Genomic DNA, 224,574 nt, shown 5'->3' on the forward strand with positions numbered 1-224,574 from the left:
TGTGGCTTCCACAGGGATCCCACAGTTTTCAGATGCTGTGATATCCCTGAGGCTCCCACAGGGATCCCACAGTTTTCAGATGCTGTGATATCCCTGAGGCTCCCACAGGGATCCCACAGTTTTCAGATGCTGTGATATCCCTGTGGGAGCGGGTTTACCCGCGAAGGGGTCGGTACAGCAGAAATATTTCTAACAGATGCCCCGCTGTCTTTCAGTCAGCGGGGCATTTTTCATGGATCAGAAGCGGAACCGGCTGATCATCTGCTGCAACTGTCCACCCAGCCGCGCCAGCTCCACGCTCGAGGCCGAGGTCTGCTGGCTGGCTTCTGCCGTCTGTTCAGAAATATCCCGCACCGTCACCACGCTGCGGCTGATCTCTTCGGCCACCGCGCTCTGCTGCTCCGAGGCCGCGGCAATCTGCTGGTTCATCAGCTGGATGCCCGACACCCGCTGGGTAATCCCTTCCAGCGCCGCGCCCGCTTCCCGCACCAGCGCCACGCTGCTCTCGGTGAGGATCTGGCTCTGGTCCATCAGCTCGCTCACCGAGCGGGTGCCTTGCTCCAGGCTGCCGATCGCCGATTCGATTTCCAGGGTCGAGGCCTGGGTACGTTGCGCCAGGCTGCGCACTTCATCGGCGACCACGGCAAAGCCACGGCCTGCTTCCCCGGCCCGGGCCGCCTCGATGGCGGCGTTGAGTGCCAGCAGGTTGGTCTGCTCGGCCACCGCCTTGATCACGTCCATCACCTTGCCGATGCGCTGGCTTTCGCTGCGCAGGGCGCTCATGGCTTCGCCAGTGGCCTCCACCTGGCTGGCCAGGCGGCCGATCTGCGCCACGGCGCGGTTGACCACGTCGTCGCCCTCGCGGGCTTCCTCGTCGGTGGCGCTGGCGGCCTCGGAGGCCTCGCCAGCGTTGCGCGCCACTTCGTGCACGGTGGCGGCCATTTCCTGCATGGCGGTGGCGACCTGGTCGGTTTCCACCTTCTGGTTGTTGGCCCCGGCGCTGGTCTGCTCGGTGATCGCCGACAGCTCCTCGGTGGCGCTGGCGATCTGCGAAATGCCGTCGCGCACCTGGGCGATCAGCTCGCGCAGGTTGCGGGTCATGCCTTGCAGGGCATGCTGCAACTGGCCGACTTCGTCGCGGCGACGGCTGGCCGGTTGCTTGCCGAGGTCACCGGCGGCCACCTGTTCCATGGCCTTGAGCACCTGGCGCAGCGGCTGGCTGATCTGGCGGGCGATCAGGGCGGCGGCCAGGGCGCCGATCAGCAGGGCGAGCAGGGTGGTGATGATCTGCAGGGTCTTGGCGAACGCGCTGTCGCTGACCACGGCGGCAGCCTGGGTATCGAGCAGCTTGCCGATCAGGGTGTTGAGCGTTTCCACGTCATTGCCCATGGCGGTGCGGTACGCCACCAGCTTGCTCACCTCGCCGCGGAAGGCTTCCACGGCCGCGGCATAGGTGCGCACCTGCTGCTGCAACTGGGTGAACTCATCGGCGAAGTTGCCGTTGAACCGGGCCACCAGGCCCGGCAGCTCGTTCACCGTGGTGGCGATCTGCGTGTTCATCAGCTTTTCGGTGTCGGCGTTGGTGTTCCCGGTGTAGCCGCGCACGTGGTAGCGCAGCAGGATCAGGTTTTCGCGGATCTGGTTGATCGCCTCGATGCGCACGAAGCGCTGCTCGGCGTCCGGCAGGGCGCGTACCTGCTTGCGGATCTGCTCGATGCTGGCGAAAGAGCTGGTCGCGAGCGCGCCCATTTCTTTCTGCGCGGCGCGCATCTTCTGATAGGACTGGAAGCTCAGCGCCTGGTTGTCGGCGTAGGCCTGCAAGGTCTGGTCGGCTTGGCCGAGGACAGCCTTGCTGTCGGGCTGCAGCAGCGTCTCGTGGAGTTTGCCCAAAGGCGCCTTGAACGCGTCCATGGCCGCCTGTAGCGCCTTGCCTTCAGTCTCGTCGCCGTTGGCCATGGCGTGGCGCAGGCGCGCCACGCGCAAATCGCCGAGGGCGTCGTTGAGGCCGGACACATCGCTGACCACTTCGCTGCGGCGCACCAGGCTGCCCAGCCCGTTCCAGCCGATCAGCGACTGGATCAGGGTCAGGCACAGCACCAGGCCGAAACCGAGGAAGAGTTTATGGGCGATCTTCAGATCGCCGAACCAGGTAAACATTACTGCCGAGCTCCTTTTCTTATGCGTTGGAGGAGACCTGAGGTCTGTTCCTTCTGTCAGATATAGTCATCTATATGAATTATCGGCATCTGTAACAAAATCTGAACCGGCAATGCCATGAAATTAATGTCACTGTGCCATCTTCTTGTAGGGCGCTTCTTGGATTGGCGTGCCGGGCTTGCCTGTTGCAGGTAATTCCGTGCAGATTTGTGGCTTTGCACCACTTGCGTACCTCCAATAAAAAAGCCTCAGGACCAAGGACGATGAGTCACCCCTCGCAATTCACCTTGCTCGGCAAGCGGCGCTTCCTGCCGTTTTTCGTCACCCAGCTGCTGGGTGCCTTCAACGACAACCTGTTCAAGCAGTCGCTGATCCTGGCGATCCTGTTCAAGCTCAGCCTGGGCGACGGCGACCGCTCGATCTGGGTCAACCTCTGCGCGCTGCTGTTCATCCTGCCGTTCTTCCTGTTCTCGGCTCTGGGTGGGCAGTTCGGCGAGAAGTTCGCCAAGGACGCGCTGATCCGTGCGATCAAGCTGGCCGAAATCCTCATCATGGCGGTCGGCGCCCTGGGCTTCGTCAGCAACCACCTGGCGCTGATGCTGGTGGCGCTGTTCGGCATGGGTACCCACTCGGCGCTGTTCGGCCCGGTGAAGTACTCGATCCTGCCCCAGGCCCTGCGCGAAGAAGAGCTGGTGGGCGGTAACGGCCTGGTGGAAATGGGTACCTTCCTCGCCATCCTGGTCGGCACCATCGGTGCCGGGGTGATGATGGCCAACGACAACTATGCCACGGTGGTGGCCGGCGGCGTGGTCGGCACCGCAGTGCTGGGCTACCTGGCCAGCCGCTGGATCCCCCGTGCGGCGGCGGCCTCGCCGCAGATGGCGCTGGACTGGAACATCTTCAAGCAGTCGTGGGTGATCCTGCGCATGGGCCTGGGGCAGACCCCGGCGGTGTCGCGCTCGATCGTCGGCAACTCGTGGTTCTGGTTCGTCGGCGCGATCTACCTGACCCAGATCCCGACCTATGCCAAAGAGTGGCTGCATGGCGACGAGACGGTGGTGACCCTGGTGCTGACCCTGTTCTCGGTGGGCATCGCCCTCGGTTCGCTGCTGTGCGAACGCCTCAGCGGGCGCAAGGTGGAGATCGGCCTGGTGCCGTTCGGCTCGTTCGGCCTGACCCTGTTCGGCCTGCTCTGGTGGTGGCACTCCGGCGATGTGCCGAAGGCGGCCATGCCTTACGACTGGCTGGCGTTGCTGGGCCTGCACCAGGCCTGGTGGATCCTGTTGTCGATCGTCGGCCTCGGCGTGTTCGGCGGTTTCTACATCGTGCCGCTGTATGCGCTGATCCAGGCGCGTACCGCCGAGGACCAGCGGGCCCGGGTGATCGCCGCCAACAACATCCTCAATGCGCTGTTCATGGTGGTTTCGGCGATCGTCACCATCGTCCTGCTGAGCGTGGCCAAGCTCAGCATTCCACAGCTGTTCCTGGTGGTGTCGCTGCTGAACGTGCTGGTCAATGCCTACATCTTCAGGATCGTGCCCGAGTTCACCATGCGCTTCCTGATCTGGCTGCTGAGCCACTCGATGTACCGGGTGGAGCACCGTGACCTTGAGCGCATCCCCGATGAAGGCGCGGCGCTGCTGGTGTGCAACCATGTGTCGTTCGTCGACGCGCTGCTGCTGGGCGGGGCGATCCGTCGGCCGATCCGCTTCGTCATGTACTACAAGATCTACAACCTGCCGGTACTCAACTTCGTGTTCCGCACCGCCGGGGCCATTCCGATTGCCGGGCGCAGCGAAGACCCGGCGACCTACGAGCGGGCCTTCGCGCGGATTGCCGAATACCTGGGCGACGGTGAGCTGGTGTGCATCTTCCCGGAAGGCAAGCTGACCGGCGATGGCGAGATCGATGTGTTCAAGGGTGGTGTCAACCGCATCCTGGAAGAAACCCCGGTGCCGGTGATCCCGCTGGCATTGCAGGGGCTGTGGGGCAGCTTCTTCAGCCGTGACCCGGCCAAGGGCTTGTTCAGGCGCTTGTGGTCACGGGTGACCATCGTCGCCGGTGCCGCGATCCCGGTGGATGCGGCGCAGCCCGATGCGTTGCGCGAGCAGGTCAGCCGCCTGCGCGGCGACCTGCGATAGGGCAGGGGTTCAGCTGGCGCTGACTTTCAGGCCGATTAGGCCGGTGATGATCAGTGCCACGCTGGCCAGCCTGACCAGGGCCATGGACTCGCCGAACAGGATGATCCCGGCGATCACCGTGCCGACCGCGCCGACACCGGTCCAGATGGCGTAGGCGGTGCCCAGTGGCAGTTCCTTCATGGCCAGGCCCAGCAGGCCCAGGCTGATGGCCATGGCGGCGACGGTGAGTACGGTGGGCAGGGGTTTGCTGAAGCCGTCGGTGTATTTAAGGCCGACCGCCCAGCCGACCTCGAACAGGCCGGCGAAGAACAGGATGATCCAGGACATGAAGCGTCTCCATCGTTGCAAATGATGGGGCCGTCCCCGGGATGGTCACGCGGTGCGTCGTGAGGTCGTCCTCACCGTGCCCGTCATGGTGCACACCTGCTGGCTACAGGGCAAGCCTGTACCGGCCTCTTCGCGGGTAAACCCGCTCCCACAGGATCACCACAGGCCCGAAGGCGGTGCGGTCCTTGTGGGAGCGGGTTTACCCGCGAAGAGGCCGGCACAGACACCATCAATGTCTGACGGTTTCGACCTCTTCAGCCTCACCCGCAGGCGCTTCCATCCGCCGGAACCAGGTCGACAGCAGCGCCCCGGAGATGTTGTGCCAGACGCTGAACAACGCACTGGGCACCGCCGCCAGCGGCGAGAAATGCGCCGCCGCCAGTGCCGCCCCCAACCCCGAGTTCTGCATCCCCACTTCCAGCGCCAGCGACTTGCGCTGGGCCAGCGGCAGTTTGCAGAGGCGGCCTGTCATGTAGCCCAGCAGGTAGCCGAAGCTGTTGTGCAGCACCACCACCGCCATGATCAGCAGCCCGGATTCGGCGATCTTCGCCTGGCTGGCCGCCACCACCGCGCAGACGATCATCACGATGCTCACCACCGACACCAGCGGCAGCACCTGCACCGCCATCTGCACCCGCGCGCCAAGAAGACGCTGAGCCAGCACGCCGAGCACGATCGGCAGCATCACCAGCTGCAGGATCGACCAGAACATGTCCATGAAAGACACCGGCAGCCAGGCCGAGGCGAGGAACCAGATCAGCGCCGGGGTCAGCAGCGGGGCGAGCAGGGTGGTGACCGCGGCGATCGCCACGGCCAGTGCCAGGTCGCCCTTGGACAGCCAGACCATCACGTTCGACGCCGTGCCGCTCGGGCAGCAGCCGACCAGGATCACGCCCACGGCGATTTCCGCTGGCAGGTGGAACAGCTGGCACAACAGCCAGGCCATCCCCGGCATGATCACGAAGTGCGCCACCACGCCCAGGGCCACGCGCCAGGGCTGGCGGGCGAGGGCGGCGAAGTCGTCGAGCTTGAGGGTCAGGCCCATGCCGAACATCACCAGGCCCAGCAGCGGCACGATGGCCACCTTGAGGGCGATGAACCACTGCGGTTGCAGGAAGGCCAGCACGGCGAACACCAGCACCCAGAGGGCGAAGGTGTTGCCGACGAAGCGGCTGAGGGCGGCGAGGGCGCGCATGGGGCAATTCCTTTTTCTATCTTATAGCTATGTGAATTTCGAGGGCCCTTTCGCGGGTAAACCCGCTCCCACAGGAATCTCCACAGGCTCGAAAATTGTGGTGACCCCTGTGGGAGCGGGTTTATCGAGGCGTCGAACCGCCGCGAAGAGGCCGGCCCTGGCCACGCAAGCATTTCAGGCCAGCACCGGCATTTCAAACCGAATCAGACCCCTTGCGGAATCTCCTCGCCACCCAGCGCTTCGAACAGCACCGGCAGGAATTCGGCAAAGGTCATCATCATCAGCTGGAAGCTGGCATCGAACTGTTGCGCGGCTTCATCGCCACCGTCCTGTTCGGCCTGCTCCTGCAGCAGTTCCTCGAACTTCAGGCGCTTGATCACCATCTTGTCGTCGAGCACGAACGACAGCTTGTCCTGCCAGGCCAGGGCCAACTGGGTGACCACCTTGCCGGTGCTCAGGTGCAGCTGGATCTCCTCGCCAGTGAGGTCCTGGCGCTTGCAGCGCACGATGCCGCCGTCTTCGGCGGTGTCACGCAGTTCGCATTCGTCCAGTACATAGAAACCTTCGGCGGCCTGTTGCGACTTGACCCAGTCGGTCATGGTCGCGGTCGGGGCGATCTTCACGGTGGCCGGGCGCACCGGCAGCGAGCCCATCACTTCGCGCAGGGTCGACAGCAGGTCTTCGGCACGCTTGGCGCTGGCCGAGTTGACCAGGATCATGCCCAGGCGCGGGGCGATGGCGGCGAAGATCATCGAGCGGCGGATGAACGCACGCGGCAGGAAGGCCTGGATGATCTCGTCCTTGATCTGGTCGCGCTCTTTCTTGTAGACCTTGCGCATCTGCTCGGTCTCGATCTCTTCGACCTTCTCCTTCACCGCATCGTTGACCACGCTGCTGGGCAGGATGCGTTCTTCCTTGCGTGCGGCAATCAGCAGGAACTCGCCGCTGACGTGCACCAGGGGAGCGTCTTCGCCTTTGCCGAACGGCGCGACGAAACCGTAGGTGGTCAGCTCCTGGCTGGCGCAGGGACGGGCCGGCTTGCTGGCCAGGGCGGCTTCCAGCGTTTCAGCCTCGAACGGTACTTCCTGGGTCAGGCGGTAGGACAGCAGGTTCTTGAACCACATGAGGGGGTATCTCTCCTTAATGCATAAGGCGGGCATTATTCTCCGAGCGGTGCCCTGAGGCCAACCCTGTCATAGGGCCAGCAGCCCCGATAGCGGGAAAGAAACCACTGGCTGCGCTAGGTCTTTGAAAGGCATGAAGTTTTTTTTGAAGAAAATCAAAAAAGTGCTTGCCAGGGTAGCGGCCCCTCCGTAGAATGCGCGCCACACCGAGACGAAGGGTGATTAGCTCAGCCGGGAGAGCATCTGCCTTACAAGCAGAGGGTCGGCGGTTCGATCCCGTCATCACCCACCACTCGATGTATAGCGCAGCGGTAGTTCAGTCGGTTAGAATACCGGCCTGTCACGCCGGGGGTCGCGGGTTCGAGTCCCGTCCGCTGCGCCATATTCCACTTCCAGGGCCCATTGAACACCCGGAAGTAACAAAAAAAGCGACCTTAGGGTCGCTTTTTTTGTGCCTGTCGTTCGGCGGCGCATCGCGAGCAAGGTCATGAAAAAAGATGCAAAAAGGGCTTGCCAAGCTATTGGCTGCTCCGTAGAATGCGCGCCTCACCGAGACGAATGGGTGATTAGCTCAGCCGGGAGAGCATCTGCCTTACAAGCAGAGGGTCGGCGGTTCGATCCCGTCATCACCCACCACTCGTTTCGATGAATCGCGCAGCGGTAGTTCAGTCGGTTAGAATACCGGCCTGTCACGCCGGGGGTCGCGGGTTCGAGTCCCGTCCGCTGCGCCATATTCCGCTTCCAGGGCCCACTGAACACCCGGAAGCCACAAAGAAAGCGACCCTAGGGTCGCTTTTTTTGTTTCTGGGCCTTACTGACGGCGCTCTTCTTCGCGCAAGGTCAGCACCTCGACCCCGTCCTCTGTCACCGCCACCGTGTGTTCCCACTGTGCCGACAGGCTGTGGTCGCGGGTAATCACCGTCCAGCCATCTTTCAGCGTGCGCGTGCCGCGCCCACCCTGGTTGAGCATCGGCTCGATGGTGAACACCATACCCGGCTTGAGCTTCAGCCCCATGCCGGGCATGCCGAAGTGCAGCACCTCGGGGCCTTCATGCATCTGCTGGCCGATGCCGTGCCCGCAGTATTCGCGCACCACGCTGTAACCGGCGGCTTCGGCATGGGCCTGGATGGCGTGGCCGATGTCGCCCAGTGTCGCCCCTGGGCGAACCTTGTCGATGCCTTTCCACATTGCCGCGTAGGTGGTCTCGACCAGGCGCCGGGCCTCGTCGTCGATCGCCCCGACGCTGTACATCTTCGACGAATCGGCGATGTAGCCGCCTTGCTCCAGGGTGATGTCGACGTTGATGATCGAGCCTTCCTTGAGCACTTCGTCGGCCTTCGGCATGCCATGGCACACCACGTGGTCCACCGAGGTGTTCAGCGCGTAGGGGAAACCGTACTGGCCCTTGCTTGCCGGGCGGGCCTTGAGGGTTTCTACGATGAAGGCCTCGGCGCGGTCGTTGATCTGCAGGGTGGTGACGCCGGGGCGGATGAAGCGGTCGAGGTCGGCGAACACCTGGGCCAGCAGTTGGCCGGCGCGGCGCATCAGGGCGAGTTGGGCGGGGGTCTTGAGGATCACCTGGGACATGGGGGGAGGGCAGTTGCTCGTGCTGGAATTTGCCCCAGCATAGCGCCATGGGCCTGCAGGCTGCCACCGCGTGGTGCGCGGCCTGTGCCGGCCTCTTCGCGGGTAAACCCGCTCCCACAGGTCCTGCGCAGCCCTCGAACCCGAGGAGATCCCTGTGGGAGCGGGTTTACCCGCGAAAGGGCCGGCACAGCTGGCCCATTAATTGCTGACTGGACGCTATCCAGGGCTCTCAACGTCGACAGCCCTCACCAGACCCACGACAAAGGCGCCGTGTTGCCCCGCTTGCTCCCCAGCAAGCCGAGGCAGCCGGCGCCTTTCTGCATTCCTGAACAGGGGAGAGCGCCCATGACCACCCGCGAAGTCCGCAGCGTCTGCCCCTATTGCGGCGTCGGTTGCGGCATCGTCATGCGCATCGACGGCGGCCAGGTCGCCAGGATCAGCGGCGACAAGCAGCACCCGAGCAATTACGGCCGCCTCTGTACCAAAGGCCTCACCGCCCACGTACCGCTGACCGCCGCCGGGCGCATGGAGGACGCCTACGTGCGCCAGCAGCGTAGCCAGGAACCGGTGCGCAGCCGCCTCGACCAGGCCATCGCCGAGGCCGCCGGGCGCCTGCGCGGCATCATCGACCAGCATGGCCCGGATGCCGTGGCGCTGTACGTGTCCGGGCAGATGTCGCTGGAGGCCCAGTACCTGGCCAACAAGCTGGCCAAGGGGTTTATCCGCACCCGCCATATCGAGTCCAACTCGCGCCTGTGCATGGCCAGCGCCGGCAGCGGCTACAAGCTCTCGCTCGGCGCCGATGGCCCGCCTGGCAGCTATCAGGACTTCGAGCACGCCGACGTGTTCCTGGTGATCGGCGCGAACATGGCCGACTGTCACCCGATCCTGTTCCTGCGCCTGCTCGACCGGGTCAAGGCCGGCGCCAAGCTGATCGTCGTCGACCCTCGGCGCACGGCCACCGCCGACAAGGCCGACCTGTTTCTGCAGGTACGCCCGGGCAGCGACATGGCCCTGCTCAATGGCCTGCTACACCTGTTGCATCACAATGGCCACACCAACCCCGGCTTCATCGCCCGCTACACCGAAGGCTGGGATGAACTGCCCGCCTTCCTCGACGACTACACCCCCGAGCGCGTCGCCGCCATCACCGGGCTGAGCGAAGCCGACATCCGCCAGGCCGCCGAATGGATCGGCACGGCCGGCGAGTGGATGAGCTGCTGGACCATGGGCCTTAACCAGAGCGTCCACGGCACCTGGCACAGCAACGCCCTGTGCAACCTGCACCTGGCCACCGGGGCGATCTGCCGCCCGGGCAGCGGGCCGTTCTCGCTCACCGGCCAGCCCAATGCCATGGGCGGGCGCGAGATGGGCTACATGGGCCCCGGCCTGCCAGGCCAACGCTCGGCACTGGTCGCGGCGGACCGGACCTTCGTCGAGGGCCAGTGGGGGCTGGCCCCCGGCAGCCTGCGCGCGGAGGGCGGCGAGGGCACCGTCGCACTGTTCGAGCAGATGAAGGCCGGCGCGGTAAAAGCCTGTTGGATCATCTGCAGCAACCCGGTGGCCAGCGTCGCCAACCGCCAGCAGGTGATCGACGGCCTGCGCCAGGCCGAGCTGGTGATCACCCAGGACGCCTTCCTCGACACCGAGACCAACCGCTACGCCGATATCCTCCTGCCCGCCGCGCTGTGGGCCGAGGGCGAGGGCGTGATGATCAACAGCGAGCGCAACCTGACGCTGATGCCGCGCGCTGTCGAGGCCCCCGGGCAGAGCCTGCCCGATTGGCAATTGATCGCCCGCATCGCCTGCGCCATGGGCTACGCCGAGGCCTTCGACTACCCCGACGCCGAAGCGGTGTACGACGAGATCCGCCGCTTCTGGAACCCGGCTACGGGCTATGACCTGCGCGGCATCGGCTACCCCGAACTGCGCGACAGCCCGCACCAGTGGCCCTGCGCGCCAGGCCGGGGAGACGACCGCAGCCCGTTGCGCTACCGCAACGACGGTGCGAGCCAGCAGCTGCTGCGCGATGCCGAGGGCAAGCTGCCCGAACTGGCCTTCCCCACTGCCAGTGGCAAGGCGCGCTTTTTTGCCCGGCCCTGGCTGCCGGCCGCCGAACTGCCCGACGCCGACTACCCGCTGGTGCTCAACACCGGTCGCGTGCAGCACCAGTGGCATACCCTGACCAAGACCGGCAAGGTGCCGGCGCTGAACAAGCTGGAGCCAGGCCCCTTCGTCGAAATCCACCCCGAGGATGCCGCGCGCCTGGGCATCGCCGACAAGGACCAGGTGGCCATCCGCTCGCGCCGTGGCCAGGCCGTGCTGCCGGCCCGCGTCAGCGATCGGGTGATGCCTGGCAATTGCTTCGCCCCGTTCCACTGGAACGATCTGATCGGCGAGCAGCTGGCGATCAATGCCGTGACCTGCGACGCGGTCGACCCGCTGTCGCTGCAGCCGGCGTTCAAGCACTGCGCCGTGGCCCTGGAGCGGGTCGCCGGCGAACGCATCGATGCCCTTGAGCTGAACGCCGCCACTGCGGAGCCTGCGCGTATGCCGAGCGCGACCCTGTCCCAGCTGCTGGGCCTGGACAGCTTGCCAGCTCCGGCGCAGGTCGCCGGACAACCGCGGCATCAGGTGCTGTGGGCCTCGCAGACCGGCAACGGCGAAGCGCTGGCCGAACGCTGCGTGGAGCGCTTGCGCGGCGCCGGGCTGCAGGTGCAGCTCGACTGCATGGAGGCGCTGACCCCGCGCCAGTTGCAAGGTGCCGCCAGCGTGCTGCTGATCGCCAGCACCTTCGGCGACGGCGATGCACCGGACAGCGCCACGGCATTCTGGCAGGCGCTGCAGGGCGAGGAGGGTGCGCCGTGTGCCGGGCTGCCCTATGCCGTGCTGGCCCTGGGCGACTCCAGCTACGACCAGTTCTGCGGCTTCGGTCGCAAGCTCGACCAGCGCCTGGCGGAACTCGGGGGGCGTCGCCTGCTGCCACGGGTTGATTGCGAGCCAGACTTCGACGACGCATTCGCTGGCTGGCTGGAAGCATTGCTGGCCGAACTGGGCGGCGCGGCGGCACCGCAGCCAGTCAGCGAGCCTGCACCGGCAAGCGGCTTCAGCAAGCAGCAACCCTGGTCCGCCGCCTTGCTGGAAAACCGCGTGCTGAACGGCCCTGGCGCAAGCAAGGAAACCCGCCAGCTGGTGTTCGACCTGACCGGCAGTGGCTTTACCTACGCCGCTGGCGATGCCCTTGGCGTGTGGCCGCGCAACTGCCCGGCGCTGGTCGAGGAACTGCTGGGGTTGATGCAGCTCGATGGCCAGGCATTGGTCGAACTGAAGGGGCAACCCGCGATGACCCTGGCAACGGCGCTTGAGGAACACCTGGAAATCGCCAAGGTCACCCCGCAGCAGCTGCAAGCCCTCAGCGCTCAGGCGCCGGGCCTGCAGCGTCTTCTGCAAGCCGAGTGCAAGGCCGAGCTGCAGGGCTGGTTATGGGGGCGTCAGCTGGCCGATGTGCTGCGCGCCTTCCCCCAGCAGTTGTCACTGGCCGCCTGGCTGGACCTGCTCAAGCCCTTGCAGCCGCGCTTGTATTCGATCAGCTCCAGCCCGCTGGCCCATCCGGACCAGGTGCACCTGACGATGTCCACCGTGCGCTATGGCCAGCGCAAAGGCGTGTGCTCCAGCTTTCTCGCCGACCGGGCGCAGGCGTTGAAGGTGGCGATCTACCCGCAGGTGTCGAAGCACTTCCGCTTGCCCGAGGACGACGACCTGCCGGTCATCATGGTCGGCCCCGGCACCGGCATCGCGCCGTTCCGCGCCTTCCTCGAAGAGCGCGCGGCGCGCGGGGCCAAGGGCGGCAACTGGCTGTTCTTCGGCGAGCAGTACGCGGCGACCGACTTCTACTACCAGGCGCAATTGCAGGCCTGGCAGCACGCGGGGCACCTGCGCCTGGACACGGCGTTCTCGCGGGACCAGGCCGAGAAGGTGTATGTGCAGCAGCGCATGCTGGAGCAGGGCGCGCAGCTGTGGCAGTGGCTGGAGGCAGGGGCGTACTTCTATGTGTGTGGCGACGGGCAGCGCATGGCCAAGGATGTGGATGCGGCGTTGCGTGAGGTGGTTGCCGTGCATGGGCAGGTGGATGCGGATGCCTATGTCGAAGCGTTGAGCAAGGCCAAGCGCTATCGGCGCGATGTGTATTGATGTGCGCCAGGATGGGGAGCCTTGCACCTGGAATGTGCACTGGCAGGGCCGGCCTCTTCGCGGGTGAACCCGCTCCCACAGGCAGGGTACAAGGTTCGAAAGCAGTGCAGCCCTTTGTGGGAGCGGGTTCACCCGCGAAGAGGCCGGCACAGGTAATCACATTGGCACAGTCCCTGCTTTACCCCTGCTACAACAAAGCCCCCTGGTCAACGGCGATCAACCCGGGCCCCCCACCGTGATGAATACAGGCAAAGGCGCCTGGAGCTTCGGCTCCAGGCGCCTTTTTTTTGATCGAGGATCGGCTTATGAAGGCAACAGCGAGCGGGCAACGAGAGCGACTGGTGATCGTCGGCAACGGCATGGTCGGCCACCACTGCGTCGAGCAACTGGTCGGGCGCGGTGCCCTTGAGCGCTTCGAGCTGCACGTGTTCGGCGAAGAGCGCCAACGCGCCTACGACCGCGTGCACCTGTCCGAATACTTCGCCGGCAGCTGCGCCGAAACCCTGGCCTTGTGCGAGCAGGGCTTCTATGGCGACAACGGCGTGCACCTGCACCTGGGCGAAGCCGTGCTGCAGATCGACCGCGAGCGCTGCGAAGTCGTGACTGGCGAAGGCCGCTACGGCTATGACCAGCTGATCCTGGCCACCGGTTCCTACCCCTTCGTGCCTGCCATCGAAGGCTCGAGCGGCAATGCCCGGCTGGTCTACCGCACCCTCGATGACCTCGATGCGATCCGCGCCGCCGCCACCGACGCCCGCCGTGGCGTGGTGGTCGGCGGTGGCCTGCTTGGCCTGGAAGCGGCCAATGCACTCAAGTCCCTGGGCCTGGAAGCGCACGTGGTCGAATTCGCCCCGCGGCTGATGCCGGTGCAGCTGGACGGCGAGGGTGGCGCCGCGCTCAGGGCGCAGATCGAAGCCCTCGGCGTAGGCGTGCACCTGTCGCGCGCCACCCAGTCGATCAGCACTGGCGAAGCCTACCGCTACCGCATGAACTTCGACGGTGGCGAGCACCTGGAAACCGACCTGATCGTGTTCTCCGCCGGCATCCGCCCACAGGATGCCCTGGGCCGGGCCAGCGGCCTGGAGATCGCCGCCCGCGGCGGCGTGGTGATCGACAACCATTGCCGCAGCAGCGACCCGCGCATCTTCGCCGTCGGTGAGTGCGCTTCGTGGAACGGCAGTGTGTTCGGCTTGGTCGCCCCGGGCTACGGCATGGCGCGCAACCTCGCAGCGTTGCTGATGGGCGAGGCGGCTGGCGAGTTCAGCGGCGCCGACATGTCGACCAAGCTCAAGCTGCTGGGCGTGGACGTCGGCTCCATCGGCGACGCCCATGGCGCGACCCCCGGCTCGCGCAGCTACCGTTTCATCGACGAGGCCAACAGCGCCTACCGCCGGCTGGTGGTGGATGCCAGCGGCAAGCATGTGCTCGGCGCGGTGCTGGTGGGTGACAACAGCTACTACGACACCCTGTTGCAATACGCCCAGAACCGCATCGCCCTGCCGGCCGACCCGGCCGCGCTGATCCTGCCCCAGGGCGGCGGTGCACCGGCCCTGGGGGGCGACGCCCTGCCCGACAGCGCGACCATCTGCTCGTGCCACAACGTCAGCAAGGGCGCAGTCTGTTCGGCCATCGACAGCGGCTGCGGCGACCTGGCTGCGGTGAAAAGCTGCACCAAGGCCGCCACCGGCTGTGGCGGCTGCGCGGCGTTGCTCAAGCAGGTGTTCGAGCACGAACTGAGCGCCCGCGGCGTGGCCGTCGACAAGAGCCTGTGCGAGCACTTCGCCTACACCCGCCAGGAGCTCTACGGCCTGGTTCGCGTCGAAGGCATCCGCACCTTCCACGACCTGCTCGCCCGCCATGGCAAGGGCCAGGTCGGCTGCGACATCTGCAAGCCGGCGGTGGGCAACATCCTCGCCTCGTGCTGGAACCAGCCGATCATGGACCCGGCGCTGGTGCCGCTGCAGGACACCAACGACACCTTCATGGCCAACATGCAGAAGAACGGCACCTACTCGGTGGTACCGCGCATTCCCGGCGGCGAGATCACCCCCGACAAGCTGATCGTGATCGGCCAGGTGGCGAAAAAGTACGACCTCTACACCAAGATCACCGGCGGCCAGCGCATCGACCTGTTCGGCGCCCAACTGCACGAGCTGCCGCTGATCTGGGGCGAGCTGATCGAGGCGGGCTTCGAGACCGGCCATGCCTACGGCAAGTCGACGCGCACGGTGAAGTCCTGTGTCGGCAGCACCTGGTGCCGCTACGGCGTGCAGGACAGCGTCGCCATGGCCTTGCGCCTGGAAGACCGCTACAAGGGCCTGCGCAGCCCGCACAAGCTCAAGTTCGCGGTGTCCGGCTGCACCCGCGAATGCGCCGAGGCGCAGAGCAAGGACATTGGCGTGATCGCCACCGACAAGGGCTGGAACCTGTACGTCTGCGGCAACGGCGGCATGCGTCCACGGCACGCCGAGCTGTTCGCCACCGACCTGGACGATGAGACCTTGGTGCGCTTGATCGACCGCGTGCTGATGTTCTACATCCGCACCGCCGACAAGCTGCAGCGCACCTCGGTGTGGCGCGAAGGCCTCGATGGCGGCCTGGATTACCTCAAGCAGGTTGTCCTCGACGACAGCCTGGGCCTGGCGGCGGAGCTGGAAGCGCAGATGCAGCATGTGGTCGAGCAGTACCAATGCGAGTGGGCCAATGCCCTCAACGACCCGGAAAAGCTCAAGCGCTTCCGTACCTTCGTCAACGACCGACGCGCCGACCCGGACGTGCACTTCGTGCGTGAACGCGAACAGCGCCGGCCTGCGGCGCCCCTGCATCTGATACCCACCATCGAGGAGGTTGTGTGATGAACCTGTCCAATGCTGCCAACTGGCAAGCGGTGTGCCGCGCCGACGACCTGGTGGCCGATTCCGGCGTCGTGGTCTGGCTCGACGGGGCCCAGGTGGCGCTGTTCTACCTGCCGGGGCAGGGGGTATACGCGCTGGACAATCGCGACCCGCGGTCGGGGGCCAACATCATTGGCCGTGGGCTGGTGGGCAGCCTGCAAGGGGAACTGGTGGTGGCGGCGCCGTTGTACAAGCAGCATTTCAGCCTGCAGAGCGGCGAGTGCCTGGAAGATGCCGGGCAGCGCTTGCGGGTGTGGCCGGTGCGAGTGAATGGCGAGGCGGTGGAGCTGGCGGTGGCCTGACAGGCTTGTGTTAGTCTCTTCGCGGGTAAACCCGCTCCCACAGGTACCGCGCAGGCCTCAGGCATTGTGCGCTTCCTGTGGGAGCGGGTTCACCCGCGAAGAGGCCAGTACAGGTTACCTAGATCACCAACCCCTGTGGTGCACGCCCGGCAAACACGTCCACCAGGCTAGCCACCACCTTCTCCCCCATGCGCGTGCGGGTCTGCACCGTGGCGCTGGCCCGGTGCGGCTGCAGCACCACGTCCTCACGCCCGAACAACGCCTCCGGCGCCCGCGGCTCATCGGCAAACACATCCAGCGCCGCCCCGGCGATTTCGCCAGCTTCCAGCGCCGCGACCAACGCCGGCTCATCCACCAGCTTGCCGCGGGCGATGTTGATCAGGTAGCCCTCGTTCCCCAGCGCCCGCAGCACTTCACGGTTGACCAGTGCCTCGCCCTTGTCGGCAGCCGCCGCCAGGATCAGCGCATCACTGTCCCTGGCCAGTTGCACCAGGTCAGCCTCGAACCCATAAGGCACATCCAGCGCCTGCAAGTCGGTGTAGCGGATCGGGCAACCGAATGCTGCCGCCCGCTGCGCCACCGCCTGGCCGACCCGGCCCATGCCGACGATGCCCACGCGCATGCCCGATACCTGGCGGGCCAACGGCAACGGGGCCAATGGCGTGGCACTGGTGGCCCAACGCCCGGCGCGGACGAAGCGGTCACCGGTGCAGATGCCCCGGCACAAGCCGATCAGCAGGCCGATGGCCAGGTCGGCGACATCCTCGGTCAGGGCGCCGATGGTAGCGGTCACCTGGATGCCGCGATCACGGGCGTAGGCCAGGTCCACCGCATCGGTGCCCACGCCATTGACCGCCACCACTTCGAGCTGGGGCAGGCGCGCCATCAGCGCCTGGCTGATGCCGGTGTGGCCACCGGTGATCACGCCGCGGATGTTGCCGCCATGCTGGCGGACACAGGCCTCCTTGTCGGCCTGCTCGTAGTAGCGGTGCACGGTGAACAGCGCTTCGAGGCGCTCGCGGATCTGCGGGATCAGGATCGGGCTCAGTTGCAGGATTTCAGGTTTCATCGGTCACTCCTTGAAAGCGGGTTCAGCCACGGCCGACAAAGGGCATGTTGCTGGCCATCACGGTCATGTTCAGCACGTTGGCACTCAGCGGCAGCGCGGCGATGTAGCGCACTGCGTCGGCCACGTGGCGCACGTCGAGCATCGGTTCGGCGGCGATCTCGCCATTGGCCTGGCGCACGCCGCGGGTCATACGTTCGGACAGCTCGGTGAGGGCGTTGCCGATGTCCACCTGGCTGCAGACGATGTCGTACGGGCGGCCGTCCAGCGCCAGCGCCTTGGTCAGGCCCAGCACTGCGTGCTTGCTGGCGGTGTAGGGCGCGGTGAATGGGCGCGGGGTGTGCGCCGAGATCGAGCCGTTGTTGATGATCCGCCCGCCTTGCGGCTGCTGGCGGCGCATCAGGCCGAACGCGGCGCGGGCGCAGAGGAAGACGCCGTCGACATTGGTGGCGATGACGTTGCGCCAGTTCTCCAGCGGCAGCTCGTCGATCGGCACGGCGGGGGCATTGATGCCGGCGTTGTTGAAGATCACGTCGAGGCGCCCGTGGACTTCCTCGATGGTGGCGAACAGCTGCGCCACGCTTTGTTCGTCACGCACGTCGGTGGGCACGGCGAGGGCTTCGCCGCCTGCGGCGCGGGCCTGCTCGACCAGCGCTTGCAGCGGCTCGGCGCGGCGCCCGGCGAGCACCAGGCTGAAGCCGTCTTCGAGCAGGGCGAGGGCGACGGCGCGGCCGATGCCGCTGCCGGCGCCGGTGACCAGGGCGATTTTCTTGTGCTGGGTCATCTCGTTTTACTCCTGTGGTTTCAGGCCGCGTTGGCGGCTTGCCCGGCAGGGCGGGCGCCGACGCGCAGTTGCAGTTCGCCGATGCCGTCGATGCCGGCGTGGATCACATCGCCCGGGTTCAGCGGCGCCACGCCGGGCGGGCTGCCGGTCATGATCAGGTCGCCGGGGCGCAGCGGCAGTTGCCGGGACAGCCGGCTGATCACCTCGGCCAGCGCCCAGGTCTGCTGGCCCAGGTGGGCGCGCTGGCGCTCCTGGCCATTGACCTGCAGCCACAGGGCCGCATCCAGTGGCCAGGGCAGTTGCGCGGCCGGGACGATGGCGGTCATCGGCGCCGAGGCCTCGAACACCTTCGCGGCTTCCCATGGCAAACCTTCTGCCTTGGCCTTGCGCTGGTGGTCGCGGCGGGTCAGGTCGAGGCCGGCGGCGAAGCCGAACACATGGTCCAGGGCCTGCTCCGGGGCGATGTCGGCGCCGCCGATGGCGATGGCCGCGACCAGCTCGATCTCATGGCAGAACTCGTCGGTCTGCGGCGGGAAGGGCAGCTCGCCCTGGGCCTCGACCACGTTGCTCGCCGGCTTCATGAAGAACACCGGCTCCTGTGGCGCCGGGCCGTAGGACTCGGGCCATGGGTAGTTGCGGCCCAGGCAGAACACCCGGCCGACCGGGAAGCGTGCGGTGCTGCCACGGATTGGCAGGCTGACGATGGCCGGCGGGTTGAACAGGTAGGTCATGGGGGGATCCTCGGTACTGGAGTGGCCAGCGTATGTCAGGGGCTGGCCGGCAAAGTTGGACGAATGCGGGGTTGTTTTGGACTATCCAGGTAACCTGTGCCGGCCCTTTCGCGGCTAAAGCCGCTCCCACAGGTACAGCGCTGCCTCCAGGCTTTGGGCAATCCCTGTGGGAGCGGCTTTAGCCGCGAAGAGGCCAGTACAGTCGACACATCCCGTGGATCAGGCCGCCGTCTTCAATTCAATGCGATACAGCTTTCCAAGCAGCAGCGAGTAGGACAGGGTCCCCATCAACGCCACCGCGCCAATGAACCAGAACGCCATGGCGAACGACCCGCTGGCATGCACGATCGCGCCAATCACGATCGGCGTGACGATGCCGCCGATATTCGCCGCCAGGCTGGTGATCCCGCCGGTCAGGCCGATCAGTTCCTTGGGCGCCACCTCCGACACCGCCGCCCACGACGCCGAGGCGATGCCCTGGGCGAAGAACGCCAGGGTGAGGATGGCGATGCACAGCACGTTGGAGTCGGTGAAGTTCACCAGCACGATCGACATGCCCAGCATCGAACCCACCACCAGCGGCAGCTTGCGGGCGAAGGACAGCGAGTAGCCCTTGCGGATCAGCAGGTCGGAGACGATCCCGGCCAGGAGAATGCCCACCGTGGCGCCAATGAACGGCATCACCGCGAAGATGCCGACCTTGATCAGGGTCAGCTGGCGCTCCTCGATCAGGTAGGTGGGGAACCAGGTGAGGAAGAAGTACAGCGCCGAGGTGCTGGCGAACTTGCCCAGGCAGATCGCCCAGACCTGGCGGTAGCGAAACAGCTCGGCGACCTGGCGCCAGTCGAAGCGGGTGCGCTGCTGGCTGCTTTTCACCAGGCCGCCGCCGTCTTCGATGTAGGCCAGTTCTGCCTGGCTGACCTTCTTGCAGTTCAGCGGGTCGCGGTACAGCCACAGCCACACCACGCCGAACAGGATGCCGACCAGGCCGGTGCTGTAGAACACGTGGCGCCAGTCGTAGGTGGTCGCCAGCCACAGCAGCGCGCCGGTGAACAGCGCGGTACCCAGGTACTGGCCGCAGACGTAGATGCTGCTGGCCATGCCGCGCTCACGGGCCGGGAACCACACCGTGACCGCGCGGCTGTTGGCCGGAAACGCCGGGGCCTCCATGGCGCCGACTGCCAGGCGCAGGCCGAACAGCGAGGCAAAGCCGCTGGCCAGGCCCTGGGCGACGGTGACCGCCGACCAGCTGATCAGCGATACGCCGTAGGTCAAACGCGAGCCGAAGCGGTCGGCGATGAAGCCGGCGGGCACCAGCGCCAGGGCGTAGGTCCAGGCGAAGGCGGAGAAGATCAGGCCCATCTCGACCTTGTCCAGCCCCAGGTCCTTGGCCATGAACGGTGCGGCGATGGAGATGTTGACCCGGTCGACGTAGTTGATGATGGTCGCCACCAGCAGCAGCGACAGCATGAACCAGCGGCGGCGGGTGGGCAGGCGCTGGGCAGGAGCCGCGTCCAGCGCGTACGACGACGCGGCGCGGGCGTTGGGGGTGCTCGACATGAGTCGACCTCGTTTGTTGTTGTTGGTAGAGGTTGGGCTGCAGTCCCTTTTCTAAGGTGGTCGTACAACGCTGTGAATGCAACGGTGGATTTAGACCGTTTTTTTCACTGGAGGAGGGGGAGGGCTGTACTGTCCAAGAAAACCAGGAGGTGGGGTTTTAGCGGTTTTTTTTGCTGGATGTCGCGTTTTTAGCGGGCTGTGAAGATTTGCGGTTGCGCAGGTTTTTGCAGACGGGTTTAAATTGGTTGGTGAGTGACATCGTACAACTAGTATTGCCTGCGCTGGCCTCTTCGCGGGTAAACCCGCTCCCACAGGTATTCCACCTGGCTTGAAGGCTGCGCTGTAACTGTGGGAGCGGGTTTACCCGCGGAAGGGCCGGGGCAGGCGTCGCCATGCCTACAGACTGGAGCAAGCCCATGCCCCCCAAGCGCGAGGTCCCGACCTACGTCATGCAGCAGCGCAGCGAGCTGATGGATTTCTACATCCGCGACCAGCGCGGCCGCCCGGCCGAGACCGCACCCCATCGCCACGAGTACTTCCAGATCCAGGTCAACCTCGGCGGCGACACGGTGCAGCACATCGGCAACGTCGAGCGACCGTTCCGGCGCAACACCCTGGCGTTCATCCTGCCGCACCGGGTGCATGTGATCCCGCATCCCGCCGACAGCGATTTCGTGGTGATCAACTTCTCCCAGACCTTTCTCTTGCCGCACCTGGCCTGCGACCCGATGGACCTCGAGGAAGTGTCGATCCTGCAGGCGCCGGAGCTGTCGCCGTTCCGTTTCCAGGAACACCTGGACTTCTGCCTCGACGAAGCCGATTTCGCCGAGGTCCGCCAGCTGCTCGAGCGCATGCGCACGCTCGACGGCAACCGCCGCTTCGGCAGCCGTGAAATGCTCAAGGGCCTGCTGTTGCAGCTGATCGGCCAGGTCTGCGGGCTGTACGCCGAACCCTTGCGCGAACTGGCCGAGAACAACGCCGCCCAGCTCAGCCGCCGCGCTGCGCTGAACCGCATGAGCGAATACCTGCGCCGGCACATCGACGACCCCGACCTCAACCTGCACAAGGTCGCCGCCGCCACCTACCTGTCGCCGACCTACCTGACCCACTGGCTGCGCAAGGAAATCGGCAAGACCTTCAGCGAGCTGGTGCTGGAGCGGCGCATGCACGCCGCACGCAACTACCTGCTCAACGGCAGCCGCCCGGTGGGCGAGGTGGCGCGGCTCTGCGGTTTTGCCGATGAGGCCTACTTTTCCAGGCGCTTCCGGCAGATCCACGGCCTGCCGCCGGGGCAGTTCCGCCGCCAGCAGCGCGACCCGGATACGCCGCAGGTGGCGATGCGGTAAGCTTGCCGGCATGAATCTCGACACCCGCATCAAGTACCGCCACCTGCTGTGCTTCCTGGAGATTGCCCGGCAGGGCAGCCTGGCCAGGGCCGCCGACAGCCTGGCGATCAGCCAGCCGGCGATCTCCAAGACCCTCAAGGAACTCGAGGACCTGCTCGAGGCCCGCCTGTTCGAACGCAGCCGTCAGGGTGTCGAGCTGACGCCGGCCGGCACCCGTTTCATGCGCTACGCCGGGCCCAGCGTGCAGGCCCTGCGCGATGGCGTGAGCAGCCTGCGCGGCGAGGCGCGGGCGCCGTCGCAGGTGCGCATCGGCGTGCTGTCGACGGTCGAGGGGCTGCTGATGCCCGAGGTGCTGTGCCGCCTGCATCAGCGCCATGAGGCCTTGGTGATCAGCGTGGTGACCGGGGTCAGTGCGCAACTGCTCGGCCAGTTGCACCTGGGCGAGCTGGAGCTGGTGGTCGGGCGCATGACCGACAGCCCGCAGATCCAGGGGTTGTCGTTCGAGCACCTGTACAGCGAGTCGATGGCCCTGGTGGTGCGGCCTGGGCACCCGCTGCTGGCGCACGCACCGGTGGATCGGCAGCGGGTCGGGCACTACCCGCTGGTGCTGCCGCCGCCGGGCACCACCATCCGCCAGCATGCCGACAGCCTGTTCGTGCAGTGCGGCATTCAGATGCCGACGCAGCGCCTGGAGACCCTGTCACTGGCGCTGAGCCGGCGTTACCTGCTGGGCAGCGACGCGTTGTGGGTGGCACCGCGTGACGCGGTGCTGCTGGACTTGCGCCGGGGCGAACTGGCCGAGCTGGACCTGGGCGTGCAGGAGCCAGGCGGGTCGGTGGGGATTTGCCGCAATGCCGCCTTGCCTTTGAGTCTGCCGGGGCAGTGGGTGGGCGAGGTGTTGCGTGAGGTGGCGGGGGAGTACCGGGAGGGGCGGTATCCTTGAGGCTTTGTCGCGGCTGGCACCTGTAAGCCCTGACCCTTTTTCAGCTCATCCTCCTTTCATCTCTTCTCAGAACCCCCAGAAATAAAAAGCCACAAAACCCAGGCAAACCCGGCACCCAGGGTCAATACTGGCCAGTGGCTGTAAACCTTGCATGAAGAAGCGTTTACCCACTGAACTTCCTACGTAAAAGCCGCTCCTATGCCGGTAGCCATTGGTTATGGCCGCCTGCTAAGCTCGCGGCTTTACCCTGATTGCCCTCATGGCGCATGAACAAGGAAATAGCATGAAACAGCATCGTCTGGCGGCTGCGGTTGCCCTGGTAGGCCTGGTACTGGCTGGCTGTGATCAACAAGCCAGCAGCCCCGAGCTGAAGACTCCGGCACAGAAAGCCTCCTACGGTATCGGCCTGAACATGGGCAAGAGCCTGGCTCAGGAAGGCATGGAAGACCTTGATTCGAAAGCGGTCGCCCTCGGCATCGAAGACGCCGTCGGCAAGAAGGAGCAACGCATCAAGGACGACGAGCTGGTAGAGGCCTTCACCGCGCTGCAGAAGCGCGCCGAAGAGCGCCTGACCAAGGCCAGCGCCGAAGCCGCCACGGCTGGCAAGAAATTCCTCGAAGAGAACGCCAAGAAGCCTGGCGTGGTCACCACCGCCTCGGGCCTGCAGTACGAAGTGGTCAAGAAGGCCGATGGCCCGCAGCCCAAGCCGACCGACGTGGTCACCGTCCACTACGAAGGCAAGCTGATCGATGGCAAGGTGTTCGACAGCTCGGTAGAGCGCGGCAGCCCGATCGACCTGCCGGTCAGCGGCGTGATCCCGGGTTGGGTCGAAGGCCTGCAGCTGATGCATGTCGGCGAGAAGTACAAGCTGTTCATCCCGGCTGAACTGGCCTACGGCGCGCAGAGCCCGAGCCCGCTGATCCCGGCGAACTCGGTCCTGGTGTTCGACCTGGAACTGATCGCCATCAAGGACCCGGCCCAGCTGCAGGGCGGTGAGGCTCCTGAAGCCGATGCCCCTGCCGAGGCCCCGGCCGAAGCGCCTGCCAAGTAATCGCGGCAGCTGCACCGACAACGCCCCGTCTTGACGGGGCGTTGTCGTTTGTGAAGGATCCTTCACCGAACCTCGGGTTGCAGAGGCTGTCCCAGCAAGGGCAGTGTGAGGACACTGGACGCTTCTGACGCAAATCGTTTGCGCAACTGAAACGACTGTGTAAAAAACGCCCGATCTGACCGGGGCCCTTGCCGACCGGGCGCCTGCCGTCAGAAACTTTGCCCTGTTCACAAGGTTATCCACAATAAATGTGGATAACCCGACCCTGCTGGAGGCTCCATGAGCGCACCCTGGAATTTTGCCCGCTTCCTGCCCCTGGCCGAGCGCCTGCTCAGCCGTGGTCGGTTGCCGGCCCTGTTGTTCGCCGTGGCCCGCAAGGGCCCGCGCATCGGTCAGTTGCGTGAGGACGTCAAGTTGTTGCAGTTGCTGTGCCTGGCCTGGTGGCGCGGCGAATACCGAGCCATCAGCCCCAAGGCGCTGGTGACCATCGTCGCGGGCCTGTTGTATTTCGTCAGCCCGCTCGACGCCATCCCCGACTGGATCGTCGGTGTCGGTTTTCTCGATGACATCGCCGTGCTTGGCTGGGTGCTGAAAACCGTGGCCGATGAGCTGGCGCGTTTCAAGGCCTGGCGCGACAGCCAGGCGCCTGAACGCCTGCGCGTGGTCGAGCGCCTGCCCGATACCCCCGAAGCCCTGCGCCTGGAGCGCGATGTGCACTGAATTCGAAGCAGCTCCCACAGACCCTCGCGGTTGGTAATATAATTGGCATAAGCGTTATGCCTACGGATTACATGCCGTAATCCTACGTAAGGGGGTTGTATGGGTATTCAGGTCATCAGCCGGGACGGTCAGCCCGAGTACGCCGTTGTGCCCTGGGAGCAGTACCAGGCGTTGCTCAAGGCCGCCGGGCAGGCACCTGCCGAAGCGGTTGCTGCAACGGAAGAATCGAGCGCAGCGGCGGTGAGCCTGCCCGCGTTCAAGGAAGTGGCACAGATTCGCCAGGCCAAAGGTATCGCGCCGGAGCAATTGGCGCGCAATGTCGGGGTCAGCCCGGCGTACCTGGCCATGATCGAATCGGGCGAACGCCAGCCGGATGCGGCGATCCGCCGAGCCCTGGCCTGGCACCTGGGGGTGGCCGGCTGGAGCGAGCCGTCATGAGCCAGGTCAGGATCAGCCGACAGCATTGGCAAAACCTGCTGGACGAGCTTGACCTGGCCCGCCGACAACGCCACCTGCTCACCTACCGTGCGCTGATCGAGCGCCTGCAACTGCCCAGCCCGGCCATGCAGACGCTGACCGCCGCGCTGGAGTACCTGGCGGTGCTCGATGCCCGTGCCGAGCAGCCGCTGCGCAGCTCGCTGGTGATCAGCCAGGGGGCCAGCCGCCTGCCGCGTACCGGCTTTTTCGAATGCGTGGAGCGTCTGGGGCGCTTTGCCGGGCCGGTCGATGGCATGGAAGCGGCCTCGTGGCATGCTTCCGAGGTGGTCAGGGTGTTCGAGTACAGCTATCCCGAGCATGCCTGAGCAGTTGGTATTGCCTGTACCGGCCTCTTCGCGGGTGAACCCGCTCCCACAGGTACACCACAGTATTCAAGGACAGTGATTACCCTGTGGGAGCGGGTTCACCCGCGAAGAGGCCAGCACAGGCAACGCATTCCTGTAAACCAGACCACACGGTCTGCCATCGACGCCGAGCACTTCCAATGAATCAAGGTGCTCATGGCGGCCAAACAATTCCATGATTTGCCCCAGCGAGGCATTCAACCCCACCGTGGGTTGCCCGCCCGACGCCACCGGCATCACCTGCGCCAGCACCGGCTGGCCGTCCCGCAGCCCCAGCTCCTGCGGCCGACCCAGCAAGTAGCCCTGCACCAGGTCCACGCCCATCTCGGTCAGCACCGCCAGCTCCTCCGCCAGCTCGATGCCCTCGGCAATCACCTGGGCCTTCGACGCCCTGGCAATCTGCAGGATCGAGCCGACGAACTCGCGCTTGAGCGGGTCGCAGTGGATGCCATCGATGAAATGCCGGTCGATCTTCACGTATTCCGGGCGCAGTTCCGACCACAGGCGCAGGCTCGAATAGCCCGCGCCCAGGTCGTCCAGGGCGATGGAAAAGCCCATGTCGCGATAATGGTGCAGGGCATTGGACAGTAGCTGGAAATCGTCGGTGGGGGTCTGTTCGGTCAGCTCGATCACCACCCGGCCGGGTTCCAGGCCGACCTGCTCGAGCAGCTTGAGGGTGCGCCCGGACGGGTAGTGTGGCTCCAGCAACGATTCCGGCGAGATGTTCAGAAACAGCTTGCCGTCCAGCTGCTGCTCGCTGAAGCGCCGGCACGCGCTTTCGCGGCAGGCGGCCTCCAGTTCGGTCAGGCGGCCAGCCTGGCGGGCAATGGCGAACAGGTTCAACGGCGAATGCAGCGGGCTGTTGGACGGGCCGCGGGTCAGCGCTTCATGGCCATGAATGCGTCGTTCGCTGAGCTGGATGATCGGCTGGAACAGGCTGTGAATGCTGCGTTGAGCCAATATGGCACCCAAGGCAGTGAGCTGTTCGGCAACGGTCATGACGGGATCCTGAAAATGAAAGGGCCGGGCATTCACATGCCCGGCCCTTCTATTTCACGACAGCACGATGACTGTTTGATGACGGATCACATTAATCTGCCATCATCGGTCGAATCATTTCTTGGCCACCGTGCTGCTTTCCCGGAGGTAGTCGATCAGGATGCGACCGGTCTCGGCCAGGTAGGCGTCGTCTTCCGGCTTGGTCTTGTCGTCCTCGTCCGGCAGGGCGTCCTCGTCGACTTTCTTCAACTCCTTGAGCGGTTCCTCGCCCTTGGCCTTGCGCCGGATGTTTTCCATGGCCAGTTGCTTGGCTTCGACATCGTCGTGGCGGGCACGGCGCTCCTGCTCGTTGAGGCTGACGGTCTTCTCGTCCATCAGTTTCTGGGTCAGGGCCAGGCGGTCGCGGATGTAGGTGAACTCGGCATCCTTGGCGCTGCGCGCGTCATGCTTGGCCTTGAGGTCGGTGAGGAACGGCTTGAACGGGTCGGCCGCCGGCTTGACCACCGGGCGGATGGTGTCCCATGGCATGGCCTCGGGCAGGGCGCTCTCGCCGATTTCCTTGGTGTCGATGATCGACGGGTAGTCGATGTCCGGCAGCACGCCCTGGTGCTGGGTGCTCTGCCCGGAAACCCGGTAGAACTTGGCCAGGGTCAGCTTCAGCTCGCCGTGGTTGAGCGGCTGGATGGTCTGCACGGTGCCTTTGCCGAAGGTCTGGCCACCAATGATCAGCGCGCGGTGGTAGTCCTGCATGGCACCGGCGAAGATCTCCGAGGCGGAGGCCGACAAGCGGTTGACCAGCAGCGCCATCGGGCCTTTGTAGAAGGCACCGGGGTTTTCGTCTTCGAGCACGTCGACGCGCCCGTCGCTGTTGCGTACCAGCACGGTCGGGCCTTTCTCGATGAACAGGCTGGTCAGCTCGGTGGCCTCCTGCAAGGAACCGCCGCCGTTGTTGCGCAGGTCGATGACCACGCCGTCGACCTTTTCCTTCTGCAGTTCGGTGAGCAGTTTCTTCACGTCGCGCGTGGTGCTCTTGTAGTCCGGGTCACCGGCGCGGTAGGCCTTGAAGTCCAGGTAGAAGGCCGGGATCTCGATGACGCCGAGCTTGTAGTCACGCCCGTCCTGCTTGAGGTTGAGGATCGACTTCTTGGCCGCCTGCTCCTCGAGTTTCACCGCCTCGCGGGTGATCGAGACGATCTTGGTGGTCTGGTCGCTCGGCGCGTTGCTCGCCGGGATGATCTCCAGGCGCACCACCGAGCCTTTCGGGCCGCGGATCAGCTTGACCACTTCGTCCAGGCGCCAGCCGACCACGTCGACCATTTCCTTGTTGCCCTGGGCGACGCCGATGATCTTGTCGGCGGTGGCCACCTGCTTGGTCTTGGCCGCAGGGCCCGCCGGCACCAGGCGCACGATCTTGACCTGGTCGTTGTCGCTCTGCAGCACCGCACCGATGCCTTCGAGCGACAGGCTCATGTTGATGTCGAAGTTTTCCGCGCTGTCCGGCGACAGGTAGTTGGTGTGCGGGTCGTAGGACTGGGCGAAGGTGTTGATGTAGGCCTGGAAGATGTCCTCGGCACGGGTCTGGTCCAGGCGCGCCAGCTGGTTCTTGTAGCGCTTGGTCAGGGTTTCCTGGATCTGCTTGGGCTCCTTGCCGGCGATCTTCTGGCGCAGCACTTCGTCCATGACGCGTTTGCGCCACAGGTCGTCGAGTTCGGCCTGGTCCTTCATCCACGGCGCATCCTTGCGGTCGATCAGCAAGGTCTGGTGGGTGGTGAAGTCCATCTTGTCGACACCCTTGGCCAGCTCGGCCAGGGCGAAGTCCAGGCGCTGCTTGACCCGGTCGAGGTAGCGCTTGTAGATGGTGAAGCCAGGGTCGAGGTTGCCGCTCTTGAGGAAGTCGTCGAACTGCGTCTTCCACTTGTCGAATTCGGCGATGTCGGCAGCGGTGAAGTAGCTGCGCGCCGGGTCCAGCAGCTTGATGTAGCTGTCGTAGATGATCACCGAGCGCTTGTCGTCGAGCGGCGGCTTGCTGTAGTGGTGGCGCTTGAGCAGTTCCACCACGTTGAGGCTGGCGACGATCTCGTCGCGGTCAGGCTGCAGGCTGTCCCACTTGTTGGCGGCCGCCGCATTGCCGCCGAGCGCAAGGCTGCCCAGGCCAACCATAAGGGCAAGGGCGGTGCTGGGGAGGAAATGCTTCATGCTGATTCGACGTGGAGGCAATTGATCACGCATAGTAGGCCGTCTTTTCCGTTCGCCGGTTCCACAGGAGCCGGACAAATACTGCAAAAAGCCTGGGGAGCGGGCTCTCCAGGCTCAGTCATGTGATTCAACTATGGAGGCACTGTGAAGGCATTGCAAGGCGTTGACGGACATGTGGCCTGGGTCGAGGCTGAACGCCCGGCCTGTGACGCGGGCCAAGTGCGCATCAGGGTGGCTGCCGCGGGGTTGAACCGCGCCGATCTGTTGCAAATGAATGGGTTGTATCCACCACCGCCTGGCGCCAGCCCGTACATGGGCCTGGAGTGCGCCGGGGTGGTCGAGGAAGTCGGTGCCGGTGCCGACTGGCGCGTCGGTGACCGCGTGTGCGCGTTGCTGGCCAGCGGCGCCATGGCCGAGGAAGTGGTGGTCGACGCCCGCCATGTACTGCCGGTGCCCGAGGGCCTGAGCCTGCACGAGGCGGCGGCGCTGCCCGAGGTGTATGCCACGGCCTGGTTGAACATCTTCCAGCTCGGTGCGGTGAAGGCCGGCGAGAAGGTGCTGGTGCATGCGGGGGCCAGTGGCGTGGGCTCGGCGGCGATCCAGCTGTGCAAGGCATTCGGCAACCCGGTGTGGGTCAGTGTCGGCTCCCAGGACCGTTTGGACTACTGCGAGGCGCTGGGCGCCGCGGGTGGTGTGGTGCGCAACGAGAACCTCGAGGCGCTGGAAGGCTTCGGGCCGTTCGACGTGATTCTCGACCCGGTCGGTGCCAGCTACGGCCAACTCAACCTGAAGCTGCTGGCACGTGACGGTCGCTGGGTGATCATCGGCCTGATGGGTGGGCGCACGTTCGAACTGGACCTGGCCCAGGTGCTGGGCAAGCGCCTGGAGATCACCGGCTCGACCTTGCGCAACCGTGACGATGGCTTCAAGGCCGAGTTGCTGCGCGAATTGCAGCAGCAGGTGTGGCCACTGTTCGGCGAAGGGCGGCTGTCGCCGCAGCTGGTCGATACCTACCCGGTGGAGTTTGCCCAGGCGGCGTATGCCGAGCTTGCGAGCAACCAGGTTTCCGGCAAGCTGGTGATGGTCATCGACCCTAGCCTGGCGTAAGCAGGCCGGGCCTCTTCGCGGGTGAACCCGCTCCCACAGGGATTGCACAGTATTCGAACCCGTGTGGGAGCGGGTTTACCCGCGAAGAGGCCGGTACAGCCCATGCAAATCTTAGCGCCAGCTCAATACCGGCCAGCCATTGGTCTGGGCATGCTCTCGCAGCACCGCATCCGGGTTCACTGCATACGGATGATCCACCTTCAGCAACAACGGCAGATCGTTGCGTGAATCGGAATAGAAACTCGCCCCCTCCAGGTTCTCCTGCTCCTGGTCCAGCCACTCCAGCAAGCGGGTGATCTTGCCTTCGCGGTAGGTCAGCACCCCATGGGTCTTGCCGGTGTACACCCCGTTCACCGCCTCCAGCTCGATCGCCAGGTACTCGTCCACCCCCAGTCGCGCGGCAATCGGGCCTACCAGGTGGGTACCCGAAGCGGAAATGATCAGCACGCGATCACCGCGCTGGCGATGTTCGGCAATGCAGCGGCAGGCGTCGCCGTAGATGATCGGCTCGATCACATCCTCCACCCACGGCTCGACCAGGTGCTCGACCTCTTCCAGGGTGCGCCCGGCGATCGGCTCCAGGCTGAAGGCCATGTACTCCTCCATGCGCAGGTGGCCCTTGCCGTAGGCCTCCATCAGTTCATGGTCGCGGCGCAGGAAGTCCTTGCCGTCGACCCAGCCCAGCCGGGCCATCTGCTCGCTCCACAACGACGCGCAGTCGCCATGGATCAGGGTTTCGTCCAGATCGAAAATTGCCAGTGCCATCGTATGAATGCTCCTTAGGCCACTTCTCGCAGTGCCGTGGGGTCGATCGACAAGGATACCCGTTGGCCGTCGCCGTGCAGGTCTTGCGGCGAGCGGTTGAGCACGTCGACCACCAGCTCCACCTCGCGCACCCGCACCCGGTAGCGGATCACGTTGCCGAGCAGGCTGTGGCTGCGCACTTCGGCATCCCGTTCACCGTCAAGGCCCAGGGTGATCGACTCCGGGCGGATCGCCAGGCGGCCGGCCACCGGGCGTTGCAGCAGGCGGCTGGCGGCGTCGGCGTCGAGCAGGTTGTAGTTGCCGATGAAGCCGGCGGCGAACAGGTCCACGGGCGCGGTGTAGAGGGTTTCGGCATCGCCGCTCTGGACGATGCGCCCCTGGTTCATCAGGAAGATGCGGTCCGACATCGTCAGCGCCTCTTCCTGGTCGTGGGTGACGAAGATGGTGGTCAGCCCCAGCTCGCGCTGGATCGCGCGGATCTGCTCGCGCAGGTGCTTGCGGATGCGTGCGTCCAGCGCCGACAGCGGCTCGTCGAGCAGCAGCAGGCGCGGGCGGGTCACCAGCGAGCGGGCCAGGGCCACGCGCTGGCACTGGCCGCCGGACAGCTGGTGCGGGTAGCGCCCGGCGAAACTGCCCAGTTCCACCAGCTCCAGCGCCTCGCGCACGCGCACCAGGCTCTCGTCGGCCTTGACCTTCTGCATGCGCAGGCCAAAGGCGACGTTCTGCTCCACGGTCATGTTGGGGAACAAGGCATAGCTCTGGAACACCATGCCGATGCCGCGCTTCTGCGGGCTGAGCGGCACGATGTCGTGGCCGTCGAGGAGGATCTTGCCGCCGTCCACCGGGGTCAGCCCGGCGATGCAGCGCAGCAGGGTGGACTTGCCGCAGCCGGAGGGGCCGAGCAGGGTGACGAACTCGCCGCGTTCGATGTGGCAGTCGATGTTCTCGAACACCGGGCTGCCGGCGTAGCTTTTCTGCAGGTTCTGTACGCTGACGAAGCTCATGTCAGGGTTTGTCCTTGTTCAGGCGGTTGGCGACCCAGGTCAGCACCAGCACGAAGGCGAAGTAGGAAATCACCAGCGCGCTGTTGAAGTGGCCGCTGCTGTTGCGCATGTTGTTCAGGTACACCTGCAGGGTCTCGTAGCGGGTGCCGACCAGCAGGTTGGCGAACACGAACTCGCCGAACAGGAACGAGAACGACAGCAGCAGCGCCACCATCAGGCCCTTGCGCAGGTTGGGCAGCACCACCAGCAGGGCAGCCTGCCAGGTGCTGGCGCCGAGCAGCTGGGCGGCGTCCATCAGGTCGCGCAGGTTGATCGCCTGCAGGTTGTTGGTGATCGCCCGGTACATGAAGGGCAGGGCGATGGTGAAGTAGCAGCCGATCAGGATCCACGGCGTGCCGACCATGGCCATCGGGCCGCTGCCATAGAGTTGCAGCAGGCCCACCGACGACACCACCGGCGGCACCGCGAACGGCAGCAGGATGAGGATGTTCATCAGCGCGTCGAGCCTGGGGAAGTGGTAGTGCACCACGAACAGCAGCGGCAGGATCAGCACCACCGACAGCAGCAGCGCGCCCACGCACACCAGCAGCGACTGGCCGAAGGCGGCCAGGAAACGCGGCTCGCTCCACAGGGCGATGTACCACTTGAAGGTCAGGCCGCTGGGCAGCAGGCTGGCCGACCAGCTGGTGGCCAGCGAGTAGAGCAGGGTGCCGGCCAGTGGCAGCAGCAGGATCAGGAACAGCAGGTACACCATCAGCCGATGGTAGAGCCCGCCATTGGATTTTTCAGCGCGCATGGTAGCTCCTCTTGAGCAGCCACTGATGGACCACCGTGACCAGTGTCATCAGGCCCACCAGCACCATCGCCAAGGCGCTGGCCAGGTTCGGGTCGAGGCTGATGTCACCGGCCACCAGGCCGGCGATGCGGATCGGCAGCACGTTGAAGTTGCCGGTGGTCAGGGCATAGACAGTGGCGTAGGCGCCAAGCGCATTGGCCAGCAGGATGACGAAGGTGCCGAGCAGCGCCGGGGTCAGCACCGGCAGGCCGATGTGCCGCCAGAACTGCCAGTGGCTGGCGCCGAGCAACGCCGCCGACTCGCGCCAGTCGTCGCGCAGGGCGTCGAAGGCCGGGTAGAGCAGCAGCACGCCGAGGGGGATCTGGAAGTAGGTGTACACCAGGATCAGGCCGCTCTTGGAATAGATGCTGAAGTCTTCGAGCAGGCCGATCTCTTTCAGCAGCAGGGTCAGCGCGCCATTGAAGCCGAGCAGGATGATGAAGGCGAAGGCCAGCGGCACCCCGGCAAAGTTGCTGGTCATGTTGGCGAAGGCGCTGACGAAGTCGCGCAGCTTCGAGTCCACCTGGCGCAGCGAGTAGGCGCCGAGGGTGGCGATGACGATGCCGAACAGGCTCGACCAGAAACTGATCTCCAGGCTGCGTTGCAGCGCCTGCAGGTAGAACTTCGAGGCGAACACCTTGCTGAAGTTGTCCACGCCCCAGCCGGCTTCCGATTGCAGGCTGTTGATCGCCACCCAGGCCAGCGGGGCGATCTGGAAGATCACGAAGAACACGGCGAACGGCAGCAGGCAGAGCAGGGCCAGGTAGCGGCCGCGAGGGCGCGCGCTCACTTCAGCAGCTCCCGGCAGACGGTCTTGTCGTGGGCCGCGCCGAGCAGCTCGCAGATGGTCCCGCACAGCTCGGTCTGCAGCGGTTTGGCTGCGGGGTCGAGGCTGAAGGCGTCGCCGAACACGAACAGCGGCACTTCGCGTTCTTCGGCCAGCAGGCCGTTGTGCGAGCGGTCGTTGTTCATGCCGTGGTCGGCAGTGACCAGCACCTGGTAGCCCTCTTCGAGCCAGTGCGGCAGGTAGTCGGCGAGCAGGATGTCGACGCTGCGCGCGGCGTTGCGGTACTGGCTGCTGTCCAGGCCGTGGCGGTGGCCGACGTCGTCGATGCTCATCGGGTGCACCAGCAAAAAGTTCGGCGCATGGCGGCGGCGCAGGTACTCGCCGTCGGCCAGCAGGTGCGAGTCGGGGTAGCGGTCGTCCCAGTAGAACAGGCCATGCTGGATCGGCAGCTTGGGCGCATGGGTGTGGCGGTCGCGCTGGGGGTCGAAGGGCGAGCGGTTGTACAGCTCGCTCATCCAGTGATAGGCCGCCGCCGCCGTGCCCAGGTTGGCCTCGCGGGCGTAGTGGAACACGCTGCGCTGGTTGGACAGGCGGTTGACGTTGTTGTGCACGATGCCGCTGTCGATCGGCGGCACGCCGGTGAGGATGCATTCGTACAGCGGCCGCGACAGCGACGGTAGTTCGCACTCCACGCGGTACAGCGCGGCGCGGTCGGCTTCGACGTAGGCGTGCAGGTGGCCCATGGCGTGGTGGGCGACCTGGTAGTTGAGGCCGTCGAGCAGTACCAGGATGACGTTGTGTTGCATGGTGGCTCCAGTCTTGAACCGCGTTGGCTTCTTCGCGGTAAACCCGCTCCCACACGGGCAGCGTGCGCCATACCTGTGGGAGCGGGTTCACCCGCGAAAGGGCCGGATCAGGCACTACAAAAGCTAGCCCCTTACTCCATCTCGATGATCACCTGCTCCTGCCACTTCTGCGGCAGGGCCTTGGAGGTGGCTTCCCAGGCCGCGGCATCCTTGATCGGCTGGGCGGCCTTGTACTGCTCGTTGGGCAGCAGCTTGGCCTGCACGTCCGCCGGCAGCTTCAGGTGCTCGGCACGGATCGGCCGCGCATGCCCTTTGGCCAGGTTGACCTGCCCGGCGTCGCTGAAGATGTACTCACGCGCGAGCTTGGCGGCATTGGGGTGCTTGGCGTACTTGTTGATCACCGTGGTATAGCCGGAAATCACCGAGCCGTCCGACGGGATCAGCACCTCGAAGCGCTTGGGGTCGATCTGCTCGCGGTAGCTCAGGCCATTGAAGTCCCAGACCACGCCGACTTCCACCTCGCCCTTCTCCAGGGTCTGGATGGTCGGGTTGGCCAGCGACAGGCGCTTCTGCTGGGCCAGCTTGGTGAACAGTTGCAGCCCTGGTTCGATGTTGCTTTCGCTGCCCTGGTAGGCGATGGCCGCGGCCAGCACGCCGTTGGCGGCCTGGGCGGCGGTGCCGACGTCACCGATGGCGACCTTGTACTTGCCTTTTTCCAGGTCATGCCAGGTCTTCGGGCGTTCGCCTTCCTTGACCAGGTCCTTGTTGATGATGAAGGCGATGGTGCCGGTATAGGCCAGCGCCCAGTGGCCGTCCTGGTCCTTGGCCCACTCGGGCACCTGGTCCCAGGTGCTCGGCTTGTACGGCTGGGTCACGCCCTTGCTGGCGGCGATCGGGCCGAACGCGGCACCCACGTCGCCGATGTCGGCGCTGGCGTTGTCCTTCTCCGCTTCGAACTTGGCGATTTCCTGGGCCGAGCTCATGTCGGTGTCGCTGTGCTTGAGGCCATACTTGCTGGCCAGGTCGTCCCAGGTGCCTTTCCAGTTGGCCCAGGCATCGGGCATGCCGACGCTGTTGATGGCGCCTTCCTTGCGGGCGGCGTCTTCCAGGGCCTTGAGGTCAGGGCCGGCGGCCATGGTCGAGGTGCACAGGGTAATGGCCGAGCCGAGCAGTGACGCCATGAACAACTTTTTCATTCGAAGCTCCTTGAATGGGTGCCTTCAGCGATCGTTGTTATAGGGTGAAACGGGTGTCTGGTGACCGTTGGTCTAGGTCAGCAAAGCTTGAGCCAAGGTAGCCCGCCCGCGTGACAGTTTGATGTAGGGCAAGGCCGCCAGAGGTCCTGAAACTACAGCGTAGACCACGTAGCCGGCCCGGCTTTGCTGGGTTGGCGCGTTTCTGGCAACAGCAGCTCCAGGCCTTTGTCACAGGATGTTCATCAGCTCTGCCTAGGCTGCACTATTCTCCACAGGCCCCTTTCTGGGGCTGGACTAGTCCAGATAGGTAACCTTTCGATGCAGTCGACGCCTCCGCGTGCGGTAACAGCCATCTGCCATGCCTTGCAGGAGCAGATCGAGCACGGCCTGTTGCTGCCGGGCGGCAAGTTGCCGGCTGAACGCAAGCTCAGCGAGGTGTTCGCTACCACGCGCATCACCCTGCGCGAGGCCCTGGTGCAGCTGGAGGCCCAGGGGCTGATCTACCGCGAGGAACGACGCGGCTGGTTCGTCGCGCCCGAGCGGTTGACCTATGACCTGATCGAGCGCAGCCACTTCCACGCCATGGTGCGGGACCAGGGGCGGGCTGCCACCACCGAGTTGCTGTCGGCACGCCTGCAGGCAGCGCCCGCGGCGATCTGTGCGCGTTTGCAGCTGCCGGCGCTGTCCCGCGTGGTGCGGATCTGTCGGTTGCGGCGGATCGATGGGCGGGCGGTGCTGTATGCCGAGCATTACCTGAATCCGAAGTACTTCCCCGAGATCCTCGAGCAGGACCTGGCGCAGTCGCTGACCGAGATCTATGGGCGGGTGTACGGGATCGCCTATGGGCAGGTGTGCTTCGAGATATTGCCGACGGCGTTGCCGGTGGAGGCGGCGGCGGCGCTGAAGGTGTCGGTGGGCAGCCCGGGGTTGCATATCACCCGGGTCAACAGCGACCAGCATGGGCACTTGATCGACTGTGACCTGGAGTATTGGCGGCACGATGCCATTCGTATTCGTGCCCAGGCTGGTTGAGGCGTTGGCTTCTTCGCGGGCAAGCCCGCTCCCACAGGTACTGCGCTGGCCCCAGGCCTGTGAATTCCCTGTGGGAGCGGGTTTACCGGGGCGCCGAACCGCCGCGAAGAGGCCCTAACTGGAGGAACCGGACTCTGCCATCTGGCCACCCCCGGCGGTGACCACCTGCACCGACAACCGCGGCGTCGCCAGGTCCAGCCCGGCCTCGTCGAGCTGGCGCTTCAACGCCAGGTTGAACGCCCGCGACACTTCCCACTGCTTGATCGGCGCCGTCTTGAAGCGTGCCCGCAGGATCGCCGACCCCGACTCGAAACTTTCCACCCCCTGCAGCTCCAGCGGCGACCAGATGTTGCGCCGCATCAACGGGTCGTTGCGCAGCTTCTGCCCGACTTCGCGGACCAGCGTGATCGCCTGGTCGATGTTCATGCTGTGCGGGATCGCCACGCGGAAGATCGCATAGCCGAACTCGCGCGAGTAGTTCTTGATGCTCTTGATCTCGCTGAACGGGATGGTGTGCACGATGCCGTCGATGTCGCGCAGGCGCACGGTGCGGATGGTCAGGCCTTCGACCGTGCCCAGGTGGCCGCCGACGTCGACGTAGTCATCGATGGCCAGCGAGTCCTCGATGATGATGAACAGCCCGGTGATCAGGTCGGCCACCAGCGACTGCGCGCCAAAGCCGATGGCCAGGCCGATCACGCCGGCACCGGCCAGCAGCGGGGTCACGTTCATGCCCATGTTGGCCAGGGCGACGATCACCGCGATGATGAAGATCACCACGAACAGCACGTTGCGGATCAGCGGCATCATGGTCTGCGCGCGGGCATTGGCCAGGCCCCGGCGCGAACGCACCAGGGCGTGGTGCACGGCGGTGTCGGCGAGGATCCACACCAGCCAGGCGACGATCAGCGTGCCGGCCAGGCCCAGCAGGCGCAGGCTCACTTCATGGCCATCGCCCTCGGCGAAGCCGATCATCGACAGCCCCCACACGCGCAAGCCCAGCTCGATGAACACCAGCCAGATGAACAGATGCAGCAGCAGGTAGCCGAAGTTGCGCAGGCGCTCGGCGTACACCGCCTGGCGCTTGCTGGCCCGCTTGGGGTTGGCGGCGTGGCGGCGCACCAGGCCGTTGAGCACCATGCACACCACCACCAGCACGGTACACATCAGCGACTGGCGCAGGGCGGTGCTGGTGTCGCCGGCGGAGACGAAGGTGGCGAACAGCGACACCGCCACCAGGATCAGCGCCGGAATGAACCAGAAGCTGCCAAGGATCTCGATGGTGTCGCTGAGGGTGCGCCGGGTCAGGCGTCGCGACAGCGGCTGGTTGCGGATCAGGTGGGCGATCGGCCGGCGGAAGCGCAGGATGAACAGGCCGGAGGACAAGGCCGCGATGACGTTGGCCAGGGTCGCCAGGGCATGGGCCAGGTGCGTGCCCAGGGCCACCAGCATGCGCGGGTCGCTCATCGCTTCGCCGAAGGCGGCGAAGCTGCCGATCAGCCACAGCGGGCGGAACGCCTGGTGGCGCAGGATGTGCAGGGCGCGGTGGCGGTGCGGGCCGTCGAGCAGCGAGAAGGCGATCACGCAGATGGCCGAGAAGCAGGTGCCGACCACCAGCGCGTAGGCCAGCACCATGGCCAGTGACTTGCCCAGCGACGGCGGCAGGGCAAAGCTCAGGTACACGGTGAAGATCAGTGCCACCAGCCACGGCCCGAGCTTGCGCAGGGCGAAGCGCACCAGGTCCCAGGTGCGCGGGTGCTGGGGCAACTCCTCGGTCAGGCCGAAGCGCACCCGCACGCGGTGGCCGACCCAGTTGAAGGCCCAGGCCAGCAGGCTCCAGACCGCGATCACCGCGGCAAAGCCGAACAGGATGGCCGGCCATTGGTGCACCGGCACGATCAGCTCGGCGAGCTCGGCCTGGGCCAGGTCGATTTCCTCGGACCAGCGGTGGAACGGGCTGGCATCGCCGCTGAACTGTTTCTCGAAATCATGCAGGGCGCCGCCGATCAGGCCGAGCACGCCCTGTTCGACGGTGGGTTGCGATTGCTTGGTGGCGTCGCGCAGCTTCTTCAGGTCGGCCAGCAGCTTGGCGCGTTGCTGGTCGTTCTCCAGGTTCTTGATCACCTCGTCCAGCGACTTGCCCAGGGGCTCGGTGGCTTCGGGCTGCGCGGGTGTACTGGAGCCCAGCAGGCTGGGCAGGCCCGCAGCATGGGCGGGGGCGATGAAGAGGAACAGCAGCAGGGCTAGGCAACGCAGGAGGGCAGGCACCGGGAAATCTACCTCAGGTCAAACGATGGACCGAGTGTAGAGGTTTACGTCGGCAGTTTCTCCAAGATCTTCCAGCAGGTGAGACCGAAGATGCCCAGGGTGCCGATCCACATCATCAGCACGCCGATGTTGCGCTCGCGCAGGCTGAAGCCGATGGTCAGCAGCACCAGGAAGCCGAACACCGGGAGGAACAGGGAGATGAAGGGGGACATGGGCAGCGGTCCTTCTGCTTTTGGGGGCCATGTAACAAGCATAGCGGGTTGGCAGAAGGGGGGATTGATCCTGGGCAGCTGTTTGCAGGCCCGGCCTCTTCGCGGGCAAGCCCGCTCCCACAGGGATCGCACAGGAATTGAATTCTGTGGGGGACTTTGTGGGAGCGGGTTCACCCGCGAAGAGGCCGGGCCTGCCTACATCAAGCTCAAGGCAACTCGCGGCTGCGATAGAACGCCGTCAGCACCTTCACCAGGTGCGCCAGGTCCTGGCTGCCACACAGCTCGCGAATCGAGTGCATGGCAAAGGTCGGCAGGCCGATGTCCACCGTGCGCACCCCCAGGTGGCTGGCGGTGATCGGCCCGATGGTCGAACCACAGCCCATGTCGCTGCGCACCACGAAGCTCTGCACCGGCACTTCCTCGGCCATGCACAGGTGGCGGAAGAACCCGGCGGTTTCGCTGTTGGTGGCGTAGCGCTGGTTGTTGTTGACCTTGATCACCGGCCCGGCATTGAGCTTGGGCCCGTGGTTGCCGTCGTGCTTGTCGGCGTAGTTGGGGTGCACGCCGTGGGCGTTGTCGGCCGAGACCATCAGCGAGCGCTGAATGGTGCGCACGTAGGCATCGCCGTCCGGCAGCAGGCGCTGCAGGGTCTGCTCGAGCATCGGGCCGTCGGCGCCGCAGGCCGAGCAGCTACCGACTTCCTCATGGTCATTGCACACCAGCACGCAGGTTTCGTCGCTATCGGCGGCCAGCAGGGCCTGCAGGCCGGCGAAGCACGACAGCAGGTTGTCCAGGCGGGCGCCGGCGATGAAGTCGCCATTGAGGCCGATCAGCGCGGCGTCCTGGGTGTCGTAGAAACTCAGCTCGTAATCGAGCACCACGTCGGCGTTGAGCTCATGCTCGCGGGCCAGTTGCTCGGTGAGCACGGCACGGAAGTCGATGCGCTCGTCACCGGCGACTTGGGCCAGGACCGGCGGCAGCTCGTGCTGCGGGTTGATCTGCCAGCCTTCGTTGGCGGTGCGGTTGAGGTGGATGGCCAGGTTGGGGATGATCGCGATCGGCAGCTTGAAGTCGATCAGCTGGCTCTCGACCTTGCCGTCACGGCGGAAGGTGACCCGCCCGGCCAGCGACAGGTCGCGGTCGAACCATGGCGCCAGCAGGGCACCGCCGTACACTTCCACGCCCAGTTGCAGGAAGCCCTGGCGCTGCAGCTCAGGCTGCGGCTTGACCCGCAGGCACGGGCTGTCGGTGTGGGCGCCGACCATGCGGATGCCGTTGAGCAGCGGTGGCTGCTTGCCCAGCTTGATGGCGATGATCGAGGAGTCGTTGCGGGTAACGTAGTAGCGCCCGCCGGGCACCGTGGCCCAGCTGTCGCGCTCGTCCAGGCGCTGGTAGCCGGCCGCCTCCAGGCGCTGGGCCAGGCTGGCGGTGGCGTGGAAGGGCGTCGGGGAGGCCTTGAGGAATTCGATCAGGCCGGTATTCAGTGCTTCGCGCATAACTCACTCCAGACAGCAGTGGCGCGAGTTTAGCGCAGTTGCCTTCAGAAGGGGGCAGGGCACTCGAACTTCAAGCGCTCCCCGGAAACCGGGTGGGTAAAGCTCAGCATCGAGGCATGCAGGCACAGCCGCTCATGGGCTGCCAGTGCTTCAGGGTTGGCATACAGGCGGTCACCCAGCAGCGGATGGCCGATCGACAGCATGTGCACGCGCAACTGGTGCGAACGCCCGGTGATCGGCGTCAGCTCGACCCGGCAGTGATCGGCGCAACGCTCGACGATGCGCCAGAAGGTCAGCGCATGCTTGCCCTGCTCATGGTCCACCACGTGGCGTGGCTTGGTCGGCGGGTCATAGCGCAGGGGCAGGTCGATGCTGCCGCTGTCCAGCGCCGGCTGGCCCCAGCACAGCGCGGTGTAGGCCTTTTCGGTCTCGCGGTCATGGAACTGGCGCGACAGTTCGCGGTGGCTGTCGGCGTCGCGGGCCAGCAGGATGATGCCGGAGGTTTCCCAATCCAGGCGGTGCACGATCAGCGCGTCCGGGTAGCCGTTTTCCTGCAGGCGGGTGATCAGGCAGTCCTTGTTGTCCTCGGCGCGGCCTGGCACCGACAGCAGCAGGGTCGGCTTGTTGATCACCAGGATGGCGGCGTCTTCGTGGAGGATCTGGATGTTCGACAGCGGCATTGCGTGGTCTCGGTCATATCGGGGGAAAACAGTGGGGCCGCTCTGCGGCCCTTTCGCGACACAAGGCCGCTCCTACAGGGAACGCGTATCCCCTGTAGGAGCGGCCTTGTGTCGCGAAAGGGCTGCAAAGCAGCCCCCAGGTTCCAAGCGGATCAGCGATCCGGCAAGGTGATGTTCAGCTCCAGAATCGAGCAGCTGCCCTGGTTTTCCAGCTCGATGTGCACATCGTCGTTGCCGATGTTCACGTACTTGCGGATCACTTCCAGCAGTTCTTTCTGCAGTTCCGGCAGGTAGTCCGGCTCGCTGCGCTGGCCGCGCTCGTGCGCCACGATGATCTGTAGACGCTCTTTCGCTACCGACGCGCTGGTCTGTTTCTGCCTGCCACGAAAGAAGTCAAAAAGGTTCATGGTTTATTTGCTCCCGAAAATGCGCTCGAAGAATCCCTTCTTCTGTACATCGATGAAGCGCATCGGCTTCTCTTTGCCCAGCAGGCGGTCGACCGCGTCGCTGTAGGCCTGGCCGGCATCGCTCTGGTCGTCGAGGATGACCGGGATACCCTGGTTGGAGGCCTTGAGCACGGCCTGGGACTCGGGGATCACGCCCTTGAGCTTGATCGAGAGGATTTCCTCGACGTCGGCGACGCTGAGCATTTCGCCCTTGACCACGCGCTCGGGATGGTAGCGGGTGATCAGCAGGTGTTCCTTGATTGGCTCCTCGCCGTTCTCGGAGCGGCGCGACTTGCTCGACAGGATGCCCAGCATGCGGTCCGAGTCACGTACCGAGGAGACTTCAGGGTTGGTCACGACGATGGCTTCGTCGGCGAAGTACATCGCCAGGTGAGCGCCTTTTTCGATACCGGCCGGGGAGTCGCAGATGACGTACTCGAACTGTTCCTTCAAGTCCATCAATACCTTTTCCACGCCTTCCTGGGTCAGCGCGTCCTTGTCGCGGGTCTGGCTGGCGGCCAGCACGAACAGGTTCTCAAGGCGCTTGTCCTTGATCAGGGCCTGCTGCAGGTTGGCTTCGCCGTTGACCACGTTGACGAAGTCGTACACCACGCGGCGCTCGCAGCCCATGATCAGGTCGAGGTTACGCAGGCCCACGTCGAAGTCGACGATGACAGTCTTGTGGCCGCGCAGTGCGAGGCCGGTGCCGATGGCGGCGCTGGTGGTGGTCTTGCCCACACCCCCTTTGCCGGAAGTGACGACGAGAATCTTGGCCAAGGTGTTTCACCCCTAAATAAGGCGGGACAGCTGTCCCTGCAAAATGCAAAAAAATGGCAACAGATGAAAAAGTTGCTCTAAAAATGACGGCAAGTATCCGTTAAAGACGGGTGATGTTCAACACGTCACCGGACAGGCTGACTTGCACGCCCGAGCCCCACAGCGGGTCGCGGCGCAGGTCTTCGCAGACCTTGTACTGGCCGGCGATCGAGACCATTTCGGCGGTCATCTGCTGGCAGAAGATACGCGCCTTGGTGTTGCCCTTGATGCCGGCCAGGGCGCGGCCGCGCATGGCGCCGTACACATGGATGTTGCCGTCGGCGAGAAGTTCCGCGCCGGGGCTGACCGAGCCGGTGACCACCAGGTCGCCGCCCTGGGCGTAGATCTGCTGGCCGCCACGTACCGGCGAAGTGATGATGCGGGTCGGGCGCACCTCTGGCACAGGGGCTGGCTCGGCAGCAGGGGCGGGTGCCGGCTCGGGTGCCTTGACCTCGGGCTCGGGTTCCAGCGGCCGTTCGCGGGCGCCGGACGGCGGCAGCACCGGCAGGTCGATGGCGATCGCTGCGGCGATGTCTTCGATGCGGCTGGCGCGGATCGCCAGGGTTCGCAGGCCATGGTGGCGGCAGATACGCATCAGCCCGGGCAGATCGATCGCCCCTTCGTCGGCTGGCAGCTTGTCCAGCGCCAGCACCAGCGGCGTGTTGCTGAAGAAATTGGGGGCCTGGGCCACTTTCGCCGCCAGCTGGCGGTCGAGGGCTTCCAGGTCGTTGCGCCCCAGTTCCAGCACGGTGATGGCGAGCATGCTGCCCTTGAGCTGGAACACGGAGGCGGTGTCGGGAGTGTGATTTGGGCTCATGGTCTGCATAGACGGCTTGTTGCGAAAAAAGTGCCCTGACTTATAACGAGAACACCGGTTGGCCGCAACCGGCGGCGAACCGATGTAGAATGCGCGGTCTTTGTCTTGCCGGAAGCTTCAATGGACCGCCCGCGTTTTCGACCCTATTTCCTTCACCCGCGATTCTGGGGCCTGTGGCTGGGCCTGGGCCTGCTGTGGCTGGTGGTGCAGCTGCCCTACCGCGCCCTGCTGTGGCTCGGTGCTGCCCTGGGCGCGCTGATGTACCGGGTGGCCGGGGAGCGTCGGCGCATCGCCGCGCGCAACCTGGAGTTGTGTTTTCCAGAACTTTCCGACGACGAACGGCGCCGTTTGCTCAAGGCCAACTTCGCCTCAACCGGCATTGCCTTCTTCGAAATGGCCATGAGCTGGTGGTGGCCCAAGGCCCGCCTGGCGCGCCTGGCGCACATCGAGGGTATCGAGCACCTGCAGGCGGCGCAGCAGGCCGGGCAGGGCGCGATCCTCATGGCGGTGCACTTCACCACCCTGGAGATCGGCGCCGCGCTGCTGGGCCAGGCGCACACCATCGACGGCATGTACCGCGAGCACGGCAACCCGCTGTTCGACTTCATCCAGCGCAGCGGCCGCGAGCGGCACAACCTCGATTCGCTGGCGGTGGAGCGCGACGACGTGCGCGGCATGCTCAAGCTGCTGCGTTCGGGGCGGGCGATCTGGTACGCGCCGGACCAGGACTACGGCGCCAAGCAGAGCATCTTCGTGCCGCTGTTCGGCATCCCGGCGGCGACGGTCACCGCCACCACCAAGTTCGCCCGCCTGGGCAAGGCGCAGGTGATTCCGTTCACCCAGAAGCGCCTGGAGGATGGCAGCGGCTATCGTCTGGTGATCCACCCGCCGCTCGAAGGCTTCCCGGGCGAGAGCGAAGAGGCCGATTGCCTGCGCATCAACCAGTGGGTCGAAGGGGTGTTGCGCGAGTGCCCGGAGCAGTACCTGTGGGCGCACCGGCGGTTCAAGTCGCGGCCCGAGGGCGAGCCGCGGCTGTATGACAAGAAGAAGCGCTGACATTTGGGTTGCCTGCACTGGCCTCTTCGCGGGTGAACCCGCTCCCACAGGACCGGTGCTTGCGCGGTCATTGTGGGAGCGGGTTCACCCGCGAAAGGGCCAGGCCTGAAAACACATCGATCCCAGGAAGGATTCCATGGCCCCACCCGCGGTAACCGGTCTCATCCTTTCTGGCGGCGGCGCCCGCGCCGCCTATCAGGTCGGCGTGCTCGCCGGCATCGCCGAGCTGCTGCCGCCCGGCGCGCACAACCCCTTCCCGGTCATCGTCGGCACCTCGGCCGGCGCCATCAACGCCGTGACCCTGGCCAGCGGTGCCAGCCGCTTCAGCGAAGCGGTACAGCGCCTCACCGCCTTCTGGCAGAACTTTCGCAGCCATCTGGTGATCCGCAGCGACTGGCCCGGGGTGATGCGCCAGGCCAGCCGCTTCGTCGGCCACAGCCTGCTGGGCCTGGGCGGCCAGGTGCCGGTGGCGCTGCTCGACAGCAGCCCCTTGCGCGGCCTGCTGGAATCGCACCTGGACCTCGACGGCGTCGGCCATGCCATCGCCGCCGGGCAACTGCGGGCGGTCGCCGTGACCGCCTTCGGCTACGAATCCGGCCAGGCGGTGACCTTCTACCAGGGCCGCGGCACCATCGATGCCTGGCTGCGCCACCGCCGTATCGGCGTGCCCACTGCGCTGACCATCGACCACCTGCTGGCCAGCGCGGCGATCCCGCTGCTGTTCGCCCCGGTGCGGCTGGGCGAGGAGTACTACGGCGACGGTGCGGTGCGCCAGTCGGCGCCGATCAGCCCGGCCCTGCACCTGGGCGCCAGCCGCGTGCTGGTGGTTGGGGTCAGCGGCAACCCGCAGCGCCCGGCGGCGCCGCTGCAGACCCCGCGGGTGTTCAGTGGCCAGCAGCCGAGCCTGGCGCAGATCGGCGCGCACATGCTCAACAGTACCTTCATCGACAGCCTGGAAGACGACATCGAGCTGTTGCAGCGGCTCAACCACCTCAGCCACCTGCTGCCGGCGCATCTCGACGCACGGCGCCTGGGGCTGGCGCCGATCGAGGTGCTGGTGGTGGCGCCGAGCCAGCCGCTGGACGAGATCGCGGCGCGGCACCGGCGGGAATTGCCAGCGGCGTTGCGGTTGTTCTTGCGTGGACCGGGGGCGACGAGGACGAGCGGGGCGGGGGTGTTGAGTTATCTGCTGTTCGAGGCGGCGTACTGCAGCGAGCTGATCGAGCTGGGGCGGCGGGATGCCTTGGCCAAGAAGCGCGAGTTGTGTCAGTTCCTGGGGATCTGATCTTTCCTGTGCCGGCCTCTTCGCGGGCAAGCCCGCTCCCACAGAGGCCGCACTGCGCAGTACCTGTGGGAGCGGGTTTACCCGCGAAAGGGCCGGACCTGCCTACTCGGCGATCTGCAGCTTGCGCGCCTGGGTATACACGTATCGCACCTTCTCGTACTCGAACGGCGAATTGAGCTCGCCATAGCGGAATTTGGTGGTGTAGCGCTTGTCGACCACCTTCAGGGCGAAGATTTCCGGGTGGTCGGTGCTGGCCTCGGCCATGCCCAGGTAGTTGATCGCCTGTTCCCCGGCGTAGTCCACCACCAGCCCGGTGGTGTCGCGCAGGTTCGACGGCCCCAGCACCGGCAGCATCAGGTACGGCCCCTCCGGCACCCCGTAGAAGCCCAGGGTCTGGCCGAAGTCCTCGCTCTGGCGCGGCAGGCCCATCTTGGTCGCCGGGTCCCACAGGCCACCGACGCCGATCAGGGTGTTGAACATCAGCCGCGCGGTGATTTCCGCCGAGCGCTTGGGTTTGAGTTGCAGCACGCTGTTGAACAGGTTCGGCACGTCACCCAGGTTGTTGAAGAAATTGCTCACCCCGGTGCGCACGAAGCGCGGGGTGACGTACTGGTAACCGCTGACCAGCGGCAGCAGCACCCATTGGTCGAGCCGGTAGTTGAAGTGGTAGATGCGCCGGTTCATCGATTCCAGCGGGTCGTACACGTTCAGCGCTTCCAGGGTCGAGCGTTCGAACTCGCGCTGGTCGAGCCCGGGGTTGAATTTCAGGGCGCGCAGCGGGTCGACGAAACCGTCGGCTTCCGGGGCCAGGGCAGCGGTACCGGTCAGGTGCGGGTCGGCTTCGACCACGCTGGCCCGTGGCGAGGTTTCCGCGGCCAGGGCGTTGCCGGCAAGCAGCAGGGCGGCGACGAGAAGGCATTTGTTAACCACGGAAGAACTCCAGCATGGCGTCGCTGTTGACGCGGTAATTGAGGTTGCCGCAATGGCCGCCATGGGGGTAGAGGGTCAGCCGATCGCCGAACACCTTGCGCAGGAAACCGATGTCGCCAGGGCCGAGGATGACGTCGTCGGCGTTGTGCATCACGGCGATCTTCGGGCTGCTGCGCAGGTAGCCTTCGAGGGCGTACAGGCTGACCTGGTTGACCAGTTGCAGGATGCTGTTGCCGTCGGTGCGGGCGCGCCACATCGGGATCACCTGTTCGGTCAGGTAGCAGTCGAAGTCGCACTGCAGGGCACGCTTGAAGAACGGCGTGAGGCTGCTGCCCTCGGTGATCGGGAACTTCGGCGGGATGATCAGGCCGCGGCGGTTGATCAGGTCGGAGGTGAAGGCGATGTCGGCTGCCGAGAAGCGGAACGAGGTGCCGATCAGCATGGCCATCTGCTCGTTGGACAAGTGCTGTTTCGACTGCTGGAAGTCGTACAGCAGTGCCTCGTTGAGGTCGATGTAGCCTTTGTCCTGGAAGTAGCGGGTCAGCTTGGTCAGCATCAGCTCGTAGAAGGTGGTGCTGCGGTCGATGCCCTTGACCTGGGTCTGCACCAGCTTGTCGAGGTTGTTGATCGAGGTGTACAGGTTCACCGGCGGGTTGAGCAGCAGCACACGCTTGAAGTTGAAGCTGCGACGGGTTTCGTCCAGGTGGCTGACGAATGCCGCGTCCAGCGCGCCGAGACTGTAGCCGGTGAGGTAGTACTCGCTGACCGGCAGGCGCGGATGCTGGGCACGCACGGCTTGCATCACCCGGTACATGTCTTCGGCGTCATCCTGGCTGATGCCGGGGGTAGCGAAGCGCGAGGCGGCGCTCATGAAGTCGTAGCTGGTCGGCGAGGACAGCTGCACCACGTGGAAACCGGCCTGGTAGAACAGCTTCTTGAGGTATTCGTTGATGCTGCTGGAGTACGGCGCGCCAGTGCCGGCGATGATGAAGATCAGCGGCGCCGCGTGGTCCTGGCGGGCCAGGCGGTACTTGAGCTTCTTCACTGCCCAGAAGTTGTCGGGCAGGGTGAACGCGCGCTCCGGGCGCAGGGTCAGGCTGTAGTCGGACTGGTCGATTTCATCGTCGCTGGGCAGGGTCGGGCGCTGGTCCGGCGGCGTGGTGGCGATGGTGGCCTCGAACGGATTGGTCAAGGGGTAACCGTAGCTCGCGGCGTCGATGTCTCGCGCCGAGGCGGTGGCAGCCATGAGCAGGCCGCCAACAAGTAGGGCGACGAGGCGCCAGGATCGAAGCATGTATTCCCCCAGAAGAATCAAGGTCGTGCGGTACGCAGGCTAGGACCATCGTTCTACCGGCAAAGTTGCCGAGTGCAGTGGCCTTTGGTGTGCTTGGTATCTGCAACATAGCTGCAGGGTTGTGATTTTGCCTTACAACAGGGCTTGGGCGATCATGGATGATTTCGATTACCGCTATTGGAGAACGGGATGTCTCGAACGCTGCCGACTGCGCTGTTGCTGATGTTTCTGGCCGTGTGGCTGGCGGCCAGTTATGGCCTGCGCTATGGGCTGATGGAGGATGGCCAGTGGGTCGGGCTGTGCGCGGTGCCAGCCGACCACTGGCAGTGCCAGGCACGGGCGTTGCTGGGGTTGGGGATTCATTTTCAGGTGCTGCCGTGGGCTGGGTTGGGCCTGGCGTTGCTGGCGCAGTGCGTGGCAGGCCGGGGCGGGTGGTGGCTGGCGGTGCTGGCACTGGTGGCCGGGATTCCGGCGTTGGTGCTGTACACCGCGAGCATCGCGGTATTTGCCGTGGTGCTGGCGGGGTTGCGGTTGGTTCGGCAACCGGGTCAGGGCTGACAGGGGCTGACCCGCTCCCTCAACGGCTGCACCAGCCCTGTAGGAGCGCGGTTCCTGTGGGAGCGGGTTTACCCGCGAAGCAGGCAGCGCCTGCCTCAAGCCTGGCGCAGCCGCAAGCTGCGCCACAGGGCCGCAGTCATCAGCACGCTGACCACCGCCCAGCCCCAGGCCTGCTGGCTTTGCAACCCTTCCCGATACAACTGCGGCAACACCCCGGCGCCGACGATGAACGCCAGCAACGCCACCTCGGCCCGCCGCGCGGCCACCGGCCGCAGCAGGTACACCACCGCCGGCAACGCCAGCGCCGCGGTCGGGAAGCTGCGGTAGCGTGGGTCGAACACCATCGCCAGCATGCTCACCGCCGCAGCAAACCCGGCCGCCAGCAACAGCCACCCCGCCCGCACCTGCAACCAGGCGAACAGCCGCTCGCGCCAGCCTTCGCGACGCACCAGGGCAAGCACGGCATGCATCAGCACCAGCAGGTTCAACCCGGCCAGTACCAGCGCCCATGCCCATTCCCCGGCAAACCGCGCATGGCTGCGCATCAGCTCGCCCCACAAGCCCAGGCAGCCTGCGCCAAACGCGGCCAACAGCGGCAGCAGCAGGGCTGCCAGTGGCGTGGCAGGGCGGCCGGCAACCAGCAGCAGCGACGTCATCAACGCCACACAGGCCAGCAACCATTGCGGCCAGAGCTGCAGGTTGCTGACCGGCCCTTCGAGCACGCCCTTGTCCTGCCGGTCGGCGTCGTACAGCCCCCAGTAGCCGCCCACCGCGCCCTCGTTGGCGCGTTTCCACGGCTGGTCGAAGGCTTCGATCAGGTTGTAGTCCCAGCCATTGGCCTCGGCCATGCTGACGAACCCGCGAATGAAGCGCGCCTCGTTGGCCCGGCTGGGGATGGCGGTTTCTCGCTGCCGACCTTCACTGGGCCAGCCGGTTTCACCGATGAAGATGCCCTTGGGCGCGAAGCGCGTGCCGAACACCCGGCGCACATCGGCCACATGGGCCAGCGCCTGGTCGATGCCGCGCGGGTCGTCTTCCCAGTAGGGCAGCAGGTGAATGGTCAGGAAGTCCACCGCCGGCGCGATCTGCGGGTGCTGCAACCAGAACTCCCAGACATCGGCGTAGGTCACCGGCACCTTGACCTGGCTTTTCACCTGGTGGATCAGTGCGGCCAGGCGTTCCCCGGTGACCTCCTTGCGCAGCAGGGTCTCGTTGCCGACGATCACCGCGCTGACCACATCGGGGTTGGCGTTGGCTGCGGCGATCAGTGCGTGCACTTCCTTGTCGGTATCGACCGGGTTGGCGTTGACCCAGGCGCCGAGCATCACCTTCAGCCCATGCTTGCGCGCCAGCGCCGGGATTGCCTCGAGACCGCTCATGGAATAGGTGCGGATGCACTGAAATCGCTCGGCCAGCAACGCCAGGTCGGCGTCCATCCGTGCCGGGCGCAGGCGGAACGGCTGGTCGTAGGGCGACTGGTCCTTGTCGAACGGCGTGTACGAGGCACATTGCAGCTTGTGCGTGGGGCTGGCTGCGTCAGGCAGCAGCACCGGCTTGCCCAGCCCGTACCAGAGCGCGCCCAGCCCCAGCAGGGCGAGCAGGCAGGCGAGCAGGTACAAGGGCAGCAGCAGGCGGGAAGCATCGGGCATCGGGCGGTCCATCGTCAGGCACAAAGCGTTAGATAGTAGCCCGGCGCCAAACCTTTGGCATGCAAGGATCGCGCAGGCTGGCGCAGGGTGCTGCCGCTAATGGCACAGTGCTGTCGCATATGGGGCGGATGCAGGTCGCAGCTGGAGCAGGTCGACCGCTGTGGCAGGCAGATGATGCAATCTCCAAGACCTGACGAGGGGATGCTGTTGATGGCTACTTTGAACAGAATGCGCCGTTTCCTGAGAGTGGGCACCGCCCTGGTACTGGCCATGGGCGCTGCCCAGGCCATGGCCAAAGAAGTGAGCATCGGCTATGTGGATGGCTGGGCCGACAGCGTCGCGACCACCAACGTGGCCGCCGAGGTGATCAAGGAGAAACTGGGCTACGACGTCAAGTTGCAGGCCGTGGCGGCAGGGATCATGTGGCAGGGTGTGGCCACCGGCAAGCTCGACGCGATCCTTTCGGCCTGGCTCCCGGTCACCCACGGCGAGTACTGGGCCAAGAACAAGGACAAGGTCGTCGACTACGGGCCCAACTTCAAGGACGCGAAAATCGGCCTGATCGTGCCAGAGTACGTCGACACCAAGAGCATCGCCGACCTCAAGACCGAAAAGGGCTACAAGAACCAGATCATCGGTATCGATGCAGGCTCCGGGGTGATGATCAAGACCGACCAGGCGATCAAGGATTACGACCTGACCGGCTACAAGCTGCGGGCCAGTTCCGGCGCCGGGATGACCACCGAGCTGGGCAAGGCCTATGCGAAGAAGGAACCGATCGCCGTGACCGGCTGGGTACCGCACTGGATGTTCGCCAAGTGGAAGCTGAAGTTCCTCGACGACCCGAAAGGCGTGTATGGCGCAGCCGAGACCGTCAACAACATCGGCAGCAAGGAACTGGACAGCAAGGCCCCGGAAGTGGCGCAGTTCCTGAAGAAGTTCCAGTGGCAGTCCAAGGACGAGATCGGCGAAGTGATGCTGGCGATCCAGAATGGCGCCAAGCCTGAGGCGGCGGCCAAGGACTGGGTGGCCAAGCATCCGGATCGGGTCAAGGAGTGGACCGGCAAGTGATGAACCTTTAGGGCCAGTTTTGCTTCTTCGCGGGTAAACCCGCTCCCACAGGGGATTTGCGTAGCTTTCAAGGCTGTGCAGATCCCCTGTGGGAGCGGGTTTACCCGCGAATGGCCCTGAGGTTTGTTACGCAATCTGTAAAACACCGTTGCATCTAATACTAAGGTCGTCTGGTTGGCGTCCAGCGGCAGCATAAAGTAAGGATGTGGGTACCATCCCCTACCTGTGCTGCTAGGACAAAAACAATGAACGACAGCATTTACCTCTCGATACAAAACAGCCCGCGCTTCAAGGAGCTGGTCAGCAAACGTGAACGCTTCGCCTGGATTCTCTCGGCGATCATGCTCGGCCTCTACTGCGCCTTCATCCTCCTGATTGCCTACGGTCCCCAAGTGCTCGGCGCCAAGCTCAGCCCTGGGTCGTCGATCACCTGGGGCATTCCCCTGGGCGTCGGCCTGATCGTTTCGGCCTTTGTCCTCACCGCCATCTACGTGCGCCGCGCCAACGGCGAATTCGATGAGCTGAACAAGGCCATCCTCAAGGAGGCGCAACAATGATCCGCCACGCCAAAACCCTGGCCGTACTGGCCTGCGGCGCTTTCGCACCCGCCGTGTGGGCTGCCGATGCCCTGACCGGCGAGGTGCAGAAGCAACCGCTGAACGTCTCGGCCATCGCCATGTTCGTGGCCTTTGTCGCCTTCACCCTGGGCATCACCTACTGGGCCTCCAAGCGCAACAAGTCGGCATCGGACTACTACGCGGCCGGTGGCAAGATCACCGGTTTCCAGAATGGCCTGGCGATTGCCGGCGACTACATGTCGGCCGCCTCCTTCCTGGGCATTTCCGCGCTGGTGTTCACCTCTGGCTATGACGGCCTGATCTATTCGATCGGCTTCCTGGTCGGCTGGCCGATCATCCTCTTCCTGATCGCCGAGCGCCTGCGCAACCTGGGCAAGTACACCTTCGCCGACGTCGCCTCCTACCGCCTCGGGCAGAAAGAAATCCGCACCCTGTCGGCTTCCGGTTCGCTGGTGGTGGTGGCGTTCTACCTGATCGCGCAGATGGTCGGCGCCGGCAAGCTGATCGAGCTGCTGTTCGGCCTCGACTACCACGTCGCGGTGATCCTGGTGGGTATCCTGATGTGCCTGTACGTGCTGTTCGGCGGCATGCTGGCCACCACCTGGGTACAGATCATCAAGGCCGTGCTGCTGCTCTCCGGTGCCAGCTTCATGGCGCTGATGGTGATGAAGCACGTGGGCTTCGACTTCAACACCCTGTTCTCCGAGGCGATCAAGGTGCACGCCAAGGGCGAGGCGATCATGAGCCCGGGCGGCCTGGTCAAGGACCCGATCTCGGCATTCTCCCTGGGCCTGGCGCTGATGTTCGGCACCGCTGGCCTGCCGCACATCCTGATGCGCTTCTTCACCGTCAGTGACGCCAAGGAAGCGCGCAAGAGCGTGCTGTACGCCACCGGCTTCATCGGCTACTTCTACATCCTCACCTTCATCATCGGCTTTGGCGCGATCCTGCTGGTCAGCACCAACCCGGACTTCAAGGACGCCACCGGCGCCCTGCTGGGCGGCAACAACATGGCGGCGGTGCACCTGGCCGATGCGGTAGGCGGCAGCGTGTTCCTCGGCTTCATCTCGGCGGTGGCCTTCGCCACCATCCTGGCGGTGGTCGCCGGCCTGACCCTGGCCGGTGCCTCGGCAGTGTCCCACGACCTTTACGCCAGCGTCTGGCGCAAGGGCAAGGCCAACGACAAGGACGAGATCCGCGTGTCGAAGATCACCACCGTCGCCCTCGGCGTGCTGGCGATCGGCCTGGGCATCCTGTTCGAGAAGCAGAACATCGCCTTCATGGTGGGCCTTGCGTTCTCCATCGCCGCCAGCTGCAACTTCCCGGTGCTGCTGCTCTCGATGTACTGGAAGAAGCTGACCACCCGCGGCGCCATGATCGGCGGCTGGTTGGGCCTGATCAGCGCGGTGACGCTGATGATCCTCGGCCCGACCATCTGGGTGCAGATCCTCGGCCACGAGAAGCCGATCTACCCGTACGAATACCCGGCGCTGTTCTCGATGGCGATCGCCTTCGTCAGCATCTGGTTCTTCTCGATCACCGACAAGTCCAAGGCGGCCGACGACGAGCGTGCGCTGTTCTACCCGCAGTTCGTGCGTTCGCAGACGGGCCTGGGGGCGTCTGGCGCCGTGTCGCACTGACCCTGCTGGCAATGAAAAAACCGCGCCTCGGCGCGGTTTTTTCATGCAATGGCGCTAGATCATCCCAAGTAGCAACAGCACCAGCAGAATCACCAGTACCACGCCGACGATGCCGGACGGGCCATAGCCCCAGCTGCGCGAGTGCGGGAAGACCGGTAAGCCACCAATCAGCAGAAGGATCAGGATGATGATGAGAATCGTGGTCATGACGGAGTCCTTGCGTGGTTGAGGGTCAAGGGCCTCGGACGGCTGGCCTCTTGCTAATTCGGACTCTTGCCGCTTGCGAAAGATTCCATTTGTGTTTGCCTGTGCCGGCCTCTTCGCGGCTAAAGCCGCTCCTACAGGGATCTCACTCGCTGACCACCCAGTCATGCCTGCCCATTCACTATCCTGATGAATCCTGCCAGGCCCCCAAGCCTTGATTAGACTCGACCCAACATCAGTCACCACAAGGCCTGCCTCCATGCAAAACCGCATCATGATCACCGGTGCCGGATCCGGCCTCGGCCGCGAGATCGCCCTGCGCTGGGCGCGCGAGGGCTGGCGCCTGGCGCTGGCCGATGTCAACGAGCCGGGCCTGCGCGACACCCTGGAGCAGGTGCGCGCCGTCGGCGGCGAGGGCTTCACCCAGCGCTGCGACGTGCGCGACTACAGCCAGCTCACCGCGCTGGCCCAGGCCTGCGAAGAGAAGTTCGGCGGCATCGACGTGATCGTCAACAATGCCGGCGTCGCTTCGGGCGGCTTCTTCGCCGAGCTGTCACTGGAAGACTGGGACTGGCAGATCGCGGTCAACCTGATGGGCGTGGTCAAGGGCTGCAAGGCTTTCCTGCCGCTGCTCGAGCGCAGCAAGGGGCGGATCGTCAACGTGGCCTCCATGGCCGCGCTGATGCAGGGCCCGGGCATGAGCAACTACAACGTGGCCAAGGCCGGTGTGCTGGCATTGTCGGAAAGCCTGCTGGTGGAGCTGCGCCAGCTCGAAGTGGCCGTGCACTGCGTGTGCCCGTCGTTCTTCCAGACCAACCTGCTCGACTCGTTCCGCGGGCCCAACCCGGCGATGAAGGCCCAGGTCGGCAAGCTGCTGCAAGGCTCGCCCATCAGTGCTGCGGATATCGCCGATTACATCCACCAGCAGGTCGCCAGCGGCGCGTTCCTGATCCTGCCCCACGAGGCCGGGCGCCAGGCCTGGCAGCTCAAGCGCCAGGCGCCGGAGCGGCTGTACGACGAGATGGCCGAGATGGCGGTGAAGATGCGCGCCAAGGCTCAAGTGCGTTGAATTTGGCAGAAATCTGTAGGAATAGTTACAGATGTTTGTAGGGATATTCTGAATTTCAGGCGGTGTGTTGTGTCGCCGAATATCCCCATGCAGGCTCCGGTTTTTCAGCAGGAGGACTGGAGCATGTTGGTGATCGGACGTGAAGTGGGTGAAGTCATCACCATTGGTGACGATATTCGGATCATGGTGGTGGATATGCGCGACAACCAGGTGCGCTTTGGCGTCACGGCGCCACGGGAGGTGCCGGTGCACCGGGCCGAGATCTACCGCAAGATCAAGGAACGGGAGGCGCGCAGGGCTGACGTCGTTTGATCGACCTGTACCGGCCTCTTCGCGGGCAAGCCCGCTCCCACAGGGATCACCACTGGCCTGAGGCTCATGCAGTACTTGTGACTCCCACAGGGATCACCACAGGCCTGAGGCTGATGCAGTACCTGTGGGAGCGGGCTTGCCCGCGAAGAGGCCGGCCCTGCCTAGTCGAGCAACTCGCGGGGCACATCATGCTTGGCCAGCAGCTGGCACTGCTGGCTCTCCAGGTCGAACAAAATGAACGCCTGGCCCTTGGCCAACGCCTGGCGTACCCGCAACACGCGGGTTTCCAGCGGCGTGTCGTCGCCGTTGTCGGTGCCGTCACGGGTGACGAAGTCCTCGATCAGGCGGGTCAAGGTCTCGGCTTGCAGTTGCTCGTAGGGGATCAGCATGGGCAGGGCATCGGTGTGTTCATGAGTGCCTGCATGCTACGCGATTCCTCGCCCGTCAGCCCTTGTTTCCTACCAGACTGTCCACTGCCGGCACCCGGGTGTCGCTCTCCATCTGCGCATCGTGCTCCAACTGGTGGCTGAACCGCTCGAGCGAAGCATTGGCCGGCTGCGAGTCGCTGGCGAACACCGGCGGGCTCAGCAGGTAGGCCGAGAGCAGGCGGCTGAGCGCGGCGAGGCTGTCGACATGGGTGCGTTCGTAGCCATGGGTGGCATCGCAGCCGAACGCCACCAGCGCGGTGCGGATGTCGTGGCCGGCGGTCACCGCCGAGTGGGCATCGCTGAAGTAGTAGCGGAACAGGTCGCGGCGCACCGGCAGGTCCTGGTCGCCGGCGAGCTTCAGCAGGTGGCGCGACAGGTGGTAGTCATACGGCCCGGAAGAGTCCTGCATGGCCACGCTCACGGCGTGCTCGCTGGAAGCCTGGCCAGGCGCCACCGGGGCGATGTCGATGCCGACGAATTCGCTGACGTCCCAGGGCAGCGCGCCGGCAGCGCCCGAGCCGGTCTCTTCGGTGATGGTGAATAGCGGGTGGCAGTCGATCAAAGGTTGGCGGCCGCTTTCCACCACGGCCTTGAGCGCGGCGAGCAGCGCTGCCACACCGGCCTTGTCGTCCAGGTGTCGGGCGCTGATATGGCCGCTTTCGGTGAACTCCGGCAGCGGGTCGAACGCCACGAAGTCGCCAATGGAAATGCCCAGCGCCTCACAGTCGGCGCGGGTGGCGCAGTAGGCGTCCAGGCGCACTTCGACGTGATCCCAGCTGATCGGCATCTGGTCGATGGCGGTGTTGAACGCGTGCCCGCTGGCCATCAGCGGCAGCACGCTGCCGCGGAACACGCCGGTGTCGGTGAACACGCTGACCCGGCTGCCCTCGGCGAAGCGGCTCGACCAGCAGCCGACCGGGGCCAGGGCCAGGCGGCCGTTGTCCTGCAACTGACGCACGCTGGCGCCGATGGTGTCGAGGTGGGCCGAGACGGCGCGGTCGGGCGAGCTCTGCCGGCCCTTGAGGGTGGCGCGGATGGTGCCGCGGCGGGTCAGTTCGAAGGGGATGCCCAGTTCGTCCAGGCGTTCGGCCACATAGCGCACGATGGTGTCGGTGAAACCGGTCGGGCTGGGGATGGCGAGCATCTCCAGGAGCACGCGCTTGAGGTAGTCGAGGTCGGGTTCGGGGTGTCGTTCGGTCATGGGTACTCCTTGCAGTCGTGTGCTGGGGCCTTCGCGGGTAAACCCGCTCCCACAGGATCACCACAGGTTTCAATCTGTGTGTGATACCTGTGCTCCCACAGGATCACCGCAGGTTTCAAGCTGTGTGTGATACCTGTGCTCCCACAGGATCACCACAGGTTTCAATCTGTGTGTGATACCTGTGCTCTCACAGGATCACCGCAGGTTTCAAGCTGTGTGTGATACCTGTGCTCCCACAGGATCACCGCAGGTTTCAAACTGTGTGTGATACCTGTGGGAGCGGGTTTACCCGCGAAGAGGCCATCACTGTGTTACGCCAAGGCTCGGCTATGGGGGAACAGCAGGTCGACAAAGCGCTCCGCCGTGGGCTGCGGTTCATGGTTGGCCAGCCCGGCCCGCTCGTTGGCCTCGATGATCACGTACTCCGGGCATTGCGCATCGCGCACCATGAAATCCAGGCCCACCACCGGAATCTCCAGTGCCCGCGCCGCCCGCACCGCAGCATCGGCCAGCACCGGGTGCAGGCGTTCGGTGACGTCCTCCAGGGTGCCGCCGGTGTGCAGGTTGGCCGTGCGCCGCACCGCCAGGTGCTGACCTGCGGGAAGCACGTCGTCATAGCTCAACCCCACGCCCTGCAGGGTGCGCTCGGTCTCGTCATCCAGCGGGATGCGGCTTTCCCCGCCGGTAGCGGCCTGGCGCCGGCGGCTCTGCGCCTCGATCAGCTGGCGGATGCTGTGCTTGCCATCGCCGGTCACCTGCGCCGGGTGGCGAATCGCAGCCGCCACCACTTCGAAGCCGATCACCAGGATGCGCAGGTCGCTGCCGGCGTGGAAGCTCTCCAGCAGCACGCGGCTGTCGAAGCGCCGGGCGTTTTCCACCGCCTGGGTGACTTCTTCGATCGTGGTCAGGTCGACCGCCACGCCCTGGCCTTGCTCACCGTCCACCGGTTTGACCACCACTGCGCCATGCTCGTCGAGAAAGGCCAGGTTGTCGTCGGCATTGCCGGCCAGCTGCTGCGCCGGCACCTGCAGCCCGGCTTGCTGCAGGGCGTGCTGGGTCAGGCGCTTGTCCTGGCACAGGGTCATGGTGACGGCGCTGGTCAGGTCGCTCAGCGACTCCCGGCAGCGGATGCGCCGGCCACCCAGGCTGAGGGTGAACAGCCCGCCGGCGGCGTCGTCCACCTGCACGTCGATGCCACGGCGCAAGGCTTCGTCGACGATGATCCGGGCGTAAGGGTTGAGCGCGGCCTCGGGGCCGGGGCCGAGAAACAGCTGCTGGTTGATGCCGTTGCGGCGCTTGACGGCGAAGGTCGGCAGGTTGCGAAAGCCGAGCTTGCCGTACAGGCGCTTGGCCTGGCGGTTGTCATGCAGCACCGACAGGTCGAGGTAGGCCAGGCCACGGCTCATGAAGTGCTCGATCAGGTGGCGCACCAGCACCTCGCCGACGCCCGGGCGGGTGCACTGCGGGTCGACCGCCAGGCACCACAGGCTGCTGCCGTGCTCGGGGTCGTCGAAGGCCTTGCTGTGGTTCAGGCCCATGACGCTGCCGATCACCGCGCCGCTGTCTTCGTCCTCGGCCAGCCAGTACACCGGGCCGCCGAGGTGGCGCGGGGTGACCCGCGCGGGGTCGACCGGCAGCATGCCGCGTGCCTGGTAGAGCGTATTGATCGCCTGCCAGTCGCCGTCGTTCTGCGCCCGGCGCACGCGAAAGCCGCGGAACACCCGCTGCGCCGGGCGGTAGTCGGTGAACCACAGGCGCAGGGTGTCGGAGGGATCGAGAAACAGTTGCTGCGGCGCCTGTGCCAGCAACTGCTGGGGCGCGGCCACGTACAGGGCGATGTCGCGCTCGCCGGGGCGTTCCTGTTGCAGGGCTTCGGCCAGGCTGGCCGGGTCCGGGTAGGTGTGGCCGATCAGCAGGCGGCCCCAGCCGCAGTGCAGGGCACGCGGCTGGTCGTGGGGGTCGCTGCCGTCACCGGCCAGGCGCGCCTGCAGGCGCTCGTAGGACGGCGCCTGGCCGCGCAGCAGACGCTGACCGTAGGCGATTTCGTGGGCTTTCATCGGTCAGAGTCCTTGTTCGCTGAGCCACAGGTTCAGGGCCGCCAGCTGCCACAGCTTGGAGCCGCGCAGCGGGGTGAGCTGGCCGTGCGGGTTGCTCAGCAGGCGGTCGAGCATGGCCGGGTTGAACAGGCCGCGGTCCTGGCTCGGGTCGGTCAGCAGGTCGCGGACCCAGCCCAGGGTGGCGCCTTCCAGGTGCTTGAGGCCGGGGACCGGGAAGTAGCCCTTCTTGCGGTCGATCACCTCGTGGGGGATCACCCGTCGCGCCGCCTGCTTGAGCACCTGCTTGCCGCCGTCGGGCAGCTTGAAGCGCGCCGGGATACGCGCCGACAGCTCGACCAGGCGGTAGTCGAGGAACGGCGTGCGCGCCTCCAGGCCCCAGGCCATGGTCATGTTGTCGACCCGCTTGACCGGGTCGTCGACCAGCATCACCGTGCTGTCCAGGCGCAGCGCCTTGTCCACCGCGTCCGGCGCGCCGGGGCGGGCGAAGTGCTCGCGGACGAAGTCGCCGGCGGCGTCGGTTTCCAGCAGCCAGGGCGCCTGGACCGTGTCGCGGTACTCGTCGTGGCTGCGGTCGAAGAAGGCGTCTCGGTAGGCGGCGAAGGCATCGTCGGCGCCGTCCACTTTCGGGTACCAGTGGTAGCCGGCGAACAGCTCGTCGGCGCCCTGGCCGCTCTGCACGCCCTTGCAGTGCTTGGCCACTTCCCGCGACAGCAGGTAGAAGGCGATGCAGTCGTGGCTGACCATCGGCTCGCTCATGGCGCGGAACGCGGCGGGCAGCTGTTCGATGATCTCGTGCTCGGCGATGCGCAACTGGTGGTGGCGGGTGCCGTAGTGCCTGGCGATCAGGTCGGAGTACTGGAACTCGTCGCCGCGCTCGCCGCCGGCATCCTCGAAGCCGATGGAGAAGGTCGACAGGTCGTCCACGCCGGCTTCGCGCAGCAGGCCGACCAGCAGGCTGGAATCGACGCCACCGGACAGCAGCACGCCGACGTCCACGGCGGCGCGCTGGCGGATCGCCACGGCATCGCGGGTGGCGTCGAGCACGCGGCTGGTCCAGCCTTCCAGGTCAAGGTCGCGCTCGTCGGGGTTGGGGCCGTAGTGCAACTGCCACCAGGTCTGGCGTTCGACTTCGCCATGGCGGTCGACGCGCATCCAGGTGCCGGGCTCGAGCTTCTGCACGTTGGCCAGCAAGGTGCGTGGCGCCGGCACCACGGCGTGGAAGTTGAGGTAGTGATTGAGCGCCACCGGGTCGATCATCGGGTCGATGTCACCGCCCTTGAGCAACGCCGGCAGGGTCGAGGCGAAACGCAGGCGCTCGCCGTTGCGCGACAGGTACAGCGGCTTCACGCCGAGACGGTCGCGGGCCAGGAACAGGCGCTGGTTGTCGCGCTCCCAGATGGCCAGGGCGAACATGCCGTTGAGCTTGGGCAGCAAGGCCGCACCCCAGGCGTGGTAGCCCTTGAGCAGCACCTCGGTGTCGCCGTCGGACCAGAAGCTGTAGCCCAGGTCCTGCAGCTCCTGGCGCAGTTCGGGGAAGTTGTAGATGGCGCCGTTGAAGGCCAGGGACAGGCCGAGGGTGTTGTCGACCATCGGCTGGGCCGAGCCGTCGGACAGGTCCATGATCTTCAGCCGGCGGTGGCCGAGGGCGATCGGGCCCTGGCTATGGAAGCCCCAGGCGTCGGGGCCGCGGGGTGCCAGGTGATGGGTGATGCGCTCTACCGCAGCCAGGTCGGCTGGGCGAGGGGCTTGATCGATGGGGGTGAAACGCAACTCTCCTGCTAATCCGCACATAGGTCCTTACCGGTTTTTCCGTTGGGGAATGAGTGCCCCGGATTAGGGCACCCTGTAAGGAACTGACCTGTGTGGTTTGTGGGAGTTTTAGATCAATCTGTTATATGCAAGGGTGTCTGCCTGTGCCGGCCCTTTCGCGGGTAAACCCGCTCCCACAGGGATATCACCGCTCCTGAGGGCAGTGGTATCCCTGTGGGAGCGGGTTTACCCGCGAAGAGGCCGGCGCTATCTTTCACTTACCGCGAATCAGCTTGCGCAGCGCAAATCGGTTCGGGTGGCAGGCCTCGGCCACGGCCCTGGGCAACGGCAACGGCTCGCCACACACCCAGGCCGCAATCAGCTCGCCGCTCAACGGCGCGGTAATCAACCCTCGCGACCCATGCCCGCTGTTCACGTACAACCCGTCCAGCCAAGGGCAGGCCACTTCGGGCACCTGTCGCGCATCCTTTCCCAGCACCGCATAGGCCTCGGCAAACGCCGCCGGCTCCGCCAGCGGCCCGACGATGGGCAGGTAGTCCGGGCTGGTGCATCGAAACGCCGCGCGTCCCTGCAATTGCTCGGCATCCAGGCCCGCCGTGCCAAGGCGCTCGGCCAGGTCCGGGGAGATTTCATCGAGCAGCGCCAGGTTGCCCTGGTGCTCGGCCACGCTCGGCGTCAGGTCGTCATTATGGAAATCGAAGCTGGCGCCCAGGGTGTGCTCATCCTCCCGCGGCGGCGCGACGTAGCCATCTGCGCAGACCACGCTGCGCAGTGCCCGGCTGGCCGCGGTGGCCGGCAGGCGGGTGATCTGCCCGCGGATGCGCTTGAGCGGCAACTGTGCGCACGCATCGAAGCGCCGCACGTCAGCGGCGCCAGCCAGGACCACCACAGGTGCGCTGGCCAGCAGCCGTTCGCCATTCCAGGCTTGCCACAGGCCGTCGGCCTTGCGCAGTTCGACCACCTCCTGATGGGGCAGTACCCGGATGTTCGGATGCTGCAACTGTGCGCGGCACAGGGCCGGCGGGTGGACCCAGCCGCCCTCGGGATAGAACAGGCCGCCTGACGGCAGTGCCACGCCGGCCATCGCTTCGGCGTCAGCTTGACCCAGTGCGGTCAGCAAGCTGCTGTCGAAGGCTTCGGCGAGCTTGGCCTGACGTTCGCCTTCCTTGCTGTCGAAGGCCAGTTGCAGCACGCCGCAGGCATCCCAGTCCCGGCCTTTGGGCAGGCGTTCGAGCTGGCGCCGGGTGTAGCCGAAACCGCTGAGGATCATCTGCGACAGCGCCGTGCCGTGGGCCGACAACTTGAGGTACAGCACGCCCTGGGGGTTGCCCGAGGCTTCCCGGGCCGGGGCGTCGTGGCGTTCCAGCACCGTCACCTGCCAACCCCGCGCGGCCAGGCTCGCGGCGCTGGCACTGCCGGCCAGGCCGGCGCCGATCACCAGTGCCTGGCGCGGGCCGTCGAGTGGGGCAGGGCGGGCATACCAGGGGGCGGCGGACGGCGGTGATGAAAGCCCGATGTATTCGCCGCTCATCACTTCCCATTTCTTGCCGATGCCTGGGATCTTCTTCATCCGAAAGCCGGCGTCAATCAGGCTGCGGCGTACCCAGCCGGTGGTGGTGAACGTGCCCAGCGTGGTCCCGGTATGGGCCAGCCGCGCCAGTTGCGCAAACAGTTCGGGCGTCCACATGTCGGGGTTCTTCGCCGGGGCGAAGCCGTCGAGGAACCACACGTCGATGCGCGCGTCGAGCAGCGGGAGTTGTTCCAGCGCGTCGCCAACCAGCAGGGTCAGGGTGACCCGGCCGTTGTCGAGGCTGAACTGCTGGAAGCCTGGGTGGACGGCGACGTACTGCTGCAGGAAGGGCTCGGTAAAGGCTGACATTTCCGGCCACAGCCGCACCGCACGGGCCATGTCTTCGCCGCTGAGCGGAAACTTCTCGACGCTGACGAAATGCAGGCGCGCATCGGCATGGGCGAGTTCGGCAAACAGCTGCCAGGCGCAGAAGAAGTTCATGCCGGTGCCGAAGCCGGTTTCGCCGATCACCAGGCAGTCGTGTGGCGCCAGGTCGCTGAAGCGCTGGCGCAGGCGGGTCTGCTCGAGGAATACGTAGCGAGTTTCCTCGGTGCCTTCTTCCCTGGAAAAGTAGACGTCGTCGTAATGCCGCGAGTGGGGGCGGCCCTGGTCGTCCCAGTCGATCTGGGCGTGCTGGAGGAGGGTGGACATGGTTGGCTCGGTTGCAGCGGATGGGCGGATTTTATGTCATCTGCCGGGTTTGCACAGTCACAACGCAAATCCGCTAGTCTTGCTTAGCCAATGAAGGAGCCAGTGCATGTTCGAATCCGCGCAAATCGGTCACAGCATCGACAAGGACACCTACGACGCCGAGGTCCCCGCCCTGCGTGAGGCCCTGCTCGAGGCCCAGTACGAACTCAAGCAGCAGGCGCGCTTCCCGGTGATCGTGCTGATCAACGGCATCGAAGGCGCCGGCAAGGGCGAGACGGTCAAGCTGCTGAACGAGTGGATGGACCCGCGGATGATCGACGTGCTCACCTTCGACCAGCAGACCGACGAGGAGCTGGCCCGCCCGCCGGCCTGGCGCTATTGGCGGGCGTTGCCGCCAAAGGGGCGGATGGGCGTGCTGTTCGGCAACTGGTACAGCCAGATGCTCCAGGCGCGGGTGCACGGGACGATCAAGGACGCCGTGCTCGACCAGGCCATCACCGGTGCCGAACGCCTGGAGCAGATGCTCTGCGACGAAGGCGCACTGATCATCAAGTTCTGGTTCCACCTGTCCAAGAAGCAGATGAAGGCACGCCTCAAGTCGCTCAAGGACGACCCGCTGCACAGCTGGAAGATCAGCCCGCTGGACTGGCAGCAGTCGCAGACCTACGACCGCTTCGTGCGCTTCGGCGAACGGGTGCTGCGCCGTACCAGCCGCGACTACGCGCCCTGGCATGTGGTCGAGGGCGTCGACCCGCACTACCGCAGCCTGGCGGTCGGGCGCATCCTCCTGGAAAGCCTGCAGGCGGCGCTGGCCAACAACCCCAAGGGCAAGCACCAGGGCAACATCGCGCCACTGGGCCGCAGCATCGACCAGCGCAGCCTGCTCGGGGCGTTGGACCTGAGCCTGCGCCTGGACAAGGGCGACTACCAGGAGCAGCTGGTCACCGAGCAGGCGCGCCTGGCCGGGCTGCTGCGCCACAAGCACATGCGCCGGCATGCGCTGGTGGCGGTGTTCGAGGGTAACGACGCGGCCGGCAAGGGAGGCGCCATCCGCCGCGTGGCGGCGGCGCTGGACCCGCGCCAGTACCGCATCGTGCCGATCGCCGCGCCCACCGAGGAGGAGCGCGCGCAACCTTATTTGTGGCGGTTCTGGCGGCATATTCCGGCGCGCGGCAAGTTCACCATCTTCGACCGCTCCTGGTATGGCCGGGTGCTGGTGGAGCGGGTCGAAGGCTTCTGCACGCCAGGTGACTGGATGCGCGCCTATGGCGAGATCAACGATTTCGAGGAGCAGTTGGTCAATGCCGGTGTGGTGGTGGTCAAGTTCTGGCTGTCGATCGACCAGCAGACCCAGCTGGAGCGTTTCGAGGAGCGCGAGCAGATCCCGTTCAAGCGCTACAAGATCACCGAGGACGACTGGCGCAACCGCGACAAGTGGGACCAGTATGCCGAGGCGGTGGGCGACATGGTCGACCGCACCAGCAGCGAGATCGCGCCGTGGACCCTGGTCGAGGCCAATGACAAGCGCTGGGCGCGGGTGAAGGTATTGCGCACGATCAACGAGGCGCTGGAAGCGGCTTTTCGCAAAGACAAGAAGTAGCCTGTGCCGGCCTCTTCGCGGGTAAACCCGCTCCCACAGGGACCTCGCTGGCCTCAGGCCCTGTGATAGGCCTGTGGGATCCCAGGGGGGCACGGGCTTCAGGCCCTGTGATAGGCCTGTGGGATCCCAGGGGGGCACTGGCTTCAGGCCCTGTGATAGGCCTGTGGGATCCCAGGTGGCACTGGCTTCAGGCCCTGTGATAGGCCTGTGGGATCCCAGGGGGCACTGGCTTCAGGCCCTGTGATAGGCCTGTGGGATCCCAGGGGGCACTGGCTTCAGGCCCTGTGACAGGCCTGTGGGATCCACAGGTGGCACTGGCTTCAGGCTCTGTGAGATCCCTGTGGGAGCGGGTTTACCCGCGAAGAGGCCGGCACAGGCTATGGAGCACTCAGCCCTTGCCCCCCGGCGCCAGCATGTTCTCCGGCTTCACCCACTGATCGAACTGCTCATTGGTCAGGTACTGCAACTCCAGCGCCGCCTCGCGCAGGGTCTTGCCTTCGGCATAGGCCTTCTTGGCAATCTCCGCCGCCTTGTCATAGCCGATGTGCGGGTTCAGCGCCGTCACCAGCATCAGCCCGCGCTCCAGGTGCGCCGCCATCTGCCCGGCATCCGCTTCGATCCCCGCCACGCAATGCTGCTGGAAGTTGCGGCAGCCGTCGGCCAGCAGGGTGATCGACTGCAGCAGGTTATGGATGATCACCGGCTTGAACACGTTCAGCTGCAGGTGCCCCTGGCTGGCCGCGAAGCCGATCGCCACGTCGTTGCCCAGCACCTGGCAGGCCAGCATCGAGAGCGCCTCGCATTGGGTCGGGTTGACCTTGCCAGGCATGATCGAGCTGCCCGGCTCATTGGCCGGCAGGCGCACCTCGGCCAGCCCCGCGCGGGGGCCGGAGCCGAGCAGGCGCAGGTCGTTGGCGATCTTCATCAGCGCCACCGCCAGGGTTTTCAGCGCGCCGGCCAGGCTGGTCAGCGGCTCGTGGCCGGCGAGGGCGGCGAACTTGTTCGGCGCGGTGACGAACGGCAGGCCGGAGAGGGCGGCCAGTTCGGCAGCGATGGCCTCGGCGAAGCCATGCGGGGCGTTTAGCCCGGTGCCCACGGCGGTGCCGCCCTGGGCCAGCTCGCACACCGCCGGCAGGGTGGCGCGGATGGCGTGCTGGGCATAATCGAGCTGGGCGACGAAGGCCGAGACTTCCTGGCCGAAAGTGATCGGCGTGGCGTCCATCATGTGCGTGCGACCGGTCTTCACCAGGTGCTGGTGGCGTGCGGACAGTTCCGCCAGCCCCGCGGACAGCTCGGCGATGGCCGGCAGCAGTTGCCCGGTCACGGCCTGGGCGGCGGCGATGTGCATGGCGGTGGGGAAGCAGTCGTTGGAGCTCTGGGAGCGGTTGACGTGGTCGTTGGGGTGCACCGGCGTCTTGCCGCCGCGGCCCTTGCCGGCCAGCTCGTTGGCGCGCCCGGCGATCACCTCGTTGACGTTCATGTTGCTCTGGGTGCCGCTGCCGGTCTGCCAGACCACCAGCGGGAACTGCGCGTCGTGCTCGCCATCGAGCACTTCGTCGGCGGCCTGTTCGATCAGGCGGGCGATGTCGGCGGGCAGGTCGCCGTTGCGGTCGTTGACCCGCGCGGCGGCTTTCTTGACCAGTGCCAGGGCGTGCAGCACCGCGAGCGGCATGCGTTCCTTGCCAATGGCAAAGTTGATCAGCGAGCGCTGGGTCTGGGCGCCCCAGTAGGCGTCCTCAGGAACTTCGACCGGGCCCAGGCTGTCTGTCTCGATACGGCTCATGCTGCGTTCACTCCTTTGTCAGTCAGAATCAGCAGTTTAGGCCCTCATGCGATGCGGCGGTTCAATCGCTCGTCGTGCCACTTGAGCGCTGCCCCGTTGCGGGAGCAGAATGCTCTACTCTGAGGTACCGCCTCCCCCCTTGAAGGAAATGCAATGACCCGTATTCGTGTCCTCGTTGCCGCCGTCGCCCTGGCCTGCGCCAGTGGCCAGGTTCTTGCCGCCACCGCCAGCCACAATGCTGCCGCCGAGAAGTTCCTGACCCTGGCCAATGCCGACAAGCTGGGCACCCCGGTGTACATGCAGGTCCAGCAGATGTTCGCCCAGCGCTTCGCCCAGACCAAGGCCCCGGCCGCCAAGCAGCCGGTGCTCGAGAGCTACCAGGCCAAGGCCAATGCCGCGCTGGACAACGCCATCGGCTGGAACAAGCTCAAGCCGAAGATGGTCGACCTGTACACCCAGACCTTCACCGAGCAGGAGCTCAAGGACCTGGTCAAGTTCTACGAATCGCCACTGGGCAAGAAAGTCCTGCGTGAAATGCCCAAGGTCACCCAGCAATCGGCCCAGCTGACCCAGACCAGCCTGGAACCGGCCGTGCCGGTGGTCAACAAGCTGCTCGACGACATGACCAAGGAACTCGACCCGAACGCCGGCAAGGCTGCCGCACCGGCGAAGAAGTGAGAAACACCCGATGAGCATGCAGCAACGCATCGAGCAGCAGCTGGCCGCGCTGGCCGCGCAGCACCTTGAAGTGCACAACGAAAGCCACATGCACAGCCGTGGCCAGGAGACCCACTACAAGGCGGTGATCGTCAGCGACCAGTTCGCCGGGCTCAACAGCGTCAAGCGCCACCAGAAGGTCTACGCCACCATGGGTGAGCTGATGGGCGAGATCCACGCCCTGGCGATCCACACCTATACCGCCGAGGAATGGGCCAAGGTCGGCGTGGCGCCGGCTTCGCCGGTGTGTGCCGGTGGGGGCCACTGAATCCTTTCCGGCATTCTGGTACAATTCTGCAAAATCCGGGGGCCGCTTTGCGGCCCTTTCGCGACACAAGGCCGCTCCTACAGGGATACGCATTCCCCTGTAGGAGCGGCCTTGTGTCGCGAAAGGGGCGCAAGGCGCCCCCATGCTTTTTCCAAGTCAACCCGGTTCGCCCCTTACGAGGGCACCCACCTGGAGATTCACCGTAAATGTCCCAAGCTATCGTCGTGGCGGCGCTGTACAAGTTCGTCACCCTGGAAGACTACGTCGAGCTGCGTGAGCCGCTGCTCGAGGCCATGGCCGACAACGGCGTCAAAGGCACCCTGCTGCTGGCCCACGAAGGCATCAACGGCACCGTTTCGGCCACCCGCGAAGGTATCGACGGCCTGCTCGCCTGGCTGCGCAACGACCCGCGCCTGGTCGATGTCGACCATAAAGAGTCCTACTGCGACGAGCAGCCGTTCTACCGCACCAAGGTCAAGCTCAAGAAAGAGATCGTCACCCTCGGCGTGCCGGGCGTGGACCCGAACCAGGCGGTCGGCACCTATGTCGAGCCCAAGGACTGGAACGAGCTGATCAGCGACCCGGAAGTGCTGCTGATCGACACCCGCAACGACTACGAAGTGGCCATCGGCACCTTCAAGGGCGCCATCGACCCGAAGACCGAGACCTTCCGCGAGTTCCCCGACTACATCAAGGCCAACTTCGACCCGAGCAAGCACAAGAAGGTCGCCATGTTCTGCACCGGCGGCATCCGCTGTGAAAAAGCCTCCAGCTACATGCTCGGTGAAGGCTTCGAGGCGGTCTATCATCTTAAGGGCGGCATCCTGAAATACTTCGAGGAAGTGCCCCAGGAAGAAAGCCTCTGGGACGGCGACTGCTTCGTCTTCGACAACCGCGTCACGGTGCGTCACGACCTGAGCGAAGGCGAGTACGACCAGTGCCATGCCTGCCGCCACCCGATCAATGCCCAGGAACGCGAGTCCGAGCACTATTCGCCAGGCGTCAGCTGCCCGCATTGCTGGGACAGCCTGAGCGAGAAGACCCGCCGCAGTGCCATCGACCGGCAGAAGCAGATCGAACTGGCCAAGGCGCGCAACCAGCCACACCCGATCGGTTTCAACTACAAGGCCGAGGCTTGACCCATGACTGACCGCCTGCTCTACGTGATGGACCCGATGTGTTCCTGGTGCTGGGGCTTCGCGCCGGTGGCCGAGGCGTTGATCGCCCAGGCCGCGGCGGCGGGTGTGCCGACGCGCCTGGTGCCGGGCGGCCTGCGTAGCGGCGGCAGCGCGCTGGACGCCTCGACGCGCAAGTACATCCTCGAGCACTGGCAGGCGGTGCACGAGGCCACCGGCCAGGCGTTCCGTTTCGACGGTGCCATGCCCGATGGTTTTGTCTACGACACCGAGCCTGCCTGCCGTGCCCTGGTGGCTGCCCGGGCGCTGGACGGCGAGCGGGTGTGGGCCTTGCTGGGGCTGATCCAGCAGGCGTTCTACGAGCAGGGCGTGGATGTAACCCGCGCCCCGCAGCTGGTCGAGCTGGCCGCGCAGGCCGGCTATGACCGTGAGCGGTTTGCCCAGCATTTCGCCGAGCACGACGTGCGCGCCGCCACGGCCGCCGACTTCGCCTGGGTGCAGGACCTGGGCATCGCCGGTTTCCCGACCCTGCTCGCCGAGCGCAACGGCCAGCTGGCCTTGCTGACCAATGGCTACCAGCCGCTGGACAGCCTGCAACCGCTGCTGGGCCGCTGGCTGGAACGGCGGTCCACCTGTGCTTGATCTGCCTGGGTCGCCCGACCCGGTGCCAGGGAAGCCCGCCGCTGTGCCTGATCGCCTGAGCTGGGCGGAAATCCGCCGCCTGGCCCTGCACCACAAGAAACACCTCTGGACCGCCAACCTGGTCGCCGTGCTGGCGGCCTTTTGCAGCGTGCCCATCCCCTTGCTGCTGCCGTTGCTGGTGGACGAAGTGCTGCTTGGCCACGGCGATGCCGCGCTGAAGTGGATGAACCACCTGCTGCCCAGCGGCTGGCAGGTGGCGGCCGGCTACATCGGCCTGATGCTGGCGGTGACGTTGAGCCTGCGCCTGGCCGCGCTGGCCTTCAACGTGGTCCAGGCCAAGCTGTTCGCCGGGCTGGCCAAGGACATCGTCTACCGCCTGCGCATCCGCCTGATCGAGCGGCTCAAGCGCATTTCCCTCAAGGAGTACGAAAACCTCGGCAGCGGCACGGTGACCACCCACCTGGTCACCGACCTGGACACCCTCGACAAGTTCGTCGGCGAAACCCTCAGCCGTTTCCTGGTGGCCATGCTGACCCTGACCGGCACGGCAGTGATCCTGATCTGGATGCACTGGAAGCTGGCCTTGCTGATCCTGCTGTTCAACCCGCTGGTGATCTACTTCACCGTGCAACTGGGCAAGCGCGTCAAGCACCTGAAGAAGCTGGAAAACGACAGCACCTCGCGCTTCACCCAGGCACTCTCGGAGACCCTCGACGCCATCCAGGAGATCCGTGCCGGCAATCGCCAGGGCTACTTCCTCGGCCGCCTCGGCCTGCGCGCCCGGGAAGTGCGCGATTATGCCGTGGAGTCGCAGTGGAAGAGCGATGCCAGTGGCCGCGCCAGTGGCCTGCTGTTCCAGTTCGGCATCGACATCTTCCGCGCCGCGGCGATGCTCACCGTGCTGTTTTCCGACCTGTCGATCGGCCAGATGCTGGCGGTGTTCAGCTACCTGTGGTTCATGATCGGCCCGGTGGAACAACTGCTCAACCTGCAATACGCCTATTACGCCGCCGGCGGCGCGCTGAGCCGGCTCAACGAGCTGTTGTCGCGGGCCGACGAACCGCAGTATCCGGCCGCCAGCGACCCGTTCGCCGGGCGCCAGACCGTCGGCATCGAAGTGCGCGACCTGCGCTTCGCCTATGCCGACGAGCCGGTGCTCGACCAGCTCGACCTGTCCATCGCGCCGGGCGAGAAGGTGGCCATTGTCGGCGCCAGTGGCGGTGGCAAGAGCACCCTGGTGCAATTGCTGCTGGGGCTGTACAGCGCCCAGGCGGGGACCATCCGTTTCGGTGGCGCGAGCTTGCAGGAGGTCGGCCTGGAGACCTTGCGCGAGAACGTCGCGGTGGTGCTGCAGCACCCGTCGCTGTTCAACGACAGTGTACGCGCCAACCTGACCATGGGCCGCGACTGCACCGACGAGGCCTGCTGGCAGGCACTGCGCATCGCCCAGTTGGATGCAACCATCGCTGCCTTGCCGCAAGGCCTGGACAGTGTGGTCGGGCGCTCCGGCGTGCGCCTGTCCGGCGGCCAGCGCCAGCGCCTGGCGATTGCCCGCATGGTGCTGGCCGAGCCCAAGGTGGTGATCCTCGACGAGGCCACCTCGGCGCTGGATGCCGCCACCGAGTACAACCTGCACCAGGCCCTGGCGCGCTTCCTCAGTGGCCGCACCACGCTGATCATCGCCCACCGGCTGTCGGCGGTGAAGCAGGCGGACCGGGTGCTGGTGTTCGACGGCGGGCGTGTGGCCGAGGATGGCGACCACCAGCAGCTGATTGCCGAGGGTGGGTTGTATGCCAAGTTGTATGGGCATCTGCAGCAGACCTGACAGCTTTGCATGGCCTGTTCCGGCCTTTTCGCGGGTAAACCCGCTCCCACAGGTGCATCATTGGGCTGGGTGTGGGAGCGGGCTTGCCCGCGAAGAATCCAGCACCGACCTCCAGCCTTAAAATTCCCTCCACTTAGATGGCAAATGGCCTACGCTGTGCTTGTCTGGGTTGATTCGAGCCTTATCTGCTCTGTGACAGGGAATACATGAAGGGAAATCGCACGCTAGAGGCGCCAAGGCTGCTGGGGATCATCTGGCCCTTTGTCGCCGTTGTAGTTTTCCAGGTGCTGCTGGGCAGCCTCAGCCTTTATTCGCTGTCGGCGGTGCGCGCCTATGTCGCTGGAGAAAGCCTCTGGTCCAAGGCGCAGAAGGACGCCATCTACTACCTCAACCTGTATGCCGACGACCGCGACGAGCGCACCCTGCGCCGTTATCACCAGGTCATGGCCATCCCCCAGGGTGACCACGAACTGCGCGAACTGCTCGACCAGGCCACTCCCGATGTGGAAGGTGCGCGGCTGGCGGTGCTGCAGGGTGGCAACCACCCCGACGATGTCGACCGCATCATCTGGTTCTACCGCAACTTCCGCCAGATCAGCTACATGCAGACGGCGATCGACTACTGGAACGTCGGTGATGCCTACCTGGCCAAGCTCGACGTGCTGGCCGGCGAGATGCGCGACGGTTTTGCCTCGGGCCAGTTCGACGCGCTCAAGCTGGCCGACTGGAAGGCCCGCATCGTCGCCATCAACGAGGGCGTGACGCCGGCGGCCAAGGCCTTCAGCGATGCCCTGGGCGAGGGCTCGCGGATGCTGTTGCGGGTGCTGCTGATCACCAACCTGCTGACCGCATTCATCCTGATCACCATCGCCTGGCGCCGTTCAAGCAAGCTGCTGGCCCAGCGCCAGGCCTTCGCCACGGCCCTGCAGGAAGAAAAGGAGCGGGCGCAGATCACCCTCCAGGCCATCGGCGATGCGGTGATCACGGCCGACGTGGAGGGCAATATCGGCTACATGAACCCGGCCGCCGAGCAGTTGACCCATTGGCAGGCCGACGAGGCCCAGGGCTTGCCGCTGGGCGCGCTGTTCAGCCTGGTCGACGAGCAGGCCGAGGCTGACAGCTGCCCGCTGGTCCAGCAGGTGCTCAGTGGCAGCCTCAAGGGCGGTGCCGAGCATGCCCGGTTGATCCAGCGCCTGGATGGCAGCACGGTATCGATCAACCTGGTCGGCTCGCCGATCATCAACCAGGGCCAGGTGGCAGGCATCGTGCTGGTGCTGCACGACATGACCCAGGAGCGCCAGTACATCGCCAACCTCTCCTGGCAGGCGACCCACGATGCCCTGACTGGCCTGGCCAACCGCCGCGAGTTCGAATACCGCCTGGAACAGGCGCTCAATGGCCTGGTGCGCCAGCAAGGGCGGCATTCGCTGATGTTCCTCGACCTCGACCAGTTCAAGCTGGTCAATGACACCTGCGGCCATGCCGCCGGCGACGAGCTGCTGCGGCACATCTGTGCCGTGTTGCAGTCCGGCCTGCGCGAGGGCGACACCCTGGCCCGGCTGGGCGGCGACGAGTTCGGCGTGTTGCTGGAAAACTGCCCCGCCGACCAGGCCGAGCGGATTGCCGAAAGCTTGCGCCAGGCCGTGCAGAGCCTGCATTTCGTGTGGAAGGGCCGGCCCTTCGTGACCACCGTCAGCATTGGCCTGGTGCACATCGCCCAGGCCCCGGGCACCCTGGAGGCGTCACTGCGCGCCGCCGACATGGCCTGCTACATGGCCAAGGAAAAGGGGCGCAACCGGGTCCAGGTGTACCACGCCGACGACAGCGAGCTGTCCATGCGCTTTGGCGAGATGGCCTGGATCCAGCGCCTGCACGTGGCCCTGGAAGAAAACCGCTTCTGCCTCTATTGCCAGGAAATCGCCCCGCTCAAGGCCATCGAAGGCCCCGGGCACATCGAGATCCTGCTGCGCCTGCACGATGAAAGCGGCCGCACCATCCTGCCCGACAGCTTCATCCCGGCGGCCGAGCGCTACGGGTTGATGACCGCCCTCGACCGCTGGGTGGTGCGCAATGTGTTCCAGGTGGTGCGCCAGTGCCTGGACGAAGGCCGCGAGGGGCCGCTGGCGATGTGCGCGATCAACTTGTCGGGGACGAGCATCGGCGATGACAAGTTCCTCGAGTACCTGCAGCGACTGTTCGTCGAATTTTCCATCCCGCCGCGGCTGATCTGTTTCGAGATCACCGAAACCAGTGCCATCGCCAACCTCGGCAGTGCCATTCGCTTCATCAACGAATTGAAGGGGCTGGGCTGCAAGTTCTCGTTGGACGACTTCTGCGCCGGAATGTCGTCATTCGCCTATTTGAAACATTTACCTGTCGACTTCTTGAAGATCGACGGAAGTTTTGTCAAAGATATGCTCGACGATCCGGTAAACCGGGCCATGGTCGAGGTGATCAACCACATCGGCCATGTCATGGGCAAGCGGACCATTGCCGAGTTCGTCGAAACACCGTTGATCGAGCAGGCCTTGCAGGAAATCGGCGTGGACTACGCCCAGGGCTACCTCATAGAACGGCCGCAGGTCTTTACCTGCGACAGTCTGCAGCGCCAACGGATTGCCGCGCGACCCTTGCTGCATCGGGCGCCGGGGACTTTTCGCTAGGAATACGTCCGCAAGATCACAGGGATCAAGGAGCTGAAAGTGATTGATGCATTCGTTCGTATCGGGCCCTTGATGGACCCGGCCAGTTACCCCGCCTGGGCCCAGGAACTGATCGAGGATTGCCGCGAGAGCAAGCGCCGGGTGGTGGAGCATGAGTTCTACCAGCGCCTGCGCGACGGCCAGTTGCGGCCGGCGACCATTCGCCAGTACCTGATCGGTGGCTGGCCGGTGGTCGAGCAGTTTTCGCTGTACATGGCGCACAACCTGACCAAGACCCGCTATGCCCGCCACCCCGGCGAAGACATGGCGCGGCGCTGGCTGATGCGCAACATCCGCGTCGAGCTCAACCATGCCGACTACTGGGTGCACTGGTGCCAGGCCCACGGTGTGCACCTGCATGACTTGCAGTCGCAGGAGGTGCCGCCGGAGCTGAACGGGCTCAACGACTGGTGCTGGCGGGTGTGCGCGACCGAATCGCTGGCCATTGCCATGGCGGCGACCAACTATGCGATCGAGGGTGCGACCGGGGAGTGGTCGGCGGTGGTCTGTGCCGAGGACACCTACGCCATGGGCTTCCCCGAGGAGCAGCGCAAGCGGGCGATGAAGTGGTTGAAGATGCATGCCCAGTACGACGATGCGCACCCGTGGGAGGCGCTGGAAATCATCTGCACGTTGGCGGGGGAGAACCCGACGCTGGGGTTGCGCAACGAGCTGCGCAAGGCGGTGTGCAAGAGCTACGACTGCATGTTCCTGTTCCTGGAGCGGTGCATGCAGCTGGAGGGGCGGCAGCAGGGGCGCATGCGCCCGGCTTTGGCGGCTGGCTGAGTCCTGCACGGGCCTCTTCGCGGGCAAGCCCGCTCCTACAGGGATAACACTGCCCTCTGGCCCTGTGGTGTCCCTGTGGGAGCGGGTTTACCCGCGAAGAGGCCGGTCCTGTTTTATTGTGCGTTGAGCGCCTGGCCATTCACCGCCTTGCTGTCCGGCCCCATCAGGTACAGGTACACCGGCATGATCTCTTCAGGCAGCGGGTTGTTCTGCGGGTTTTCGCTCGGATACGCCTGCGCCCGCATCGCCGTGCGCGTGGCGCCCGGGTTGATGCTGTTGGAGCGCACCGGTGCCACGCCTTCCAGTTCGTCGGCCAAGGTCTGCATCAGCCCCTCGGTGGCGAACTTCGACACCCCGTAGGCGCCCCAGTAGGCCCGGCCCTTGCGCCCGACGCTGCTGGAGGTGAACACCACCGAGGCATCCTCCGACAGCTTGAGCAGCGGCAGCAGGGTGCTGGTGAGCATGAAGGTGGCGTCGACATTGATGTGCATCACGCGCATGAAGTTGTCGCCAGAGAGCTGCTCCAGCGGCGTGCGCGGACCGATGATCGAGGCATTGTTGAGCAGGCCGTCGAGGCGGCCGAACTGCTCCTCGATCATCACCGCCAGTTCGTCGTACTGGTGGGGCAGGGCGGTTTCCAGGTTGAACGGGATCACCACCGGCTGCGGGTGGCCGGCGGCCTCGATCTGGTCGTAGACCTCGTTGAGGTTGGCTTCGGTCTTGCCCAGCAGCAGCACGGTGGCGCCCAGTGCGGCGTAGGCCTTGGCGGCGGCGGCGCCGATGCCGCGGCCGGCACCGGTGACCAGGATCACGCGGCCAGAGAGCAGGCCGGGGCGGGCGGTGTAGTCGAACATGGTGCTTTCCTTCGAGTTCGTGGGCGTGACACCGGCCCCTGTGGGAGCGGGTTTACCCGCGAATGCGTACGATTAGGCGCCGGTGTTGGCTGGGCTGACGCTTTCGCGGGTAAACCCGCTCCCACAGGGATGGTGTCCGGGCCGGGGAGAGGCGTTCAGCAGCCGCACAGGGCGTTGTCGAGCACCTTGCGCAGTTCCAGTGGGTGGTCCACCACCACGTCGGCGCCCCAGTGGTCGGGGTTGTCCTCTGGATGAATATAGCCGTAGCGCACCGCCGCGGTGCGGGTGCCGGCGTCGCGGCCGGACTCGATGTCGCGCAGGTCGTCGCCGACGAACAGGACGCTGGCCGGGTCCAGCTCCAGGGTCTTGCAGGCGAGGATCAGCGGTTCGGGGTCAGGCTTGCTGTTCTTCACATGGTCCGGGCAGATCAACAGCGCCGAACGCTCGGCCAGGCCCAGCTGCTGCATGATCGGCTCGGCGAAGCGCACCGGCTTGTTGGTCACCACGCCCCACAGCAGGTTGCCCTTTTCGATGTCGGCCAGCAGCTCGCCCATGCCGTCGAACAGCTTGCTGTGCACCGCGCAGTCGCGCTGGTAACGCTCGAGAAACTCCAGGCGCAGGGCCTCGAAGCCTTCGGCCTCGGGGTCCATGGCGAAGGTCGCGGCGACCATGGCGCGGGCGCCGCCGGAGATCACGTCGCGGATCAGCTTGTCATCGACGGCCGGCAGGCCGCGCTCGGCGAGCATGGCCTGGCAGATGGCGATGAAGTCCGGCGCCGTGTCGAGCAGGGTGCCGTCCATGTCGAAGAGTACTGCTCGCAAGCGCATGCTCATTCCTCGCGCAGGGTCTGGATCATGTAGTTGACGTCGACGTCGTTGCTGAGCTTGTAGTGCTTGGTCAGCGGGTTGTAGGTCAGGCCGATGATGTCCTTGACCTCGAGGCCGGCCACGCGGGCCCAGGCGCCGAGTTCGGACGGGCGGATGAACTTCTTGAAGTCGTGGGTGCCGCGCGGCAGCATCTTGAGGATGTACTCGGCGCCGACGATGGCCAGCAGGTAGGCCTTGGGATTGCGGTTGATGGTCGAGAAGAACACCTGGCCGCCGGGCTTGACCATGCGGAAGCAGGCGCGGATCACCGACGACGGGTCGGGCACGTGCTCGAGCATTTCCAGGCAGGTGACCACGTCGAACTGCTCGGGCAGCTCTTCGGCCAGGGCTTCGGCGGTGATCTGCCGGTACTCCACCTGCACGCCGGACTCCAGCTGGTGCAGCCGGGCCACGGCCAGTGGCGCCTCGCCCATGTCGATGCCGGTGACGGTGGCGCCACGCAGGGCCATGGCTTCGCTGAGGATGCCGCCGCCGCAACCCACGTCGAGCACCTTCTTGCCGGCCAGGCCGACGCGCTCGTCGATCCAGTTGACGCGCAGCGGGTTGATGTCGTGCAGCGGCTTGAACTCGCTTTCGCGGTCCCACCAGCGGTGGGCCAAGGCTTCGAACTTGGCGATTTCGGCGTGGTCGACGTTGCTCATTGAACAATCCTCTGGAACTTGCACTTCAAATGGGGCGCAGTATACCCGAGCGCCTGCGGCCGGGGGTCGCTATAATCGCCGGCTTTTGATATCCAAATGGCGGGGAGAGGCGATGCGCGAGCGACTTTTGGCGGCGGAGAAGGTGACCGGGATCCGCTGGCACGGCGGCGCCCTGCACCTGCTCGACCAGCGCCTGCTGCCATCGCAGGAGCGCTGGCTGGCCTGCGACAATGTCGCGCAGGTGGTCACGGCGATCCGAGACATGGCCGTGCGCGGCGCCGCCGCCATCGGCATTGCCGCAGCGTACGGGCTGGTGCTGGCCGTGGAGGAGCGGCTGGCCGAGGGCGGCGACTGGGAGATGGACCTGGAGGAGGATTTCCTCTGCCTGGCCGAGGCGCGTCCTACCGCCGCCAACCTGTTCTGGGCGCTGAACCGCATGCGCGAGCGGCTGCAGCGGTTGCGCCCGGAGGAGGACGTGCTGGCCGCCCTGGAGGCCGAAGCGGTGGCCATCCATGAAAGCGATCGCGAAGCCAACCTGACCATGGCCCAGCACGGCATCGAGCTGATCCGTCGCCATCAGGGCAATGCCCAGACCCTGCTCACCTACGGCAATGCCGGCGCCCTGGCCAGCGGCGGCTTCGGCACCGCGCTGGGGGTAATCCGCGCAGGCTACCTGGAGGGCATGGTCGAGCGCGTCTATGCCGGGGAAACCCGGCCCTGGCTGCAGGGCTCGCGGCTGACCGCCTGGGAGCTGGCCGGCGAAGGCATTCCGGTGACCCTGTGCGCCGATTCGGCGCTGGCGCACCTGATGAAGAGCAAGGGCATCACCTGGGTGGTGGTCGGTGCCGATTGCATCGCCGCCAACGGTGACATGGCCGGCAAGATCGGCACCTACCAGCTGGCGGTCAGCGCCATGCACCACGGCGTGCGCTTCATGGTGGTGGCGCCGAGCACCAGCATCGACCTGAACCTGGCCACTGGCGAGGACATTCCGCTGGAGGAGCGCGAGGCCGACGAGTTGCTGGATTATGCCGGCACGCGGGTGGCGCCGGATGTCGAGGTGTTCAACCCGGTGTTCGACGTGACCCCGGCGGACCTGATCGACGTGATCGTCACCGAACGTGGCATCGTCGAACGGCCCGATACCGCCAAGCTGGCGCAGCTGATGTGCCGTAAGCGCCTGCACTGAATCGTTGCCTGTGCCGGCCCTTTCGCGGGTGAACCCGCTCCCACAGGGATATCACAGGGCATGAAGTCGGTGGTGTACCTGTGGGAGCGGGTTTACCCGCGAAAGGGCCGGTACTGGCAACCAAAACCCCCAGCCTGCGGCCGCCTGCCAGCTCTCCCCACCGCCCCGCCTTTGTGATAACATCCGGCAGTTTCCAGGACCGCCCACGAAGGCGGCCTTCATTGCGCAGATCCATGCAACAACTCATTGATTTGTCGTAAGTCGTCGCACCCTTATGCGCTGCGGCGGCGAGCTTCGTTCGGCCCTTGATGGAGCTGCGAAGTTTCACCCGAAAAAAGGAATCAGGCTTCTCATGGGCGAACTGGCCAAAGAAATCCTCCCGGTCAATATCGAAGACGAACTGAGACAGTCTTACCTCGACTACGCGATGAGCGTGATTGTCGGGCGAGCGCTGCCCGATGCGCGTGACGGCTTGAAGCCCGTGCATCGTCGCGTCCTCTATGCGATGAGCGAACTGGGCAACGACTGGAACAAGCCGTACAAGAAATCCGCCCGTGTGGTCGGTGACGTGATCGGTAAGTACCACCCGCACGGCGACACCGCGGTCTACGACACCATCGTGCGTATGGCTCAGCCGTTCTCGCTGCGTTACCTGCTGGTCGATGGCCAGGGCAACTTCGGTTCGGTCGACGGCGACAACGCCGCGGCGATGCGATACACCGAAGTGCGCATGACCAAGCTGGCCCACGAGCTGCTGGCCGACCTGCACAAAGAGACCGTCGACTGGGTACCCAACTACGACGGTACCGAGCAGATCCCGGCGGTCATGCCGACCCGCATCCCCAACCTGCTGGTCAACGGTTCCAGCGGTATTGCCGTGGGCATGGCGACCAACATCCCGCCGCACAACCTCGGCGAGGTCATCGATGGCTGCCTGGCACTGATCGACAACCCGGAAGTCACCATCGATGAGCTGATGCAGTTCATCCCCGGCCCGGACTTCCCGACTGCCGGCATCATCAACGGTCGCCAGGGCATCATCGAGGCCTATCGCACCGGCCGCGGCCGCATCTACATGCGCGCCCGCTCCGAGATCGAGGACATCGACAAGGTCGGTGGCCGTCAGCAGATCGTCATCACCGAACTGCCGTACCAGCTGAACAAGGCCCGCCTGATCGAGAAGATCGCCGAGCTGGTCAAAGAGAAGAAGATCGAGGGCATCACCGAGCTGCGCGACGAGTCCGACAAGGACGGCATGCGCATCGTCATCGAGCTGCGTCGCGGCGAGGTGCCGGAGGTGGTGCTCAACAACCTCTACCAGCAGACCCAGCTGCAGAGCGTGTTCGGCATCAACGTGGTCGCCCTGGTCGACGGTCGCCCGCGCCTGCTCAACCTCAAGGACCTGCTCGAAGCGTTCGTCCGCCACCGCCGCGAAGTGGTGACCCGGCGTACCGTGTTCGAGCTGCGCAAGGCTCGCGAGCGCGGCCACATCCTCGAAGGCCAGGCGGTGGCGCTGTCCAACATCGATCCGGTCATCGCCCTGATCAAGGCCTCGCCGACCCCGTCGGAAGCCAAGGAAGCCCTGGTGTCCACGCCGTGGGAATCGAGCGCCGTGCAGGTCATGGTCGAGCGCGCCGGCGCCGACTCCTGCCGCCCTGAAGACCTCCCGGAGCAGTACGGCCTGCATGACGGCAAGTACTTCCTGTCGCCGGAACAGGCCCAGGCGATCCTCGACCTGCGCCTGCACCGCCTGACCGGCCTGGAGCATGAAAAGCTGCTGGCCGAATACCAGGAGATCCTGGAGCAGATCGGCGAGCTGATCCGCATCCTCAGCAGCGCCCAGCGCCTGATGGAAGTGATCCGCGAAGAGCTCGAGGCGATCCGTGCCGAATACGGCGATGCCCGCCGCACCGAAATCCTCAATGCCACCCACGACCTCAACTACGGCGACATGATCCCGGAAGAAGAGCGCGTGGTGACCATCTCCCACGGTGGTTATGCCAAGACCCAGCCATTGTCCGCCTACCAGGCCCAGCGCCGCGGCGGCAAGGGCAAGTCGGCGACCGGCGTGAAGGACGAGGACTACATCGAGCACCTGCTGGTCGCCAACAGCCATGCCACCCTGCTGCTGTTCTCCAGCAAGGGCAAGGTGTACTGGAAGAAGACCTACGAAATTCCCGAAGCGTCCCGTGCCGCCCGTGGTCGCCCGCTGGTCAACCTGCTGCCGCTGGAGGAGGGTGAGCGCATCACCGCCATGCTGCAGATCGACCTCGAGGCCCTGCAGCAGAACGCCGACCTCGACGAAGAGCTGGAAGACGCCGACGACACCGTGCTCGAAGGAGAGCTGGTGGAGGCCGAGGAAGTCGACGAAGAAGACGGCGACACCCCTGAGTGGGTGGCAGAAGCCACCGGCGCCTACATCTTCATGGCCACTGCCTCCGGCACCGTCAAGAAGACCCCGCTGGTGCAGTTCGCCCGTCCGCGCTCCAATGGCCTGATCGCGCTCAAGCTCAAGGAAGGCGATACGCTGATCGCGGCCGCCATCACCGACGGCGCCAAGGAAGTCATGATGTTCTCCGACGCGGGCAAGGTGATCCGCTTCGCCGAGAGCGTGGTGCGTGAAATGGGCCGTACCGCCCGTGGCGTGCGTGGCATGAAGCTGGGCAAGGGCCAGCAGATCATCTCGATGCTGATCCCCGAGTCCGGCGCGCAGATCCTCACCGCGTCCGAGCGTGGCTTCGGCAAGCGCACCCCGCTGTCCAAGTTCCCGCGTCGCGGGCGTGGCGGCCAGGGCGTGATCGCCATGGGCACCAAGGGGCGCAACGGCCTGCTGATCGGCGCCATCCAGGTGCAGGAAGGTGAAGAGATCATGCTCATCTCCGACCAGGGCACCCTGGTGCGCACGCGGGTCGGCGAGGTATCCAGCCTCAGCCGTAACACCCAGGGCGTGACCCTGATCAAGCTGGCCGCCGACGAAACCCTGGTGGGCCTGGAGCGTATCCAGGAGCCATCCGAGGACGAACTCGATGAAGTGATCGAGACGGACGAGGAGGGCGTCGAGGCCGATGCGCCGGATGACGAAGCTGCAGGCGCCGAAGAGGCACCGCAGGAATAAGCAAGCGTAAAACCCGAGCGGGGCGACCAAGGTCGCCCCGTTTGACTGATTAGAGACGGCAACGTCCTTCAGGGCGGTGCAATCCCCTGTGGGAGCGGGTTTACCCGCGAAGAAGGCGCTGCGGTGCCTGGCAAGGGCTTTGCCCTTGTTCGCGGGTAAACCCGCTCCCACAGGGGCCTCGACAGCATTGAAGATTGTAGATTTGTTCTATTTGGCAGAGCGAGAGTGGATGTGAGCAAACGAGCCTTTAACTTCTGCGCAGGCCCTGCCGCGCTTCCTGACGCTGTGTTGCAGCGTGCCCAGGCCGAAATGCTGGACTGGAACGGCAAGGGCTTGTCGGTGATGGAAATGAGCCATCGCAGCGACGACTACGTGGCCATCGCCGAGAAGGCCGAGCAGGACCTGCGTGACCTGCTGTCCGTCCCCTCCAACTACAAGGTCCTGTTCCTGCAGGGTGGCGCCAGCCAGCAGTTCGCCGAGATCCCGCTGAACCTGCTGCCGGAAAACGCCACCGCCGACTACGTCGAGACCGGTATCTGGTCGAAGAAGGCCATCGAGGAAGCGCGCCGCTTCGGCAGCATCAACGTCGCTGCCAGCGCCAAGCCTTACGACTACCTGGCCATCCCGGGCCAGAACGAGTGGAAGCTGACCAAGAACGCCGCCTACGTCCACTACGCATCCAACGAGACCATCGGTGGCCTGCAGTTCGACTGGGTGCCGGAAACCGGTGATGTGCCGCTGGTGGTCGACATGTCTTCCGACATCCTCTCGCGCCCGATCGACGTCTCCCAGTACGGCCTGATCTACGCCGGCGCGCAGAAGAACATCGGCCCGAGCGGCCTGGTGGTGGTGATCGTCCGCGAAGACCTGCTCGGCCGCGCCCGCAGCAGCTGCCCGACCATGCTCGACTACAAGGTCTCGGCCGACAACGGCTCGATGTACAACACCCCGGCCACCTATTCCTGGTACCTCTCGGGCCTGGTGTTCGAGTGGCTCAAGGAGCAGGGTGGCGTCGACGCCATGGAGCAGCGCAACCGGGCCAAGAAGGACCGCCTGTACGGCTTCATCGATGCCAGCGATTTCTACACCAACCCGATCGCGCACAATGCCCGTTCGTGGATGAACGTCCCGTTCCGCCTGGCCGACGAGCGCCTGGACAAGGCCTTCCTGGCCGGTGCCGACGCCCGCGGCCTGCTCAACCTCAAGGGCCACCGTTCGGTCGGCGGCATGCGTGCCTCGATCTACAACGCCCTGGGCCTGGAAGCGGTGGAAGCCCTGGTGGCCTACATGGCCGAATTCGAGAAGGAGCACGGCTGATGTCCGAACAGGAACTCAAAGCCCTGCGCGTTCGCATCGACAGCCTCGACGAGAAGATCCTCGAGCTGATCAGTGACCGCGCCCGCTGCGCCGAAGAAGTGGCGCGGGTCAAGACTGCCTCGCTGGCCGAAGGCGAAAAGCCGGTGTTCTATCGTCCCGAGCGTGAAGCCGCGGTGCTCAAGCGCGTGATGGAGCGCAACAAGGGCCCGCTGGGCAACGAAGAGATGGCGCGGCTGTTCCGCGAGATCATGTCTTCCTGCCTGGCCCTGGAAGAGCCGCTCAAGGTCGCCTACCTCGGCCCTGAAGGTACCTTCACCCAGGCGGCGGCCATGAAGCACTTCGGCCACGCCGTGGTCAGCCGCCCGATGGCGGCCATCGACGAAGTGTTCCGCGAAGTGGCGGCCGGTGCCGTCAACTTCGGTGTGGTGCCGGTGGAAAACTCCACCGAAGGCGCTGTCAGCCACACCCTCGACAGCTTCCTCGAGCACGACATGGTGATCTGCGGTGAAGTCGAACTGCGCATTCACCACCACCTGCTGGTGGGCGAAAGCACCAAGACCAACAGCATCACCCGCATCTACTCCCACGCCCAGTCGCTGGCCCAGTGCCGCAAGTGGCTGGACGCGCACTACCCGAATGTGGAGCGTGTTGCGGTGTCCAGCAACGCCGAAGCCGCCAAGCGGGTCAAGGGCGAGTGGAACTCGGCGGCGATCGCCGGCGACATGGCGGCCAGCCTGTATGGCCTGACCCGCCTGGCCGAGAAGATCGAGGACCGCCCGGACAACTCCACGCGCTTCCTGATGATCGGTCAGCAGGAAGTGCCGCCGACCGGCGACGACAAGACCTCGATCATCGTTTCGATGAGCAACAAGCCGGGTGCGTTGCACGAGCTGCTGGTGCCGTTCCACGAGAATGGCATCGACCTGACCCGCATCGAGACCCGTCCGTCGCGCAGCGGCAAGTGGACCTATGTGTTCTTCATCGACTTCGTTGGCCATCACCGTGACCCGCTGATCAAGGCGGTGCTGGAGAAGATCAGCCAAGAGGCCGTGGCGCTGAAGGTGCTGGGTTCCTATCCGAAGGCGGTGCTTTGATTTGAGATTGCTGGGGCCGCTTTGCGGCCCATCGCGGCTAAAGCCGCTCCTACAGGTTTCGTGTATCCCTGTAGGAGCGGCTTCAGCCGCGATGGGGCGCGAAGCGGCCCCAACGATCCAACAGAACTGCCAAGATTCCAGAACAGGGTTCGCACCAGTGGTAAATGCAGCAAACACCAAACCCGCGCCAATCATCGACCGCCTGGTGGTGGTCGGCCTCGGCCTGATCGGCGGCTCGTTCGCCAAGGGCCTGCGTGAAAGCGGCCTGTGCCGCGAAGTGGTCGGCGTCGACCTGGACGCCCCGTCGCGCAAGCTGGCCGTGGACCTGGGCGTGGTCGATCGCTGCGAAGCCGACCTCGCCGCCGCCTGTGTCGGCGCCGACGTGATCCAGCTCGCCGTGCCGATCCTGGCCATGGAAAAGGTCCTGGCCCGCCTGGCCCAGCTTGACCTCGGCAATGCGATCATCACCGACGTCGGCAGTGCCAAGGGCAATGTCGTGCGTGAGGCGCGGGCCGTCTTTGGTCAGCGCCTGCCGCGCTTCGTGCCCGGCCACCCGATCGCCGGTTCCGAGCAGAGCGGGGTAGAGGCCGCCAACGCCACCCTGTTCCGCCGTCACAAGGTCATCCTCACGCCGCTGGAAGAGACCGACCCGGCCGCCCTGGCCCTGGTCGACCGCTTGTGGCGCGCGCTGGATGCCGATGTCGAGCACATGCCGGTGGAGCGCCATGACGAAGTTCTGGCCGCCACCAGTCACCTGCCGCACCTGCTGGCTTTCGGCCTGGTCGATTCGTTGGCCAAGCGCAATGAAAACCTCGACATCTTCCGGTACGCTGCGGGAGGTTTCCGCGATTTCACAAGAATCGCCGGCAGCGACCCGACCATGTGGCACGACATCTTCCTCGCCAATCGCGAGGCGGTCCTGCGCACCCTGGACACATTTCGCAGCGACCTCGACGCCTTGCGCGACGCGGTCGATGCTGGGGACGGGCATCAGCTGCTGGGGGTCTTCACCCGCGCACGCGTTGCCCGCGAGCATTTCAGTAAAATCCTGGCCCGCCGGGCCTATGTGGACGCTATGAACGCCAACGATCTGATTTTCCTGGCCCAACCGGGTGGCCGCCTGAGCGGGCGAATCCGCGTACCGGGCGACAAGTCGATTTCCCACCGTTCGATCATGCTCGGCTCGCTGGCCGAAGGCACGACCGAAGTCGAAGGCTTCCTCGAAGGCGAGGACGCCCTGGCGACCCTGCAGGCCTTCCGTGACATGGGGGTGGTCATCGAAGGCCCGAACCACGGTCGCGTGACCATCCATGGCGTCGGCCTGCACGGCCTCAAGCCGCCGCCCGGCCCGCTGTACGTCGGCAACTCCGGGACCTCGATGCGTCTGCTGTCGGGCCTGCTGGCCGGCCAGTCGTTCGACGTCACCATGACCGGTGATGCCTCGCTGTCCAAGCGCCCGATGAACCGCGTGGCCAACCCGCTGCGGGAAATGGGCGCCGTGGTCGAGACCGGCCCGGACGGCCGCCCGCCGCTGACCATCCGTGGTGGCAGCAAGCTGAAGGCGCTGACCTACACGCTGCCGATGGCCAGTGCCCAGGTCAAATCGTGCCTGCTGCTGGCCGGTCTGTATGCCGAAGGCAAGACCACCGTCACCGAGCCTGCGCCGACCCGTGACCACACCGAGCGCATGCTGCGCGGCTTCGGCTATGCGGTCGAGACCAACGGCCCGGTGGCTTCGCTGCAATCCGGCGGCAAGCTGAGCGCGACCCGCATCGAAGTGCCGGCGGACATTTCCTCCGCGGCGTTCTTCCTGGTGGCCGCGTCGATCGCCGAAGGCTCGGAGCTGGTCCTCGAGCACGTCGGCATCAACCCGACCCGTACCGGCGTGATCGACATCCTGCGCTTGATGGGCGGCGACATCACCCTGGAAAACCAGCGTGAAGTCGGCGGCGAGCCGGTGGCCGACCTGCGCGTGCGCGGCGCCAAGCTGAAGGGCATCGACATCCCTGAAGAGCTGGTGCCACTGGCCATCGACGAGTTCCCGGTGCTGTTCGTCGCCGCGGCCTGCGCCGAAGGGCGTACCGTGCTGCGTGGCGCCGAAGAGCTGCGGGTGAAGGAATCCGACCGCATCCAGGTCATGGCCGACGGCCTGATCACCCTGGGTGTGAAGTGCGAGCCGACCCCGGACGGCATCATCATCGATGGCGGCCAGATCGGCGGCGGCGAAGTGCATGGTCACGGTGACCACCGCATCGCCATGGCCTTCAGCGTCGCCTCGCTGCGCGCCAGCGCGCCGATCCGCATCCATGACTGCGCCAACGTCGCCACCTCGTTCCCGAACTTCCTCAAACTGTGCGCCGACGTCGGTATCCGCGTCGCCGAAGAGGGGGCAGCGTGAATACCCAGGCTCCGGTCATCACCATCGACGGCCCAAGCGGCTCGGGCAAGGGCACGGTTGCCGGGCTGCTGGCGCGCGAGCTGGGCTGGCACCTGCTGGACTCCGGTGCGCTGTACCGTTTGCTGGCCTTCAATGCCAGCAACCACGGCGTCGACCTGACCAACGAAGAGCTGCTGACCAAGCTTGCCGCCCATCTGGATGTGCAGTTCATCGCCGCCCAGCCCGGTAAGCTTCAGCAAACCATCCTCGAAGGTGAGGACGTCAGCCAGGTCATTCGTACCGAAACCGTCGGCGCCGGTGCGTCGATGGTCGCTTCGCTGCCGGCGGTGCGCGATGCGCTGCTGGAGCGTCAGCGGGCGTTCCGTGAAATGCCGGGCCTGATCGCCGATGGCCGCGACATGGGGACCGTGGTGTTCCCGGACGCGCCACTCAAGGTGTTCCTCACTGCCAGCGCCGAGGAGCGTGCCCGTCGCCGCTACCTGCAGTTGAAGGGCAAGGGTGAAGATGTTAGTCTGTCGAGTCTGCTAGATGAGATTCGTGCGCGCGACGAGCGTGACACCCAGCGTGCAGTGGCCCCGCTGAAACCAGCGGCCGATGCCATTCAGCTGGACTCCACCGAGTTGTCCATCGAGCAGGTGCTGCAACGTATCAGGAGCGAGCTCGCTCAGCGCGACTTGCTTTGATAGCCAGGAGAGCAGGCAGGTTCACCAGTCAACGTCCTGCCGGTTTTCCTTTACTTAAAACAGACCCACATTGTCTGGAATGTGGCGAGGGGCGTATGTTTCGCCCGAATCTACAGGAATTAAAATGAGCGAAAGCTTTGCAGAACTCTTTGAAGAAAGCCTGAAAACCCTCAATCTTCAGCCGGGTGCCATCATCTCCGGTATCGTTGTCGACATCGACGGCGACTGGGTTACCGTACACGCTGGCCTGAAGTCCGAGGGCGTCATCCCGCTCGAGCAGTTCTACAACGAAGCTGGCGAGCTGACCATCAAGGTCGGTGACGAAGTTCACGTTGCGCTGGACGCGGTCGAAGACGGCTTTGGCGAAACCAAGCTGTCCCGTGAAAAAGCCAAGCGCGCCGAGTGCTGGATTGTTCTGGAAGCAGCTTTCGCCGCCGAAGAAGTGGTCAAGGGCGTTATCAACGGTAAGGTTAAGGGCGGCTTCACTGTCGACGTTAACGGCATCCGTGCGTTCCTGCCGGGCTCCCTGGTTGATGTCCGCCCAGTGCGCGACACCACCCACCTGGAAGGCAAAGAGCTGGAATTCAAGGTCATCAAGCTGGACCAGAAGCGCAACAACGTTGTCGTTTCCCGTCGCAGCGTGCTGGAAGCCGAGAACTCCGCCGAGCGCGAAGCCCTGCTGGAAACCCTGCAGGAAGGCCAGCAAGTCAAAGGTATCGTCAAGAACCTCACCGACTACGGCGCATTCGTGGACCTGGGCGGCATCGACGGCCTGCTGCACATCACCGACATGGCCTGGAAGCGCATCAAGCACCCTTCGGAAATCGTTAACGTTGGCGACGAAGTCGACGTACGCGTTCTGAAGTTCGACCGCGAGCGCAACCGCGTTTCGCTGGGTCTGAAGCAGATGGGCGAAGATCCGTGGGTAGCTATCACTGCCCGTTACCCAGAAGGTACTCGCGTACAGGCTCGCGTGACCAACCTGACCGACTACGGCTGCTTCGCTGAGCTGGAAGAAGGCGTTGAAGGTCTGGTACACGTTTCCGAAATGGACTGGACCAACAAGAACATCCACCCGTCGAAAGTCGTTCAGGTTGGCGACGAAGTGGAAGTCATGGTTCTGGACATCGACGAAGAGCGTCGTCGTATCTCCCTGGGCATCAAGCAGTGCAAGTCCAACCCATGGGAAGACTTCTCCGGCCAGTTCAACAAGGGTGACAAGATCACCGGTACCATCAAGTCGATCACCGACTTCGGTATCTTCATCGGCCTGGACGGCGGCATCGACGGTCTGGTTCACCTGTCCGACATCTCCTGGAACGAAACCGGCGAAGAAGCCGTGCGTCGCTTCAAGAAGGGCGACGAACTGGAAACCGTCATCCTGTCGGTTGACCCAGAGCGCGAGCGCATCTCCCTGGGCATCAAGCAGCTGGAAGACGATCCGTTCTCCAACTTCGTTGCTGTCAACGACAAGGGCGCTATCGTCAAGGGCATCGTGAAAGAAGTTGACGCCAAAGGCGCCATCGTCACCCTGGCCGACGACATCGAAGCCACTCTGAAAGCTTCCGAAATCAGCCGTGACCGCGTTGAAGACGCGCGTAACGTCCTGAAGGAAGGCGAAGAGATCGAAGCCAAGATCATCAGCGTTGACCGCAAATCGCGCGTCATCAGCCTGTCGATCAAGTCGAAAGACGACGCTGAAGAGCGTGAAGCCATCCAGAGCCTGAAAAACGCTCCGGAAGCGGCTGCCGACACCACCATGGCCGCGCTGCTGCGCGAAGCTATGGCCAAGCAGAACTGAGTTCTGTTTGATCGGTAAAAAAGGGTGGCCTTCGGGCCACCCTTTTTTTTGCCCGTATTTCCGTTCCCGCCTTGCAGTAGGGTTTTTTCTTATTTCCTTACACGCCATTCTTGAATTTTTTTATTAAGTCAAGAACCGCCCTGTTCAAAACCCTCCGAGCGTGCTACAACCTGATTAAGCAATGATCTAGCTGCTTGATAACGAAGGGAAAAATATGACGAAGTCGGAGCTGATCGAACGTATTGTCACCCATCAGGGGCTGCTCTCGTCCAAGGACGTGGAGTTGGCCATCAAGACCATGCTTGAACAGATGTCCCAATGCCTGGCCACCGGTGATCGCATCGAGATCCGCGGCTTTGGCAGTTTCTCCCTGCACTATCGGGCGCCACGGGTAGGCCGCAATCCCAAGACCGGCCAGTCGGTGGAGCTTGAAGGCAAGTTCGTGCCGCATTTCAAACCGGGCAAAGAGCTGCGTGACCGGGTTAACGAAGAAGAAGAGCACGAGCACCCTTGAGCGATGAAGGAGCAGTCTGATGCGTAACCTCAAGCGCGCCCTGGCGGCGTTGTTCGTGCTGCTGCTGGCGGCTGTGGTGCTGTTCTTCGTGCTGGAGAACCAGCAGGCAGTGGCGCTGGTGCTGTTCGGTTGGTCGGCGCCGGCGATGCCTGTGGCCGTGCCGGTGATCGCGGCGCTGGTCGTGGGCCTGGCGGTAGGGCCGTTGCTGGGTGCTTATGGTGTTCAGCGTAGCAAGCGCAAGATTCGAGCGTCGGCGCGGCAGGCGGCTTTGAACGGTAATTGATGAAAGTTCCTGCAGCACAGTAGGAAAGCATCACCTGTGCACGGCTCGGCCAAAATGGGGTAATAGCTGTTTCCATTTCTGACCCTGGCGAGCGTGCACTCAATGAGTTTCCCCAGCCTTACCCACCATGGTGGCGTCCGTGGTGTAACCGGATCTTGCCACCAATTACACCTCGATGCGGCCACGAGCCTGCTGGTGGACTGTGGCCTGGAACAAGGTCCTGATACTCGTCCAGGCACTGAGTTTGCGCCTGTCGAATTTGATGTCGCCGGCATACAGGCGCTGGTCGTCAGCCATGTCCACCTCGACCATGTCGGCCGCATTCCGGCCTTGCTGGCTGCCGGCTTCCGGGGGCCGATCCTGTGCAGCGAGCCCTCCGCCAAGTTGTTACCCCTGGTGCTGGAAGATGCCTACAGGCTGGGTATCAGCACCGATGCGGTGCAGGTTGACCGTTACCTGGCGCTACTGCAGCGGCTGATCGTGGCCGTGCCGTTCGATCATTGGCACCCTGTTGTCGAAGGGGTGGGTGTCAGTTGTGCCGTGCGCTTGCGGCGCGCCGGCCATCTGCTCGGTTCGGCCTATGTAGAATGTGACTTGCGTTACCCGGGCCCGGAAAACAGCACCCGAGTGGTGTTCTCGGGCGATCTGGGCGCGCCCTGCAATCCATTGTTGCGGGCACCGCAGCCGCCAGAGCGCGCCGATATCCTGGTATTGGAAAGCACCTACGGGGACCGGCTGCACGCAGGCCGCAGCGATCGTCTGGCGCGCTTGGATGCAGCCATCGATCGCGCCCTGGCCGACGGTGGCACCCTGCTGATTCCGGCATTCAGCCTGGGGCGTACCCAGGAGCTGCTGTATGAGCTCGAAGATATCCTGCACCGCAAGCAACTGTCCAAGGGGGCTGAAGCCTTGGCTGACCCACTGCAGTTCACGGACTGGTCGCGCTTGCCCATCATCCTTGATTCGCCACTGGCGCAGCGTATCACCCGGGTCTACGGCGAGCTGCATGCATTCTGGAATGACGCTGCCCGGCAACGTCTGGGCGAGGGCAGGGCCTCACTCGGGTTTGGGCAGCTGTTGAGCGTCGATACCCATGCCAGGCACCAGCAGGTCGTGAACTACCTGAAAAGCACTGGCCGGCCGGCGATCGTCATTGCCGGCAACGGCATGTGCTCAGGCGGGCGCATCGTCAACTACCTCAAGGCCATGCTGGGTGATCCGCGCCATGAGGTAATGTTCGTCGGTTACCAGGCCAAGGGAACGCCCGGCGCGGTAATCCAGGCCAGCGAAGGGGCAGGGGGGTTCGTTCAGATCGACCTGGATGGGCGAATGTACGAGATCCGGGCAAAAGTGCTGTCGATGGGCGGCTATTCGGGGCATGCCGATCAGGCGGGCTTGGTAAATTTTGTCGAGGGTATCCCGTTTGCACCAGAGAAGATTATCTTGGTGCACGGTGAGCCAAGGGCGAAGGTGGCCTTGAAACAGGCATTGGCACTCCGACTTGGGCTGTTGAACCGACCGACGGATATTATTATTGCCCAACAGGCCGCTCTTAACTGAACAACGACAAACATTGCTGTCTCATAACCGCCATGAAGTGTTTCATGGCGGTTACAGGTGCTGGCAATTTGCCCGTCTTTGCCCGGCGAGGCCACGATTGATGGTCTTTCCACCACCAAGCTACAGAGAAAAATCTCTGGTATTCTACTGGCCGAAGCTTGCGTCTGAGCCTATGGATGGCCAGGGAATTAACACGCTGGGCGCGTAAATAAGCGCTGTCGCGGCTGTCGCGGCAGCGGTCGGATTTAAGACACATGCAGGTTCCCTGAAGTTTGAAACTTCAAGTGGCCGTTAAGGACTCGATTATGGAATTGATCCCGGTAATTCTCTCCGGTGGCGTTGGCAGCCGTTTGTGGCCCGTGTCTCGTGAGGCTCACCCAAAGCCCTTCATGACCCTGCCGGACGGGCAAAACCTGATCCAGAAGACGTTCCAGCGCGCCGCGCGCCTGGATGGTGTGGTTGAAGTGCTGACCGTCACCAACCGTGAGCTCCTTTTCAAGACCGAAGACGAATACCGCAGCGTCAACGTCCAAGGCCATGCACAGGGCTACATCCTCGAGCCGTTTGGCCGCAACACCGCCGCCGCAGTAGCCGCCGCCGCACTGCAACTGCAGCAGAGCCATGGGGCGCAGGCCTACATGCTGGTCCTGGCCGCCGACCACCTGATCCAGGACGAGAGCGCCTTCGCCGATGCCGTCGGCAAGGCCGTACACCTGGCCGAGCAGGGTTGGCTGGTGACCTTCGGCATCAAGCCGCAGTACCCGGAAACCGGTTTCGGCTACATTGAGGCTGCCGCTGCCGGCAAACTCGAAGGTGGCCTCAAGGTCGAGCGTTTCGTCGAAAAACCCGATCAGAAAACCGCTGAATCCTATGTTGCTGCCGGCAATTACTTCTGGAACGCCGGCATGTTCTGCTTCCAGGTCGGCGCCGTCATCGAGGAATTCAAGGCACATGCTCCAGATGTGCTCAAGGCCGTCGAGCACACCCTGCAAACCTCCCGTCGTGCCACCTCGAAAGGTTACAGCTGCCTTTCCCTGGATGCCGACAGCTTCGCCCAGGTGCCGGACATTTCCATCGACTATGCGCTCATGGAGCGTTCGCGCAAGGTGGCGACCATTCCGTGCGACATCGGCTGGAGCGACATTGGCTCGTGGAACGCCGTCAGTGAACTGACTCCGCCAGATGAGCACGGCAACCGCTTCGAAGGCGAAGTGATGGCCTACGCTGCAAGCAACAACTATGTCAGCACCGAAGACCGCCTGGCGGCCCTGGTCGGTGTGCAGGACCTGTTGGTGGTCGATACCCCGGACGCACTGCTGATCGCCCACAAGGATCACGCCCAGGACGTCAAACACATCGTCAAGCGCCTCAAGAGCGACGGCCACTCCGCCCACATGCTGCACCAGACCGTGCATCGTCCATGGGGCACCTACACCACCCTGGAGGACGGCGAGCGCTTCAAGATCAAGCGTATCGTGGTCAAGCCCAAAGCCTCGCTGTCGCTGCAGATGCATCACCACCGCAGTGAACACTGGATCGTGGTCAGCGGCATGGCCGTGGTGGTCAACGATGACCAGGAGCTGATGCTCAACACCAACGAATCCACCTTCATTCGTGCCGGCCACAAGCACCGTTTGCAAAATCCAGGTGTCATAGACCTGGTCCTGATCGAAGTGCAGAGCGGCGATTACCTCGGCGAAGACGACATCGTCCGCTTCGAGGATAAATACGGTCGTTGCGACGCCTGAAGCCAGGCCATTTTCCGTCGGCCCGTGAGCGCCTCTTCGAGGCTGCGGGCCGATGCGCGTTCGGCAATCCATTCGCCGTTCATCCCCTTCCCGTCGGTGCACGCGCAGGCGTCACCGAACCGAGAGAGATGTATGTACACACCTATCCAAACCCGCTGCTTCAAAGCCTATGACATCCGTGGCCAAGTGCCTGCCGACCTCAACGACGACATCGCCTACCGCATCGGCCGCGCTCTGGTGGCCCAGCTTGGCGGAAGCCGCTACGTGGTTGGCCGCGACATGCGTCTGGAAAGCCCCGGCCTGTCCCGTGCCCTGATGAAAGGCCTGACCGAAGGCGGCGCTGATGTCATCGACATCGGCCTGTGCGGCACCGAAGAAGTATATTTCGCCACCAGCCACTACCAGGCGGACGGCGGCATCATGGTCACCGCCAGCCACAACCCAAAGGGTTACAACGGCATGAAACTGGTGCGCGAGCAGTCGCGCCCGATCAGCGGTGACACCGGCCTCAATGACATTCGCCAACGCGTCGAAGCCGGCGACCTGGGTACTCAGGCCGCTACCCCGGGCAGCATTCGCGAAGCGTTCGACAAGACCGCGTACATCGACCACCTGCTGACCTACATCGACCTGGCCGCGCTGAAGCCGCTGAAAGTGCTGGCCGACCCCGGCAATGGCGCCGTTGGTCCGGTGCTGGAACTGCTCAAGGCACGCCTGCCGCTGGCCATCACCATCATCAACGGTGAGCCTGACGGCAACTTCCCCAACGGCATCCCCAACCCGCTGCTGCCGGAAAACCGCGACCTCACCCGTCGGGCGGTGCTCGACACCGGTGCCGACATGGGGATTGCCTTCGATGGCGATTTCGACCGCTGCTTCTTCTTCGACAACCAGGGGCGCTTCATCGAGGGCTACTACGTGGTCGGCCTGCTGGCCGAGATGCTGCTGGCCAAACACCCGCGCAGCAAGATCATCCACGATCCGCGGCTGACCTGGAACACCATCGAGCAAGTCGGCGCTGCCGGCGGCCAGGCCATCCAGAGCAAGACCGGCCACGCCTTCATCAAAGAGCGCATGCGCGCCGAAGACGCCGTGTACGGTGGCGAAATGAGCGCCCACCATTACTTCCGCGATTTCGCCTACTGCGACAGCGGCAATATTCCCTGGCTGCTCGTCGCCGCGCTGATGAGCGTCACCGGCAAGAGCCTGGCCCAGCTGGTGGACGAGCGCATCGCGGCGTTCCCTTGCAGCGGCGAGATCAACTACGAAGTGGCCGATGTGAAAGGCACCATCGAGAAGATCCTGGCTTTCTACCTGCCGCACAACCCGAGTGTCGACCGCACCGATGGCATCAGCGTCGAGTTCGCCGACTGGCGCTTCAGCCTGCGTGGGTCTAACACCGAGCCACTGTTGCGCCTTAACGTCGAGAGTCGTGGTGATGAAGCGCTGGTTGCGCTTCGAGTCGATGAAATTGCCCGTATGATTCAAGGCTGACACCTTAAATCGGAAAGCGCATCACCCACTGCCCTCACCCATTGCAGGTGAGGGCAGCATCGAGAGTGATTTACCCCGTCGGTTGCTACAACGCCTTGAACAGCTGCTGCGCACTCTCTTCCCAAGTCATCCAGGGCATGCCTTCAGATTTTGGGTGTGCTGCTTCAGCATGCAGGCCCAGCCAGTCTGCAAGTTGAGAAGAAAGATCGACACCCTGTTCGGCTTTGAAATAGAAGGCGTGAGCGCCTGCTACCTCGCGAAACACCGGTATGTCACGCACGATCAGAGGCAGTTTATATTGCGCTGCTTCGATAAGTGGTAACCCGAACCCTTCCCCAAGCGATGCTGCAATCAATGCATCGGCGTGTTCATAGAGCGCACACAGATGATCATCATCAACGCCCTGGAACCAAAACAGCCGCTTGCCTTTCTCGGGATGGTTGTTGAGGCGCTCGACAAGCGCTTCGACCATCCAGCCTTGTTTCCCTACAATCAGCAGATTTACATCGTGTTGCTTTGCCCAGAGCGCTTCGAAGGCATCCAGTACCTGAGCATGCCCTTTACGGGGCTCAAGCGTACCTACCATCAAGAACGAGGTGCGGCTACCCAGATCAGACAACGCTGCTCGAGTTGCTGAAGCTGACGGTTGGGTGAGGCGTGGTTCGTTGATATCCGCGCCGAGATGGAACCAAGACAGTGAATACGGTCGTTTCGACGGTTGTCGATTCGCGCTGAGCCATTCGGCCATCTCATCTGCGACGGCTTTCGATATACAGATTGCACCGTCAGCCTGGGAGACAGTCTCCAGCCATTGATCAACAACATCAGATGCACCGGGTGGGAAACACTCGGAGAGTTTCTTCAGAAGCAGGTCGTACACTACGAATTGTACTTTCACACCACGTCGGCGCATTTGTGCGAGTGCAGAGCGCTGCCGAGGAACTACGACAGGTTGTAGGTCGAGCCCGATGAAATGGTCGCCATTGTGGTAAACCACTGGCTCATCAGCGAGGAGGCTGCCAGGACAGCCCATGAAGCCCAGGGTAAAATGCCTGGCGTAGCGATAGCCGTCCTCGTGCTCGGTTGCGTAAACCGGTTCAACCCGATAGTTGCCAGGTGGGTTTTTCAGCCAGATCTGCAGGATGTTTCGAACGACCCGCTGGATACCGCTTTTGGCGTCACGGTTGACCAGTTCGGAAATGTCCACCAGCAACTGATGTTTCGAGATGCTGGGTTTCAAACTTTGATCGATCGATGTGGCAACGGCTACTGAACTCTCAATGGAGAAGGTCGTTTTATCCCGCGTGGCGATTGAGGAAACGACTTCGGCCGTGGAGTGGAACGAGTCTGTATGGAAGCGTTCGATTGCCTTGTGGTAAAGAGCCGCACAGGCTCGGGGCGAGTGTTGAATATGTATCAGCTTCTGCCCCTCTGCTCCAATTCGCTCGCGCGCAGGCGAATCGCTGCGCAATAGAACCAGCGCCTCGGTCAGTTCTTCGTTGCTAAACGCATCGGGCAGCTTAATCAGGCTGGTATCTGGAATGTCGGACATGCTGCCGTTGGCATTGACGATAGTGGCGATGCCGTAATTGAGGCAATCCAATACGGCCGCCGAAGTTTCGCCTCGGGACAACGTGCGAAGTTGCACGGCGGCATCGGCAGCTTCCAGATACGACTTGAAGGTGTCTGCATCCGCCCAGCCTGTGATCTTGATACGGTTGCGGCAGCCGCTTGCATTGATACGCTTCAGTAGATTATCGCCAAACTCACCGTCGCTATTTTGCCCTACATAAACCAGGTAGCAGTTTTTGTCTTTGGACAGCGGGGAATCCAGCCACGCCTCGAGCAGGCGATCATTCAACTTGGAAGGGCCCAGCAGTCCATAGCTGCAGACGACGAAATCGTGTTTGGAGAAACCAAGCTTGCTCCTGGATTCCGCACGTTTGCGAAGGGTAGGGTAGTGCGGGGTGCGCAAAAGAGGGATTTCAGCCCACTTCAGCCCGGAATTTTCGCCATACCACTGTTGGGCCAAGCGGATCGAGTAGTGCGAATGTACAATGATGCCTTCAGCTTGCTGAAGAACCCCAAGGTTGCACGAGTACTTCCAGACAGCATCGGCAGTGTCTGCGCCGAGTAGACGATCGCTGACTGCCCGGTAGCCATGCCCATGGTAAAGTGCCCGGACCCAGAAGCCTGGCAGTCCTTGATGGACTTCCATATTGGCGACGACGCCCGATAAGAAGAAGTCGTGCAACACCACCGTGCCAGGGATCTTCTCGATCAACTGGAACATGTGACTGTGGAAAGTCGAGTTTCCAAAGTGGTAGATCACGCGATCGAACAAGTGCGCGTTGGCTTCGAACCAAGCGACCGAGCGTAGGTTGTAATTGACACCGACGTCGGCTGGAGAAGCCGAGTCTTGTGCCACAATCACATCAATTTGGTAGTGGGCCGCGAGCTCTGGAAGCAATTCGGCGCTGTAGTCACTGATGCCGCTTCGCGCAGGTGGCAGTGGCGACACATAGGCCAGCCGTGGTTGCCGGGGTGCGCCAGGCAGCGTGGAAGTAGCCCGGAGCTGCAAGATTGCCTTGTGTACGGCCCCCACAGCTGTAATTGCAGTCTGGTCCCAACTGAATGAAGCAGCTTGAACGACTGCCGATTCAGTCAAACGCGTGCGCAAAGCCTCATTGGTGAGCACTTCCTCGAGCTTCGCGGTGATCGAATGAAGATCGAAGGGATCGAACAGCGCTTCCGGGTTACCTAGCACTTCGGGCAAGCTCGAGGTATTCGAAGCGATAACCGGTTTTGCGCAGGCCATCGCTTCCAGAGCGGGGAGGCCGAACCCTTCGTGCAAGGATGGGAAAATGAACAGCTTGCAAGCGTTGTAAAGGGCGAGGAGGTCGTCATCGCTGACATATCCGGTAATGCATACATCGGACTTGTTCAGGCCATTCGTTTTAGCCAGTGCCAGGAGCCGGTCGCGCTCTTCCGGCTGAACCTTGCAAACGATGACCAGCTGATGCTGTGTGCGGATCTCTGCTGGCAGATTTGCGTAGGCAATGATCAACCCGTCAATGTTTTTCCTGGGGTCGATGCCGCCGGTGTACATGACGAAGTCTCGGGCAATCGCCAGCCGTTGCAGGAGCTCGGTCGGTGGTTGCGTGTTGGCGATCGGCCGATAATGCTCAGTGTCGATTGCCGTTGAGATGTTGACGACCTGATCGGGAGCGAAGCCCAGATAGCGGAGGGCTTCCGAACGCGATGAGTTCGAGATGGCCAGCAACAGATCAGCACGGCGCAAATGCTTGAGCTTGCTTTCATACCATTGACGCACTGGCAGGGCGCTCAGATAGGTCTCTGGATTGATGAGAGGAATCAGATCGTAAACGATCGCCGCAGTTGGAATGGTCGAATTCAAACACTTTATGCTTGTCACGGCATCGTCAACCAGGCCTTCGAAAAGGCTGGTAATGAGGACCAGATCCGGATCCAGGCTGGCAATGAAGGCCTCCCTGACCAGTTCGGCTGCCTGACGACCCCACAAGTTATCGGCGTTCAGCGAGGCCACATTCGCATTGGGCACCCATGTATGGATATGGCTATCCGGAAGCAATCCATGCAGGGCTTCGCGAATGTCATCAATGGATTCACCGAACAAGGCATTCAGAACAATGAAAACTTCGATTTCGCCACGGTGCTTGATGAAGGCCTTGGTGAACGACAACGCATAGCGGCCAATACCCCGGGTTCTGTTTTCTGCCTGTGCACCTTGCAGGTCAATGACGACACGCATCAATTCGCATCCTTGTGTGAAGCGTTGCTGTTGAGGCGATGATAAATAGCCTTGGCATTTTCAGTGAGGTTCGCCGGTGCGGCAGGCACACCGTCAGGAAGGGGAGCTGAATTCGAGTAGGTCGGAACATGCTGCCCCTGGAGCGAAGCGTCTGCTGCTTCCACTCTCAACCGCGTGGCCACTTTCCTTGCATAGGTGTTTAGCGCTGGAATGCGATAAAGAACTTTTTTTGCCAGTTTGATCAAGGTCGGATTCTTGAGTGCTTTTTTCAGGCTTGCTTTAGCTATCCGCTTGGATGTCCGTACCGGGGATGAGAGCAGTGGCCTGGTCATGATGACCGCAAATCTGGCAGGCGCAGTGATTCTCCAGGATGTACTGGTTTTGAGCTTGTTTACATAGTCGTTCAGGTCGTGGATGACCTGGTGATGAGCGTGCGTCGTGCTGTTCAGACTCAGAATATGCTGCTGGCGGTTCTCCGCCTCAGTTTGCCAGTGCTGAACATTCGAGCGCGCCTCTTCGAGTGCCCGCTGCAATTCGTTGTTTTCGAACTGCAACTCTTCAAGTTTTAGAGCCATAACCGAACTCGGTGCGGTTTTTAGTTTGTCAGGAAAGTCGGCTTGATATTTTTCCAGGGCGTTGACCCTTTCCGCGAGCGCGGTGTAGAGCGTTTTGACTGCTCTGGCGCCAGTCGTCATGTCATAGCGACGAGCAAGTTCAGCCATGCTCAGGCCGTAAATTTCAGAGAACGGCCCGTCAAACGGTGTGCTGTCGAGTTCACCCCAGTCCGTTTGGGCAATGATCGCGTAGTCTGGGCTAGTCCCACCGATGACATCCATCAGCGAAAGCGATTCCGTCGTTGCCAAGGCAGGGTTTTCCTGCAAGCGAAGGATTTTCGAGCGTTGGAATCCGCTGAACTTCACAAGGAAATCAAGAAGCAAATGTGGAATCGGGCGTTCGTGTGTGGGGTCAAGATAGAAGTTTTGAGTCGCGACTATCAGGTTTTCCGAATTGGGAGTTTCGAGTATCAGAAGCCCACCTGGCTTGAGTACCCGATGTGCTTCCGCTACCAACGTTTTCAAGCTATCGAATGGGATATGCTCGGCAATGTGGAAGCCCGTCATGACGCAGAGGGAGTCGCTGGGGATAGTCTGCAGATAAGACAGAGCGTCTGCTTTTTCAGCGGGAAGATTGCGAGCCTTGCAGGCTTCCAGCATTCCCTCATCCATATCGACACCCGTGGCATTGAAGCCATTTTCCATCAAGGTTTCCAGCCACTCTCCACGACCACAGCCTACATCGAGTGCCTGGGCGTCCGGATAAAGATCGAGCAATGGCCGGATGAAGGGCAGGTAGATTTGCAGGCGTTGCTTTATCGTGTCGCGGGTGCCGCGGTGTACATCTTCAAATGCACGATAAAACTGAGTCATTGGTTGCACTCCACAGAGGGCTGAATCCAGGCAGATCCAACAAAAGGAACTTTGTCTGCGTTGATGACATTGAATACCAGTGCCAGATCTCGCCATTCATAATTTGCGTTGAGGTGAGTATCTGCGGTATGCAGCGCAACGGCAATCGAGTATGAGCCTACGCCGATATTGGCGTTGAAGGTAAAGGCATACTCAAGCACGGTGCCCGCAGGCAAGGCCGTGAGTTTTCTGTCCAGGTGGTGCGTATTGGTACCGTAGATCGCCTGGCCCAACCGATCCTTGATCATGTAGCCCACCACCAGTTCGGGGATCGCCTGATTGATATCGACATTTATCTTCAGGCATACCGTCTGGCCAACAGTGACAAATTCAACAGGCTCGTCAGCCTCATTATAGAGTGCGAGGCTGCCAACCGTTGCTTCGCCGGAGCCAGACCTTGTTTGTGTGCTCCCATCTTCCAGCTTGTGTACGACAACCGTGGCATTTTCTTTCTCAGAGATGATTGCATTGTAAAAATCCATCACCTCCTCTGGCGCCCCGTCCTTGATCACTGTACCGCCTTCGATCAAAAGGACACGGTCACACAGCGCTTGGATCGAACTGCGATCGTGAGAGACTATCAGCAAGGTAGTTCCTTGCTCCTGGAACTCGCGAATCCGGTCGAAGCTCTTGTGTTGGAAGTAGCTATCGCCCACGGAAAGCGCCTCATCGACAATGAGGATTTCGGGGCGTTTGGCTGTTGCAACCGCAAATGCCACTCGCATCTGCATGCCGCTGGAATAAGTCCGTACTGCCTGATCAAAGTATTCGCCGACTTCAGCGAACGATTCGATAGCAGGCATCAACTGCTCGATTTCTTCGGCGCCGAACCCCATCAAGCCGGCGGCATGATGGACGTTCTGACGACCTGTCAGCTCCGGGTTGAAGCCCATGCCAAGCTCCAGGATCGCGGCAATCCGGCCGTTGACTCGTACCTCGCCCGTGGAGGGCTGCAGCGTTCCGGTCAGCATCTTGAGTAACGTGGATTTACCAGCACCGTTTTGACCAACGATACCGATCGCTTCGCCAGCATTGATTTCAAAGTTGATATGTTTGAGCACCCAGTGCTCTTCGCGGGGCTTGCTCGGCAAACCCAGCCAGCGACCAATGCGCTGCCATTCGCTTGTGTAGGTGCGGTAGGCCTTGCCAAGATCCTTGGCGCTGAGAAGACTCATAGCGCATCCACCATTTCCGGGGCCGCACGGCGGAACAGAAAGAGGCTGAACGCCAGAAGCAGAAGTGTAACGCCCAGGGTTACGGCAACCTGCGAAATATCGGGCACGACGTTATAAACGAAAACGTCGTGGTAAGCGCTGACAATCGGGAACATGGGGTTGTAGGCAATGAGGGATTTGAGCTCATTGGGTATGATCGTGATGGGATAAACGATAGGCGTGAACCAGAAAAGTATCTGCAGCACAATGGGTACCACCTGACCGATATCGCGAACGAACACATTCAATACGCCGAGGATCAGGCCCAGGCCGACGGCGAGGGCTGCTACGGTGAGTATCAAGGGAATGGCCCACAGCATCTGCCAGGTTGGCCAATGCCCCAGGCAGATGAAAACGCCCAGCACCGAGAGCAGTAATAGCAAGTTGTTGAGCAAGGCGGAGCCGAGCACAATGAATGGCAGGGTAATTCGCGGGAATTTCATCTTTTTCATCAAGTTGCCATTTTCGATGAATAGCGTAAGGCAGCGGTTGATGATCTCCGCAAAAAGGCTCCAGGCCAACGTGCCTGCCATCAGATACAGGGCATAGGCATATTTGTTATCGATGCCTGGCAGCTTTGCTGCGAGCACGTTGGAAAGAATAAGTGCGTAGATGAGTACGTTTGCCAGTGGATTGATGATCATCCACAAGCCGCCCAGGCTGCTCCGCGAGAACCGTGATACGAATTCATTGCGGATCGAGGTGGCAATGAAGCTGCGATAGCTCAGGAGCCCTCTCAATAATCCAAACATGTGGTCTCCTTGTAGTTCAACTACTGCCAATAAAGCGGATCAGCCATGCGCGGCGAGTTCAGTGATGATGCCGATGGGGGCGTCTGATCGGAAACGCCCGCACCGCGCTGCATGGGTGGTCTATTGCTCAAAACGCATCGATACAAAGCCGATACCAAGTTTACGATCATCGGAGCCCCCCATGACTTTTCGGGGAGAGGTCGGGGAGTACGGAATGAAAGTAATACGCTGCGCGTTTGAGCCTTGGAGGTCGACCTTCAGACGCACTTCTGACGTATCGCCAGTCAATTGAACCGTGTACTCCTTATCGGCCACCTGAATGCGAGTAGGGTGCTCCGCGTTGGATGCGAATGCACGAGCTCTCAATACCAATGTGAACGTCTGAGGTAAGGGGTCAGAGAAATCGAAGGTAACCTCCGGTTTTACTGACCATCGTCCCCAAGGCTCCAGCGGCCAGACGCCTTTGACGTTGGCAATGAACGCCGGCCAACCGTCTTTGGTGAAATCAATGCCATCTTCCAGCGTAGCAGCGTAGCGAATGCCGAGATGGTCAGCATAGTAACCAGACAGCTTCATGATCTGAGCAGTACTGAGGTGTTCCAGTGCTGGATGATCACTGCCGGTAACCTTGAAGAACACCTGGTCACCGCTGCTGCTCACCAGGTCTGGTGCGCGTTGAAGAAGCTCGGTCAACTGAGTGATCAAAGCATCGCCGTTATCGGCATAGCCTCGACGATCAATGTAAATTCCGTCGAAGCCCAGGCGACGAATTACACTCAATTGCTTGCTCGCTGACTCCTTGGCAAGTGCACGATAGAACGCGTCACCATCGCGTCCTTTCATCCCGCCAAAGCTCCAATGAAGCCCTTTCGAGTGGATAACGCCTGCGAGTGCCTGGTAACTCACCATTCCATTGAGCGGCGGCTCTTCAGGAAAGCCGATGTACGGTAATTGATACACTGCTGCGCCAGAAGGCAAAGCGCTTTCGATGGACTGGACAAAGTTCTTGTCGTTTTCGAATTCGCTTTTACGCTGTACGTAGCAGCTTTTGCAGGCCGGTATGGTCTGGTCGAGGAAGCCGAACAACAGTGCTGCCGCAGCAATGGCTGCGACATAACGGGAATGGCGTGGAGCCTTGGCTTTCAGCAGGATCTGCAAGGCGATGAACGTGAATAATACAGTGCTGAAGGCAATGAATACGCTAATTCTGTTCCAGCCCCTGATAGAGGGGGAGATGAACCAGGCGAAAACTGTACCCAGGCCCCCTATGGTACCGAACATGAAAAGTATCAAGGTGATTGCAGCTACAAGGCGTAGGCGCTCGTCATCTGCAGCACCTGTCGGCCTGAACAGCAGAAATAGGAACGTCAGGACGAGCCCTCCAGCACCGATCATGCCGAGTGTCGCAGTGGCATTTTCATTGATCAGCGGGGAACCGTTGTTGTAAGCCTGCGTCAGGTTAGCCAGCGTTGAAGACCGGTGATCCAGTCGAGGCAGCATCAACTGCATCAACTTGAAGCCTAGGTGTTCTGACTGGCCTGGCGACCGTTGAGCCACTTCTTCGTTCGCGCCGTTTTTGAAGGTGTTTATCGCATTGGGCGCGACATTGAAAGCAACCCCGACACCAATGGCGAAGCACAGAAGAATCGACCTTTTCAGGCCATGAAGGTGTTTCGATCTTGCCCAGCTTAACAGGCCTGCGAGGCCAATAATAATTACCCCAAAGACGGCATAATAAACGCCGAATGAGGAGACTATGAGCAGTCCCGCGCTTGGAAGAATTCCTTTTGCGAGGCGCGTTGGCAAATTTTCGTTCCGCGATTGCTGGGTGGTTCGATAAACACTAAGTGCCAAATAGAAGAATACAGGTGCTACAAAATACCACGTGTAAAATAGATGTTGATATTCCAGGCGCAGAAAGTGGAACGGTGTAAAGGTGTAGAGCCCGGCCACCGTCATTGTGAAGCTGCGATTTAGCCCGAATGCACGAGCTGTAATATAACTGGCGACGAAGCAAGTAGGAAACCCGAGCAGGAAGTACAGGTTGAGCCCGCCAACCCAGCCTCCTGTGAGGCCAGAGAGCAGCTTGATGACAAGGTGGTTTCCGGCATCAGCGCCCGGGTAATCTAGAAAATTGGAGCCGAACGGGTATCCGCTTCTGGCATTGTTGAATATCCAGCCCTCATCGACCCGATTAGCCATCCAGGCGTGGAAAATAGAATCGCCATTGTAGCCGAACGGCACTGATAGCTCTGGAATTAATCCGGCAGGTGTACCTGAAGTGATCAGGCTTGCAAGAAAGAACGAGACAATGGCACCGATAAGTATCAGGCGCCAGTCTTCGTTGACAATACTTCGCCAACCCAGATTAGTGGGTGACGGGAAATTGTCTGTTCTGGCATTCAGATTAGGAGAGTTCAAAGCACTTTGTCCGTAGGGTTCAGTCAAAATTCACACGTTCAGCTTCAACCACAAGCGGCATGTTGCGCATCTGCGTATGCACCGAGCCTAAGTACTCGCCGAGCATGCCAAGGAACAGAATCTGTACCGAGCTGAAGAAAAACAGAGAAATCAGCAGCGGCGCGATACCCATCTGGAACGAGTTCCAGAAAATCAGCTTGGCAATCAGGAAGGCGAAAGCCGCCAGCAGACTCAACCCCGCAAGCAGGCCGCCACCCATCACCATCAGGCGCAGCGGCACTTTGGAATGATTGGTGATGCCCAGCATGGCGATGTCGTACAGGGTGTAGAAGTTGTTCTTGGTGATGCCACGCTGGCGGCGTGGTTGCTTGAACGGCACGGTGGCGATCGGGAAGCCGATTTCGCACAGCAGTCCACGGAAATACGGGTACGGGTCGTCGATCTTCTTCAGAATATCCAGCACCGCACGGTCGAACAGGCCGGCACCCGTAGCATTCTGCACCAGCGGCACTTCCGAAATGCGCGTCACGAAGCGGTAATAGGCGCGGCGTACCAGGAACATCACGCGCGACTCTTCGCTCTCTGGTTTGACCGCCATCACGGTCTTGAAGCCTTCTTCCCACTTCTTGACGAACTCTTCGATCATCTCGGGCGGGTCCTGCAAGTCCGAGGCGATCAGCACGGCGCAGTCGCCGTTGACCTGCAGCAGGGCATGGTAAGGCGAGCGGATATGACCAAAGTTGCGGGCGTTGAATATCACCTTGACGCGCTTGTCCTGTGCAGCCAGGGCGCGCAGCTTGGCATGGCTGCCATCGGTCGAACAGTTGTCGATGAATACATGTTCGTAATCGTAATCAAGGCGTGACATGACCTCGACGATGCGCTGGTAAAGCTCATCGATATTGGCTTCTTCGTTGTAGCAGGGAGTCACTATGCTGATCAGCTTACGCATAATTGAAAACGAACCTGTTATTGATGACAAAGGAGAGCAGGGCCATGGGCACGATCAATGCCATGCCGGCCAGGTAGGGGTCGACACCCAGCAGCTTCAGCGCTGCAATGCCTGCCACGTTGGCGCCATAGACCACGCCATATCCGGCCACGAACCTGAGAATCAGCTTGTTGTTCTTCGAGCCGAACACCAGAGACCCGGTGCTTTTGAAGTTGAAGGCAACACCCAGTACGGTGGCCAGCAGCAAGGCCGCGCTGTAGTGCAGGCCCAGGTAGAGAAACCCGGCGAAGCAGCCATAACCGAACGCGGCGTTCAGCACGCCCACTAGCAAGAATCGGAACAGCTTCACCTGCAGCAGCTTGCGCAGCCAGGGAAGCCTCGGGTTAGTGTCTTGCATCGAGCTGCTGCCTGATCTCGCGTACAACGCCGCTGAGCGATGAGTCACCGGGCACATAGCCGAACAACTGCTCCGCGCGCCGGTTGTGGGAATAGTAATGAGCCTTGGGGCCGGTCGCATTGACCCGTGCCTGGTCACCGGCAACGCTGTGTTGCAGGCCGAAGGCATCCTCCAGCGCCGCCAGGAGCTCGAACTTGCCGACCGGTGCAAGGCTGTAGCAGTCGATGGCGGCATTGCAGGCTGGCGCTTGCAAGATGCGGTCGATCAGTTGAAGGAAGTCGGCCGGCGTCAGGTAATCCCGGAGCATGTCGTCCGCAGCCACTTCCAGCACGCTGCCATTGTGCAGCGCACGCAGGATGTCGCTGAGGAAGAAGCGCGCCTGCGGGGCTTGGCGATGGCTGAAGTAGCTGAACACCCGGACATCGACGATCGCGGCCTCGGGCAGCGCACGGTGGCGGCATTCGGCCTGGAATTTGGCCGCGCCATACCAGTCCTGCGGGCGCAGGCCGTTGATCGGGAACACCGCGTGCGAGGCTTCGGTGACCGGTGCGGCGAAGTTGCTGCCATAGGCGGCGCCGCTGCTCAGGTAGATGTAGCGGCAGGCGGGGTGGCTATTCAGGTAGTCCATCGCCAGGTTGTCGTAGTGCTCGGTGACCGTGAAGATTTCCTTGCCCATCCGCACGGCGCGAGCGGGGTCGCCGACGCCGACGAAGTTGATGATCGCGTCGAACTGACAGTCGGCGTCGAAGCCAGCATAGTCGCTGACGGCAAAGCCTTTGCGTGCCGCGATGGCCTGCAGCTCGGTGTCCAGCGCAGCGGGCGAGCGGACGAACAACGTGCAGGCGTAAGCGGTGTGTGCGGCGATGCTGGCGACCAGGTCCTTGGCTATGTGGCTGCTGGCTCCGAGGATCGCCAGCTTCATCGGCCCAGATCCATCAGTGGCGACTGCTCATCGATCGGCCGGCCGAACTCCAGGCGTGGGCGGCATTCGCGGGCGTCGGGCATCAGCACTTCGATCAACATAGGCTTGCCGTTGGCCAAGAACTCGGCCACCGCGGCGTTGAAGGCGGCCAGGTCGATGACGCTGTGCGACGGGATGCCGTACGCCTCGCCCAGGGCCTTGAACTGCGAGGTGTAGCCGTTCCAGTAGGTCGAGGAGTTGCGGCCCTCGAAGTACATTTCCTGGAAGCCACGCACCATGCCCAGCGAGTGGTTGTTCATGACGATGGTCAGGATCGGCAGCTGGTCGCGGGCGATGATGTCCAGTTCCTGGATGTTCAACTGTGCGCCGCCGTCACCGGTGATGACGATGACCGGCTTGTCACCGGCGATGCTCGCCCCGACGGCGGCAGGGATGGCGAAGCCCATGGTGCCCAGGCCGCCGGAGTGGTGCATGGCCTGGTTGGGGCCCAGGCGCAGGGTATGCGCGGCCCACATCTGGTTGTTGCCGACGTCGGCAACGTAGTCCAGGGCGCTGTCAGCGGTCAGTTCGTTGAGGCTGCTGAACAGGGCGAACGGGCTGACGCTCCAGGCCGAGTATTCATCGGCGAACGATTGCGTGAACACCTTGGCCAGGTGCGTGCGCCAGGCCGCCGGTGCCGTTGGCAGCGAAGCGGCATGGCTGATGAAGTCGGCGAACACGCCGTCGAGTTCGGCATGGATCGACTGCTGCGCCTTGACCCGGTTGTCCAGCTGCGCGGCATCCAGGTCGAACTGGATGACCTGCGCATTGGCGGCGAAGGTTTCGGTCTTGGCGCCGGTCTGGCGCACGTCCATACGGCTGCCGAACACCACCAGCAGGTCGCAGTTCTGCACGGCATGGTTGGCGGCGCGGGTGCCATAGGCCCCGAGCATGCCCAGGTAATGCTCGCTGGCGGTGAGCTTTTCAGCGCCCTTGAGGCTGGCGACGTGGGGGATGCCCAGCTTGCCGACCTGGCTCAGCCAGCGATTGAAGTGCGCGCAGTTGACGGCGCCGCCGCCAATCAGGAACAGCGGCTTCTGCGCCTTGGCCAGCGCGGCCCAGACCTCGCTGTAGGAGGGCTGGGGTTCGGCCACGGGGGCCGCGAGGCTGGCTTTGATCAATTGGTCCAGCAACGCCTCATCGATTTCGGCGCGCTGGATGTCCATGGGGATGTCCAGCAGGACCGGCCCCGGACGGCCTTCTCGCGCGATACGCAGCGCTTTGAGCAGGCTCGGAATGAGTTCGTCGACGTGGGTGACCTGGTGTGCGTACTTGGTGATGCTGCTCACCAGGGCCACGCTGTCGAGTTCCTGGAAGCCCTGCTGGCGGATAGGGCGGTCGCCCTTGAGCTCGTGGGTGTTCACCTGCCCGGTGAGGAACACGCACGGATGGCTATCCAGCCAGCAGTCGGCAATGCCAGTGATCAGGTTGGTGGCGCCTGGGCCGCTCGTGCCCAGTGCCACGCCCATGACCTTGTGGTGGGTCGCACGGGCGACCGCAGATGCAGCGAAGGCCGCGCCTTGCTCATGGTGCATGGATACCAACTTGGTCTTGCCGAGCAAGTTAATACTGTCCACCAGATGGGCGATCATTCCACCGATGAGCTCAAAACCATAGAGGACGTTGTAGTCCGCCAGAACTTTTGCCACTGCATCTGAAGCTTTCATAAGTTAGAAACCAATCCCGAAGAATTCTTCCAGTTTTTCACCGACGAAGTCGAAATGTTCCTGCCCCAGCGAAGGCTGTACGCCCAGCCAGAAGGTCTGGTTCATGGTCCGGTCGGTGTTGGTCAGCTCGCCTACCACGCGGTATTCCACGTTGTGGAAGTACGGCTGACGGATCAGGTTGCCGGCGAACAGCAGGCGGGTGCCGATCTTGTGCTGGTCGAGGAACTTCAGCAGGTCGACCCGCTTGACCCCGGCGCTTTCCTTCAGGGTCACCGGGAAGCCGAACCAGGACGGCTCGCTGTTCGGGGTCGGCTCGGCGATTTCCAGGAAGTCGCTGAGGCTCGACAGGCGCTCCTTGAGCAGCTTGAAGTTGCGCTTGCGGGTTTCGATGAATTCCGGGGCACGGTCCAGCTGGGCCAGGCCACAGGCAGCCTGCATGTCGGTGATCTTCAGGTTGTAGCCCAGGTGGGCGTACACGTACTTGTGATCGTAGCCTTGCGGCAGGCTGCCGAACTGCTGGCCGAAGCGGTTGCCGCAGGTGTCGTCGCAACCTGGGGCGCAGTAGCAGTCACGGCCCCAGTCACGGAACGACTCGGCGATCAGCTTGAGCTGGGCGTTGTTGGTGAACACCGCGCCGCCTTCACCCATGGTGATGTGGTGCGCCGGGTAGAAGCTCAGGGTGGCGATGTCGCCGAAGGTGCCGACCAGCTTGCCGTCGTAGGTGGCGCCCAGGGCGTCACAGCAGTCTTCGACCAGCCACAGGTTGTACTTCTCGCAGATCGCCTTGACCTTGGCCAGGTTGAACGGGTTGCCCAGGGTGTGGGCAAGCATGATGGCCTTGGTTTTCGGGGTGATGGCGGCCTCGATGAGGTCGGCATCGATGTTGTGGGTGGCCATGTCGACGTCGACGAACACCGGGATGGCGCCGAACTGCACGATCGGGTTGACGGTGGTCGGGAAGCCGGCGGCCACGCCGATCACTTCGTCGCCTTTCTTGATGGCGCGCTCACCCAGCTTGGGCGAGGTCAGGGTGCTGAAGGCCACCAGGTTGGCCGACGAACCCGAGTTCACGGTGATCAGGTACTTCACACCGAGGAATTCAGCCAGTTTCTTCTCGAACTGGGCGTTGAAGCGGCCAGTGGTCAGCCAGCCGTCCAGCGACGCTTCGACCATCAGTTGCAGTTCACGGGCGCCAATCACCTTGCCCGAAGGAGGGATGACGGTTTCGCCCCCAACAAAAGGTTTGGCAGCCAGGGCCATCTGGGCATAGCGCTCGACGAGCTGGCTGATTTCCTGACGGAGCATATCGGGGGTCATAGTAGTTCCTGCTCAAGCTAATAGTTGTTTAGGCGCCAGAAGCCATGGCGGCCATGTAGCTGTTGATTTCGTCCACGCAGCGGGCGTGCATGTCATCGCCCTGTAGCCAGGCGCGGTGCCAGTTGACGATGTGGGTCAAGGTGGTTTCGAGGTTCCAGGTCGGTTCCCATTTCAGGTGGGCCCGGGCTTTGGAGATGTCCAGTTTCAAGTAACGGGCTTCGTGCGGTTGCGGGTCGTTGTCCAACTGCCAGCGAGCGCCATCGCCCCACGCCTGGACCATGTGGTCGAGGATCCATTCGACAGGGCGGGCGTCTTCGTCACGCGGCCCGAAGTTCCAGCCCTGCGCGACGGCGTGGCCATGCTCCCACAGCTGCTGGGCCAGGACAAGGTAACCGCTCAGCGGCTCCAGCACGTGCTGCCAGGGGCGGGTGGCCATGGGGTTACGCACCACCACCGGCTCACCCTTGGCCACGGCGCGGAGGATGTCGGGGATCAGCCGGTCGTCGGCCCAGTCACCACCGCCGATCACGTTACCGGCACGTGCAGAGGCCAGGGCCGGGGCGCTTTCGGTGTTGAAGAACGAGTTGCGGTAGGCACTGCTGATCAGCTCGACGCAGCCCTTGCTGTTGCTGTAGGGGTCGTGGCCACCCATGGGCTCGTTTTCACGGTAGCCCCATTCCCATTCCTGGTTTTCGTAGCACTTGTCAGTGGTGACATTGACGATCGCACGCAGGCTCGGGCACTGGCGAGCGGCTTCCAGCACGTGGACAGTGCCCATCACGTTGGTGGCGTAGGTTTCCACCGGTTCCCGGTACGACAGGCGCACCAGCGGCTGAGCTGCCATGTGAATCAGGATGTCCGGATCGAACGCGGTCATGCTTTCTGTGATGGCCGGCAGGTCGCGAATGTCGCCGATCTGCGAGGCATGCATGCCGCGCTCGACGTGCGCCTGTTCGAACAGCGACGGGGTGGTCGGCGGTGCCAGGGCAAAGCCCTTCACCTGTGCGCCCATGCCCTGCAGCCACAGGGCCAGCCAGCTGCCCTTGAAGCCGGTGTGGCCCGTGAGGAATACCTTCTTGCCTTGCCAGAAGGCGGCCGAGACGGAAGCTTTCATGTTCGCGTTATTCCCAGGATTTCCACGGCGCGGTGCCATTCTGCCACAGCTTTTCCAGCAGGTTCTTGTCGTGCAGGGTGTCCATCGGCTGCCAGAAACCGGCGTGTTCGTAGGCCATCAGCTGGCCGTCGTCGGCCAGGCCCATCAGCGGCTCCTGTTCCCACACCGTGCTGTCGGTGCCCAGGCGGTCGAGTACCTTCGGCGAAAGCACGAAGAACCCGCCATTGATCATGGCACCGTCACCTTTGGGCTTTTCCTTGAAGTTCAGAACCTGGCCATTGCTGATGTCCAGCGCGCCGAAGCGGCCTGGCGGGTAGGTGGCCGTCAGGGTCGCGTCCTTGCCGTGGCGCTTGTGGAAGGCGATGGTGGCGCTGATGTCCATGTCGCCGACGCCGTCACCGTAGGTGAAGCAGAAGGCCTCTTCGTGGCGCACGTAGTCGGCCACGCGGCGCAGGCGACCGCCGGTCATCGAGGTTTCACCGGTGTCGACCAGGGTCACGTTCCAGTCCTCGGCACGCTTGTCGTGCACCTCCATGCTGTTGTCTCGCATGTTGAAGGTGACGTCCGAGGTATGCAGGAAGTAGTTGGCGAAGTACTCCTTGATCATGTAGCCCTTGTAGCCACAGCAGATGATGAAGTCATTGATGCCGTGCGAGGAGTACATCTTCATGATGTGCCAGAGGATCGGCTTGCCGCCGATTTCGACCATGGGCTTGGGGCGAGTACCGGTCTCTTCGCTCAACCGCGTCCCCAGGCCACCTGCCAAAATGACTGCTTTCATGACTGCTCCTTGTTAGTTTGAGCTTACAAATGCATCGGAGTAAAAATGTTTGGCCGGCAAACCGGCGTCGGTCAGTGCGCTGCGGGCGGAATGAATCATGTCCTCCGAGCCGCAGGCATAGATGACCGCATCGGCAAGTTCGATGCCGTCATCGAGCAGTGCCTTTTGCACGTAACCTGTACGCCCAGGCCAGTCGGGGTGTGGCCGCGACAGGACCGGAATGAATTCGGCGTTGAGCCCTTCGAGTTGAGGCGTCCAGTAGATATCGCCGGGATGGCGCCCGCCCCAGTAGATGTGGATTTTTTTGCCGGCGGCCAGTTCGGGGTTGCCCAGCAACTGCTCGAGCATCGCCTTGACTGGCGCGATGCCGGTGCCGGTGGCGAGGAATACGATGGTGCCTGCTTCCGTGTCGCGCAGGCAGAAGGTACCCAGTGGGCCCTCCAGGCGCAGCAAGTCGTTGTGCTTGGCAGTGCCGAACCAGTATTGCGACATCATGCCTTGCTCGACTTCGCGGATCTGCAGCTCCAGCTTGCCGTCTTCGCGCTGGGCATTGGCAATGGAGTAGCTGCGGCGCAGACCGCCTTCACCGATCACGTCCAGATACTGGCCCGGCAGGTAGTCGAGCTTGCCGGTGGGCGGCACGCGTAACACTACCTCGACCACGTTGTCGGCCAGGCGGGTGATGCTGTCGATGCGGCAAGGCACGGTCTTGACCACGATATTGCCCAGGGCACCGAGGTCTTCTGCGTCGATTTCCACGTCGCTGGTGGCATGGCGGCAGCAGGTCAGGATCATCCCGGCGGCCCGCTCTTCGGCGGTCAGCGAGGTTTCTTCACGGAGGGCTTCAGTTTCACCGCAGACGACGGTGGTCTTGCACACGCCGCAGCGGCCGGTGCGGCAGCTGTATTCCAAAGTGAGGCCGGCGGCCTTGGCACTGTCGAGCAGTGATGTGCCGGATTCGGAACTGAAAGACTTCCCGTTTTGAAGTTTTACTGACGCCATTGAGGTTACCGGGTTTGAAGTTCTAATGGGCTACAGAAATTATCGTCTTGCCTTTGCCGGGTAGTCGTTCTTGGGCATGGCCCTGCAACGAAAGCCAGGTGTGGCAAGTCCTGTAAACAAGTTGTTCGAGGATTGGCCCGGCGACGGCGGGTACTCCGGCGGCGCTTCTGAAGTTGCATCGGGTCAGGGAGTCTACCACCGTGACGAGGCATTCAGGGTTGCAATTGCCGGACGGCAGAATGTATCGGAATTTTCCTGGGAAAAACTACCGGATGTTTCGTCAGAATGCGGGGGCACGGCTGGGGGCGCGCGAATCGCGAGCATATCTGTGCGCTACGAACGCAGGCTGGACCGCTCGGGACTATGGGTGTGAATGCAGGTGGGCGTAGCGCGCAGGCGCGCTGAGAAAATCCGTCTATCACGCTGAAATGCTTATCCGTGCAAATTGTCAGGGGCTTGTAGCCTTGGGCTCTAGCTCTCAAGGGGCAGCATCATAGCTGAGGCGAGCGCTTGCTGCACCAGAAGATAATCAAGGACAAGGTGGTTCCGCAGGCAAGTCTGCATGAAGCCTTTCTGGTGATGCCCTGTTAGCTGGTCGGCATGAGTGTGTCGCAGGCTGTCACAGTTGCACCCCGGGGATCACGAAGGCCGCACTGCCGAGGGGGTGCAATCATTACCGGCTCGAGCCTGTCATTGCGAGCCGCGCGGCCTCGGTAGCTCGCGCGGCAAGGTCCATCAGCATCCTGGCCAGTGCGCCCAGGTCAATCGAACAGTTCGGCGTCAGCCAGTGCCACGCCGAGCTGGTCCTTGCCGGACAGGCTTGGAGTGAAGTCGATCGGCCAGTCGATGGCGATTGCCGGGTCGTCCCAGGCAATGCAGCGCTCGCTGCGTGGGGAGTAGAACTCGGTGGTCTTGTAAAGGAACTCGGCGGTGTCGCTCAAGGTGACGAAGCCGTGCGCAAACCCGGGAGGAATCCACAGCTGGTTCTTGTTCTCGGCAGACAGCACGGCTCCAACCCATTTGCCGAAGGTGGGCGAAGAGCGGCGGATATCGACAGCCACGTCGAAGACCTCGCCTTGAACCACGCGCACCAACTTGCCCTGGGCGTGCGGTGGCGACTGATAATGCAGGCCGCGCAACACACCCTTGGTCGAGCGAGAGTGATTATCCTGGACGAAGTCGGGCCGCAGCCCCGTCACTTCGCTGAACACCGCACCGTTGTAACTTTCGTAGAAGAAGCCGCGGTTATCGCCGAATATCTTGGGGGTGAACAGGAAGACATCGGGAATGGCCAATGGAGTTGCATGCATCAGAATATCTTGACCTCAAGCAAGTTGCGTAGATATTGCCCGTAACCGTTTTTCAACAATGGCTGCGCCAGGCGTTCAACCTGCTCGGAGCTGATCCAGCCTGCGCGATAGGCGATTTCTTCAGGGCAGGCGATTTTCAGGCCCTGGCGACGCTCCATGGTGGCGATGTACTGGCTGGCTTCGAGCAGGCTGTCGTGGGTGCCGGTATCGAGCCAGGCATAACCGCGTCCCATGATCTCGACCTGCAATTGCTGTTGCTGGAGGTAGAGGTTGTTGAGGTCGGTGATTTCCAGCTCGCCGCGTGGCGATGGCTTCAGTTGCTTGGCAAGGTCGACGACCTGGTTGTCATAGAAATAGAGCCCGGTTACCGCGTAGCTGGATTTCGGCGCTTGCGGTTTCTCTTCGATGGATAGCACGCGACCGCTCTGATCGAACTCTGCCACGCCATAGCGTTCCGGATCCTGGACGTGGTAGGCGAATACCGACGCGCCGGACTCGCGGTTACCCGCATTGAGCAGCAGGGCCTGGAAGTCGTGCCCATAGAATATGTTGTCGCCCAGCACCAGTGCCGAGGTGTCGTGCCCGATGAAGTCCGCGCCGATGGTGAATGCCTGCGCCAGGCCGTCCGGGCTGGCCTGCACCGCGTACGACAGATTGAGCCCCCATTGGCTGCCATCGCCCAGCAGTTGCTGGAAGCGTGGTGTGTCTTGCGGCGTCGAAATCACCAGGATGTCGCGGATACCCGCCAGCAACAGCGTGCTGAGTGGGTAGTAGATCATCGGTTTGTCGTAAACCGGCAGCAGCTGTTTGGAAACAGACAACGTTGCGGGGTGCAAGCGGGTGCCCGAGCCGCCTGCCAGAATTATTCCTTTACGTGCCATAGAGGGTCCTTATGCCTGGATTTCGTCCAGCATGCGCTGCACACCTTGCTGCCAAGGTGGCATCTTGAGGTTGAAGGTGGTTTCGAGTTTAGCCAAGTCCAGGCGTGAATTGCGCGGGCGTGCGGCCGGTAGCGGATAATCTTCCGTGCCGATTGCGCCAATGCGCTCGGCAGGCACCTTGAATGACTGTCCTTGGCGGGCGGCATGGCTCAGTGCGAATTGCGCGTAGCGGTGCCAGCTGGTTTCGCCGGCTGCGGCCAGGTTGTAGATGCCGGAAAGCTGGCTCGCGCCCGGCTGGCTGAAGAGGTGCCGCAGGATGTGGGAGGTAACGTCTGCAATCAGGTCGGCGCCGGTTGGGGCGCCAACCTGATCGGCTACCACATCGAGCGTTTCGCGCTCCCTGGCCAGTCGTAGCATGGTCTTGGCGAAGTTCTGTCCACGTGTCGCGTAAACCCAGCTGGTGCGCAGGATCATGGCGTGGGCGCCGCTGGCGAGGATGGCTGATTCGCCTTCGCGCTTGGTGCGGCCATAGACGGACAATGGCCGGGTAGGCGCCTCTTCGGTCCATGGCGTGGTGCCGCTGCCGTCGAATACATAGTCGGTGGAGAAATGCACCAGCCACGCGCCCAGGGCCGCAGCTTCGCGGGCGAGCACCTGTGGCGCTTCGGCATTGATCCGCCGCGCCAGTGCCGGCTCGGATTCTGCCTTGTCCACGGCCGTGTAGGCCGCTGCATTGACGATGACGTCCGGGGCAAGCGTGCGGACCGTTGCCGCGAGGCCTTCCAGGTCGGCCAGGTCGCCGCTCAGGTCGGCTGTGCTATGGCGGTCAAGGGCAACCAGGTTGCCAAGGGGCGCGAGGGCGCGTTGCAGTTCCCAGCCGACCTGGCCATTCTTTCCCAGTAGAAGGATCTTCACTTGTTTCCTGACTCATAGTGTTTCGCTACCCAGTCGCGGTAGCTGCCATCCATGACATTGCGTACCCATTCCTGATTATTCAGGTACCAGTCGACCGTCTTGCGAATACCTGTTTCGAAGGTTTCCGCAGGTTTCCAGCCAAGCTCGCGCTCGATCTTGCGAGCGTCGATGGCGTAGCGGCGATCGTGCCCCGGACGGTCAGTGACGTAGGTGATCAACTCGGCGTATTGCTTGACCGGTTGGCCGGTCTGCTGATTGATCACGCCGCGATCACTGGGCGGTGCCAATTCATCGAGGAGGGTGCAGAGCGTGTGCACGATGTCGATGTTGGCTTTCTCGTTCCAGCCACCGATGTTGTAGGTTTCGCCACAAGTGCCTGCCTCGAGGACGCGACGGATACCGGAGCAGTGGTCTTCTACGTACAGCCAGTCGCGAATTTGCTGGCCGTCGCCGTAGACAGGGAGCGCCTTGCCCGCCAAGGCATTGACGATCATCAAGGGAATGAGTTTTTCGGGGAAGTGATAGGGGCCGTAGTTATTTGAGCAATTGGTCGTCAGTACGGGCATGCCATAGGTGTGGAAGTATGAGCGCACCAGATGGTCGCTGGCGGCCTTGCTTGCAGAGTACGGGCTGTTGGGGGCATAGGGCGTGGATTCGGTAAACGCCGGATCGTTCTGCGTCAGTGTGCCGTACACCTCGTCGGTGGATACGTGCAGGAAGCGAAATTCTGCTTTTTTGTCCTCCGGGAGGTTCTGCCAGTGGCTACGCGCGGCTTCCAGCAGGCGGAAGGTGCCAAGAACATTGGTCTGGACAAAGGCTTCCGGGGAAGAGATGGAGCGATCGACGTGCGATTCGGCAGCGAAATGCACCACTGCACGAGGTTTGTGCTCGTTGAAAAGCTGCGTCAGCAGTTCGGCATCGCAAATATTGCCGTGGATAAACCGATGTTGATCATTGCTGGCAAGCGCGCGCAAGTTGGCCAGGTTGCCGGCATAGGTCAGGGCGTCCAAATTGAGAAGCGGCTCGTCGTTCTGGGCGCACCACTGCAGGACGAAATTCGAGCCTATGAAGCCGGCACCTCCGGTAACAAAAATCATCTCAATTCCTCACTCAAGTTTTGAGAGTGTTGCACTATTTGTGTATCGGTAGTGCGGGTGGGTAATACATGCGTCGCATCAGCTGTGTGCGTGCGGCGTTGCCATGTCAAGTGGGTAGTATGCTGGGGGGGCGGAGAATCTTCAATCAGGCGGGTTGTGCTGGTATGTGGGCGTTTGCAGATTCCAGCTTGTGTAATGCGTGGAGCTTTGGCTGCTGGTAAACCCGACACGATGTTTGTTAAGGCATCTGCCTTGTATCTTCCTGGATCCTGCTCTAAAGAGGGGCGGGCCCCTGAGTGGCGGGCTCCATGCTGCCTGAAAGACCTTTTGTCGGTTTTTCTCTGGGGTTTCCGAGCAGGGGCATGGCGGCTGCGCTTCCAGGGCGGCGTCTACGGTGGAGGCAGCGAGGCCGGGTGGTTCAAGTCGACGTCTGCCTGGGAGGAAATCTGTCGGTCTCAAGTTATCAAGTTGCAGGTTTTTCAGTAGCCTGTAATGACTAATCAGGCATGTATATTTTTCGGTCGAGCCTACGTTTCGCCAAAGTTCGCGTAAGTGTGTCTCGTGGGTGGTTAGTGTTTTCTGCGGGCAGTCGCCTGGATGGCAAGGTCGTTAGTCCGGACTCGGTGAACTTCCTGAAGAATGTGCACTTGTCTGATGGCATGGGTTGCGTGAAGGGGTGGTTCCACCGCAGTCTGCCCAGTCGCCTGAAGTGGCATCGGAATAAACGCGGCAAAGCGGAATGCACAGGCGGTACGTCATCCTTCGAAATCGAGGTAAGGCGGTGTTTCTGGCGAGGGGGAGGCGAGATTCGGAAATTTCCTACGAGGTAGGTTATGGAATTTCAGCGCAGTGGAACTTAACCTGTACTCGCTGTCCGATTATTGCATCCGAATGCGCCCGTAAGCGGCTCGCTTGTGGGCTGTGCAAGAGGTTCCTTTACCCTCTGGCGCGGGTTCGATTTTTCCAAGTCGAGCACGTTGCCCAACCTATGTATACTGCCTCGAACCGCAGCGCGTGCGACAGGAATCGCCCGCGCCGGTCTGACATTCACACATGCCCGCACGGCACTATCGGAGTTGGTTAAGTCGCATGAAAGCAATCGTCACTGGGATCACTGGTCAAGACGGCGCCTACCTGGCGGAACTGCTGCTCGAAAAGGGCTACACCGTCTACGGCACCTACCGTCGCACCAGTTCGGTCAACTTCTGGCGCATCGAAGAGTTGGGCATCCACACCAACCCGAACCTGCACCTGGTCGAATACGACCTCACCGACCTGTCGGCCAGCATTCGCCTGTTGCAGACCACTGAAGCCACCGAGGTCTACAACCTCGCGGCGCAGAGCTTCGTTGGCGTGTCCTTCGAACAGCCGATGACCACCGCCGAAATCACCGGCCTGGGCGCGGTGAACCTGCTCGAAGCCATCCGCATCGTCAACCCGAAGGTACGTTTCTACCAGGCGTCCACGTCGGAAATGTTCGGCAAGGTCCAGGCGATTCCGCAGGTCGAGGACACCCCGTTCTACCCGCGCAGCCCTTACGGTGTGGCCAAGCTGTACGCCCACTGGATGACCATCAACTACCGCGAGTCGTACGGCATCTTCGCCACCAGCGGTATCCTGTTCAACCACGAGTCGCCGCTGCGCGGCCGTGAGTTCGTGACCCGCAAGATCACCGACTCGGTGGCCAAGATCAAGCTGGGCCTGCTCGACAAGCTCGAACTGGGCAACCTCGACGCCAAGCGTGACTGGGGCTTCGCCAAGGAATACGTCGAGGGCATGTGGCGCATGCTGCAGGCCGAGGTGCCGGACACCTTCGTGCTGGCCACCAACCGCACCGAAACCGTGCGTGACTTCGTGTCCATGGCCTTCAAGGCCGCAGGCATCGAAATCACCTGGAGCGGCAAGGACGAAGCCGAGCAGGGCACCTGCGCCGCCACCGGCAAGGTACTGGTCGTGATCAACCCGAAATTCTACCGCCCGGCGGAAGTCGAACTGCTGATCGGCAACCCAGCCAAGGCCAAGGAAGTACTGGGTTGGGAACCGAAAACCAGCCTTGAGGAGCTGTGCCGCATGATGGTCGAAGCCGACCTGCGTCGTAACGAAAAAGGGTTCTCGTTCTGATGCAAATGGCCAGCAAGCGCGCGCTCATCACAGGGATCCAGGGCTTCACCGGTCGCTACATGGCGGCCGAGTTGCGGGCCTGTGGCTATGACGTCATAGGGACGGGCAGCCAGCCGTTGCAGGCACCTGATTACCATCAGGTCGACCTCACCGACGGCCCGGGCCTGCGCGCCTTGCTGGCCGAACTGCAGCCGGATGTCATCGTGCATCTGGCTGCCATCGCCTTTGTCGGGCACGGTGCAGCCGACGCGTTCTATCAGGTCAACCTGGTGGGTACACGCAATCTGCTCGAAGCCATCGCGGCCTGCGGCAAAACACCGGACTGTGTGTTGATCGCCAGCAGTGCCAACGTTTACGGCAATGTTTCCGAGGGGATGCTGGACGAGCAGACGATGCCCGCGCCGGCCAATGATTACGCGGTCAGCAAGCTGGCCATGGAATACATGGCCCGGCTGTGGTTCGACCGTTTGCCGATCGTCATCACGCGCCCCTTCAACTACACCGGTGTCGGGCAGGCGGAAAACTTCCTGTTGCCCAAGATCGTCTCGCACTTCCAGCGTGCGGCCGAGACCATCGAACTCGGCAACCTGGACGTCTGGCGCGACTTCAGCGACGTGCGTGCAGTGGTGCAGGCCTACCGCGGTTTGATCGAGGCGCGCCCGGTGGGGCAGACGGTGAACGTCAGCTCCGGGCAAACCCATTCGCTGCGCGAAGTCATCGCCAAGTGCGCGGCCATCACCGGCCATCGGATCGAGGTGCAGGTCAATCCTGCGTTCGTGCGCGCCAACGAGGTCAAAACCCTCTGCGGCGACAACAGCCGCCTGCGCACATTGGTGCCGGGCTGGCAAACCCCATCGCTGGATGAAACCCTGGGTTGGATGCTTGCGGGGAAATGAAGCTCATCCTTTCTGTCGAGCCGGTCCGCTTTCCGCTCACCGGCATAGGGCGCTACACCTACGAACTGGCCACACGCCTGCAGAGCACCAGCGAAATCACCGAACTGCGTTTTTTCGCCGGGAGGCGCTTTCTCCCGGCCTTGCCCACCGCGTCGGACCAGTCCGACGCCGTGCATGGCCTGAAGCGCTTCGTGCAGAAGAACGCCTTGGCCGTAGAGGCTTACCGACGGTTGATGCCCATATTGCGCAAGCGTGCGCTGAAAGGGCATGAGGATCACCTCTACCACAGCCCCAATTACTACCTGCCCCCCTTCACCGGGCGCAGTGTGGCGACCTTCCACGACCTGTCGCCCTTCACCTGGGCGCACTGCCAGGCGCCACAGATCGCCCGCTACCTGCAGAAAGAGCTCAAGCTCACCCTGGAGCGTGCCGACGCGCTGATCACCGATTCACACTACACGCGTCAGGAACTGGCGGATTACTTCGCCTGGCCCATTGAACGCATTCATGCGGTGCCACTGGCCAGCTCGCCGGAATTCTATCCGCGCAGCGCCGAAGCCCTGCGTGAAGCGTTGGCCCGCCATGGCCTGGAGGCGGGCGGCTACAGCCTGTTCGTTGGCACGATCGAGCCGCGCAAGAACCTCGAGACGCTGCTCGACGCTTATGGCAAGTTGCCACTGGCGTTGCGCCAGCGCTGGCCGTTGATCCTCACCGGCTACCACGGCTGGCGCAGCGAAGCCATTCACCAGCGCATCAGCCAGGCGCAGCAGCAGGGCTGGGCCCGTTACCTGGGCTTCGCGGCCAGCGAAGACCTGCCGCTGCTGTACGCCGGTGCGCGGCTGTTCACCTTCCCGTCGCACTATGAAGGCTTTGGCCTGCCCGTGCTCGAAGCCATGAGCTCGGGCGTGCCGGTGGTGTGCTCCAACACCTCTTCGCTGCCAGAGGTGGCAGGGCAGGCCGCGCTGATGTGCGCGCCGGATGATGTCGACGGCCTGAGTGCGCTGTTGCAGCGGGGGCTGGAGGACGGTGTCTGGCGCCAGGCGGCAGTGGAGCAGGGATTGCGACATGCTGCCAGGTTCTCCTGGGAGCGTTGCGCCCAGGCCACCATCGAGGTCTATCGGAAGGTCAACGGGGCGCGATGATCAAGGTACTGCACTTCTTCAAAACCTATTACCCCGACTCCATGGGTGGTATCGAGCAGGTCATCTTCCAGATCGCCGAGGGTACCCGCACCCAGGGCATCGATGCCGAAGTGCTCTACCTCAGCGAGCGCGGTGCGGCACGCAACGAGCCGGTGGCCAACCACCTGACCCACCGTTCCAGGCTCGACCTGCACCTGGCGTCCACCGGTTTTTCCCTGTCTGCGCTCAAGGACTTCACCGAGCTGGCGCGCCAGGCCGACATCGTGCATTACCACTTTCCATGGCCGTACATGGATCTGGTTCATTTTCTTTCGCGCCTGAACAAGCCGACGGTGGTCAGTTACCACTCGGACATCGTCAAGCAGAAGTGGCTGCTCAAGCTCTATCAGCCGTTGATGTACCGCTTCTTCTCCAGTGTCGACCAGGTAGTGGCGTCATCACCCAACTATGCGGCGCACAGCCCGGTGCTGACGCGCTTCCAGGACAAGGTTTCGATCATTCCCTACGGGCTGGACCGGTCTACCTACCCGCGGGCTTCTGCCCGCAAGCTGGCGTACTGGCGCGAGCGGCTGGGTGAGCGCTTCTTCCTGTTCGTTGGTGCGTTGCGTTACTACAAGGGCCTCGACTACCTGCTGCAGGCGGCCAAGATCAACGGCTTGCCCGTGGCGATCATGGGTGGCGGCTTCCTGGAGGCGACGTTGAAGCAGCAGGCGACAGACCTTGAGCTGGGCAATGTGCATTTCCTCGGCGGCCTGCCGGATGAGGACAAGGCAGCCCTGCTCGAGTTGTGCCATGGCTTCGTGTTCCCCTCGCACCTGCGTTCGGAGTCGTTCGGTATTTCCCTGCTCGAAGCGGCGATGTACGGCAAGCCCCTGATCTCCTGCGAAATGGGCTCGGGCACCACCTTCATCAACCTGGCCGACCAGACTGGCCTGGTGGTACCGCCGCGCGATGCTCCGGCGCTGGCCCGGGCCATGCAGCGGCTGTGGGATGACCCGGCGATGGCCCAGGCCATGGGGGCAAAGGCTCTTGAGCGCTACGAGCAGGTGTTCACCGCACCGGCCATGGCGGCAGCCTATGCCGAGTTGTACCGCAGCCTGCTGTAGGCAGCTCCCGTGGTTACTGGTAGCTTGGCGCGTTTGCATTCGATCTTGTAACTTCGCTGACAGCGGTAAGAATAACTTTCATGGATAGACGAACGATTCTTGTCACCGGCGGCAGCGGTTTCGTTGGCAGTGCCCTGTGCCGCCAATTGAACGCCTTGGGCGTCTTCAGCGTCCGCGCCCCGTCACGCCGTGAGGGTGAGCTGAACGCCACGACCGATTGGGCAACTGCGCTGGCCGGTGCCGATGCGGTGATTCACGCCGCCGCACGTGTGCACGTGATGCAGGACAATGCCAACGACAGCCAGGCCGAATTCCGCCGGGTCAACGTCGATGGTACGCTCAATCTCGCCAGGCAGGCCGCGGCTGCCGGTGTGCGCCGCTTCATCTTCATCAGCTCGATCAAGGTCAACGGCGAGCTCAGCCAGCCCGGCCACCCCCTGGGCGCCGACGACACGCCTCTGCCGCAGGATGCCTACGGGGTGTCCAAGCACGAAGCCGAGCAGGGTTTGCTGCAGCTGGCAGCAGCCACCGGGATGCAAGTGGTGGTGATCCGCCCGGTGCTGGTCTACGGCCCGGGGGTGAAGGCCAACTTTCTCAGCATGCTGCGCTGGGTGCAGCGGGGCGTGCCACTGCCGCTGGGTGCGCTGCGCAACCGCCGCAGCCTGGTATTTGTGGGCAACCTTGTCGATCTGGTACTGGCCTGCCTCGATCATCCGCAGGCGGCCAATCAGGTATTTCTCGCCAGTGACGGCCAGGACATCACCCTCAGCCAGTTGCTGACGGCGATCGGCCAGGCGCTCGGGCGCCCGGCCCGGTTGTTGCCGGTGCCACCTGTGCTGCTTCATGCCGCGGCTCGGATGCTTGGGCGCGCTGATCTGGCCCAGCGCCTGCTGGGCTCGCTGCAGGTCGATATCACCAAGAACCGCAAGCTGCTCGGCTGGACCCCTCCCTACACGCTGGAACAAGGACTCGACGTGACCGCCCGTGCTTTCCTGGATACCCGACACCGATGATCTGGCTGATTCTGGCAGCCGGCCTGGCTGCCTGGGCAATGACCGCCGGCCTGCGCCGCTATGCCTTGTCCCGCAGCCTGCTGGACATCCCCAATGCCCGCAGCTCGCACAGCCTGCCCACGCCCCGCGGTGGCGGCCTGTCGTTCGTCGTTGCATTCATGCTGGCCGCGCTGGTCCTGGGCTGGCAGGGTGCAGTGGCGCCAGGGTTGCTGGCGGGGCTGCTCGGCGCCGGTGGCCTGGTGGCGGTGATCGGTTTCATGGACGACCACGGCCATATCGCTGCGCGCTGGCGCCTGCTAGGCCATTTCCTGGCTGCCGGCTGGGGGTTGTCCTGGATGGGCGGCCTGCCGCCGCTGCTGGTGTTCGGCTGGCCGCTGCACAGCGCCTGGCTGGGCGCGGTACTCGGCGCACTGTACCTGGTGTGGTTGCTCAACCTCTACAACTTCATGGACGGCATCGATGGCATCGCCAGCATCGAGGCCATTTGCGTTTGCCTGGGTGGCTGTCTGCTCTACGGGGTGGCGGGGCATGCCGAGGCCATGTGGTTGCCGCTGCTGCTGGCCGTCACGGTGGCTGGCTTCCTGTTCTGGAACTACCCGCCGGCGCGTATTTTCATGGGTGATGCCGGCAGTGGTTTCCTGGGGATTGTCCTGGGTTTGCTGGCGTTGCAGGCAGGCTGGGTAAATCCGCTACTATTCTGGGGATGGTTAATCCTTTTGGGTGTATTCGTGGTCGATGCCACCTTCACCCTGGGTCGCCGGCTGTTGCGCGGTGAGCGTGTCTACGAGGCGCATCGCAGCCATGCCTACCAGTATGCCTCGCGCCAGCACGGCAGCCATCGCTCGGTGAGCCTGGCGGTCCTGGCCATCAACCTCGGCTGGTTGCTGCCTGTGGCGCTGGCGGTGGTGGCATTCGGGATCGACGGCGCGACGGGAACCTTGCTGGGCTATGCACCTCTTACACTGCTGGCGATCAAATACCATGCCGGGAAGCGGGAGTAACATCATCATGCATACCGGGTATGGCACCTTGAGGAGGGCCGGATGAGCGAGGCAAAGAGTGACGGCGTGCGCCAGCACCTGGTGAACCTGTCGCGGCGGCAGAAGCGCCTGATACAGGTGTGCACCGATGTGCTGCTGATCTGGGTCGCCCTGTGGCTGTCGTTCATCGTGCGCCTGGGCATCGACGAGATGTACAACCCCATCCTCCAGCACACCTGGCTGTTCATGGCCGCGCCCGTGGTGGCGGTGCCGCTGTTCATCCGCTTCGGCATGTACCGGGCGGTGATGCGCTATTTCGGCAACGACGCGCTGATCACCATCATCAAGGCCGTCACCCTCTCGGCGTTGATCCTGGCGGTGGTGGTGTACTGGTACAGCAACCACAAGGTCGTGGTGCCGCGCTCGATCATCTTCAACTACTGGTGGCTGAGCCTGGTCATCATCGGTGGCCTGCGCCTGGTCATGCGCCAGTACTTCCTCGGTGACTGGTTCACCGGCAGCCATCAGATACCCTTCGCCAACCGCGACGACGGCCTGATCAAGGTCGCCATCTACGGCGCCGGTACGGCCGGCAACCAGTTGCTGGCGGCCCTGCGCATGGGGCGGGTGATGCGCCCGGTGGCCTTCATCGACGATGACAGCGAGCTGTCCAACCGGGTGATTTCCGGGCTGCAGGTGTACAAGCCCAAGCACCTGCAACAGATGATCAAGGAAAGCGGTGCCCAGGAAATCCTCCTTGCCCTGCCTCGTGCCTCGCGGGCGCGACGCAAGGAAATCCTCGCTTTCCTGGAGCCGTACCCGCTGCACGTGCGCAGTGTGCCGGCCTTTGCCGACCTGGCCAGCGGCCGGGTCAAGGTCGATGACATCCAGGATGTCGACATCGCCGATCTGCTCGGGCGTGACCCGGTACCGGCGCAGGAGGACCTGCTCGAGCGCTGCATCAAGCATCAGACAGTGCTGGTCACCGGTGCGGGCGGCTCGATCGGCTCGGAGCTGTGCCGGCAGATCATCGGTTCGCAACCCAGGACCTTGCTGCTGTTCGACCACAGCGAGTTCAACCTCTACAACATCCTCAACGAGCTGGAGCAGCGCGTCGCGCGCGAATCGCTGCCGGTGCGTCTGCTGCCGATTCTGGGTTCGGTACGCAACCAGCAACACCTGGCCGACATCATGGGCACCTGGCGGGTCGACACGGTCTACCACGCCGCGGCCTACAAGCATGTGCCGATGGTCGAGCACAACATGGCCGAGGGCATTCTGAACAATGTCTACGGCACCCTGTGCACGGCCCAGGCGGCGTTGCAGTCGGGGGTGGCCAACTTCGTGCTCATCTCCACCGACAAGGCGGTGCGCCCGACCAACGTGATGGGCAGTACCAAGCGCCTGTCCGAGCTGATTCTGCAGGCCCTCAGCCGCGAAGCGGCGCCGGTGATGTACGGTGACAGCAGCAAGGTTCGCAGAGTCAACAAGACCCGCTTCACCATGGTCCGCTTCGGTAACGTGCTGGGGTCTTCCGGCTCGGTGATTCCGCTTTTCCACCAGCAGATCAAGAGCGGCGGGCCGCTGACGGTGACCCACCCGAAGATCACCCGTTACTTCATGACCATTCCGGAGGCGGCGCAGCTGGTGGTACAGGCTGGTGCCATGGGGCAGGGCGGCGACGTGTTCGTGCTGGACATGGGCGAGCCGGTGAAGATCGTCGAACTGGCGGAGAAGATGATTCATCTCTCGGGCCTGAGCGTTCGTAGCGCCGGCAATCCGCAGGGTGATATCGCCATCGAGTTCAGCGGCCTGCGCCCGGGCGAGAAGCTTTATGAAGAGCTGCTGATCGGCGATGACGTGGCGCCTACCGTGCATCCGATGATCATGTGCGCCAACGAGGATTACCTGGCCTGGGACTTGTTGCGCGAGCGTCTGGGGGCCTTGCTCAAGGCGGTGGCGGAAGACGACTTCAGCCGGGTGCGCCAGTTGTTGCGCGAGTTGGTCAATGGCTATTCGCCGGAAGGAGATATTGTCGACTGGGTGTATCAGCAGCAGCGGCAAGACAGGTAGCGCGATTTCCTACAGCCTGCGCAGTGTTCGGCGCTTACGACGCCTCCTTCGAATGGGTAGTTTTATCTGGCAGCCATGGAAATGCTGCCTCGTAAACTGACTCGAAGGAGTGTCTGTCATGCGCAATACCGTTCTTTCCTACCTGCTCATGCCGCTGTTCGCTGGCCTGGCGTTTTCCGTGAACGCTGCACCTGCCAGCGCACCCATCGCTGATCCCGTACCGCTGGTCAGCCAGCAAAAAAACGCGTCCCCGGTGCTCAACCTCAACCAGGCGGATGCCGTAACCCTGCAACGGCAGCTCAACGGGATCGGCAAGGCAAAGGCGGAAGCCATCGTGGCCTACCGTGATGCCAACGGGCCGTTCGCTTCGGTGGATGAACTACTGGAGATAAAAGGAATCGGCAGCGCCCTGCTGGAGCGCAACCGCGACAGGCTGAGCGTGGAATAAAGGCGCCTGTTGCATCGAGCGCTGCTTTCGCCGCGCTCGATGTCTGACACGCCATGCCTAGCGGTCCTGTGCGTCCTTGGCATCGGCCTCGGCATTGCGCTCATGGACCTTTCGCAATTGCTCCTCGGTCAACGGTACTTTCTTCGCTGTATCGCGCAACATCATCAGCCCGCCAACGATTGATCCCAGGGCTATGATGAGTATCAGCCAGGCATACCAAGGCATGTGTGATTCTCCCATTCTCGGAAAGCGCATCGCTTGTATGAAATTCGAGCGACGGCGCCACTCGTTGGTTCCATTATAGGATCCTGCCCCTGTCTGACCAAATCTCGCGTACAATGCGCGCCGTTTTCGACTTGCCAAAGAGACCTCGACATGTCCGCCTGCCAGACGCCCCTGATCGTCGCCCTGGATTTTCCAACCCGTGACGCCGCCCTCGAGTTGGCCGACCAACTCGACCCTGCGCTTTGCCGCGTCAAGGTTGGCAAAGAGCTGTTCACCAGCAGCGCCTCGGGTATCGTCGAGACCTTGTGTGCGAAAGGCTTCGAAGTGTTCCTCGACCTCAAGTTCCACGACATTCCCAACACCACCGCCATGGCAGTCAAAGCCGCCGCCGAGATGGGCGTCTGGATGGTCAACGTGCACTGCTCGGGTGGCCTGCGCATGATGTCGGCCTGCCGTGAAGAGCTGGCCAAGCGCAGCGGCCCGCAACCGCTGTTGATCGGCGTAACCGTGCTGACCAGCATGGAGCGTGAGGACCTGGCCGGTATCGGCCTGGATGTCGACCCGCAGGAGCAGGTACTGCGCCTGGCGGCCCTCGCCGAGAAGGCTGGCATGGACGGCCTGGTATGCTCGGCGCTGGAAGCTCCGGCTCTGAAGGCCGCACATCCGTCGTTGCAACTGGTGACACCAGGCATTCGCCCGGCAGGCAGCGCTCAGGATGATCAGCGGCGTATCCTGACCCCAAGGCAAGCCCTGGATGCTGGTTCGGACTATCTGGTCATCGGCCGTCCTATCAGCAAGGCGGCAGACCCTGCGAAAGCATTGGCTTCGGTAGTGGCCGAAATCCTGGCTTGAGTTCGCTGTCGCGCGGTTACGTGACGGGTTTGTTCGATTGTCATCATGCTCTGCGATTTTTAAACTGGGTTGCAGGGTGAACTGGAAAAATCACTATCGGAACGAGGGCGATTGATGGCAATTGATATACCGATCGAGGGCAGGGTTCAACGTTGTGCCAGCTGGATCAATGGCTATCTCCTGCCAGTAGGGTGGATGGTGATCCTGACTGGCATGTTCTGGGCCTGGGATCGCACGCTGTACCACAAGCTCTACTATTTTTTCGTGGCTGCACCTACGTTGATCGTGCTGCTTATGCAGCCGCGCCAGCTCAAGGCCCTGGTTGCAAATCCGTTGTTCATCGCCTTCCTGGTCTTTAGCGGATACACCCTTGCTTCAATCGCCTGGTCGGACACCGGCAACTCGGTGGGCAGCCTGGTCAAGCGCCCCTTGTATATTGCGATGTTGCTGTTTTCGGCCGGTATCATCGCGCTCAGGTCGCCTTCGCAGCTACTTCAGTGCACCTACCTCGCGGCCGTCTTCGCGGCGCTGGCGGCGGGTTTGTCACTCGCCTATTTCGTCTTCTCCGGGCAGGTCGAGGCGAGCGGTCGTCTGGACGGTTACGGTGCTCTGTACAACCCATTGCTTACCGCCCATGTGTTCGGGGCGTTCGCCTCTATCTGGTTGGCGCACTGGTTTTGGGCGCGTAACGCGTTGAGTCCGCTGCCGCTGGTTTGCCTGGCCCTGTTGGGGGCGGCGATCCTCGCTACCGGCTCACGGACTCCCTTGATCGGTCTGGCGGCGGCTTTGGGGTGGCTCATCCTTGTAGGCAACCGCAAGCGGGGTGTGATCGCCCTGGCCGTGGCGGCTGTGGTGCTGCTCGCGGTGGCTTGCCTGTATCCGGAGGCCATTACCCAGCGTGGTGTTTCCTATCGACCGGCAATCTGGATGGACTCACTTCGCCAGATTGCTGAGCATCCATGGTTAGGGCATGGCTATGACTCGCCCATGACCGTGATCATCCCAGGGATGGAAAAGCCCCTTGCCGACCCGCACAACATTGAGCTGGGGGTGTTATATGCAGGGGGAGTCGTGGGGTTGGGACTGTGGATGGTGCTCTACGCTCTGGCGATCTACTTCTGCTGGACTTACCGCAGGCATCCGGGGGTGACGCTTGCGGCAGCCTGGTTGGTTTTCGGCTTTGCCTCTGGCTTGACTGAAGGCAGTGCGTTCATGTCGCGCCCCAAGGAGCACTGGTTCCTGATCTGGCTGCCGATGGCCATGGTCTATGGCCTCTCACTGGTCTATTGGGCGCGCAAGCGGCCTGCTTAAGACCAGATCAATCGCCAGATACCGCGGAACGTTTTCCTGTTCCAGTACCTGACCGGGATTTGCGCAAGGATTTCCCGGGCCAGCCCTTTGTCACGATTGGCGTACTTGAGCACCATGGAGTTGCGGAACTTCATACAGACCTGCTCGTACTGAGGATGGCTCGCGAACACGGCATAAGTCTTCAGGACGTTGTCGACCATGAAGCGCCCGTTCTTGAAGGTGTTGGTGGGGTGGTCGCGATACTGCGCCAGTACCTCGCCGAGAACGTCGATGAAATAACCCGCATGGGCAATCGACAGTTCGATGTAGACGTCTTCGAGGCGGATCTTGTCGTGGAAGCCGCCGACTTTCTCCAGTGCCTCGCGCCGAAGCATCAGGGTGGCGGCCATCGGCCCGGGTTTGCGATCCAGGAACAGGTCGTCGAAGTCCAGGCGGCGAAACGGCAGGTTTCGGTTGCGCTGCTCGCGGGCACCCATGACCTGGCCATTCTGATCGATCGTTTCGATGTTGGCCGAGCAGATGCCGACTTCAGGCTTGCCTTGCATGTAGGCCACCTGGGTGGCGATGCGGTGAGGCACCATGATGTCATCGGAGCCGAAAGGTACGATCAGGTTGCCCCGGGCGCGTGCAATCGCTTCGTTGAGGGTGCGTGCCAGGCCTTGGTTGGCCTGTAGCTTCAAGTCGAAGCCATGCTTTGCCTGCAGTTCACCGAGCAGGGCTGGGCTTTCATCTTTCGAGCCGTCATCGATGACCAGCAGTTCGATGTTCTGGTAGGTCTGGTTGATGACGCTGAGGATGCTCTCCTCGATATAGCGTGCGTGGTTGTAGGACGCGATGATCACTGTCACCAACGGTGTGTCAGGAGCATCGTGACATTGGGCGTGCATAGTAGAGCCTCTGAAAATGCTTCTTTCTAGGACGGTGCTCGACGCACGGGGCGAGCGCGAACTTCAATGGGCCTGGCTGCAGCATGGGCGTGGCTCATGCGTAATGACCGTCCTGGTCAAGCCGTAAGGTGAGTCTAATCGACTTCAGGAATGGGGCAATGGCAAAGGGCTCTCATGCGTGTGCATGAAAGCCCGTTGTGCAGCAAACCCTCGCCGTCAGGCAATTGTCAGTGCCGGGAACGACTTCACCAGATCATCCAGCGCCTTGATCTGCGCCAGGAACGGCTCCAGCTTGTCCAGCGGCAGCGCGCTTGGCCCATCGCACTTGGCCTGGTCCGGATTCGGGTGCGCCTCCAGGAACAGCCCTGCCAGGCCAACGCCCATGCCGGCGCGCGCCAGGTCGACCACCTGCTCGCGACGGCCACCCGAGGCAGCGCCGGACGGGTCGCGGTTCTGCAGGGCGTGGGTCACGTCGAAGATGATCGGCAGGTTGTCACAGGTACGCTTCATCACGCCGAAGCCCAGCATGTCCACGACCAGGTTGTCATAGCCCATGCAGGTCCCGCGATCACACAGGATCAGCTGGTCGTTGCCGGCTTCCTTGAACTTCTGCACGATGTTCTGCATCTGCGAAGGGCTGAGGAACTGCGGCTTCTTGATGTTGACCGGTTTGCCGGTCTTGGCCAGGGCTACGACCAGGTCGGTCTGGCGGGCCAGGAAGGCGGGCAGCTGCAGCACATCGACCACCTCGGCCACCGGTGCGCACTGGTGGATTTCATGCACGTCGGTGATGATCGGTACGCCGAACTCGGCTTTCACCTTCTCGAAGATGCGCAGGCCTTCTTCCAGGCCCGGGCCGCGGTAGGAGTGGATCGAGGAGCGGTTGGCCTTGTCGAAGCTGGCCTTGAACACGTAGGGGATGCCCAGTTTCTCGGTGACGCGGACGTACTCGGCGCACGCGGTCAGGGCCAGGTCCTCGGACTCGAGGACGTTGATACCGCCGAACAGGACGAACGGGGCGGTATTGGAGCATTCGATAGTCTGGGTGATCTTGATCATTTTCTACTCTGTGAAGTCATGGGGTAGCCATGACGCTCTAGCGGCGGCTGTCGGGCAGGCCGCTGGTGAAGATGTCGCGGCGCTCCAGGCGCCCGATGTCTTCGTGCTTGGCGAGCGCATACACCCGATTGAAGGCGGCGCGTTGCACTTGCGGGAAGTACTTGGCGAGCGCGCATTCTACCGCTGCATCATAGTCCGCTTCGGTGATGTAGCGGTAGATTTCTCGGTAGTAGAAAAATCCGAACTGGAAACCCAGGGTTTCGCTGAGGTAGTCGGTGGGCCCGGAAAAGCTGTTTTCCAGGTCGATGGCTTGCGCTTCACCCTGCTCAGGAAGCATGACGTTCGCCGCCCACAGGTCCATGTGGGTGATGCCCTGGGCGTGCAGGGCATGCAGCAGCTCGAAGGTGGCCTGCATGACCTGGTGCACGGTCTCCGGCGCTTCGCGGACCTTGGTCATGCCGTCCACATGCCCGGTCAGCAGTTCGGTGATGAGAAAGAAGTCCTGCATCAGGCCGAGCTTCGAGCGGCTGTAGCCGAAGCCCTTCAGCTCCGGCACTCGCGCCCCGCGGCGAGCGGCTTCGCGGGTGTTGATCAGCTCTTCCAGGGACCAGTCGTACATCCCGTTGCGTTTCGGGGTACCACGCTGAATGCGCCATTTCTTTTTCAGCGAGTCGAGCTTTTCACGCTTGGTGAACAGCTTGCTGGCGGTGCAGTCGAGGGGGGCGCTGACGCGTTTGGCCGAGGGGGACCGCTCGATCAGTTGCTCCAGGGCCTGCCGGGTATGGTCGGGGATGGGGGACTGGAAGTGCAGGGTGGTGTCACGATACCGAAGGGTGTGAGGGTATTCGTCTTTCCAGATTTGTGAGTCGCCTACCACACAACGTCCTTGTAGTATCAAAGAGCCATAATTAATGGATCCAATAATACATTTTTTTCACATTTTTCCTACAAAACATTCATAAGTCTGTAGCTTCGGTGTGTTAGGTGAAGCCGGAGACGCCACGGCGTCCCCGGCTCAATGCTCAGACTTTCAGCACCAGCTTGCCGAAGTTCTCCCCGCTGAACAGCTTGAGCAGTGTCTCCGGGAACGTCTCCAGCCCGTCCACCACATCCTCCTTGCTCTTGACCTTGCCAGTGGCCAGCCACCCGGCGATTTCCTGCGCCGCCTTGCCATAGTCCTTGGCATGGTCCATCACCACGAAGCCTTCCATTCGTGCGCGGTTGACCAGCAGCGCCAGGTAGTTGGCCGGGCCTTTCACCGCTTCCTTGTTGTTGTACTGGCTGATCGCGCCGCAGATGACGATGCGTGCCTTGAAGTTGATGCGGGTGAGCACGGCGTCGAGGATCTCGCCGCCGACGTTGTCGAAATACACGTCGACGCCCTTCGGGCATTCGCGCTTGAGCCCGGCGAGCACGTCCTCGGCTTTGTAGTCGATCACCCCGTCGAAGCCCAGTTCGTCCTTGAGGTACTGGCATTTTTCCGCACCGCCGGCGATGCCGACCACGTGGCAGCCCTTGAGCTTGGCGATCTGCCCGACGATGCTGCCGACCGCGCCCGCCGCGCCGGAGATGACCACGGTTTCTCCAGCCTTGGGCTGGCCAACGTCGAGGAGGGCGAAGTAGGCGGTCATGCCGGTCATGCCCAGGGCTGATAGATAGCGGGGCAGGGGGGCGAGGCGCGGGTCGATCTTGTGCAGGCCCTGGGGCTCGCCGGTGAAGTAGTCCTGCACCCCGAGTGCGCCGCTGACATGGTCACCGGGCTTGTAGTCCGGGTGATTGGAGGCAACCACCTCGCCCACGCCGAGGGCGCGCATCACCTGGCCGAGGGCCACTGGCGGGATGTAGGACTTGCCTTCGTTCATCCAGCCACGCATGGCCGGGTCCAGCGACAGGTACAGGTTGCGCACCTGGATCTGGCCGTCGGCAGGGGATTGGGCAGGGACGGTCTCGAAGGTGAAATCATCGCGGCGCACGGCGCCTACCGGGCGTTTGGCGAGCAGGAAGCGGCGGTTGGTCTGGGTCATGGCGGGGTCCTTGAGGGCGTGATCGGTCAATTTAACCCGCTGATGCAGGCGGGTCCGCAAAATCACTGGTAAGCATGGTAGCCCAACCGCTGGTGTGATGATGCTGCCCATCGATGCAAGGGGCTGACTAGACTCTGGCGAAACATGCACGCCTCTTGTAGGAGCGGCCTTGCGTCGCGAAAGGGTCGCGCAGCGGCCCCGGCGATTTTGTATCGCTCGACGATCCCGGGGCTGCTGCGCAGCCCGTTCGCGACACAAGGCCGCTCCTACACGGGCGGTGCCAGACGCTAGTGACCTTCAGGAGCAGACGATGAGCATGACCTTTTCCGGCCAGGTAGCCCTGGTCACCGGCGGTGCGGCGGGCATTGGCCGGGCGACGGCCTTGGCATTTGCCCGCGAGGGCTTGAAGGTAGTGGTGGCCGACCTCGACCCGGTGGGCGGCGAAGCGACCGTGGCGCTGATCCGCGAGGCGGGTGGCAAGGCGCTGTTCGTAGCCTGTGACGTGACCCGCGACGCCGAGGTGCGCCAGCTGCATGAGCAGGTCATCGAAGCCTACGGTCGCCTTGACTATGCCTACAACAACGCCGGTATCGAGATCGAGCAGGGCCGCCTGGCCGAGGGCAGCGAGGCTGAGTTCGACGCCATCATGGGTGTCAACGTCAAGGGCGTGTGGTTGTGCATGAAGTACCAGCTGCCCCTGCTGCTGGCCCAGGGCGGCGGTGCGATCGTCAACACGGCCTCGGTGGCCGGCCTGGGCGCGGCGCCGAAGATGAGCATCTACAGTGCCTCCAAGCATGCGGTGATCGGCCTGACCAAGTCGGCGGCCATCGAGTATGCCAAGAAGGGCATTCGGGTGAACGCGGTGTGCCCGGCGGTGATCGACACCGACATGTTCCGCCGGGCCTACCAGGCCGACCCGCGCAAGGCCGAATTCGCTGCGGCGATGCACCCGGTGGGGCGAATCGGCAAGGTCGAGGAGATCGCCAGTGCGGTGCTGTACCTGTGCAGTGACGGCGCGGCGTTCACTACCGGGCACAGCCTGACGGTGGATGGCGGCGCGACAGCCATCTGAGCTGCGCTGTAATGCAGGCGCCGGTGACGGCTAGGCAGTTGTAACCTGTGTATAATCCCGCCCCGCCAAATCGACCAGGCGCAGGCGATGATTTTCGCCGCTGCCACCTCCCTGTTCAGCGATAAGTGTAGCGACCACGCGTGACTGTCTACTTCCTCGGCTGGAAAGCCCGATACGAACAAATCATGATCGATCACCTGGCGCAGTCGCATGCTGTCCAGGTGTTCGCACTGCCATCCTACGCCCGCAGGGTTGTGCGCCTGGCACGGGCCCTGGGTGGGGCGGGGCTGTTGCTCAAGTGGCTCGGCAGGCGCGTCAGCGCTGTCAATGGTGCGACTTCAAGCGATGTGCTGGTGTGCAATGAGGGCCAGCTCAAGCGCGGGCGTCACGTGCACCTGGTGGCGGGCTTTCCCGGCAAGCGGGTGATGCTGGTCCGTGACCTTGTCGAGGCAGGGTTCATCGAGCGTATGCGACCGTTGTTCGATCATATCTACAGCTACGACCCGGTACAGTGCGAGCGCCTGGGCATGACGCACCTGGAGCAGTTTTTCCCGTTCGACCTCGACGACGCGAGGCAGTCGACAGCCAAGGGCGGTGACAACTCACAGCGTCCGCTGTGCTTCTTCCTGGGGCGTGACAAGGGGCGGGCAAACCGCTTGCAGGCCTTGGCGCAGGAACTCGACGCGCTGGATTGCGAGCTCGACTTCCTGATCGTCAAGGACGATACCACCCAGGCAGCGAGCTGTTACCACATCGATGCCGGGCTGTCCTATGAGGCCAACCTGGCCAGGTCGATGGCCTCCGACGTGCTGGTGGAAATCAACCAGCCCGGCCAGGCCGGGCTGACGTTGCGGCCCCTGGAAGCCGCGTTCTTCGACAAGAAGCTGATCACCGACAACCCGCGGGTCCGGGACACGGCGTTCTTTCATCCCGAGCGTGTCTACGTGCTGGGTGACGAGTCGCGCTCTCTGCAGGCATTTCTCGCCAGCAAGGCGCCGTCGGTATCCCCGGATGCCTTGCACAAACATACCCCGGCGGGGTTGATGGCGCGGTTGCTGGAGGATGTGGGTTCGTCCTGAACCCGGGGTGTGTCCCCATATGTGCGGCGCGACGATCTGGCCTGCCGGATCAGCGCCATCCCAACCCCCACACATCCAAGCCCCAACCCCACCCCAAACACCGCCAACGCCACTCCCGCTCCCAATCGATCACTCATCACGCCAGTAAAAATCACCGGCAAACTGAACCCCAGGTAAGCCAGCAGGAAGAACCCGGCACTGGCCCGGGTCTTCTCGTTGCCGGCGCGTTCGTTCACCGCCGCCAGGCCACCCAGGTAGATGAACCCGTAACACGCACTGCTGGCCGTCACGGCCCCGGCCAGCACCGCCAGCAACTGCCCGGCGTGCGCCCCCCAGGCCAGCAGTGCATAGCTGCACGGCAGGATCAGCAACCCCAGCAGCGTCGCCCGGGCACTGCTCATGCGCCGCGCCAGCGGCTGGAACAGCAACCCGCAACTGATCACGCAGAACGTGGAAAACCCCGACCAGTCACTCAGCCCGTGCTGGCGCAGAATCCCCGGCAGCAAGGCGATCACCAGCCCCACGCAGGCCCAGGCCAGCAGTATGGCCAAGCCGTATACCACGCTTCCGGGCCGGTAGCAGGGCAGCCGCAGCATGGCGCTGCGCTGCGCCGGGCGTGGGTCGGGCAGGCGCCACACCAGCATCACGGCCAGCGCGGCGAGCAGCAGTTGCAGGTGGAAGCTGCCTGGCGTCAGGCTCGGCCCGCGCAGCAGGAACAGGCTGGTCAGCGCAGCGCCCAGGCCAAAGCCCAGCGAGGTGCTGGCGGTGACCCAGTTGGCGGCGCGGGCGCTGTTGCTCGGCCCCATCAGCTCGCCCATGTAGGCGGTCGCGGTGGCCGAGGCCAGGCCGGTGCCCAGGCCCAGCAACAGGCGCGCCAGGCCCAGGGTCTGCAGGCTGGGGGCGAGCAGCATGAGCAGGGTGGCGAGCATCGACACCAGCAGCGCGGCGATGATCAGCGGGCGTCGGCCGACGCGGTCGGCCAGGCCGCCCAAGGCCAGGAGCACTGGCAGGACGCCCAGTACATAGCCGGAGAAGGCCACGGCGGTGGCGGCAGCGCCCTGGCCGGAGAGGTCGGCGTAGGTGATGTAGAGCGGGGCCTGCAGGTTCACCGCCAGGGTGATCAGGCACAGGGCGAAGGCCAATAGGGCTGGGGCGTGGCGCGGGGGCATGGTTTCCAATCCTGGTTTCTGGGTTGTCAGTGCCGGCCCTTTCGCGGGCAAGCCCGCTCCCACAGGTCCTGCGCTGTACCTGTAGGAGCGGATTTACCCGCGAAGAGGCCGGCACAGGAAACATTGCCCTGAGCCCAACCAGCCAACAAGGCACACCCACTGACGATTTGTGCTTAACTGTTCGCTCAAAATCAGCAAACACTCCAGGCCATGCCTTTCCCCCTCGACCGCCAAAGCCCCACCCCCCTGGTCCAGCAGCTCACCGACCACCTGCAGGCCTGGATCGAACACCAGCGCCTGCGCCCCGGCGCCCGTCTGCCATCGATCCGCACCCTGGCCCGCGAGCAGTCGGTCAGCGCCTCCTGCGTGATCGAGGCCTACGACCGCCTGGTCGCCGGCGGCTGGCTGGAAGCCCGCCACGGCACGGGTTTCTTCGTCGCTGAATGCAAGCCAGCCAGCGTGCACGATGACCCGCCAGCATGGGGCGAGGCCGTCGACGGCAGCTGGCGGCAGTTCCGTGAAGGCCATGACGACCTGCTCAAGCTCGGCTGCGGCTGGCTGCCCAACAGCTGGCGCGCCGACGCCGAGCTGGCCCAGGCCATCCGCCAGGTCAGCCGCGGCAACCCGCAGGACCTGTTCGACTACTGCCCACCCCTGGGCCTGGCCAGCCTGCGCCAGCAGTTGCACAAGCGCCTCGCGGCGGTGGGCATTGCCGCCTCCCCCGAACGTATTCTCACCACCCAGGGCGCCAGCCACGGCCTCGACCTGCTGGTGCGAACGTTGCTGCAACCTGGCGACACGGTGCTGGTGGAGAACCCCGGCTACTACAACCTCTACAACCTGCTGCGCCAGCACCAGGTGAACATGCTGCCGGTGCCACGCACGGCGGATGGCCCGGACCTCGCCGAGCTCGAACGGCTGCTCGGCGAGCACCGGCCACGCTGCTTCTTCACCAACAGCCTGTACCAGAACCCGACCGGCACCAGCCTCACGCCCAAGGTTGCCTACCGCTTGCTGGAGCTGGCCCGCGAACATGACCTGCGGATCATCGAGGACGACATCTACGCCGACTTCCAGGAAGGCCCGGCCACGCGCCTGGCGACCCTCGACAGCGAACAGCGGGTGATCTACCTGGCCAGCTTCTCCAAGACCCTCAGCAGCTCGCTGCGGGTCGCTTACCTGGTCGCCGACCCGGCGCTGCTGGCGCGCCTGGCCGAATTGAAGATGGTCAGCGGCATCGGCACTTCGCGGTTCGCCGAACAGGTGGTGGGGCATATGCTCGCCAACGGCAGCTACCGCAAGAGCGTGCAACGCCTGCGGGTGCGCCTGGGGCAACACAGGGCCAAGCTGCTCGGGCAACTGGAACGCTACGGTTGGGAGGTGTTCTGCGAGCCGCACGGTGGCATGTTCGTCTGGGCGCGGGTGCCGGGGCGCGACGTTGCAAGCCTGGAGCAGTTGGCGCTGCACGACAGCGTATTGCTGACTCCAGGCAGTGCCTTCGACTATCAAGGCGCGAGCAGCGAATGGCTGCGCATCAATGTCGCCTACGGGCAGGACTCTCGCGCCCAGGCCTTTCTCCAGCAGGCGGGCTTGCCCCGCGAGTCGGTCGGCACGGGCAGCCTATGATCTCAGCCCTTGCGCGGGCTGAGGATCAGCAGGGTCAACACGCCGGCGACAATCCCCCAGAACGCCGAGCCGACCGAAAACAGCGTGAACCCCGAAGCCGTCACCATGAAGGTGATGAGCGCCGCCTCGCGCTCGCGCACTTCGCCCATGGCCACGGTCAGCCCGTTCATGATCGAGCCAAACAGCGCCAACGCCGCGATCGACAGCACCAGCTCCTTGGGCAATGCCGCGAACAGCGCCGCCAAGGTGGCGCCGAACGTTCCGGCAATACCGTAGAAAATCCCGCACCAGACGGCCGCGGTATAGCGCTTCTTCGGGTCTTCATGGGCATGCGGCCCGGTGCAGATCGCCGCGCTGATCGCCGCCAGGTTGACCCCGTGGGAGCCGAACGGTGCCAGCAGCAACGAGGCGAAGCCGGTCGCCGAAATCAGCGGTGAGGCCGCGACCTGGTAGCCGTCGGCGCGCAGTACGGCCACGCCGGGCATGTTCTGCGAGGTCATGGCCACCACGAACAGCGGGATGCCGATGCTGATGGTCGCGGCCAGCGAGAAGCTCGGCGTGGTCCACACCGGCGTCGCCACCTCCAGCTTGAAACCGCTGAAGTCCAGCAGGCCCAGCGCGCCCGACAGCAGCGTGCCCACCAGCAGCGCCGCCAGCACGCAGTAGCGTGGCGACAGGCGCTTGACCAGCAGGTAGCTGAAGAACATGCCGAGTACCAGCAATGTGCGGTGCTGGGCGGCGATGAAGATCTCGCTGCCGATCTTGAACAGGATGCCGGCCAGCAGGGCCGAGGCCAGCGATGCGGGAATGCGCTTGACCAGCCGTTCGAAGCTGCCGGTCAGGCCGCAGATCAGCACCAGCACGGCGCAGGTGATGTAGGCGCCGATCGCCTCCGCGTAGCTGACCCCGCCAAGGCTGGTGATCAGCAGCGCCGCACCAGGGGTCGACCAGGCCACGGTGATCGGCGTGCGGTAGCGCAGCGACAGGCCGATGCTGCACACCGCCATGCCAATCGACAAGGCCCAGATCCACGATGAAATCTGCGCGCTGGTCAGGCCGGCGGCCTGGCCGGCCTGGAACATCAGCACCAGCGAGCTGGTGTAGCCGGTCAGCATGGCGATGAAGCCGGCGACTACCGCCGACGGGGAGCTGTCTGCCAGGGGCCGCAGGCGTGCGGAGGTGGCATCGGTCATGGGTTGGGTCCTTGTCCATGTGTAAGCAGTTTTTTCAGACTAACGCGGCCGCTGTTGATCCTTGCCATACAGCAAGCATTGCTTTTGGCCGTACAGTCGCCAACTATTGGGCAAGTTTGTGTAACTGCACAGGAGGGGAGGGGCGATGTACAAGGTCTATGGTGATTACCAGTCGGGCAACTGCTACAAGGTCAAGCTGATGCTCAGCCTGCTGGGCCGACCCTGCCAATGGCAGCCGGTGGACATCCTCAAGGGCGAGACCGAAACGCCCGAGTTCCTGGCCATGAACCCGAACGGCAAGGTGCCGGTGCTCAAGCTCGAGGACGGCACCTGCCTGTGGGAGTCCAACGCGATTCTCAACTTCCTCGCCGATGGCAGCGAGTTCCTGCCCAGCGAGCCGCGCCTGCGCACCCAGGTGCTGCAGTGGCAGTTCTTCGAGCAGTACAGCCATGAGCCCTATATTGCCGTGGCGCGGTTCATCCAGTTCTACCTGGGGCTGCCGGACGAGCGCGTGGACGAGTACCGCAAGCTGCACAAGGGTGGTTACAAGGCGTTGAAGGTGATGGAGCGGCAGTTGCAGATGACCCCGTACCTGGTCGGGGAGCAATACTCCATCGCGGATGTGGCGCTGTATGCGTACACCCATGTTGCGCATCAGGGGGGCTTCGATCTGGCCGATTACCCGGCAGTGCGCGCCTGGCTGGCGCGGGTGGCCAGCCATCCTCGGCATGTGCCGATGGGCGAGTAGGGCAGGCCCGGCCTCTTCGCGGGTAAACCCGCTCCCACAGGGTTGTACAGTCCCCTGTGGGAGCGGGTTTACCCGCGAAGCAGGCGACGCTGATGTAACTGGCTTACGCGAACCGCTTGTCCAGATAGGCAATGATGTCTTTGGATTCGTACATCCAGGTCACCTTCCCGGCTTCCTCGATCCGCAGGCACGGCACCTTCACCCGGCCACCGCCTTCGAGCAGCGCCTGGCGATGCCCTTCGTCGTTCTTGGCATCACGCAGCGCCACCGGCACATTCAACCGGTGCAGGGTACGGCGGGTCTTCACGCAGAACGGGCAGGCGTGGAACTGGTACAGCGCAAGGCCCTTGGCCTCCTGCTCGACACGCGCCTGGGCCGCCGCGTCACGCTTGCGCTTGGCCGGGCGGCTGATCCAGTCGCCGAACACGATGAGCTGGCCGAGGCCGACCCGCAAGGCTTTGACGATCATGGGCTACTCCTGAAATGAAAAGCCGACCCCTGGGGGCCGGCTCGGGTCACACGCCGATCACTTGATCAGGCTGAGGAACTCGCTGCGGGTGGCGGCGTTCTCGCGGAACTCGCCCAGCATCACCGAGGTGAGCATGGTCGAATTCTGCTTCTCGACGCCGCGCATCATCATGCACATGTGCTTGGCTTCGACCACCACGGCCACGCCGGCGGCGCCGGTCACCTGCTGGATGGCCTCGGCGATCTGGCGGCTGAGGTTTTCCTGGATCTGCAGGCGGCGGGCGAACATGTCGACGATCCGCGCGACCTTGGACAGGCCCAGGACCTTGCCCTTTGGCAGGTAGGCCACGTGGGCCTTGCCGATGAACGGCAGCATGTGGTGTTCGCACATCGAATACAGCTCGATGTCCCGGACCAGCACCATCTCGCTATTGTCGGAGGTGAACAGTGCGCCGTTGGTGACTTCTTCCAGCGTCTGCTCGTAACCGCGGCAAAGGTACTTCATGGCCTTTGCAGCCCGCTTGGGCGTGTCGAGCAGGCCCTCACGGGAGACGTCCTCGCCAAGTTGGCTGAGGATCTCGGTGTAGTTCTGTTCCAGGGACATGTATCTACCTGTGGGTAAAAAATCGCAAAAAGGAAGGGTACGGCGGCGCGGCCCACGCTGCAAGCGCGGCGTTACTCGTCGCGGCCTTCCATCATGGTTCGCTTGAGCATCACGTACACCGCACCGGTGCCGCCGTGGCGGGCCTGGCACGAGGTGAAGCCGAGCACTTGCGGGTGCTGGCGCAGCCAGGTGTTGACGTGGCTCTTGATCATCGGGCGCTTGCCGTCCAGGCGCGCGGCCTTGCCGTGGGTGACCCGCACGCAGCGCACTTCCAGGCCGGTGGCTTCGGCGATGAAGGCCCACAGGGTCTCGCGGGCCTTCTCCACGCTCATGCCGTGCAGGTCGAGGCTGCCCTCGAAGGCGATCTGGCCGAGCTTGAGCTTGCGGATCTGGCTTTCCTGCACGCCGTCGCGGCGCCACATCAGCTCGTCCTCGGCACCGACGTCGATGACGAACTGGTCGGACAGGCCGTCGATCACCAGCGCCTGGTCACTGCGCACGGTCGCCGCCTGGCGCAGGCCGGCCAGTTGCTTGCGGTCGGTTTTCGGTTTGCCCACGTCGGCGCGATCGTGCTTGATCGGCTTGACGCCGCGCACTTCAGCGCTGAACAGGGAAAAATCGTCGTCTTGCATGGGGCCTCCACGTGGGCGGCGTAGTTTACGCGAGTGTGGCCCGGCGTACAGCCTTGTGTAGCTTGTGCCGGCCTCTTCGCGGGTAAACCCGCTCCCACAGGGAGGGTGCAAACCTCAAGGGTGGCACTGTACCTGTGGGAGCGGGTTTACCCGCGAAAGGGCCGGCAGCCCAAGCCACTAATCATGCTTTTTCATCAGGTGCGGCGAGAGGTTCAGCTCGCGCCCGCGGCGCAGGCGAATGCGGCTGCGTCGCCAGAAGCGCACACCGAAATACAGCAGCAACAGCCCGACCACGGCCAGGATACTGGCCAGCGGGCGATTGGCATTGAGTTCGGCCAGGGCCGCGTAGTTGCCGAGCAGCCCGGCGATGCCGGCCATGGCCAGCAACACCCCGAGCGTGGCGAGCAGGGCCGACAGGCCGGCGGCAATTCGGGCGCCCCAGTTGCGCGGTTGGCGCGGGCGCAGGCGTTTGGCGTCGAAACTGCCTTTGAGCTTCATTCCAGGTTCCTCTGTGGACATCCGGAATTCGACCTGTGCCCCGCCCGTCAGGTTCCGCCCGGCTGCCGGGCGGTCATTCGGACACCAGGCTCAGATGAGGCTGGCGGTCGGCGCCACACAGGCGAAGTTGTCGGCCATCACGGCCATTTCGCATTCGTGGATCTGCGCGGCGGGGATGACGCGGTCCTTGAGCGCCAGGTCGCGGGTCGCCGAGGCGTCTTCCACCAGGGTGCAACGGTAACCATAGTCCTTGGCCCGGCGCACCGTGGTGCTGACGCTGGAATGACTCATGAAACCGCAGACGATCAGGTCCAGGTGGCCAAGCGCCTGCAGGGTTTCGTGCAGCTTGGTGTTCTTGAAGGCGTTGGGCATGCGCTTTTCGATGACGATTTCACCCTCGAGCGGCTCGAGGCCGGGGATGAACTGGCCAGCCGGGCCTTGCGGGTCGAAGCGCCCGCCAACGGTACCGAGGTGGCGAACGTGGATGATCGGACGGCCCGCCTTGCGGGCGGCGTCGAGCAACCGGGCGATGTTGGCCACGGCCTCGTCCATGCCCGACAGTTGCAGGGGACCACTGAGGTACTCCTTCTGCGCATCGATGATGATCAGGCTGGCTTGGCTCAGCTTGGCCGGCGGGTAGTCGCGGCCAGTGAGGCGGAACATCGTGGTTGGAACGGACATCAAGGGCTCCTTGGAAGGGCTTTTGTATACCTATTCTCCCTTGCCTTGGCGCCAATGGGAATGGTTGACATCGCAAGCGGCGTGGTTACTGGCCTGTGGCCTGCTGTCGGGGCATCGCGGCAAACAAATGTGCGGGTGGGGCTGTTAGACTTTTGTACGGTCTGTAATGAGGAGTACCCCGTGATCACATCCCGTCTGCGCACGTTGCGCGACCACATCCGCTGGGCGGTGAGCCGCTTCCATGAGCACGAGCTGTTCTTCGGCCACGGCGCCGACAATGCCTGGGACGAAGCCCGCCTGCTGGTGCTGGGCGCCGTGCACCTGCCCTGGGAAATCGCCGACAGCTACCTGGACTGCCAGCTCGAGGACGACGAGCGGGTACGCCTGCAGCACCTGCTCAAGCGCCGTATCGAAGACCGTGTGCCGACTGCCTACCTGCTGGGCGAAGCCTGGTTCTGCGGCATGTCGTTCATCGTCGACGAACGCGTGCTGGTGCCCCGCTCACCGATTGGCGAGCTGATCGAGCGGCGCTTCGAACCCTGGCTTGCAGCCGAGCCTGCACGCATCCTCGACCTGTGCACCGGCTCCGGCTGCATCGGCATCGTCGCTGCCGAAGTATTCCCCGAGGCCGAGGTGGTACTGGCCGACCTGTCCTTCGACGCGCTTGAAGTGGCCAACCAGAACATCGAGCGGCATGGCCTCGACGAGCGCGTGTTCACCGTGCAGGGCGATGGTTTTGCCGGCCTGCCAGGGCAGCGTTTCGACCTGATCCTGTCCAACCCGCCCTATGTCGACGCCGAAGATTTCGGTGACATGCCGGCCGAGTATCACCATGAGCCGGAAATGGGCCTGGCGTGCGGCAACGATGGCCTGGACCTGGTGCGGCGGATGCTGGCCGAGGCGGGTGACCACCTGACCGAGAAGGGCCTGCTGATCGTCGAGGTGGGCAACAGCCAGGTGCACGTCGAGGCGCTGTACCCTGAAGTGGACTTCGCCTGGCTGGAGTTCGAGCGGGGTGGGCATGGGGTGTTCATGTTGACGGCTGAGCAGTGCCGCCAGCACCAGGAGCTGTTCAAGGCCCGGGTCTGACTTGAGGCCTTGGGGGCTGCGTTGCAGCCCATTCGCGGGTAAACCCGCTCCCACAGGGTTATGCATTCCCCTGTGGGAGCGGGTTTACCCGCGAAGCAGGCGACGCGGTCTCAGCGTGTGGCAATCCAGATCAGCAACCCCGCCTGAAACACCGCGAACGCGACCAGGCAGGTGATGGTAAAGCGCAACCCGCCATCCTCGCGCCGGTACTTGGCCACCCGCTCATCACGCTCGCGCAACTGCGCGTCCTTCTCCAGCAACTGCTGCTCGGCCTGCTGCAACATCCCCGCCGCATCGAGAATCCCCACCTGCTGCAGCTTCTCGGTGTTCCAGCCGCCCTTGAGCTGGCTCACCGCAGTGTCGGCCGTGCGCCCCTTGAGGTGCTGCGGGTCGGCATATTCGACTTCGATCCCGCTGGCAGCCAGGAAGCGATCGCGGCGCAGGCGGGTGTCTTCGTTCAGCGCGTCCTTGTTCGGCAGCGCCATGCCTTCGACCCGGTAGTTCGGCCATTTGCGTTGCAGCCACTGCACCGCCTGGCCCATCAGGAAACGGCCAAGGCCACGGTTGAGCGGCTCCAGCTGCACACCGCTGTCACTGCCGATGCTGACGCTGCGCGCATCATGGTCGACCCGCACATCCAGCTGGTTCTGCTCCTTGCGCACCTTCTGCCCCGGCAGGCGGATCTCCATGCGCAGCAGGCTGTGGGCCTTGTCATGGCGCTCGGCATAGGCGAACTCGACGAAGCGCAGCGGCCGCGCGCCGCTGTTGCGGTCGGTGGGCAGTGGTGCCAGGCGCAGCAGCTGGAAGTGTTCGACGGCAAGGTCGGCCCAGGGCAGGGCGGCGGGTTCCGGGGCTTGCGGCTCTTCGGCCGGCTCTACGGCAGCGGGGGCATCGGTCATCAAGGCGTGTCCTCAGATACGGGCAAACGGTGATCGCGCGCAAAATCGCTGCAATCACCGCCAATACCGCGTTATCGGCAGGCTTTGCCGATGTTTGAGGGTCAGGCCGAAGGCAACTGGTGAATGAACGTGACGACGCGCTCGCCCAGCTCCCGAGCCAGGGGCAGCTCGGGGTTGAGGTAGCTGTCACGCTGGTCGCGCATGTCCCTCGGGCTGATGCGCAGCATGTGGTTCATGCCATCGATCAGCACCAACTGGGCATCCGGCTTGGCCGCCTTGAGCCGCTCGGCGTCGGCCACGTCGACTTGCACGTCATTGCGACCCTGGATGATCAGTGCCGGCATCGGCAGGTGGGCGAACGCCTTGGCCGGATCTTGCTGGAACAGCGAAATCAGGTAGGGCTGCACGCTGGGGCGGAACACCTGGCGCAACGGCGCCGGCACGTCGAGGCTGGTCTGCCCGGCCTGCAGGCGGTCGAGCAGGGCGCTGCTGCGGGCCAGCTGCGCCGGCGGCAGGCGCTGGGCCAGTTGCTCGCGCAGCACGTCGGCCAGCGGCCGGCCACTGCCGGCCAAGGTGATCACCGCGCTGGCGCCGGCACGCTCGGCGGCGAGGCTGGCGATCAGCGCACCTTCGCTGTGGCCGACCAGGATCAGCGGGCCGAAGCGCGGGTCGGCCTTGAGCCTGTGGCTCCAGGCCACCACGTCGTCGACGTAGCGCTGCACGCTGAGGTCGCGTTCATCCGGCGTGGCCGGCTGGCTGGAGGCCACGCCGCGCTTGTCGTAGCGCACGCTGGCGATGTGCTCGTTGGCCAGCAGCAGGGCCAGGCGCTTGAGGTTGTCGATGCGCCCGGACGCCGGGTTGTTGCCGTCGCGGTCGGTGGGGCCGGAGCCGGCGATGATCAGCACCACCGGCGGTGGCGTCGCCTGTTGTGGCAAAAGCAGGCTGCCATGCAACACGCCCTGGCCGGTGTCGAGGTCGATGGGGCGTTGCAGCACGGTGGGGGCGGCGGCCTGGGCCAGGCCGGTGCACAGCAGGAAAAGCAAGGCGACGAGGCGCGACATCATGCGTTACTACAGTGATGAGATGACGGTTTGACCCAACGTTTACGGGAAGGTTCGGCCTCTTCGCGGGTAAACCCGCTCCCACAGGGGGCGCGCAATGTTCGGGATTGCGCGGCCCCTGTGGGAGCGGGTTTACCCGCGAAGAGGCCAGCACAGGCGGCCAATCCATCTGTATACTCCTCGCTTTCGTTCACTTCAGGCAGAACTCGCGGAGCGTCCATGTCCGGCAATACCTACGGCAAGCTGTTCACTGTCACCACCGCTGGCGAAAGCCATGGCCCGGCGTTGGTCGCCATTGTCGATGGCTGCCCGCCTGGCCTGGAAATCTCCCTCGCCGACCTGCAGCACGACCTCGACCGGCGCAAGCCCGGCACCAGCCGGCACACCACCCAGCGCCAGGAAGCCGACGAAGTGGAGATCCTCTCAGGCGTATTCGAAGGCCGCACCACCGGTTGCTCGATCGGCCTGCTGATCCGCAACACCGACCAGAAGTCCAAGGACTACTCGGCGATCAAGGACCTGTTCCGCCCGGCCCACGCCGACTACACCTACCACCACAAGTACGGCGTGCGCGACTACCGCGGCGGTGGCCGCAGCTCGGCGCGCGAAACGGCCATGCGCGTGGCCGCCGGCGCCATCGCCAAGAAGTACCTGGCTACCCAGGGCATCCAGGTGCGCGGTTACATGAGCCAGCTCGGCCCGATCGAGATCCCGTTCAAGAGCTGGGATTCGGTGGAGGACAACGCCTTCTTCAGCTCCGACCCGAGCAAGGTGCCGGAGCTCGAGGCGTACATGGACCAGCTGCGCCGTGACCAGGATTCGGTCGGCGCCAAGATCACCGTGGTTGCCGAAGGCGTGATGCCGGGCCTGGGCGAGCCGATCTTCGACCGCCTGGACGCCGAACTGGCCCACGCGCTGATGAGCATCAACGCGGTCAAGGGCGTGGAAATCGGCGCCGGTTTCGCCAGCGTTGCCCAGCGTGGCACCGAGCATCGTGACGAACTGACGCCGCAAGGTTTCCTCAGCAACAACGCCGGCGGCATCCTCGGCGGCATCAGCTCGGGCCAGCCGATCGTCGCCCACCTGGCGCTGAAGCCGACCTCGAGCATTACCGTGCCGGGCCGTTCGATCGATGTCGACGGCAACCCGGTGGACGTCGTCACCAAGGGCCGTCACGACCCGTGCGTGGGCATCCGCGCCACGCCGATCGCCGAGGCGATGATGGCCATCGTGCTGATGGACCACCTGCTGCGCCACCGTGCGCAGAATGCCGATGTGAAGGTGAACACCCCGGTGCTGGGTCAGCTCTGATCATCCTGCAACGGCCCTTTCGCGGGTAAACCCGCTCCCACAGGTTTTGCACTGGCCTGAGGGCAGCGGGGGCTCTGTGGGAGCGGGTTTACCCGCGAAGAGGCCGGCACAGGCAAGCCACAAGGCCTATCCCATGCCCCCGATCCCCTACTGGCGCCTGTCCAGCTTCTACCTCTTCTACTTCGCCCTGCTGGGCTCCACCGCCCCGTTCCTGGCCCTGTACCTCGACCACCTGGGCTTCCCCCCGGCGCGTATCGGCGAGCTGGTGGCCATCCCCATGCTGATGCGCTGCATCGCCCCCAACCTGTGGGGCTGGCTTGGTGACCGCAGCGGCCAACGCCTGCTGATCGTGCGCCTCGGCGCCTTGTCGACCCTGGCCACGTTCTCGCTGATCTTCTTCGGCAAGAGCTATGCCTGGCTGGCCCTGGTGATGGCCTTGCACGCGTTCTTCTGGCACGCCGTGCTGCCGCAGTTCGAGGTCATCACCCTGGCCCACCTGCACGGCCAGACCTCGCGCTACAGCCAGGTGCGCCTGTGGGGCTCGGTCGGCTTCATCCTCACCGTGGTCGGCCTGGGCCGGTTGTTCGAATGGTTGAGCCTGGACATCTACCCGGTAGCCCTGGTGACCATCATGGCCGGCATCGTCGTCGCCAGCCTGTGGGTGCCCAACGCTCAGCCGGTGGAGCAGGGCGAGCGTCGCGAGGCGGGCGGCTTCCTGCGCCAGCTGGCCGCGCCCGGGGTAATCGCCTTCTACCTCTGCGTGGCGCTGATGCAGCTCAGCCACGGCCCGTACTACACCTTTCTCACCCTGCACCTGGAGCACCTGGGCTACAGCCGCGCCGGCATCGGCCTGTTGTGGGCGCTGGGGGTGGTGGCCGAAGTGCTGATGTTCATGGTCATGAGCCGGGTGTTCGCCCGTTTCAGCGTGCAGCGGGTGCTGCTGGTCAGCTTCCTGCTGGCATCGCTGCGCTGGCTGCTGCTGGGCAACCTGGCGGATGAGCCGGCCGTGCTGATCTTCGCCCAGTTGCTCCACGCCGCCACCTTCGGCTGCTTCCACGCCGCCTCCATCGCCTTCGTCCAGGCCAGCTTCGGCGCCCGCCAGCAGGGCCAGGGGCAGGCGTTGTACGCGGCGCTGTCGGGCATCGGCGGGGCGCTGGGCGCGCTGTATTCGGGCTACAGCTGGAAACTGCTGGGGCCGACCTTCACCTTTGGTATGGCCAGTGCCGCAGCGCTGGTCGCAGCCGTTATCATTGCCACTCGTTCGAAACCGACCAGGACCAGCAGCCGATGAGCATCCTCTGTGTTTTCCACCCGTCCAGCCCAGGCTTGCCGAACAAGGTGCTGACCCACCACGACGACATCGCCGCGACCCTGGCCGAGCAGGGCGTGCGCTTCGCTCACCAGGCGCATGAACTGCGTGTGCGCCCCGGCACTGCCCAGGACGAGGTGCTGAGCGCCTGCCGCGAATACCTCGATGCCATGATGACCGGCCATGGCAGCCGTGCCTACAGCCTGCTCAATCGCGACGGCGCCGATACGGCGCAGGTCGATGTACGTGACGAGCATGTGCATGACGCTGAAGAAGTCTTCGCCGTGGTCAGCGGCCGTGCCCAGGTTGGATTGCGCCTGGGGGAGTACGTGTATGCGGTGTTGTGCGAGAAGGGTGACCAGCTTGTGGTGCCGGCGGGGACGCGGCGTTGGGTGGAGCTGGGGGACAATCCGTTCTGCCTGGCCTTGCGCCTGTTTGGCAGTGAAGCTGTCGAGCCGAGGTTTACTGGGGATGAGACGGCGCGGGCGTTTCTCGGCATCGACGAACTGTAGTGTCTGACCGGGCATCATCGCGAGCAACGCTCGCTTCTACGGGGTATCCCGCCATCCCTATGGGCAATGCAATACCTGCGTAGGAGCGAGCCTTGCTCGCGATGAGGCCGGCCCAGACAAACTCAACGGTAAGTCGGCAGCGCAAACCGCTGCTGGCTCTGCAGCATCGAAATCACCGGCAGCTCGCTGGCCTGCTCGGCCAGGTCACGGCGAATGGCGCTGATTGCCCAGGACAGTTGCTCGGCGCTGTGCAACTGGCCATAGGTCAGTACCCGGCGGGTAACTTTGCCATCGGCGCCGCGCAGGGTCAGCAGGACACCGCCGTCGGGGCGGGGCTGGGTGGCGACCTGGTAGGCCGAGAACACCGAGACGAACTTTTCCTGGATAAGGTCCATATCAACTCCTGACTGTTGTGTTGGCAGACGTGAGTTGAATGTTGCAGTGACCGTGCCAGAACCGGGAATCTGGAAAAAGCCAGTAAATACAGGCTGTTGCGCAGCATTTGCCGAAGCGGCGTCGTGCAGTTTGCAGGGTCGTGCAGTTTGCACAGTGCATTTTGCACGGATCGACCGATGACTATCGGCCCCATAGATTCTGAACCTTTGCCCCCTCGGCCGTGCCTGACAAACACTTGGGTAATCTTTTCTGCCAGGAGGTTCCAGATGTCCGACCAACCCGTTGCCATGACCGATGACGAAACCGCCGCATTCGTCGAGCAAGTGTTCGAGCGCGCCCGCCAGGGCGATGCCGAAATGCTCGAGCGCCTGCTGTCCAGTGGCCTGCCGGCCGACCTGCGCAACCACAAGGGCGATACCCTGCTGATGCTGGCCAGCTACCACGGCCATCATCGCGCGGTGCAGGTATTGCTGGCCCATGGCGCTGACCCGCTGATCGCCAACGACAACGGCCAGTTGCCGATCGCCGGCGCGGCTTTCAAAGGCAACCTGGGGATGATCCGCCTGCTGCTGGAAAGCGGCGTGCCGGTGGACGCGGCGGCCGAGGACGGGCGTACCGCGCTGATGCTGGCGGCGATGTTCAACCGCAGCGAGATCCTCGACTTCCTGCTGGCCCAGGGCGCCGACCCTGCCCGCCAGGACGCCCGTGGCGCCACTGCGCTGATGGCGGCGCAGACCATGGGGGCGGTGCAGGCCGCCGCGCGCCTGCAAGCGCTGGCCGGCTAACCCCCAGGGGGCGTTTGCGGCTATCCTTGGCGACTTTTCACCCGCCGCAGGCCCCCTTCATGAAAAACCAGTTGCTCGAATTCATCAGCCTCATCGGCGCCGGCTGCATGCGCGACGAGGACATCGAGCGCATCGCCGACGAGGCCGCCCAGGCCTACGCCGACCCGGCCGCGTTCCTCGCCGCCAACCCCGACATCAACTACGACGACAGCTTCCCGATCCCGCTGGGCGAATGGGTGGTGCTCGGCAGCCTGCCGGACACCGTGCTGTTCCAGGCCGACAGCTACCAGGAGCTGTTCCAGCACATCAGCGATTCGTTCGACCAGAGCGTGCCGTTCACCCTCAAGCCCAAGCAGCTGGCGCGCACCGAGCCGCTGACCGCGCTCAATCGCATCCAGGTGCAGATGGGCGCGTTGAACAAGGAAGCGGGTGGCTATGTGCTGCTGAACTTCAGCCAGTTGCTCGATGACGAGCTGCAGATGGTGATGGTGGGGCAGCAGGACCTGGCGCGGGTGCTGGAACTGGGTGCCGAGGTCGGCATCAAGCTGGAGCCTGCCCTGGAAGCATTGAAGGTCGCGGTTCACATCTGAATCTTCGTTTGCCTCTTCGCGGGTAAACCCGCTCCCACAGGTCTATCACTGGCCTTGAATGGGGTGGTGTTCCTGTGGGAGCGGGTTTACCCGCGAAGAGGCCGGCACAGGTAAAGAAAAACTTCAGCCCAACGCGGTATCCAGAAACATCATCACCGCAAACCCACCCATCAACCCCAGGGTCGCCGATGTCTGGTGCCCGTTGCGGTGGGTCTCGGGAATCACCTCGTGGGACACCACGAAAATCATCGCCCCTGCCGCCAGCCCCATGCTGATCGGATAAGCCAGGGCAAATCCGGTGGAAATCCCCAGCCCGATCACCGCGCCCAAGGGTTCCATCAACCCCGAACCGATCGCCACCAGCGCCGCCTTCAGGTTCGACAAGCCGGTCGCCCGCAACGCAAGCGCCACGGCCAGCCCTTCCGGGATGTCCTGGATGGCGATGGCGCTGGTCAGCGGCAGGCCGATGTTCATGTCGCCATTGGCGAAGCTCACGCCGATGGCCATGCCCTCGGGCAGGTTGTGCAAGGTGATCGCCAGCACGAACAGCCACACCCGGTTGATGCGCTCCGCTTCCGGCCCGCAACGTCCGACGCTTTCATGTTCGTGGGGGGTGAAGCGGTCGAGCCCGAGCATCAGCAGCACGCCAAGCGCCATGCCGAGCACCACGGTGAAGGCCGCCGCCGGGCCGTTGCCGGTGATTTCCCGCGCCGCGTCCAGCCCCGGCAGAATCAGCGAGAACGAACTGGCCGCGAGCATCATGCCGGCGGCGAAGCCCAGCATCACATCCTGGCTGCGCGCGCTGACATCGCGCAGCACCACCGCCAGCACCGCGCCCAGCGCGGTGGCGGCAAAGCCGGAGAGGCCGCCGAGCAGTGCCAGGTGCAGGTTGTCGGCATGCTCGCCATTGATGGCATTCCAGAAACTGGCCGCCAGCAGCACGATCACTGCCAGCAGGCTGACGCCCAGGCCGGCGCTGAGCCAGGGAGTGTTGGCCACTTGCTGTCGCCAGGCGTTCAACAAGGAGGGCGGGGTGGCGCTTTGGCTTTGGGCTGGGGGCATGTGAACCTCGGATCCATGAATGTCTGCAGTCTATCCAGTGACCGGTGCGGCCTGCCAAGGATTCCCTTCTATGGGCGCGATAGCTGACTATGCTGTGCAGCACGCACCCTTCATGGAGAACGCCGCAATGGGTTCCACGTTCAACGGCCTGGTCGGCCTGATCATTCTCGCCCTGGACATCTGGGCGATCCTCAACGTGATCAAGAGCAGCAGCGAAGTCGGCATCAAGGTGCTGTGGATCCTGCTGATCGCGCTGTTGCCGGTGATCGGCCTGATCATCTGGGCGATTGCCGGGCCGCGGGGCAATGTGCGCCTCTAGCAGTGGCATTCAAGACAAAATCAGCAACAGCTCCGTGACAAAATTTTCACATTGGTTTAAACAGAATCCCCACCCGCACAATGCTGCGCTGGTCCCGCACCAGCGCCATCTCCGCAAACCCGCCATCCTAGGACTTCCCCATTCATGGCTAACACGGATGCCTTGAAGCAACAGGGCGCGCGAGCTTTCACGCCGACCTTGAAATCACACCTGGCCTTCATGCTGCTCAGCGCCCTGGTGATCATGCTGATGCTCAGCCTGGTACGCCTGGCACTGCTGGTCTACAACAGCGACATGATCGGCGACACCCCCTACTCGACCGTCGCCGAAGGCTTCCTCAACGGCCTGCGCTTCGACCTGCGCGTGGTGGTGTACCTGAGCATCCCGTTGATGCTGGCCACCTTGAGCCCCTGGCTGATGGCCCGGCGCGGCCTGTGGCGCTTCTGGCTGACGGTCACCTCGAGCGTGGTGATGTTCCTCGGCCTGATGGAGATGGACTTCTACCGTGAATTCCACCAGCGCCTCAACGGCCTGGTGTTCCAGTACATCAAGGAAGACCCCAAGACCGTGCTGAGCATGCTCTGGTACGGCTTCCCGGTGGTCCGCTACCTGCTGGCCTGGCTGTTCGGCACCTGGCTGCTGAGCCTGCTGTTCAAGGGCATCGACCGCGTGACCCGCAGTTCCGGCCAGCGCGTGGCGCCGTGGTACAACCGCCTGGCGGTGTTCATGGTGATCCTGCTGGTGGCCGTGGTCGCCGCCCGTGGCACCCTGCGCCAGGGCCCACCGATGCGCTGGGGTGATGCCTTCACCACCGATTCCAACTTCGTCAACCAGTTGGGCCTGAACGGCACCCTGACCCTGATCGACGCCGCCAAGAGCCGTTTCGGCGAAGACCGCGCCAACATCTGGAAGCCGGTGCTCAAGCAGGACCTGGCCACCGAGACCGTGCGCAAGCAGCTGCTGACCGCCAACGACACCCTGGTCGACGCCGACGAAGCTGCCGTGCGCCGCGACTTCGTGCCGCCGGCCGAGCGTACCCTGCCGATCAAGAACGTCGTGGTGATCCTCATGGAGAGCTTCGCCGGCCACTCGGTGGGTGCCCTGGGCAGCCCGAACAACATTACCCCGTACTTCGACAAGCTGGCCAAGGAAGGCGTGCTGTTCGACCGCTTCTTCTCCAACGGCACCCATACCCACCAGGGCATGTTCGCCACCATGGCCTGCTTCCCCAACCTGCCGGGCTTCGAATACCTGATGCAGACCCCGGAAGGCGGCCACAAGTTGTCCGGCCTGCCGGCGCTGCTCAGTGCCCGTGACTACGACGACGTCTACGTCTACAACGGCGACTTCGCCTGGGACAACCAGTCCGGGTTCTTCGGCAACCAGGGCATGACCACCTTCATCGGCCGCAACGACTTCGTCAACCCGGTGTTCTCCGACCCGACCTGGGGCGTGTCCGACCAGGACATGTTCGACCGCGGCAACGAGGAGCTGGCCAAGCACGACCAGAAGAAGCCGATCTACGCATTGCTGCAGACCCTGTCCAACCACACCCCGTATGCGTTGCCGGCCAACCTGCCGGTCGAGAAGGTCACCGGGCAAGGCCGCCTCGACGAGCACCTGACCGCCATGCGCTACTCCGACTGGGCGCTGGGCCAGTTCTTCGAGAAGGCGCGCAAGGAGCCTTACTTCAAGGACACCCTGTTCGTCATCGTCGGCGACCATGGCTTCGGCAACCACCAGCAGGTCACCGAGCTGGACCTGGGCCGTTTCAACGTGCCGCTGCTGCTGATCGCCCCGGGCATCCAGGAGAAGTTCGGCGCGGTCAACCACACCGTGGGCACCCAGGTCGACATCGTGCCGACCATCATGGGCCGCCTGGGTGGCGATACCCGCCACCAGTGCTGGGGTCGCGACCTGCTCAACCTGCCTGAAGGCGACCAGGGCGTGGGCATGATCAAGCCATCGGGCAGCGAGCAGATCGTTGGCCTGGTCAAGGGTGACCACCTGCTCATCGAGTCCAAGGACATGAGCCCGCGCATGTACCGGTACCAGCTGGGCAGCGAGTTCAAGGCCGAGCTGATCGACAGCCCGGAGCAGCCGCAGATGCTGCAGCAGCTCGAAGCCTTCATCCAGACCGCCACCAAGAGCCTGCTGGACAACACCGCCGGTGTAGTCCACGGCGTGCCGAAGAAGTAAGCCTCGCCAAGTCAGCAGACAGGGCCGCATTGCGGCCCTTTTTGCTGCCTGAACGAATGCCCGGGGCCAAGGTCTGCATCTACAGGCGTCACTTACCAAGGTGTTCTTTGATTGAGAGGGCTATTCAATGAAAGAGTGGGAAGTCATCTTTGCTGACCAGAAAGGCGAGCCAACCACATTGCGGCTGCATGGCGAGCAGTGCCCCAGCGAGGAAGAGGCGGCCCGCGCCATACGTTCGCATCTGTTCCCGGTCATGGACGAGCTGGACCTCAACGACTTCCAGGACCGCGCTCCATCCCCCACCGCCCGTTGGCTCAAGGAGCAGAATGGCGTGGTGATCACCAGCATCCACGAAGCCTCCTGACCCGGGCATTGGCCCAGCTATTGGCGTAGTGCTGTTGCAGGCACTACGCTACAGGGACGCGCCGGCCTTTTCTGCGGGCCTGCGCCGTTTCAATTCGCGTCTTGCATCAGCTCGAACTGCCGGCCCTGCCGGCGGGTGCGTAGTGCACGGAAAGTCTATCCATCGCTTTATTTGGGAGGACGATTCATGAGCAGCCTGAACGACGATATCAGCAGTAATGTCCTGCGCCAGATGAAAGCTGGCGGTTTCGACTTCACCCGTATCCACCCCATCGAGTTCTACGCCGTGTTCCCCGATGAAGCGGGCGCACGGCGTGCCGCCGGGCAGTTTCGTGGTGAGTCGTTGAATGCCCAGGTCCGAGAGATGGACGATGGCGCCTGGCACCTGGAGCTGAGCAAGGTCATGTATGCCACCTATGGCGGCATTGGTGACTTCGAGGAGGCCTTCGAGCAGGTGGTCTCGCCCTATGGTGGCGAAGTTGAAGGGTGGGGCGTCAAGCACGAGCGGCCGATCGCCTGAAAGGAATGCGTCGCCTTCTTCGCGGGTAAACCCGCTCCCACAGGGATATCACCGCCTTGAGGCTCTGTGATACCTCTGTGGGAGCTGGCTTCAGGATTTCCCACAGGGATATCACCGCCCTCAGACCTTGCGATGCCCCTGTGGGAGCGGGTTTACCCGCGAAGCAGCTTGCACGATCTCAAGGCCTGCGCCCGGCCATATGCTTCAGGTAAGCCAGCAAAGCATCCAGATCCTGCTCGCTCAGCACGTCTTTGCCGAACCCCGGCATCCGCGCCTGCGGCCAGTGCCGCAGGCTCTGCGGGTCGCGAATGTACATCCGCAGGTACTCAGGCCGGAAATACTCGGTGGGGTTGTGCGGCACATTGAGGTCCGGCCCGAACTGCGCATCCCCCGCACCATTGAGCCGATGGCACGCCAGGCAATTCTGCTGGAACAGCGCAAAGCCCTGACGCACCGGGTCATTGGCCGCCAGCCTGGGGTCGGGGAGCAACGCCGGGAAGCGCTGTTCGACCGGCGCCAGGCGGCGGATGGTGGCGATCTGGAACGGCCACTGCTCGGGGCGGATGCCGCTCGCCTGTGGGTCGGTCCACACCAGATAGAACGGGCCGGCGCTGGGTTTGCCCTGCGCCAGCGCAGGCCACGGTTTGGCCGGGTCTTCAATCGCCAGCCAGGCGCGGGCGGGGCCCGCCTGCAACAGTGGCCCTGCTGGCATCTCGGCAGCAAAACCATCCAGCGCCACGGCTTGCAGATGGTCGTCAGCCTTCACACCTTCGAGCAGCGCAGCCACAGGTACCGCGCGATAACGCATCGGGCGTTTATAAGAGACGTCCTGCGGGATACTGATCTCGCGGGCTTGCGGGTGCTTCAGCAGTTCGCTGCTGTCCACTGGCCGCAGCGTGCCCCCCAGCTCCAGCTGCAATTGCGCCGCGGACAAGGGCAGGCTGAAAAGAACAATCACCAGGGCGAGGCAGTAGCGCATGGGTAATCTCCGACCATCAAGGTCGGCAGATTACCTGCGCACTATCGGAAAAGACCACCAATCAGCCGAACAATCGCGTCAGGTTCGGCAGAATCAACAGCAACGTGGTGGCGAACAGAATGAGCCCAGCTTGGCGAACTTTCGATTGTCTGAACATGGCGGACCGCCTTCTTGTTGTTATTCCTGAATACCCGTTGGCTTCCCTGTCGCGTCGCGGGTCGATCGCAGCGGCGGGCGAAGGTGCCCGTGCTGCTTGCCTCATGTATGTGGATATAAACCAACAACGGCAGGAGCGTTATCCACCGCTGAGAACCCTTTGTTCTAAATGCCTCTCGTCTGATTGCTATCGGCTATGAGGCCTTGAGCCATCCCACTGGCATGCGCTGGTTAGACGGCGGCGTATTCACCCGTGTCGCACCGACGAAATGTGACCGTTCGTCAGTGCGACCTACTTGCTTGTACGTGGCTTTCGCGTCAGTCTCTACAGCAGATTCCCACCCATGTCGTTCAGGACTATCCCTATGTCGTTACGCATCTGCATCCTTGAAACCGATGTCCTGCGACCGGAGTTGACCGCGCAGTACCAGGGCTACGGAAGGATGTTCGAGCAGCTCTTTTCGCGTCAGCCGATCGCCGCCGAGTTTCGCGTGTACAACGTCATGAACGGCGACTATCCGCCCGATGGCGAGCGTTACGATGCCTACCTGGTGACCGGCAGCAAGGCCGACTCGTTCGGCAGCGACCCGTGGATCCAGAAGCTCAAGGCGTACCTGCTCAAGCTTTACAAGCGTGGCGAGAAGCTGCTGGGCGTGTGCTTCGGTCACCAGTTGCTGGCGTTGACCCTGGGTGGCAAGGCCGAGCGCGCCGACCAGGGCTGGGGTGTGGGCGTGCACCGCTATTCGCTGGCGGCCCATGCGCCGTGGATGGACCCGGAAGTGTCCGAGCTGACCCTGCTGATCAGCCACCAGGACCAGGTCACCGCGCTGCCGGAAGGCGCCACGGTGATCGCTTCCAGCGATTTCTGCCCGAATGCGGCGTATCACATCCGCGACCAGGTACTGTGCTTCCAGGGCCACCCGGAGTTCGTCCACGACTACTCGCGGGCGCTGCTGGACGCGCGTCAGGAGTACCTGGGCGACGAGGTGTACCACAAGGCCATCGCCAGCCTGGCCAGCGAGCACCAGGGGGACCTGGTCGGGGAGTGGATGCTGCGCTTTATCCAGCAGCCTTCCAAGGCCAGCGACAGCGCTGCCTGATCCATTGCCGGGGCTGCTTCGCAGCCCTTTCGCGACACAAGGCCGCTCCTACAGGGGTACGCGATCTCCTGTAGGGGCGGCCTTGTGTCGCGAAAGGGGCGCAAAGCGCCCTCGGCATTCTAAAGCCAGCCCGATTTCTTGAAGCTGGCGTACAACCCCGCACACCCCAGCCCGATCACCCCCAGCACGGTGAAATAGCCGTAGTGCCAACTCAACTCCGGCATGTTCTGGAAGTTCATCCCGTAAACCCCGGCAATCGCCGTGGGGAACGCGAGGATCGCCGCCCACGCCGCGAACTTGCGCTGCACGATGCTTTGCCGTGACGACTCCAGCAGCATGCCGATCTCGATGGTCTGGCTGGCGATATCGCGAATCCCGGCCAGGTCTTCCATCTGCCGCGTCACGTGGATCTGCACGTCGCGGAAGTACGGCCGCATGTTCTTGTCGATGAACGGGAAGCTCAGACGCTGCAGTTCCTCGCTGACCTCCACCATCGGCGCCACGTAGCGGCGCAGGCGCAGGATGTCGCGGCGCAGGCTGTGCAGGCGCTGGATGTCCTCTTCCTTGAGGGTGGTGCTCAGCACGCTCTGCTCCAGTTCCTCGATCTCGCCGTGGATCGATTCGCTGACCGGCTGGTAATTTTCGGTGACGAAGTCGAGCAGCGCATACAGCACGAAGTCCTCGCCATGTTCGAGCAGCAGCGGGCGGGCTTCGCAGCGTTGGCGTACCAGGGCATAGGACTTGGAGTGGCCGTTGCGGCAGGTGATGATGTAGCCATTGCCGGCAAAGATGTGGGTTTCGATGAACTCCAGCTTGCCCTCGTGGCGCACTGGCGAGTAGGTGACGATGAACAGCGCGTCGCCGAAGGTTTCCAGCTTTGGCCGGCTGTGCTTCTCCAGCGCATCCTCGATCGCCAGCTCGTGCAGGTTGAACTGGCACTGCAGGTTGGCCAGTTCCTCGGCGTTGGGCTCTTCCAGGCCGATCCAGACGAAATGCCCGGGCTTGCGTGCCCACTCGCTGCCTTCGTCGATGCTGATGTTGGTGACCTTTCTGCCAGCGGCGTACACCGCCGATGCCACGACTCGACCCATGGTTATCCACTTGTTCGGTTGCACACGGACTACAGCTTGGTCTGTCACGGCGCATACGGCAACCTGCACCGGAAGGCGCGAGCCTTGCTCCTAGCGATCGGCCAATTCACCTTCCATCTGATCGATGCACTGCTGCATCTGCGTGCGGCATTGCTCGATCAGCGCCGGCAGGTCCTGCTTGTCGAGCCCGGCGGTGGCGATCGGTGGCAGCGAGCGGATGATCACCGTGCGCCGCCGCCAGCTGTTCAGGCTCAGGCGCCGGGCATAGCGGCTGACGCACACCGGCACGATCGGCACGCCGGCTTCGACGGCCATGTGGAACGCGCCTTTCTTGAACGCCAGCAGTTGCTCCGTGGGGTTGCGCGTGCCTTCCGGGAAGATCCAGATCGAGGTGTCGTCACGCAGGATACGCGTGGTGGTCTGCATGGCCTTGCGCGCCTGGTAGGCATTGTTGCGGTCGACCAGCACGTTGCCGCCGAGCCAGAACAGCTGGCCGAACAGCGGGATCCAGCCGAGGCTCTTCTTGCCGATGGCCACGGTGCGTTGTGGCACCACATGGCCGAGCACGAACAGGTCGAAATTGGATTGGTGGTTGGCGACGATCACGCAACCGGGCGGTTGGTCCCACAGCGGGCCGACTTCGGCCTTGACCTTGATGCGCATCAGCCAGGTGGCTGGCAGGCTGTAGAGGCGGGCGAACACGCGGCTGTTGTCGCGGTTGAAGGGGCGCAGCAGGCCGATCACCAGGCCGACGGCCCCGACCAGCAGGAAGTGCAGCGCCAGCAGGAGCATGCGAAGGGAGTAGAGCATGGTACGACTCACACCAGACAGTCGCGGCGCAGTGTACGACTGTGCACTGGCTGGGGCAAACGCTGGTGTCAGCCTGTGCTGGCCCTTTCGCGGGTGAACCCGCTCCCACAAGTACTGCGGTGGTTCTGAAACCTGTGCATTCCCTGTGGGAGCGGGTTTACCCGCGAAGAGGCCGGCAAGGTCAACCCATATGCCCCTGGTCGAGCAGGATCGCCTCGTCCAGCGCATCGAGCAGGCCCTTGCGCACCTTCAGCTTGGTGTTCTTGTGCGCCAGCATGTTCAGCTTCTTCAATTCCCGGGCAACCCCATGGGCAACGTCGAGCAGTTGCTCGGCCGGCACCACCTTGTCGAGGAAGCCGGCATCCAGCGCGTCCTTGGGCTCGAACATCTCGGCATTGATCACCGAACGGTGGAAGGCCGAGCGGCGCAGGCGGTCGCGGGCCAGTTCGATGCCGGCGTGGTGCATGGTCATGCCGATCTGCACCTCGTTCAGGCCGATCTTGTACGGGCCCTCGACGCCGATACGGTAGTCCGCCGACAGCAGCAGGAAAGCGCCCTTGGCCACGGCATGGCCGGGGCAGGCGACGATCACCGGGAACGGGTGCGACAGCAGGCGGCGTGCCAGGGTGGAACCGGCAGTGACCAGGGCCACGGCTTCCTTGGGGCCGGAGGTCATCACCTTGAGGTCGTAGCCGCCGGAGAGGATGCCCGGCTGGCCGGTGACGATCACCACCGCGCGGTCCTGCACGGCGCGATCGAGCGCGGCATTGAAGGCGGCGATGACATCCGGCGAGATAGCGTTGACCTTGCCGTTGTTCAGGGTCAGGGTGGCGATGCCGTCTTCGGCATGGTAGGTAATCAGCTCGCTCATGACAGAGTCCTTTGGGTGGCGTGGCGACGACGTTACCCAGCGGCGCAGGCCAGGTAAAGCGCCAAGGCTGACTGGCCAGTCAGCGTCCGGGCGCTGTGCCTTGCGGGGCGAGGGCAGGGCAGGCAAGGTGGGTAAAAGCGCAGGCGAGATTGGCGGCTTTGCCCTGGCGGCCCCGGTTTTTCGGTGGGTTGGCATAAATACATGAAAAATTTGAAAAAAATGCTTGCCAAGGAAAAGCTCTTCCACTAAATTAGCGCGCCTCGACAGGGTGAAAGCCTTGAAGAGAAACGGTGAAGTGTCCGAGTGGTCGAAGGAGCACGCCTGGAAAGTGTGTATACGAGAAATCGTATCAAGGGTTCAAATCCCTTCTTCACCGCCACATTCTGCGAAAGCCCCCGAGCTGAAAGGTTCGGGGGCTTTTTGCTTTCCGGGGCGCCCGGGAATTCCCCATCCTGTAGGAGCGGCCTTGTGTCGCGAAAGGGCTGCAAAGCAGCCCCTGCATCATCAGAATGCAACCGAAGCCGACAACCGCGCCGTGCGCGGCGCCCCCTGGAACAGATAGTTGTCCCCCAGGTAATCCCCCACATCGCGCCAGTAGCGCTTGTCGAACACGTTGTCCACGGTCAGCCGCAACACCGTGTCATACCCGCCGACCTGCGTGCGGTAGCGGCTGCCGATATCGAACACGGTGTACCCGCCCACTTCGACATTGCCCGCCTGGCTGGCATATTTGCTGGCGCTGTAGCGCGCCCCGCCGAGCAGCGCCAGGCCTGGCAGCGGCAAGCTGTAGTCGGCCTGGATCGCCGCCCGCAGGCGTGGCACGTTGATCGCCTGGTGCCCTTCGTAGGCCTCGGTGCCGCTGTTCTCGACCCGGGCACGGATCGCCGCCGCGCTGGCCTGGATCTGCAGCTTCGAGGTCACCCAGCCGCTGGCGCCCAGTTCCAGGCCGATGTTCTTCTGCTGGCCTTGCTGCACATAGGTGAAGGAGCCGTCGCCTTCGGGCCGTGCGTACTGGTAGGCCTGGCGCAGCTGGAACAGCGCGGCGCTGAAGCTCATGCGCTGCCAGTCCTGCTTGATCCCCAGTTCAAGTTGGTGGGAGAGGGTGGGCGCGAGGATCTCTGCTGCATTGCTGGCGTACCACGGCGCCGTGCCGCCGGCTGACAGGCCCTTGGCATAGCTGGCGTACAAGGTGGTGTCGGGGCGCGGCTTGTAGATCAGCGCCGCATTGGGCAGCAACTGGTACTGGCGGGTGTGTCGCCCGGCGTTGCCGTCTTCGTCCCAGGTCTTCTCGTCCAGGCGTACTTCGCGGGCGCCCAGCACGGTCTGCCACTGTTCGTTGAAACTGATGCGGTCGCTGACGAACAGCCCGTACTGGCGGCTGTCCAGGCGTCGTTCGCTCGCACCCACCGGTTGATCCGAAGGCTCGACGGTGGGCGCGCCCGTGTAGATGTTGCCGCTGCCGACCAGCGCGTTGTAGTAGGGGCGCTGGTCGAGGGTGCGGCGCTGGGCACTGGTGCCCACGGTCAGTTCGTGGCTAACGCCGAGCGCGTCGAAGCGGCCTTCGAGCGTGGCTTGGGCTTCGTCGGTGCGGCGGGTGTCGTCGGGGCTGCGGAAATCGTAGATGTCGTAGTCGCCCTGCGGGCTGAAGTGCGACTGCCAGCCGCCTTCGCTGCCCCAGGCGAACGCGCTGTAGTCGTCGATCACCACCTGGCTGCGCGAGGCGCCGAGTGTGCCGGTCCAGGCTTCATTGAAGCGGTACTGGAAGCGCCCGCCGAGGTTCAGCGAATCGTTCTGCACGGGCTTGGCCCACTGCTGGTAGGCCAGGCGCTCGTCCGGGTCGATGCCGTGGGGCACTTCGCTGCCGCCCAGCAACTGGTAGCCCGGCACCGAGCGCTGTTCGCGGTGCTGGTACTCGGCGTCCAGCTGCAGGGAGGCGTCCGGGTTGATCTGCCAGTCGAAGGCCAGCGAGGCGAAATCGCGCTTGCCGTCGGCGTGGTCGACGTAGGAGCGGATGTCCTCGTGGGCCAGGTTGAGCCGCAGGCCGAACTGCCGCTCGCTGCCGAACCAGCCGCCAAGGTCGGTGGCCAGGTAGCGTTCGCCCTGTTCGTTGCTCGATACCGTGACACTGCGCACGTCGGCGGCGCGCTTGGTGACGTAGTTGATCAGCCCGCCGGGTGCCGAGACACCGCTTTGCAGGCCGGCCAGGCCCTTGAGCAGTTCGACCTGCTGCTTGTTCTCCAGCGCCACGTTCTGCTCGCCGGCGATGGTCTGGCCATTGATGCGGTAGCTGCTGGCGGCGTTGAGTTCGAAGCCGCGCACGTTGAAGTTTTCGTAGTAGCCGATGGGCGCGTAGCTTTCGCCGACCGAGGCATCGCTTTGCAGCACCTCGCTGAGCTTGCGCACCTGGCGGTCCTGCAGCAGGTCCTGGCTGAACACGCTGACCGAGGCCGGGGTGTCGAGCAGGGGCGCGGCCTGAAAGCCGCCGACGGCGGCCTCGCGGGCCTGGTAGCCCGCGTCGCCGTAGGTGTCGGAGACCTGTACCGGGGCCAGGGTGATGCTGTCTTCGGCCAGGCTGTGCGGGCTGTGCAGGGCCAGGCCCAGGCTGAGCAGGCTCAGGGGCAGGTGAGGGCGAAGCAGGGGCATGCGGGTGGAGTCCTTGGGCGAAGACCGCGCAGGCCTCTTCGCGGGCAAGCCCGCTCCCACAGGTTGATCACACGTTCAGGTTGTGTGCGATTCCTGTGGGAGCGGGTTTACCCGCGAAAGGGCCGGTACAGGCGAAAAAAGGTGCGCTATCTTATCAGCCCCACAGGGCATCAGTCCCCAGGCGGTCGCCGATGCTGGCGCCAGCTGTCATCGATCTTCGACCAGGTCTTGCCATCGGTGATGGCCAGCAGTTTGCGCCCGTCCTTGAACGTGGCCAGGAAGGTGGCTTCCTCTTCCTTGCCGCCGAGCCAGAGCCCGGCGATCAGGCCCACCGGGCCTGCCACCAGCGCGCCGGCCACGCCCCAGCCGAGGGCCGAGCCCAGGCTGCGGCTGGATTCCAGGCTGGCCAGCTGCAAGTCGGTGATACGGGTAAGCGAGATGCGCTCGCCAGGCGAAGGGCTGCGCGGGGTCTTGAGTGTGAGCGATCCATTGCGAAACTCGCCTTCACCTTGCAAGAAGTCGCCGGATTGCACCGTGAGTCTTGTCATTGAATGATCCTTCAGGGATAGGGCATTGACCAGCGCCTACTGAGCGCCCCAACAGCGGGCAAGTCAACGGCGAGGCGACGGAGGGTCATGTGCCGCCGCCTTTTGCCGGGCTCGCGTGATTCATGCCACCTGTGCAACCGGGCGCTTGCGTTGCGCCCAGGCCCACACCAGCAGCGCCAGCGTGCCGATCGCCAGCCCCGCAGTGACGATACCCATCCAGCCGTGGTGCTGGAACAGCTGGGTGCCGAGCAGCGAGCCCAGCGCACCGCCGATGAAATAGCAGGTGATGTAGCCGGCGTTGAGCCGGGTACGGGCTTCGGGGCGCAGGGCGATCACCGCGTTCTGGTTGCTCACGTGCACCAGCTGCACGGCCAGGTCGAGCACCAGCACGCCCACCAGCAAGGCCAGCAGCGAGCTTTGCGCAAAGCCCAGTGGCACCCACGACAACAGCAGCGCCACCAGGCCCACGGTGGTGCCCAGCGAGCCCTTGCCGCGGTCGGCCAGGCGCCCCGCCCAGTTGGCCGACAGCGCACCCGCCGCGCCGGCCAGGCCGAACAGGCCGATGATCGCGTCGGAGTACTGGTAAGGCGGTTGCGTCAGCAGGAACGCCAGCGGTGTCCAGAACAGCGCGAACAGGCTGAATGCCAGCAGGCCGAGCAGCGAGCGCAGGCGCAGCACCGGCTCCTCGATGAACAGGCGGAACACCGAGCCGATCAGCGCCGGGTACTTCAGCCCGGCATGGCTGTGGTGCTGCGGCAGGCTGCGGTACAGGGCCAGGGCGGTGATCGCCATCAGCACCGCGGCCAGTACATAGATGCTGCGCCAACCGCCCAGCTCGGCCATGAAGCCCGCCGCCGTGCGTGCCAGCAGGATGCCCAGCAGCAGGCCGCTCATCAGCGTGCCGACGGCGCGCCCGCGCTGGTGCGGTTCGCTCAGGGTCGCGGCCATCGGCACGAGGATCTGCGCCACCACCGAGAACAGCCCGGTCAGCGCGGTGCCGAGAATCAGCCAGGGCAGGCTGGGCGAGCAGGCGCTGATCACCAGGCCCAGCGTGGCGATGGCGCTCATCACCACGATCAGTCGGCGCTGCTCGAACAGGTCGCCCAGCGGTGCCAGCAGCAACAGGCCGGCACCGTAGCTGAGCTGGGCGGCGATGACGATGCTGCCGGCGCTGGCGGTGCTCAGGCCGAACTGCTCGGCGATGCTGTGCAGCAACGGCTGCGCGTAATAGTTGCTGGCCACGGCCAGGCCGGTGGCGGTGGCCATCAGCAGGATCAGGGCGCGGCTCAGGGTGGGCGATTTCATGGGGGGCTCTCGTGAGGCATTCAATGAAGACAAGTATCGGGAAGTATCAGGCATGACACCAATTGGCCGAGGGGTTTCAGGGGGGTGGCGGTGGCGCGGCATTTGTATGCCGTTTGGGCGCAGAGCCCGACACCAGCGGCGCGGGCTTTTCTGGATATCATGGAGCGCAGTCTGGCAGTGAGTCAGTGGCCTGTACCGGCCCATTCGCGGGTAAACCCGCTCCCACAAGTACTGCACAGGATTCGAAATCCATGCAGTCCCTGTGGGAGCGGGTTTACCCGCGAAGAGGCCGCTACAAGCTGAAATCAGGCGGCAAAGCCACCATCGGCCAACAGACTGGCCCCGGTGATGTAACCCGCTTCAGGCCCGGCCAGATACGCCACGAAGCTGGCAATCTCGTCCGCCTGCCCATACCGCCCGATCGCCATCAGCGGAATCAGGCTTTCGGCGAACTCGCCGCTGGCCGGGTTCATGTCGGTGTCCACCGGCCCGGGCTGCACGTTGTTCACGGTGATGCCCTGTGGCCCCAGGTCACGGGCCATGCCCTTGGTCAGGCCGACCAGCGCCGACTTGCTCATGGCATATGGGGCGCCACCGGCGAACGGCATGCGCTCGGCATTGGTGCTGCCGATATTGATGATGCGCCCACCCTGGCCCATGTAGCGGGCGGCGGCCTGGCTGGCGACGAACACGCTGCGCACGTTGACTGCGAGGGTGCGGTCGAAGTCCGCCAGGTCGAACTCGGCCAGTGGCGCAACCGCCAGCACGCCGGCATTGTTGACCAGGATATCGAGGCGGCCGAAGGCCTTCACGGCATCGTCCACCGCCAACTGCAGCGCGGCGGCGTCGGCGCTGTCGGCGCGCAGGGCCAGGGCCTGGCCGCCTGCGGCCTTGACCTCTTCGGCCAGCGCCTCGGCGGGGCCGGCGGAGCTGACGTAGGTGAAGGCAACCTGCGCACCTTCACGGGCCAGGCGGCGCACGATGGCGGCGCCGATACCGCGGGAACCGCCTTGGACGAAGGCGACCTTGCCTTCGAGGGTAAGTGTGTTGGACATGCTGATCTCCTGCTGGAAGCAAGGCCGAATGCCTTGGATGAGCGAAGTATCGACCGATGATTACCTGCTGATAAGATGGTAATCACGATCAGCTGAGTAAACCTTTGGTTGTTAATCATGGCCATGGAATCCTTCAACGCCCTCGAGTGCTTCATCCGCAGCGCCGAAGTGGGCAGTTTTGCCGAGGCCGCCCGTCGCCTGCATCTCACCCCGGCGGCGGTGGGCAAGCATGTCGCCCAGCTGGAAGCGCGCCTTGGGGTGAGGCTGTTCCAGCGTAGTACGCGCAAGCTGACCCTGACCGAAGCCGGGCAGCGATTTCTCGGCGAGGTGAGCGAAAGCTTTCGCACCATCCAGTACGCCGTGGCCAACCTGGCCAGTGCCGAAGGCCAGCCGGCCGGGCTGCTGCGGGTGAGCATGGGCACGGTGTTCGGGCGCCTGTATGTGTTGCCGCTGCTCGGCGAGTTCTTGCGGCGCTACCCGGCAATCATCCCGGACTGGCATTTCGACAACCGCCAGGTCGACCTGATCGGCCAAGGCTTCGATGCGGCAATCGGCGGTGGCTTTGAATTGCCGCTCGGGGTGGTGGCGCGCAAGCTGACCCCGGCCCACCGGGTGTTGGTGGCGGCTCCGCTCTACCTGCAACGCCATGGGCTGATCGATAGCCCACAGGCGTTGCAGCGCCATGAGGGGATCCTGATCCGCTCACCGCAGACCGGGCGCGTGCGCTCCTGGCCGCTGACCAGCCGCTGGCAGGAGCAGCAGCCATTGCAGCTGCGCCAGGCGATGACCATGAGCGATTCGGATGCGGCCTGTGCGGTGGCCCAGCAAGGGTTGGGGATTGCCTTGGTGAGCCTGCCGTTTGCGGTGCCTTACCTGGAGGCGGGGCAATTGCAGCGGGTGTTGCCGGACTGGTATGTCGATGATGGCCATATCAGCCTGTATTACGCCGAGCACAAGCTGTTGCCGGGCAAGACCCGGGCGTTCATCGATTTCGTGGTGGAGCAGTTTGCCGAGCGGGGGTTGGCTGCGCGGTTCGATGCCTTGGCCTAGAGGTATGTCGCCTGTGCCGGCCCTTTTGCGGGTGAACCCGCTCCTACAGGGCTTTGGTGATCCCTGTGGGAGCGGGTTTACCCGCGAAAGGGCCCTGTCAGGCAACCTCGATGATGTAGAACACCTGCGCCCCGAGGCTCACCTCATCGTCGACTTTCTTGCCCACCAGCAACTGGCCGAGGGGCGAGCGCGGGGTGATCACGGTCACCAGCCCATCCCCCTCGCCAATCTTCAGCCCTGCCGCCTCTGGCCCGAGAAACAGCAGCCGGTGCCCGCCATGCTCATCTTCCAGCCTCACCAGGTTGCTCACCTGCACCCCGCGCGCCGGGTCGTAGTCGCGCAGCAGCAACTGCTGGTAGGTCAGCAGGGCCTGGCGAATCTCGGCCGTGCGCCGCGCCTGCCCGGTCGCCAGGTACGACGCCTCCAGCCCGAGGGTGTCGTACTTGTTCTCGGCGATGTTTTCCTCGGCGGTGGCCGTCTCGTAGGCGGTCTGGGCAGCGCGGCGCAGCACCTCCATGTCGGTTTCCAGGGCCGCGACGATGCGCGTGAGCAGGGTGGCCTTGTCCATGGTCAGTAGCAGAACTCCAGCACCGCGGCCTGGCTCTTGTCGGTCGGCGCGTTTCGGTTCTGCGCCAGCCAGAACTGGCACTTGGGGCTGTTCAGGTTGCGCGGGTTGCCCTGGGCGGCCTCGGCGGCCTGCTGCACCTGCTGCTGGTGCAGGATGTCCTTGTAGCGCTCGAACATCTCGGCCTGGGCATCCTGGGGTTGTGCCGCTGTCGCTGGCGGCCTGGGCGCAGGCGCAGCCACGGCCGGCACCAGCACCTGGGCGACCGGCTGTACCTGCTCGGGCCACAGACGCTGGGCCAGCCACAGGCTCAGGGCGATGGCCACGGCGCCGAGCCACAGGCCGAAGGCCACGCAGATGATCAGTTGCAGGGGTTTGAGGGTGATCTTGAGTTCACGCTGGCGTGGCATGGCAGCCTCCTGGCAGGGTGGGTCAGGGCGCCATTGTCGCATGGCGTTGTGGTTTTTTCCGCGAGGTGCTTTTGTCGGCGCCGATTTATCCGCAGAATTCGCGTTTTTCCGCCGGGCGAGGGCAGGGCCGCATGAAAACCACCTGGGACATCTTCTGTACCGTCGTCGACAACTACGGCGATATCGGCGTGACCTGGCGCCTGGCCCGGCAGCTGGTGGCCGAGCACGACCTGGCGGTGCGCCTGTGGGTGGATGACCTCAATGCCTTCGTGCCGCTGTGCCCGGGCGCCGATGCCCAGGCCGCGCAGCAGTGGCAGCAGGGTGTCGATGTGCGCGCGTGGCCCGCTGACTGGCAACCGGCGGTGCCTGCGGACGTGGTGATCGGTGCCTTTGCCTGCCAGTTGCCGGCGGCCTACGTCGAAGCGATGCGCGCGCGCACGGCGCCGGTGCTGTGGCTGAACCTCGAATACCTCAGCGCCGAGGACTGGGTGGAAGGTTGCCATGGCCTGCCGTCGCCCCAGGCCAACGGCCTGCGCAAGGTGTTCTTCTTCCCGGGCTTCACCGACAACACCGGCGGGCTGTTGCGCGAGGCCAGCCTGCTGCCACGGCGGCAGGCCTTCGAGCAGTCGGCCGAGGCGCGCGCGGCGTTTCTCCAGGGCCTGGGCGTGCAGGTGCAGCCCGGCGCGCTGCTGATGTCGTTGTTCGCCTATGAAAACGGGCAACTGGGCCGCTGGCTGGATGCCCTGGCCGAGGAGGCCGGCCCGGTGCACCTGCTGGTACCGCAAGGGCGCATTCTCGGCGACCTGGGCGCTTGGCTGGGGGTGCCGGTGTTGCAAGCGGGTGATGTGCACCTGCGTGGCGCGTTGACCGTGCAGATCTTGCCGTTCGTCAGCCAGGACGATTATGACCGGCTGCTGTGGGCCTGCGACTTCAACGCGGTGCGCGGCGAGGATTCGTTCGTGCGCGCCCAGTGGGCCGCCCGGCCGATGTTGTGGCACATCTACGTCCAGGACGAAAATGCCCACTGGGAAAAGCTCGAAGCCTTCCTCGGCCACTATCGACAGGGCCTGTCGGACGCTGCCGGCGAGGCACTGATGGCCTTGTGGCGCGCCTGGAACATGGACCGCGACATGCACGCGGCCTGGCAAGGGGCCCGCAAACACTGGGCGGAACTGCAGCAGCACGCCAGTGATTGGGCGGCGATGCAGGCCGCTCGGCCGGACCTTGCCAAGGCGCTGGTACAGTTTTACCGAAATTGGCTATGATATGCGGCCTCGATTTTTATAAATCCATCCAGATTCGGATACTTCGTAATGAAAACTGGTAAAGAACTGAAACCCGGTACCGTACTGCGGATCGACAACGACCCGTGGCTGGTTCAGAAAGCCGAGTTCACCAAGTCGGGTCGCAACAGCGCGATCATGAAGACCAAGCTGAAAAACCTGCTGACCGGCTACAAGACCGAAACCGTCTACGGTGCAGACGACAAGCTGGACGACGTGATCCTGGATCGCAAAGAAGCGACCCTGTCGTTCATCAACGGTGACGAATACACCTTCATGGACACCACCGACTACACCATGTACGAGCTGAACGCCGAGGATATCGAAGCCGTTCTGCCGTACATCGAAGAAGGCATGGAAGACGTCTGCGAAGCCGTGTTCTTCGAAGGCCGTCTGGTATCGGTAGAGCTGCCGACCACCATCAGCCGTCAGGTCGTCTACACCGAGAACGCTGCGCGCGGCGACACCTCGGGCAAGGTCATGAAGCCTGCCAAGCTGAAGAACGGTACCGAGATCCAGGTTGCCGACTTCATCCAGATCGACGAGTGGATCGACATCGACACTCGCGACAACAGCTTCAAAGGCCGCTCCAAGAAGTAATCCTTCTTGTGAAACGCAAAAACCCGGCCTTGGCCGGGTTTTTTTATGTGCTCAGCAATTGTCCGCGGCTCCCGTAGGAGCGGCCTCGTGTCGCGAAAGGGCCGCGAAGCGGCCCCAGGATCTCTCATCCGCCGCACTATTGCAGGGGACCGCTTTGCGGTCCTTTCGCGACACTAGGCCGCTCCTGCAATGACCGCGTGCTTCAGACCGTCACGTGCAGGCGCACATCCACGTTGCCGCGGGTGGCGTTGGAGTAGGGGCAGACCTTGTGGGCCTTCTCCACCAGCGCTTCGGCATCGGCCTGGGCCAGGCCCGGCAGGTTGATGTTCAGGTCGATGTCCAGGCCGAAACCGCCTGGGATCTGGCCGATGCCGACCTTGGCGGTGATCGAGGCATCGGCGGGCAGGGCCTTCTTCTCCTGGCCAGCGACGAACTTCAGTGCGCCGATGAAGCAGGCCGAGTAGCCGGCGGCGAACATCTGCTCGGGGTTGGTGCCGTCACCGCCAGCGCCGCCGAGTTCCTTGGGGGTGCTCAGCTTGACTTCCAGCTTGCCGTCGCTGGAGCGGGATTTGCCGTCGCGACCGCCGGTGGAGGTGGCTTCTGCGATGTACAGCGGAGTGACCTTTTGCATCTTGAGCCTCGCTAGTGTGCTGTGCGCCCCTGGTCATCAGGTGGCGTCGTGTGGGTACGGAATTTAAATTAGCGCGCAATTAGTTTGTGCGCAAGATAAATTTTTACCGCTCAATCAGACGGCAATCACACAGCGTAGCCGTCAGAGGCTTTTTTGCAGGCTGTCGCGCAGTTCCAGCAGGTCGGCCTGCAGTTGTTGCAGGCGTTCGAGGCTGCGGCCGCTGGCCTTGAGGATGCACGGCGGCACCTCGCGGGCCCGCTGCTGCAAGGCGCGGCCCTTGTCGGTCAGTTGCACCAGGACCACGCGCTCGTCCTCGCGGCTGCGGTTGCGCTGCAACAGGCCTTCGCTTTCCAGGCGCTTGAGCAGGGGGGTGAGCGAGCCGGGGTCGGTCAGCAGGTGCTGGCTGATTTCGCCCACGGTCAGGCCGTCGCGTTCCCACAGCACCAGCATGGCCAGGTATTGCGGGTAGGTCAGGCCCAAGGCCTGCAGCAGTGGCTTGTAGACCTTGGTCATCAGCAACGAGGTGGAATGCAGGGCGAAGCAGACCTGGTTTTCCAGCAACAACTCGTCACAGGAGGCTTGGGTGTTGGCGTTCATGCAGGTCCTTGAATATCGTCGAGTGAGGAATCTAGCACGCTGAAGATGGGCACGCTCACTGCCAGCGCAGCTCGCTGCGCAGGGCCAGGTCCCACGGCGGGATCGGGCTGAAGCGGCTCTTGAGGAATTCGAGCAGCAAACGGCTGCGAGAGTTCGTTTCATGTGCCAGGCGCAATGCGTAAATGCCGCTGGTCTCGGCGGGCGGCAGGCCGGTGTGGCAGAACAGCGGCAGCAGTTCGCCGCGCAGCAGGTACTCGCTGATCAGCCAGGTCGGCAGGTGGGCGATGCCCAGGCCGGCGAGGGCGCCGAACAGCAGGGTTTCGGCGTTGTTGGCGGCCATGCGCATGCGTGACGGGCGGTACAGGCGTTGCTGGCCGTCGACCTCGAAGCGCCAGGCGAAGGGCGGCGCCAGGCCGTCCCAGTCCAGGCCATCGTGGCCCGGCAGCTCGCTGGGGCAGGTGGGCATGCCGCGGCTGGCCAGGTAGGCGGGGCTGGCGCAAGCGATGCGCACCATGTAGGCCAGCGGGGTGGCCACCAGGCGCGTGTCGGCCAGGGGGCCGGCGCGCAGCACCAGGTCGACTTCGCCGAGGTGGCTGCCGTGCAGGTCGACGAAACTGTCGATCAGCCGCAGTTGCACGTCCAGGCCGGGGTAGGCCACCAGGAAATCGGCGATCGCCGGGGCCAGGTGGCGGCGGCCAAAGGCGGCCGGGGCGTCGATGCGGATCAGGCCTTCCGGGGCGTTGCTCAGCGACACTGCCTCGGCGCGGGCCAGGCGCAGCTCTTCGATGATGCGCCGGGCGCGCTCGGCGAAGGCATGGCCGGCCGGGGTGGCGCGCACGGCGTGGGTGCTGCGGGTGAACAGGCGGCTGCCCACGGCGCTCTCGAGGTTGTCGATGCGCCGCGCCACGGCCGACGGGGTCAGCGGGTGGCGACGGGCGGCAGCGGAGAAGCTGCCGCTTTCCAGCACGTCGAGAAACAGGCTCAGCTGGTCGGTCAGGGTATCGGGGCTCATGGCATCTCTGAATGCTTCGCGACGCGGGTCGTGCGGCTGTGGTTATGCAAAAAACGCACAGCCATTGTGCGTTGCTGTGCGTTTCCCCGCCAGCCCGCAATCGTTAGCATGCTCGCATTCAAAACAGGCGGGTGAGACCCTGATGATCGAGTGGTTGTTGTATATCGTGCTGGGCGCAGGCCTGGGCACCCTGGGTGGGTTGTTCGGCATCGGCGGCGGCCTGATCGCCATCCCGGCGCTGGGCGTGTTGTTCGGCCTCGACCAGCAATTGGCCCAGGGCACCGCGCTGGTGATGGTGGTGCCGAACGTGCTGCTGGCGCTGTGGCGCTATCACCAGCGCAACCGCATCGAACTGCGCCATGCCTTGCCGCTGTCGCTGTGCAGCTTCCTGTTCGCCTGGCTGGGATCGATCTGGGCGGTGGGGATCGACGCGCAGTCCATGCGCCTGGGCTTTGTCGGCTTCCTGGTGGCGCTGGCGGTGTGGAACGTGGCGCGGATGTTCCTCAAGGTCTCGCCGCCCAGCGCCGAGTTGCGCTATGCCTGGCCATGGCTGGGCGTGCTGGGCGGCTTTGCCGGGACCATGGGCGGCCTGTTCGGCGTGGGCGGGGCGGTGGTCGCCACGCCGATCCTGACCAGCGTGTTCGGCACCACCCAGGTGGTGGCCCAGGGGTTGTCGCTGGCCCTGGCCGCGCCGAGCACCCTGGTGACGTTGGTGACCTATGGCGTGCACCACAGTGTCGACTGGAGCGTGGGCATTCCCTTGGCGGTGGGTGGCCTGCTGAGCATCAGCTGGGGCGTAAAGCTGGCCCATGCCCTGCCGGAGAAGGTGTTGAAGGCGATGTTCTGCGTGTTCCTGGTGATCTGTGCGGTGATGCTGGGCTTCGAGCTGTAAGGCTCACAGGAAGCCTTCGACGATGTAGTCGGCCATGCAGTCGGTGATCGGCGACTGGGTCTGGCTGTTGCGCACCAGCATCACGTTGGCCACCGGCAACTGCGGCAGGCCATCGCTTTCCCCCAGGATGCGGATGTTGCCGCCGATCAGGCTCTGCAACTGCGCGGTCACCGCCAGCCCGGCGGTGACGATGGCGAAGATCGCCGCCAGGCTGGGGCTGGTGTAGGCGATGCGGTAGTCGATGCCCTGGCTCTCCAGGGCATTGCAGGTCCACGCGCGGCAGAAGCAGTCGGTGTTGAACAGCGCCACTGGCATGGGCCGCTGCTCCTGCGGGCAAAACCCTTCGGCCGCGGCCCACACCAGGCGTTCCTGGCGCAGCAGCTGGCCGATCTCGTTGCCCGGCTCGCGGGTGATGATGGTCAGGTCCAGGTCCTGGCGCAGCATCAGCTGCTTGGACGAGTCGCAGTGTACTTCCACCTGGATCAGCGGGTAGGCCTGGGCAAAGCTCGACAGGATGGCCGGCAGGAAGCGCATGGCGTAGTCGTCCGGCGTGCCGATGCGCACCACGCCGACCATGTGCGGCATGCGCAGGGTGTTGAACACCTCGCCATGCAGCTTGAGGATGCGCCGGGCATAGCCGAGCAGCACCTGGCCCTCGGCGGTGAGCCTGACCTGGCGCCCGTCACGCTCGAACAGCTGGCGCTGCAGGATGTCTTCCTCCAGGCGTTTCATCTGCATGCTGACCGCCGACTGGGTGCGGTTGACCACTTCCCCGGCGCGGGTGAAGCCGCCCTGTTCGGCGATGGCGACGAAGGTTCGCAGCACGTCGGCATCGAGGCTCTGGTACTGGGTCATTGCATCAATCTCCGAGATGCATGGCATCAGAAACATTCGTTGGATTGATCTTAAGCCTGGGCAGAGACTGGAGCCATCAACACGGAGGGCTTCACGATGAAAGGTCATGTCAGCAGCATCCCGCAACCTGCCTTTGCCCTGAACCACCTGTGGCACGCAGCCCTGCAGCGCCCGGCGCGCTGGCTGCAGCTGTACCGCCAGCGCCGCGAGCTGGCCAGCCTGAGTGATGCGACCCTGCACGACCTGGGGTTGAGCCGGGCGGATATCCTGCAAGAAGCCGAGCGGCCATTCTGGGATGACCCGCTGCGTAAATAGGCTAAACCTGTAAGGGCCTCTTCGCGGGTAAACCCGCTCCCACAGGGATCACCACAATCTCCGACATTGCGCGATCCCTGTGGGAGCGGGTTTACCCGCGAAAGGGCCGTAACAGACACCACAAGGAGATCAGGCTTGCCGCTCAAGTTGTCCATCAATCAGGCCCGGCGCCTGGCCCTTTCTGCCCAGGGGTTCGGCAAGCCGACGGGTTGTGCTGCGACCCTTCCCGCACTCAAGCGCATGCTGCAACGCCTGGGTGTGCTGCAGATCGACTCGGTCAACGCCCTGGTCCGCTCCCACTACCTGCCGCTGTTCTCCCGCCTGGGCGACTATCCAACGGCCATGCTCGACCAACTCGCCTGGGGCCAAGGCCGCCAGCGCCAACTGTTCGAATACTGGGGCCACGAAGCTTCATTGCTCCCCCTCGACCTTTACCCGCTGATGCGCTGGCGCATGGCCCATGCCGCCGAGGGCCGTGGCATCTATCGCCAGCTCGCCCAGTTCGGCCGCGAGCGCCAGGCGGTGATCGCCCGTGTACTGGCCGCCGTCCGTGAGCAGGGCGCCCTGGGCGCCGGCAGCCTGTCCACCCGTCAGGAACGGGCCGGCCCTTGGTGGGACTGGAGCGAAGAGAAGCACGCACTGGAATGGCTGTTTGCTGCCGGTGAGCTGACAGTCGCGGGGCGGCGCGGCTTCGAGCGGCTCTACGATGTGCCGGAAAAAGTCCTGCCCAAGGCGATCCTTGAGCAAGCCGTGCCCACCGAGGCTGAAGCTCATCAGGACTTGATGCTGCACGCCGCCGCCGCCCTGGGCGTGGCCACCGAGCGCGACCTGCGCGACTATTTCCGCCTGGAGCCCGGCCAGGGCAGGGCGGCGCTGGCTGAACTGGTGGCCGACGGCCGCCTGCAGCCGGTCGAGGTGCAAGGCTGGAAACAGCTCGCCTACAGCGCCGGAGCCCCGCGCATCCCCCGGCGCATCGAGGCCAGCGCACTGTTGTCACCCTTCGATTCGCTGGTCTGGGAGCGCAACCGTACCGAACGGCTGTTCGATTTCCGCTACCGCCTGGAGATCTACACCCCGGCGCACAAGCGGGTCTATGGCTACTACGTGCTGCCGTTTCTCAACCGCGAACGCATCGCCGCCCGCCTCGACCTGCGTGCCGAGCGCGCCCAGGGGCAATTGGCGGTGCACGCCGTGCACGGGGAGTCGATACCGTTGGACGAGGAGGGCTACCAGGCCCTGGCTGTCACGCTGCTGCGCCTGGCCAGATGGCTGGGCCTGGAGCGGGTGCAGGCGAACTGCCCCCGCGCCGAGGGCAGCCGGTTGCGTCAGGCCTTGCTCAGCGCCGCACCTGCTTGAGGGTTTCGGCGATCAGGAAGGCCAGTTCCAGCGACTGGTCGGCGTTCATCCGCGGGTCGCAGTGGGTGTGGTAGCGATCCGACAGGGCATCCTCGGTGATCGGCCGGGCCCCGCCGATGCATTCGGTGACGTTCTGCCCGGTCATCTCGATATGGATGCCGCCGGCATGGCTGCCCTCGGCCTGGTGCACCTGGAAGAACTGCTTCACCTCGTCGAGGATCTGCGCGAAGTCGCGGGTCTTGTAGCCGCTGCTGGCCTTGATGGTGTTGCCGTGCATCGGGTCCGAGCTCCACAGCACCTTGCGCCCCTCGCGCTCGACGGCGCGGATCAGCCCCGGCATATGGGCACCGACCTTGCCGGCGCCCATGCGCACGATCAGGTTCAGGCGGCCCGGGTCGTTGGCCGGGTTGAGCGTGTCGATCAGGCGGATCAGCTCCTCGGGGTCCATGCTCGGGCCGACCTTGACCCCGATCGGGTTGTGCACGCCGCGCAGGAACTCGACGTGGGCGCCGTCGAGCTGGCGGGTGCGGTCGCCGATCCACAGCATGTGCGCCGAACAGTCGTAGTAGTCGCCGGTCAGGCTGTCCTGGCGCACGAAGGCTTCTTCATAGTTGAGCAACAGCGCCTCGTGGGCGGTGAAGAAGCTGGTTTCGCGCAGTTGCGGCGCGTTGTCCAGGCCGCAGGCGCGCATGAACGCCAGGGTTTCGTCGATGCGGTTGGCCAGTTGGTGGTACTTGTCGGCCAGCGCCGAGTTGGCGATGAAGTCCAGGTTCCACTTGTGCACCTGGTGCAGGTCGGCGAAACCGCCCTGGGCGAAGGCGCGCAGCAGGTTGAGGCTGGCGGTGGCCTGGTGGTAGGCCTGCAGCAGGCGTTCGGGGTCCGGCACGCGGCTCTTCTCGTCGAAGCCGATGCCGTTGACGATGTCGCCGCGGTAGGCCGGCAGGGTGACGTTGCCGATGGTCTCGTCGTTGGCCGAGCGCGGCTTGGCGAACTGCCCGGCCATGCGCCCGACCTTGACCACCGGGCAGCCGGCGGCGAAGGTCATGACGATGGCCATCTGCAGCAGCACCTTGAAGGTGTCGCGGATCTTCGCCGCCGAGAACTCGGCGAAGCTTTCGGCGCAGTCGCCGCCCTGGAGCAGGAAGGCACGGCCTTCGGTGACCTCGGCGAACTGCCGGCGCAGCTCGCGGGCCTCGCCGGCGAACACCAGCGGCGGGTAGCTGGCCAGGGTCTGCTCGACCTTGAGCAGGTGCGCGGCGTCGGGGTAGGTCGGTTGCTGCTGGATCGGCAGGGCACGCCAGCTGTCGGGGCTCCACGGTCGGTTCATCACGGGCTCGATCTTGTCTGTTATAGGCTGCCTGCCATGGTAACAGCGGCGCCGAGCTTGTTGCATCCGGGGCGTTGGCGGACAATGCGCGTTTTTGCGCGGGCGAGTGGCAGGTAGATGACGACGGAGCGGGAAGAGAAGCTGTTGGCCCGGGTCGAGGATGCCTTCGGCGTGATCAGCGTGTACGAGGTCGAGGACTACCGCTTCCTCGAATTCGGCGATGCCATCGAGCAGAGCTGCGTGTTCACCGCCGACCCCAGCTGGCTGGAGTACGACTACACCCGCGCCATGCTGGTCGGCGCGTTGTGCCATGCGCAGCCGGAGAGCGCGCTGTTTCTTGGCCTTGGTGCAGGCACCCTGACCCAGGCGTGCATGAAGTTCCTGCCGCTGGAGGACATCGAAGCCATCGAGCTGCGCCCGGACGTGCCGCGCCTGGCCATGCAGTACCTGGGGCTGGACGACGACCCGCGGCTGTATGTGCGCGTGGGGGACGCCCTGGAGCTGCTGCCCACGGCGGAGAAGGCCGACCTGCTGTTCGTCGACCTGTATACCGACCACGGGCCGGGTGTCGGCCACCTGGCGTGGAAGTTCCTCGAGAACTGCCAGCAGCAGCTCAACCCTGGCGGCTGGCTGGTGATCAACCAGTGGGCCACCGACGACGGCAAACCGCTGGGCGCGGCGCTGTTGCGTGGGTTGTACCACCGGCATTACTGGGAACTGCCGGTGAAGGAGGGCAATGTGATCCTGCTGGTGCCGGCGGACCTGGAGCAGACGCTGGAACTTGACGGTTTGCGCGCGCGCGCCGAGGCCCTGGCGCCGCGGTTGGGGTATAGCCTGGAGGGATTGATCCGCGAGATCCGGCCGGCGACTTGAAGACCGCGTCGCCTGCTTCGCGGGTGAACCCGCTCCTACAGGGACCGCGCTGCCCGTGAGGCTTGCGCTTTACCTGTGGGAGCGGGTTTACCCGCGAAGAGGCCAGCACGAAGCCTCAGAAGAAAAACGATTCAGCCGCCACCACGTGATAGCTCGATACTGGCTAACCGGCCAGAAAAATTTACTCACTCCCAACTATTATTTCGGGTATAGTACGCGCCGGTCTTTTAGCGGACCGCAAAATCAGGTGGTGCAAATCCTCCGAGTCCAGCTTCGGCTGCACGTCCGCTAGGCGGACCTTCCCACGTATTCTTTTTCAATCGTTTTCGCAAATCCCCGCCGACAAAGCTGCCTGGGTGACCGTTCCGGTCTTTCAAGGCATGTGCAGCTTTGCAGCATGGGTCTTTGCGGATGCACTTAGAGGCAGACCCATGACCCAGGAAACCGGCGGCTTCGCCGCTCTCGATCTCAATCCGAACATTGTTGCTGCCGTTCTGGCTACCGGCTACGAAGAGCCGTCGGCCATTCAGCAACAATCGATCCCGATCATCCTCGCCGGTCACGACATGATCGGCCAGGCGCAGACTGGCACCGGCAAGACCGCTGCCTTCGCCCTGCCGATCCTGAACAAGATCGATGTGAGCAAGCGCGAACCGCAAGCCCTGATCCTGGCGCCAACCCGTGAGTTGGCGCTGCAAGTCGCTACCGCTTTCGAAACCTACGCCAAGCAGATGCCAGGCGTGAATGTAGTGGCCGTCTACGGTGGTGCCCCGATGGGCCCACAGCTGCGTGCCATCCGCAACGGTGCGCAAATCGTCGTCGCTACCCCGGGCCGCCTGTGCGACCACCTGCGTCGTGACGAGAAAGTCCTGTCGACCGTGCAGTACCTGGTACTGGACGAAGCCGACGAAATGCTCAAGCTGGGCTTCATGGACGACCTCGAAGTGATCTTCGACGCCATCCCGGCCAGCCGCCAGACCGTGCTGTTCTCCGCTACCCTGCCGTCGTCGATCCGCTCGATCGCCGAACGTCACCTGCGCGAGCCCAAGCACGTCAAGATCCAGAGCAAGACCCAGACCGTCACCGCGATCGACCAGGCCCACCTGATGGTCCATGCCGACCAGAAGATCCCGGCCGTGCTGCGTCTGCTGGAAGTCGAGGAATTCGACGCGCTGATCGCCTTCGTGCGTACCAAGCAAGCCACCCTGGACCTGGCCGCCGCCCTGGAAGCCAAGGGCTACAAGGCTGCCGCGCTGAACGGTGACATCGCCCAGAACCAGCGTGAGCGCGTGATCGACTCGCTGAAGGATGGCCGCCTGGACATCGTCGTCGCCACCGACGTCGCTGCCCGTGGTCTGGACGTACCGCGCATCACCCACGTGTTCAACGTCGACATGCCGTACGACCCGGAGTCCTACGTGCACCGTATCGGCCGTACCGGTCGTGCCGGTCGCGATGGCCGCGCGCTGCTGCTGGTCACCCCGCGTGAGCGCCGCATGCTGCAGGTGATCGAGCGTGTGACCGGGCAGAAGGTTGCCGAAGCCCGCCTGCCGAACGCCCAGGCTGTGCTGGACGCCCGCATCAAGAAGCTGACCAACAGCCTGGCGCCGCTGGTTGCCGAAGCGGAAGCGACCCACGGCGAGCTGTTCGACCGCCTGACCACCGACCTGGGTTGCAGTGCCCGCGCCCTGGCCTCGGCCCTGCTGCGCAAGGCCACCAACGGCCAGGCGCTGGACCTGGCAAGCGTCGAGCGCGAGCAGCCGCTGGTGCCGAGCTTCGCCCCGCGTGGCGAGCGCACCGAGCGTGGTGAGCGCAGCGACCGTGGTGAGCGTGGTGCCGACCGCGAGCGTCGCGCGCCAATGCCGCTGGCCGAAGGCCGCGTGCGTTGCCGTACCGCCCTGGGTGCCCGTGATGGCATCGCCGCCAAGAACCTGCTGGGTGCGATCCTCAACGAAGGTGGCCTGGCCCGTGACGCCATCGGCCGCATCCAGGTACGCGACAGCTTCAGCCTGATCGAGCTGCCGGAAGATGGCCTGGAGCGTCTGCTGACCAAGCTCAAGGACACTCGCGTTGCCGGCAAGCAGCTGAAGCTGCGTCGTTATCGCGAAGATTGATCTTGATGCAATGAAAAAATCCCCGGCTTAGGTCGGGGATTTTTTTTGGCTGTGCCATTTTGGGGCTGCTGCGCAGCCCTTTCGCGACACGAGGCCGCTCCTACAGGGCGCGCGGTCCCTTGTAGGAGCGGCCTTGTGTCGCGAAAGGGGCGCAAAGCGCCCCCGGCATTCGTCAGTCGAACCGATAAATGTCCATCCCCAGCGCCCCCAGGGTAAACCCCTGATGCACCACGGCAAACCGCTCCCCAGCCCCCAAGGCAAAGAACAACGGCAGCAGATGCTCATCACTGGGGTGGTTGCGCACCGCAAACGGCGCCTGTTTGCGGTAGTCCAGCAACGCCCCCTGGTCGCCCGCCTCGAGCCGCTCCACCACCCAGTCCCTGAACGCCAGCGCCCAAGGTTCGATCACGTCCGGCCCGGCATGCCAGTCCAGCTCGCCCAGGTTGTGGGTGATGCTGCCCGAGCCAATCAGCAAGATATCTTCGTTGCGCAAGCCGGCCAGTGCCTGGCCGACCTTGACCTGTAATGCCGGCCCATGCTGGCTGGGCAGGGACACCTGAATCACCGGAATGACCGCATCCGGGTACATCAACGACAGCGGCACCCAGGCGCCGTGGTCGAATGGCCGCTGGGCATCCAGGCGGGCGGGCAGGCCGGCGGCGTTCAGCCGCTCAGCCACCTGGGTAGCCAGCATGGGCTCGCCGGGTGCGGGATAGTTCACGGCATACAGCGCCGCTGGGAAGCCATGGAAGTCGTGCCAGGTTTCGGGGTGTGCGCTGGCGCTCACCAGCAGCTCATGGCTTTCCCAGTGCGCCGACACCACCACGATCGCCTTCGGCCGTGGCAGCGCCCGGGCCAGCCCGGCCAGCGCCGGCCCGCTGGCGCCGGGTTGCAGGGCAAGCATGGGGGAACCATGGGAAATGAACAGGCTGGGCAGCATGATGGGGGTCCTGAGGATTAAGATGTCATCATCTTCGATCAAGTACAGATCGAAATCCAAACCAAGTTTTACCCTTGATCCATCTAAAAACCTGGAGTGAACATGGAAGCTGCTTTTTGGCAAAAGCGTTGGGCCGATAACCAGATCGGCTTTCACCGCACCGACGTCAACCCGTTTCTGCTGACCCACTGGCCTAGGTTGGCGCTGGTCGAGGGCAGTCGCGTGCTGGTGCCGCTGTGCGGCAAGAGCCTGGACATGGCCTGGCTGGCAGGGCAGGGGCACCGGGTGCTGGGTGTGGAACTGTCGCGGCGGGCGGTCGAGGACTTTTTCCACGAGCAGGGGCTTGAGGCGCAGGTGTCGCAGCAGGGCGCATTCGAGGTCTGGCGCAGTGTCGGGGTGGAGGTCTGGTGCGGTGATTTCTTTGCCTTGCGCGCAGAGGATGTTGCCGACTGCGCGGGGCTTTACGACCGGGCTGCCGCGATTGCCTTGCCACCGCCGATGCGGGCGCGCTACATGGCGCATCTTTCGCAGGTGCTGCCGGTGGGGTGCCAGGGGTTGCTGCTGACCATGGATTACGATCAGCAACTGCTCGACGGGCCGCCGTTCTCGGTGCCGGATGCCGAAGTGCGCCAGGGGTATGCGGGGGGCAAGGTACAGGTGCTGGATGAACGGGAAGTGATCGAAGAGAGCCCGAAATTCCTTCAGGCCGGCGTGGCCAGCGTGCTGGAGCGGGTATACCGCGTAGCGTTCTGAGTGAAGTGTCTGCTGTGCTGGCCTCTTCGCGGGTAAACCCGCTCCCACAGGTATAGTGCAGTATTCGAAATGGGTGCGGTCCCTGTGGGAGCGGGTTTACCCGCGAAGAGGCCGGAGCAGGCATACAAAAAAGGGCGACCTGAAGTCGCCTTTTTCTTTCGCAGATGGATCAGCCGCGGCGGCGCAGGGCCTCGATGCGGTCTTCCAGCGGCGGGTGGCTCATCAGCAGGCCGGCCAGGCCATGCTTGAGGCCGCCATTGATGCCGAACGCCTTCATGGTGTCGGGCATGTGCACCGGCAGGCCTTGCTCCACCCGCAGGCGCTGCAGGGCGCCGATCATCGCCGCGGTGCCGGCCAGCTGGGCGCCGGCTTCGTCGGCGCGGTACTCGCGGCGGCGCGAGAACCACATGACGATCATGCTGGCGAGGATGCCCAGGATCAGCTCGGCGACGATGGTCGCCACGTAGTAGGCGATGCCCTGGCCTTCTTCGTTCTTGAAGATCACCTTGTCGACGAAGTTGCCGATGATGCGCGCGAAGAACATCACGAAGGTGTTCACCACGCCCTGCACCAGGGCCAGGGTGACCATGTCGCCATTGGCCACGTGGCCGATCTCGTGGGCCAGCACGGCGCGCACTTCATCGGGCGAGAAACGCTCCAGCAGGCCCTGGGAAACGGCCACCAGCGCGTCGTTGCGGTTCCAGCCGGTGGCGAAGGCGTTGGCCTCGTAGGCCGGGAAGATACCCACTTCGGGCATCTTGATGCCGGCTTCGCGGGACAGCTCCTCGACCGTCTGCAGCAGCCACTGCTCGTGGCGGGTGCGCGGCTGGGTGATGATCTGGGTGCCGGTGCTCATCTTCGCCATCCACTTGGAGATGAGCAGCGAGACGAGGGAGCCGGCGAAGCCGAACACGGCGCAGAAGACCAGCAGGCTGCTGAGGTTGAGGTCAACCCCGTTGGCGGCCATGAACCCGTTGAAGCCGAACAGGCTCAAGGTAATGCTTGCAACCAGCACCACCGCGAGGTTGGTGGCTACAAACAACAGAATGCGCATCATGGTTGTTACGTTCTCCTGACGGATGGGTTGTTGCGTACTGCGGGGTATATAAGGCGCCTGCCGCGCCGATTCAATCGGGCGACTATTTCAAACTGTGTACGGCGGAGTATGGCAGAGGATGGCGCGGAGGCCTTGGAGCAGAGCGTTGCAGGATGTAAGAAACATCCTGCGGGGTTGCGGTGGGCTGCTTAGCAGCCCTTTCGCGGGCAAGCCCGCGAAAGGGCCGTCACTTACTGCGAATAGGTGCGCAGGAAATTGCCGATGCGGCCAATCGCAGCTTCCAGGTCATCCACCCGCGGCAAGGTCACCACGCGGAAGTGGTCCGGCCACGGCCAGTTGAAGGCGGTGCCTTGGACGATCAGCAGCTTTTCCGACAGCAGCAGGTCGAGGGCGAACTTCTCGTCGTTGAGGATCGGGCATACCTTCGGGTCGATCCGCGGGAACGCATACAGCGCGCCCATCGGCTTCACGCAGCTCACGCCGGGGATGGCGTTGAGCAGCTCGTAGGTGCGGTTGCGCTGCTCCAGCAGCCGGCCTGGCGGCAGCACCAGGTCGTTGATGCTCTGGTAGCCGCCCAGGGCGGTCTGGATGGCATGCTGGGCCGGCACGTTGGCGCACAGGCGCATGTTGGCCAGCATGTCGATGCCTTCGATGTAGCTCTGGGCGTGATGCTTGGGCCCGGAGATGATCAGCCAGCCGGAGCGGAAGCCCGCCACGCGGTAGGACTTGGACAGCCCGTTGAAGGTCAGGCACAGCAGGTCCGGGGCCAGCGAGGCGGTGCTGATGTGCACGGCTTCGTCGTAGAGGATCTTGTCGTAGATCTCGTCGGAGAACACCACCAGGTTGTGCTGGCGCGCCAGTTCCAGCATGCCCAGCAGCAGTTCCTTGGAGTACACCGCGCCAGTCGGGTTGTTCGGGTTGATGATCACCAGGGCCTTGGTGTTCGGGGTGATCTTGGCCTTGATGTCTTCCAGGTCCGGGAACCAGTCGGCCTGCTCGTCGCACAGGTAGTGCACCGGCTTGCCGCCGGCCAGGCTCACTGCGGCGGTCCACAGTGGGTAGTCGGGGGCCGGGATCAGCACTTCGTCGCCGTTGTTGAGCAGCGCCTGCATCGACATGACGATCAGCTCGGAGACACCGTTGCCGAGGTAGATGTCCTCGATGGTGACGCCTTCGATCTCCTTCTGCTGGCAGTACTGCATCACCGCCTTGCGCGCGCTGAACAGGCCCTTGGAGTCGCTGTAGCCCTGGGCGGTCGGCAGGTTGCGGATCACATCCTGGAGGATTTCGTCCGGCGCCTCGAAGCCAAACGGCGCCGGGTTGCCGATGTTCAGCTTGAGGATGCGGTGGCCTTCCTCTTCCAGGCGTTTGGCGTGCTTGAGCACTGGGCCGCGAATGTCATAGCAGACATTGGCGAGCTTGTTCGATTTGCTGAACTGCATGATGGGATCCCGATTGAGAATACGCACTGCGGCCCTCTTCGAAACGCTCGAAAGGTTTGAAAGGGCAGGAAGCGGGTGCCAGACTGGAGGCCTTGCACACGAAGCCAACTAATATACGTGCCACCCGCGTTACGGAAAAGACGGCGCGAGGTGAAATTCAGCCTGCCGAGGTCCCCACATGCAAAAGATCGACAAGACACTTGAAGAATGGCGCGCGATGCTCGACCCCGCCCAGTATCAGGTGTGCCGCCTCAAGGGCACCGAGCGGCCGTTCAGCGGCAAGTACAACAGCGAGCGTCGTGCCGGGGTGTACCACTGCATCTGCTGCGACCTGGCGCTGTTCGACGCGCAGACCAAGTTCGATTCCGGCTGCGGCTGGCCGAGCTTCTACGCACCGATCGAGGAGAGCGCGATGGTCGAGATTCGCGACACCTCCCACGGCATGATCCGCACCGAAGTCACCTGCGCCCAGTGTGATGCCCACCTGGGCCACGTGTTCCCCGACGGCCCACCGCCGACCGGCCTGCGCTACTGCATCAACTCGGTGTGCCTGGATTTCAAACCCCGCGACGGAGCCTGACCATGGCTGGATCGATGCTGGACATCCCCTGTGTGACCCTGGGCGGCGAGCAGAGAAAGCTCGGCGATTTCGCCGGCAAGGCGCTGCTGGTGGTCAACACGGCCAGCCAGTGCGGCTTTACCCCGCAGTACAAGGGCCTGGAAAAGTTGTGGCAGGCCTACCGCGAGCGCGGCCTGGTGGTGCTGGGCTTTCCCTGCAACCAGTTCGGCAAGCAGGAGCCAGGCGATGCCCGGGAGATCGCGCAGTTTTGCGAGGTCAATTTCGGCGTGAGCTTTCCGCTGTTTCGCAAGGTCGAGGTGAACGGCCCGGGTGCCCACCCGCTGTTCGTCGAGCTCAAGCAGCGCGCCCCGGGCTTGCTCGGCTCGCAGAAGATCAAATGGAACTTCACCAAGTTCCTGGTCGACCCGGCCAGCGGCAAGGTCACGCGTTTTGCCCCGACCACCAAGCCCCAGGCGCTTGAGGCCGACATCGAGCGCCTGCTCAGCCGCTGAGCGGCACCCAGTGATCGATCAGCGCCAGCAGTTCCTCGCGGCGGAACGGCTTGGCCAGGTAGTCGTTCATGCCCGCAGCGCGGCAGCGCTCGCGCTCCTCGGGCATGGCGTTGGCGGTCAGGGCGACGATCGGCAGCTCCGGCCAGCGCCCGCTCTGGCGGATGCGTCGGCTCGCCTCGTAGCCATCCATCACCGGCATGTTGCAGTCCATCAGCACCAGGTCGAAGTCTTGCTTTTCCAGCCACTCCAGGGCCTCGACGCCCTGGGTGGCGAGCTGCACCTGGCAGCCGAGCTTGGCCAGCATGCCCTTGGCTACCAGCTGGTTCACCGCATTGTCCTCCACCAGCAAGATGCGCGCGCGGCCTTCGGCGGCGATCAGCGCCGGGGTCGCCAGCGGGTGCTCCGGGGCCAGGCCTTGCAGGGTGCGGCGCAAGGTCTGGTACAGGGCGTTGCGTGCCAGCGGGCGAGCCAGCTGGTGCAGCGGCGCCAGTTGCGCCGACTGCTCGCTGGGCAGGAAGTTGCCGTAGGCGGTCACCAGCAGGATCGCTGCCTTGAACGCCGGGCGCAGCTGTAGCAGGTGCTCCAGGTCGTCGGTGATCAGCAGGTCGATCGCCGTGTCGTCCAGTGCAGCGGGGGCATCATGGCGCTGGTAGTCCAGCCCCCAGCCCGGCAGCAGGCCCTGCAGCAGCTCGCTCAGGCCGCTGCCGGCATTGCTCAGGGCCGCCACCCGGCCACGCAGCGGCGCGGGCGCGACGGCCTCGGTGTGGGTGGTCAGCGGCAGGTCGGCGCTGAAGCGGCTGCCGAACCCCGGCTCGGACTGGATATGCAGGCGGCCCTGCATGGCCTTGCACAGGTTGCGGGTCAGGGCCAGGCCCAGGCCGGTGCCGCCATACTGGCGGGTGATGCCGGCGCCCGCTTGGGTGAACGGCTGGAAAATCCGCGCCTGGGCATCCTCAGGGATGCCGATGCCGGTGTCGCGTACTTCCAGGCGCACGCCGCCGACGATGGTGCACAGGCGCAGGTCGACGCGGCCGAAACGGGTGAACTTGAGGGCGTTGGACAGCAGGTTGCTGATGACCTGGCGGACCCGGGTCGGGTCGCCCAGCACCGAACTGGGGAAATCGTCGGCGATCAGGCAGGTCAGCTCGACCCCTTGGGCAGCGTTCTGCGACAGCAGGTTGGCGGTGTCCTCGACCATGGCGCCGAGGTCGAAGGGGATGCGCTCCAGCTCCAGCTGCCCGGCGTCGAACTTGGACAGGTCGAGGATGTCGTTGAGCAGCTCGACCAGCACCTTGCCCGAGTCGTGGGCGATCGCCAGTTGCTGGCGCGGCTCGCCGGCCAGCGGGCTGTCCAGAGCCAGGGCGATCATGCCGAGCATGCCGTTGAGCGGGGTACGGATCTCGTGGCTCATGTTGGCCAGGAACGCCGCGCGCGCCTGGGCCATCTCCAGGGCGCGCTGGCGCGCTTCGTCGAGCTCCTGGTTGGACTGGCTGAGGCTGCTGTTGCTGGCCTTGAGTTCCTCGGTGCGCGCCGAAACGATGTCTTCCAGCTCGTTGAGGTACTGGGTCAGGCGGTTTTCCGCGGTGCGCCGCTGCTGGATCTCGGTGGCCATGCTGACGAACTGCTGGTTGGCGACCTTGACCAGCACGCCGATTTCATCGAGTTCGTGGCCGGGCGGGCAGTCCACCCGGGTTTGCCCGGGCTGGCGTGGGTCGCGGCCGGTGAGCGCGCTGATCACGGTTACCAGCGGCTTGGTCAGGAGCATGTGGAACAGGGCCAGGAGGATGCCGGTGAGGACCAGGCTGCGGGCGAAGCCGTTGAGCAGGGTGACCCCGGCGCGGTCGAGGAAGCGGCTGCCGAAGGCGAAGGTGTCGACGTCCAGGTACAGGGTGCCGAGGTATTCCTCGGGCATGTGGGTGAGGAACAGGCGTTCCTTGAACTGGCGCTGCTCGCCGAACAGGAAGTCGCTCAGGGGGCGGTAGCGGTCTTCGAGGCGCGGGCGCCCGACATCGGCCAGCACGGTTTCGTTGTTGTCGATCAGCCGGGCACGGATGATCGCCGGCGACTGCAACAGGCCCCGGGTCAACTCCAGCGCCAGCTCCGAGTCGATGTTGTAGGCGATGCGCGAGGCCGGATTGTGGCTGATTTGCAGCAACGCCTGCAGTTCGCGGTTGATGGATGCGTCTTCGCTGGCATAATCGATGCCGATCTGGATGAGACTGAGCAATGTTCCCAGGATGAAGCCGACCAGGACTGTCAACCGGGCTTGCTTGTATGACAGGCGATTGGTGAACTTGATATCCATGAGTCCCGAGCCGGTTTCACGTCCCTTGCGCTGCGCAAGCATAGCCGATCAGCCCCGGCTGCTGGCGGGCCTGTCACACATTCAGCCTTGATTGCTCAATTATCTGTGGCGGCCTCTTCGCGGCTGAAGCCGCTCCTACAGGAGGTGTGCGATTCCTGTGGGAGCGGCTTCAGCCGCGAAGAGGCCGCCACAGCAGCCTAGAATCTGAATTTTGCAGGAGTCGTCATGGACGCTCGCTTGAATGCTTTTCTGGAACGCGCCGAATCGGTGCTGGCGCGTCTCGAACCGCTGTTGCCGGCGCCACGCCCGGACATCGACTGGAACACTACCCTGGCCGCGCGCTGGCAGCGCGACGGTCGCACCGGTTACCTGATGCCGCTGGAAGTCAGCCTGGACATCCGCCTGTCCGACTTGATCGGCGTCGATAAACAGCGTGAGCAACTGGGCCGCAACACCCACCAGTTCATCAATGGCATGCCGGCCAACCACGCCTTGCTGTGGGGCTCGCGTGGCACCGGTAAATCCTCGCTGGTGCGGGCGCTGCTGGCCGAACATGCCGGTGCCGGCCTGCGCCTGATCGAGATCGAACGCGACCACCTGGCCGACCTGCCGCGCGTCGTCGAACAGCTGCAGAAGCTGCCACAACGCTTCATCCTGTTCTGCGACGACCTGTCGTTCGAAGCCGGGGAGGGCGACTACCGGGTACTCAAGAGCGTGCTCGATGGCTCGCTGGAGCAGGCGCCGGACAACGTGTTGCTGTACGCCACCTCCAACCGTCGCCACCTGGTGCCGGAGAAACAGAGCGACAACGAAAACTGGAAGATGGTCGATGGCGAGCTGCACCCCAACGAGGCGGTGGAAGACAAGATCGCCTTGTCCGACCGTTTCGGCCTGTGGCTGTCGTTCTACCCCTTTACCCAGGAACACTTCCTCGACGTGGTCGAGCACTGGATCGGCCAGCTGGCACGCCCTGCGGGCCTGGCCTGGCAGCGTGACGAAGCCCTGGAAATTCTCGCCGTGCGCTGGGCCACCGGCCGCGGCAACCGTAATGGCCGTTGTGCCTATCAGTTCGCCCGCTACTGGGTCGGGCTGCAATTGCTGGAGCAAAAGTAAACATGATCGATCTCAATGCCAGTGGCGCCGGCCTCGACGGCTACCACCTGCTGGCTGCGCAAGTGCAGGCGCTGTTCGCCGACGAGCGTGACTTCATCGCCAATGCCGCGCAGTTCTCGGCGTTTCTCTACAGCCAGGTGGACGACCTGAACTGGGCGGGGTTCTACCTCAACCGCAACGAAGAGCTGGTGCTCGGCCCGTTCCAGGGCCAGGTGGCCTGCGTGCGCATTCCGTTCAGCAAGGGCGTATGCGGCGCGGCGGCGGCCACCCGGCAGACCCAGCGGGTGGAAGACGTGCATGCGTTCCCGGGGCATATCGCCTGTGACAGCGCATCCAACAGCGAGCTGGTGATCCCGTTGGTGAAGGAGGGCAGGCTGATCGGCGTGCTGGACCTGGACAGCCCGAAGCTTGCGCGTTTCAGTGAAGCGGACCAGGTGGGGCTGGAGAGGCTGGCCGCGATCTTCCTGGAATTGACCGACTGCTGAAGCCTGCGCCGGCCTCTTCGCGGGCAAGCCCGCTCCCACAGGTACAGCGCCGCTCTCAGGCTGGGTGCAATCCCTGTGGGAGCGGGCTTGCCCGCGAAGAGGTCAGTCCAGGTTTCAGTATCAGTCGTAGATCACCCGCTTCTTCCAGGTCTCGTCCTCGTCGGTCTTGAGCCCCTGGGTCAGCTCGTTCTGCTCGCCTTCCGCCGGTTCCATCTTGTCCAGCACCTGGGCGTTGGCCCGGGCCAGCAGTTTCTCCAGATACGTCAGCTGTTCTTCATAGACCTTCGGCTCAGGCTGCTTGCGCAGGTACTGCACGCCGCGCTCGAAGGCCAGACGCGCCTGGCCGGGCTGCTCCTGCTGCAAGGCCTGCTGGCCCAGGTTGTTGAAGAACTCGATGTGCAGCAGTACAAGAATGTGGCGAATCTCTTTGACCCAGTGCTTGCCCTCGGCAGTCTGCAGGACATTTTCCTGGGTTGCCTTGACGATCTGGCTGTGCAGGGCTTCGAGCAGGAAGCGCACGTCCTTGGCCTTGGCCTCGGTCTGGATCGGGCTTGGCGGGTTGTTCACCTTTATGGCGTCGCCCTGGGCGACCTGGCCTTCGAGTTCGGCAATGCGCGCCTTGAGCTCGGCGCTGTGCTTGGCCAGTGCCAGCTGGCGCTGGTTGAGGTTCAGTTCCAGGCGGGTCAACAGCAGCTTGAGGGCCGGGGTCATGAACTGGCCGGGGAAGGTCTCGGTGATTTCGCCGCAGCGGCGCACGCGGTCGGCGAGGTCGATCTTCAAGCGTGCGCGCTCGAGCTTGCTGTTCTCGACCACGTTGTTGAGGTAGCCGATCACGATCAGCAACGCGATACCCGCCACGATGAGCAGTGTGATCAGAAGTGGTGTCACCGTTAACGCCTCATGAAGAAGTGGTGCATCTATCTATAGTGTAGGAGCGGGCAGGGCCGGCTCCCCTCTGTATCGGCAACTCTATCGTTAACTGCAATGCCGCTGAATGCTGGCACATTGCCGCTGAGCTTGCCCGAGGTACCGTCAGGAAAGCAACGCCAATCCTTGGACGCGCCGTCGAGGGTGCCGTCAGATTGCTCGAAGTCATTGATTTAAATAAATTTCTACAAAGGGGTTGACGCCTGTTCGAAGCATCCATAGAATGCGCGCCACTTGCAGCGTAAAGCACACAGCGAAACGCAGCAGGGAGTGAAAGCAGGCAGCGATGCCAGCAGCGTGTCCCCTTCGTCTAGTGGCCTAGGACACCGCCCTTTCACGGCGGTAACAGGGGTTCGAGTCCCCTAGGGGACGCCAAATTGCGGGAATAGCTCAGTTGGTAGAGCACGACCTTGCCAAGGTCGGGGTCGCGAGTTCGAGTCTCGTTTCCCGCTCCAAATTCTCCGGCAACGCCTAGCGGCGGGGCAGGAAATAGAAATCCAGTCTGAATCGTGAGGTTCGGGTCCTGGTGCACTGAAAAGTGTTGTGTGTCCCCTTCGTCTAGTGGCCTAGGACACCGCCCTTTCACGGCGGTAACAGGGGTTCGAGTCCCCTAGGGGACGCCAAATGCGGGAATAGCTCAGTTGGTAGAGCACGACCTTGCCAAGGTCGGGGTCGCGAGTTCGAGTCTCGTTTCCCGCTCCAGTTTAAATACTGTGGCGTTCGCACGGTGCAGTGGTGGTGAGGGTCGTCAAGGCGCTTCACGCCGATTAGCGGTAAAGCTTCAAATTGCGGGAATAGCTCAGTTGGTAGAGCACGACCTTGCCAAGGTCGGGGTCGCGAGTTCGAGTCTCGTTTCCCGCTCCAAATCAGAAAACGCCATCTCTAACGAGGTGGCGTTTTTTTTCGCCTGCGCAAAAGGCCACCGATACACAGGCTGCGCGTGATCCGTCGCAGCCCGTGTGTTGCCTCAGTGCGTGCTGGCCGGGCCTTGCTGGGCGCTCAGCAGCTGCTTTTCCAGGTTCCAGTCGAACGGCTCGCCTTCCTGTTCGGCCTGGTAGCGGCGCTCTTCCAGTTGCTGGTACAGCTCCAGCTCTTCGTCAGGCATGAAGTGCAGGCAATCGCCAGCGAAGAACCACAGCAGGTCGCGCGGCACCAGGTGGGCGATCTGTGGGTAGCGCTGGATTACCTGGCAGATCAGGTCCTGGCCCAGGTACTGGCTTTCCAGCGGATCCTGCGGCAGCAGGGTCAGCAGTTCATCGAAGCGTTCGAGGAACAGGGCGTGGCTTTCCTCCGGTACCTGATCCGCTTCACCCAGGGCAACCAGAATGGTGCGCAGGTGGTTCAGCAGTTGCAGGTGGTATTGCAGGTGGGGGTTGGCCATGGGGCGGTCCTCGGTGTGGTCGAAACGGGCGCGGAGTATACGCGGGATGGGGAAGGGGCCGCAAAGCGGCCCCCGGGGCGGGCGAGGTTCAGCGCACCTTGCCCTGTTCCGGTAGCAGTTGCTCCTTGTCGAAGGCATCGACGTCGATCACGGCCCGGCGCGCCTGTTCCGCCGCATGCAGGCGCTGCCCCTCGCCTGGTTGCAGCACGCCGGCCTCGACGGCGGCATCGATGGGTGACTGGCCGGGTGCGGGGTTGAGCTTGCCTTCCCTGATCGCCTGATGCAGCGCCTTGTGCAAGGGTGCGGCCTGGTCCAGCAGGTCGCTGGCCCGTTGCAGTGCTGCCACCGGATCGCCCTCGGCCTGCGGCCTGTAGCAGCCGGCAAGCAGCTCCTCCAGTGCCGGGTCGCCTTTGCTGCGGCCAATCAGCGCCGCCACTTCGGCATCCAGCTCATCGCCCGGCCCGGTATGGCGGCGCCCGAAGGGGAATACCAGTGCCCGCAGTGCGCAGCCGACAAAGCGGTTGGGGAAGTTCTCGAGCAGGCGGTCAAGGGCGTGTTCCGCCTGGCCCAGGCTCTCTTCCATGGCCCAGCGCAGCAGCGGTTGCAGGTAGTGCGGCGAGCCCAGGTCGTGGTAGCGCTTGAGCGCGGCGCTGGACAGGTACAGGTGGCTCAGCACATCGCCCAGCCGTGCGCTCAGGCGCTCGCGGCGTTTGAGCGCGCCACCGAGCAGCATCATCGACACGTCCGCCAGTAGCGCGAAAGCGGCCGCCTGGCGGTTGAGGGCGCGGAAGTAGCCTTGGCTCAGGGCGTCACCTGGCACATTCTCGAAACGGCCCAGCCCCAGGTTGTACACCAGCGTGCTCGCCGCGTTGCCGGCGGCGAACAGGATGTGCTTCATCAGCAGTTCGTCGAATGCCTTCAGCGCCTGCTCGCGGTCCTCGTGCCCGGCCAGGGCCATTTCCTTGAGCACGAACGGGTGGCAGCGGATGGCGCCCTGGCCGAAGATCATCAGGTTGCGCGAGAGGATGTTCGCGCCCTCGACGGTGATGAAGATCGGCGCACCTTGCCAGTTGCGCCCCAGGTAGTTGTTCGGGCCGAGGATGATGCCTTTGCCGCCGTGCACGTCCATGGCGTGCTGGATGCATTCGCGGCCACGCTCGGTGAGGTGGTACTTGAGGATCGCCGACAGCACCGAGGGTTTTTCCCCCAGGTCCACGGCCTTGGCGGTCAGCAGGCGGGCGCTGTCCATCAGCCAGGCGTTGCCGCCGATGCGCGCCAGTGACTCCTGGATACCCTCGAAAGCCGCCAGCGGCACGTTGAACTGTTCGCGAATGCTGGCGTACTGGCCGGTGACCAGGCTGGTGTACTTGGCCGCGCCGGTACCCACGGCCGGCAGGGAAATCGAGCGGCCCACCGACAGGCAGTTCATCAGCATCATCCAGCCCTTGCCAAGCATGGCCTGGCCACCGATGAGGAAGTCCAGCGGGATGAACACGTCCTTGCCGCTGTTGGGGCCGTTCATGAAGGCGGCGCCCAGGGGCAGGTGGCGCTTGCCGATCTCGACGCCCGGGGTGTCGGTCGGGATCAGCGCCAGGCTGATGCCCAGTTCTTCTTCCTCGCCCAGCAGGTGGTCCGGGTCGTGGGCCTTGAACGCAAGGCCGAGCAAGGTCGCCACGGGCCCCAGGGTGATATAGCGCTTTTCCCAGTTCAGGCGCAGGCCGATGACTTCCTCACCCTGCCATTGGCCCTTGCAGACCACTCCGGTGTCGGGCATGGCGCCCGCGTCGGAGCCGGCCAGCGGGCCGGTGAGGGCGAAGCAGGGGATGTCCTCGCCGCGGGCCAGGCGGGGCAAGTAGTGGTTGCGTTGTTGCTCGGTGCCGTAGTGCAGCAGCAGTTCCGCCGGGCCCAGGGAGTTGGGCACCATCACCGTGGAGGCCAGGTCGCCACTGCGCGTGGCCAGCTTCATCGCCACCTGGGAGTGGGCATGGGCGGAGAAACCTTTGCCACCGTACTCCTTGGGGATGATCAGGGCGAAGAAGCCGTTCTGCTTGATATGCGCCCAGGCTTCGGGTGGCAAGTCGAGGTCCTGGCCGATCTGCCAGTCGCTGACCATGGCGCAGAGCGCCTCGGTTGGCCCGTCGAGAAAGGCCTGTTCCTCGTCGGTCAGCTTCGGTGCCGGGTAGCTGAGCAGGGTGCGCCAGTCGGGGCGGCCACTGAACAGCTCGCCGTCCCACCACACGGTACCGGCATCGATGGCTTCGCGCTCGGTTTGCGACATCGGCGGCAGGGTGCGCTGGAACCACTTGAATATCGGGCCGGTGAACACTTTGCGGCGCCAGTCCGGCAACGCCACCAGAGCAATCTTCAGTGCAAGCACGATCCAGAGCAGGGTCAGCAGCCAGCCGGGGGCACTGCTGAGGATGCCCATCAGCAGCACGTAGGCCGCCAGGATGCCGAGAATCTGCAAGGGCGCCAGGCGCCGGTGCGTGAGGTATGCCGCGCCGATCACCAGCACTACCAACCACAACAGCAACATAATCGGTCCTCCTTGGAACCAGGGGCTTGAGCCGTCCCAGACAGCTTAGACGCAACGCTGTGAACGGCAGGTTCAGAACAGTGACAGGGTGTGGCGGTGGGAGTTTCAGTGCCTTTTCATCCTGTGCCGGCCTCTTCGCGGGCAAGCCCGCTCCCACAGTGTCAGCACAACCTTCAAGGCGATGGAGAACCTGTGGGAGCGGGCTTGCCCGCGAAGAGGCCGGTACAGGCACTAAAACTCTGGAGTAGACTGTCGGCCCTATGCATTCATAAGGACGTTGTCATGCTGAAGATCTGGGGCCGCAAGAATTCGAGCAATGTGCGCAAGGCGCTGTGGGTCGCCCACGAACTGGGCCTGGATTTCGAGTCGATCGACGCCGGTGGCGCCTTCGGCGTGGTCAACGAGCCGCACTACCGGGCGCGCAACCCCAACGGCCTGGTGCCGATGCTCGAGGACGGCGACCTTACCCTGTGGGAGTCCAACACCATTGTCCGCTACCTGTGTGCCGAATATGGCGCAGAGCAGGGCTGGTACCTGGAAGACCCACGCCAGCGCGCCCTGGCCGACAAGTGGATGGACTGGACCACCTCATCCTTCGCGGCGCCGTTCCGCCCGCTGTTCTGGGGCCTGCTGCGCACTCCGGAGGACCAGCGCGACTGGGTGGCGATCAACGCCGCACATAAACAATGCGCCGAGTTGCTGGCCATCGCCGACGAGACCCTGGCCAGGCAGCCGTATCTTTCCGGTGAGCAGATCGGCATGGGTGACATCCCGCTCGGCTGCTTCGTCTATGCCTGGTTCGAAATGCCCATCGAGCGCCCGGCCATGCACCACCTGGAGGCCTGGTACGAACGCCTCTGCGCGCGCCCGGCCTACCAGGCGGCGGTGATGACCGCGCTGACCTGATCGGAAACCACGCGTGCTTCGATAGTCATTATCAATACATGTGACTGTACTTGTGTGGCCTGGCCTTGCACCATGGCCCCACTCACTGCGCCAGTGATCTGCCCTGGCGTGTCCTGCACCTTTTTCTTCGGTAAATGACCCGCTATGAGTTCCGCCCTGTCCATCCGACAGCTGACCAAGACCTACGGCAACGGCTTCCAGGCCCTCAAGGGCATCGATCTGGATGTCGCCGAAGGTGACTTCTTCGCCTTGCTCGGCCCCAATGGCGCCGGCAAGTCCACCACCATCGGCATCCTCTCGACCCTGGTGAACAAGACCAGCGGCACGGTCAACGTGTTCGGCCATGACCTGGACCGCGAGCCTTCGGCGCTCAAGCGCTGCCTGGGCGTGGTACCGCAGGAGTTCAACTTCAACCAGTTCGAGAAGTGCTTCGACATCGTCGTGACCCAGGCCGGCTACTACGGCATTCCGGCCAAGGTCGCCAAGGAACGCGCCGAACAGTACCTGACCCAGCTGGGCCTGTGGGACAAGCGCGACGTGCCTTCGCGTTCGCTGTCCGGCGGCATGAAGCGCCGCCTGATGATCGCCCGCGCGCTGATCCACGAGCCGCGCCTGCTGATCCTCGACGAACCCACCGCCGGGGTGGACATCGAGCTGCGCCGCTCGATGTGGAGCTTCCTCACCGAGCTCAACCAGAAAGGCATCACCATCATCCTCACCACCCACTACCTGGAAGAGGCCGAGCAGCTGTGCCGCAACATCGGCATCATCGACCATGGCACCATCGTCGAGAACACCAGCATGCGCCAGCTGCTGGGCAAGCTGCATGTCGAGACCTTCGTCCTCGACCTCAGACAGGACCTGGCCACGGTGCCCGTGCTGCAAGGCTACCCTTGCCGCCTGCTGACCCCGCACACCCTGGAAGTGCAGGTGGACAAGGACATCGGCATCACCGCGCTGTTCGGCCAGCTGGCCCTGCAGAACATCGAAGTGCAGAGCCTGCGCAACAAGACCAACCGACTCGAGGAGCTGTTCGTGTCCCTGGTGGAAAAGAACCTGTCGAAGGTGGCCGTATGAGTGTGGAACTGCGCACCAACTGGGTCGCCCTGAACACCATCGTCTACCGCGAAGTGCGGCGCTTCCTGCGCATCTGGCCGCAGACGTTGCTGCCGCCGGCCATCACCATGGTCTTGTACTTCGTGATCTTCGGTAACCTGATCGGCCGGCAGATCGGCGACATGGGCGGGTTCACCTACATGCAGTACATCGTGCCCGGGCTGATCATGATGTCGGTAATCACCAACTCCTACGGCAACGTGGTGTCGAGCTTCTTCGGCAGCAAGTTCCAGCGTTCGATCGAAGAGTTGATGGTGTCGCCGGTATCGCCGCACACCATCCTCGTCGGCTACGTGCTGGGCGGCGTGCTGCGGGGCTTGGCGGTGGGGGTGATCGTGACCATCCTGTCGATGTTCTTCACCGACCTGCAGGTGCATCACCTGGGCGTGACCGTGATCGTGGTGCTGCTGACCGCGACCATCTTTTCGCTGCTGGGCTTCGTCAACGCGGTGTTCGCGCGCAACTTCGACGATATCTCGATCATCCCGACCTTCGTGCTGACACCCTTGACCTACCTGGGCGGGGTGTTCTACTCGATCAACCTGCTGCCGCCGTTCTGGCAGACCGTGTCGCTGGCCAACCCGGTGCTGCACATGGTCAACTCGTTCCGCTACGGCATCCTAGGGGTGTCGGACATCAGCATTGGCACGGCGATCACCTTCATGCTGGTGGCCACTGCGGTGCTCTACGTGCTGTGTGTCCGCCTGCTGGTCAGCGGCCGCGGCATGCGTGCCTGACATCCGTTGCTTGCGCCGGCGCCACTGCCGGCCGATCCACCAGCGCCAATAGAGCAGGGTGGTGAGCCAGGCCGCGATGCCAAGCACCACCCCGCACACCACCGAGCCCAGCAGGAACGGCTGCCACAGCGTGGCCAGCTGGTCGGTGATCCAGTCGAACGTCAGTTCGTCCGGTAGCGTGCGTGGCGGCACCTGCATGAGCCAGGCGCCCGTCATGTAGGTGACGAAGAACACCGGCGGCATGGTCAACGGGTTGGTCAGCCAGACCAGGCTGACGGCGATCGGCAGGTTGCCGCGCACCGGGATCGCCAGCGCCGCGGCGAGCAGCATCTGCATCGGGATGGGGATCAGTGCCGCGAACAGGCCCACGCCCATGGCCCGAGCCACCGAATGGCGATTCAGGTGCCAGAGGTTCGGGTCGTGCAGCAGCTTGCCGAAAAAGCGTAAGGACTTGTGTTCCCGAATGCTGGTCGGGTCCGGCATGTAGCGTTTGAAGAGACGGCGCGGCATGGGGGCTCCCGGGGCATTGACCGGGGAAGTATGCCCTCATTCCGGTTCAGGCTCGTTTAGAGTTTGTGACAATTGTTGAGCAGGCCTGGCCTGCTTTTCGTCTATGCCTCCCTGAGCGATTCTGCTTCCGGAGCTCTAACTCATGCGCACAGGGATGTTTGCGCTCGCGCTCGGCTTGCTGTGCCTGGGCGTGCTACCCGAATTGCCATCGGTCGGATGGCTTGCCCTGTTGTTGTCCATTGCCTTTGCCACTTTGCGTACCCGCATCTGGCCACTGGGGTGGTTCCTGCTGGGGCTGTGCTGGGCCTGCTGGTCGGCGCAGCAGGCGCTGGACGAGCGTCTGGCGCCGGGCCTGGATGGCCGCACGCTGTGGGTTGAGGGCAGGGTGGTCGGGTTGCCGGCGCGCACCGCGCAAGGTGTCCGCTTCGAGCTGGGGCAGCCGCAGTCGCGGCGGGTGGAACTGCCCGGCCGCCTGCAACTGAGCTGGTTCGATGGGCCGCCTGTTCGGGCCGGGGAGCGCTGGCGCCTGGCGGTCACCTTGCAGCGCCCGGCCGGTTTGCTCAACCCCCATGGCCCGGATCGCGAGGCGCAGTTGCTGGCGCGCGGGGTCGGGGCGACGGGCACGGTCAAGGCCGGCCAGTTGCTCGACGGGCATGCGCCGGGCTGGCGGGACGCCTTGCGCCAGCGCTTGCTGCAGGTGGATGCCAATGGCCGCGAAGCAGCGCTGGTGGCGCTGGTGCTGGGCGATGGTGCCGGGCTTGCGCGCGAGGACTGGCAGGTGTTGCAGGCCACGGGCACGGTGCACCTGCTGGTGATCTCGGGGCAGCATATCGGCCTGGTGGCGGGGCTGCTCTATGCCTTGGTCGCAGGCTTGGCGCGCTGGGGGATGTGGCCGCGCAGGTGGCCTTGGCTGCCTTGGGCCTGCGCGCTGGCGTTGGCGGCGGCGCTCGCCTACGGCGGCTTGGCCGGTGCTGGCGTGCCGGTGCAGCGGGCGTGCCTGATGCTCGCCGTGGTGCTGCTGTGGCGCCTGCGCTTTCGGCATCTTGGGGCAATGCTGCCGCTGCTGGCGGCATTGAACGCCGTGCTGCTGGTCAACCCGCTGGCGGCACTGCTGCCCGGTTTCTGGCTGTCGTTCGCGGCGGTGGCGGTGCTGATCTATTGCTTCAGTGCGCGCCTGGGTGGCTGGCGGCCCTGGCAGGCCTGGACGCGCGCCCAATGGGTGATCGCCGTGGGTTTGCTGCCGGTACTGCTGGCTACCGGTTTGCCGGTCAGCCTGAGTGCGCCGCTGGCCAACCTGCTGGCGGTGCCGTGGATCAGCCTGGGGGTGCTGCCGCTGGCATTGCTCGGGACCTTGCTCCTGCCTGTGCCGGGGGTGGGGGAAGGCCTGCTGTGGCTTGCCGGTGGATCGCTGGACGGGTTGTTCCGTTTGTTGGCGCTGGCGGCTGACTGGCGCCCGGCCTGGGTGCCGTCGGCGTTGCCATTGGCGGCATGGTTGCTGGTGGCCCTGGGGGCATTGCTGCTGCTGTTGCCACGAGGTGTCCCGTTGCGGGGGCTGGGTGGCGTCATGTTGCTGGCCCTTTGGGTGCCTGGGGAAACCCTGCCGGTCGGGCAGGTTGGCGTCTGGCAGCTGGATGTGGGGCAGGGGCTGGCGGTGTTGCTGCGTACGCGCAACCACAGCCTGCTCTACGATGCCGGCCCGGCGCGCGGCGAGACCGACCTGGGTGAGCGGGTAGTCTTGCCGACCCTGCAGAAACTGGGTGTGCGTCAGCTGGACGTGCTGTTGATCAGCCACGCCCATGCCGATCATGCCGGTGGCGCGCTGGCGATCTTCCAGGGCATGCCGGTCAGGCGTGCATTGGGCGGCGAGGCGCCAGCACTGCCGGATCAATTGCAGGCAGAACCTTGTGATGCCGGCGAGCAATGGGAGTGGGACGGTGTGCGGTTTTCCACCTGGCGCTGGGCTGACGGGCAGCCCGGCAATGATCGTTCCTGTGTCTTGCTGGTCGAGGCGCAGGGCGAGCGGCTGCTGTTGGCAGGCGACATCGAGGCGGGCGCGGAGGCTGCCTGGCTGGCGGCAGGCCGGGGCGTCCAGGTCGACTGGCTGCAGTCGCCGCATCATGGCAGCCGTACTTCCTCGACCGAGGCCTTCATCGCTGCCACGGCGCCGCAGGGCGTGCTGATTTCCCGTGGGCGCAACAATGGTTTCGGGCATCCGCATCCCCAGGTGGTCGAGCGCTACCGGCGGCATGGTGTGGTGGTTCACGATACGGCGGTGGAGGGGGCTTTGCGGCTGGTGTTGGGCGCCCACGGCGAGGTCGAGGGCGTGCGCCGGCTGCGGCGGTTCTGGAGGGAGACTGGCGATGGCTGATCCGGCCTCTTCGCGGGCAGGCCGGAGGTCAATTCCCTGACCTCCGGCAGATGAGCCCTCCGCGCACCTATGTTAGAGTGGCGGCCTTTTTCCAAAGGGGCGTTTACTGTGTGGGAATTGGTCAAGTCCGGTGGTTGGATGATGCTGCCGATCATTCTGAGTTCCATCGTTGCCATGGCTATCGTCGTCGAGCGCCTGTGGACCCTGCGCGCCAGTCGCGTCACGCCGCCGCACCTGCTGGGCCAGGTGTGGATGTGGATCAAGGACAAGCAGCTCACCAGTGACAAGCTCAAGGCCCTGCGCGCCGATTCGCCCTTGGGCGAGATCCTCGCGGCCGGCCTGGCCAACTCGCGCCATGGCCGCGAGATCATGAAAGAGTGCATCGAGGAAGCCGCCTCGCGGGTCATCCACGAACTCGAACGCTACGTCAGCACCCTCGGCACCATCGCCGCCATGGCGCCTCTGCTCGGCCTGCTCGGTACCGTGCTGGGCATGATCGACATCTTCAGCGCCTTCATGGGCTCGCAGATGACGGCCAATGCCGCCGTGCTGGCCGGCGGTATCTCCAAGGCCCTGGTCACCACCGCGGCCGGCCTGATGATCGGTATCCCGGCGGTGTTCTTCCACCGTTTCCTGCTGCGCCGCATCGATGAGCTGGTGGTGGGCATGGAGCAGGAAGCGATCAAGCTGGTGGAAGTGATCCAGGGCGACCGCGAAGTGGAAGTGGCCGGAGGCAAGGCGTGAAGTTTCGGCGCAATCGCCAGCGCGAGAACGTCGACATCAACCTTGCGTCGCTGATCGACGTGGTGTTCGTGTTGCTGCTGTTCTTCGTGGTCACCACCACCTTCACCCGCGAGACCCAGCTGCGCGTCGAGCTGCCCGAGGCGGCCAGCGCCGAGCAGGCCCCGGCGGACCAGGGCAAGCTGGTGGAAGTCACCATCAGCGCCGACGGCGTGTACTCGGTGAACAACCACTTGCTGCCCAAGAGCGACCTGGCCACCCTGACCGAGGCCATCGAGCGTGAATCGGGCGGCGACAACAAGCTGCCGCTGGCCATCAGTGCCGACGGCAAGACCCCGCACCAGGCCGTGATCACTGCAATGGATGCCGCCGGCAAGCTCGGTTTCAGCCACCTGCGCATGACCACCGTCGAGGCCGCCCAGGGGACACCTTGATGGCATTCTCCGATCGACTGCTGAATGCCTGGTACGCCGGGCATCCGGCCCTGGCGCTGCTGCGCCCGCTGGAAGCGCTGTACCGCCGCGTGGTGACGCGCAAGCGCGCGCGTTTCCTCAGCGGTGAAAGCGCCAGTTACCGGGCTCCGGTGCCGGTCATCGTGGTGGGCAACATCACCATTGGTGGCACCGGCAAGACGCCGATGATCCTCTGGCTGATCGAGCACTGCCGCCGCCAGGGCCTCAAGGTCGGCGTGGTCAGCCGCGGTTATGGCGCCAAGCCGCCACGGTTCCCCTGGCGCGTCGAAGCCAGCCAGCCTGCCGAGCAGGCCGGCGATGAGCCTTTGCTGATCGTCCAGCGTACCGGCGTGCCGTTGATGATCGACCCTGACCGCTCGCAAGCCGTGCAGGCGCTGCTGGCCAGCGAACCGCTCGACTTGATCCTGTGCGACGACGGCATGCAGCACTACCGCCTGGCCCGAGACCTGGAACTGGTGCTGATCGACGCCGCCCGCGGCCTGGGCAACGGCCGCTGCCTGCCCGCCGGCCCGTTGCGCGAACCTGCCGAACGCCTGCAGGAAGCCGACGCGGTGCTGTTCAACGGCGCCGGCGAAGACCGCGCCGAGGGCTATGCCTTGCGCCTGCGGCCGTCAGCCCTGGTCAACCTGCGCAGCGGCGAGCGCCGCGAACTCGACTTTTTCCCCGCCGGCCAGCGCCTGCATGCGGTGGCCGGCATCGGCAACCCGCAACGTTTCTTCAACACCCTGCTGGGGCTAAACTGGCAGCCGGTGCCGCACCCCTTTGCCGATCATGCCCGGTTCAGCGCCGAGAGCCTGGCCTTCAGCCCGGCGCTGCCGCTGGTCATGACCGAGAAGGATGCGGTGAAATGCCGGGCCTTCGCCGCCGATGACTGGTGGTACCTGGCGGTGGAGGCGCAGCCTGCCGAGGCTTTCTGCGCCTGGTTCGACAGCCAGCTGCAACGCTTGCTGCACAAGCCCTGAGCCCTATTCACTTTTCGGCCATCCGGCCTCAAGGACGCTTCCATGGACACCAAACTGCTCGACATCCTGGCCTGCCCGATCACCAAGGGCCCGCTCAAGCTCAGCGCCGACAAGACCGAGCTGATCAGCAAGGGCGCAGGCCTTGCCTACCCGATCCGCGACGGCATCCCGGTGATGCTGGAAAGCGAGGCGCGCACCCTGACCGACGACGAGCGTCTGGACAAATGAGCCTGGACTTCACCGTGGTGATTCCTGCCCGGCTGCGCTCCACGCGCCTGCCGGGCAAGCCCTTGCTGGCGATTGCCGGCAAGCCGATGGTCCAGCACGTCTGGGAGCAGGCGCGCAAGAGCGGTGCCGGCCGCGTGGTCATTGCCACCGACGACGCCAGCATCCTCGAAGCCTGCCAGGCGTTCGGCGCCGAAGTGCTGATGACCCGCGCCGACCATGAGTCGGGTACCGACCGCCTGGCCGAAGTGGCCGCGCACCTGGGCCTGCCGGCCGATGCCATCGTGGTCAACGTGCAGGGCGACGAGCCACTGATCCCGCCGGTGATCATCGACCAGGTGGCCGCCAACCTGGCCGCCAACCCGCAAGCCGGTATCGCCACCCTGGCCGAGCCGATCCATGCGCCGGAAACCGTGTTCAACCCCAATGCGGTCAAGGTGGTCAGCGACAAGAACGGCCTGGCCCTGAGCTTCAGCCGTGCGCCGTTGCCCTGGGCCCGCGACGCCTTCGCCAAGGGCCGCGACGTGCTCCCCGAGGGCGTGCCGTACCGCCGCCACATCGGCATGTACGCCTATCGCGTCGGCTTCCTCCAGGACTTCGTCGGCTGGGGCCCGTGCTGGCTCGAGCAGACCGAGGCGCTGGAGCAGCTGCGGGCGCTGTGGCACGGCGTGCGGATCCATGTCGAGGACGCCATCGAGGCGCCGGCGGTGGGTGTCGACACCCCTGAAGACCTGGAGCGCGTCCGGCGCTTGCTGGAGGCATGATGCGCGTCCTGTTCGTCTGCCTGGGCAACATCTGCCGTTCGCCCACTGCCGAAGGCGTGCTGCGCCATCAACTGCAGGCTGCCGGCCTGGCCGAGCAGGTGCACGTGGCCTCTGCCGGCACCGGTGACTGGCATGTCGGCAAGGCGCCGGACAGCCGCACCTGCCAGGCGGCGCTGGCGCGGGGTTACGACCTGTCGAAGCAGCGGGCCCAGCAGGTCAAGGCGGCGCATTTCGCCGAGTACGACCTGGTCCTGGCCATGGATGCAAGCAACCTGCGCGACCTGCGTGCCCTGCGCCCGCACAACGCCACTGGCGAGCTCGACCTGTTCCTGCGGCGCTACGGCGCGGCCCTCGACGAGGTGCCGGACCCTTACTACGGCGGCGCCGACGGCTTCGAGCAGGTGCTCGACCTGGTCGAGGCGGCCTGCCGTGAGCTGGTCATCGAAATCAAGGGGCGGCTATGACGGCGCCGTGGCAGGAGCAGGTATCGCTCAAGCCATACAACACCTTTGGCATCGATGTGAGCGCCCGCTACTTCGTCCAGGCCCGCAATGACGACGAGGTGCGCGAGGCGTTGCTTCAGGCGCGCCAGCGTGCGCTGCCGGTCATGGTCATCGGCGGTGGCAGCAACCTGCTGCTGACCCGCGACATCGATGCCCTGGTGCTGCACATGGCCAGCCGTGGCTGCCGGGTGCTGAGTGACGATGGCGAGCGGCTGGTGGTCGAGGGCGAGGCCGGCGAGCCTTGGCATCCGTTCGTGCAATGGACGCTGGCGCAGGGTTTCTGTGGCCTGGAGAACCTCAGCCTGATTCCGGGGACCGTGGGCGCTGCGCCGATGCAGAACGTCGGCGCCTATGGTGTCGAGATCAAGGACGTGTTCGCCGGGCTGACCGCGCTGGACCGGGAAACCGGTACGCTGCGGGATTTCAGCCTCGAAGAATGCGCCTTCGGCTACCGTGACAGCCTGTTCAAGCGCAACCCAGGGCGTTGGTTGATCCTGCGCGTGCGCTTTGCCTTGAGCCGCACGTTGCAGGCGCACCTGGACTATGGCCCGGTGCGTCAGCGCTTGCTGGAGCAGGGGATCGAGCAGCCGAACGCGCAGGCGATCAGCGATGCCATCTGCGGCATTCGCCGTGAGAAGCTGCCGGACCCGGCCGAGCTGGGGAATGCCGGGAGCTTCTTCAAGAACCCGGTGGTATCAGTTGAGCGGGTCGAGGCGATTCGGGCGCAATATCCGAGCGTGGTGGCTTATCCTCAGGCCGATGGCCAGGTGAAGCTGGCAGCCGGCTGGTTGATCGAGCAGGCGGGGTGGAAGGGGTATCGCGAGGGCGATGCCGGGGTGCACCGGTTGCAGTCGCTGGTGCTGGTCAACTACGGCCAGGCGAGCGGGGCGCAGTTGCATGCGCTGGCGCAGCGGATCCAGGCTGATATCCTGGCGCGGTTCGGGGTCGAGCTGGAGATGGAGCCCAACCTGTACTGATGGTTGGGCCTGTTCCGGCCCTTTCGCGGGCTTGCCCGCGAAGAAGTCGGAACAGATCTGGACAGATAGCCGAAAAAAAGCCCCGCCAGTTCGCACTGGCGGGGCTTTTTCATTCAGCACCGGCTATCAATGAGGCTTGTGCTCATCGGCGGTTTCCAGTGCTGGCTCGGCAGCTTCCTGGGCAGCCTTGGCTGCGGCCTCGGCTTCACGCTTGCGACGACGCACTTCGCGTGGGTCGTTAGGCGCGCGGCCGTTCGGCAGCATCACGGTGGCGGCTTCGGCGGTGGCCGCTGCTTGCTCGGCCGGAGCCGGCTCGACAGCTACCGGGGCAGCTTCGACGACGGCAGGCGCTGGCTCTGCAACCACTTCCGGCTGGGCTTCGGCCACAGGCGCAGGCTGCTCGGCAACCGGTGCTTGCTCGACCACCACCTGGGCTTGCTCGGCTTCACCCGCTTCGACGACGGCGGCTTCCACGGCCGGCGCTTCGATGACAGGTGCTGCTTCGACGGCAGGGGCTTCGACTGGTGCTTCGGCGACGACCACCGGTTCAGCAGCGACAGGCGCTTGCTCAACCACGGGCTGCGGAGTCACTTCGACCACTGGCTCGGCGCTGGCTTCGACCACGGCGACTGGTTCGCTGATCGGTTGCTCGACCACCGGCGCGATGACAACTTCCTCGGCCTGGGCAACCACTTCCACGGCTTCGGTCGGCTGGGCGACTTCGCTGTTGTCGGCGGCGGCTTCGGTGCTGGCGCGCTCGGCCTGCTGATTGGCTTGGGCCTCGGCTTCGGCGCTGATGTTGCTGCTGGCAACAGCGGCGGTGACGGCCAGGCCGGCAGCCAGTTCGGCACCCAGCTCGCTGGCCTGGTGCTGTTGCGGCTGATCTTCGCTGCCTTCGTCGTCGCCGTCGATCAGCTCGCCGTTGGCATTGCGCTGGCGTTCACGACGGTTGCTGCGACGACGCTGGCCACGGGAGCGGCGGCGTGGGCGTTCTTCGCCATCGGCGCCTTCCTGCTCGTCCTGCAGCAGTTCTTCGTTCGGCAGTTGCTCTTCGGCGAGCTCGGCAGCCTGCTCGGCGCCCTGTTCGGCTGCACGCGGCTGACGCTCTTCACGCGGTGGGCGCGGCTGACGCTCTTCGCGAGGTGCACGTTCTTCACGCGAGGCGCGTTCTTCGCGCGGCGCACGTTCTTCACGAGGGGTGCGTTCTTCGCGCGGCGCACGTTCTTCACGAGGGGTGCGTTCTTCGCGCGGCGCACGCTCTTCACGTGGAGCACGTTCTTCGCGAGGTGCACGCTCTTCGCGCGGAGCACGTTCTTCACGCGGGGCGCGTTCTTCGCGGGCTACACGCTCTTCACGTGGCTGACGCTCTTCGCGTTCGGCTGGTGGGGTGGCATCCAGCGGCTCGCGCAGTTCACGCACGCGCTCTTCACCGCGGTTGCCACGGCGGTCTTCGCGAGGCTGGCGCGGGGCGCGTTCTTCACGAGGGGCGCGCTCTTCACGCGGTGCACGTTCTTCACGTGGTGCGCGTTCTTCACGCGGTGCACGTTCTTCGCGAGGCTGACGCTCTTCGCGCGGAGCGCGCTCGGCACGCTCTTCGCGTGGCTTGCGCTCTTCATCGCGACGGCCGTTGCGGTTACGGCTCTGTTGACGGCCGTTGCGGCGCTCTTCGTTGCGCTGGCTACGCTCGGTGGCCGGCTTTTCTGCGGCAGCAGCGGCGACCGGCGCGGCGGCAGGCTCTTCCTTGCCGGCGAACAGGCTGACCAGCGACTTGACCAGGCCCTTGAACAGGCTTGGCTCAGGTGCAGCTGGAGCAGGGGTGGCCGCAGCGGCTGGCTGTGGCTGTTCTTCGACGGTGCTTGGCAGTGGAGCGTTGGCGCGGGCCGGCGCGGTCTTCACCGCGGCTTCCTGGCGAACCAGGGTGCGGGTGGCGGTCGGCTGCGGCGCTTCTTCGGCTTCCGATGCGGCGATTTCGTAGCTGGACTGGTTGTTCAGCACTTCCGGGTTGTCGTCGCGCAGGCGCTGGACTTCGAAGTGCGGGGTTTCCAGGTGGTCGTTCGGCAGGATGATGATGCGCGCGCGGGTGCGCAGTTCGATCTTGGTGATCGAGTTGCGTTTCTCGTTGAGCAGGAACGCGGCCACCGGGATCGGCACCTGGGCACGCACTTCGGCAGTGCGGTCCTTCAGCGCTTCTTCCTCGATCAGGCGCAGGATCGCCAGCGACAGCGATTCGACGTCACGGATGATGCCGGTGCCGGAGCAGCGCGGGCAGACGATGCCGCTGCTTTCGCCCAGCGAAGGGCGCAGGCGCTGACGGGACATTTCCAGCAGGCCGAAGCGCGAGATGCGGCCAACCTGAACGCGGGCGCGGTCGGCTTCGAGGCATTCACGCACGCGCTCTTCGACAGCGCGCTGGTTCTTCGCCGGGGTCATGTCGATGAAGTCGATGACGATCAGGCCGCCGATGTCACGCAGGCGCAGCTGGCGGGCGATTTCCTCGGCCGCTTCCAGGTTGGTCTGCAGGGCGGTTTCCTCGATGTCGCTACCCTTGGTGGCGCGCGCCGAGTTGATGTCGATGGAGACCAGGGCCTCGGTCGGGTCGATCACGATCGAGCCGCCGGACGGCAGGTCGACGACGCGCTGGAAGGCGGTCTCGATCTGGCTTTCGATCTGGAAGCGGTTGAACAGCGGCACGCTGTCTTCGTACAGCTTGACCTTGCTGGCGTACTGCGGCATCACCTGGCGGATGAAGGTCAGCGCTTCTTCCTGGGCATCGATGCTGTCGATCAGCACTTCGCCGATGTCCTGGCGCAGGTAGTCGCGGATGGCGCGGATGATGACGTTGCTTTCCTGGTAGATCAGGAACGGCGCGACGCGGTCCTGGGACGCTTCCTTGATGGCGGTCCACAGTTGCAGCAGGTAGTCGAGGTCCCACTGCATTTCTTCGCTGCTGCGGCCCAGGCCGGCAGTGCGCACGATCAGGCCCATGTCGCCTGGCACGGTCAGGCCGTTGAGGGCTTCGCGCAGTTCGTTGCGCTCTTCGCCTTCGATGCGGCGGGAGATGCCGCCGGCGCGCGGGTTGTTGGGCATCAGCACCAGGTAACGGCCAGCCAGGCTGATGAAGGTGGTCAGGGCGGCGCCTTTGTTGCCGCGCTCTTCCTTCTCGACCTGGACGATGACTTCCTGGCCTTCGCTCAGGACTTCCTTGATGTTGACCCGGCCTTCAGGGGCTTTCTTGAAGTATTCGCGGGAGATTTCCTTCAGCGGCAGGAAGCCGTGACGTTCGGAGCCGAAGTCGACGAAGGCGGCTTCGAGGCTGGGCTCGATGCGGGTGATCTTGCCTTTGTAGATGTTGGCCTTTTTCTGCTCACGCGCGCCGGATTCGATGTCCAGGTCGTAGAGACGTTGGCCGTCCACCAGGGCTACACGCAACTCTTCGGGTTGAGTTGCGTTAATCAGCATTCTTTTCATGTTGTACCGTCGGTTTCCGGGCTGCCGGAAACGGCGTGCGGCACACACGACTGCTCATGGTCGGTGCCAAGGTGCGCAAAGGGTGGCCAGGCCACCCCCGTGTCGAGCAACGTTCGGCACCAGCCGGTTGCCCAGCCTGCCGTTGTCGCGACGACGCGTCCTGTTTGCTGCGGTGCCAACCAGGCCCCGGTGGCTTCGAATGGGTATCCGAATCAACCAAGCGGGCCTCGTGCACTCAGTCAGGAGGAGGAATCAACCCTCAGCCGTGGACGCCCGGGGGCATCTGTTCAGGACCTGGTCCGCTCGCCGGCCATTCACTGGGCCGGTGGCCGGACGCGGTGCTACACGGTCCGAGGGCTGTGCATCTCCACCCTGCACGTATCCCTGATCATTCGGGTGCTGCCGCGCGCTGAATCCGCAACGGGTTGCATTTTTCGCCAGCTTCGAATGGGAAGCTGACGCCATTACATATCCAAGGCAGGTATTTCCGAAGCATTCGCCGGGCGTTGCGTGGAAGCGACGGGGCGGGCAGAGGTGCAGCGAAAAGAATCGGGTAAGCAGGCGAAAAACCACACTTGTCGTTTTTTTTCGGTCTTCTCTACACGGCGCTGGTGGCGATTCCAGGCAATTCGGTAAACTGGCGAAAACCCCGTAGGACGGCCTCGCGTCCTGCAGAATTGCGAAGGTCAGGAACCGGCCAAGGGCCTGGTTTCTCTGGCCTGCCGCTTTTGGCGGCGTTCGCGACTATAGCAGCAATGATTAAGTGCTTCAATTCCATAAAAAATTGTTATGATCCCTGCCATGACGACCAATACCCCTCCGACTTCCGGCGTTCAGCTGATCGAAGTCGCGCCGGAGCTTGCCGGCCAACGCATCGACAATTTCCTCATCACGGCGCTCAAGGGCGTGCCCAAGACCCTGGTCTACCGCATCCTGCGCAAGGGTGAGGTGAGGGTCAACAAGGGGCGGGTGAAGCCCGAGTACAAGATCCAGGCCGGCGACATCGTGCGCGTGCCGCCGGTCCGCCTGCCCGAGCGCGACGAGCCGGCGCCGGTGGCCCAGGGGCTGCTGCAGCGCCTGGAGGCGGCCATTGTCTACGAAGACAAGGCGCTGATCGTGATGAACAAGCCGGCCGGCATCGCCGTGCATGGCGGCAGCGGCCTGAGCTTTGGTGTGATCGAGGCGCTGCGCCAGCTGCGTCCGGACGCCAAGGAGCTGGAGCTGGTGCATCGCCTGGACCGCGACACCTCGGGCCTGCTGATGATCGCCAAGAAGCGCAGCATGCTGCGCCACCTGCATGCCGCCCTGCGCGGCGACGGTGTGGACAAGCGCTACATGGCGCTGGTGCGCGGCCACTGGCCAACCTCGAAAAAACAGGTCAACGCGCCACTGCTCAAGAGCAACCTGCGCTCCGGCGAGCGCATGGTCGAGGTCAACGACGAGGGCAAGGAGGCGCTGACCCTGTTCCGCGTGCTGCGTCGCTTCGGTGAATTCGCCACCATCGTCGAGGCGCGCCCGATCACCGGGCGTACCCACCAGATTCGCGTGCATACCCTGCATGCCGGGCACATGATCGCCGGTGACAGCAAGTACGGCGACGAGGACTTCAGCCGCGAGATTCGCGAGCTGGGCGGCAAGCGTCTGTTCCTGCACGCCTACGCGCTGACGGTGCCGCTGCCCGACGGTGGCGAGCTGAAGCTGGAGGCGCCCGTGGACGAGGTCTGGGCCAAGACCGTGGAGCGACTCAGTGCGCCATGATCCTGTGAGCAAACGCTACGAGTTGCTGATCTTCGACTGGGACGGCACCCTGGCCGACTCCATTGGCCGCATCGTCGAGGCCATGAATGCCGCCGCCGAGCGTGCCGGCGAAGCGCCGAGCGAGGAGCAGGCGGTCAAGGGCATCATCGGCCTGGCGCTGGGTGAGGCCATCTCGACGCTGTATCCGCACCTCGATGCGGTGCAGGTCGAGGTCTTCCGTCAGCACTACGCCGACATCTACATGGCCCTCGACCGGCAGCCCTCGCCGCTGTTCGAAGGCGTGGTCGAGTCGCTGGATGCCTTCCGTACCCAGGGTTACCGCCTGGCGGTGGCCACCGGCAAGGCGCGCCGCGGGCTGGACCGGGTGCTCAAGGCCAATGGCTGGGAGCAGTTCTTCGACATTACCCGCGCCGCCGACGAAACCCGTGGAAAGCCGCACCCCTTGATGCTCGAGGAGATCCTCGGCCATTGTGGCGTCGAACCCGCGCGGGCGCTGATGGTCGGAGATTCGGCATTCGACCTGCAGATGGCCAGCAATGCCGGCATGCATTCGGTGGCCGTCGGTTATGGCGCCATGTCGCTGCAGGCGCTGGCCGAATTCGGTCCGCAGGTGTGCATCGATCATTTTTCCCAGCTGCGCGAGTGGCTGGCCGGTTCCCCGGCAATTCCAAGGTAGGTGAGCATGGTAGACGAGTGGAAAGCGCCCAGTAACGAAACGGATGAGCAGCGCCTTGCCCGCGAAGATCGCGAGGAGGGCGCCCGCGAGGAGCGCAAGAGCTGGAAGCTGCTGGAAAAGACCTTGCTGGCAGGTGTCCAGGAGCAGCGCCGCTCCCGGCGCTGGGGGATCTTCTTCAAGCTGCTGACCTTCGTCTACCTGTTTGGCATCCTGGCCCTGTTCCTGCCGCTGACGGACATGGACAAGGCTGCTTCGCGCAGCGGCAGCCACACGGCGCTGGTCGAGGTGCGCGGGGTGATCGCCGATCAGGAGGCGGCCAGCGCCGACAATATCGTCAAGGGCTTGCGTGATGCCTTCAAGGACCCCAAGACCAAGGCGGTGGTGCTGCGCATCAACAGTCCGGGCGGCAGCCCGGTGCAGGCCGGGTATGTGTATGACGAGATGCGTCGCCTGCGCGGCTTGCACCCGGATATCAAGCTCTATGCGGTCATCACCGACCTTGGGGCGTCGGGGGCTTACTACATTGCCAGTGCGGCGGACGAAATCTACGCCGACAAGGCCAGCCTGGTCGGTTCCATCGGCGTGACGGCGGCGGGCTACGGCTTCGTCGGCGCGATGGAGAAGCTCGGTGTCGAGCGTCGGGCCTACACATCGGGCGAGCACAAGGCGTTCCTCGATCCGTTCTCGCCGGAAAAACCCGAAGAGACCGCGTTCTGGCAGGGCGTGCTGGATACCACCCATCAGCAGTTCATCGCCATGGTCAAGCAGGGGCGGGGTGAGCGGCTCAAGGACAAGGAGCACCCGGAGCTGTTCAGTGGCCTGATCTGGTCGGGCGAGCAGGCCAAGGCGCTCGGGCTGGTGGATGGCCTGGGCAGTGCCAGTTACGTTGCGCGTGAGGTGGTTGGGGAAAAGGACCTGGTCGACTACACCGTGCAGGAGTCGCCGTTCGATCGCTTCTCCAAGCGTATCGGTGCCAGCGTGGCCGAGCATCTGGCCATGTGGATGGGGTTCCAGGGGCCGCAGTTGCGCTGAGTTAGATGCGCGCCTGAAATCGCGCGCCGCCTGTGCGGCGCCAGATCCCTCGGGTGCATGAAGTCCCAAGCCAGGCTCAGGGAATTACCACCCCTTCCCGGGTCAGCATGTCCACCAGCCGAATCAGCGGCAGTCCGATCAGGCTGGTCGCATCGCAGCCATGGGTGCTCTGGAACAAGCTCACCCCCAGCCCTTCCGCCTTGAAGCTCCCTGCGCAATCCAGCGGCTGCTCCGCCGTTACATAGCGTTCCACGCGTGCCCGATCCAGCTCACGCATCGTCACCGTGAACGGCACGCAGTCGACCTGGCAGTGCCCGGTCGCGGTATTGAGCAGCGCCAGCCCGGTCAGGAAGGTCACCTGCTGCCCGCTGGCTTCCAGTAGTTGCTCGCAGGCCCGGTCGAAGGTGTGCGGTTTGCCGAGGATCTGTTCGCCCAGCACCGCCACCTGGTCGGAGCCGATGATCAGGTGCCCGGGGTGGCTGCCTGCCAGTGCCTCGGCTTTCTGTCGGGCCAGGCGACGAACCAGCTCCGTGGCGGGCTCGTCGGGCAGGCGCTGTTCGTCTAGATCGGGGCTTGCCCAGGTGAAGGGCAGGCGCAGGCGGGTGAGCAGTTCGCGGCGGTAGGTAGAGCTGGAAGCCAGCAACAGAGGCAGCATGGTAGACTCCTGGGCAGTTGAACCCGATTCTAACATGCGAGATGTCGCCGAATTTCCTTTGACAGGGGCGGGGGGCATCCCTAGAATGCTGCGCCTATGTTGAATGACCCGATTCCACCTCACGTTGACCCGCGCAAATTAGCCGATCGAGGCGTATCCATCACTGGTACGCTGCAACTCGCTGATTTGGAAAGACTCTGCGACCCGCTTTCCGACAATGTCGGTATGGTGCAGGCGAAGTTCGATTTTGAACGAGATGAACAGCACGTGGTGGTTATCCACAGCGAGCTGGACGTCGAGGTCAAGATGGTTTGCCAGCGTTGTCTTGAGCTGGTCACCCTGCCGATCCACAGCGAATGTACTTACGCCGTGGTGAAGGAGGGTGCGAATACCCAGTCGTTGCCGAAAGGCTATGACGTGCTGGAACTGGGCGAAGATCCTTTGGATCTGCAGGCTTTGGTCGAGGAGGAGCTGCTGCTCGCCTTGCCCATCGTGCCTGCTCATCATCCGGAAGAATGCCAGCAGCCGGCGGGCGCAGACGAGCCCGAATCGAGCAAGGACGAGGTATCGCGGTCCAACCCGTTCAGTGTTTTGGCGCAGTTAAAGCGTGACCCAAACGTTTAGGAGTTAATCAATTATGGCTGTTCAGCAGAACAAAAAATCCCGCTCTGCCCGTGACATGCGCCGTTCGCACGACGCCCTGTCGGAAAACGCGCTGTCGGTAGAGAAAACCACCGGTGAAGTACACCTGCGCCACCACGTTTCGCCAGAAGGCGTATACCGTGGTCGCAAAGTGGTCGACAAGGGCGCTGACGAGTAATCCTTGTCCGCTCAGATCATCGCGATCGACGCAATGGGCGGGGACTTCGGTCCCCGCAGCATTGTCCAGGCTAGCATCGCCTGCCTTTCGGCTACCCCCTCGCTGCACCTGACCCTCGTCGGTCAACCCTCCCTCCTTGAAGATCTTGTCGGCGGCCTTGCGGCTGCGGATCGCGCGCGCCTGCAGATTGTCGGGGCCCGCGAAGTGATCGGCATGGACGAGCGGCCATCGCAGGCGTTGCGCGGCAAGCCGGATTCGTCGATGCGCATCGCCCTCGAACTGGTGCGTGACGGCAAGGCCCAGGCCTGCGTCAGTGCCGGCAATACCGGTGCGCTGATGGCGTTGTCGCGGTTCGTGCTCAAGACCCTGCCAGGCATCGACCGCCCGGCCATGGTTGCGGCAATCCCTACCCAGGCGGGCTACTGCCAGTTGCTCGACCTGGGCGCCAACGTCGATTGCAGTGCCGAAAACCTCTACCAGTTCGCCGTGATGGGTTCGGTCGCTGCCCAGGCCCTGGGTATCCATCGGCCGCGCGTGGCGCTGCTGAACATCGGCACCGAGGACATCAAGGGCAACCAGCAGGTCAAGCTGGCCGCCACGCTGTTGCAGAACGCCCGCGGCCTCAACTATGTGGGCTTCGTCGAGGGTGATGGCCTGTACCGTGGCGAGGCGGATGTGGTGGTGTGCGACGGGTTCGTCGGCAACATCCTGCTCAAGTCCAGCGAAGGCCTGGCGACCATGATCGGCGCGCGCATCGAGCGATTGTTCAAGGGTGGCGCATTGTCGCGGCTGGCCGGGGCGTTGGCGATGCCGCTGCTCAAGCGCCTGCAGGCCGACCTGGCGCCGGCCCGGCACAACGGTGCGAGCTTCCTTGGGCTGCAGGGTATCGTCATCAAGAGTCATGGCTCGGCGGGGGTGCAGGGGTTCCAGAGCGCGATCCAGCGGGCGCTGATCGAAATCCAGGAAAACCTCCCGCAGCGTCTTCATGGGCGTCTTGAAGACTTGTTGCCTTAGGCATTTCGCCGATGAAGTGCTTAAATGTGACCGCTTGGTCCGTGTTTCCATCCAAGATTTCAGATTCCGTGCCCGGCCACAGGCCTGGCGCACCCTATCCGACGACAAGATCATAAGGGCTTGTTCAATGTCTGCATCCCTCGCATTCGTCTTCCCCGGTCAAGGTTCCCAGTCGCTGGGCATGCTCGCCGAGCTCGGCGCTGAAAAGCCGGTGGTCATCGAGACCTTCAAGGAGGCCTCCGAGGCTCTGGGCTACGACCTGTGGAAGCTGGTCCAGGAAGGTCCGGAAGAACAACTCAACCAGACCGACAAGACCCAGCCGGCGATCCTCACTGCCTCCATCGCCCTGTGGCGCCTGTGGCTGGAAGAGGGCGGCGCCAAGCCGGCCTTCGTTTCCGGCCATAGCCTGGGCGAATACAGCGCACTGGTCGCCGCCGGCGCCCTGTCGCTGAAAGATGCCGTGCGCCTGGTCGAGCGCCGTGGCCAGCTGATGCAGGAAGCCGTGCCGGCCGGGCATGGCGCCATGGCGGCGATCCTCGGTCTGGACGACGCCGTGGTCGTCGACATCTGCGCCGAAGCGGCCGAAGACGAAGTGGTCAGCGCGGTGAACTTCAACTCGCCAGGCCAGGTGGTGATCGCCGGCAACAAGGCTGCGGTCGACCGCGCCATGGAGCTGTGCAAGGCCAAGGGCGCCAAGCGCGCCCTGCCGCTGGCGGTCAGCGTGCCGTCGCACTGCGCCCTGATGAAGCCGGCTGCCGAGCGCTTTGCCGAATTCGTCAACGCCATCGAATGGAAGGCCCCGCAGATCCCGGTGGTGCAGAACGTCACCGCCGCCGTCGCCGCCGACCTCGATGCCCTGAAGCAGGACCTGCTGGCGCAGCTGTACCAGCCGGTACGCTGGGTCGAGTGCGTGCAGACCCTGGCTGCCAATGGCGCGGTCAACCTGGTCGAGTGCGGCCCGGGCAAGGTCCTGGCTGGCCTGAACAAGCGTTGCGCCGACGGCGTGACCACCTACAACCTCAATACCCCTGACGCTGTCGCCGCCACCCGCGCGGCGCTGGCCTGATTTGGAGAAGCTTGCATGAGCCTGCAAGGTAAAGTTGCACTGGTCACCGGCGCCAGCCGTGGTATCGGCCAGGCCATCGCCCTCGAGCTGGGCCGCCAGGGCGCGACCGTGATCGGTACCGCCACTTCGGCCTCCGGCGCCGAGCGTATCGCCGCCACCCTCAAAGAGCACGGTATCACCGGCACCGGCATGGAACTCAACGTCACCAGCGCCGAGTCCGTCGAAGCGGTGCTGGGCGCCATCGGCGAGCAGTTCGGTGCCCCGGCCATCCTGGTCAACAACGCCGGTATCACCCGCGACAACCTCATGCTGCGCATGAAGGACGACGAGTGGTTCGACGTGATCGACACCAACCTGAACAGCCTCTACCGTCTGTCCAAGGGCGTGCTGCGTGGCATGACCAAGGCGCGTTGGGGTCGTATCATCAGCATCGGCTCGGTCGTCGGTGCCATGGGCAACGCCGGTCAGGCCAACTATGCGGCCGCCAAGGCTGGCCTCGAAGGCTTCAGCCGCGCCCTGGCGCGTGAAGTGGGCTCGCGTGGCATCACCGTCAACTCGGTGACCCCGGGCTTCATCGACACCGACATGACCCGCGAGCTGCCAGAAGCACAGCGCGAAGCGCTGCAGACCCAGATTCCGCTGGGCCGCCTGGGCCAGGCCGACGAGATCGCCAAGGTGGTTTCGTTCCTGGCTTCGGATGGCGCAGGCTACGTGACCGGCGCCACCGTGCCGGTCAACGGCGGGATGTACATGTAACCCTGCAACTCAATGTGACGGATTGCTTCAAAAAAGAGTCATACTGCGAGCCTAAAATCCGTTATAAAGCTGCAACCAGATTCCAGGCAGGGGGTCGGGTGACTGACCGAAGGTGCGTTCCGCTTGAAAAGCGAACGTCTTTCTATAAACTTGGTCACCGGCCAGCTGCCTGACATATGTCCATTAGGAGTGAAAACTAGGTATGAGCACCATCGAAGAACGCGTCAAGAAAATCGTCGCCGAGCAACTGGGCGTCAAGGAAGAGGAAGTGACCAACGAGAAGTCCTTCGTCGATGACCTGGGTGCCGATTCGCTTGACACCGTTGAGCTGGTGATGGCTCTGGAAGAGGAATTCGAGACCGAAATCCCTGACGAAGAAGCCGAGAAGATCACTACCGTTCAAGCGGCCATCGACTACGTCAACAGCCACAAGGCCTAAGACGTTGTAGTCGACGCTTCTTGTCGAGAAGAACCGCACTGCCTTTACCGGCGTGCGGTTTTTTCTTTGCGAGCCACCGGCGTCGTTTCGCTCGCTGCGAGAGCTTGTTGCCATTTCATTCCATTGCCTTGAATGCAATGGCAAGAAACTCTGTGATTAGAAAAGGAGAGTACTGTGTCGCGTAGACGCGTCGTGGTCACCGGTATGGGTATGCTGTCGCCACTGGGTACCGATGTACCGAGCACCTGGCAGGGCATTCTGGCTGGCCGCAGTGGCATCGGTCCGATCGAGCATACGGACTTGTCTGCCTACTCCACCCGTTTTGGCGGCTCGGTGAAGGGCTTCGAGGTTGAGCAATACCTGTCGGCCAAAGAGGCCCGCAAGCTCGACCTGTTCATCCAGTACGGCCTGGCGGCCGGTTTCCAGGCGGTGCGCAACGCCGGCCTGGAAGTGACCGACGCCAACCGTGAGCGCATCGGCGTGGCCATGGGCTCGGGGATCGGCGGCCTGACCAACATCGAAGAAACCAGCCGGACCCTGCACGAGCAGGGCCCGCGCCGTATTTCGCCGTTCTTCGTGCCGGGTTCGATCATCAACATGATCTCCGGCTTCCTGTCGATCCACCTGGGTCTGCAAGGGCCGAACTACGCCATCGCCACCGCCTGTACCACGGGCACCCATTGCATCGGCATGGCCGCGCGCAACATCGCCTATGGCGAGGCCGACGTGATGATCGCCGGTGGCGCCGAGATGGCCGCCTGTGGCCTTGGCATGGGTGGCTTCGGTGCCTCCCGCGCGCTGTCGACCCGCAATGACGAGCCGACCCGTGCCAGCCGCCCGTGGGACAAGGGCCGTGACGGCTTCGTGCTGTCCGACGGCGCCGGTGCCCTGGTGCTGGAAGAGCTGGAGCACGCCCAGGCCCGTGGTGCGACCATCTATGCCGAGCTGGTCGGCTTTGGCATGAGTGGCGACGCCTACCACATGACCTCGCCACCCGACAGCGGTGAAGGTGCGGCGCGCTGCATGGTCAATGCCCTGCGCGATGCTGGCGTGCAACCTGAGCAGGTCAGCTACATCAACGCCCACGGCACCTCGACCCCGGCCGGCGACATCGCCGAAGTCGCGGCGATCAAGCGGGTGTTCGGCGAGCATGCCTACAAGCTGGCGGTCAGCTCGACCAAGTCGATGACCGGCCACCTGCTGGGCGCCGCCGGCGCGGTGGAAGCGATCTTCAGTGTGCTGGCGATCAACAGCCAGATGGCGCCGCCGACCATCAACCTGGACGAGCCGGACGAAGGTTGCGACCTCGACTTCGTGCCGCACCAGGCACGCAGCATGCCGATCGACGTGGTGCTGTCCAACTCGTTCGGCTTTGGCGGCACCAACGGTTCGCTGGTGTTCCGCCGGTTCAACGATTGATGCACAGCTGGATCGATGGCCGGCCTGCGACTGCGATCAACCTGCAGAACCGCGGCCTGGCCTACGGCGATGGCCTGTTCGAGACCATCGCCGTGCGCGCTGGCCGGCCCAGCTTGCTGGACGGCCACCTGGCCCGTTTGGCGCTGGGCTGTCAGCGTCTGGCCATCGATGCCGACCTGGCGCTGGTGCGCGATGAATTGCTGCGCTTCGCCAGCCAGCTGGGCGACGGTGTCGCCAAGCTGATCCTCACCCGTGGCGACAGCCAGCGTGGTTATGCGCCGGTTGCCGGGGCCATGCCGCGGCGCATCCTTCAGGGTAGCCCGCTGCCCAGCTATCCCGCCGGGCATGCCGAGCAAGGCGTGCAACTGTTCCCTTGCCAGACCCGGCTTGGGCTGCAACCCTTGCTGGCAGGCCTCAAGCACCTCAATCGCCTGGAACAGGTGCTGGCTCGTGCCGAATGGCAGGACGTCGAGCTTGCCGAAGGCCTGATGCTCGATGGCCAGGGCAGGGTGGTCGAGGGGGTCTACAGCAACCTGTTCCTGGTGCGCGACGGTGTGCTGCTGACCGCCGACCTCAGCCGCTGTGGCGTGGCCGGCGTGATGCGCGGCGCCTTGCTGGCACAGGCGCGGTTGCAGGGCATTGCCACCGAGGTGTGTGACATTCCATTCGATGCGCTGGTGCAGGCGGATGAAGTATTCGTTTGCAACAGTGTCTATGGTGTCTGGCCAGTGCGCGGTATTCCCGCGCTGAACCTGAACTGGTCGCCAGGCCCGCTCACCCGTAAACTGCAGGCCGTTGCCCGTACGCTACTGGATACCTGAATTCGTGAGACGCAAATTCCTGCTGCTGCTGGAGATGGGCTTGATCCTCGCCGGCCTGGCCCTGGGCTGGTCGGCCTGGAAGATCAACTCGGTACTGGAGCAGCCCCTGCACGTGGCCGAGGAGCGTCTGCTCGACGTACCCAGCGGCACCAACCCCAACCGCATGTTCTATCGCATGCAGGCCGACGGCTTGCTCGATGACGCCTTCTGGCTGCGCCTCTACTGGCGTTTCAACATGGCCGGCACCCAGCTGCACACCGGCGAGTACCGCCTGACGCCCGGCATGACGGTCGATGAGCTGTTCGACGTCTGGCGCCGTGGTGACGTGGTCCAGTACAACCTGACCCTGGTCGAGGGCTGGACCTTCCGCCAGGTGCGTTCGGCGGTGGCCAAGCATGAAAAGATCAGGCATACCCTCGACGGCCTGTCCGATTCCGAGGTGATGGACAAGCTCGGCCACACCGGCGTGTTCCCCGAGGGTCGCTTCTTCCCCGACACCTATCGCTTCGTGCGTGGCATGAGCGATGTCGAGCTGCTGCAGCAGGCCTACATGCGCCTGGACGAAGTGCTGGCCAAGGAATGGGCCGAGCGCACCACCGACCTGCCTTACCGTGACCCGTACCAGGCGTTGATCATGGCCTCGCTGGTGGAAAAGGAAACCGGCATTCCCCAGGAGCGCGGGCAGATTGCCGGCGTGTTCGTCCGTCGCCTGCGCCTGGGCATGATGCTGCAGACCGACCCGACGGTGATCTACGGCATGGGCGAGCGCTACAACGGGCGCATCAGTCGCGCCGACCTGCGTGAGCCGACGCCCTACAACACCTACACCATGACCGGCCTGCCGCCGACGCCGATCGCCATGGTCGGGCGCGAGGCGATCCATGCCGCGCTCAACCCGTCCGATGGCACCAGCCTGTACTTCGTCGCGCGCGGCGATGGCAGCCATGTGTTCTCCGACGACCTTGACGATCACAACAGCGCAGTGCGCGAGTTCCAGCTCAAGCGCCGTGCGGACTACCGCTCCAGTCCGGCGCCGCAGGCGCCTGACAGCGAGGCGGCGCCGGCCGAGCCCGATGCTGCGCAACCGTTGCCGTCCGAACCGCCGGCAACCGGCGAGCAGCCTTGAGGGTGGCCAGCGTGAGTGGTTTGCCCATGACTATCCCGGAGCGTTGCCGTGGCTGAAGCCTATCCTTGGCAGCTGTCGATCTGGCAGCAGCTGGCTGGCCGTGCCCAGCATGCCCATGCCTACCTGCTGCATGGCCCCCAGGGTATCGGCAAGCGCGCCTTGGCCGAGCGCCTGATGGCTCGCCTGCTGTGCCAGCAGCCCCAGGGGCTGGATGCCTGCGGTCAGTGCAAGTCCTGCCTGTTGCTCAAGGCGGGCAGCCACCCGGACAACTTCGTCCTGGAGCCGGAAGAGGCCGACAAGCCGATCAAGGTCGACCAGGTCCGCGAGCTGGTGTCGTTCGTGGTGCAGACGGCGCAGCTGGGCGGGCGTAAAGTGGTGCTGATCGAGCCGGTCGAGGCGATGAACATCAACGCCTCCAACGCCTTGCTCAAGAGCCTGGAGGAGCCCTCCGGCGACACCGTGCTGCTGTTGGTCAGTCACCAGCCGAGCCGCCTGCTGGCCACCATCAAGAGCCGCTGCCAGCAGGTCGCCTGCCCGCAGCCGAGTCTGGCCCAGAGCCAGGCCTGGCTGGCCACGGCGCTGGCTGGCAGCGACGAGGCCGAACGGGAGGAGCTGCTGACCCTGGCCGCCGGTTCGCCGCTGATGGCCGTGAGCCTCCAGGCCCAGGGCGTGCGCGAACAGCGTGCGCTGGTCACCGAGGGGGTGAAGAAGCTGCTCAAGCAGCAGCAATCGCCCAGTCAGTTGGCCGAAGCCTGGAGTGGGGTGCCGTTGCTGCTGCTGTTCGACTGGTTCTGCGACTGGTCGCACCTGGTGCTGCGCTACCAGTTGACCCAGGATGAGCAGGGGCTGGGCCTGGCCGACATGCGCAAGGTGGTGCAGTACCTGGCGCAGAAGAGCCGCCAGGGCAAGGTGCTCGAGGTCCAGGCATGGATCCTCGAACAGCGCCAGAAAGTGCTGGGCAAGGCCAACCTCAACCGTGTGCTGCTGCTGGAAGCCATGCTGGCCCAATGGGTCCAGCTGCCAGGTTCCCGCTGATTCCTCAACTATTCATGTGTGCCGTCTTCCATGCTCGTAGATTCCCATTGCCACCTCGACCGACTTGACCTGAGCGCCCATCAGGGCTCCCTCGATGCCGCCCTGCAGGCGGCACGCGAGCGTGGGGTCGGGCATTTCCTGTGTATCGGTGTCAGTGCCGAGAATGCCGGCGCGGTCAAGGCGCTGAGCGAGCGGTACGCCGATGTCGACTGCTCGGTGGGCGTGCACCCGCTGGACCTGGCGCCGGGCGAGACGCCGGCGCTGGAGTGGCTGCTGCGCGAGCTGGCCCATCCGCATGTGGTGGCGATCGGTGAGACCGGGCTGGATTATCACTATGAGCCGGAGGCCGCCGAGTTGCAGCAGGCGTCGTTCCGCCTGCACCTGGAGGCTTCGCGCCAGACCGGCAAACCGGTCATCGTGCATACCCGTGCGGCGCGGGCCGATACCGTGGCGCTGTTGCGCGAGGCCAGCCTGCCGCAGGCCGGTGTGCTGCACTGCTTCACCGAAGACTGGGAGATGGCCAAGGCGGCGCTGGACCTGGGCTACTACATCTCGCTATCGGGTATCGTCACCTTCCGCAATGCCGATGCCCTGCGCGAAGTGGCGCGGCAGGTGCCGGTCGACCGGCTGCTGGTGGAGACGGATTCGCCTTACCTGGCGCCGATTCCGTACCGGGGCAAGCCGAACCTGCCGCAGTACGTGCGCGAGGTGGCGGAGTATGTGGCGTCGTTGCGCGGGGCGAGCTACGAGCAACTGGCCGAGCAGACCACCGCCAACTTCAAGCGCCTGTTCCCGCTGGCGCGGGTAGCCTGATCTGAATGCCCACTTCTCCCAAAAGCTGAAAAGCTCATGGGGTTGTCTTGATTTTTTGCGCGCATTGATTGGCGATGGCGACGCACGCTCACCTTTGCCCCTGGAGCGGTGGCTGGATCGCCGCGGGCAAAAAAAACCCGGGTTCTGGGGGGGGAATCCGGGTTAAGACCATTAGGAGTAAAACAAAGGTACGCGGTCCCTGAGCACCTTTATCAGCGCGCCACTTGGGGGGGATGCGCCGCGCCAACACTTCAAGTATTGGTCAGGTTTGGCACTGTGCCAGTGCTTCTCTGGTCGTTTTTTAAACAGATTTGGAATACGCCCGCCGTCCCTTCCTCCCTCAATGCATGGCCAGGCGTCGTATTTGCCGGCCAGCGTCGCCGATTGGCCACTCCCAAGTGTGGAAATACGCCGAAAAACGCACTTTCTGGTGCCGACCTGCATACCGGGCACGTTCTGCGCTCAGGCTTCAATCAAATGCATTGTCACGGGCAAGGCGCGCCGCGGCTTCCCAGGGCCCGCGCCCGTTGGAAATCATCGTGAAACATAGACATGGTTGGATGATCCGTGCAATTTGCCGCAAGTTAGGCATAATAAACCGCTTCAATGTCATCCAGTCCTTCCTATGCAGAAAGAACCTCGTAAGGTCCGTGAGTTTCGCCGTCGCGAACAGGAAATCCTCGATACGGCGCTCAAGCTGTTTCTCGAACAGGGTGAAGACAGCGTCACCGTCGAGATGATCGCCGACGCCGTGGGGATCGGCAAAGGCACGATCTACAAGCACTTCAAGTCCAAGGCGGAAATCTACCTGCGCCTGATGCTCGACTACGAGCGTGACCTGAACGGGCTGTTGCATTCCGCCGATGTCGATCGCGACAAGGAGGCGCTGTCGCGCGCCTACTTCGAGTTCCGCATGCGTGACCCGCAGCGCTACCGCCTGTTCGACCGCCTGGAAGAAAAGGTGGTCAAGGGCAACCAGGTGCCGGAAATGGTCGAGGAGCTGCATAGCATCCGCGCTTCCAACTTCGATCGCCTGACCCAGCTGATCAAGGGCCGCATCAGCGAAGGCAAGCTCGAAGACGTGCCGCCGTACTTCCACTACTGCGCGGCCTGGGCACTGGTCCACGGCGCGGTGGCGCTGTACCACTCGCCATTCTGGAGCAATGTGCTGGAGGATCAGGAAGGCTTCTTCCAGTTCCTCATGGACATCGGCGTGCGCATGGGCAACAAGCGCAAGCGCGACCCGGAACCGGCGAACTGAAGCGTCTCGTCGCCGTTGGTTGAATCCAGCGTGAAATCGGGGCTTGCAAAAACTTGAACCATGAGTCAAGTTTTGCCAGCCCCGATTCATCCATGCTGGAGTTTTCCTATGATCGTCGACCGTCAAGGCAGGCGTTTTCGCAACCTGCGCGTCAGCCTGACTGCTGCCTGCAACTACGCCTGCAGCTATTGTGTGCCGGACGGCAAGCGCCTGGTGGCAGCGCAGGATGAACTCTCAGGCGAAGCCTTGGCGCGCGGCGTGGCCTATCTGGTCGAGGCGGCCGGCATCGAGCGCTTGCGTATCACCGGTGGCGAGCCGCTGGTCAGTCCGCGGCTCGATGCCTTTCTGGCCGCGGTGGCCAAGCTTGAGCTCGCCGATATCAGCCTGACCACCAACGGCCAACTGCTGGCGCGCAAGTTGCCCCAGCTGCGCGATGCGGGCATTCGTCGCCTGAATGTCTCCCTCGATAGCCTCGATCCTCAGGCGTTTCGCCGCATTGCACGCGGCGGTGACCTGGCGGGCGTGCTGACGGGCATGGAGCAGGCGAGCGCCATGGGCATGCGCATCAAGGTCAACATGGTGCCCATGCGCGGGCAGAACCTCGACCAGGTCTTGCCAATGCTCAATCATTGCCTGGCGCGGGGTTATGAACTGCGCTTCATCGAATTGATGCGCATGGGGCACCTGGCCCGCGACAGCAATGCCTTCCTCCAGCAATTCGTCGGGCTCGACGCGCTGCTCGGCCTGATCGGAGGCCAATATCCCTACCAGCAGGTCGACGCCCCGCTGGATGCCACCGCGCTGCGCTACCAGATTCCGGGCAAAGGCCATTTTGGCGTGATCGCCAACGAAAGCGTGCCGTTCTGTCGCACCTGCTCGCGCCTGCGCCTTTCCTCCACCGGTTGGTTGCACGGCTGTCTGTCGTCGACCAACCGTCACTATGTCGGCGATCTGTTGGAAAAACCCCGTCACCAGGCACTGCCCGCGTTGCAGCGTTTGCTGGTCAAGGCCCTGGCCGACAAGCAGGAACTGGCGTTTTCCGGCGGTGTGACGGTGATGAAGGTGATCGGCGGCTGAAGCTGGCGCAAAAGCTGCATCCGCCGGCTATTCGCCGGTTTTTCGTCACCGGCCACTGGAGGAAAGATGCGTAGCCTGGTCTTGCCGCTGGCGCTGATGGCGCTGGGCGGCTGCATGAATGTCAGCGATATGGGCGAGGGCGTCCGGTACCACATGAGTGATGCCGGCCTGCTGGATCACAGTGACACCCGTCGTACCCTGTCGATTCGCCTGCAACCGGACTCGTTCATCTTCATCGGTCAGGGCGCCTTCCTGCCCCCGGGCAAGGGGCCGCTGCCGAAGCAGAACGTGGTAGCCGAGGAGGCGTTCAAGGGCTTTGTCGAGTACTTCCCGCTGGTGCGTCGTGCCCAAGGGCCGCTGGGCTTGGAAGAGGCCATCACCCAGGCGCGTTCGGTGGGTGCCGATTATGTCCTGTACACACGCTTTGCCCGTACCGACGACCGTATCGGCAATGGCGACGAATGGTATGACGAGCAGGCCGTCGACCGTCTGGGCTGGGACACCGGCGTGGTGCAGATGATGCTGATCGAGACCAACAGCCGTTACCTGATCGACAGCGTGCGGATCAAGAGCCGCGGCGGTTTGTTGACGTTCCACGACAACACGCCGGAAGATTTGCTCGCCGCGCCGATGCGCGAGTACGCTCGTAGCCTTCTGGGCATGAGCGAGTGAGGGCAGGGTAATGAGCGATTCCGGCAAGGCCAGCGATCTGCTGGCGCAGATTCCCGCACACAAGGGTCTGCCGCCGGTGCATCTGTGGAATCCGGATTTCTGCGGTGACATCGACATGCGCATCGCCCGCGACGGCACCTGGTATTACCTGGGCACGCCCATCGGGCGCAAGCCGATGGTGCGGTTGTTCTCCACGATCATCCGCCGCGATGGCGATGACTACTTCCTGATCACTCCGGTGGAAAAGGTCGGCATTCGAGTCGACGACGCACCGTTCGTGGCAGTGACGCTGGACGTGCAGGGCAGCGGTGAGCAGCAGGTGCTGCGCTTTACCAGCAATGTCGAGGACCAGGCGGAGGCGGGGCCGGAGCACCCGTTGCGGGTGGAGATCGACCCGTTGACCGAGGAACCCTCGCCTTATGTGCTGATGCGCAGCAACCTCGAGGCGCTGATCCACCGCAACGTGTTCTACCAGTTGGTGGAGCTGGCGGTGCCGCGCGAAATCGACGGTGAAGCGTGGCTCGGGGTATGGAGCCATGGCCAGTTCTACCCGATCGGGCGTGCTTGCTGACGGTCTGTTGTTTCCCGTGGCGGCCTCTTCGCGGGTAAACCCGCTCCCACAGGTGCAGCGCTGCTCTCAGGGCTTGTGATGCCTCTGTGGGAGCGGGTTTACCCGCGAAGAGGCCCGCCGAGGCTAAATCGGCTTCCTGCTTTTTCTCCGGATTGGACATTTGTCTCTGGGGCCTCTGGGTCTAACCTGCAGACACTTGTCCATCAGGAACTGCCTCCATGAAACCTGTCCTCGCCTTGCTCATTCCCCTCGGCCTGCTCATCGGCCAATCCACTGCCTGGGCCCACGGCGACGTCGCCGACCAGGTCAAGGTCCTGCAGGAAAAACAACCGTCGAACGCGCCCGGCAAGACCGCGGTGATGCTCACCGTCAGCTATGCCCCAGGCGAAGCATCCCCCGCCCACCAGCACCCGGGTGCGGTCATGGCCTATGTGCTGGAGGGGGCAGTGGTGTCCAAGCTCAACGATGAGCCGGAAAAGACCTACAAGGCTGGCGAGTACTGGTACGAGGCTCCCGGCACCGTGCACGGCGTCTCGCGCAATGCCAGCAAGACCCGGCCCGCAAAACTGCTGGTCTGGAGTCTGGTGGACCAGGGCAAACCGGTCACCGAGCCGGTCCAGCACTGATTCGGCCACAACGAAAAAGCCCCCGGTGCTTGCGCACCTGGGGGCTTTTTCAGTGTTTGGCTCCGCGACCTGGACTCGAACCAGGGACCCAATGATTAACAGTCATTTGCTCTACCGACTGAGCTATCGCGGAATCTGCGCGTATCTTACCGATTGCCAGGGAGAAGTCAAGCCACTCCCTGACAAATCAATCAGTTACAGTACTTCCACGATGGCCTTGGTGACCACGTGGATGTTGCTCTGGTTCAGCGCGGCCACGGCGATGCGGCCGGTGTCCAGGGCGTAGATGCCGAAATCGTTCTTCAGGCGCGCGACCTGCTCAACGGTCAGGCCCGAGTACGAGAACATGCCCACCTGACGGCCCACGAAGCTGAAGTCGCGGTTGGCGCCGTATTCGGCCAGCAGCGTGACCATCTGCTTGCGCATGCCATGGATGCGCTCGCGCATTTCGGCCAGTTCCGCTTCCCACATCTGCCGCAGCTCGGTGCTGTTGAGCACGGTGGCGACGATGGTGGCGCCGTGGGTCGGCGGGTTGGAGTAGGTGGTGCGGATCACCCGCTTGACCTGGGACAGCACGCGGGTGCTCTCGTCTTTCGAGGCGGTGACGATCGACAGTGCGCCGACGCGCTCGCCGTACAGCGAGAACGACTTGGAGAACGAGCTGGAGACGAAGAATTCCAGGCCCGACTCGGCGAACAGGCGCACGGCGAAGGCGTCTTCGGCGATGCCGTCACCGAAGCCCTGGTAGGCCATGTCGAGGAACGGCACGAGGCCCTTGGCCTTGACCACTTCCAGGACGTTCTTCCAGTCGTCCAGGGTCAGGTCGACGCCGGTCGGGTTGTGGCAGCAGGCGTGCAGCACCACGACCGAGCCGGCCGGCAGGGCATTGAGGTCTTCGAGCATGCCGGCACGGTTGACGTCGTTGCTCGGCGCATCGTAGTAACGGTAGTTCTGCACCGGGAAGCCAGCGCTCTCGAACAGGGCGCGGTGGTTTTCCCAGCTCGGGTCGCTGATGGCGACCACGGCATTCGGCGAGAGGCGCTTGAGGAAGTCGGCGCCGATCTTCAGGGCACCGGTACCGCCCACGGCCTGCACGGTGACGACGCGGCCAGCGGCCAGCAGTGGCGATTCGGCGCCGAACAGCAGCTTCTGCACGGCCTGGTCGTAGCTCACGATACCGTCGATCGGCAGGTAGCCGCGCGAGGCGTGCTGGGCGGCACGCTGGGTTTCGGCTTCGATCACGGCGCGCAGCAGCGGAATGCGGCCTTCCTCATTGCAGTAGACGCCCACGCCCAGGTTGACCTTGTCGGTCCGTGGGTCGGCGTTGAATGCTTCGTTGAGGCCCAGGATAGGGTCGCGGGGTGCCAGCTCGACAGCGGAAAACAGGCTCATTGTTACTTCGGCTCTGATTGGAGAGTGATAGGGCGTACACGCTCCAGCCGAATGCACTGAAGCGGTGCACAAACGGGGAGTCAGTATAGTGATACCGACCGGTCCCTGCGACAGCCTGGCGCAGGTTTTCCGGCGATTTGCGCAAATATTTTTCGACCATTGGTCGAATTGCCGGGTCCACCGTAATACGCGCTCACAGCC

General features: G+C 64.1%; 202 protein-coding genes, 11 tRNA genes and 3 pseudogenes. 118 read left to right on the plus strand and 98 right to left on the minus strand.

The annotated features are described in order from the left end of the window. Positions 1-237: 237 nt before the first annotated feature. Complete coding sequence (locus ACIP21_RS00465) at positions 238-1,101, minus strand: methyl-accepting chemotaxis protein (protein ID WP_400684270.1); 864 nt, start codon at positions 1,099-1,101, stop codon at positions 238-240. Further along, positions 1,093-2,157 (minus strand): annotated as a pseudogene (locus ACIP21_RS00470) (methyl-accepting chemotaxis protein); the annotation flags it as partial. The gene ACIP21_RS00465 and the pseudogene ACIP21_RS00470, both read right to left, overlap by 9 nt. A 263-nt stretch (positions 2,158-2,420) precedes the next feature. Between ACIP21_RS00470 and ACIP21_RS00475 the strand changes: the two are divergent. Next, complete coding sequence (locus ACIP21_RS00475) at positions 2,421-4,298, plus strand: MFS transporter (RefSeq protein ID WP_400682721.1); 1,878 nt, start codon at positions 2,421-2,423, stop codon at positions 4,296-4,298. Positions 4,299-4,307: 9 nt separating this feature from the next. On the opposite strand, the gene sugE is transcribed toward ACIP21_RS00475, so the two are convergent. From sugE to rdgC, 3 genes are all read right to left on the minus strand, one after another. After that, on the minus strand, positions 4,308-4,625 hold the full coding sequence (gene sugE, locus ACIP21_RS00480; protein ID WP_152954154.1) for a quaternary ammonium compound efflux SMR transporter SugE: 318 nt from the start codon (positions 4,623-4,625) through the stop codon (positions 4,308-4,310). Positions 4,626-4,854: 229 nt separating this feature from the next. Beyond that, a complete protein-coding gene (locus ACIP21_RS00485) occupies positions 4,855-5,820 on the minus strand; it encodes a bile acid:sodium symporter family protein (protein WP_400682722.1) in 966 nt (321 codons plus the stop codon). Between the two features lie 203 nt (positions 5,821-6,023). Continuing rightward, a complete protein-coding gene (rdgC, locus tag ACIP21_RS00490) occupies positions 6,024-6,944 on the minus strand; it encodes a recombination-associated protein RdgC (protein WP_400682723.1) in 921 nt (306 codons plus the stop codon). Between the two features lie 216 nt (positions 6,945-7,160). Here rdgC and ACIP21_RS00495 point away from each other — a divergent pair. The 4 genes from ACIP21_RS00495 (at position 7,161) to ACIP21_RS00510 (ending at position 7,675) form a co-directional block, all read left to right on the plus strand. Continuing rightward, a tRNA-Val gene (locus tag ACIP21_RS00495) sits at positions 7,161-7,236 on the plus strand. A gap of 13 nt (positions 7,237-7,249) precedes the next feature. Beyond that, positions 7,250-7,326, plus strand: a tRNA-Asp gene (locus ACIP21_RS00500). 178 nt (positions 7,327-7,504) lie between these two features. Beyond that, positions 7,505-7,580: transfer RNA gene (locus tag ACIP21_RS00505), tRNA-Val, on the plus strand. A gap of 18 nt (positions 7,581-7,598) precedes the next feature. Then, a tRNA-Asp gene (locus ACIP21_RS00510) sits at positions 7,599-7,675 on the plus strand. Between the two features lie 80 nt (positions 7,676-7,755). On the opposite strand, the gene map is transcribed toward ACIP21_RS00510, so the two are convergent. Next, positions 7,756-8,532, minus strand: a complete 777-nt coding sequence (gene map, locus ACIP21_RS00515) for a type I methionyl aminopeptidase (protein WP_400682725.1) — start codon at positions 8,530-8,532, stop codon at positions 7,756-7,758. Between the two features lie 345 nt (positions 8,533-8,877). On the opposite strand from map, the gene ACIP21_RS00520 reads away from it, so the two are divergent. The 3 genes from ACIP21_RS00520 to nirD all read left to right on the plus strand — a co-directional run bounded on the left by ACIP21_RS00520 (position 8,878) and on the right by nirD (position 15,919). Beyond that, positions 8,878-12,723 carry a molybdopterin-dependent oxidoreductase gene (locus ACIP21_RS00520; RefSeq protein ID WP_400682727.1) on the plus strand — a complete coding sequence of 1,282 codons (3,846 nt, stop codon included), beginning with the start codon at positions 8,878-8,880 and terminating at the stop codon, positions 12,721-12,723. Positions 12,724-13,028: 305 nt separating this feature from the next. Continuing rightward, positions 13,029-15,578, plus strand: a complete 2,550-nt coding sequence (gene nirB, locus ACIP21_RS00525) for a nitrite reductase large subunit NirB (RefSeq protein ID WP_400682728.1) — start codon at positions 13,029-13,031, stop codon at positions 15,576-15,578. Then, a complete protein-coding gene (gene nirD, locus ACIP21_RS00530; RefSeq protein WP_400682730.1) occupies positions 15,578-15,919 on the plus strand; it encodes a nitrite reductase small subunit NirD in 342 nt (113 codons plus the stop codon). Before nirB ends, nirD begins: the two co-directional genes overlap by 1 nt. Positions 15,920-16,037: 118 nt before the next feature. Here the strand turns inward: nirD and ACIP21_RS00535 are convergent, their stop codons facing one another. The 4 genes from ACIP21_RS00535 to ACIP21_RS00550 form a co-directional block, all read right to left on the minus strand. Then, a complete protein-coding gene (locus tag ACIP21_RS00535) occupies positions 16,038-16,988 on the minus strand; it encodes a 2-hydroxyacid dehydrogenase (protein WP_400682732.1) in 951 nt (316 codons plus the stop codon). 22 nt (positions 16,989-17,010) lie between these two features. Beyond that, on the minus strand, positions 17,011-17,769 hold the full coding sequence (locus ACIP21_RS00540; protein ID WP_400682734.1) for an SDR family oxidoreductase: 759 nt from the start codon (positions 17,767-17,769) through the stop codon (positions 17,011-17,013). 20 nt (positions 17,770-17,789) lie between these two features. Then, positions 17,790-18,500, minus strand: a complete 711-nt coding sequence (locus ACIP21_RS00545) for a fumarylacetoacetate hydrolase family protein (RefSeq protein WP_400682737.1) — start codon at positions 18,498-18,500, stop codon at positions 17,790-17,792. A 219-nt stretch (positions 18,501-18,719) separates the two neighbouring features. Further along, the gene (locus ACIP21_RS00550; RefSeq protein ID WP_400682740.1) at positions 18,720-20,060 is read right to left on the minus strand and encodes an MFS transporter; all 1,341 of its coding nucleotides are present in this window, start codon (positions 20,058-20,060) and stop codon (positions 18,720-18,722) included. A gap of 416 nt (positions 20,061-20,476) precedes the next feature. Between ACIP21_RS00550 and ACIP21_RS00555 the strand changes: the two genes are divergently transcribed. From ACIP21_RS00555 to ACIP21_RS00580, 6 genes are all read left to right on the plus strand, one after another. Next, complete coding sequence (locus ACIP21_RS00555; RefSeq protein ID WP_400682743.1) at positions 20,477-21,406, plus strand: AraC family transcriptional regulator; 930 nt, start codon at positions 20,477-20,479, stop codon at positions 21,404-21,406. Between the two features lie 10 nt (positions 21,407-21,416). Then, positions 21,417-22,349: a pca operon transcription factor PcaQ gene (pcaQ, locus tag ACIP21_RS00560; RefSeq protein WP_400682745.1), complete on the plus strand. Its 933-nt coding sequence runs from the start codon at positions 21,417-21,419 to the stop codon at positions 22,347-22,349. A gap of 283 nt (positions 22,350-22,632) precedes the next feature. Beyond that, on the plus strand, positions 22,633-23,400 hold the full coding sequence (locus ACIP21_RS00565; RefSeq protein WP_400682747.1) for an FKBP-type peptidyl-prolyl cis-trans isomerase: 768 nt from the start codon (positions 22,633-22,635) through the stop codon (positions 23,398-23,400). 279 nt (positions 23,401-23,679) lie between these two features. Beyond that, positions 23,680-24,120, plus strand: a complete 441-nt coding sequence (locus ACIP21_RS00570) for a YkvA family protein (RefSeq protein WP_400682749.1) — start codon at positions 23,680-23,682, stop codon at positions 24,118-24,120. Positions 24,121-24,219: 99 nt separating this feature from the next. After that, positions 24,220-24,558 carry a multiprotein-bridging factor 1 family protein gene (locus tag ACIP21_RS00575; RefSeq protein ID WP_400682752.1) on the plus strand — a complete coding sequence of 113 codons (339 nt, stop codon included), beginning with the start codon at positions 24,220-24,222 and terminating at the stop codon, positions 24,556-24,558. Next, positions 24,555-24,923 (plus strand): hypothetical protein, encoded by a 369-nt coding sequence (locus ACIP21_RS00580; protein WP_400682754.1) that lies wholly within the window; start codon positions 24,555-24,557, stop codon positions 24,921-24,923. The genes ACIP21_RS00575 and ACIP21_RS00580 overlap by 4 nt, the downstream gene beginning before the upstream one ends. A 66-nt stretch (positions 24,924-24,989) precedes the next feature. On the opposite strand, the gene ACIP21_RS00585 is transcribed toward ACIP21_RS00580, so the two are convergent. Both ACIP21_RS00585 and ACIP21_RS00590 read right to left on the minus strand, forming a co-directional pair. Continuing rightward, the gene (locus ACIP21_RS00585) at positions 24,990-25,961 is read right to left on the minus strand and encodes an EAL domain-containing protein (protein WP_400682755.1); all 972 of its coding nucleotides are present in this window, start codon (positions 25,959-25,961) and stop codon (positions 24,990-24,992) included. A 114-nt stretch (positions 25,962-26,075) separates the two neighbouring features. Next, positions 26,076-28,157, minus strand: a complete 2,082-nt coding sequence (locus ACIP21_RS00590) for a carboxy terminal-processing peptidase (protein WP_400682758.1) — start codon at positions 28,155-28,157, stop codon at positions 26,076-26,078. 144 nt (positions 28,158-28,301) lie between these two features. On the opposite strand from ACIP21_RS00590, the gene ACIP21_RS00595 reads away from it, so the two are divergent. Next, a complete protein-coding gene (locus ACIP21_RS00595) occupies positions 28,302-29,264 on the plus strand; it encodes an NAD(P)H-quinone oxidoreductase (RefSeq protein WP_400682760.1) in 963 nt (320 codons plus the stop codon). A gap of 111 nt (positions 29,265-29,375) precedes the next feature. On the opposite strand, the gene ACIP21_RS00600 is transcribed toward ACIP21_RS00595, so the two are convergent. The 6 genes from ACIP21_RS00600 to ACIP21_RS00625 form a co-directional block, all read right to left on the minus strand. Next, positions 29,376-30,029 (minus strand): HAD family hydrolase, encoded by a 654-nt coding sequence (locus tag ACIP21_RS00600; RefSeq protein ID WP_400682763.1) that lies wholly within the window; start codon positions 30,027-30,029, stop codon positions 29,376-29,378. 14 nt (positions 30,030-30,043) lie between these two features. After that, complete coding sequence (locus ACIP21_RS00605; protein ID WP_400682766.1) at positions 30,044-31,033, minus strand: ABC transporter ATP-binding protein; 990 nt, start codon at positions 31,031-31,033, stop codon at positions 30,044-30,046. Between the two features lies 1 nt (position 31,034). Further along, positions 31,035-31,829 carry an ABC transporter permease gene (locus ACIP21_RS00610; protein WP_400682768.1) on the minus strand — a complete coding sequence of 265 codons (795 nt, stop codon included), beginning with the start codon at positions 31,827-31,829 and terminating at the stop codon, positions 31,035-31,037. After that, positions 31,819-32,658, minus strand: a complete 840-nt coding sequence (locus tag ACIP21_RS00615) for an ABC transporter permease (RefSeq protein WP_400682769.1) — start codon at positions 32,656-32,658, stop codon at positions 31,819-31,821. Before ACIP21_RS00615 ends, ACIP21_RS00610 begins: the two co-directional genes overlap by 11 nt. Beyond that, a complete protein-coding gene (locus tag ACIP21_RS00620) occupies positions 32,655-33,461 on the minus strand; it encodes an alkaline phosphatase family protein (RefSeq protein ID WP_400682772.1) in 807 nt (268 codons plus the stop codon). The genes ACIP21_RS00615 and ACIP21_RS00620 overlap by 4 nt, the downstream gene beginning before the upstream one ends. Positions 33,462-33,592: 131 nt before the next feature. Beyond that, positions 33,593-34,657 (minus strand): ABC transporter substrate-binding protein, encoded by a 1,065-nt coding sequence (locus ACIP21_RS00625; RefSeq protein WP_400682774.1) that lies wholly within the window; start codon positions 34,655-34,657, stop codon positions 33,593-33,595. A 318-nt stretch (positions 34,658-34,975) separates the two neighbouring features. Between ACIP21_RS00625 and ACIP21_RS00630 the strand changes: the two genes are divergently transcribed. Beyond that, the gene (locus tag ACIP21_RS00630; RefSeq protein WP_400682777.1) at positions 34,976-35,689 is read left to right on the plus strand and encodes a UTRA domain-containing protein; all 714 of its coding nucleotides are present in this window, start codon (positions 34,976-34,978) and stop codon (positions 35,687-35,689) included. Between the two features lie 114 nt (positions 35,690-35,803). Here the strand turns inward: ACIP21_RS00630 and ACIP21_RS00635 are convergent, their stop codons facing one another. The 7 genes from ACIP21_RS00635 to minC form a co-directional block, all read right to left on the minus strand. After that, complete coding sequence (locus ACIP21_RS00635; RefSeq protein WP_400682779.1) at positions 35,804-37,957, minus strand: mechanosensitive ion channel family protein; 2,154 nt, start codon at positions 37,955-37,957, stop codon at positions 35,804-35,806. Positions 37,958-38,001: 44 nt separating this feature from the next. Further along, positions 38,002-38,169 carry a hypothetical protein gene (locus tag ACIP21_RS00640; RefSeq protein WP_400682781.1) on the minus strand — a complete coding sequence of 56 codons (168 nt, stop codon included), beginning with the start codon at positions 38,167-38,169 and terminating at the stop codon, positions 38,002-38,004. Positions 38,170-38,375: 206 nt separating this feature from the next. After that, complete coding sequence (locus ACIP21_RS00645) at positions 38,376-39,665, minus strand: M18 family aminopeptidase (protein ID WP_400682783.1); 1,290 nt, start codon at positions 39,663-39,665, stop codon at positions 38,376-38,378. 44 nt (positions 39,666-39,709) lie between these two features. Continuing rightward, positions 39,710-40,345, minus strand: coding sequence for an RluA family pseudouridine synthase (locus ACIP21_RS00650; protein WP_400682785.1), 636 nt, complete (start codon positions 40,343-40,345; stop codon positions 39,710-39,712). 152 nt (positions 40,346-40,497) lie between these two features. Then, on the minus strand, positions 40,498-40,752 hold the full coding sequence (gene minE, locus ACIP21_RS00655) for a cell division topological specificity factor MinE (protein ID WP_009682849.1): 255 nt from the start codon (positions 40,750-40,752) through the stop codon (positions 40,498-40,500). Positions 40,753-40,755: 3 nt separating this feature from the next. Further along, entirely contained in the window at positions 40,756-41,568 is an 813-nt protein-coding gene (gene minD / locus ACIP21_RS00660; protein WP_027918150.1) for a septum site-determining protein MinD, read from the minus strand. A gap of 100 nt (positions 41,569-41,668) precedes the next feature. Then, positions 41,669-42,433 carry a septum site-determining protein MinC gene (minC, locus tag ACIP21_RS00665; protein WP_400682789.1) on the minus strand — a complete coding sequence of 255 codons (765 nt, stop codon included), beginning with the start codon at positions 42,431-42,433 and terminating at the stop codon, positions 41,669-41,671. Between the two features lie 111 nt (positions 42,434-42,544). Between minC and ACIP21_RS00670 the strand changes: the two genes are divergently transcribed. Together ACIP21_RS00670 and ACIP21_RS00675 are read left to right on the plus strand one after the other, a co-directional pair. Beyond that, positions 42,545-43,480: a lipid A biosynthesis lauroyl acyltransferase gene (locus ACIP21_RS00670; RefSeq protein ID WP_400682792.1), complete on the plus strand. Its 936-nt coding sequence runs from the start codon at positions 42,545-42,547 to the stop codon at positions 43,478-43,480. 136 nt (positions 43,481-43,616) lie between these two features. After that, positions 43,617-44,765, plus strand: coding sequence for a patatin-like phospholipase family protein (locus ACIP21_RS00675; RefSeq protein WP_400682794.1), 1,149 nt, complete (start codon positions 43,617-43,619; stop codon positions 44,763-44,765). A gap of 102 nt (positions 44,766-44,867) precedes the next feature. Here ACIP21_RS00675 and ACIP21_RS00680 read toward each other — a convergent pair whose 3' ends face one another. Beyond that, positions 44,868-45,695 (minus strand): VacJ family lipoprotein, encoded by an 828-nt coding sequence (locus tag ACIP21_RS00680; protein WP_400682797.1) that lies wholly within the window; start codon positions 45,693-45,695, stop codon positions 44,868-44,870. After that, a complete protein-coding gene (locus ACIP21_RS00685) occupies positions 45,688-46,989 on the minus strand; it encodes a serine/threonine protein kinase (RefSeq protein ID WP_400682800.1) in 1,302 nt (433 codons plus the stop codon). Before ACIP21_RS00685 ends, ACIP21_RS00680 begins: the two co-directional genes overlap by 8 nt. Positions 46,990-47,178: 189 nt before the next feature. On the opposite strand from ACIP21_RS00685, the gene ACIP21_RS00690 reads away from it, so the two are divergent. Continuing rightward, a complete protein-coding gene (locus tag ACIP21_RS00690) occupies positions 47,179-47,547 on the plus strand; it encodes a hypothetical protein (RefSeq protein ID WP_400682802.1) in 369 nt (122 codons plus the stop codon). 95 nt (positions 47,548-47,642) lie between these two features. Here the strand turns inward: ACIP21_RS00690 and ACIP21_RS00695 are convergent, their stop codons facing one another. Continuing rightward, positions 47,643-49,208, minus strand: a complete 1,566-nt coding sequence (locus tag ACIP21_RS00695) for a beta (1-6) glucans synthase (RefSeq protein WP_400682804.1) — start codon at positions 49,206-49,208, stop codon at positions 47,643-47,645. 198 nt (positions 49,209-49,406) lie between these two features. On the opposite strand from ACIP21_RS00695, the gene ACIP21_RS00700 reads away from it, so the two are divergent. The 3 genes from ACIP21_RS00700 (at position 49,407) to ACIP21_RS00710 (ending at position 52,485) form a co-directional block, all read left to right on the plus strand. Next, complete coding sequence (locus ACIP21_RS00700) at positions 49,407-50,267, plus strand: glycine betaine ABC transporter substrate-binding protein (protein ID WP_400682807.1); 861 nt, start codon at positions 49,407-49,409, stop codon at positions 50,265-50,267. 245 nt (positions 50,268-50,512) lie between these two features. Beyond that, on the plus strand, positions 50,513-50,824 hold the full coding sequence (locus ACIP21_RS00705) for a DUF485 domain-containing protein (RefSeq protein WP_167067923.1): 312 nt from the start codon (positions 50,513-50,515) through the stop codon (positions 50,822-50,824). Then, on the plus strand, positions 50,821-52,485 hold the full coding sequence (locus ACIP21_RS00710) for a cation acetate symporter (protein WP_400682810.1): 1,665 nt from the start codon (positions 50,821-50,823) through the stop codon (positions 52,483-52,485). The genes ACIP21_RS00705 and ACIP21_RS00710 overlap by 4 nt, the downstream gene beginning before the upstream one ends. 54 nt (positions 52,486-52,539) lie before the next feature. Here the strand turns inward: ACIP21_RS00710 and ACIP21_RS00715 are convergent, their stop codons facing one another. Continuing rightward, on the minus strand, positions 52,540-52,692 hold the full coding sequence (locus tag ACIP21_RS00715; RefSeq protein WP_012271016.1) for a DUF3309 family protein: 153 nt from the start codon (positions 52,690-52,692) through the stop codon (positions 52,540-52,542). Positions 52,693-52,948: 256 nt separating this feature from the next. On the opposite strand from ACIP21_RS00715, the gene ACIP21_RS00720 reads away from it, so the two are divergent. Together ACIP21_RS00720 and csrA are read left to right on the plus strand one after the other, a co-directional pair. After that, the gene (locus tag ACIP21_RS00720; protein WP_400682812.1) at positions 52,949-53,758 is read left to right on the plus strand and encodes an SDR family oxidoreductase; all 810 of its coding nucleotides are present in this window, start codon (positions 52,949-52,951) and stop codon (positions 53,756-53,758) included. Positions 53,759-53,881: 123 nt separating this feature from the next. Then, positions 53,882-54,070: a carbon storage regulator CsrA gene (gene csrA, locus ACIP21_RS00725; protein ID WP_400682815.1), complete on the plus strand. Its 189-nt coding sequence runs from the start codon at positions 53,882-53,884 to the stop codon at positions 54,068-54,070. Positions 54,071-54,231: 161 nt separating this feature from the next. On the opposite strand, the gene ACIP21_RS00730 is transcribed toward csrA, so the two are convergent. The 5 genes from ACIP21_RS00730 to mnmC all read right to left on the minus strand — a co-directional run bounded on the left by ACIP21_RS00730 (position 54,232) and on the right by mnmC (position 61,747). After that, positions 54,232-54,459: a YheU family protein gene (locus ACIP21_RS00730; RefSeq protein WP_054900489.1), complete on the minus strand. Its 228-nt coding sequence runs from the start codon at positions 54,457-54,459 to the stop codon at positions 54,232-54,234. Positions 54,460-54,514: 55 nt separating this feature from the next. Continuing rightward, positions 54,515-55,699, minus strand: coding sequence for an osmoprotectant NAGGN system M42 family peptidase (locus ACIP21_RS00735; RefSeq protein ID WP_400682818.1), 1,185 nt, complete (start codon positions 55,697-55,699; stop codon positions 54,515-54,517). A 311-nt stretch (positions 55,700-56,010) separates the two neighbouring features. Further along, complete coding sequence (ngg, locus tag ACIP21_RS00740; RefSeq protein ID WP_400682820.1) at positions 56,011-57,756, minus strand: N-acetylglutaminylglutamine synthetase; 1,746 nt, start codon at positions 57,754-57,756, stop codon at positions 56,011-56,013. A gap of 3 nt (positions 57,757-57,759) precedes the next feature. Next, complete coding sequence (locus ACIP21_RS00745) at positions 57,760-59,547, minus strand: N-acetylglutaminylglutamine amidotransferase (protein ID WP_400682823.1); 1,788 nt, start codon at positions 59,545-59,547, stop codon at positions 57,760-57,762. 232 nt (positions 59,548-59,779) lie between these two features. Beyond that, positions 59,780-61,747 carry a bifunctional tRNA (5-methylaminomethyl-2-thiouridine)(34)-methyltransferase MnmD/FAD-dependent 5-carboxymethylaminomethyl-2-thiouridine(34) oxidoreductase MnmC gene (gene mnmC / locus ACIP21_RS00750; protein ID WP_400682824.1) on the minus strand — a complete coding sequence of 656 codons (1,968 nt, stop codon included), beginning with the start codon at positions 61,745-61,747 and terminating at the stop codon, positions 59,780-59,782. Positions 61,748-61,853: 106 nt separating this feature from the next. Between mnmC and pap the strand changes: the two genes are divergently transcribed. Then, positions 61,854-63,347, plus strand: coding sequence for a polyphosphate:AMP phosphotransferase (gene pap / locus ACIP21_RS00755; protein ID WP_400682826.1), 1,494 nt, complete (start codon positions 61,854-61,856; stop codon positions 63,345-63,347). A gap of 388 nt (positions 63,348-63,735) precedes the next feature. Here the strand turns inward: pap and ACIP21_RS00760 are convergent, their stop codons facing one another. Beyond that, the gene (locus tag ACIP21_RS00760) at positions 63,736-65,130 is read right to left on the minus strand and encodes a class II fumarate hydratase (protein WP_400682828.1); all 1,395 of its coding nucleotides are present in this window, start codon (positions 65,128-65,130) and stop codon (positions 63,736-63,738) included. A 153-nt stretch (positions 65,131-65,283) separates the two neighbouring features. Here ACIP21_RS00760 and ACIP21_RS00765 point away from each other — a divergent pair, with 153 nt between their 5' ends. The 7 genes from ACIP21_RS00765 (at position 65,284) to ACIP21_RS00795 (ending at position 73,206) form a co-directional block, all read left to right on the plus strand. Further along, the gene (locus tag ACIP21_RS00765; RefSeq protein WP_400682831.1) at positions 65,284-65,808 is read left to right on the plus strand and encodes a DUF2059 domain-containing protein; all 525 of its coding nucleotides are present in this window, start codon (positions 65,284-65,286) and stop codon (positions 65,806-65,808) included. Between the two features lie 10 nt (positions 65,809-65,818). Continuing rightward, entirely contained in the window at positions 65,819-66,115 is a 297-nt protein-coding gene (locus ACIP21_RS00770) for a BolA family protein (RefSeq protein ID WP_400682833.1), read from the plus strand. A gap of 206 nt (positions 66,116-66,321) precedes the next feature. Next, the gene (locus tag ACIP21_RS00775) at positions 66,322-67,254 is read left to right on the plus strand and encodes a rhodanese-related sulfurtransferase (protein ID WP_400682836.1); all 933 of its coding nucleotides are present in this window, start codon (positions 66,322-66,324) and stop codon (positions 67,252-67,254) included. Positions 67,255-67,257: 3 nt separating this feature from the next. Beyond that, a complete protein-coding gene (locus tag ACIP21_RS00780; protein WP_400682838.1) occupies positions 67,258-67,893 on the plus strand; it encodes a DsbA family protein in 636 nt (211 codons plus the stop codon). Continuing rightward, complete coding sequence (locus ACIP21_RS00785) at positions 67,886-69,718, plus strand: ABC transporter ATP-binding protein (protein WP_400682840.1); 1,833 nt, start codon at positions 67,886-67,888, stop codon at positions 69,716-69,718. Before ACIP21_RS00780 ends, ACIP21_RS00785 begins: the two co-directional genes overlap by 8 nt. A gap of 206 nt (positions 69,719-69,924) precedes the next feature. After that, a complete protein-coding gene (locus ACIP21_RS00790) occupies positions 69,925-72,381 on the plus strand; it encodes an EAL domain-containing protein (RefSeq protein ID WP_400682843.1) in 2,457 nt (818 codons plus the stop codon). Positions 72,382-72,420: 39 nt separating this feature from the next. Beyond that, a complete protein-coding gene (locus tag ACIP21_RS00795) occupies positions 72,421-73,206 on the plus strand; it encodes a TenA family transcriptional regulator (protein WP_400682845.1) in 786 nt (261 codons plus the stop codon). 113 nt (positions 73,207-73,319) lie between these two features. Here the strand turns inward: ACIP21_RS00795 and ACIP21_RS00800 are convergent, their stop codons facing one another. The 3 genes from ACIP21_RS00800 to ubiG form a co-directional block, all read right to left on the minus strand. After that, positions 73,320-74,060, minus strand: coding sequence for a YciK family oxidoreductase (locus ACIP21_RS00800; RefSeq protein ID WP_400682848.1), 741 nt, complete (start codon positions 74,058-74,060; stop codon positions 73,320-73,322). 155 nt (positions 74,061-74,215) lie between these two features. After that, positions 74,216-74,887 carry an N-acetylmuramic acid 6-phosphate phosphatase MupP gene (gene mupP / locus ACIP21_RS00805; RefSeq protein ID WP_400682850.1) on the minus strand — a complete coding sequence of 224 codons (672 nt, stop codon included), beginning with the start codon at positions 74,885-74,887 and terminating at the stop codon, positions 74,216-74,218. A gap of 2 nt (positions 74,888-74,889) precedes the next feature. Beyond that, positions 74,890-75,588, minus strand: coding sequence for a bifunctional 2-polyprenyl-6-hydroxyphenol methylase/3-demethylubiquinol 3-O-methyltransferase UbiG (gene ubiG, locus ACIP21_RS00810; RefSeq protein WP_400682853.1), 699 nt, complete (start codon positions 75,586-75,588; stop codon positions 74,890-74,892). A 112-nt stretch (positions 75,589-75,700) separates the two neighbouring features. On the opposite strand from ubiG, the gene mtnA reads away from it, so the two are divergent. From mtnA to ACIP21_RS00870, 12 genes are all read left to right on the plus strand, one after another. Then, complete coding sequence (gene mtnA / locus ACIP21_RS00815; RefSeq protein ID WP_400682856.1) at positions 75,701-76,777, plus strand: S-methyl-5-thioribose-1-phosphate isomerase; 1,077 nt, start codon at positions 75,701-75,703, stop codon at positions 76,775-76,777. A 352-nt stretch (positions 76,778-77,129) separates the two neighbouring features. Further along, the gene (gyrA, locus tag ACIP21_RS00820; protein ID WP_400682858.1) at positions 77,130-79,892 is read left to right on the plus strand and encodes a DNA gyrase subunit A; all 2,763 of its coding nucleotides are present in this window, start codon (positions 77,130-77,132) and stop codon (positions 79,890-79,892) included. A gap of 231 nt (positions 79,893-80,123) precedes the next feature. Further along, positions 80,124-81,209, plus strand: coding sequence for a 3-phosphoserine/phosphohydroxythreonine transaminase (gene serC, locus ACIP21_RS00825; RefSeq protein ID WP_400682861.1), 1,086 nt, complete (start codon positions 80,124-80,126; stop codon positions 81,207-81,209). After that, positions 81,209-82,303, plus strand: coding sequence for a prephenate dehydratase (gene pheA / locus ACIP21_RS00830; RefSeq protein ID WP_400682864.1), 1,095 nt, complete (start codon positions 81,209-81,211; stop codon positions 82,301-82,303). Before serC ends, pheA begins: the two co-directional genes overlap by 1 nt. Before the next feature lie 157 nt (positions 82,304-82,460). Then, positions 82,461-84,701 (plus strand): bifunctional prephenate dehydrogenase/3-phosphoshikimate 1-carboxyvinyltransferase, encoded by a 2,241-nt coding sequence (locus ACIP21_RS00835; protein WP_400682867.1) that lies wholly within the window; start codon positions 82,461-82,463, stop codon positions 84,699-84,701. Beyond that, positions 84,698-85,384: a (d)CMP kinase gene (cmk, locus tag ACIP21_RS00840; protein WP_400682869.1), complete on the plus strand. Its 687-nt coding sequence runs from the start codon at positions 84,698-84,700 to the stop codon at positions 85,382-85,384. Before ACIP21_RS00835 ends, cmk begins: the two co-directional genes overlap by 4 nt. Positions 85,385-85,508: 124 nt before the next feature. After that, complete coding sequence (rpsA, locus tag ACIP21_RS00845; protein ID WP_012313291.1) at positions 85,509-87,185, plus strand: 30S ribosomal protein S1; 1,677 nt, start codon at positions 85,509-85,511, stop codon at positions 87,183-87,185. A gap of 214 nt (positions 87,186-87,399) precedes the next feature. Beyond that, a complete protein-coding gene (ihfB, locus tag ACIP21_RS00850; protein ID WP_400682872.1) occupies positions 87,400-87,699 on the plus strand; it encodes an integration host factor subunit beta in 300 nt (99 codons plus the stop codon). A gap of 19 nt (positions 87,700-87,718) precedes the next feature. After that, on the plus strand, positions 87,719-87,982 hold the full coding sequence (locus ACIP21_RS00855; RefSeq protein ID WP_400682874.1) for a lipopolysaccharide assembly protein LapA domain-containing protein: 264 nt from the start codon (positions 87,719-87,721) through the stop codon (positions 87,980-87,982). A gap of 102 nt (positions 87,983-88,084) precedes the next feature. Continuing rightward, positions 88,085-89,542, plus strand: coding sequence for an MBL fold metallo-hydrolase RNA specificity domain-containing protein (locus ACIP21_RS00860; protein ID WP_400682877.1), 1,458 nt, complete (start codon positions 88,085-88,087; stop codon positions 89,540-89,542). A 305-nt stretch (positions 89,543-89,847) separates the two neighbouring features. Next, positions 89,848-91,290, plus strand: a complete 1,443-nt coding sequence (locus tag ACIP21_RS00865; protein WP_400682879.1) for a mannose-1-phosphate guanylyltransferase/mannose-6-phosphate isomerase — start codon at positions 89,848-89,850, stop codon at positions 91,288-91,290. Between the two features lie 132 nt (positions 91,291-91,422). Continuing rightward, positions 91,423-92,784 carry a phosphomannomutase gene (locus ACIP21_RS00870; RefSeq protein ID WP_400682882.1) on the plus strand — a complete coding sequence of 454 codons (1,362 nt, stop codon included), beginning with the start codon at positions 91,423-91,425 and terminating at the stop codon, positions 92,782-92,784. Between the two features lie 85 nt (positions 92,785-92,869). On the opposite strand, the gene ACIP21_RS00875 is transcribed toward ACIP21_RS00870, so the two are convergent. From ACIP21_RS00875 to rfbB, 17 genes are all read right to left on the minus strand, one after another. Continuing rightward, a complete protein-coding gene (locus ACIP21_RS00875) occupies positions 92,870-96,577 on the minus strand; it encodes a glycosyltransferase (protein WP_400682884.1) in 3,708 nt (1,235 codons plus the stop codon). Continuing rightward, entirely contained in the window at positions 96,577-98,004 is a 1,428-nt protein-coding gene (locus tag ACIP21_RS00880; protein ID WP_400682887.1) for a class I SAM-dependent methyltransferase, read from the minus strand. Before ACIP21_RS00880 ends, ACIP21_RS00875 begins: the two co-directional genes overlap by 1 nt. Then, positions 98,001-99,218 (minus strand): ABC transporter ATP-binding protein, encoded by a 1,218-nt coding sequence (locus tag ACIP21_RS00885; protein WP_400682890.1) that lies wholly within the window; start codon positions 99,216-99,218, stop codon positions 98,001-98,003. The genes ACIP21_RS00880 and ACIP21_RS00885 overlap by 4 nt, the downstream gene beginning before the upstream one ends. After that, a complete protein-coding gene (locus tag ACIP21_RS00890) occupies positions 99,215-100,009 on the minus strand; it encodes an ABC transporter permease (protein ID WP_400682892.1) in 795 nt (264 codons plus the stop codon). The genes ACIP21_RS00885 and ACIP21_RS00890 overlap by 4 nt, the downstream gene beginning before the upstream one ends. Before the next feature lie 120 nt (positions 100,010-100,129). After that, positions 100,130-102,457: a DUF7024 domain-containing protein gene (locus ACIP21_RS00895; RefSeq protein ID WP_400682893.1), complete on the minus strand. Its 2,328-nt coding sequence runs from the start codon at positions 102,455-102,457 to the stop codon at positions 100,130-100,132. Continuing rightward, entirely contained in the window at positions 102,450-103,382 is a 933-nt protein-coding gene (locus ACIP21_RS00900; RefSeq protein ID WP_400682896.1) for a glycosyltransferase family 2 protein, read from the minus strand. Before ACIP21_RS00900 ends, ACIP21_RS00895 begins: the two co-directional genes overlap by 8 nt. Continuing rightward, positions 103,375-103,779: a GtrA family protein gene (locus ACIP21_RS00905; protein WP_400682897.1), complete on the minus strand. Its 405-nt coding sequence runs from the start codon at positions 103,777-103,779 to the stop codon at positions 103,375-103,377. The genes ACIP21_RS00900 and ACIP21_RS00905 overlap by 8 nt, the downstream gene beginning before the upstream one ends. Then, positions 103,766-104,701 (minus strand): NAD-dependent epimerase/dehydratase family protein, encoded by a 936-nt coding sequence (locus tag ACIP21_RS00910; RefSeq protein WP_400682899.1) that lies wholly within the window; start codon positions 104,699-104,701, stop codon positions 103,766-103,768. The genes ACIP21_RS00905 and ACIP21_RS00910 overlap by 14 nt, the downstream gene beginning before the upstream one ends. After that, on the minus strand, positions 104,698-106,407 hold the full coding sequence (locus tag ACIP21_RS00915) for a thiamine pyrophosphate-binding protein (protein ID WP_400682901.1): 1,710 nt from the start codon (positions 106,405-106,407) through the stop codon (positions 104,698-104,700). The genes ACIP21_RS00910 and ACIP21_RS00915 overlap by 4 nt, the downstream gene beginning before the upstream one ends. 3 nt (positions 106,408-106,410) lie before the next feature. Continuing rightward, the gene (gene rfbH / locus ACIP21_RS00920; protein ID WP_400682903.1) at positions 106,411-107,724 is read right to left on the minus strand and encodes a lipopolysaccharide biosynthesis protein RfbH; all 1,314 of its coding nucleotides are present in this window, start codon (positions 107,722-107,724) and stop codon (positions 106,411-106,413) included. Between the two features lie 28 nt (positions 107,725-107,752). Further along, positions 107,753-108,838, minus strand: coding sequence for a CDP-glucose 4,6-dehydratase (gene rfbG, locus ACIP21_RS00925; protein ID WP_400682905.1), 1,086 nt, complete (start codon positions 108,836-108,838; stop codon positions 107,753-107,755). A gap of 7 nt (positions 108,839-108,845) precedes the next feature. Continuing rightward, positions 108,846-109,619: a glucose-1-phosphate cytidylyltransferase gene (gene rfbF, locus ACIP21_RS00930; protein WP_400682907.1), complete on the minus strand. Its 774-nt coding sequence runs from the start codon at positions 109,617-109,619 to the stop codon at positions 108,846-108,848. Positions 109,620-109,631: 12 nt separating this feature from the next. Next, positions 109,632-110,621: an FAD-binding oxidoreductase gene (locus ACIP21_RS00935; protein ID WP_400682910.1), complete on the minus strand. Its 990-nt coding sequence runs from the start codon at positions 110,619-110,621 to the stop codon at positions 109,632-109,634. A 761-nt stretch (positions 110,622-111,382) separates the two neighbouring features. After that, positions 111,383-111,931, minus strand: coding sequence for a dTDP-4-dehydrorhamnose 3,5-epimerase (rfbC, locus tag ACIP21_RS00940; RefSeq protein WP_400682913.1), 549 nt, complete (start codon positions 111,929-111,931; stop codon positions 111,383-111,385). Then, positions 111,931-112,812 (minus strand): glucose-1-phosphate thymidylyltransferase RfbA, encoded by an 882-nt coding sequence (rfbA, locus tag ACIP21_RS00945; protein ID WP_400682915.1) that lies wholly within the window; start codon positions 112,810-112,812, stop codon positions 111,931-111,933. Before rfbA ends, rfbC begins: the two co-directional genes overlap by 1 nt. Positions 112,813-112,821: 9 nt before the next feature. Next, positions 112,822-113,727 carry a dTDP-4-dehydrorhamnose reductase gene (rfbD, locus tag ACIP21_RS00950; protein WP_400682917.1) on the minus strand — a complete coding sequence of 302 codons (906 nt, stop codon included), beginning with the start codon at positions 113,725-113,727 and terminating at the stop codon, positions 112,822-112,824. Continuing rightward, on the minus strand, positions 113,724-114,824 hold the full coding sequence (gene rfbB / locus ACIP21_RS00955; protein ID WP_400682920.1) for a dTDP-glucose 4,6-dehydratase: 1,101 nt from the start codon (positions 114,822-114,824) through the stop codon (positions 113,724-113,726). The genes rfbD and rfbB overlap by 4 nt, the downstream gene beginning before the upstream one ends. Before the next feature lie 1,089 nt (positions 114,825-115,913). Between rfbB and gmd the strand changes: the two genes are divergently transcribed. The 8 genes from gmd (at position 115,914) to ACIP21_RS00995 (ending at position 124,603) form a co-directional block, all read left to right on the plus strand. Then, positions 115,914-116,945 (plus strand): GDP-mannose 4,6-dehydratase, encoded by a 1,032-nt coding sequence (gene gmd / locus ACIP21_RS00960; protein ID WP_400682922.1) that lies wholly within the window; start codon positions 115,914-115,916, stop codon positions 116,943-116,945. Beyond that, entirely contained in the window at positions 116,945-117,841 is an 897-nt protein-coding gene (locus ACIP21_RS00965) for a GDP-mannose 4,6-dehydratase (protein ID WP_400682925.1), read from the plus strand. The genes gmd and ACIP21_RS00965 overlap by 1 nt, the downstream gene beginning before the upstream one ends. Further along, positions 117,838-118,983 carry a glycosyltransferase family 4 protein gene (locus tag ACIP21_RS00970; protein ID WP_400682928.1) on the plus strand — a complete coding sequence of 382 codons (1,146 nt, stop codon included), beginning with the start codon at positions 117,838-117,840 and terminating at the stop codon, positions 118,981-118,983. Before ACIP21_RS00965 ends, ACIP21_RS00970 begins: the two co-directional genes overlap by 4 nt. After that, on the plus strand, positions 118,980-120,089 hold the full coding sequence (locus tag ACIP21_RS00975) for a glycosyltransferase family 4 protein (protein WP_400682931.1): 1,110 nt from the start codon (positions 118,980-118,982) through the stop codon (positions 120,087-120,089). Before ACIP21_RS00970 ends, ACIP21_RS00975 begins: the two co-directional genes overlap by 4 nt. 80 nt (positions 120,090-120,169) lie before the next feature. Further along, positions 120,170-121,102, plus strand: coding sequence for a UDP-glucose 4-epimerase family protein (locus tag ACIP21_RS00980; RefSeq protein WP_400682933.1), 933 nt, complete (start codon positions 120,170-120,172; stop codon positions 121,100-121,102). After that, entirely contained in the window at positions 121,099-122,103 is a 1,005-nt protein-coding gene (locus ACIP21_RS00985) for a glycosyltransferase family 4 protein (protein WP_400682936.1), read from the plus strand. The genes ACIP21_RS00980 and ACIP21_RS00985 overlap by 4 nt, the downstream gene beginning before the upstream one ends. A 42-nt stretch (positions 122,104-122,145) precedes the next feature. Continuing rightward, positions 122,146-124,155, plus strand: a complete 2,010-nt coding sequence (locus tag ACIP21_RS00990) for a polysaccharide biosynthesis protein (protein WP_400682939.1) — start codon at positions 122,146-122,148, stop codon at positions 124,153-124,155. A gap of 118 nt (positions 124,156-124,273) precedes the next feature. Further along, on the plus strand, positions 124,274-124,603 hold the full coding sequence (locus ACIP21_RS00995; protein ID WP_400682941.1) for a ComEA family DNA-binding protein: 330 nt from the start codon (positions 124,274-124,276) through the stop codon (positions 124,601-124,603). A 57-nt stretch (positions 124,604-124,660) separates the two neighbouring features. On the opposite strand, the gene ACIP21_RS01000 is transcribed toward ACIP21_RS00995, so the two are convergent. Continuing rightward, the gene (locus ACIP21_RS01000) at positions 124,661-124,828 is read right to left on the minus strand and encodes a DUF2897 family protein (protein WP_400682944.1); all 168 of its coding nucleotides are present in this window, start codon (positions 124,826-124,828) and stop codon (positions 124,661-124,663) included. A 150-nt stretch (positions 124,829-124,978) separates the two neighbouring features. Between ACIP21_RS01000 and pyrF the strand changes: the two genes are divergently transcribed. Together pyrF and ACIP21_RS01010 are read left to right on the plus strand one after the other, a co-directional pair. Next, positions 124,979-125,680, plus strand: a complete 702-nt coding sequence (gene pyrF, locus ACIP21_RS01005) for an orotidine-5'-phosphate decarboxylase (RefSeq protein WP_400682946.1) — start codon at positions 124,979-124,981, stop codon at positions 125,678-125,680. Positions 125,681-125,794: 114 nt separating this feature from the next. Next, entirely contained in the window at positions 125,795-126,991 is a 1,197-nt protein-coding gene (locus ACIP21_RS01010; protein WP_400682948.1) for an O-antigen ligase family protein, read from the plus strand. Here the strand turns inward: ACIP21_RS01010 and ACIP21_RS01015 are convergent. The 4 genes from ACIP21_RS01015 to ACIP21_RS01030 all read right to left on the minus strand — a co-directional run bounded on the left by ACIP21_RS01015 (position 126,988) and on the right by ACIP21_RS01030 (position 130,961). Continuing rightward, entirely contained in the window at positions 126,988-127,878 is an 891-nt protein-coding gene (locus ACIP21_RS01015) for a glycosyltransferase (RefSeq protein ID WP_400682950.1), read from the minus strand. The two genes, ACIP21_RS01010 and ACIP21_RS01015, sit on opposite strands and share 4 nt — an antisense overlap. A 216-nt stretch (positions 127,879-128,094) precedes the next feature. Continuing rightward, the gene (gene kdsA, locus ACIP21_RS01020) at positions 128,095-128,937 is read right to left on the minus strand and encodes a 3-deoxy-8-phosphooctulonate synthase (protein WP_400682952.1); all 843 of its coding nucleotides are present in this window, start codon (positions 128,935-128,937) and stop codon (positions 128,095-128,097) included. 37 nt (positions 128,938-128,974) lie between these two features. Further along, positions 128,975-129,814, minus strand: coding sequence for a lipopolysaccharide kinase InaA family protein (locus ACIP21_RS01025; RefSeq protein ID WP_400682954.1), 840 nt, complete (start codon positions 129,812-129,814; stop codon positions 128,975-128,977). Positions 129,815-129,959: 145 nt separating this feature from the next. Then, the gene (locus ACIP21_RS01030) at positions 129,960-130,961 is read right to left on the minus strand and encodes an NADP-dependent oxidoreductase (RefSeq protein WP_400682957.1); all 1,002 of its coding nucleotides are present in this window, start codon (positions 130,959-130,961) and stop codon (positions 129,960-129,962) included. A gap of 310 nt (positions 130,962-131,271) precedes the next feature. Here ACIP21_RS01030 and ACIP21_RS01035 point away from each other — a divergent pair, with 310 nt between their 5' ends. Further along, entirely contained in the window at positions 131,272-132,033 is a 762-nt protein-coding gene (locus tag ACIP21_RS01035) for an SDR family oxidoreductase (protein ID WP_400682959.1), read from the plus strand. A 940-nt stretch (positions 132,034-132,973) separates the two neighbouring features. Here the strand turns inward: ACIP21_RS01035 and ACIP21_RS01040 are convergent. Next, positions 132,974-134,281 carry an MFS transporter gene (locus tag ACIP21_RS01040; RefSeq protein WP_400682962.1) on the minus strand — a complete coding sequence of 436 codons (1,308 nt, stop codon included), beginning with the start codon at positions 134,279-134,281 and terminating at the stop codon, positions 132,974-132,976. A 210-nt stretch (positions 134,282-134,491) separates the two neighbouring features. Here ACIP21_RS01040 and ACIP21_RS01045 point away from each other — a divergent pair, with 210 nt between their 5' ends. Then, the gene (locus tag ACIP21_RS01045) at positions 134,492-135,907 is read left to right on the plus strand and encodes a PLP-dependent aminotransferase family protein (RefSeq protein WP_400682964.1); all 1,416 of its coding nucleotides are present in this window, start codon (positions 134,492-134,494) and stop codon (positions 135,905-135,907) included. A gap of 2 nt (positions 135,908-135,909) precedes the next feature. On the opposite strand, the gene ACIP21_RS01050 is transcribed toward ACIP21_RS01045, so the two are convergent. After that, positions 135,910-137,100 (minus strand): benzoate/H(+) symporter BenE family transporter, encoded by a 1,191-nt coding sequence (locus ACIP21_RS01050; protein ID WP_400682967.1) that lies wholly within the window; start codon positions 137,098-137,100, stop codon positions 135,910-135,912. A gap of 145 nt (positions 137,101-137,245) precedes the next feature. On the opposite strand from ACIP21_RS01050, the gene ACIP21_RS01055 reads away from it, so the two are divergent. Further along, positions 137,246-137,848 (plus strand): glutathione S-transferase family protein, encoded by a 603-nt coding sequence (locus ACIP21_RS01055; RefSeq protein ID WP_400682969.1) that lies wholly within the window; start codon positions 137,246-137,248, stop codon positions 137,846-137,848. Positions 137,849-137,951: 103 nt separating this feature from the next. Here ACIP21_RS01055 and ACIP21_RS01060 read toward each other — a convergent pair whose 3' ends face one another. The 5 genes from ACIP21_RS01060 to ACIP21_RS01080 all read right to left on the minus strand — a co-directional run bounded on the left by ACIP21_RS01060 (position 137,952) and on the right by ACIP21_RS01080 (position 140,731). Further along, positions 137,952-138,317, minus strand: coding sequence for a glutathione S-transferase N-terminal domain-containing protein (locus tag ACIP21_RS01060; RefSeq protein WP_400682971.1), 366 nt, complete (start codon positions 138,315-138,317; stop codon positions 137,952-137,954). A gap of 57 nt (positions 138,318-138,374) precedes the next feature. Next, entirely contained in the window at positions 138,375-138,920 is a 546-nt protein-coding gene (folE, locus tag ACIP21_RS01065) for a GTP cyclohydrolase I FolE (protein ID WP_400682973.1), read from the minus strand. Positions 138,921-138,991: 71 nt separating this feature from the next. Further along, entirely contained in the window at positions 138,992-139,552 is a 561-nt protein-coding gene (locus ACIP21_RS01070) for a Smr/MutS family protein (RefSeq protein WP_400682975.1), read from the minus strand. Between the two features lie 177 nt (positions 139,553-139,729). Continuing rightward, positions 139,730-140,050, minus strand: coding sequence for a hypothetical protein (locus ACIP21_RS01075; protein WP_400682977.1), 321 nt, complete (start codon positions 140,048-140,050; stop codon positions 139,730-139,732). A 90-nt stretch (positions 140,051-140,140) separates the two neighbouring features. Then, positions 140,141-140,731 (minus strand): cysteine hydrolase family protein, encoded by a 591-nt coding sequence (locus tag ACIP21_RS01080; RefSeq protein WP_400682980.1) that lies wholly within the window; start codon positions 140,729-140,731, stop codon positions 140,141-140,143. Between the two features lie 180 nt (positions 140,732-140,911). On the opposite strand from ACIP21_RS01080, the gene prmB reads away from it, so the two are divergent. After that, on the plus strand, positions 140,912-141,820 hold the full coding sequence (gene prmB, locus ACIP21_RS01085; protein ID WP_400682982.1) for a 50S ribosomal protein L3 N(5)-glutamine methyltransferase: 909 nt from the start codon (positions 140,912-140,914) through the stop codon (positions 141,818-141,820). Positions 141,821-141,930: 110 nt separating this feature from the next. Here the strand turns inward: prmB and ACIP21_RS01090 are convergent, their stop codons facing one another. Together ACIP21_RS01090 and ACIP21_RS01095 are read right to left on the minus strand one after the other, a co-directional pair. Continuing rightward, positions 141,931-142,719 carry a hypothetical protein gene (locus ACIP21_RS01090; protein WP_400682985.1) on the minus strand — a complete coding sequence of 263 codons (789 nt, stop codon included), beginning with the start codon at positions 142,717-142,719 and terminating at the stop codon, positions 141,931-141,933. Between the two features lie 101 nt (positions 142,720-142,820). Then, positions 142,821-143,783 carry an alpha/beta hydrolase gene (locus tag ACIP21_RS01095; protein ID WP_400682987.1) on the minus strand — a complete coding sequence of 321 codons (963 nt, stop codon included), beginning with the start codon at positions 143,781-143,783 and terminating at the stop codon, positions 142,821-142,823. A 216-nt stretch (positions 143,784-143,999) separates the two neighbouring features. Between ACIP21_RS01095 and aroC the strand changes: the two genes are divergently transcribed. The 3 genes from aroC (at position 144,000) to ACIP21_RS01110 (ending at position 146,912) form a co-directional block, all read left to right on the plus strand. After that, positions 144,000-145,091: a chorismate synthase gene (gene aroC, locus ACIP21_RS01100; protein ID WP_400682990.1), complete on the plus strand. Its 1,092-nt coding sequence runs from the start codon at positions 144,000-144,002 to the stop codon at positions 145,089-145,091. 133 nt (positions 145,092-145,224) lie between these two features. After that, positions 145,225-146,382, plus strand: a complete 1,158-nt coding sequence (locus ACIP21_RS01105) for an MFS transporter (RefSeq protein ID WP_400682992.1) — start codon at positions 145,225-145,227, stop codon at positions 146,380-146,382. After that, the gene (locus ACIP21_RS01110; protein WP_400682994.1) at positions 146,379-146,912 is read left to right on the plus strand and encodes an oxidase; all 534 of its coding nucleotides are present in this window, start codon (positions 146,379-146,381) and stop codon (positions 146,910-146,912) included. Before ACIP21_RS01105 ends, ACIP21_RS01110 begins: the two co-directional genes overlap by 4 nt. 122 nt (positions 146,913-147,034) lie before the next feature. Here the strand turns inward: ACIP21_RS01110 and ACIP21_RS01115 are convergent, their stop codons facing one another. Beyond that, the gene (locus ACIP21_RS01115) at positions 147,035-147,307 is read right to left on the minus strand and encodes a DUF3509 domain-containing protein (RefSeq protein WP_400682997.1); all 273 of its coding nucleotides are present in this window, start codon (positions 147,305-147,307) and stop codon (positions 147,035-147,037) included. A 267-nt stretch (positions 147,308-147,574) separates the two neighbouring features. Between ACIP21_RS01115 and ACIP21_RS01120 the strand changes: the two genes are divergently transcribed. Then, positions 147,575-148,093 carry an ankyrin repeat domain-containing protein gene (locus ACIP21_RS01120; protein ID WP_400683000.1) on the plus strand — a complete coding sequence of 173 codons (519 nt, stop codon included), beginning with the start codon at positions 147,575-147,577 and terminating at the stop codon, positions 148,091-148,093. A 59-nt stretch (positions 148,094-148,152) separates the two neighbouring features. Continuing rightward, a complete protein-coding gene (locus ACIP21_RS01125) occupies positions 148,153-148,683 on the plus strand; it encodes a hypothetical protein (protein WP_400683003.1) in 531 nt (176 codons plus the stop codon). Positions 148,684-148,806: 123 nt separating this feature from the next. Here ACIP21_RS01125 and ACIP21_RS01130 read toward each other — a convergent pair whose 3' ends face one another. After that, on the minus strand, positions 148,807-149,745 hold the full coding sequence (locus ACIP21_RS01130) for a ZIP family metal transporter (RefSeq protein WP_400683005.1): 939 nt from the start codon (positions 149,743-149,745) through the stop codon (positions 148,807-148,809). A gap of 127 nt (positions 149,746-149,872) precedes the next feature. Here ACIP21_RS01130 and ACIP21_RS01135 point away from each other — a divergent pair, with 127 nt between their 5' ends. From ACIP21_RS01135 to ACIP21_RS01150, 4 genes are all read left to right on the plus strand, one after another. Beyond that, positions 149,873-150,064, plus strand: coding sequence for a PLDc N-terminal domain-containing protein (locus ACIP21_RS01135; protein WP_400683007.1), 192 nt, complete (start codon positions 149,873-149,875; stop codon positions 150,062-150,064). Positions 150,065-150,208: 144 nt separating this feature from the next. Continuing rightward, entirely contained in the window at positions 150,209-152,263 is a 2,055-nt protein-coding gene (locus tag ACIP21_RS01140) for an LTA synthase family protein (RefSeq protein ID WP_400683009.1), read from the plus strand. A gap of 127 nt (positions 152,264-152,390) precedes the next feature. After that, a complete protein-coding gene (locus ACIP21_RS01145) occupies positions 152,391-152,627 on the plus strand; it encodes a hypothetical protein (RefSeq protein WP_400683012.1) in 237 nt (78 codons plus the stop codon). 186 nt (positions 152,628-152,813) lie between these two features. Next, positions 152,814-153,146, plus strand: coding sequence for a ribonuclease E inhibitor RraB (locus tag ACIP21_RS01150; protein WP_400683014.1), 333 nt, complete (start codon positions 152,814-152,816; stop codon positions 153,144-153,146). Between the two features lie 178 nt (positions 153,147-153,324). Here ACIP21_RS01150 and ACIP21_RS01155 read toward each other — a convergent pair whose 3' ends face one another. Next, positions 153,325-154,125, minus strand: coding sequence for a c-type cytochrome (locus ACIP21_RS01155; RefSeq protein ID WP_400683016.1), 801 nt, complete (start codon positions 154,123-154,125; stop codon positions 153,325-153,327). A 521-nt stretch (positions 154,126-154,646) separates the two neighbouring features. Here ACIP21_RS01155 and ACIP21_RS01160 point away from each other — a divergent pair. Then, positions 154,647-155,381: an amidotransferase gene (locus ACIP21_RS01160; RefSeq protein WP_400683018.1), complete on the plus strand. Its 735-nt coding sequence runs from the start codon at positions 154,647-154,649 to the stop codon at positions 155,379-155,381. Positions 155,382-155,500: 119 nt separating this feature from the next. On the opposite strand, the gene ACIP21_RS01165 is transcribed toward ACIP21_RS01160, so the two are convergent. From ACIP21_RS01165 to ACIP21_RS01175, 3 genes are all read right to left on the minus strand, one after another. Continuing rightward, positions 155,501-156,472 carry a magnesium and cobalt transport protein CorA gene (locus ACIP21_RS01165; RefSeq protein WP_400683020.1) on the minus strand — a complete coding sequence of 324 codons (972 nt, stop codon included), beginning with the start codon at positions 156,470-156,472 and terminating at the stop codon, positions 155,501-155,503. A 90-nt stretch (positions 156,473-156,562) separates the two neighbouring features. Beyond that, entirely contained in the window at positions 156,563-157,282 is a 720-nt protein-coding gene (locus ACIP21_RS01170; protein WP_400683023.1) for a lysophospholipid acyltransferase family protein, read from the minus strand. Between the two features lie 181 nt (positions 157,283-157,463). Beyond that, a complete protein-coding gene (locus ACIP21_RS01175) occupies positions 157,464-158,153 on the minus strand; it encodes a crotonase/enoyl-CoA hydratase family protein (protein ID WP_400683025.1) in 690 nt (229 codons plus the stop codon). A 289-nt stretch (positions 158,154-158,442) separates the two neighbouring features. Between ACIP21_RS01175 and ACIP21_RS01180 the strand changes: the two genes are divergently transcribed. Beyond that, positions 158,443-158,532: transfer RNA gene (locus tag ACIP21_RS01180), tRNA-Ser, on the plus strand. A 125-nt stretch (positions 158,533-158,657) separates the two neighbouring features. On the opposite strand, the gene ACIP21_RS01185 is transcribed toward ACIP21_RS01180, so the two are convergent. The 3 genes from ACIP21_RS01185 to ACIP21_RS01195 form a co-directional block, all read right to left on the minus strand. Beyond that, the gene (locus ACIP21_RS01185) at positions 158,658-160,796 is read right to left on the minus strand and encodes a TonB-dependent siderophore receptor (RefSeq protein WP_400683027.1); all 2,139 of its coding nucleotides are present in this window, start codon (positions 160,794-160,796) and stop codon (positions 158,658-158,660) included. A 170-nt stretch (positions 160,797-160,966) separates the two neighbouring features. Beyond that, positions 160,967-161,344, minus strand: coding sequence for a hypothetical protein (locus ACIP21_RS01190; protein WP_400683029.1), 378 nt, complete (start codon positions 161,342-161,344; stop codon positions 160,967-160,969). 120 nt (positions 161,345-161,464) lie between these two features. Beyond that, entirely contained in the window at positions 161,465-162,649 is a 1,185-nt protein-coding gene (locus ACIP21_RS01195) for an MFS transporter (RefSeq protein ID WP_400683031.1), read from the minus strand. A gap of 69 nt (positions 162,650-162,718) precedes the next feature. On the opposite strand from ACIP21_RS01195, the pseudogene ACIP21_RS01200 reads away from it, so the two are divergent. Then, positions 162,719-162,835: pseudogene (locus ACIP21_RS01200) on the plus strand (LysR family transcriptional regulator); the annotation flags it as partial. Positions 162,836-162,954: 119 nt separating this feature from the next. Here ACIP21_RS01200 and ACIP21_RS01205 read toward each other — a convergent pair. After that, entirely contained in the window at positions 162,955-163,704 is a 750-nt protein-coding gene (locus ACIP21_RS01205; RefSeq protein WP_400683033.1) for a 3-oxoacyl-ACP reductase family protein, read from the minus strand. Positions 163,705-163,821: 117 nt separating this feature from the next. On the opposite strand from ACIP21_RS01205, the gene ACIP21_RS01210 reads away from it, so the two are divergent. Then, positions 163,822-164,754: a LysR substrate-binding domain-containing protein gene (locus ACIP21_RS01210; protein ID WP_400683035.1), complete on the plus strand. Its 933-nt coding sequence runs from the start codon at positions 163,822-163,824 to the stop codon at positions 164,752-164,754. Positions 164,755-164,851: 97 nt separating this feature from the next. Here ACIP21_RS01210 and ACIP21_RS01215 read toward each other — a convergent pair whose 3' ends face one another. Continuing rightward, a complete protein-coding gene (locus tag ACIP21_RS01215) occupies positions 164,852-165,322 on the minus strand; it encodes a transcription elongation factor GreAB (RefSeq protein ID WP_400683038.1) in 471 nt (156 codons plus the stop codon). Between the two features lie 2 nt (positions 165,323-165,324). Then, the gene (locus ACIP21_RS01220; RefSeq protein ID WP_400683040.1) at positions 165,325-165,729 is read right to left on the minus strand and encodes a hypothetical protein; all 405 of its coding nucleotides are present in this window, start codon (positions 165,727-165,729) and stop codon (positions 165,325-165,327) included. A 131-nt stretch (positions 165,730-165,860) separates the two neighbouring features. Between ACIP21_RS01220 and earP the strand changes: the two genes are divergently transcribed. Next, complete coding sequence (gene earP, locus ACIP21_RS01225) at positions 165,861-166,994, plus strand: elongation factor P maturation arginine rhamnosyltransferase EarP (RefSeq protein ID WP_400683043.1); 1,134 nt, start codon at positions 165,861-165,863, stop codon at positions 166,992-166,994. 48 nt (positions 166,995-167,042) lie between these two features. Next, positions 167,043-167,612 (plus strand): elongation factor P, encoded by a 570-nt coding sequence (gene efp, locus ACIP21_RS01230; RefSeq protein ID WP_400683045.1) that lies wholly within the window; start codon positions 167,043-167,045, stop codon positions 167,610-167,612. Between the two features lie 202 nt (positions 167,613-167,814). Here efp and ACIP21_RS01235 read toward each other — a convergent pair whose 3' ends face one another. From ACIP21_RS01235 to ACIP21_RS01245, 3 genes are all read right to left on the minus strand, one after another. Beyond that, the gene (locus tag ACIP21_RS01235) at positions 167,815-168,243 is read right to left on the minus strand and encodes an organic hydroperoxide resistance protein (protein WP_152958037.1); all 429 of its coding nucleotides are present in this window, start codon (positions 168,241-168,243) and stop codon (positions 167,815-167,817) included. A 141-nt stretch (positions 168,244-168,384) separates the two neighbouring features. Continuing rightward, positions 168,385-168,840 carry a MarR family winged helix-turn-helix transcriptional regulator gene (locus tag ACIP21_RS01240; protein WP_400683048.1) on the minus strand — a complete coding sequence of 152 codons (456 nt, stop codon included), beginning with the start codon at positions 168,838-168,840 and terminating at the stop codon, positions 168,385-168,387. A 55-nt stretch (positions 168,841-168,895) separates the two neighbouring features. After that, on the minus strand, positions 168,896-169,852 hold the full coding sequence (locus ACIP21_RS01245; protein WP_400683050.1) for a LysR family transcriptional regulator: 957 nt from the start codon (positions 169,850-169,852) through the stop codon (positions 168,896-168,898). A 142-nt stretch (positions 169,853-169,994) separates the two neighbouring features. Here ACIP21_RS01245 and ACIP21_RS01250 point away from each other — a divergent pair, with 142 nt between their 5' ends. Then, positions 169,995-170,744 carry a sulfite exporter TauE/SafE family protein gene (locus ACIP21_RS01250; RefSeq protein WP_400683052.1) on the plus strand — a complete coding sequence of 250 codons (750 nt, stop codon included), beginning with the start codon at positions 169,995-169,997 and terminating at the stop codon, positions 170,742-170,744. Between the two features lie 3 nt (positions 170,745-170,747). On the opposite strand, the gene ACIP21_RS01255 is transcribed toward ACIP21_RS01250, so the two are convergent. Next, positions 170,748-171,599: a LysR substrate-binding domain-containing protein gene (locus ACIP21_RS01255; RefSeq protein ID WP_400683055.1), complete on the minus strand. Its 852-nt coding sequence runs from the start codon at positions 171,597-171,599 to the stop codon at positions 170,748-170,750. A gap of 96 nt (positions 171,600-171,695) precedes the next feature. On the opposite strand from ACIP21_RS01255, the gene ACIP21_RS01260 reads away from it, so the two are divergent. Both ACIP21_RS01260 and ACIP21_RS01265 read left to right on the plus strand, forming a co-directional pair. After that, positions 171,696-171,914 (plus strand): DUF1127 domain-containing protein, encoded by a 219-nt coding sequence (locus ACIP21_RS01260; RefSeq protein ID WP_400683057.1) that lies wholly within the window; start codon positions 171,696-171,698, stop codon positions 171,912-171,914. A gap of 135 nt (positions 171,915-172,049) precedes the next feature. Next, positions 172,050-173,270, plus strand: coding sequence for a winged helix-turn-helix domain-containing protein (locus ACIP21_RS01265; RefSeq protein ID WP_400683060.1), 1,221 nt, complete (start codon positions 172,050-172,052; stop codon positions 173,268-173,270). On the opposite strand, the gene ACIP21_RS01270 is transcribed toward ACIP21_RS01265, so the two are convergent. Beyond that, a complete protein-coding gene (locus ACIP21_RS01270; protein ID WP_400683062.1) occupies positions 173,251-174,597 on the minus strand; it encodes a class II 3-deoxy-7-phosphoheptulonate synthase in 1,347 nt (448 codons plus the stop codon). The genes ACIP21_RS01265 and ACIP21_RS01270 overlap by 20 nt on opposite strands. 117 nt (positions 174,598-174,714) lie before the next feature. On the opposite strand from ACIP21_RS01270, the gene ACIP21_RS01275 reads away from it, so the two are divergent. Next, entirely contained in the window at positions 174,715-175,470 is a 756-nt protein-coding gene (locus ACIP21_RS01275; protein ID WP_400683064.1) for a spermidine synthase, read from the plus strand. Between the two features lie 397 nt (positions 175,471-175,867). Then, positions 175,868-177,584: pseudogene (locus ACIP21_RS01280) on the plus strand (DEAD/DEAH box helicase). 172 nt (positions 177,585-177,756) lie between these two features. Here the strand turns inward: ACIP21_RS01280 and ACIP21_RS01285 are convergent. Next, positions 177,757-178,524 carry a DODA-type extradiol aromatic ring-opening family dioxygenase gene (locus tag ACIP21_RS01285; protein ID WP_400683067.1) on the minus strand — a complete coding sequence of 256 codons (768 nt, stop codon included), beginning with the start codon at positions 178,522-178,524 and terminating at the stop codon, positions 177,757-177,759. Positions 178,525-178,626: 102 nt separating this feature from the next. Here ACIP21_RS01285 and ACIP21_RS01290 point away from each other — a divergent pair, with 102 nt between their 5' ends. Further along, on the plus strand, positions 178,627-179,277 hold the full coding sequence (locus ACIP21_RS01290) for a thiopurine S-methyltransferase (RefSeq protein ID WP_400683069.1): 651 nt from the start codon (positions 178,627-178,629) through the stop codon (positions 179,275-179,277). A gap of 169 nt (positions 179,278-179,446) precedes the next feature. Here ACIP21_RS01290 and htpX read toward each other — a convergent pair whose 3' ends face one another. Next, positions 179,447-180,334, minus strand: coding sequence for a protease HtpX (gene htpX / locus ACIP21_RS01295; protein ID WP_400683071.1), 888 nt, complete (start codon positions 180,332-180,334; stop codon positions 179,447-179,449). Between the two features lie 230 nt (positions 180,335-180,564). Then, the gene (locus tag ACIP21_RS01300) at positions 180,565-181,776 is read right to left on the minus strand and encodes a pyridoxal phosphate-dependent aminotransferase (RefSeq protein ID WP_400683073.1); all 1,212 of its coding nucleotides are present in this window, start codon (positions 181,774-181,776) and stop codon (positions 180,565-180,567) included. A gap of 178 nt (positions 181,777-181,954) precedes the next feature. On the opposite strand from ACIP21_RS01300, the gene msrB reads away from it, so the two are divergent. Then, on the plus strand, positions 181,955-182,356 hold the full coding sequence (gene msrB / locus ACIP21_RS01305; protein ID WP_400683075.1) for a peptide-methionine (R)-S-oxide reductase MsrB: 402 nt from the start codon (positions 181,955-181,957) through the stop codon (positions 182,354-182,356). Positions 182,357-182,358: 2 nt separating this feature from the next. Next, positions 182,359-182,847 carry a glutathione peroxidase gene (locus tag ACIP21_RS01310; protein ID WP_400683077.1) on the plus strand — a complete coding sequence of 163 codons (489 nt, stop codon included), beginning with the start codon at positions 182,359-182,361 and terminating at the stop codon, positions 182,845-182,847. Here the strand turns inward: ACIP21_RS01310 and ACIP21_RS01315 are convergent. Further along, positions 182,837-185,194, minus strand: coding sequence for a response regulator (locus ACIP21_RS01315; RefSeq protein WP_400683080.1), 2,358 nt, complete (start codon positions 185,192-185,194; stop codon positions 182,837-182,839). The two genes, ACIP21_RS01310 and ACIP21_RS01315, sit on opposite strands and share 11 nt — an antisense overlap. A gap of 183 nt (positions 185,195-185,377) precedes the next feature. On the opposite strand from ACIP21_RS01315, the gene ACIP21_RS01320 reads away from it, so the two are divergent. Together ACIP21_RS01320 and ACIP21_RS01325 are read left to right on the plus strand one after the other, a co-directional pair. Further along, positions 185,378-186,265, plus strand: coding sequence for an ATP-binding protein (locus ACIP21_RS01320; RefSeq protein WP_400683083.1), 888 nt, complete (start codon positions 185,378-185,380; stop codon positions 186,263-186,265). 2 nt (positions 186,266-186,267) lie between these two features. After that, a complete protein-coding gene (locus tag ACIP21_RS01325; RefSeq protein ID WP_400683086.1) occupies positions 186,268-186,750 on the plus strand; it encodes a GAF domain-containing protein in 483 nt (160 codons plus the stop codon). Between the two features lie 120 nt (positions 186,751-186,870). Here ACIP21_RS01325 and ACIP21_RS01330 read toward each other — a convergent pair whose 3' ends face one another. Then, complete coding sequence (locus tag ACIP21_RS01330) at positions 186,871-187,638, minus strand: hypothetical protein (protein ID WP_400683088.1); 768 nt, start codon at positions 187,636-187,638, stop codon at positions 186,871-186,873. A 338-nt stretch (positions 187,639-187,976) separates the two neighbouring features. Here ACIP21_RS01330 and ACIP21_RS01335 point away from each other — a divergent pair. The 5 genes from ACIP21_RS01335 to ACIP21_RS01355 all read left to right on the plus strand — a co-directional run bounded on the left by ACIP21_RS01335 (position 187,977) and on the right by ACIP21_RS01355 (position 188,541). Further along, positions 187,977-188,052 (plus strand) — tRNA-Glu (locus ACIP21_RS01335). Between the two features lie 4 nt (positions 188,053-188,056). Next, positions 188,057-188,132 (plus strand) — tRNA-Gly (locus tag ACIP21_RS01340). A gap of 92 nt (positions 188,133-188,224) precedes the next feature. Further along, positions 188,225-188,300, plus strand: a tRNA-Glu gene (locus ACIP21_RS01345). 3 nt (positions 188,301-188,303) lie between these two features. After that, positions 188,304-188,379, plus strand: a tRNA-Gly gene (locus ACIP21_RS01350). A gap of 86 nt (positions 188,380-188,465) precedes the next feature. After that, positions 188,466-188,541 (plus strand) — tRNA-Gly (locus ACIP21_RS01355). Between the two features lie 103 nt (positions 188,542-188,644). Here ACIP21_RS01355 and ACIP21_RS01360 read toward each other — a convergent pair. Together ACIP21_RS01360 and ACIP21_RS01365 are read right to left on the minus strand one after the other, a co-directional pair. Next, complete coding sequence (locus ACIP21_RS01360) at positions 188,645-189,058, minus strand: PA2817 family protein (RefSeq protein WP_400683091.1); 414 nt, start codon at positions 189,056-189,058, stop codon at positions 188,645-188,647. Between the two features lie 88 nt (positions 189,059-189,146). After that, positions 189,147-191,594, minus strand: coding sequence for an acyl-CoA dehydrogenase (locus ACIP21_RS01365; protein WP_400683094.1), 2,448 nt, complete (start codon positions 191,592-191,594; stop codon positions 189,147-189,149). Between the two features lie 282 nt (positions 191,595-191,876). On the opposite strand from ACIP21_RS01365, the gene ACIP21_RS01370 reads away from it, so the two are divergent. The 3 genes from ACIP21_RS01370 to ACIP21_RS01380 all read left to right on the plus strand — a co-directional run bounded on the left by ACIP21_RS01370 (position 191,877) and on the right by ACIP21_RS01380 (position 194,353). Next, a complete protein-coding gene (locus tag ACIP21_RS01370; protein WP_400683096.1) occupies positions 191,877-192,500 on the plus strand; it encodes a glutathione S-transferase in 624 nt (207 codons plus the stop codon). A gap of 144 nt (positions 192,501-192,644) precedes the next feature. Beyond that, positions 192,645-193,577 (plus strand): ABC transporter ATP-binding protein, encoded by a 933-nt coding sequence (locus ACIP21_RS01375; RefSeq protein WP_400683099.1) that lies wholly within the window; start codon positions 192,645-192,647, stop codon positions 193,575-193,577. Continuing rightward, positions 193,574-194,353 (plus strand): ABC transporter permease, encoded by a 780-nt coding sequence (locus tag ACIP21_RS01380; protein WP_400683102.1) that lies wholly within the window; start codon positions 193,574-193,576, stop codon positions 194,351-194,353. The genes ACIP21_RS01375 and ACIP21_RS01380 overlap by 4 nt, the downstream gene beginning before the upstream one ends. Here ACIP21_RS01380 and ACIP21_RS01385 read toward each other — a convergent pair. Beyond that, positions 194,237-194,863 carry a DUF2062 domain-containing protein gene (locus ACIP21_RS01385; RefSeq protein ID WP_400683105.1) on the minus strand — a complete coding sequence of 209 codons (627 nt, stop codon included), beginning with the start codon at positions 194,861-194,863 and terminating at the stop codon, positions 194,237-194,239. The genes ACIP21_RS01380 and ACIP21_RS01385 overlap by 117 nt on opposite strands. A 142-nt stretch (positions 194,864-195,005) precedes the next feature. Between ACIP21_RS01385 and ACIP21_RS01390 the strand changes: the two genes are divergently transcribed. From ACIP21_RS01390 to murB, 8 genes are all read left to right on the plus strand, one after another. Next, complete coding sequence (locus tag ACIP21_RS01390; protein WP_400683107.1) at positions 195,006-197,231, plus strand: DNA internalization-related competence protein ComEC/Rec2; 2,226 nt, start codon at positions 195,006-195,008, stop codon at positions 197,229-197,231. A gap of 108 nt (positions 197,232-197,339) precedes the next feature. Next, positions 197,340-197,975 carry a MotA/TolQ/ExbB proton channel family protein gene (locus ACIP21_RS01395; protein WP_400683110.1) on the plus strand — a complete coding sequence of 212 codons (636 nt, stop codon included), beginning with the start codon at positions 197,340-197,342 and terminating at the stop codon, positions 197,973-197,975. Further along, positions 197,972-198,406, plus strand: coding sequence for a biopolymer transporter ExbD (locus ACIP21_RS01400; RefSeq protein ID WP_085675533.1), 435 nt, complete (start codon positions 197,972-197,974; stop codon positions 198,404-198,406). The genes ACIP21_RS01395 and ACIP21_RS01400 overlap by 4 nt, the downstream gene beginning before the upstream one ends. Further along, on the plus strand, positions 198,406-199,407 hold the full coding sequence (gene lpxK, locus ACIP21_RS01405) for a tetraacyldisaccharide 4'-kinase (protein WP_400683112.1): 1,002 nt from the start codon (positions 198,406-198,408) through the stop codon (positions 199,405-199,407). Before ACIP21_RS01400 ends, lpxK begins: the two co-directional genes overlap by 1 nt. Positions 199,408-199,449: 42 nt before the next feature. Next, complete coding sequence (locus ACIP21_RS01410; protein ID WP_003247142.1) at positions 199,450-199,635, plus strand: Trm112 family protein; 186 nt, start codon at positions 199,450-199,452, stop codon at positions 199,633-199,635. Further along, entirely contained in the window at positions 199,632-200,396 is a 765-nt protein-coding gene (gene kdsB, locus ACIP21_RS01415; RefSeq protein ID WP_400683115.1) for a 3-deoxy-manno-octulosonate cytidylyltransferase, read from the plus strand. The genes ACIP21_RS01410 and kdsB overlap by 4 nt, the downstream gene beginning before the upstream one ends. Next, positions 200,396-200,860: a low molecular weight protein-tyrosine-phosphatase gene (locus tag ACIP21_RS01420; protein WP_400683117.1), complete on the plus strand. Its 465-nt coding sequence runs from the start codon at positions 200,396-200,398 to the stop codon at positions 200,858-200,860. Before kdsB ends, ACIP21_RS01420 begins: the two co-directional genes overlap by 1 nt. Beyond that, complete coding sequence (gene murB / locus ACIP21_RS01425; RefSeq protein ID WP_400683119.1) at positions 200,857-201,876, plus strand: UDP-N-acetylmuramate dehydrogenase; 1,020 nt, start codon at positions 200,857-200,859, stop codon at positions 201,874-201,876. The genes ACIP21_RS01420 and murB overlap by 4 nt, the downstream gene beginning before the upstream one ends. A 126-nt stretch (positions 201,877-202,002) precedes the next feature. On the opposite strand, the gene rne is transcribed toward murB, so the two are convergent. Beyond that, the gene (rne, locus tag ACIP21_RS01430; protein ID WP_400683121.1) at positions 202,003-205,344 is read right to left on the minus strand and encodes a ribonuclease E; all 3,342 of its coding nucleotides are present in this window, start codon (positions 205,342-205,344) and stop codon (positions 202,003-202,005) included. Positions 205,345-206,145: 801 nt separating this feature from the next. On the opposite strand from rne, the gene rluC reads away from it, so the two are divergent. The 3 genes from rluC to ACIP21_RS01445 are packed head-to-tail and all read left to right on the plus strand — an operon-like array spanning position 206,146 to position 208,810. Further along, positions 206,146-207,102 (plus strand): 23S rRNA pseudouridine(955/2504/2580) synthase RluC, encoded by a 957-nt coding sequence (rluC, locus tag ACIP21_RS01435; RefSeq protein ID WP_027919450.1) that lies wholly within the window; start codon positions 206,146-206,148, stop codon positions 207,100-207,102. A gap of 4 nt (positions 207,103-207,106) precedes the next feature. Continuing rightward, entirely contained in the window at positions 207,107-207,778 is a 672-nt protein-coding gene (locus ACIP21_RS01440; RefSeq protein WP_400684272.1) for an HAD family hydrolase, read from the plus strand. Between the two features lie 6 nt (positions 207,779-207,784). Next, positions 207,785-208,810, plus strand: coding sequence for a S49 family peptidase (locus ACIP21_RS01445; protein WP_400683124.1), 1,026 nt, complete (start codon positions 207,785-207,787; stop codon positions 208,808-208,810). Positions 208,811-208,886: 76 nt separating this feature from the next. On the opposite strand, the gene ACIP21_RS01450 is transcribed toward ACIP21_RS01445, so the two are convergent. Then, positions 208,887-209,465 (minus strand): Maf family protein, encoded by a 579-nt coding sequence (locus ACIP21_RS01450; protein WP_400683126.1) that lies wholly within the window; start codon positions 209,463-209,465, stop codon positions 208,887-208,889. Positions 209,466-209,561: 96 nt separating this feature from the next. Here ACIP21_RS01450 and ACIP21_RS01455 point away from each other — a divergent pair, with 96 nt between their 5' ends. From ACIP21_RS01455 to ACIP21_RS01530, 16 genes are all read left to right on the plus strand, one after another. After that, the gene (locus tag ACIP21_RS01455; protein ID WP_167058236.1) at positions 209,562-210,089 is read left to right on the plus strand and encodes a YceD family protein; all 528 of its coding nucleotides are present in this window, start codon (positions 209,562-209,564) and stop codon (positions 210,087-210,089) included. Between the two features lie 13 nt (positions 210,090-210,102). Continuing rightward, positions 210,103-210,285, plus strand: a complete 183-nt coding sequence (gene rpmF, locus ACIP21_RS01460) for a 50S ribosomal protein L32 (protein ID WP_003247154.1) — start codon at positions 210,103-210,105, stop codon at positions 210,283-210,285. Positions 210,286-210,288: 3 nt separating this feature from the next. Beyond that, positions 210,289-211,299 (plus strand): phosphate acyltransferase PlsX, encoded by a 1,011-nt coding sequence (plsX, locus tag ACIP21_RS01465; RefSeq protein ID WP_400683129.1) that lies wholly within the window; start codon positions 210,289-210,291, stop codon positions 211,297-211,299. 127 nt (positions 211,300-211,426) lie between these two features. Beyond that, the gene (gene fabD / locus ACIP21_RS01470) at positions 211,427-212,365 is read left to right on the plus strand and encodes an ACP S-malonyltransferase (protein WP_400683131.1); all 939 of its coding nucleotides are present in this window, start codon (positions 211,427-211,429) and stop codon (positions 212,363-212,365) included. A gap of 15 nt (positions 212,366-212,380) precedes the next feature. Then, a complete protein-coding gene (fabG, locus tag ACIP21_RS01475) occupies positions 212,381-213,121 on the plus strand; it encodes a 3-oxoacyl-ACP reductase FabG (RefSeq protein WP_103449709.1) in 741 nt (246 codons plus the stop codon). A gap of 202 nt (positions 213,122-213,323) precedes the next feature. Then, complete coding sequence (gene acpP, locus ACIP21_RS01480) at positions 213,324-213,560, plus strand: acyl carrier protein (protein ID WP_008096410.1); 237 nt, start codon at positions 213,324-213,326, stop codon at positions 213,558-213,560. Between the two features lie 174 nt (positions 213,561-213,734). Next, entirely contained in the window at positions 213,735-214,979 is a 1,245-nt protein-coding gene (fabF, locus tag ACIP21_RS01485) for a beta-ketoacyl-ACP synthase II (protein ID WP_400683135.1), read from the plus strand. Then, entirely contained in the window at positions 214,979-215,800 is an 822-nt protein-coding gene (pabC, locus tag ACIP21_RS01490; RefSeq protein WP_400683138.1) for an aminodeoxychorismate lyase, read from the plus strand. Before fabF ends, pabC begins: the two co-directional genes overlap by 1 nt. Before the next feature lie 4 nt (positions 215,801-215,804). Next, a complete protein-coding gene (mltG, locus tag ACIP21_RS01495; RefSeq protein ID WP_400683141.1) occupies positions 215,805-216,926 on the plus strand; it encodes an endolytic transglycosylase MltG in 1,122 nt (373 codons plus the stop codon). A gap of 48 nt (positions 216,927-216,974) precedes the next feature. Then, complete coding sequence (locus ACIP21_RS01500; RefSeq protein WP_400683143.1) at positions 216,975-217,961, plus strand: DNA polymerase III subunit delta'; 987 nt, start codon at positions 216,975-216,977, stop codon at positions 217,959-217,961. A 30-nt stretch (positions 217,962-217,991) separates the two neighbouring features. Beyond that, a complete protein-coding gene (locus tag ACIP21_RS01505) occupies positions 217,992-218,774 on the plus strand; it encodes a TatD family hydrolase (protein ID WP_400683146.1) in 783 nt (260 codons plus the stop codon). A 625-nt stretch (positions 218,775-219,399) separates the two neighbouring features. Further along, positions 219,400-220,035 (plus strand): TetR/AcrR family transcriptional regulator, encoded by a 636-nt coding sequence (locus ACIP21_RS01510; protein ID WP_400683149.1) that lies wholly within the window; start codon positions 219,400-219,402, stop codon positions 220,033-220,035. A gap of 108 nt (positions 220,036-220,143) precedes the next feature. Further along, on the plus strand, positions 220,144-221,112 hold the full coding sequence (locus ACIP21_RS01515) for a GTP 3',8-cyclase MoaA (RefSeq protein ID WP_400683151.1): 969 nt from the start codon (positions 220,144-220,146) through the stop codon (positions 221,110-221,112). 66 nt (positions 221,113-221,178) lie between these two features. Beyond that, positions 221,179-221,784 (plus strand): DUF4823 domain-containing protein, encoded by a 606-nt coding sequence (locus ACIP21_RS01520; protein ID WP_400683153.1) that lies wholly within the window; start codon positions 221,179-221,181, stop codon positions 221,782-221,784. Positions 221,785-221,794: 10 nt separating this feature from the next. Further along, the gene (locus tag ACIP21_RS01525) at positions 221,795-222,355 is read left to right on the plus strand and encodes a DUF1285 domain-containing protein (protein ID WP_400683155.1); all 561 of its coding nucleotides are present in this window, start codon (positions 221,795-221,797) and stop codon (positions 222,353-222,355) included. 218 nt (positions 222,356-222,573) lie between these two features. Then, entirely contained in the window at positions 222,574-222,981 is a 408-nt protein-coding gene (locus ACIP21_RS01530) for a cupin domain-containing protein (protein WP_400683158.1), read from the plus strand. Between the two features lie 57 nt (positions 222,982-223,038). Here ACIP21_RS01530 and ACIP21_RS01535 read toward each other — a convergent pair. Together ACIP21_RS01535 and ACIP21_RS01540 are read right to left on the minus strand one after the other, a co-directional pair. Next, positions 223,039-223,114: transfer RNA gene (locus ACIP21_RS01535), tRNA-Asn, on the minus strand. A 62-nt stretch (positions 223,115-223,176) separates the two neighbouring features. Next, positions 223,177-224,373 (minus strand): amino acid aminotransferase, encoded by a 1,197-nt coding sequence (locus ACIP21_RS01540; protein ID WP_400683160.1) that lies wholly within the window; start codon positions 224,371-224,373, stop codon positions 223,177-223,179. Positions 224,374-224,574 lie beyond the last annotated feature (201 nt).

This window comes from Pseudomonas sp. NPDC089401 (genome assembly GCF_044749485.1).
Lineage (GTDB): Bacteria > Pseudomonadota > Gammaproteobacteria > Pseudomonadales > Pseudomonadaceae > Aquipseudomonas.

Excerpts from the sequence above, each read along its gene's own strand:
- ACIP21_RS00465 (WP_400684270.1), bottom strand. The coding sequence starts at position 1,101 with ATGACCCGCAACCTGCGCGAGCTGATCGCCCAGGTGCGCGACGGCATT.
- ACIP21_RS00475 (WP_400682721.1), top strand. The coding sequence starts at position 2,421 with ATGAGTCACCCCTCGCAATTCACCTTGCTCGGCAAGCGGCGCTTCCTG.
- sugE (WP_152954154.1), bottom strand. The coding sequence starts at position 4,625 with ATGTCCTGGATCATCCTGTTCTTCGCCGGCCTGTTCGAGGTCGGCTGG.
- ACIP21_RS00485 (WP_400682722.1), bottom strand. The coding sequence starts at position 5,820 with ATGCGCGCCCTCGCCGCCCTCAGCCGCTTCGTCGGCAACACCTTCGCC.
- rdgC (WP_400682723.1), bottom strand. The coding sequence starts at position 6,944 with ATGTGGTTCAAGAACCTGCTGTCCTACCGCCTGACCCAGGAAGTACCG.
- map (WP_400682725.1), bottom strand. The coding sequence starts at position 8,532 with ATGTCCCAGGTGATCCTCAAGACCCCCGCCCAACTCGCCCTGATGCGC.
- ACIP21_RS00520 (WP_400682727.1), top strand. The coding sequence starts at position 8,878 with ATGACCACCCGCGAAGTCCGCAGCGTCTGCCCCTATTGCGGCGTCGGT.
- nirB (WP_400682728.1), top strand. The coding sequence starts at position 13,029 with ATGAAGGCAACAGCGAGCGGGCAACGAGAGCGACTGGTGATCGTCGGC.
- nirD (WP_400682730.1), top strand. The coding sequence starts at position 15,578 with ATGAACCTGTCCAATGCTGCCAACTGGCAAGCGGTGTGCCGCGCCGAC.
- ACIP21_RS00535 (WP_400682732.1), bottom strand. The coding sequence starts at position 16,988 with ATGAAACCTGAAATCCTGCAACTGAGCCCGATCCTGATCCCGCAGATC.
- ACIP21_RS00540 (WP_400682734.1), bottom strand. The coding sequence starts at position 17,769 with ATGACCCAGCACAAGAAAATCGCCCTGGTCACCGGCGCCGGCAGCGGC.
- ACIP21_RS00545 (WP_400682737.1), bottom strand. The coding sequence starts at position 18,500 with ATGACCTACCTGTTCAACCCGCCGGCCATCGTCAGCCTGCCAATCCGT.
- ACIP21_RS00550 (WP_400682740.1), bottom strand. The coding sequence starts at position 20,060 with ATGTCGAGCACCCCCAACGCCCGCGCCGCGTCGTCGTACGCGCTGGAC.
- ACIP21_RS00555 (WP_400682743.1), top strand. The coding sequence starts at position 20,477 with ATGCCCCCCAAGCGCGAGGTCCCGACCTACGTCATGCAGCAGCGCAGC.
- pcaQ (WP_400682745.1), top strand. The coding sequence starts at position 21,417 with ATGAATCTCGACACCCGCATCAAGTACCGCCACCTGCTGTGCTTCCTG.
- ACIP21_RS00565 (WP_400682747.1), top strand. The coding sequence starts at position 22,633 with ATGAAACAGCATCGTCTGGCGGCTGCGGTTGCCCTGGTAGGCCTGGTA.
- ACIP21_RS00570 (WP_400682749.1), top strand. The coding sequence starts at position 23,680 with ATGAGCGCACCCTGGAATTTTGCCCGCTTCCTGCCCCTGGCCGAGCGC.
- ACIP21_RS00575 (WP_400682752.1), top strand. The coding sequence starts at position 24,220 with ATGGGTATTCAGGTCATCAGCCGGGACGGTCAGCCCGAGTACGCCGTT.
- ACIP21_RS00580 (WP_400682754.1), top strand. The coding sequence starts at position 24,555 with ATGAGCCAGGTCAGGATCAGCCGACAGCATTGGCAAAACCTGCTGGAC.
- ACIP21_RS00585 (WP_400682755.1), bottom strand. The coding sequence starts at position 25,961 with ATGACCGTTGCCGAACAGCTCACTGCCTTGGGTGCCATATTGGCTCAA.
- ACIP21_RS00590 (WP_400682758.1), bottom strand. The coding sequence starts at position 28,157 with ATGAAGCATTTCCTCCCCAGCACCGCCCTTGCCCTTATGGTTGGCCTG.
- ACIP21_RS00600 (WP_400682763.1), bottom strand. The coding sequence starts at position 30,029 with ATGGCACTGGCAATTTTCGATCTGGACGAAACCCTGATCCATGGCGAC.
- ACIP21_RS00605 (WP_400682766.1), bottom strand. The coding sequence starts at position 31,033 with ATGAGCTTCGTCAGCGTACAGAACCTGCAGAAAAGCTACGCCGGCAGC.
- ACIP21_RS00610 (WP_400682768.1), bottom strand. The coding sequence starts at position 31,829 with ATGCGCGCTGAAAAATCCAATGGCGGGCTCTACCATCGGCTGATGGTG.
- ACIP21_RS00620 (WP_400682772.1), bottom strand. The coding sequence starts at position 33,461 with ATGCAACACAACGTCATCCTGGTACTGCTCGACGGCCTCAACTACCAG.
- ACIP21_RS00625 (WP_400682774.1), bottom strand. The coding sequence starts at position 34,657 with ATGAAAAAGTTGTTCATGGCGTCACTGCTCGGCTCGGCCATTACCCTG.
- ACIP21_RS00630 (WP_400682777.1), top strand. The coding sequence starts at position 34,976 with ATGCAGTCGACGCCTCCGCGTGCGGTAACAGCCATCTGCCATGCCTTG.
- ACIP21_RS00640 (WP_400682781.1), bottom strand. The coding sequence starts at position 38,169 with ATGTCCCCCTTCATCTCCCTGTTCCTCCCGGTGTTCGGCTTCCTGGTG.
- ACIP21_RS00645 (WP_400682783.1), bottom strand. The coding sequence starts at position 39,665 with ATGCGCGAAGCACTGAATACCGGCCTGATCGAATTCCTCAAGGCCTCC.
- ACIP21_RS00650 (WP_400682785.1), bottom strand. The coding sequence starts at position 40,345 with ATGCCGCTGTCGAACATCCAGATCCTCCACGAAGACGCCGCCATCCTG.
- minE (WP_009682849.1), bottom strand. The coding sequence starts at position 40,752 with ATGAACCTTTTTGACTTCTTTCGTGGCAGGCAGAAACAGACCAGCGCG.
- minC (WP_400682789.1), bottom strand. The coding sequence starts at position 42,433 with ATGCAGACCATGAGCCCAAATCACACTCCCGACACCGCCTCCGTGTTC.
- ACIP21_RS00670 (WP_400682792.1), top strand. The coding sequence starts at position 42,545 with ATGGACCGCCCGCGTTTTCGACCCTATTTCCTTCACCCGCGATTCTGG.
- ACIP21_RS00675 (WP_400682794.1), top strand. The coding sequence starts at position 43,617 with ATGGCCCCACCCGCGGTAACCGGTCTCATCCTTTCTGGCGGCGGCGCC.
- ACIP21_RS00685 (WP_400682800.1), bottom strand. The coding sequence starts at position 46,989 with ATGCTTCGATCCTGGCGCCTCGTCGCCCTACTTGTTGGCGGCCTGCTC.
- ACIP21_RS00690 (WP_400682802.1), top strand. The coding sequence starts at position 47,179 with ATGTCTCGAACGCTGCCGACTGCGCTGTTGCTGATGTTTCTGGCCGTG.
- ACIP21_RS00695 (WP_400682804.1), bottom strand. The coding sequence starts at position 49,208 with ATGGACCGCCCGATGCCCGATGCTTCCCGCCTGCTGCTGCCCTTGTAC.
- ACIP21_RS00700 (WP_400682807.1), top strand. The coding sequence starts at position 49,407 with ATGGCTACTTTGAACAGAATGCGCCGTTTCCTGAGAGTGGGCACCGCC.
- ACIP21_RS00705 (WP_167067923.1), top strand. The coding sequence starts at position 50,513 with ATGAACGACAGCATTTACCTCTCGATACAAAACAGCCCGCGCTTCAAG.
- ACIP21_RS00710 (WP_400682810.1), top strand. The coding sequence starts at position 50,821 with ATGATCCGCCACGCCAAAACCCTGGCCGTACTGGCCTGCGGCGCTTTC.
- ACIP21_RS00715 (WP_012271016.1), bottom strand. The coding sequence starts at position 52,692 with ATGACCACGATTCTCATCATCATCCTGATCCTTCTGCTGATTGGTGGC.
- ACIP21_RS00720 (WP_400682812.1), top strand. The coding sequence starts at position 52,949 with ATGCAAAACCGCATCATGATCACCGGTGCCGGATCCGGCCTCGGCCGC.
- csrA (WP_400682815.1), top strand. The coding sequence starts at position 53,882 with ATGTTGGTGATCGGACGTGAAGTGGGTGAAGTCATCACCATTGGTGAC.
- ACIP21_RS00730 (WP_054900489.1), bottom strand. The coding sequence starts at position 54,459 with ATGCTGATCCCCTACGAGCAACTGCAAGCCGAGACCTTGACCCGCCTG.
- ACIP21_RS00735 (WP_400682818.1), bottom strand. The coding sequence starts at position 55,699 with ATGACCGAACGACACCCCGAACCCGACCTCGACTACCTCAAGCGCGTG.
- ngg (WP_400682820.1), bottom strand. The coding sequence starts at position 57,756 with ATGAAAGCCCACGAAATCGCCTACGGTCAGCGTCTGCTGCGCGGCCAG.
- ACIP21_RS00745 (WP_400682823.1), bottom strand. The coding sequence starts at position 59,547 with ATGTGCGGATTAGCAGGAGAGTTGCGTTTCACCCCCATCGATCAAGCC.
- mnmC (WP_400682824.1), bottom strand. The coding sequence starts at position 61,747 with ATGTCCACCCTCCTCCAGCACGCCCAGATCGACTGGGACGACCAGGGC.
- pap (WP_400682826.1), top strand. The coding sequence starts at position 61,854 with ATGTTCGAATCCGCGCAAATCGGTCACAGCATCGACAAGGACACCTAC.
- ACIP21_RS00760 (WP_400682828.1), bottom strand. The coding sequence starts at position 65,130 with ATGAGCCGTATCGAGACAGACAGCCTGGGCCCGGTCGAAGTTCCTGAG.
- ACIP21_RS00765 (WP_400682831.1), top strand. The coding sequence starts at position 65,284 with ATGACCCGTATTCGTGTCCTCGTTGCCGCCGTCGCCCTGGCCTGCGCC.
- ACIP21_RS00770 (WP_400682833.1), top strand. The coding sequence starts at position 65,819 with ATGAGCATGCAGCAACGCATCGAGCAGCAGCTGGCCGCGCTGGCCGCG.
- ACIP21_RS00775 (WP_400682836.1), top strand. The coding sequence starts at position 66,322 with ATGTCCCAAGCTATCGTCGTGGCGGCGCTGTACAAGTTCGTCACCCTG.
- ACIP21_RS00780 (WP_400682838.1), top strand. The coding sequence starts at position 67,258 with ATGACTGACCGCCTGCTCTACGTGATGGACCCGATGTGTTCCTGGTGC.
- ACIP21_RS00790 (WP_400682843.1), top strand. The coding sequence starts at position 69,925 with ATGAAGGGAAATCGCACGCTAGAGGCGCCAAGGCTGCTGGGGATCATC.
- ACIP21_RS00800 (WP_400682848.1), bottom strand. The coding sequence starts at position 74,060 with ATGTTCGACTACACCGCCCGCCCCGGCCTGCTCTCTGGCCGCGTGATC.
- mupP (WP_400682850.1), bottom strand. The coding sequence starts at position 74,887 with ATGCGCTTGCGAGCAGTACTCTTCGACATGGACGGCACCCTGCTCGAC.
- ubiG (WP_400682853.1), bottom strand. The coding sequence starts at position 75,588 with ATGAGCAACGTCGACCACGCCGAAATCGCCAAGTTCGAAGCCTTGGCC.
- mtnA (WP_400682856.1), top strand. The coding sequence starts at position 75,701 with ATGCGCGAGCGACTTTTGGCGGCGGAGAAGGTGACCGGGATCCGCTGG.
- gyrA (WP_400682858.1), top strand. The coding sequence starts at position 77,130 with ATGGGCGAACTGGCCAAAGAAATCCTCCCGGTCAATATCGAAGACGAA.
- pheA (WP_400682864.1), top strand. The coding sequence starts at position 81,209 with ATGTCCGAACAGGAACTCAAAGCCCTGCGCGTTCGCATCGACAGCCTC.
- rpsA (WP_012313291.1), top strand. The coding sequence starts at position 85,509 with ATGAGCGAAAGCTTTGCAGAACTCTTTGAAGAAAGCCTGAAAACCCTC.
- ihfB (WP_400682872.1), top strand. The coding sequence starts at position 87,400 with ATGACGAAGTCGGAGCTGATCGAACGTATTGTCACCCATCAGGGGCTG.
- ACIP21_RS00855 (WP_400682874.1), top strand. The coding sequence starts at position 87,719 with ATGCGTAACCTCAAGCGCGCCCTGGCGGCGTTGTTCGTGCTGCTGCTG.
- ACIP21_RS00860 (WP_400682877.1), top strand. The coding sequence starts at position 88,085 with ATGAGTTTCCCCAGCCTTACCCACCATGGTGGCGTCCGTGGTGTAACC.
- ACIP21_RS00865 (WP_400682879.1), top strand. The coding sequence starts at position 89,848 with ATGGAATTGATCCCGGTAATTCTCTCCGGTGGCGTTGGCAGCCGTTTG.
- ACIP21_RS00870 (WP_400682882.1), top strand. The coding sequence starts at position 91,423 with ATGTACACACCTATCCAAACCCGCTGCTTCAAAGCCTATGACATCCGT.
- ACIP21_RS00875 (WP_400682884.1), bottom strand. The coding sequence starts at position 96,577 with ATGCGTGTCGTCATTGACCTGCAAGGTGCACAGGCAGAAAACAGAACC.
- ACIP21_RS00880 (WP_400682887.1), bottom strand. The coding sequence starts at position 98,004 with ATGACTCAGTTTTATCGTGCATTTGAAGATGTACACCGCGGCACCCGC.
- ACIP21_RS00885 (WP_400682890.1), bottom strand. The coding sequence starts at position 99,218 with ATGAGTCTTCTCAGCGCCAAGGATCTTGGCAAGGCCTACCGCACCTAC.
- ACIP21_RS00890 (WP_400682892.1), bottom strand. The coding sequence starts at position 100,009 with ATGTTTGGATTATTGAGAGGGCTCCTGAGCTATCGCAGCTTCATTGCC.
- ACIP21_RS00900 (WP_400682896.1), bottom strand. The coding sequence starts at position 103,382 with ATGCGTAAGCTGATCAGCATAGTGACTCCCTGCTACAACGAAGAAGCC.
- ACIP21_RS00905 (WP_400682897.1), bottom strand. The coding sequence starts at position 103,779 with ATGCAAGACACTAACCCGAGGCTTCCCTGGCTGCGCAAGCTGCTGCAG.
- ACIP21_RS00910 (WP_400682899.1), bottom strand. The coding sequence starts at position 104,701 with ATGAAGCTGGCGATCCTCGGAGCCAGCAGCCACATAGCCAAGGACCTG.
- ACIP21_RS00915 (WP_400682901.1), bottom strand. The coding sequence starts at position 106,407 with ATGAAAGCTTCAGATGCAGTGGCAAAAGTTCTGGCGGACTACAACGTC.
- rfbH (WP_400682903.1), bottom strand. The coding sequence starts at position 107,724 with ATGACCCCCGATATGCTCCGTCAGGAAATCAGCCAGCTCGTCGAGCGC.
- rfbG (WP_400682905.1), bottom strand. The coding sequence starts at position 108,838 with ATGAAAGCTTCCGTCTCGGCCGCCTTCTGGCAAGGCAAGAAGGTATTC.
- rfbF (WP_400682907.1), bottom strand. The coding sequence starts at position 109,619 with ATGAAAGCAGTCATTTTGGCAGGTGGCCTGGGGACGCGGTTGAGCGAA.
- ACIP21_RS00935 (WP_400682910.1), bottom strand. The coding sequence starts at position 110,621 with ATGGCGTCAGTAAAACTTCAAAACGGGAAGTCTTTCAGTTCCGAATCC.
- rfbC (WP_400682913.1), bottom strand. The coding sequence starts at position 111,931 with ATGCATGCAACTCCATTGGCCATTCCCGATGTCTTCCTGTTCACCCCC.
- rfbA (WP_400682915.1), bottom strand. The coding sequence starts at position 112,812 with ATGGCACGTAAAGGAATAATTCTGGCAGGCGGCTCGGGCACCCGCTTG.
- rfbB (WP_400682920.1), bottom strand. The coding sequence starts at position 114,824 with ATGATTTTTGTTACCGGAGGTGCCGGCTTCATAGGCTCGAATTTCGTC.
- gmd (WP_400682922.1), top strand. The coding sequence starts at position 115,914 with ATGAAAGCAATCGTCACTGGGATCACTGGTCAAGACGGCGCCTACCTG.
- ACIP21_RS00965 (WP_400682925.1), top strand. The coding sequence starts at position 116,945 with ATGCAAATGGCCAGCAAGCGCGCGCTCATCACAGGGATCCAGGGCTTC.
- ACIP21_RS00970 (WP_400682928.1), top strand. The coding sequence starts at position 117,838 with ATGAAGCTCATCCTTTCTGTCGAGCCGGTCCGCTTTCCGCTCACCGGC.
- ACIP21_RS00975 (WP_400682931.1), top strand. The coding sequence starts at position 118,980 with ATGATCAAGGTACTGCACTTCTTCAAAACCTATTACCCCGACTCCATG.
- ACIP21_RS00980 (WP_400682933.1), top strand. The coding sequence starts at position 120,170 with ATGGATAGACGAACGATTCTTGTCACCGGCGGCAGCGGTTTCGTTGGC.
- ACIP21_RS00985 (WP_400682936.1), top strand. The coding sequence starts at position 121,099 with ATGATCTGGCTGATTCTGGCAGCCGGCCTGGCTGCCTGGGCAATGACC.
- ACIP21_RS00990 (WP_400682939.1), top strand. The coding sequence starts at position 122,146 with ATGAGCGAGGCAAAGAGTGACGGCGTGCGCCAGCACCTGGTGAACCTG.
- ACIP21_RS00995 (WP_400682941.1), top strand. The coding sequence starts at position 124,274 with ATGCGCAATACCGTTCTTTCCTACCTGCTCATGCCGCTGTTCGCTGGC.
- ACIP21_RS01000 (WP_400682944.1), bottom strand. The coding sequence starts at position 124,828 with ATGCCTTGGTATGCCTGGCTGATACTCATCATAGCCCTGGGATCAATC.
- pyrF (WP_400682946.1), top strand. The coding sequence starts at position 124,979 with ATGTCCGCCTGCCAGACGCCCCTGATCGTCGCCCTGGATTTTCCAACC.
- ACIP21_RS01010 (WP_400682948.1), top strand. The coding sequence starts at position 125,795 with ATGGCAATTGATATACCGATCGAGGGCAGGGTTCAACGTTGTGCCAGC.
- ACIP21_RS01015 (WP_400682950.1), bottom strand. The coding sequence starts at position 127,878 with ATGCACGCCCAATGTCACGATGCTCCTGACACACCGTTGGTGACAGTG.
- kdsA (WP_400682952.1), bottom strand. The coding sequence starts at position 128,937 with ATGATCAAGATCACCCAGACTATCGAATGCTCCAATACCGCCCCGTTC.
- ACIP21_RS01030 (WP_400682957.1), bottom strand. The coding sequence starts at position 130,961 with ATGACCCAGACCAACCGCCGCTTCCTGCTCGCCAAACGCCCGGTAGGC.
- ACIP21_RS01035 (WP_400682959.1), top strand. The coding sequence starts at position 131,272 with ATGAGCATGACCTTTTCCGGCCAGGTAGCCCTGGTCACCGGCGGTGCG.
- ACIP21_RS01040 (WP_400682962.1), bottom strand. The coding sequence starts at position 134,281 with ATGCCCCCGCGCCACGCCCCAGCCCTATTGGCCTTCGCCCTGTGCCTG.
- ACIP21_RS01045 (WP_400682964.1), top strand. The coding sequence starts at position 134,492 with ATGCCTTTCCCCCTCGACCGCCAAAGCCCCACCCCCCTGGTCCAGCAG.
- ACIP21_RS01050 (WP_400682967.1), bottom strand. The coding sequence starts at position 137,100 with ATGACCGATGCCACCTCCGCACGCCTGCGGCCCCTGGCAGACAGCTCC.
- ACIP21_RS01055 (WP_400682969.1), top strand. The coding sequence starts at position 137,246 with ATGTACAAGGTCTATGGTGATTACCAGTCGGGCAACTGCTACAAGGTC.
- ACIP21_RS01060 (WP_400682971.1), bottom strand. The coding sequence starts at position 138,317 with ATGATCGTCAAAGCCTTGCGGGTCGGCCTCGGCCAGCTCATCGTGTTC.
- folE (WP_400682973.1), bottom strand. The coding sequence starts at position 138,920 with ATGTCCCTGGAACAGAACTACACCGAGATCCTCAGCCAACTTGGCGAG.
- ACIP21_RS01070 (WP_400682975.1), bottom strand. The coding sequence starts at position 139,552 with ATGCAAGACGACGATTTTTCCCTGTTCAGCGCTGAAGTGCGCGGCGTC.
- ACIP21_RS01075 (WP_400682977.1), bottom strand. The coding sequence starts at position 140,050 with ATGAAGCTCAAAGGCAGTTTCGACGCCAAACGCCTGCGCCCGCGCCAA.
- ACIP21_RS01080 (WP_400682980.1), bottom strand. The coding sequence starts at position 140,731 with ATGTCCGTTCCAACCACGATGTTCCGCCTCACTGGCCGCGACTACCCG.
- ACIP21_RS01090 (WP_400682985.1), bottom strand. The coding sequence starts at position 142,719 with ATGACCGATGCCCCCGCTGCCGTAGAGCCGGCCGAAGAGCCGCAAGCC.
- ACIP21_RS01095 (WP_400682987.1), bottom strand. The coding sequence starts at position 143,783 with ATGATGTCGCGCCTCGTCGCCTTGCTTTTCCTGCTGTGCACCGGCCTG.
- aroC (WP_400682990.1), top strand. The coding sequence starts at position 144,000 with ATGTCCGGCAATACCTACGGCAAGCTGTTCACTGTCACCACCGCTGGC.
- ACIP21_RS01105 (WP_400682992.1), top strand. The coding sequence starts at position 145,225 with ATGCCCCCGATCCCCTACTGGCGCCTGTCCAGCTTCTACCTCTTCTAC.
- ACIP21_RS01110 (WP_400682994.1), top strand. The coding sequence starts at position 146,379 with ATGAGCATCCTCTGTGTTTTCCACCCGTCCAGCCCAGGCTTGCCGAAC.
- ACIP21_RS01115 (WP_400682997.1), bottom strand. The coding sequence starts at position 147,307 with ATGGACCTTATCCAGGAAAAGTTCGTCTCGGTGTTCTCGGCCTACCAG.
- ACIP21_RS01120 (WP_400683000.1), top strand. The coding sequence starts at position 147,575 with ATGTCCGACCAACCCGTTGCCATGACCGATGACGAAACCGCCGCATTC.
- ACIP21_RS01125 (WP_400683003.1), top strand. The coding sequence starts at position 148,153 with ATGAAAAACCAGTTGCTCGAATTCATCAGCCTCATCGGCGCCGGCTGC.
- ACIP21_RS01130 (WP_400683005.1), bottom strand. The coding sequence starts at position 149,745 with ATGCCCCCAGCCCAAAGCCAAAGCGCCACCCCGCCCTCCTTGTTGAAC.
- ACIP21_RS01135 (WP_400683007.1), top strand. The coding sequence starts at position 149,873 with ATGGGTTCCACGTTCAACGGCCTGGTCGGCCTGATCATTCTCGCCCTG.
- ACIP21_RS01140 (WP_400683009.1), top strand. The coding sequence starts at position 150,209 with ATGGCTAACACGGATGCCTTGAAGCAACAGGGCGCGCGAGCTTTCACG.
- ACIP21_RS01145 (WP_400683012.1), top strand. The coding sequence starts at position 152,391 with ATGAAAGAGTGGGAAGTCATCTTTGCTGACCAGAAAGGCGAGCCAACC.
- ACIP21_RS01150 (WP_400683014.1), top strand. The coding sequence starts at position 152,814 with ATGAGCAGCCTGAACGACGATATCAGCAGTAATGTCCTGCGCCAGATG.
- ACIP21_RS01155 (WP_400683016.1), bottom strand. The coding sequence starts at position 154,125 with ATGCGCTACTGCCTCGCCCTGGTGATTGTTCTTTTCAGCCTGCCCTTG.
- ACIP21_RS01160 (WP_400683018.1), top strand. The coding sequence starts at position 154,647 with ATGTCGTTACGCATCTGCATCCTTGAAACCGATGTCCTGCGACCGGAG.
- ACIP21_RS01165 (WP_400683020.1), bottom strand. The coding sequence starts at position 156,472 with ATGGGTCGAGTCGTGGCATCGGCGGTGTACGCCGCTGGCAGAAAGGTC.
- ACIP21_RS01170 (WP_400683023.1), bottom strand. The coding sequence starts at position 157,282 with ATGCTCTACTCCCTTCGCATGCTCCTGCTGGCGCTGCACTTCCTGCTG.
- ACIP21_RS01175 (WP_400683025.1), bottom strand. The coding sequence starts at position 158,153 with ATGAGCGAGCTGATTACCTACCATGCCGAAGACGGCATCGCCACCCTG.
- ACIP21_RS01185 (WP_400683027.1), bottom strand. The coding sequence starts at position 160,796 with ATGCCCCTGCTTCGCCCTCACCTGCCCCTGAGCCTGCTCAGCCTGGGC.
- ACIP21_RS01190 (WP_400683029.1), bottom strand. The coding sequence starts at position 161,344 with ATGACAAGACTCACGGTGCAATCCGGCGACTTCTTGCAAGGTGAAGGC.
- ACIP21_RS01195 (WP_400683031.1), bottom strand. The coding sequence starts at position 162,649 with ATGAAATCGCCCACCCTGAGCCGCGCCCTGATCCTGCTGATGGCCACC.
- ACIP21_RS01205 (WP_400683033.1), bottom strand. The coding sequence starts at position 163,704 with ATGTCCAACACACTTACCCTCGAAGGCAAGGTCGCCTTCGTCCAAGGC.
- ACIP21_RS01210 (WP_400683035.1), top strand. The coding sequence starts at position 163,822 with ATGGCCATGGAATCCTTCAACGCCCTCGAGTGCTTCATCCGCAGCGCC.
- ACIP21_RS01215 (WP_400683038.1), bottom strand. The coding sequence starts at position 165,322 with ATGGACAAGGCCACCCTGCTCACGCGCATCGTCGCGGCCCTGGAAACC.
- ACIP21_RS01220 (WP_400683040.1), bottom strand. The coding sequence starts at position 165,729 with ATGCCACGCCAGCGTGAACTCAAGATCACCCTCAAACCCCTGCAACTG.
- earP (WP_400683043.1), top strand. The coding sequence starts at position 165,861 with ATGAAAACCACCTGGGACATCTTCTGTACCGTCGTCGACAACTACGGC.
- efp (WP_400683045.1), top strand. The coding sequence starts at position 167,043 with ATGAAAACTGGTAAAGAACTGAAACCCGGTACCGTACTGCGGATCGAC.
- ACIP21_RS01235 (WP_152958037.1), bottom strand. The coding sequence starts at position 168,243 with ATGCAAAAGGTCACTCCGCTGTACATCGCAGAAGCCACCTCCACCGGC.
- ACIP21_RS01240 (WP_400683048.1), bottom strand. The coding sequence starts at position 168,840 with ATGAACGCCAACACCCAAGCCTCCTGTGACGAGTTGTTGCTGGAAAAC.
- ACIP21_RS01245 (WP_400683050.1), bottom strand. The coding sequence starts at position 169,852 with ATGAGCCCCGATACCCTGACCGACCAGCTGAGCCTGTTTCTCGACGTG.
- ACIP21_RS01250 (WP_400683052.1), top strand. The coding sequence starts at position 169,995 with ATGATCGAGTGGTTGTTGTATATCGTGCTGGGCGCAGGCCTGGGCACC.
- ACIP21_RS01255 (WP_400683055.1), bottom strand. The coding sequence starts at position 171,599 with ATGACCCAGTACCAGAGCCTCGATGCCGACGTGCTGCGAACCTTCGTC.
- ACIP21_RS01260 (WP_400683057.1), top strand. The coding sequence starts at position 171,696 with ATGAAAGGTCATGTCAGCAGCATCCCGCAACCTGCCTTTGCCCTGAAC.
- ACIP21_RS01270 (WP_400683062.1), bottom strand. The coding sequence starts at position 174,597 with ATGAACCGACCGTGGAGCCCCGACAGCTGGCGTGCCCTGCCGATCCAG.
- ACIP21_RS01275 (WP_400683064.1), top strand. The coding sequence starts at position 174,715 with ATGACGACGGAGCGGGAAGAGAAGCTGTTGGCCCGGGTCGAGGATGCC.
- ACIP21_RS01285 (WP_400683067.1), bottom strand. The coding sequence starts at position 178,524 with ATGCTGCCCAGCCTGTTCATTTCCCATGGTTCCCCCATGCTTGCCCTG.
- ACIP21_RS01290 (WP_400683069.1), top strand. The coding sequence starts at position 178,627 with ATGGAAGCTGCTTTTTGGCAAAAGCGTTGGGCCGATAACCAGATCGGC.
- htpX (WP_400683071.1), bottom strand. The coding sequence starts at position 180,334 with ATGATGCGCATTCTGTTGTTTGTAGCCACCAACCTCGCGGTGGTGCTG.
- ACIP21_RS01300 (WP_400683073.1), bottom strand. The coding sequence starts at position 181,776 with ATGCAGTTCAGCAAATCGAACAAGCTCGCCAATGTCTGCTATGACATT.
- msrB (WP_400683075.1), top strand. The coding sequence starts at position 181,955 with ATGCAAAAGATCGACAAGACACTTGAAGAATGGCGCGCGATGCTCGAC.
- ACIP21_RS01310 (WP_400683077.1), top strand. The coding sequence starts at position 182,359 with ATGGCTGGATCGATGCTGGACATCCCCTGTGTGACCCTGGGCGGCGAG.
- ACIP21_RS01315 (WP_400683080.1), bottom strand. The coding sequence starts at position 185,194 with ATGCTTGCGCAGCGCAAGGGACGTGAAACCGGCTCGGGACTCATGGAT.
- ACIP21_RS01320 (WP_400683083.1), top strand. The coding sequence starts at position 185,378 with ATGGACGCTCGCTTGAATGCTTTTCTGGAACGCGCCGAATCGGTGCTG.
- ACIP21_RS01325 (WP_400683086.1), top strand. The coding sequence starts at position 186,268 with ATGATCGATCTCAATGCCAGTGGCGCCGGCCTCGACGGCTACCACCTG.
- ACIP21_RS01360 (WP_400683091.1), bottom strand. The coding sequence starts at position 189,058 with ATGGCCAACCCCCACCTGCAATACCACCTGCAACTGCTGAACCACCTG.
- ACIP21_RS01365 (WP_400683094.1), bottom strand. The coding sequence starts at position 191,594 with ATGTTGCTGTTGTGGTTGGTAGTGCTGGTGATCGGCGCGGCATACCTC.
- ACIP21_RS01370 (WP_400683096.1), top strand. The coding sequence starts at position 191,877 with ATGCTGAAGATCTGGGGCCGCAAGAATTCGAGCAATGTGCGCAAGGCG.
- ACIP21_RS01375 (WP_400683099.1), top strand. The coding sequence starts at position 192,645 with ATGAGTTCCGCCCTGTCCATCCGACAGCTGACCAAGACCTACGGCAAC.
- ACIP21_RS01380 (WP_400683102.1), top strand. The coding sequence starts at position 193,574 with ATGAGTGTGGAACTGCGCACCAACTGGGTCGCCCTGAACACCATCGTC.
- ACIP21_RS01385 (WP_400683105.1), bottom strand. The coding sequence starts at position 194,863 with ATGCCGCGCCGTCTCTTCAAACGCTACATGCCGGACCCGACCAGCATT.
- ACIP21_RS01390 (WP_400683107.1), top strand. The coding sequence starts at position 195,006 with ATGCGCACAGGGATGTTTGCGCTCGCGCTCGGCTTGCTGTGCCTGGGC.
- lpxK (WP_400683112.1), top strand. The coding sequence starts at position 198,406 with ATGGCATTCTCCGATCGACTGCTGAATGCCTGGTACGCCGGGCATCCG.
- ACIP21_RS01410 (WP_003247142.1), top strand. The coding sequence starts at position 199,450 with ATGGACACCAAACTGCTCGACATCCTGGCCTGCCCGATCACCAAGGGC.
- kdsB (WP_400683115.1), top strand. The coding sequence starts at position 199,632 with ATGAGCCTGGACTTCACCGTGGTGATTCCTGCCCGGCTGCGCTCCACG.
- ACIP21_RS01420 (WP_400683117.1), top strand. The coding sequence starts at position 200,396 with ATGCGCGTCCTGTTCGTCTGCCTGGGCAACATCTGCCGTTCGCCCACT.
- murB (WP_400683119.1), top strand. The coding sequence starts at position 200,857 with ATGACGGCGCCGTGGCAGGAGCAGGTATCGCTCAAGCCATACAACACC.
- rne (WP_400683121.1), bottom strand. The coding sequence starts at position 205,344 with ATGAAAAGAATGCTGATTAACGCAACTCAACCCGAAGAGTTGCGTGTA.
- rluC (WP_027919450.1), top strand. The coding sequence starts at position 206,146 with ATGACGACCAATACCCCTCCGACTTCCGGCGTTCAGCTGATCGAAGTC.
- ACIP21_RS01445 (WP_400683124.1), top strand. The coding sequence starts at position 207,785 with ATGGTAGACGAGTGGAAAGCGCCCAGTAACGAAACGGATGAGCAGCGC.
- ACIP21_RS01450 (WP_400683126.1), bottom strand. The coding sequence starts at position 209,465 with ATGCTGCCTCTGTTGCTGGCTTCCAGCTCTACCTACCGCCGCGAACTG.
- ACIP21_RS01455 (WP_167058236.1), top strand. The coding sequence starts at position 209,562 with ATGTTGAATGACCCGATTCCACCTCACGTTGACCCGCGCAAATTAGCC.
- rpmF (WP_003247154.1), top strand. The coding sequence starts at position 210,103 with ATGGCTGTTCAGCAGAACAAAAAATCCCGCTCTGCCCGTGACATGCGC.
- fabD (WP_400683131.1), top strand. The coding sequence starts at position 211,427 with ATGTCTGCATCCCTCGCATTCGTCTTCCCCGGTCAAGGTTCCCAGTCG.
- fabG (WP_103449709.1), top strand. The coding sequence starts at position 212,381 with ATGAGCCTGCAAGGTAAAGTTGCACTGGTCACCGGCGCCAGCCGTGGT.
- acpP (WP_008096410.1), top strand. The coding sequence starts at position 213,324 with ATGAGCACCATCGAAGAACGCGTCAAGAAAATCGTCGCCGAGCAACTG.
- pabC (WP_400683138.1), top strand. The coding sequence starts at position 214,979 with ATGCACAGCTGGATCGATGGCCGGCCTGCGACTGCGATCAACCTGCAG.
- ACIP21_RS01505 (WP_400683146.1), top strand. The coding sequence starts at position 217,992 with ATGCTCGTAGATTCCCATTGCCACCTCGACCGACTTGACCTGAGCGCC.
- ACIP21_RS01510 (WP_400683149.1), top strand. The coding sequence starts at position 219,400 with ATGCAGAAAGAACCTCGTAAGGTCCGTGAGTTTCGCCGTCGCGAACAG.
- ACIP21_RS01515 (WP_400683151.1), top strand. The coding sequence starts at position 220,144 with ATGATCGTCGACCGTCAAGGCAGGCGTTTTCGCAACCTGCGCGTCAGC.
- ACIP21_RS01520 (WP_400683153.1), top strand. The coding sequence starts at position 221,179 with ATGCGTAGCCTGGTCTTGCCGCTGGCGCTGATGGCGCTGGGCGGCTGC.
- ACIP21_RS01525 (WP_400683155.1), top strand. The coding sequence starts at position 221,795 with ATGAGCGATTCCGGCAAGGCCAGCGATCTGCTGGCGCAGATTCCCGCA.
- ACIP21_RS01530 (WP_400683158.1), top strand. The coding sequence starts at position 222,574 with ATGAAACCTGTCCTCGCCTTGCTCATTCCCCTCGGCCTGCTCATCGGC.
- ACIP21_RS01540 (WP_400683160.1), bottom strand. The coding sequence starts at position 224,373 with ATGAGCCTGTTTTCCGCTGTCGAGCTGGCACCCCGCGACCCTATCCTG.